The organism is Rhodopseudomonas telluris (assembly GCF_042432815.1).
In the GTDB taxonomy this organism is placed as follows: domain Bacteria; phylum Pseudomonadota; class Alphaproteobacteria; order Rhizobiales; family Xanthobacteraceae; genus Rhodopseudomonas; species Rhodopseudomonas telluris.
Genome location: NZ_JBHLWM010000003.1, coordinates 1 through 228,249, shown reverse-complemented (window position 1 = coordinate 228,249; position 228,249 = coordinate 1). Strand labels below are relative to the sequence as shown.

General features: G+C 66.8%; 199 protein-coding genes and 3 tRNA genes (1 of these 202 only partly in view). 120 read left to right on the top strand and 82 right to left on the bottom strand.

Annotated features, from left to right (window positions below):
* The 5 genes from ACFFJ6_RS07835 to ACFFJ6_RS07815 all read right to left on the bottom strand — a co-directional run.
* A protein-coding gene (locus ACFFJ6_RS07835) for a CarD family transcriptional regulator (protein ID WP_378386184.1) crosses the window boundary here: on the bottom strand, nt 1-312 show its beginning. The gene continues 498 nt to the left of window position 1, outside the view; 312 of the gene's 810 nt are visible here — the first part of the coding sequence; the start codon lies at nt 310-312; its stop codon lies off the left edge, out of view.
* Between the two features lie 516 nt (nt 313-828).
* A complete protein-coding gene (gene fdxA, locus ACFFJ6_RS07830) occupies nt 829-1,167 on the bottom strand; it encodes a ferredoxin FdxA (protein WP_054163243.1) in 339 nt (112 codons plus the stop codon).
* Between the two features lie 75 nt (nt 1,168-1,242).
* Nucleotides 1,243-1,512 (bottom strand): RNA-binding S4 domain-containing protein, encoded by a 270-nt coding sequence (locus ACFFJ6_RS07825; protein ID WP_378386181.1) that lies wholly within the window; start codon nt 1,510-1,512, stop codon nt 1,243-1,245.
* 39 nt (nt 1,513-1,551) lie between these two features.
* Nucleotides 1,552-4,893 (bottom strand): helicase-related protein, encoded by a 3,342-nt coding sequence (locus ACFFJ6_RS07820; RefSeq protein ID WP_378386179.1) that lies wholly within the window; start codon nt 4,891-4,893, stop codon nt 1,552-1,554.
* Nucleotides 4,894-5,206: 313 nt separating this feature from the next.
* A complete protein-coding gene (locus ACFFJ6_RS07815; protein ID WP_378386177.1) occupies nt 5,207-6,091 on the bottom strand; it encodes a DUF3108 domain-containing protein in 885 nt (294 codons plus the stop codon).
* Between the two features lie 306 nt (nt 6,092-6,397).
* On the opposite strand from ACFFJ6_RS07815, the gene rpmB reads away from it, so the two are divergent.
* Both rpmB and ACFFJ6_RS07805 read left to right on the top strand, forming a co-directional pair.
* Nucleotides 6,398-6,703 carry a 50S ribosomal protein L28 gene (gene rpmB, locus ACFFJ6_RS07810; protein ID WP_378386175.1) on the top strand — a complete coding sequence of 102 codons (306 nt, stop codon included), beginning with the start codon at nt 6,398-6,400 and terminating at the stop codon, nt 6,701-6,703.
* Nucleotides 6,704-7,032: 329 nt separating this feature from the next.
* A complete protein-coding gene (locus ACFFJ6_RS07805; protein WP_378386173.1) occupies nt 7,033-10,233 on the top strand; it encodes a PAS domain S-box protein in 3,201 nt (1,066 codons plus the stop codon).
* Between the two features lie 18 nt (nt 10,234-10,251).
* Here ACFFJ6_RS07805 and ACFFJ6_RS07800 read toward each other — a convergent pair whose 3' ends face one another.
* From ACFFJ6_RS07800 to cobS, 3 genes are all read right to left on the bottom strand, one after another.
* Complete coding sequence (locus ACFFJ6_RS07800) at nt 10,252-11,289, bottom strand: esterase-like activity of phytase family protein (protein WP_378387030.1); 1,038 nt, start codon at nt 11,287-11,289, stop codon at nt 10,252-10,254.
* Nucleotides 11,290-11,414: 125 nt separating this feature from the next.
* Nucleotides 11,415-13,313 (bottom strand): cobaltochelatase subunit CobT, encoded by a 1,899-nt coding sequence (cobT, locus tag ACFFJ6_RS07795; protein WP_378386171.1) that lies wholly within the window; start codon nt 13,311-13,313, stop codon nt 11,415-11,417.
* 158 nt (nt 13,314-13,471) lie between these two features.
* On the bottom strand, nt 13,472-14,467 hold the full coding sequence (gene cobS, locus ACFFJ6_RS07790; RefSeq protein WP_054160839.1) for a cobaltochelatase subunit CobS: 996 nt from the start codon (nt 14,465-14,467) through the stop codon (nt 13,472-13,474).
* Between the two features lie 295 nt (nt 14,468-14,762).
* Between cobS and ACFFJ6_RS07785 the strand changes: the two genes are divergently transcribed.
* Nucleotides 14,763-15,392, top strand: coding sequence for a DedA family protein (locus ACFFJ6_RS07785; RefSeq protein WP_378386168.1), 630 nt, complete (start codon nt 14,763-14,765; stop codon nt 15,390-15,392).
* Nucleotides 15,393-15,456: 64 nt separating this feature from the next.
* Here ACFFJ6_RS07785 and ACFFJ6_RS07780 read toward each other — a convergent pair whose 3' ends face one another.
* The gene (locus ACFFJ6_RS07780) at nt 15,457-16,101 is read right to left on the bottom strand and encodes a J domain-containing protein (protein ID WP_378386166.1); all 645 of its coding nucleotides are present in this window, start codon (nt 16,099-16,101) and stop codon (nt 15,457-15,459) included.
* A gap of 104 nt (nt 16,102-16,205) precedes the next feature.
* Between ACFFJ6_RS07780 and ACFFJ6_RS07775 the strand changes: the two genes are divergently transcribed.
* Nucleotides 16,206-16,475 carry a BolA family protein gene (locus ACFFJ6_RS07775; protein WP_254983466.1) on the top strand — a complete coding sequence of 90 codons (270 nt, stop codon included), beginning with the start codon at nt 16,206-16,208 and terminating at the stop codon, nt 16,473-16,475.
* 49 nt (nt 16,476-16,524) lie between these two features.
* Here the strand turns inward: ACFFJ6_RS07775 and ACFFJ6_RS07770 are convergent, their stop codons facing one another.
* From ACFFJ6_RS07770 to ACFFJ6_RS07760, 3 genes are read right to left on the bottom strand one after another with little or no spacing between them, the layout of a single operon-like run.
* A complete protein-coding gene (locus tag ACFFJ6_RS07770; RefSeq protein ID WP_378386164.1) occupies nt 16,525-17,892 on the bottom strand; it encodes an HlyC/CorC family transporter in 1,368 nt (455 codons plus the stop codon).
* A 45-nt stretch (nt 17,893-17,937) separates the two neighbouring features.
* Nucleotides 17,938-19,083: a 3-dehydroquinate synthase gene (gene aroB, locus ACFFJ6_RS07765; protein ID WP_378386162.1), complete on the bottom strand. Its 1,146-nt coding sequence runs from the start codon at nt 19,081-19,083 to the stop codon at nt 17,938-17,940.
* Complete coding sequence (locus tag ACFFJ6_RS07760; protein WP_378386160.1) at nt 19,080-19,697, bottom strand: shikimate kinase; 618 nt, start codon at nt 19,695-19,697, stop codon at nt 19,080-19,082. The genes aroB and ACFFJ6_RS07760 overlap by 4 nt, the downstream gene beginning before the upstream one ends.
* A 177-nt stretch (nt 19,698-19,874) precedes the next feature.
* On the opposite strand from ACFFJ6_RS07760, the gene ACFFJ6_RS07755 reads away from it, so the two are divergent.
* Entirely contained in the window at nt 19,875-20,021 is a 147-nt protein-coding gene (locus ACFFJ6_RS07755) for a hypothetical protein (RefSeq protein WP_054160844.1), read from the top strand.
* Nucleotides 20,022-20,064: 43 nt separating this feature from the next.
* Nucleotides 20,065-21,102 carry a site-specific tyrosine recombinase XerD gene (gene xerD / locus ACFFJ6_RS07750; RefSeq protein WP_378386157.1) on the top strand — a complete coding sequence of 346 codons (1,038 nt, stop codon included), beginning with the start codon at nt 20,065-20,067 and terminating at the stop codon, nt 21,100-21,102.
* Here the strand turns inward: xerD and ACFFJ6_RS07745 are convergent.
* Nucleotides 21,099-21,677 carry a cytochrome b gene (locus tag ACFFJ6_RS07745; protein ID WP_378386155.1) on the bottom strand — a complete coding sequence of 193 codons (579 nt, stop codon included), beginning with the start codon at nt 21,675-21,677 and terminating at the stop codon, nt 21,099-21,101. The genes xerD and ACFFJ6_RS07745 overlap by 4 nt on opposite strands.
* A gap of 328 nt (nt 21,678-22,005) precedes the next feature.
* On the opposite strand from ACFFJ6_RS07745, the gene ACFFJ6_RS07740 reads away from it, so the two are divergent.
* Together ACFFJ6_RS07740 and ACFFJ6_RS07735 are read left to right on the top strand one after the other, a co-directional pair.
* On the top strand, nt 22,006-22,968 hold the full coding sequence (locus tag ACFFJ6_RS07740) for an acetyl-CoA carboxylase carboxyltransferase subunit alpha (RefSeq protein WP_378386153.1): 963 nt from the start codon (nt 22,006-22,008) through the stop codon (nt 22,966-22,968).
* Nucleotides 22,969-23,328: 360 nt separating this feature from the next.
* On the top strand, nt 23,329-24,765 hold the full coding sequence (locus tag ACFFJ6_RS07735; RefSeq protein WP_378386151.1) for a L,D-transpeptidase family protein: 1,437 nt from the start codon (nt 23,329-23,331) through the stop codon (nt 24,763-24,765).
* A 248-nt stretch (nt 24,766-25,013) separates the two neighbouring features.
* Here ACFFJ6_RS07735 and ACFFJ6_RS07730 read toward each other — a convergent pair whose 3' ends face one another.
* The 3 genes from ACFFJ6_RS07730 to ACFFJ6_RS07720 are packed head-to-tail and all read right to left on the bottom strand — an operon-like array spanning nt 25,014 to nt 28,104.
* On the bottom strand, nt 25,014-25,820 hold the full coding sequence (locus ACFFJ6_RS07730) for an enoyl-CoA hydratase/isomerase family protein (RefSeq protein WP_378386149.1): 807 nt from the start codon (nt 25,818-25,820) through the stop codon (nt 25,014-25,016).
* A gap of 34 nt (nt 25,821-25,854) precedes the next feature.
* A complete protein-coding gene (locus ACFFJ6_RS07725) occupies nt 25,855-27,015 on the bottom strand; it encodes an acyl-CoA dehydrogenase family protein (RefSeq protein WP_378386147.1) in 1,161 nt (386 codons plus the stop codon).
* Between the two features lie 24 nt (nt 27,016-27,039).
* Nucleotides 27,040-28,104 (bottom strand): acyl-CoA dehydrogenase family protein, encoded by a 1,065-nt coding sequence (locus tag ACFFJ6_RS07720; protein ID WP_378386145.1) that lies wholly within the window; start codon nt 28,102-28,104, stop codon nt 27,040-27,042.
* Between the two features lie 257 nt (nt 28,105-28,361).
* Between ACFFJ6_RS07720 and ACFFJ6_RS07715 the strand changes: the two genes are divergently transcribed.
* Nucleotides 28,362-29,171: an SDR family NAD(P)-dependent oxidoreductase gene (locus ACFFJ6_RS07715; protein WP_378386143.1), complete on the top strand. Its 810-nt coding sequence runs from the start codon at nt 28,362-28,364 to the stop codon at nt 29,169-29,171.
* Between the two features lie 145 nt (nt 29,172-29,316).
* Here ACFFJ6_RS07715 and ACFFJ6_RS07710 read toward each other — a convergent pair whose 3' ends face one another.
* Entirely contained in the window at nt 29,317-29,577 is a 261-nt protein-coding gene (locus ACFFJ6_RS07710) for a GlsB/YeaQ/YmgE family stress response membrane protein (protein WP_378386141.1), read from the bottom strand.
* 112 nt (nt 29,578-29,689) lie between these two features.
* Nucleotides 29,690-30,274 carry a YidB family protein gene (locus ACFFJ6_RS07705; RefSeq protein WP_378386139.1) on the bottom strand — a complete coding sequence of 195 codons (585 nt, stop codon included), beginning with the start codon at nt 30,272-30,274 and terminating at the stop codon, nt 29,690-29,692.
* 447 nt (nt 30,275-30,721) lie between these two features.
* Between ACFFJ6_RS07705 and ACFFJ6_RS07700 the strand changes: the two genes are divergently transcribed.
* A tRNA-Arg gene (locus ACFFJ6_RS07700) sits at nt 30,722-30,798 on the top strand.
* 197 nt (nt 30,799-30,995) lie between these two features.
* Here the strand turns inward: ACFFJ6_RS07700 and ACFFJ6_RS07695 are convergent.
* The 3 genes from ACFFJ6_RS07695 to ACFFJ6_RS07685 all read right to left on the bottom strand — a co-directional run bounded on the left by ACFFJ6_RS07695 (nt 30,996) and on the right by ACFFJ6_RS07685 (nt 34,466).
* On the bottom strand, nt 30,996-31,994 hold the full coding sequence (locus tag ACFFJ6_RS07695) for an NADP-dependent oxidoreductase (protein ID WP_378386137.1): 999 nt from the start codon (nt 31,992-31,994) through the stop codon (nt 30,996-30,998).
* A 171-nt stretch (nt 31,995-32,165) separates the two neighbouring features.
* A complete protein-coding gene (locus ACFFJ6_RS07690) occupies nt 32,166-33,482 on the bottom strand; it encodes a bifunctional folylpolyglutamate synthase/dihydrofolate synthase (protein WP_378386135.1) in 1,317 nt (438 codons plus the stop codon).
* Complete coding sequence (locus tag ACFFJ6_RS07685; RefSeq protein ID WP_378386133.1) at nt 33,483-34,466, bottom strand: hypothetical protein; 984 nt, start codon at nt 34,464-34,466, stop codon at nt 33,483-33,485. It lies immediately after the preceding gene.
* Nucleotides 34,467-34,664: 198 nt separating this feature from the next.
* Between ACFFJ6_RS07685 and ACFFJ6_RS07680 the strand changes: the two genes are divergently transcribed.
* Complete coding sequence (locus ACFFJ6_RS07680; protein ID WP_378386131.1) at nt 34,665-36,296, top strand: FMN-binding glutamate synthase family protein; 1,632 nt, start codon at nt 34,665-34,667, stop codon at nt 36,294-36,296.
* A gap of 131 nt (nt 36,297-36,427) precedes the next feature.
* On the opposite strand, the gene ACFFJ6_RS07675 is transcribed toward ACFFJ6_RS07680, so the two are convergent.
* Entirely contained in the window at nt 36,428-38,386 is a 1,959-nt protein-coding gene (locus ACFFJ6_RS07675; RefSeq protein WP_378386129.1) for a carbohydrate porin, read from the bottom strand.
* A 428-nt stretch (nt 38,387-38,814) separates the two neighbouring features.
* Nucleotides 38,815-39,627, bottom strand: coding sequence for a creatininase family protein (locus tag ACFFJ6_RS07670; protein ID WP_378386127.1), 813 nt, complete (start codon nt 39,625-39,627; stop codon nt 38,815-38,817).
* 129 nt (nt 39,628-39,756) lie between these two features.
* Here ACFFJ6_RS07670 and ACFFJ6_RS07665 point away from each other — a divergent pair, with 129 nt between their 5' ends.
* From ACFFJ6_RS07665 to ACFFJ6_RS07640, 6 genes are all read left to right on the top strand, one after another.
* Nucleotides 39,757-40,884 carry an ABC transporter substrate-binding protein gene (locus tag ACFFJ6_RS07665; protein WP_378386125.1) on the top strand — a complete coding sequence of 376 codons (1,128 nt, stop codon included), beginning with the start codon at nt 39,757-39,759 and terminating at the stop codon, nt 40,882-40,884.
* 4 nt (nt 40,885-40,888) lie between these two features.
* Nucleotides 40,889-41,695, top strand: coding sequence for an ABC transporter ATP-binding protein (locus ACFFJ6_RS07660; RefSeq protein WP_378386123.1), 807 nt, complete (start codon nt 40,889-40,891; stop codon nt 41,693-41,695).
* Nucleotides 41,692-42,477: an ABC transporter permease gene (locus ACFFJ6_RS07655; protein ID WP_378386121.1), complete on the top strand. Its 786-nt coding sequence runs from the start codon at nt 41,692-41,694 to the stop codon at nt 42,475-42,477. Before ACFFJ6_RS07660 ends, ACFFJ6_RS07655 begins: the two co-directional genes overlap by 4 nt.
* A gap of 10 nt (nt 42,478-42,487) precedes the next feature.
* The gene (locus tag ACFFJ6_RS07650; RefSeq protein ID WP_378386119.1) at nt 42,488-43,474 is read left to right on the top strand and encodes a 2-hydroxyacid dehydrogenase; all 987 of its coding nucleotides are present in this window, start codon (nt 42,488-42,490) and stop codon (nt 43,472-43,474) included.
* A 1-nt stretch (nt 43,475) separates the two neighbouring features.
* Nucleotides 43,476-44,162: an AprI/Inh family metalloprotease inhibitor gene (locus ACFFJ6_RS07645; protein ID WP_378386117.1), complete on the top strand. Its 687-nt coding sequence runs from the start codon at nt 43,476-43,478 to the stop codon at nt 44,160-44,162.
* A gap of 136 nt (nt 44,163-44,298) precedes the next feature.
* On the top strand, nt 44,299-45,744 hold the full coding sequence (locus tag ACFFJ6_RS07640; RefSeq protein WP_378386115.1) for a DUF1254 domain-containing protein: 1,446 nt from the start codon (nt 44,299-44,301) through the stop codon (nt 45,742-45,744).
* Nucleotides 45,745-46,175: 431 nt separating this feature from the next.
* Here the strand turns inward: ACFFJ6_RS07640 and ACFFJ6_RS07635 are convergent, their stop codons facing one another.
* Nucleotides 46,176-47,666, bottom strand: a complete 1,491-nt coding sequence (locus ACFFJ6_RS07635; RefSeq protein ID WP_378386113.1) for an NAD-dependent succinate-semialdehyde dehydrogenase — start codon at nt 47,664-47,666, stop codon at nt 46,176-46,178.
* Between the two features lie 134 nt (nt 47,667-47,800).
* The gene (locus tag ACFFJ6_RS07630; RefSeq protein WP_378386111.1) at nt 47,801-48,124 is read right to left on the bottom strand and encodes a hypothetical protein; all 324 of its coding nucleotides are present in this window, start codon (nt 48,122-48,124) and stop codon (nt 47,801-47,803) included.
* Nucleotides 48,125-48,417: 293 nt separating this feature from the next.
* Between ACFFJ6_RS07630 and ACFFJ6_RS07625 the strand changes: the two genes are divergently transcribed.
* On the top strand, nt 48,418-49,602 hold the full coding sequence (locus tag ACFFJ6_RS07625; RefSeq protein ID WP_378386109.1) for a serine hydrolase domain-containing protein: 1,185 nt from the start codon (nt 48,418-48,420) through the stop codon (nt 49,600-49,602).
* Nucleotides 49,603-49,718: 116 nt separating this feature from the next.
* The gene (locus tag ACFFJ6_RS07620; RefSeq protein ID WP_378386107.1) at nt 49,719-51,443 is read left to right on the top strand and encodes an AMP-binding protein; all 1,725 of its coding nucleotides are present in this window, start codon (nt 49,719-49,721) and stop codon (nt 51,441-51,443) included.
* A 355-nt stretch (nt 51,444-51,798) separates the two neighbouring features.
* On the opposite strand, the gene ACFFJ6_RS07615 is transcribed toward ACFFJ6_RS07620, so the two are convergent.
* Complete coding sequence (locus ACFFJ6_RS07615; RefSeq protein ID WP_378386105.1) at nt 51,799-52,800, bottom strand: adenosine kinase; 1,002 nt, start codon at nt 52,798-52,800, stop codon at nt 51,799-51,801.
* Nucleotides 52,801-53,132: 332 nt separating this feature from the next.
* On the opposite strand from ACFFJ6_RS07615, the gene murJ reads away from it, so the two are divergent.
* The 15 genes from murJ (at nt 53,133) to ACFFJ6_RS07540 (ending at nt 67,313) form a co-directional block, all read left to right on the top strand.
* Nucleotides 53,133-54,689 (top strand): murein biosynthesis integral membrane protein MurJ, encoded by a 1,557-nt coding sequence (murJ, locus tag ACFFJ6_RS07610; RefSeq protein WP_378386103.1) that lies wholly within the window; start codon nt 53,133-53,135, stop codon nt 54,687-54,689.
* Nucleotides 54,690-54,766: 77 nt separating this feature from the next.
* Nucleotides 54,767-55,816: a tryptophan--tRNA ligase gene (gene trpS, locus ACFFJ6_RS07605; protein WP_378386101.1), complete on the top strand. Its 1,050-nt coding sequence runs from the start codon at nt 54,767-54,769 to the stop codon at nt 55,814-55,816.
* A gap of 197 nt (nt 55,817-56,013) precedes the next feature.
* Nucleotides 56,014-56,508, top strand: a complete 495-nt coding sequence (locus ACFFJ6_RS07600) for a universal stress protein (protein WP_378386099.1) — start codon at nt 56,014-56,016, stop codon at nt 56,506-56,508.
* 199 nt (nt 56,509-56,707) lie between these two features.
* Entirely contained in the window at nt 56,708-57,274 is a 567-nt protein-coding gene (locus tag ACFFJ6_RS07595; RefSeq protein ID WP_378386097.1) for a NifU family protein, read from the top strand.
* Between the two features lie 148 nt (nt 57,275-57,422).
* Complete coding sequence (gene tsaB / locus ACFFJ6_RS07590; protein WP_378386095.1) at nt 57,423-58,118, top strand: tRNA (adenosine(37)-N6)-threonylcarbamoyltransferase complex dimerization subunit type 1 TsaB; 696 nt, start codon at nt 57,423-57,425, stop codon at nt 58,116-58,118.
* A 39-nt stretch (nt 58,119-58,157) separates the two neighbouring features.
* The gene (gene rimI, locus ACFFJ6_RS07585; protein WP_378386093.1) at nt 58,158-58,643 is read left to right on the top strand and encodes a ribosomal protein S18-alanine N-acetyltransferase; all 486 of its coding nucleotides are present in this window, start codon (nt 58,158-58,160) and stop codon (nt 58,641-58,643) included.
* 59 nt (nt 58,644-58,702) lie between these two features.
* Nucleotides 58,703-59,134, top strand: a complete 432-nt coding sequence (locus tag ACFFJ6_RS07580; RefSeq protein WP_054163928.1) for a Fur family transcriptional regulator — start codon at nt 58,703-58,705, stop codon at nt 59,132-59,134.
* Between the two features lie 118 nt (nt 59,135-59,252).
* Nucleotides 59,253-59,903 carry an HAD family hydrolase gene (locus ACFFJ6_RS07575; RefSeq protein WP_378386090.1) on the top strand — a complete coding sequence of 217 codons (651 nt, stop codon included), beginning with the start codon at nt 59,253-59,255 and terminating at the stop codon, nt 59,901-59,903.
* Between the two features lie 99 nt (nt 59,904-60,002).
* Nucleotides 60,003-61,409: a tRNA (N6-isopentenyl adenosine(37)-C2)-methylthiotransferase MiaB gene (miaB, locus tag ACFFJ6_RS07570; protein WP_378386088.1), complete on the top strand. Its 1,407-nt coding sequence runs from the start codon at nt 60,003-60,005 to the stop codon at nt 61,407-61,409.
* Between the two features lie 5 nt (nt 61,410-61,414).
* Nucleotides 61,415-62,470, top strand: a complete 1,056-nt coding sequence (locus ACFFJ6_RS07565; protein ID WP_378386086.1) for a PhoH family protein — start codon at nt 61,415-61,417, stop codon at nt 62,468-62,470.
* A gap of 68 nt (nt 62,471-62,538) precedes the next feature.
* Nucleotides 62,539-63,045, top strand: coding sequence for an rRNA maturation RNase YbeY (gene ybeY / locus ACFFJ6_RS07560; RefSeq protein ID WP_378386083.1), 507 nt, complete (start codon nt 62,539-62,541; stop codon nt 63,043-63,045).
* A gap of 1 nt (nt 63,046) precedes the next feature.
* Entirely contained in the window at nt 63,047-64,177 is a 1,131-nt protein-coding gene (locus ACFFJ6_RS07555; RefSeq protein ID WP_378386081.1) for a hemolysin family protein, read from the top strand.
* A 16-nt stretch (nt 64,178-64,193) separates the two neighbouring features.
* Entirely contained in the window at nt 64,194-65,798 is a 1,605-nt protein-coding gene (lnt, locus tag ACFFJ6_RS07550) for an apolipoprotein N-acyltransferase (RefSeq protein WP_378386079.1), read from the top strand.
* Between the two features lie 189 nt (nt 65,799-65,987).
* Nucleotides 65,988-66,407, top strand: a complete 420-nt coding sequence (locus ACFFJ6_RS07545; RefSeq protein ID WP_054163935.1) for a helix-turn-helix domain-containing protein — start codon at nt 65,988-65,990, stop codon at nt 66,405-66,407.
* A gap of 207 nt (nt 66,408-66,614) precedes the next feature.
* A complete protein-coding gene (locus ACFFJ6_RS07540) occupies nt 66,615-67,313 on the top strand; it encodes a tRNA (guanine(46)-N(7))-methyltransferase TrmB (protein ID WP_378386076.1) in 699 nt (232 codons plus the stop codon).
* A gap of 65 nt (nt 67,314-67,378) precedes the next feature.
* On the opposite strand, the gene ACFFJ6_RS07535 is transcribed toward ACFFJ6_RS07540, so the two are convergent.
* Entirely contained in the window at nt 67,379-68,482 is a 1,104-nt protein-coding gene (locus ACFFJ6_RS07535; protein WP_378386074.1) for a DUF2336 domain-containing protein, read from the bottom strand.
* Nucleotides 68,483-68,879: 397 nt separating this feature from the next.
* Between ACFFJ6_RS07535 and rimP the strand changes: the two genes are divergently transcribed.
* The 12 genes from rimP (at nt 68,880) to ACFFJ6_RS07475 (ending at nt 85,469) form a co-directional block, all read left to right on the top strand.
* Nucleotides 68,880-69,656: a ribosome maturation factor RimP gene (rimP, locus tag ACFFJ6_RS07530; protein ID WP_378386072.1), complete on the top strand. Its 777-nt coding sequence runs from the start codon at nt 68,880-68,882 to the stop codon at nt 69,654-69,656.
* 3 nt (nt 69,657-69,659) lie between these two features.
* Entirely contained in the window at nt 69,660-71,276 is a 1,617-nt protein-coding gene (nusA, locus tag ACFFJ6_RS07525) for a transcription termination factor NusA (RefSeq protein WP_378386070.1), read from the top strand.
* A gap of 62 nt (nt 71,277-71,338) precedes the next feature.
* Nucleotides 71,339-72,142 (top strand): RNA-binding protein, encoded by an 804-nt coding sequence (locus tag ACFFJ6_RS07520; protein WP_378386068.1) that lies wholly within the window; start codon nt 71,339-71,341, stop codon nt 72,140-72,142.
* Nucleotides 72,135-74,789, top strand: coding sequence for a translation initiation factor IF-2 (gene infB / locus ACFFJ6_RS07515; RefSeq protein ID WP_378386066.1), 2,655 nt, complete (start codon nt 72,135-72,137; stop codon nt 74,787-74,789). The genes ACFFJ6_RS07520 and infB overlap by 8 nt, the downstream gene beginning before the upstream one ends.
* Nucleotides 74,790-74,990: 201 nt before the next feature.
* The gene (rbfA, locus tag ACFFJ6_RS07510; protein ID WP_378386064.1) at nt 74,991-75,404 is read left to right on the top strand and encodes a 30S ribosome-binding factor RbfA; all 414 of its coding nucleotides are present in this window, start codon (nt 74,991-74,993) and stop codon (nt 75,402-75,404) included.
* Nucleotides 75,404-76,510 carry a tRNA pseudouridine(55) synthase TruB gene (gene truB / locus ACFFJ6_RS07505; protein WP_378386062.1) on the top strand — a complete coding sequence of 369 codons (1,107 nt, stop codon included), beginning with the start codon at nt 75,404-75,406 and terminating at the stop codon, nt 76,508-76,510. Before rbfA ends, truB begins: the two co-directional genes overlap by 1 nt.
* 2 nt (nt 76,511-76,512) lie before the next feature.
* Nucleotides 76,513-76,782, top strand: a complete 270-nt coding sequence (rpsO, locus tag ACFFJ6_RS07500; protein ID WP_110787143.1) for a 30S ribosomal protein S15 — start codon at nt 76,513-76,515, stop codon at nt 76,780-76,782.
* A 339-nt stretch (nt 76,783-77,121) separates the two neighbouring features.
* Nucleotides 77,122-79,278: a polyribonucleotide nucleotidyltransferase gene (pnp, locus tag ACFFJ6_RS07495; protein WP_378386059.1), complete on the top strand. Its 2,157-nt coding sequence runs from the start codon at nt 77,122-77,124 to the stop codon at nt 79,276-79,278.
* Nucleotides 79,279-79,553: 275 nt separating this feature from the next.
* Nucleotides 79,554-80,534: a lipid A deacylase LpxR family protein gene (locus tag ACFFJ6_RS07490; protein ID WP_378386057.1), complete on the top strand. Its 981-nt coding sequence runs from the start codon at nt 79,554-79,556 to the stop codon at nt 80,532-80,534.
* 163 nt (nt 80,535-80,697) lie between these two features.
* Entirely contained in the window at nt 80,698-81,426 is a 729-nt protein-coding gene (locus ACFFJ6_RS07485) for a superoxide dismutase (protein WP_378386055.1), read from the top strand.
* Nucleotides 81,427-81,916: 490 nt separating this feature from the next.
* Nucleotides 81,917-83,599, top strand: coding sequence for a methyl-accepting chemotaxis protein (locus tag ACFFJ6_RS07480; RefSeq protein WP_378386053.1), 1,683 nt, complete (start codon nt 81,917-81,919; stop codon nt 83,597-83,599).
* Between the two features lie 202 nt (nt 83,600-83,801).
* A complete protein-coding gene (locus tag ACFFJ6_RS07475) occupies nt 83,802-85,469 on the top strand; it encodes a methyl-accepting chemotaxis protein (protein ID WP_378386051.1) in 1,668 nt (555 codons plus the stop codon).
* A gap of 12 nt (nt 85,470-85,481) precedes the next feature.
* Here the strand turns inward: ACFFJ6_RS07475 and ACFFJ6_RS07470 are convergent, their stop codons facing one another.
* The gene (locus tag ACFFJ6_RS07470; RefSeq protein ID WP_378386049.1) at nt 85,482-86,420 is read right to left on the bottom strand and encodes a LysR substrate-binding domain-containing protein; all 939 of its coding nucleotides are present in this window, start codon (nt 86,418-86,420) and stop codon (nt 85,482-85,484) included.
* Between the two features lie 242 nt (nt 86,421-86,662).
* Here ACFFJ6_RS07470 and katG point away from each other — a divergent pair, with 242 nt between their 5' ends.
* Both katG and ACFFJ6_RS07460 read left to right on the top strand, forming a co-directional pair.
* A complete protein-coding gene (katG, locus tag ACFFJ6_RS07465; RefSeq protein ID WP_378386046.1) occupies nt 86,663-88,879 on the top strand; it encodes a catalase/peroxidase HPI in 2,217 nt (738 codons plus the stop codon).
* Between the two features lie 202 nt (nt 88,880-89,081).
* The gene (locus ACFFJ6_RS07460) at nt 89,082-89,600 is read left to right on the top strand and encodes a DUF3060 domain-containing protein (protein ID WP_378386045.1); all 519 of its coding nucleotides are present in this window, start codon (nt 89,082-89,084) and stop codon (nt 89,598-89,600) included.
* 294 nt (nt 89,601-89,894) lie between these two features.
* Here the strand turns inward: ACFFJ6_RS07460 and fabI are convergent, their stop codons facing one another.
* The 3 genes from fabI to fabA all read right to left on the bottom strand — a co-directional run bounded on the left by fabI (nt 89,895) and on the right by fabA (nt 92,701).
* The gene (gene fabI, locus ACFFJ6_RS07455; protein WP_378386043.1) at nt 89,895-90,704 is read right to left on the bottom strand and encodes an enoyl-ACP reductase FabI; all 810 of its coding nucleotides are present in this window, start codon (nt 90,702-90,704) and stop codon (nt 89,895-89,897) included.
* 176 nt (nt 90,705-90,880) lie between these two features.
* Complete coding sequence (gene fabB / locus ACFFJ6_RS07450; protein WP_378386041.1) at nt 90,881-92,107, bottom strand: beta-ketoacyl-ACP synthase I; 1,227 nt, start codon at nt 92,105-92,107, stop codon at nt 90,881-90,883.
* A gap of 66 nt (nt 92,108-92,173) precedes the next feature.
* Nucleotides 92,174-92,701 (bottom strand): bifunctional 3-hydroxydecanoyl-ACP dehydratase/trans-2-decenoyl-ACP isomerase, encoded by a 528-nt coding sequence (fabA, locus tag ACFFJ6_RS07445; protein ID WP_378386039.1) that lies wholly within the window; start codon nt 92,699-92,701, stop codon nt 92,174-92,176.
* A 292-nt stretch (nt 92,702-92,993) separates the two neighbouring features.
* Here fabA and irrA point away from each other — a divergent pair, with 292 nt between their 5' ends.
* Complete coding sequence (irrA, locus tag ACFFJ6_RS07440; protein ID WP_378386037.1) at nt 92,994-93,440, top strand: iron response transcriptional regulator IrrA; 447 nt, start codon at nt 92,994-92,996, stop codon at nt 93,438-93,440.
* A 246-nt stretch (nt 93,441-93,686) separates the two neighbouring features.
* On the opposite strand, the gene ACFFJ6_RS07435 is transcribed toward irrA, so the two are convergent.
* A complete protein-coding gene (locus tag ACFFJ6_RS07435) occupies nt 93,687-94,211 on the bottom strand; it encodes an SH3 domain-containing protein (RefSeq protein ID WP_378386035.1) in 525 nt (174 codons plus the stop codon).
* Nucleotides 94,212-94,454: 243 nt separating this feature from the next.
* On the opposite strand from ACFFJ6_RS07435, the gene ACFFJ6_RS07430 reads away from it, so the two are divergent.
* Complete coding sequence (locus ACFFJ6_RS07430; protein WP_378386033.1) at nt 94,455-95,456, top strand: 2-hydroxyacid dehydrogenase; 1,002 nt, start codon at nt 94,455-94,457, stop codon at nt 95,454-95,456.
* A 187-nt stretch (nt 95,457-95,643) separates the two neighbouring features.
* Here the strand turns inward: ACFFJ6_RS07430 and ACFFJ6_RS07425 are convergent, their stop codons facing one another.
* Nucleotides 95,644-96,444: a HesA/MoeB/ThiF family protein gene (locus ACFFJ6_RS07425; protein ID WP_378386031.1), complete on the bottom strand. Its 801-nt coding sequence runs from the start codon at nt 96,442-96,444 to the stop codon at nt 95,644-95,646.
* Between the two features lie 265 nt (nt 96,445-96,709).
* Here ACFFJ6_RS07425 and ACFFJ6_RS07420 point away from each other — a divergent pair, with 265 nt between their 5' ends.
* Nucleotides 96,710-98,083 (top strand): peptidoglycan-binding protein, encoded by a 1,374-nt coding sequence (locus ACFFJ6_RS07420; protein ID WP_378386028.1) that lies wholly within the window; start codon nt 96,710-96,712, stop codon nt 98,081-98,083.
* Nucleotides 98,084-98,397: 314 nt separating this feature from the next.
* Here the strand turns inward: ACFFJ6_RS07420 and mutM are convergent, their stop codons facing one another.
* Nucleotides 98,398-99,279: a bifunctional DNA-formamidopyrimidine glycosylase/DNA-(apurinic or apyrimidinic site) lyase gene (mutM, locus tag ACFFJ6_RS07415; protein WP_378386026.1), complete on the bottom strand. Its 882-nt coding sequence runs from the start codon at nt 99,277-99,279 to the stop codon at nt 98,398-98,400.
* A gap of 276 nt (nt 99,280-99,555) precedes the next feature.
* Between mutM and ubiE the strand changes: the two genes are divergently transcribed.
* The 12 genes from ubiE to ACFFJ6_RS07355 all read left to right on the top strand — a co-directional run bounded on the left by ubiE (nt 99,556) and on the right by ACFFJ6_RS07355 (nt 117,941).
* Nucleotides 99,556-100,317: a bifunctional demethylmenaquinone methyltransferase/2-methoxy-6-polyprenyl-1,4-benzoquinol methylase UbiE gene (gene ubiE, locus ACFFJ6_RS07410; RefSeq protein WP_378386023.1), complete on the top strand. Its 762-nt coding sequence runs from the start codon at nt 99,556-99,558 to the stop codon at nt 100,315-100,317.
* Nucleotides 100,314-101,888 (top strand): 2-polyprenylphenol 6-hydroxylase, encoded by a 1,575-nt coding sequence (ubiB, locus tag ACFFJ6_RS07405; protein ID WP_378386020.1) that lies wholly within the window; start codon nt 100,314-100,316, stop codon nt 101,886-101,888. Before ubiE ends, ubiB begins: the two co-directional genes overlap by 4 nt.
* 80 nt (nt 101,889-101,968) lie before the next feature.
* Nucleotides 101,969-103,423: a bifunctional phosphopantothenoylcysteine decarboxylase/phosphopantothenate--cysteine ligase CoaBC gene (coaBC, locus tag ACFFJ6_RS07400; protein WP_378386017.1), complete on the top strand. Its 1,455-nt coding sequence runs from the start codon at nt 101,969-101,971 to the stop codon at nt 103,421-103,423.
* Nucleotides 103,423-103,881, top strand: a complete 459-nt coding sequence (gene dut / locus ACFFJ6_RS07395) for a dUTP diphosphatase (protein WP_378386015.1) — start codon at nt 103,423-103,425, stop codon at nt 103,879-103,881. The genes coaBC and dut overlap by 1 nt, the downstream gene beginning before the upstream one ends.
* Before the next feature lie 179 nt (nt 103,882-104,060).
* Nucleotides 104,061-106,580, top strand: coding sequence for a sensor histidine kinase (locus ACFFJ6_RS07390; protein ID WP_378386012.1), 2,520 nt, complete (start codon nt 104,061-104,063; stop codon nt 106,578-106,580).
* Complete coding sequence (gene tsaE / locus ACFFJ6_RS07385) at nt 106,577-108,094, top strand: tRNA (adenosine(37)-N6)-threonylcarbamoyltransferase complex ATPase subunit type 1 TsaE (RefSeq protein ID WP_378386009.1); 1,518 nt, start codon at nt 106,577-106,579, stop codon at nt 108,092-108,094. The genes ACFFJ6_RS07390 and tsaE overlap by 4 nt, the downstream gene beginning before the upstream one ends.
* A 112-nt stretch (nt 108,095-108,206) precedes the next feature.
* On the top strand, nt 108,207-108,521 hold the full coding sequence (locus ACFFJ6_RS07380) for a PilZ domain-containing protein (RefSeq protein ID WP_378386007.1): 315 nt from the start codon (nt 108,207-108,209) through the stop codon (nt 108,519-108,521).
* A gap of 164 nt (nt 108,522-108,685) precedes the next feature.
* Nucleotides 108,686-109,408: a nucleotidyltransferase family protein gene (locus ACFFJ6_RS07375; protein ID WP_378386004.1), complete on the top strand. Its 723-nt coding sequence runs from the start codon at nt 108,686-108,688 to the stop codon at nt 109,406-109,408.
* A 70-nt stretch (nt 109,409-109,478) separates the two neighbouring features.
* Nucleotides 109,479-112,625: a double-strand break repair protein AddB gene (gene addB / locus ACFFJ6_RS07370; protein ID WP_378386002.1), complete on the top strand. Its 3,147-nt coding sequence runs from the start codon at nt 109,479-109,481 to the stop codon at nt 112,623-112,625.
* Nucleotides 112,622-116,122, top strand: a complete 3,501-nt coding sequence (gene addA, locus ACFFJ6_RS07365) for a double-strand break repair helicase AddA (protein ID WP_378386000.1) — start codon at nt 112,622-112,624, stop codon at nt 116,120-116,122. The genes addB and addA overlap by 4 nt, the downstream gene beginning before the upstream one ends.
* A 96-nt stretch (nt 116,123-116,218) precedes the next feature.
* Nucleotides 116,219-116,539, top strand: a complete 321-nt coding sequence (trxA, locus tag ACFFJ6_RS07360; RefSeq protein ID WP_054163299.1) for a thioredoxin — start codon at nt 116,219-116,221, stop codon at nt 116,537-116,539.
* Between the two features lie 340 nt (nt 116,540-116,879).
* Entirely contained in the window at nt 116,880-117,941 is a 1,062-nt protein-coding gene (locus tag ACFFJ6_RS07355) for an ATP-dependent DNA ligase (RefSeq protein ID WP_446694749.1), read from the top strand.
* Here ACFFJ6_RS07355 and ACFFJ6_RS07350 read toward each other — a convergent pair.
* The 11 genes from ACFFJ6_RS07350 to cmk form a co-directional block, all read right to left on the bottom strand.
* Nucleotides 117,925-118,674, bottom strand: a complete 750-nt coding sequence (locus ACFFJ6_RS07350) for a metallophosphoesterase family protein (protein WP_378385997.1) — start codon at nt 118,672-118,674, stop codon at nt 117,925-117,927. The two genes, ACFFJ6_RS07355 and ACFFJ6_RS07350, sit on opposite strands and share 17 nt — an antisense overlap.
* Nucleotides 118,675-118,697: 23 nt before the next feature.
* Nucleotides 118,698-120,044 (bottom strand): bifunctional folylpolyglutamate synthase/dihydrofolate synthase, encoded by a 1,347-nt coding sequence (locus ACFFJ6_RS07345; protein WP_378385995.1) that lies wholly within the window; start codon nt 120,042-120,044, stop codon nt 118,698-118,700.
* A complete protein-coding gene (accD, locus tag ACFFJ6_RS07340) occupies nt 120,041-121,009 on the bottom strand; it encodes an acetyl-CoA carboxylase, carboxyltransferase subunit beta (protein WP_378385993.1) in 969 nt (322 codons plus the stop codon). The genes ACFFJ6_RS07345 and accD overlap by 4 nt, the downstream gene beginning before the upstream one ends.
* Before the next feature lie 108 nt (nt 121,010-121,117).
* On the bottom strand, nt 121,118-121,954 hold the full coding sequence (gene trpA, locus ACFFJ6_RS07335) for a tryptophan synthase subunit alpha (RefSeq protein WP_378385991.1): 837 nt from the start codon (nt 121,952-121,954) through the stop codon (nt 121,118-121,120).
* The gene (gene trpB / locus ACFFJ6_RS07330; protein ID WP_378385989.1) at nt 121,954-123,168 is read right to left on the bottom strand and encodes a tryptophan synthase subunit beta; all 1,215 of its coding nucleotides are present in this window, start codon (nt 123,166-123,168) and stop codon (nt 121,954-121,956) included. The genes trpA and trpB overlap by 1 nt, the downstream gene beginning before the upstream one ends.
* A 1-nt stretch (nt 123,169) precedes the next feature.
* Nucleotides 123,170-123,826, bottom strand: a complete 657-nt coding sequence (locus ACFFJ6_RS07325; RefSeq protein ID WP_378385987.1) for a phosphoribosylanthranilate isomerase — start codon at nt 123,824-123,826, stop codon at nt 123,170-123,172.
* Between the two features lie 57 nt (nt 123,827-123,883).
* Nucleotides 123,884-124,270, bottom strand: a complete 387-nt coding sequence (locus ACFFJ6_RS07320) for a LapA family protein (RefSeq protein WP_378385985.1) — start codon at nt 124,268-124,270, stop codon at nt 123,884-123,886.
* A gap of 54 nt (nt 124,271-124,324) precedes the next feature.
* Nucleotides 124,325-124,630 (bottom strand): integration host factor subunit beta, encoded by a 306-nt coding sequence (locus tag ACFFJ6_RS07315; protein WP_378385983.1) that lies wholly within the window; start codon nt 124,628-124,630, stop codon nt 124,325-124,327.
* 158 nt (nt 124,631-124,788) lie between these two features.
* A complete protein-coding gene (sppA, locus tag ACFFJ6_RS07310) occupies nt 124,789-125,757 on the bottom strand; it encodes a signal peptide peptidase SppA (protein WP_378385981.1) in 969 nt (322 codons plus the stop codon).
* A 429-nt stretch (nt 125,758-126,186) separates the two neighbouring features.
* Nucleotides 126,187-127,887, bottom strand: a complete 1,701-nt coding sequence (gene rpsA, locus ACFFJ6_RS07305; protein ID WP_378385979.1) for a 30S ribosomal protein S1 — start codon at nt 127,885-127,887, stop codon at nt 126,187-126,189.
* A gap of 302 nt (nt 127,888-128,189) precedes the next feature.
* Nucleotides 128,190-128,828, bottom strand: coding sequence for a (d)CMP kinase (gene cmk / locus ACFFJ6_RS07300; protein WP_378385977.1), 639 nt, complete (start codon nt 128,826-128,828; stop codon nt 128,190-128,192).
* 171 nt (nt 128,829-128,999) lie between these two features.
* Here cmk and ACFFJ6_RS07295 point away from each other — a divergent pair, with 171 nt between their 5' ends.
* Nucleotides 129,000-129,677: a lysophospholipid acyltransferase family protein gene (locus ACFFJ6_RS07295; protein WP_378385975.1), complete on the top strand. Its 678-nt coding sequence runs from the start codon at nt 129,000-129,002 to the stop codon at nt 129,675-129,677.
* 3 nt (nt 129,678-129,680) lie between these two features.
* Here the strand turns inward: ACFFJ6_RS07295 and aroA are convergent, their stop codons facing one another.
* Nucleotides 129,681-131,018: a 3-phosphoshikimate 1-carboxyvinyltransferase gene (gene aroA, locus ACFFJ6_RS07290; RefSeq protein WP_378385973.1), complete on the bottom strand. Its 1,338-nt coding sequence runs from the start codon at nt 131,016-131,018 to the stop codon at nt 129,681-129,683.
* A 146-nt stretch (nt 131,019-131,164) separates the two neighbouring features.
* Here aroA and ACFFJ6_RS07285 point away from each other — a divergent pair, with 146 nt between their 5' ends.
* The 10 genes from ACFFJ6_RS07285 to ACFFJ6_RS07240 all read left to right on the top strand — a co-directional run bounded on the left by ACFFJ6_RS07285 (nt 131,165) and on the right by ACFFJ6_RS07240 (nt 139,009).
* Nucleotides 131,165-131,569, top strand: a complete 405-nt coding sequence (locus ACFFJ6_RS07285; protein WP_378385971.1) for a TIGR02300 family protein — start codon at nt 131,165-131,167, stop codon at nt 131,567-131,569.
* A gap of 72 nt (nt 131,570-131,641) precedes the next feature.
* Nucleotides 131,642-131,717: transfer RNA gene (locus ACFFJ6_RS07280), tRNA-Ala, on the top strand.
* Between the two features lie 336 nt (nt 131,718-132,053).
* Nucleotides 132,054-133,259, top strand: a complete 1,206-nt coding sequence (locus ACFFJ6_RS07275) for a CaiB/BaiF CoA transferase family protein (RefSeq protein ID WP_378385969.1) — start codon at nt 132,054-132,056, stop codon at nt 133,257-133,259.
* Between the two features lie 221 nt (nt 133,260-133,480).
* Nucleotides 133,481-134,806: a sn-glycerol-3-phosphate ABC transporter substrate-binding protein UgpB gene (ugpB, locus tag ACFFJ6_RS07270; protein ID WP_378385967.1), complete on the top strand. Its 1,326-nt coding sequence runs from the start codon at nt 133,481-133,483 to the stop codon at nt 134,804-134,806.
* An 88-nt stretch (nt 134,807-134,894) separates the two neighbouring features.
* A complete protein-coding gene (locus ACFFJ6_RS07265; RefSeq protein WP_378385965.1) occupies nt 134,895-135,290 on the top strand; it encodes an endonuclease domain-containing protein in 396 nt (131 codons plus the stop codon).
* A gap of 2 nt (nt 135,291-135,292) precedes the next feature.
* Nucleotides 135,293-136,174, top strand: coding sequence for a sn-glycerol-3-phosphate ABC transporter permease UgpA (ugpA, locus tag ACFFJ6_RS07260; RefSeq protein WP_378385963.1), 882 nt, complete (start codon nt 135,293-135,295; stop codon nt 136,172-136,174).
* Complete coding sequence (gene ugpE / locus ACFFJ6_RS07255; RefSeq protein WP_378385961.1) at nt 136,174-137,022, top strand: sn-glycerol-3-phosphate ABC transporter permease UgpE; 849 nt, start codon at nt 136,174-136,176, stop codon at nt 137,020-137,022. Before ugpA ends, ugpE begins: the two co-directional genes overlap by 1 nt.
* Nucleotides 137,023-137,024: 2 nt before the next feature.
* Nucleotides 137,025-138,119, top strand: coding sequence for a sn-glycerol-3-phosphate import ATP-binding protein UgpC (locus ACFFJ6_RS07250; RefSeq protein ID WP_378385959.1), 1,095 nt, complete (start codon nt 137,025-137,027; stop codon nt 138,117-138,119).
* 144 nt (nt 138,120-138,263) lie between these two features.
* Nucleotides 138,264-138,689, top strand: a complete 426-nt coding sequence (locus ACFFJ6_RS07245; RefSeq protein ID WP_378385957.1) for an Hsp20 family protein — start codon at nt 138,264-138,266, stop codon at nt 138,687-138,689.
* A gap of 50 nt (nt 138,690-138,739) precedes the next feature.
* Nucleotides 138,740-139,009 carry a BQ00720 family protein gene (locus ACFFJ6_RS07240; RefSeq protein ID WP_378385955.1) on the top strand — a complete coding sequence of 90 codons (270 nt, stop codon included), beginning with the start codon at nt 138,740-138,742 and terminating at the stop codon, nt 139,007-139,009.
* Between the two features lie 142 nt (nt 139,010-139,151).
* Here the strand turns inward: ACFFJ6_RS07240 and ptsN are convergent, their stop codons facing one another.
* The 8 genes from ptsN to ACFFJ6_RS07200 all read right to left on the bottom strand — a co-directional run bounded on the left by ptsN (nt 139,152) and on the right by ACFFJ6_RS07200 (nt 145,905).
* The gene (gene ptsN / locus ACFFJ6_RS07235; protein ID WP_378385953.1) at nt 139,152-139,613 is read right to left on the bottom strand and encodes a PTS IIA-like nitrogen regulatory protein PtsN; all 462 of its coding nucleotides are present in this window, start codon (nt 139,611-139,613) and stop codon (nt 139,152-139,154) included.
* Between the two features lie 272 nt (nt 139,614-139,885).
* Entirely contained in the window at nt 139,886-140,494 is a 609-nt protein-coding gene (gene hpf, locus ACFFJ6_RS07230; protein WP_378385951.1) for a ribosome hibernation-promoting factor, HPF/YfiA family, read from the bottom strand.
* A 53-nt stretch (nt 140,495-140,547) separates the two neighbouring features.
* Nucleotides 140,548-142,176, bottom strand: a complete 1,629-nt coding sequence (rpoN, locus tag ACFFJ6_RS07225; RefSeq protein ID WP_378385949.1) for an RNA polymerase factor sigma-54 — start codon at nt 142,174-142,176, stop codon at nt 140,548-140,550.
* A gap of 165 nt (nt 142,177-142,341) precedes the next feature.
* On the bottom strand, nt 142,342-143,298 hold the full coding sequence (lptB, locus tag ACFFJ6_RS07220; RefSeq protein ID WP_378385947.1) for an LPS export ABC transporter ATP-binding protein: 957 nt from the start codon (nt 143,296-143,298) through the stop codon (nt 142,342-142,344).
* Nucleotides 143,299-143,355: 57 nt separating this feature from the next.
* Nucleotides 143,356-144,021 (bottom strand): LptA/OstA family protein, encoded by a 666-nt coding sequence (locus ACFFJ6_RS07215; protein ID WP_378385945.1) that lies wholly within the window; start codon nt 144,019-144,021, stop codon nt 143,356-143,358.
* Nucleotides 144,018-144,752: an LPS export ABC transporter periplasmic protein LptC gene (gene lptC / locus ACFFJ6_RS07210; RefSeq protein ID WP_378387025.1), complete on the bottom strand. Its 735-nt coding sequence runs from the start codon at nt 144,750-144,752 to the stop codon at nt 144,018-144,020. Before lptC ends, ACFFJ6_RS07215 begins: the two co-directional genes overlap by 4 nt.
* 274 nt (nt 144,753-145,026) lie before the next feature.
* Nucleotides 145,027-145,641, bottom strand: a complete 615-nt coding sequence (locus ACFFJ6_RS07205) for a ribonuclease D (RefSeq protein ID WP_378385943.1) — start codon at nt 145,639-145,641, stop codon at nt 145,027-145,029.
* 179 nt (nt 145,642-145,820) lie between these two features.
* Nucleotides 145,821-145,905: transfer RNA gene (locus tag ACFFJ6_RS07200), tRNA-Leu, on the bottom strand.
* A gap of 159 nt (nt 145,906-146,064) precedes the next feature.
* Between ACFFJ6_RS07200 and ACFFJ6_RS07195 the strand changes: the two genes are divergently transcribed.
* Nucleotides 146,065-147,030 carry a complex I NDUFA9 subunit family protein gene (locus tag ACFFJ6_RS07195; protein ID WP_378385941.1) on the top strand — a complete coding sequence of 322 codons (966 nt, stop codon included), beginning with the start codon at nt 146,065-146,067 and terminating at the stop codon, nt 147,028-147,030.
* A 63-nt stretch (nt 147,031-147,093) separates the two neighbouring features.
* Here the strand turns inward: ACFFJ6_RS07195 and ACFFJ6_RS07190 are convergent, their stop codons facing one another.
* Entirely contained in the window at nt 147,094-147,900 is an 807-nt protein-coding gene (locus tag ACFFJ6_RS07190; RefSeq protein ID WP_378385939.1) for an undecaprenyl-diphosphate phosphatase, read from the bottom strand.
* 226 nt (nt 147,901-148,126) lie between these two features.
* Between ACFFJ6_RS07190 and ACFFJ6_RS07185 the strand changes: the two genes are divergently transcribed.
* Together ACFFJ6_RS07185 and queG are read left to right on the top strand one after the other, a co-directional pair.
* Nucleotides 148,127-148,819 carry a glutathione S-transferase family protein gene (locus tag ACFFJ6_RS07185; protein ID WP_378385937.1) on the top strand — a complete coding sequence of 231 codons (693 nt, stop codon included), beginning with the start codon at nt 148,127-148,129 and terminating at the stop codon, nt 148,817-148,819.
* On the top strand, nt 148,768-150,048 hold the full coding sequence (gene queG / locus ACFFJ6_RS07180) for a tRNA epoxyqueuosine(34) reductase QueG (RefSeq protein WP_378385935.1): 1,281 nt from the start codon (nt 148,768-148,770) through the stop codon (nt 150,046-150,048). The genes ACFFJ6_RS07185 and queG overlap by 52 nt, the downstream gene beginning before the upstream one ends.
* Nucleotides 150,049-150,142: 94 nt before the next feature.
* On the opposite strand, the gene ACFFJ6_RS07175 is transcribed toward queG, so the two are convergent.
* Nucleotides 150,143-150,931 (bottom strand): alpha/beta hydrolase, encoded by a 789-nt coding sequence (locus tag ACFFJ6_RS07175; protein ID WP_378385933.1) that lies wholly within the window; start codon nt 150,929-150,931, stop codon nt 150,143-150,145.
* A 339-nt stretch (nt 150,932-151,270) separates the two neighbouring features.
* Between ACFFJ6_RS07175 and infC the strand changes: the two genes are divergently transcribed.
* The gene (gene infC / locus ACFFJ6_RS07170; RefSeq protein WP_156332516.1) at nt 151,271-151,810 is read left to right on the top strand and encodes a translation initiation factor IF-3; all 540 of its coding nucleotides are present in this window, start codon (nt 151,271-151,273) and stop codon (nt 151,808-151,810) included.
* 262 nt (nt 151,811-152,072) lie between these two features.
* Here infC and ACFFJ6_RS07165 read toward each other — a convergent pair whose 3' ends face one another.
* Nucleotides 152,073-152,489 (bottom strand): hypothetical protein, encoded by a 417-nt coding sequence (locus ACFFJ6_RS07165; protein ID WP_378385931.1) that lies wholly within the window; start codon nt 152,487-152,489, stop codon nt 152,073-152,075.
* Between the two features lie 369 nt (nt 152,490-152,858).
* On the opposite strand from ACFFJ6_RS07165, the gene rpmI reads away from it, so the two are divergent.
* The 5 genes from rpmI (at nt 152,859) to pheT (ending at nt 158,093) form a co-directional block, all read left to right on the top strand.
* Complete coding sequence (gene rpmI, locus ACFFJ6_RS07160) at nt 152,859-153,059, top strand: 50S ribosomal protein L35 (protein WP_011155610.1); 201 nt, start codon at nt 152,859-152,861, stop codon at nt 153,057-153,059.
* 89 nt (nt 153,060-153,148) lie between these two features.
* Nucleotides 153,149-153,508, top strand: coding sequence for a 50S ribosomal protein L20 (gene rplT / locus ACFFJ6_RS07155; protein WP_378385928.1), 360 nt, complete (start codon nt 153,149-153,151; stop codon nt 153,506-153,508).
* Between the two features lie 180 nt (nt 153,509-153,688).
* Nucleotides 153,689-154,771, top strand: coding sequence for a phenylalanine--tRNA ligase subunit alpha (pheS, locus tag ACFFJ6_RS07150; RefSeq protein ID WP_378385926.1), 1,083 nt, complete (start codon nt 153,689-153,691; stop codon nt 154,769-154,771).
* 277 nt (nt 154,772-155,048) lie between these two features.
* Nucleotides 155,049-155,540, top strand: a complete 492-nt coding sequence (locus tag ACFFJ6_RS07145) for an endonuclease domain-containing protein (protein WP_378385924.1) — start codon at nt 155,049-155,051, stop codon at nt 155,538-155,540.
* A 144-nt stretch (nt 155,541-155,684) separates the two neighbouring features.
* Complete coding sequence (pheT, locus tag ACFFJ6_RS07140; protein ID WP_378385921.1) at nt 155,685-158,093, top strand: phenylalanine--tRNA ligase subunit beta; 2,409 nt, start codon at nt 155,685-155,687, stop codon at nt 158,091-158,093.
* 318 nt (nt 158,094-158,411) lie between these two features.
* Here the strand turns inward: pheT and ACFFJ6_RS07135 are convergent, their stop codons facing one another.
* Nucleotides 158,412-159,854, bottom strand: coding sequence for a flavin monoamine oxidase family protein (locus ACFFJ6_RS07135; RefSeq protein ID WP_378385919.1), 1,443 nt, complete (start codon nt 159,852-159,854; stop codon nt 158,412-158,414).
* Nucleotides 159,855-160,104: 250 nt separating this feature from the next.
* Between ACFFJ6_RS07135 and ACFFJ6_RS07130 the strand changes: the two genes are divergently transcribed.
* Nucleotides 160,105-161,052, top strand: a complete 948-nt coding sequence (locus tag ACFFJ6_RS07130) for a YiiX/YebB-like N1pC/P60 family cysteine hydrolase (protein WP_378385917.1) — start codon at nt 160,105-160,107, stop codon at nt 161,050-161,052.
* A 63-nt stretch (nt 161,053-161,115) separates the two neighbouring features.
* Here the strand turns inward: ACFFJ6_RS07130 and ACFFJ6_RS07125 are convergent, their stop codons facing one another.
* On the bottom strand, nt 161,116-163,338 hold the full coding sequence (locus tag ACFFJ6_RS07125) for a putative bifunctional diguanylate cyclase/phosphodiesterase (RefSeq protein ID WP_378385915.1): 2,223 nt from the start codon (nt 163,336-163,338) through the stop codon (nt 161,116-161,118).
* Between the two features lie 371 nt (nt 163,339-163,709).
* Between ACFFJ6_RS07125 and mepA the strand changes: the two genes are divergently transcribed.
* The 5 genes from mepA to ACFFJ6_RS07100 all read left to right on the top strand — a co-directional run bounded on the left by mepA (nt 163,710) and on the right by ACFFJ6_RS07100 (nt 169,361).
* Nucleotides 163,710-164,666 (top strand): penicillin-insensitive murein endopeptidase, encoded by a 957-nt coding sequence (gene mepA / locus ACFFJ6_RS07120; protein ID WP_378385913.1) that lies wholly within the window; start codon nt 163,710-163,712, stop codon nt 164,664-164,666.
* A 140-nt stretch (nt 164,667-164,806) separates the two neighbouring features.
* Entirely contained in the window at nt 164,807-165,166 is a 360-nt protein-coding gene (locus ACFFJ6_RS07115; RefSeq protein WP_378385911.1) for a DUF2946 domain-containing protein, read from the top strand.
* A gap of 90 nt (nt 165,167-165,256) precedes the next feature.
* Nucleotides 165,257-167,635, top strand: coding sequence for a TonB-dependent receptor family protein (locus ACFFJ6_RS07110; protein WP_378385909.1), 2,379 nt, complete (start codon nt 165,257-165,259; stop codon nt 167,633-167,635).
* Between the two features lie 20 nt (nt 167,636-167,655).
* On the top strand, nt 167,656-168,870 hold the full coding sequence (locus ACFFJ6_RS07105) for a sialidase family protein (protein WP_378385907.1): 1,215 nt from the start codon (nt 167,656-167,658) through the stop codon (nt 168,868-168,870).
* Entirely contained in the window at nt 168,867-169,361 is a 495-nt protein-coding gene (locus tag ACFFJ6_RS07100) for a TlpA family protein disulfide reductase (RefSeq protein WP_378385905.1), read from the top strand. Before ACFFJ6_RS07105 ends, ACFFJ6_RS07100 begins: the two co-directional genes overlap by 4 nt.
* A gap of 18 nt (nt 169,362-169,379) precedes the next feature.
* Here the strand turns inward: ACFFJ6_RS07100 and ACFFJ6_RS07095 are convergent, their stop codons facing one another.
* Nucleotides 169,380-171,173: a potassium/proton antiporter gene (locus ACFFJ6_RS07095; protein WP_378385903.1), complete on the bottom strand. Its 1,794-nt coding sequence runs from the start codon at nt 171,171-171,173 to the stop codon at nt 169,380-169,382.
* Between the two features lie 297 nt (nt 171,174-171,470).
* Between ACFFJ6_RS07095 and ACFFJ6_RS07090 the strand changes: the two genes are divergently transcribed.
* Together ACFFJ6_RS07090 and map are read left to right on the top strand one after the other, a co-directional pair.
* Complete coding sequence (locus ACFFJ6_RS07090) at nt 171,471-172,784, top strand: mechanosensitive ion channel family protein (RefSeq protein WP_378385901.1); 1,314 nt, start codon at nt 171,471-171,473, stop codon at nt 172,782-172,784.
* Nucleotides 172,785-172,882: 98 nt separating this feature from the next.
* On the top strand, nt 172,883-173,707 hold the full coding sequence (gene map / locus ACFFJ6_RS07085; RefSeq protein WP_378385898.1) for a type I methionyl aminopeptidase: 825 nt from the start codon (nt 172,883-172,885) through the stop codon (nt 173,705-173,707).
* A 222-nt stretch (nt 173,708-173,929) separates the two neighbouring features.
* Here the strand turns inward: map and ku are convergent, their stop codons facing one another.
* The gene (ku, locus tag ACFFJ6_RS07080) at nt 173,930-174,934 is read right to left on the bottom strand and encodes a non-homologous end joining protein Ku (protein WP_378385896.1); all 1,005 of its coding nucleotides are present in this window, start codon (nt 174,932-174,934) and stop codon (nt 173,930-173,932) included.
* A 146-nt stretch (nt 174,935-175,080) separates the two neighbouring features.
* Between ku and ACFFJ6_RS07075 the strand changes: the two genes are divergently transcribed.
* A complete protein-coding gene (locus tag ACFFJ6_RS07075) occupies nt 175,081-175,332 on the top strand; it encodes a hypothetical protein (protein ID WP_378385894.1) in 252 nt (83 codons plus the stop codon).
* 105 nt (nt 175,333-175,437) lie between these two features.
* A complete protein-coding gene (gene radC / locus ACFFJ6_RS07070) occupies nt 175,438-176,157 on the top strand; it encodes a RadC family protein (protein ID WP_378385892.1) in 720 nt (239 codons plus the stop codon).
* A gap of 129 nt (nt 176,158-176,286) precedes the next feature.
* Here radC and ACFFJ6_RS07065 read toward each other — a convergent pair whose 3' ends face one another.
* From ACFFJ6_RS07065 to ACFFJ6_RS07040, 6 genes are all read right to left on the bottom strand, one after another.
* Nucleotides 176,287-177,069 (bottom strand): crotonase/enoyl-CoA hydratase family protein, encoded by a 783-nt coding sequence (locus tag ACFFJ6_RS07065; RefSeq protein WP_378385889.1) that lies wholly within the window; start codon nt 177,067-177,069, stop codon nt 176,287-176,289.
* 251 nt (nt 177,070-177,320) lie between these two features.
* Nucleotides 177,321-178,238, bottom strand: coding sequence for a phosphoribosylaminoimidazolesuccinocarboxamide synthase (locus ACFFJ6_RS07060; protein ID WP_378385887.1), 918 nt, complete (start codon nt 178,236-178,238; stop codon nt 177,321-177,323).
* Nucleotides 178,239-178,307: 69 nt separating this feature from the next.
* A complete protein-coding gene (locus ACFFJ6_RS07055; RefSeq protein WP_378385885.1) occupies nt 178,308-179,225 on the bottom strand; it encodes a pirin family protein in 918 nt (305 codons plus the stop codon).
* A 144-nt stretch (nt 179,226-179,369) separates the two neighbouring features.
* Complete coding sequence (locus tag ACFFJ6_RS07050) at nt 179,370-180,791, bottom strand: malonyl-CoA decarboxylase (protein WP_378385883.1); 1,422 nt, start codon at nt 180,789-180,791, stop codon at nt 179,370-179,372.
* A gap of 147 nt (nt 180,792-180,938) precedes the next feature.
* Nucleotides 180,939-181,544 (bottom strand): PAS domain-containing protein, encoded by a 606-nt coding sequence (locus ACFFJ6_RS07045; protein WP_378385881.1) that lies wholly within the window; start codon nt 181,542-181,544, stop codon nt 180,939-180,941.
* An 89-nt stretch (nt 181,545-181,633) separates the two neighbouring features.
* On the bottom strand, nt 181,634-182,998 hold the full coding sequence (locus tag ACFFJ6_RS07040) for an MmgE/PrpD family protein (protein WP_378385879.1): 1,365 nt from the start codon (nt 182,996-182,998) through the stop codon (nt 181,634-181,636).
* Nucleotides 182,999-183,160: 162 nt separating this feature from the next.
* Here ACFFJ6_RS07040 and ACFFJ6_RS07035 point away from each other — a divergent pair, with 162 nt between their 5' ends.
* Nucleotides 183,161-184,276 carry an FUSC family protein gene (locus tag ACFFJ6_RS07035; protein ID WP_378385877.1) on the top strand — a complete coding sequence of 372 codons (1,116 nt, stop codon included), beginning with the start codon at nt 183,161-183,163 and terminating at the stop codon, nt 184,274-184,276.
* A gap of 3 nt (nt 184,277-184,279) precedes the next feature.
* Here the strand turns inward: ACFFJ6_RS07035 and ACFFJ6_RS07030 are convergent, their stop codons facing one another.
* The 3 genes from ACFFJ6_RS07030 to ACFFJ6_RS07020 are packed head-to-tail and all read right to left on the bottom strand — an operon-like array spanning nt 184,280 to nt 185,808.
* Nucleotides 184,280-184,792 carry a hypothetical protein gene (locus ACFFJ6_RS07030; RefSeq protein WP_378387023.1) on the bottom strand — a complete coding sequence of 171 codons (513 nt, stop codon included), beginning with the start codon at nt 184,790-184,792 and terminating at the stop codon, nt 184,280-184,282.
* Nucleotides 184,793-184,830: 38 nt separating this feature from the next.
* Nucleotides 184,831-185,304 (bottom strand): DUF2867 domain-containing protein, encoded by a 474-nt coding sequence (locus ACFFJ6_RS07025; protein WP_378385875.1) that lies wholly within the window; start codon nt 185,302-185,304, stop codon nt 184,831-184,833.
* Nucleotides 185,305-185,346: 42 nt separating this feature from the next.
* On the bottom strand, nt 185,347-185,808 hold the full coding sequence (locus ACFFJ6_RS07020; protein WP_378387021.1) for a DUF2269 family protein: 462 nt from the start codon (nt 185,806-185,808) through the stop codon (nt 185,347-185,349).
* A 401-nt stretch (nt 185,809-186,209) separates the two neighbouring features.
* On the opposite strand from ACFFJ6_RS07020, the gene ACFFJ6_RS07015 reads away from it, so the two are divergent.
* The 5 genes from ACFFJ6_RS07015 (at nt 186,210) to ACFFJ6_RS06995 (ending at nt 192,537) form a co-directional block, all read left to right on the top strand.
* Complete coding sequence (locus ACFFJ6_RS07015) at nt 186,210-186,704, top strand: hypothetical protein (protein ID WP_378385873.1); 495 nt, start codon at nt 186,210-186,212, stop codon at nt 186,702-186,704.
* Entirely contained in the window at nt 186,701-188,059 is a 1,359-nt protein-coding gene (chrA, locus tag ACFFJ6_RS07010; RefSeq protein WP_378385871.1) for a chromate efflux transporter, read from the top strand. The genes ACFFJ6_RS07015 and chrA overlap by 4 nt, the downstream gene beginning before the upstream one ends.
* 157 nt (nt 188,060-188,216) lie before the next feature.
* Nucleotides 188,217-189,392, top strand: a complete 1,176-nt coding sequence (locus ACFFJ6_RS07005) for an extracellular catalytic domain type 1 short-chain-length polyhydroxyalkanoate depolymerase (RefSeq protein ID WP_378385869.1) — start codon at nt 188,217-188,219, stop codon at nt 189,390-189,392.
* A 104-nt stretch (nt 189,393-189,496) separates the two neighbouring features.
* The gene (locus ACFFJ6_RS07000; RefSeq protein ID WP_378385867.1) at nt 189,497-191,980 is read left to right on the top strand and encodes a PAS domain S-box protein; all 2,484 of its coding nucleotides are present in this window, start codon (nt 189,497-189,499) and stop codon (nt 191,978-191,980) included.
* Nucleotides 191,981-192,117: 137 nt separating this feature from the next.
* Nucleotides 192,118-192,537 carry a DUF1236 domain-containing protein gene (locus ACFFJ6_RS06995; RefSeq protein WP_378385865.1) on the top strand — a complete coding sequence of 140 codons (420 nt, stop codon included), beginning with the start codon at nt 192,118-192,120 and terminating at the stop codon, nt 192,535-192,537.
* Nucleotides 192,538-192,631: 94 nt separating this feature from the next.
* On the opposite strand, the gene ACFFJ6_RS06990 is transcribed toward ACFFJ6_RS06995, so the two are convergent.
* The gene (locus tag ACFFJ6_RS06990) at nt 192,632-193,288 is read right to left on the bottom strand and encodes an MBL fold metallo-hydrolase (protein ID WP_378385863.1); all 657 of its coding nucleotides are present in this window, start codon (nt 193,286-193,288) and stop codon (nt 192,632-192,634) included.
* A gap of 266 nt (nt 193,289-193,554) precedes the next feature.
* The gene (locus ACFFJ6_RS06985) at nt 193,555-194,676 is read right to left on the bottom strand and encodes a vWA domain-containing protein (RefSeq protein WP_378385861.1); all 1,122 of its coding nucleotides are present in this window, start codon (nt 194,674-194,676) and stop codon (nt 193,555-193,557) included.
* A 118-nt stretch (nt 194,677-194,794) separates the two neighbouring features.
* Here ACFFJ6_RS06985 and ACFFJ6_RS06980 point away from each other — a divergent pair, with 118 nt between their 5' ends.
* Nucleotides 194,795-195,274 (top strand): MmcB family DNA repair protein, encoded by a 480-nt coding sequence (locus ACFFJ6_RS06980; protein ID WP_378385859.1) that lies wholly within the window; start codon nt 194,795-194,797, stop codon nt 195,272-195,274.
* A gap of 182 nt (nt 195,275-195,456) precedes the next feature.
* Here ACFFJ6_RS06980 and ACFFJ6_RS06975 read toward each other — a convergent pair whose 3' ends face one another.
* Together ACFFJ6_RS06975 and ACFFJ6_RS06970 are read right to left on the bottom strand one after the other, a co-directional pair.
* Nucleotides 195,457-196,011 (bottom strand): ActR/PrrA/RegA family redox response regulator transcription factor, encoded by a 555-nt coding sequence (locus tag ACFFJ6_RS06975; RefSeq protein WP_378385857.1) that lies wholly within the window; start codon nt 196,009-196,011, stop codon nt 195,457-195,459.
* Nucleotides 196,012-196,117: 106 nt separating this feature from the next.
* Entirely contained in the window at nt 196,118-197,443 is a 1,326-nt protein-coding gene (locus tag ACFFJ6_RS06970; protein WP_378385855.1) for an ActS/PrrB/RegB family redox-sensitive histidine kinase, read from the bottom strand.
* 101 nt (nt 197,444-197,544) lie between these two features.
* Between ACFFJ6_RS06970 and ACFFJ6_RS06965 the strand changes: the two genes are divergently transcribed.
* The 4 genes from ACFFJ6_RS06965 (at nt 197,545) to ACFFJ6_RS06950 (ending at nt 201,937) form a co-directional block, all read left to right on the top strand.
* Complete coding sequence (locus ACFFJ6_RS06965) at nt 197,545-198,339, top strand: ABC transporter ATP-binding protein (RefSeq protein ID WP_378385853.1); 795 nt, start codon at nt 197,545-197,547, stop codon at nt 198,337-198,339.
* A 232-nt stretch (nt 198,340-198,571) separates the two neighbouring features.
* Nucleotides 198,572-199,402, top strand: coding sequence for an ABC transporter permease (locus tag ACFFJ6_RS06960; RefSeq protein ID WP_378385851.1), 831 nt, complete (start codon nt 198,572-198,574; stop codon nt 199,400-199,402).
* 118 nt (nt 199,403-199,520) lie between these two features.
* Nucleotides 199,521-200,846, top strand: a complete 1,326-nt coding sequence (locus ACFFJ6_RS06955) for a polyhydroxyalkanoate depolymerase (protein WP_378385849.1) — start codon at nt 199,521-199,523, stop codon at nt 200,844-200,846.
* 254 nt (nt 200,847-201,100) lie between these two features.
* Nucleotides 201,101-201,937, top strand: a complete 837-nt coding sequence (locus ACFFJ6_RS06950; RefSeq protein ID WP_378385847.1) for a M48 family metallopeptidase — start codon at nt 201,101-201,103, stop codon at nt 201,935-201,937.
* 268 nt (nt 201,938-202,205) lie between these two features.
* Here the strand turns inward: ACFFJ6_RS06950 and ACFFJ6_RS06945 are convergent, their stop codons facing one another.
* A complete protein-coding gene (locus ACFFJ6_RS06945; RefSeq protein WP_378385845.1) occupies nt 202,206-204,497 on the bottom strand; it encodes a transglycosylase domain-containing protein in 2,292 nt (763 codons plus the stop codon).
* Between the two features lie 184 nt (nt 204,498-204,681).
* Between ACFFJ6_RS06945 and ACFFJ6_RS06940 the strand changes: the two genes are divergently transcribed.
* Nucleotides 204,682-204,933 (top strand): hypothetical protein, encoded by a 252-nt coding sequence (locus ACFFJ6_RS06940; RefSeq protein WP_378385843.1) that lies wholly within the window; start codon nt 204,682-204,684, stop codon nt 204,931-204,933.
* 251 nt (nt 204,934-205,184) lie between these two features.
* Here ACFFJ6_RS06940 and ACFFJ6_RS06935 read toward each other — a convergent pair whose 3' ends face one another.
* The 3 genes from ACFFJ6_RS06935 to ACFFJ6_RS06925 form a co-directional block, all read right to left on the bottom strand.
* Nucleotides 205,185-205,391 carry a hypothetical protein gene (locus ACFFJ6_RS06935; protein WP_378385840.1) on the bottom strand — a complete coding sequence of 69 codons (207 nt, stop codon included), beginning with the start codon at nt 205,389-205,391 and terminating at the stop codon, nt 205,185-205,187.
* 286 nt (nt 205,392-205,677) lie between these two features.
* A complete protein-coding gene (locus tag ACFFJ6_RS06930; RefSeq protein WP_378385838.1) occupies nt 205,678-206,898 on the bottom strand; it encodes an ABC transporter substrate-binding protein in 1,221 nt (406 codons plus the stop codon).
* Between the two features lie 150 nt (nt 206,899-207,048).
* On the bottom strand, nt 207,049-207,405 hold the full coding sequence (locus tag ACFFJ6_RS06925) for a DUF1304 domain-containing protein (RefSeq protein WP_378387019.1): 357 nt from the start codon (nt 207,403-207,405) through the stop codon (nt 207,049-207,051).
* Between the two features lie 89 nt (nt 207,406-207,494).
* Here ACFFJ6_RS06925 and ACFFJ6_RS06920 point away from each other — a divergent pair, with 89 nt between their 5' ends.
* From ACFFJ6_RS06920 to ACFFJ6_RS06910, 3 genes are all read left to right on the top strand, one after another.
* A complete protein-coding gene (locus tag ACFFJ6_RS06920; protein WP_378385835.1) occupies nt 207,495-207,923 on the top strand; it encodes a DUF1330 domain-containing protein in 429 nt (142 codons plus the stop codon).
* Between the two features lie 187 nt (nt 207,924-208,110).
* Nucleotides 208,111-210,828, top strand: a complete 2,718-nt coding sequence (locus ACFFJ6_RS06915) for an ATP-binding protein (protein WP_378385833.1) — start codon at nt 208,111-208,113, stop codon at nt 210,826-210,828.
* 213 nt (nt 210,829-211,041) lie between these two features.
* A complete protein-coding gene (locus tag ACFFJ6_RS06910) occupies nt 211,042-212,658 on the top strand; it encodes a GAF domain-containing protein (RefSeq protein WP_378385830.1) in 1,617 nt (538 codons plus the stop codon).
* A 352-nt stretch (nt 212,659-213,010) separates the two neighbouring features.
* Here ACFFJ6_RS06910 and ACFFJ6_RS06905 read toward each other — a convergent pair whose 3' ends face one another.
* Nucleotides 213,011-215,806, bottom strand: coding sequence for a [protein-PII] uridylyltransferase (locus ACFFJ6_RS06905; RefSeq protein WP_378385828.1), 2,796 nt, complete (start codon nt 215,804-215,806; stop codon nt 213,011-213,013).
* Nucleotides 215,807-216,048: 242 nt separating this feature from the next.
* On the opposite strand from ACFFJ6_RS06905, the gene ACFFJ6_RS06900 reads away from it, so the two are divergent.
* From ACFFJ6_RS06900 to mutT, 6 genes are all read left to right on the top strand, one after another.
* Nucleotides 216,049-217,023: an aliphatic sulfonate ABC transporter substrate-binding protein gene (locus ACFFJ6_RS06900; protein ID WP_378385825.1), complete on the top strand. Its 975-nt coding sequence runs from the start codon at nt 216,049-216,051 to the stop codon at nt 217,021-217,023.
* A gap of 230 nt (nt 217,024-217,253) precedes the next feature.
* The gene (locus tag ACFFJ6_RS06895) at nt 217,254-218,111 is read left to right on the top strand and encodes an ABC transporter permease (protein WP_378385823.1); all 858 of its coding nucleotides are present in this window, start codon (nt 217,254-217,256) and stop codon (nt 218,109-218,111) included.
* Nucleotides 218,111-218,896, top strand: coding sequence for an ABC transporter ATP-binding protein (locus ACFFJ6_RS06890; RefSeq protein ID WP_378385821.1), 786 nt, complete (start codon nt 218,111-218,113; stop codon nt 218,894-218,896). The genes ACFFJ6_RS06895 and ACFFJ6_RS06890 overlap by 1 nt, the downstream gene beginning before the upstream one ends.
* Before the next feature lie 56 nt (nt 218,897-218,952).
* Nucleotides 218,953-219,462 (top strand): OsmC family protein, encoded by a 510-nt coding sequence (locus ACFFJ6_RS06885; RefSeq protein ID WP_238733132.1) that lies wholly within the window; start codon nt 218,953-218,955, stop codon nt 219,460-219,462.
* A 261-nt stretch (nt 219,463-219,723) separates the two neighbouring features.
* Nucleotides 219,724-220,965: a bifunctional glutamate N-acetyltransferase/amino-acid acetyltransferase ArgJ gene (argJ, locus tag ACFFJ6_RS06880; protein ID WP_378385817.1), complete on the top strand. Its 1,242-nt coding sequence runs from the start codon at nt 219,724-219,726 to the stop codon at nt 220,963-220,965.
* A 115-nt stretch (nt 220,966-221,080) separates the two neighbouring features.
* Nucleotides 221,081-221,494 (top strand): 8-oxo-dGTP diphosphatase MutT, encoded by a 414-nt coding sequence (gene mutT, locus ACFFJ6_RS06875; RefSeq protein ID WP_378385815.1) that lies wholly within the window; start codon nt 221,081-221,083, stop codon nt 221,492-221,494.
* Between the two features lie 182 nt (nt 221,495-221,676).
* On the opposite strand, the gene ACFFJ6_RS06870 is transcribed toward mutT, so the two are convergent.
* Nucleotides 221,677-222,510: a methyltransferase domain-containing protein gene (locus ACFFJ6_RS06870; protein ID WP_378385812.1), complete on the bottom strand. Its 834-nt coding sequence runs from the start codon at nt 222,508-222,510 to the stop codon at nt 221,677-221,679.
* Nucleotides 222,511-222,553: 43 nt separating this feature from the next.
* Complete coding sequence (locus tag ACFFJ6_RS06865; RefSeq protein ID WP_378385810.1) at nt 222,554-222,868, bottom strand: hypothetical protein; 315 nt, start codon at nt 222,866-222,868, stop codon at nt 222,554-222,556.
* A gap of 109 nt (nt 222,869-222,977) precedes the next feature.
* On the opposite strand from ACFFJ6_RS06865, the gene ACFFJ6_RS06860 reads away from it, so the two are divergent.
* The 5 genes from ACFFJ6_RS06860 (at nt 222,978) to ACFFJ6_RS06840 (ending at nt 226,167) form a co-directional block, all read left to right on the top strand.
* On the top strand, nt 222,978-223,796 hold the full coding sequence (locus ACFFJ6_RS06860; protein WP_378385807.1) for a ComF family protein: 819 nt from the start codon (nt 222,978-222,980) through the stop codon (nt 223,794-223,796).
* A gap of 63 nt (nt 223,797-223,859) precedes the next feature.
* Nucleotides 223,860-224,135 (top strand): glutaredoxin 3, encoded by a 276-nt coding sequence (gene grxC, locus ACFFJ6_RS06855; protein ID WP_378385805.1) that lies wholly within the window; start codon nt 223,860-223,862, stop codon nt 224,133-224,135.
* Nucleotides 224,132-225,010 carry a carbon-nitrogen hydrolase family protein gene (locus ACFFJ6_RS06850; protein WP_378385802.1) on the top strand — a complete coding sequence of 293 codons (879 nt, stop codon included), beginning with the start codon at nt 224,132-224,134 and terminating at the stop codon, nt 225,008-225,010. The genes grxC and ACFFJ6_RS06850 overlap by 4 nt, the downstream gene beginning before the upstream one ends.
* Nucleotides 225,007-225,501, top strand: a complete 495-nt coding sequence (locus ACFFJ6_RS06845) for a DUF1178 family protein (protein WP_378385800.1) — start codon at nt 225,007-225,009, stop codon at nt 225,499-225,501. Before ACFFJ6_RS06850 ends, ACFFJ6_RS06845 begins: the two co-directional genes overlap by 4 nt.
* Nucleotides 225,502-225,729: 228 nt before the next feature.
* On the top strand, nt 225,730-226,167 hold the full coding sequence (locus ACFFJ6_RS06840; RefSeq protein WP_378385797.1) for an EamA family transporter: 438 nt from the start codon (nt 225,730-225,732) through the stop codon (nt 226,165-226,167).
* Here ACFFJ6_RS06840 and ACFFJ6_RS06835 read toward each other — a convergent pair whose 3' ends face one another.
* Nucleotides 226,168-227,067: an EamA family transporter gene (locus tag ACFFJ6_RS06835; protein ID WP_378385795.1), complete on the bottom strand. Its 900-nt coding sequence runs from the start codon at nt 227,065-227,067 to the stop codon at nt 226,168-226,170.
* Nucleotides 227,068-227,222: 155 nt separating this feature from the next.
* On the opposite strand from ACFFJ6_RS06835, the gene ACFFJ6_RS06830 reads away from it, so the two are divergent.
* Complete coding sequence (locus ACFFJ6_RS06830; protein ID WP_378385793.1) at nt 227,223-228,035, top strand: MBL fold metallo-hydrolase; 813 nt, start codon at nt 227,223-227,225, stop codon at nt 228,033-228,035.
* The last annotated feature ends 214 nt before the right edge of the window (nt 228,036-228,249 follow it).

Genomic DNA, 228,249 nt, shown 5'->3' with positions numbered 1-228,249 from the left:
GGCGCCCGCGATTTCCTGCTCCTCGATCGCCAGGATCTGGCCGACGCCGTGCGCCGGATAGACCACGAACTCGTTGGCCTTGAAGCCCTGACGCTGGGTCACCGCCTTCTTCGGCTCCTCGGCCTTGGGGGCGGGCGCGGGCTTCGCAGCCACCGGCTTCACCTCCGGCTTAGCGGCAGCCTTCGGCGCGGCAGCGGCGGGCGCGACCGGAGCCGAGACGGGCGCCTTGGCGGCAGGCTTGACGGCAGGTTTCGCGGAAGCGGCCTTGGAGACGGTCGCCGCAGCGGCGGGTTTCGCGGTCTTGGATGGCATTTCACTTCTTTTGTTTTTCGAGGACTTGAGGGCCGTCGCCTTGGAGGCCGAAGCCTTCGCGGCGGAACCCTTAGCGGTTGTCGGCTTGGCGGTGCTCGCCTTGGGAGCGGTCACCTTGGCCTTGGGCGCCTTGGATGCAGAGGACCGTGTCGGGGTCGATTTGGCGGTCCGGGTGTCCTTGGCTGAAGTCCGGGATCGGTTGGTGGTTGCGCTGCGGCTGCCAGCGTGCTTGGCACCCTTCGAGGAAGCACTCATTTTACGCGTTTTCTGTGACACAGCCTGCGCGTGGAACCGCCACGCCCCTGTTCGTTGTTCTTGACGGGATCCCTTCCCGGCCGCAAAAATGGCATGCCGAGTTTCTAGAATGTGCCAAATATAGCACATTTCCCGCAAAAATCAATGATTTATGACGAATCGGCCCGGTTCCTCGCGGGGACCAGGTCGATTCATCATCAACAGGGTTAAGCCGGGTTGAGAAATCACGCCCCGGCGGGCGTGCCGGTCGCGTGCTCCGGCTTAGTCGCCGGTGCCCGGCTCCTTCGAGAAGAACTTGTCGAACTTGCCGTCCATGCCGTCGAACTGCTTGGCCTCGTCCGGCGCGTCCTTCTTCTGGGTCAGGTTCGGCCAGGTCTTGGCGTATTCGGAGTTCAGCTCGAGCCACTTCTCGAGCCCCGGCTCGGTGTCGGGCTTGATGGCGTCGGCCGGGCATTCCGGTTCGCACACGCCGCAGTCGATGCATTCGTCCGGATGGATGACCAGCATGTTCTCGCCCTCGTAGAAGCAATCGACGGGGCAGACTTCGACGCAATCGGTGTATTTGCACTTGATGCAGTTTTCAGTGACGACGTAAGTCATCCGAAGGCTCCGGAACGGTTCTAATTTTGAGTGTTTGCGTACCGCAGGTGTCCCACAGCCGCAAGATGAAGATGCCTATTCCCGTGGCACTTCGAGATCGGCATAAAGTCCAGTAACGGAGGCCGCGTCGCCGCGGCGCTCCGCAAATCCAATCACTTTCAGCACCCGGACGCCACGATCCAGCGCAATCGTCAGCACGTCGCCGGCTTTGACGCCGTGGCCCGGCGATGTCTCGCGCGCGCCGTTGATCCGGACATGGCCGCTTTCCACCAGCGCGGCCGCCGTGCTGCGGGCCCTGACGACCCGCGCATGCCACAGCCATTTGTCGAGACGCTGCCGCTCCACGCACCACCCTGGATCAGCCGCGCGGTTGCGCGGCGAGGCTCACTCCTTGCGGCCGGCGGACAGCTGCTCCTTGAGCGCCGCGAGCTTGGCGAACGGCGAATTCGGATCGATCGGCCGGTCGCGTTCGCGCGGCGGCGCGCTGGAATGCACCTGCCGGTGCGATCCGCCGCCCTGATTGTCGCGACCGCCCTTGCCGCCCTGGAATTTGTTCGGGAATTTGTCGCGGCCCTTGAAGCCCTCGCGCGGCGGACGGCCTTCGCCCTGGGCGTCGCGTCGCGTCGCGCCGCCGTCGCCTTCGCGACGATCGCGGCGGAAGTCTCCCTTGCCGCGGCGTCCGCCCTGATCCGGGCGGTCCTGCCGCGCGCCAGCTTCGCCTTCGGCGGCCGCCTGGCCGCCCTGGCCATGCTGCGGGCGATTGTTGGTGTGGCGCTTGTTACGGTCGTGGCGCGGCCGATGCTCGTCGGACCGTCCGCCGGGACGCCACACCTCGACCAGATCCGGCTGCGGCTTGGCGGCGGCATCCGCCGTGGCAGCTTCTGCCGCAGGGGCGGCCTCAGCAGTCCCGGCTTCGGCAGCACTAGCTTCGGCCGTCGGAGCGTCCGCATCGGTCGCTTCCGCCTTAGACTCTTGAGACGCAGCATCTTCAGGCGCAGCAGCAGCTTCGGCTGGCGCCGCTTCCGCCGCGGATTCGCTGGATTCGGCGGCCGGCGTGTCCTGCGCGGCGGCGGTCGTTTCGGCCGGCGCATCGGCCGGCTCGCTCGGAGCGGCGGCCTCCCGCGCGTCCACCGTCGTGGACGGCTCGAACGCAATCGCGCCGGCCAGGATGGCATGATCTTCGGCCGAGAATGTCGTCTCGGCGGCGGGCGCAACGGTCGCCTCGGCTTGCGCCGGCTGCGGCGCGGCAGCCTGCGGCAGCGGCGGCCGCTTCTCCATGCGATAGCCCAGCGCGCGGAGGATCGAGGCGAAGTCCTCGCCGGCCGATCCGGTCAGCGACGTCATCGCCTGGGTCACCACGAAGCTGCGGCCATCGAAGGCGCCAGCCGGCTTCTCGCCCGGCATGCCCTCGCGCCACGCCAGCGCGGGACGGATCAGATCGGCGAGCCGCTCGAGAATATCGACGCGGACCGCGCGTTCGCCGCACAGCCGGTAGCCCAGCGTGCGATAGGCGTCGCGGTCCAGCGCCTTGTCGACTGGAAACGAGGTCCGGCCGCTGCTCGCCAGATGTTGCGCGCCCGACAGCGCCGACATGTCGACATTGTCGAGCTTCTGCGCCCACAGCAGCGACGCCAGCGCGCGCGCCGCCGGCTTCAGCAGCGACGGAATGTAGATGTGATAAGCGCCGAACCGCACGCCGTATTTGCGCAGCGTCGCGCGCGACGGCTGGTCGAGATCCTTCATCTCCGTGGCGATCTTGCTGCGCTCGATCACGCCCAGCGACTCGATCAGCTGGAAGGCGATGCCGCGGCCGATGCCGGTGATGTCCTCGGCTTTGCCGAGTTCGAACAGCGGCCCGAGAATCTTTTCGATATGCGTCTTGAGCCAGAGGTCGAGCCGCGCCTGCACGGCTTCGCGCGGCGCACCCGCCAGACGATCATCCGCGATGATACGCAGCCGCGGCCGGAGCACGTCGTCGGAGCCGACCAGCCGCGCCACCGCGTCGCCGGTCCAGCGCACGATACCTTCCGACGTCAGGACGAATTGTTCGTCGGGAGCGGCCGCAAGCTTCTCGGCGCGGGCGTCGATTTCGCCGGCCAGGGCCTTCTGCGCGGTCGCCTGCAGCGCCTTCGCATCCGACCCGGCCTCGGCCGCGTCCGGCGCGAAGGTGAAGCCGTCGAGACGACCAATCACATGTCCCTCGACGATGACTTCGCCGGTCTTACCAATTTCCGTATTCAACATCGTGTTTTCCCGCAGGCGGCGCATCAATACACTGGTCCGACGATCTACGAAACGTTCCGTGAGGCGTTCGTGCAGCGCATCTGACAATTTATTTTCAATGTCGCGCGAAATGCCTTGCCAGTGGTCAGGATCAGCCAGCCAGTCGGCCCGGTTGGCGACGAAAGTCCATGTCCGGATCTGAGCGATCCGTGCCGAAAGCGTGTCGATGCCGCCGTCGATCCGGTCGGCCTGCTCGACCTGAGCGGCAAACCAGCTGTCCGGAATCCGGCCTTTCTGCATCAGAAACCGATACAGCGTCGTCACCAGTTCGGCGTGGGCCGCCGGCGCGATCTTGCGATAGTCCGGGACCTGGCAAACGTCCCATAGCCGCTCGACGGCTGCGGCGCCATGCGCCATGTCGCGCACATCGCCGTCCCGGGCGGCGTGGTCGAGCACCCGCAGGTCCTCGGCGACCGGCGCGCGGGTCAGCGCGTCGTGGCGTGGCGACTCCGCCAGCGAGACCTGCAGCGCGCCGACCGAGCCGAAATTAAGCTGCGAATTGCGCCATTGCAGCATCTTCACCGGCTCGAACGTGTGGTTCTGCAGGGCGTTGACGAGCTCGGGCTCGAATGGCGCGCAGCGCCCGGTGGTGCCGAAGGTGCCGTCTCGGGTGGCGCGGCCGGCGCGGCCGGCGATCTGACTGAATTCGGCCGGGGTCAGCCGGCGGAATTGGTAGCCGTCGAATTTGCGGTCGGACGCGAAGGCGACGTGATCGACGTCGAGGTTGAGACCCATCCCAATCGCGTCGGTGGCGACCAGATAATCGACGTCGCCGGACTGAAACATCGCGACCTGGGCGTTGCGGGTGCGCGGCGACAGCGAGCCGAGCACTACCGCGGCGCCGCCGTGCTGGCGCTTGATCAGCTCGGCGATGGCGTACACTTCGTCGGCCGAGAACGCCACGATCGCGGTCCGGCGCGGCTGCCGCGTCAGCTTGCGGTCGCCGGCGAATTCGAGCTGCGACAGCCGCGGTCTGGTGACGATGCTGACGCCCGGCAGCAGCCGCTCGATGATCGGCCGCATCGTCGCGGCGCCGAGCAGCAGCGTTTCGTCGCGGCCGCGCCGGCGCAGGATGCGATCGGTGAAGACGTGGCCGCGCTCGAGGTCGGCGGCGATCTGGATCTCGTCGACGGCCAGAAACGACACGTCGAGATCGCGCGGCATGGCCTCGACGGTCGACACCCAGTAGCGCGCCTTGGGCGGCTTGATCTTCTCTTCGCCGGTGACCAGCGCGACCGCATCCGGGCCAACCCGCTCGACGATCTTGTTGTAGACCTCGCGCGCCAGCAGACGGAGCGGCAAACCGATCAGCCCGGACGAATGCGCCACCATGCGCTCGATCGCCAGATGGGTCTTGCCGGTGTTGGTCGGGCCCAGCACCGCCGTGACGCCGGCGCCGGGCGCCCGGTCATTGGTAAACGGCGCGGAAAACGAAAGAGGCATTTTGGCTGTATTTCTGCGTGGCTGCGGTCAAAGATGTGTCACATTGCGACGCCGCAGCGCACGCGGGTTAAGCTGTGGAACGAGTCCCGAACGAAACGCGGCCGAATCGGTGACTCGATGGATTCGATGCGCCCCCAATCGCAACATCTTGCGTCGCCTAAGATCTTCCTCACCAGATCAGGGACGGGGGCGAAGATCAACGCTCGAAAATGCGCCTTATTCCGCTCGGCCATGCGTTCGACGATTCCCCGGCGAGTCAACTGGATTCGACTCGGACTGCGGGAGGCGTTCGGGCGCTCGTCGGGCAGGGGTGTTATTGAGCCCGCGAGGCCGATTTCGGCGGCGTGGCGGTGGTGATGAACTGGGTCGCCTGCAGCACGGCATTGCCGACCGGCGTCGGGATCTTCAGCCGGAACGGCGCCAGCACCCGCGTGCCTGCGATCGGCGCCAGCCAGACTTCCATGGTGCGCAGCCCGGTCAGATATTTGATCGCTGCGCGGTCCGGAATGTAGCCGGACACCGGTGTGAAATAGATGCCGCAGACCAGCGCCGGCCCCTGATAGCCCTTCTCGGCCCTCACCATCTCGGTGCGCTTGTACTCGAGGCGAAGATCGTAGCGCATCCGGCCGTCGAAGATCGGCGTCGACACCCGGCAGGCATCGGGCGACATCGGATCGCCGACGCCGGACACCCGCAGGAACGAGGCGGTCATCGGATCGAGCACGCCGCGGCGATGCGCGTCGGTTACCGGGATGCGGTCGGCATCCGCCGGCGGTTCGGGCTCGATCGAGGAGTCCTTGATGTTGCCGTTGGCCAGCGTGATCCGGATCGTCTCGGTCTTCTTGGCGCTGGTGGTGGACGCCATGTAGTTCATCGGCACGAACTGGCCGCCGACGATGCGCCCCTGTGCCTCGCCGCTGCCGTGGCCGCTGGAGAATGCCTGCATCACGCCCGACGTGGCGCCGCTGGCGGCGGCCGCATACTGGTCGTCGGCGATTTCGATCACCCAGGCGCCCTTGCCGACTTCGATGCCGGCCAGCGAGGCCTCATAGCGGGCGTCGAGCTTGCCCTGAGCGGCCGCCGGGGCAGACAATCCGACCGACGCTGAAGCCACCGCGATAAACCCGGCGAGGGCGACCTGCAGCCGCGGCGAAGCGCTGGTCTGTCGGCGGAAGCAATTGCGGGCGGAAATGTTCACTCAGGTCGTCCTGCCTGGCGGCCGTGGCACGCCGTTCAACCGACCCCAAAAACCACGATCGGTGCAATCCATCGTTTCGGAATCGAATGCGTCGTTTATATGATGGTAGATCGTTGATCCGGCGCGGCAAATCAATGCATGCCGATGGCGGCGGGGTCCCGCTGCCGGTCAAAATACCGCGGCGGCGGCGGCTGCAGCTTGACGCTGGACGCGAGCCCGCCTATAGGTCCCCGGCTCCTGAAATGGACGTCGATAGAACCCCCGCGCCTGCCAGTGGGCCGGCGGGGATGACAAAGGATTTTCGCCATGTCCCGGCGCTGCGAACTGACCGCCAAGGGTGCCCAGACCGGCCACAAGGTCAGCCACTCGAACATCAAGACCAAGCGGCGCTTTCTGCCCAATCTGGTCAACGTCACTTTCCTGTCCGACGCGCTCGGCCGCCCGGTGCGGCTGCGGGTGTCGACCAATGCGCTGAAGAGCGTCGACCACCGCGGTGGTCTGGACGCCTTCCTGCTCAAGGCCACCGACGCCGAGCTGTCGCCGAAGGCCGTGGAGCTGAAGCGCGCGATCGCCAAGAAGAAGGCCGCTGCGCCGGTCGCGGCTGCGAGCTGATCCGCTTTTAGCGGCGATCTGCTATCGGCGATCCTGAGTTTGGACGGCCGGGTTGAAAAACCCGGCCTTTTCGTTTGCGCGCTGATCAGCCTTTTGGAGCTGCGGCTGTGTCCGGATGCCGGACCGCAGGGCCGCGGCGCCGGCACGGTCCGTTAATGACATCCACCCGTCATTGGTCGAATCCCGTAGTATACCGAGGTGACGGGTTCGGGCGACACACGCACAAGCTGTCAAGATTGTCCGCTCGTCGGATTGGATAGAGCCCCACCGTCCTGGCTGAGCCTGGAGATGGGACGACGGCGGTGCAGCCGCGTCGCAGAGGCCGCGCGATGAAGCTTTCGACACGCCTGATCCTGGCGATGGTGGCGCTGGTCATCGTGACCACAGCGGTTCTCGGCTTCCTCAATTATCGTGGCATCGTCCAACTGCTCATTCCGCGCACGGTCGCGCGTCTGCAGACCCACGCCCAGCTCAATGCGCTGCTGATGGACGCGCAGCTGCGCGGCACGCTGGCGGACGCCAAGAGCGCGCAAGCCTCGTCGGCGTTGCAGGATCTGCTCGCGAGGCGTCCCGAAGCGGGCGGCCCGAACGCCCAGAGCTGGCGCCAGCGGATCGAGGATCGTTTCGCCTCGGAGCTGGCCGCCAAGCCGAATTGCGCAATCCTTCGGATTATCGGTGTACAGGATGGCGGGCTCGAGCTGGTCCGGGTCGATCGCCTGGGGCCCAACGGCGCGATCCGGGTGGTGCCGCCCGCGGAGCTGACGAGGCGGGGCGACAGGGCGTACTTCAAGGAAGGGATGGCTCTGCGGCGGGGAGAGGTGGCGATCTCCCAGGTCGAGCTGAACAGGAACCTGACGGGCATCGAGGTTCCCTACACGCCGACGGTGCGGACGATGGCGCCGATCGACGCCGCCGATGGCACGCGGCTCGGGCTGCTGGTCATCAATACCAACCTCAACGCGCTGTTCGACCGGGTGCGCAACAGCGTTGATTCCGGCGACACCGTCTATGTGATCAACGAGGCCGGCGACTATCTGGTGCATCCGGATCGATCGCAGGAATTCGGCTTTGATCTGGGCCAGCGCCACCGCATCCAGGACGATTTCCCGACGTTTGCCGAATTGCTCAACGACAAGGAGGCGACTCCGTCGGTGATCGAGAGTGCCGAGGGCCGCTCCTTCGGCCTCGGAATCGGATGGGTGCGACTGGCCGATGGTCCGTTGATCGGCGTCGTGGAGATGCGCGACTACGCGTCGTTGGGATCCGTGCAGGCGGCGGTCCGTAATTCGACCCTGGCGGGCGGCGCGGTCGCCATCCTGGTGGCGATGCTGATCGCGGTGCCGCTGGCGCGTTCGCTCACCCGGCCTCTGGTCCGGATCACGCACTCGGTGCAGGCCTTCGCCCGCGGCGAGAAGTTCGAGCTCGCGCCCGGCGGCGGATACGAGATCAAGCTGCTGGCCGATGCGTTCGAGCAAATGACCAGCGAGTCGAAACGACGCGCCATCGCCTTTACGGAGGAGGTGGAAGAACGCAGTCGTCTCGCAGGCGTGCTGCAGAACACCATCGACAACATGGTGGACCCGGTGCTGGTGGCCGACGCGCGCGGCATCGTGATCCTCACCAATCCGGCGGCGCGCGAGATGTTCGGCACGCTGTCGGGGGTCGGGCTGAATAACACCACCCGCTCGTTCGACCGCTTCTATCCGGACGGAAGGCCGCTGCTGCCGGCGCAATCGCCGCTGCTGCGCGCTTATCAAGGCGAGCAGATCGTCAATTTCGAATTCGTCGTGCAGCCGATCGGCTCCAGTCGCAGATACTATCTGATCGCGAATGGCCGACCGCTGATCAGCGAGAGCGGAGACATCCAGGGTGCCGTGATGGTGTATCACGACATCACCCAGAAGACGAAAGCCGAGGAGGCGTTGCGCCGCAGCGAGCAGATGGCGCGCGCGATCGTCGACACCGCTCTCGACGCCTTCGTTCAGGTCGACGCGCTCGCGACGATCACCGAATGGAGCCCGCATGCCGAGCTGATGTTCGGTTGGAAGCGCACCGAGGCGATCGGCCGCAACGTCTTCCAGCTGATCATCCCGCCCGATCAGCTCGAACAGCGGACCGAGGAATTCACGCAGTTCGCCACGACGCTCGGCCGCGAGAACGCCGGCTTCCGCGTCGAGATCGAAGCGATCCGGCACGACGGCACGCCGATCCCGATCGAAGTGGCGATGACGGCGCTGTATCGCGACGGCAGCTTCGTCATCAACGCGTTCCTGCGCGATCTCACCGAGAAGATCGCGTTCGAGGAGCAGCTGCGGCAGTCGCAGAAGATGGAGTCGATCGGCCAGCTCACCGGCGGCATCGCGCACGACTTCAACAACATGCTGACGGTGATCACCGGAACGATCGACATCATCAGCGACGGCGTCGCCGACCAGCCACATCTTGCTGCCATCGCCAGGCTGATCAGCGAGGCGGCCGATCGCGGCGCCGAGCTGACGCGTCTGTTGCTCGCCTTCGCCCGCAAGCAGCCGCTGCGACCGGACGAGACCGACGTCAACGGCCTGGTGGCGGGGCTGCAGAGCCTGCTGCGGCCGACCCTCGGCGAACAGATCGAAGTCGAGACCGTGCTGGCGAGCGACGTCTGGCCGATCTATGTCGATCGCGGCCAGCTCGAATCCGCACTGGTCAATCTGGCGGTCAATGCCCGCGACGCGATGCCGAACGGCGGCAAGCTGACGCTCGAAACCTGCAACATCATCGTCGACCAGGAGTTTGCCAAGCGGCTCGGCAATGTCGACGTCGGCGCCTATGTGATGATCGCCATCACCGATTCCGGCTGCGGCATCCCCGAGGCGATCCGCGGCAAGGTGTTCGATCCGTTCTTCACCACCAAGGAAGTCGGCAAGGGCACCGGGCTCGGACTCAGCATGGTGTACGGCTTCATCAAGCAGTCCGGCGGACATATCACGTTGTACAGCGAGGAAGGCCTGGGCACGACGTTCCGGCTGTATCTGCCGCGCGCCACCGCGGAGGCCGAACGCGAAACGCCGGCGGCATCCGAAGGCGGTGCGATCGGCGGCACCGAGACCATCCTGGTGGTCGAGGACGACGCCATGGTGCGCAGCTACGTCAACGCGCAGCTCAAGAGCCTCGGCTACACCGCACTGTCGGTCGGCAACGCCACCGCGGCGCTGTCGATCTGTGACAGCGATGCCAAGTTCGATCTGCTGTTTACCGACGTGGTGATGCCGGGGCCGTATAACGGCGTTCAGCTTGCCGCCGAGATGACCAAGCGCCGGCCGGGCCTGAGAGTGCTGTTCACCTCCGGCTATTCGGAGAACGCGCTGATTCACAACGACCGGATTGATACCGGCATCCTGCTGTTGTCGAAGCCGTACCGGCGGATCGATCTGGCGCGGATGATCCGGCTCGCGCTGACGTCGACACCAGAGACCGAGGCAGGCCAAAAGGCGGCGGGAGCGGACGAGCTGGACAGCGAGCGCGGCAGTCCGGCGCGGGCGATGTTCTGATCGCGGAGAGCCGCGGACTCAGTCCTCGATCAGCGTGAACTGCAGCAGCAGCGTTCGCTGCAGCATCGAGAAGTTATCGTCCGACACCAGCGTCAGCACCGTCTCGCCGGACGCGTCACGGTGCACATCGATGCCTTCCATGTTGTCGATCTCCTGGCCGAGATCGGCGTTGAACAGCGCCGGGCCGTCGACGACGGTTCCCGGCACGAGCGATGCGAGCGGAATCCGCCGGATGCGGATATGCACGCCGGCCAGCCAGGAGAATTTGCGCTCCAGGATCAACAGATCGCCGGGCGGCAGCAGCGCGGCGTCGCTGATATCGAAATCCTCGGTGCGGCGGATCGCAAAGGCGCCGGGCGTCTTGCCGCCGATCAGGAAGCCGACGATGTTGCGGTCGGCGTCGAGGCCGCGCTCCGATATCGCGATCAGCGTGCCGGCGAGCGGCAGGCCCTTCGGCACGGCGACCAGCGACTCGATTCCCTTGTTGTTCGGCAGCTTGCGCAGTCCCGGCGGCACGATGATCGGCTGGCCTCGTGCCCGGACGCCGTCGTGCCCGAAATCGAGCTTCACGATCTGGTTGATGCGCTCATACCCGACGTAAGCGGTGCTGCCGTCGAACGTGAGGGATTCGCTGTCGTACCATTTGCGCTTGGTCAGCGGCTGGCCGTCGGCGCCGAGGATCGGTGCCGCTTCGACATCGGCGAGGCCGCTCATTGCCGCGCCGTCGTACACGATCCGCCCGGTGAACCACGTGCCGCGGTCGCTGATGGCGACGAAGCGTTCGCCTTTCGGATCGAGCCTCAGCGCCGACAGCCCGCCGAAGCCACGAAACGACGAGGTGAGAACAAGCCCGCTGCGAAACTGCAGTGCGCCGAAGCGGCGGACGGCGCGGTCCCGCAGATCGAACGAGTCGATCGGCCGCGCCCGCACCTGAATGCGTTCGGCCGCAGGCACCGCATGGGCGTCGAGTTCATCCTTGAGGGACTGCGCCAGGGCGGGACGCTGGGAGAAAAACGGCGCCGCCGCCAAACCGCCGAGCGCGAAACTTCCAGCGATAAATCCCCGGCGTGTCGTCCCCCCTCCCCCTTGCTGGGGAGGGAGCGCGCCGAGCGCGGGGTCGGTGCATCGCTCCCCCACATCAGCCGGCGGAGCAATCGCGTCGCTCATCTGCTTTCAGCGGCTCACGAATGCAGCCGGCGGCGCGGCTTGCCGGGGCCGGGCGGAGGGACCGCGGTTTCGCTGAACAGCTCGGCGAGCTTCTCGGTAATCGCGCCGCCGAGTTCTTCGGCGTCGACGATGGTCACGGCGCGGCGATAGTAACGCGTCACGTCGTGGCCGATGCCGATGGCGATCAGCTCGACCGGCGACCGCGTTTCGATCTCCTCGATGATGTGGCGCAGATGCCGCTCGAGGTAGTTGCCGGGATTGACCGACAGCGTCGAGTCGTCGACCGGCGCACCGTCCGAGATCATCATCAGGATCTTGCGCTGCTCGGGACGACCGAGCAGGCGCTTGTGCGCCCAGTCCAGCGCCTCGCCGTCGATGTTCTCCTTGAGCAGCCCCTCGCGCATCATCAGTCCGAGATTCTTGCGTGCACGCCGCCACGGCGCGTCGGCGGACTTGTAGATGATGTGGCGCAGGTCGTTGAGCCGGCCCGGATTGTTTGGCTTGCCGGCCGCGAGCCACGCCTCGCGCGACTGCCCGCCCTTCCAGGCGCGCGTCGTGAAGCCGAGGATCTCGACCTTGACGCCGCATCGCTCCAGCGTCCGTGCCAGAATGTCCGCGCAGGTCGCCGCCACGGTGATCGGGCGGCCGCGCATCGAGCCGGAATTGTCGAGCAGCAGCGTCACCACGGTGTCGCGGAAGGTCGCTTCCTTCTCGTTCATGAACGACAGCGGATGGAACGGGTCGGTGACCACGCGCGACAGCCGCGCCGGATCGAGAATGCCTTCCTCGAGGTCGAAGTCCCAGGCGCGGTTCTGCTGCGCCATCAGGCGGCGCTGCAGCCGGTTGGCGAGGCGGGCGACGATGCCCTGCAGATGCGCGAGCTGCTTGTCCAAATAGCTGCGCAGCCGCTCCAGCTCGTCGTGGTCGCAGAGGTCCTCGGCGGCGACGACTTCGTCGAATTTCGGCGCGTAGGCGTGATACTCCGGCCCGCGCGGCTCGTTGGCGCCGCGGTTGTTGGGCCGCGTCGCCTCGCCGGGCGTGTCGTCCTCGCCCATCTCGGAATCGTCGAAGGTGTCCGACGCCGAGGCCTGCGCGCTTTCCATCGCGCTGTCGCTCATCTCGTCGGTCGAGGTCTCGGCCTGCTCGGCGGTCATTTCCTGCGCGGCTTCGCCCTGCGGCTCGCCCTCGGCGCCGGACTGATCGTTCTCGCCTTCCTGCTTGTCGTCCTGGTTCTCCTCCTCGTCCGACTCGGTGTCGCGCTCGTCGCCGAGCTCGAGCACGTCGAGCAGATCGTGGATGGCATCGCCGAACTTCGCCTGGTCCTCGGCGAAACGCTCGAGCTGATCGAGCCGCGGCCCGATCTTGTCTTCCAGCACCGGCCGCCACAGATCGACCAGCTTCTTCGCCGCGGCGGGCGGCGCGAGGCCGGTGAGCCGCTCGCGCACCAGCATCGCCAGCGCGTCCGACAGCGGCGCGTCGGCGCGGTCGGTGATCTCGTCGAATTTGCCGCGGTGGAAGTGATCGTCGAGCATCGCGGTGAGATTCTTGGCGACGCCGGCCATCCGCCGCGATCCCAGCGCCTCGACGCGGGCCTGCTCGACCGCCTCGAACACGCCGCGTGCCTGCGGATTGCCGGGCATCAGCTTGCGATGAACCTTGGGATCGTGACAGGCGAGCTTGAGCGCGATCGAGTCGGCATGGCCGCGCACGATCGCGGCGTCGCGCTTGCTCATCTTGCGCGCCGGCTCCGGCAGCCGCGCCTTGCCGGGCGCGAGGCCCGGGCGCTCGGCCGCGAAGGTGACTTCCAGCTCCGGGGCTTTGGCGATCGCCCGAAGGCACGACGTCACCGCTCGCTTGAACGGTTCGGTCGGCGCTTCCTTCGATCCGGTGCGGAGTTTGGTGTTGGTCGTCATCGCAAGCTTAAACCTCGTTTCCTTCTCCCCTTGTGGGAGAAGGTGGCGCGGACATAGTCCGTGCCGGATGAGGGGGCCTTTTTCAGTGAGGGGCATGCCCCTCACCCGCCTTCGCTGCGCGAAGGCACCCTCTCCCACGAGGGGAGAGGGTCACGAGCTCAGCTCATCGCCACGTTGACCGAGCTTTCCGGCAGCTCGGCATTGAAGCAGCGCTGATAGAATTCGGCCACCAGCGGGCGCTCCAGCTCGTCGCATTTGTTGAGGAAGGTGACGCGGAACGCGAAGCCGATATCGCCGAAGATCTCGGCGTTCTCCGACCAGGTGATCACCGTGCGCGGGCTCATCACGGTCGACAGATCGCCGTTGGCGAAGGCGTTGCGCGTCAGGTCGGCGAGGCGGACCATCTTGTTGACGATGTCGCGGCCCTCGGCATTGCGATAGTGCTTGGCCTTGGCCAGCACGATCTCGACTTCCTCGTCGTGCGGCAGGTAGTTCAGCGTCGTGACGATCGACCAGCGGTCCATCTGGCCCTGGTTGATCTGCTGCGTGCCGTGATACAGGCCCGAGGTGTCGCCGAGGCCGATGGTGTTGGCGGTCGCGAACAGCCGGAACGCCGGGTGCGGCTTGATCACCTTGTTCTGATCGAGCAGCGTCAGCCGGCCGGAGACTTCCAGCACGCGCTGGATCACGAACATCACGTCGGGGCGACCGGCGTCGTATTCGTCGAACACCAGCGCGACGTTGTGCTGCAGAGCCCAGGGCAGAATGCCGTCACGGAATTCGGTGACCTGCTTGCCGTCGCGGACCACGATCGAGTCCTTGCCGACGAGGTCGATACGGCTGATGTGGCTGTCGAGATTGACGCGGACGCAGGGCCAGTTCAGGCGGGCGGCGACCTGCTCGATATGGGTCGACTTTCCGGTGCCGTGGAAGCCGGTGACCATGACGCGGCGATTGCGGGCGAAGCCGGCCAGAATGGCGAGCGTGGTGGCGCGATCGAAGCGGTAATCCGGATCGGCGTCCGGCACATGCGGGTCGACTTCGGAGAAAGCCGGAACTTCAAGGTCGCTGTCGATGCCGAAGACCTGGCGAACCGACACCTTCATGTCTGGCAGGCCGGTGGTCTCCTGAGCTGTGGTCGTGGCGGCGGTCATCAATCCTCCGTGGTCCCGGACGCGCCCGAAACCCGATCTCTGGTGGTGGATGCGGTTGAGTGCGGATTCAAACCTAGCAGAGAGCCGCGAAAGGCAGAAGCCCGCTGCATGATCAAAGTTCCGTCGATCTATCATTGAGATAGGCGGTAGCGTGGGATTTTGAAAGGCTGCCTTGCGAAACCGGGTGAGCGGATCGCCGGTTTGGCTGCGGGTGTCGAACGCTTGCAAACTTTCCTAAGGTGCAGTCGCATAGACTGCCCGTCCCATTCGCCATCCCGCCCGCGGAGCGCTCTCGTTGGATGCCTTCCTCGATTCCCTGATCGCCTTCGCGTCGGCGCATCGCGGCGCCGCCTATCTGGTGCTGTTCATGGCGGCCCTGCTGGAAGCCGTGCCGGTGCTCGGCTCACTGGTGCCCGGCTCGACCATCATTCTGGCGCTCAGCGCCCTGATCCCGGGCGGCGAGCTCGATCTGGTCGGCGTGCTGGCTTCGGCCGCGGCCGGCGCCGCGCTCGGCGACGGGGCGGCCTATCTGATCGGCCATCGTGAGCAGCGGCAGATCCTCTCGGCCTGGCCGATGTCGCGCCATCCGGAGCTGGTCGCGCGCGCCGAAGCGTTCTTCCAAAGGTTCGGTGGCTGGGCGGTGTTCTTCGCGCGGTTCGTGCCGCCGATCCGCGCCTTTGTGCCGGTTACAGCCGGCGCCCTGCAGATGCCGCCGCCCCGGTTCTTCGCCATCAATATCCCGGCGATCCTGCTCTGGGCGCCGGCGCATGTGCTGCCCGGCGTGCTCGCCGCGACGGCGCTGGAGCAATCCCACGGCCGGCTGCACCACTGGCTGCCGGTGGTCGCCGGCGTCGCCGCCCTGCTGCTCGCGGCGGGCTGGCTGATCTGGCGACGCCGCGTCACTGCGAGCGGAAAATCGAGATGACGGGCCGTCGCGGCGGCTTGCCGGGCTCCTCAGGATGAGGGCGATGCGACGATGACAGCCCGGATCAGCTCCGGACGACCGTCTTCAGATAGTTATAGGCCTTGATGATCTCGATCAGGCGGTCTTCGGTCGAGCGGTCGCCGCCATTGGCGTCGGGGTGGTGCTGCTTGACCAGGGCCTTGTACTTCGCCTTGACGACGTCGAGCGTAGCGTCGGAGTCGAGGCCCATCACCTGCAGCGCCTTGCGCTCGGCGTTGAACACCTTGCGCGGCTCGGACTTGGTCTGCTCCGCCGGATCGGGCCCGCGGCGCCAGCGGCTGCGACCGTTGATCTCGCCGAACACGTTGAACGGGTCGGCGGCGCCTTCGATATCCTCGGGGCTGCGGACACGGCTCTTGGCGCCGTTCTGGCCCATCTTCCAGGTCGGGCGATGGCCGGTCAGCGCGTCCTTCTGATAGCGCGCCACGGCGTCGGCATTCATGCCCTCGAAGAAATTATAGCCCTGATTGTACTCGCGCACATGATTGAGGCAGAAGTGCCAGTAATCCTTCTCGAGCCCGCGTCCTTTCGGGGCACGATGCGCGCCGCGATTGGTGCAGCCCGGGGCGTCACACATCACCACCTGTTCGCGCGCGGCTTCACGTGCCGCCGCGGCCTTGGCCGGCTTGATGCGGATCTTGTCGAAGAACTTGGACGAGTCGATGGGCATGGGGGACTTTGACTACGCTCCGCGTTGCGCTTCAAGTCTTGACATTATCAGCGAGCCCCGGGTTGATGGCTGAAGCGCAGCGACAAACCAGCGACGGCCGAACCATGAGCGTCAAGGATACTCTCACACAGAAGTTGCGCGAAGCTTTCGCGCCGGAAAGCCTCGACGTCATCGACGAATCGAACCTGCATGAAGGTCATGCCGGCCATTCGGGCCGGAGTGAGTCTCATTTCCGTGTGAATATTGTGTCGGGCGCGTTCGCCGGCAAGAGCCGGATCGACCGTCACCGCATGGTCAACGAGCTGCTCGCCGCGGAACTCAAAGCCGGCGTGCACGCACTCGCCATCAAGGCCAAGGCGCCGGGCGAGGCTTAGTTTTCGGCGCGCCGAGGACGAGAGCTTTTCAGGCCGCCGTCAGCGCGCGTCAGCTCACCTGACCGACGCGCGGCCGCTTGTTCTTTTTCTTGTCCGCGGCGTCGGCCTTGGTTTCACGTTCGACCGGCACGATTCGCAATGCTGTGATGCGGTTACGCTCGCGGCGCAGGACGCGAAAGCGGAAGCCGTGGAAGGTGAAGCTCTGGCCACGCACCGGAATCGAGCGCGCCTCGTGAATCACCAGGCCGGCGATCGTGGTGGCTTCATCGTCCGGTAACTCCCAATCCATCGCACGATTGAGATCGCGGATCGGCACCGAGCCGTCGACCACCACCGAGCCGTCGGCCTGGGCGCGAACACCGGCGACCACGACGTCGTGCTCGTCCGAAATATCGCCGACGATCTCCTCGAGGATGTCCTCGAGCGTCACCATGCCTTCGACTTCGCCGTATTCATCGACCACCAGCGCGAAGTGAGTCTTGCGGGCGCGGAACGCCTTGAGCTGTTCGGACACCAGCCGCAATTCCGGCACGAACCACGGCGACAGCGCGATCTTGCCGATATCGATCTTGGAGGCGTCACCATCCGCCTCGCGCAGCGCGCGCAGCAGATCCTTGGCGTGCAGCACGCCGACGATATTTTCGGACTTGTCGCGCCACAGCGGCACGCGGGTGTATTCGGTCGCCAGCACTTCCTTGACCAGCTGCTCGGTCGGCAGATCGGCATTGATGGTCACCATCGAGGTGCGATGGACCATCACGTCCGATACGACCAGTTCGCCGAACTTGAACACGTTCTGGATGTACTCGGCCTCGCCGCTCTCGATCTTGCCGTGCTCGGCGGATTGGCCGACCAGCCCCTCGATCTCGACGTCGGTCAAAATCTCGTGCTCGGAATTCTCCTCGACGCCGAGCAGCCGCAGGATGCCGCGCGAGGCCTGGTTCAGCAGCCAGTTCAGCGGGTACAGCAGGATGTAGGAGACGTGCAGCGGGTAGGCGATCCACTGCGACACCGGCTCGGGCTGGCGGATCGCCAGCGTCTTCGGCACCTGCTCGCCGATCACGATGTGCAGCGACGAGAAGAACAGGAAGCCGCCGATAAACGCGATCAGGTGCTGGGCCGACTCCGAAATGCCGAGCGGCTCCAGCAGCGGCGCCAGCAGCGCCGCGACGGTCGGCTCGCCGACCCAGCCGAGGCCGAGCGACGCCATGGTGATGCCGAGCTGACAGCAGGCCAGATAGGCTTCGACGTTCTCCAGGATCTGCTGCAGCAGGCGCGCGCCGAACTGTCGTTTCTCCGCCATCGCCTTGATGCGGAAGCCGCGGCTGCGCACCAGCGCGAACTCGGCCGCGACATAGAACGCGTTGGCGATCAGCAGCAGAACTGCGATCAGGACGTTGGACAGGATCGGGCTCATCGTGCTCTTGGGTTCGGGCGCGCAACCGGTCCGCGCCGCCGACCTTTACGCCTCTGCGAGCTTGCCGTGCAGGAAGTCTCGCACCGGGGTCGGGTCGACGTCATTGGCGATCACCGCGCGGCCGATGCCTTCCATCAGGATGAAGGTGAGCTTGCCGCGCTTGACCTTCTTGTCCTGGGTCATCAGCGTCATCAGCGCGTCGGCGTCCGCAAGGCCTTCCTGCTTGAAGCCGGCGATGTCCTGCAGCCGGGTCGGCAGGCCGACCTCGGCGAGATGCGTCTGCAGGCGGATCGCGTCGGCTTCCGGCATCATGCCGCGCGCCGCCGAGAACTGCGCCGCCAGCACCATGCCGATCGCGACGCCCTCGCCGTGGAACAGCCGGTCGGAGAAGCCGGTCGCGGCTTCCAGCGCGTGGCCGAAGGTGTGGCCGAGATTGAGCAGCGCGCGCTCGCCGTTCTCGCGCTCGTCGCGCGACACGATTCCCGCCTTGGCGCGGCACGAGGTGGCGATGGCATGTTCGCGCGCCGCGCCGCCGCCGAAGATGTCGGCATGGTTGGCCTCGAGCCAGGCGAAGAACGCCTCGTCGCCGAGCGCGCCGTATTTGGCGACTTCGGCATAGCCGGCGCGGAACTGCCGCGGCGACAGCGTGTCGAGCACCGCAGTGTCGGCGATCACCAGGACGGGCTGATGAAACGCGCCGAGCAGGTTCTTGCCTTGCGGCGAGTTGATGCCGGTCTTGCCGCCGACCGACGAGTCGACCTGCGCCAGCAGCGAGGTCGGCACCTGCACGAAGTCGACGCCGCGGCGCAGGATCGACGCCGCGAAGCCGGCGAGATCGCCGACCACGCCGCCGCCGAGCGCGATCACCAGATCGTTGCGCTCGATCCTGGCGGCGATCAGCGCCTCGCTGACCTGCTGCAGCCCCGCATAGGTCTTGGAGCTTTCGCCCTCGCCGACCACGATGCTGGTGTGGGCGATGCCGGCGGCGTCGAGCACGGCCTCGGCCGGCTTCAGCCAGCTCCGCGCCACGGTGTGATCGGTGACGATCGCGGTGCGGGCGCCGGGGCGCAGCTTGGCGATCCGCTCGCCGAGCGAGCCCAGCACGTCGCGGCCGATCACGATGTCATAGGCGCGGTCGCCGAGTGCGACCTCGACGGTGATCGGGGCGGAATGGTTCAACGGCGCGGTCATGGAGTCTCGCTCAGGGTTGGGGCAGAGGCGCCGCACAGATAGTCGTGCAGCGCGGCGACGCATTCGTCGACGATCTTCTCGTGCGGCACGTCGCGCGACGCGATGGTGATGTCGGCGGCGCGATACACCGGATAACGCTCTTCGATCAGCCGGGCGATAGTGCCGGCCGGATCGGGCGTCTTCAGCAGGGGGCGGTCGGCGCGGCGCTTGACCCGGCGCAGGATCACGTCGGCATCGGCTTCGAGCCACATCGACACCGCTTTGTCGCGGATGCGACCGCGGGTCTCCTCGCGCATGAAGGCGCCGCCGCCGGTCGCCAGCACCTTGGCGCCGCCGTCGAGCAGCCGGGCGATCACCCGGGCCTCGCCGTCGCGGAAATGCGGCTCACCATGGGTCTCGAAGATTTCCGGGATGGTCATCGCCGCCGCATTCTCGATCTCGGTGTCGGCGTCGAGGAACGGCAGACCCAGCCGCAGCGCCAGGCGGCGGCCGACCGTCGACTTGCCGGCGCCCATCATGCCGACGAGCACCACCGGGCGCTCGCCCAGCGCCGCGACAATCTCGGCTTCCTGCTGGGACCTGGCGGCAACGGCCGTCGGTGCGGTCTCGGACATTGTGGCGGCGCTCATGGTTCTGCGGCGGGCTGCGGCTCGGTATGGGCTCGGGCCCGGAACGGCCAGCTATACTACTGCGATCGCTACGCCTGCCAGAGTCTCTTGCCTCCCACGGACGAACATGGTCATCGTCCGGGACCCGCGCATGCGCGTTCCAGGCCGCCGAGATTCGCCGAAATGCCTACCTTGTTCCGCTTCCTGTCGGTCGTCGCGGTGATCGGCGGTATCATCTACGGAACGATCTTCGCCCTCGCCAATTTCGTCAGCCCGAAAGAGCGGGAAATGACGGTGGTGGTGCAGCCGGATAAATTTCTCAAGAAATAGCGCGTAAGCGTGGTCGAGCGACGCCAGAACCGAGGCTCGAACGATGCGACGACCGCGAAGCAGACCCAGCACGCCCCTCCAGCCGCCGGCGGCCGAGCAGGGTGAAGCCGCGCCGCTGCGGCCCGCCTCCTATTCGGACGCCGGGCTCAGCGAGCTGTTTCTCGACATGATCGCGGCCGAGCAGGGCGCCTCGGACAATACGATCGACGCTTACCGGCGCGACCTCGCCGACCTGTCGGCTTATCTGGCCCGCCGCCGCCACAGCATCGCCTCGGCCGATACCGAGGCGCTGCGCGGCTATCTGGCCGATCTCGACAAGCGCGGCTTTGCGACCTCCAGCGTGGCGCGGCGGCTGTCGTCGCTGCGCCATCTGTTTCGATTCCTGCTGAGCGAGCGGATCCGGGCCGACGATCCCGCCGCGATCCTGTCCGGGCCCAAGCGCGGCCGCGGCCTGCCCAAGGTGCTGTCGATCGCCGACGTCGATCGTCTGCTGGATTGCGCCCGGCAGGAGGCCGAGGCGGCCGAAGGCCCGGGCCGGCTGCGCGCGATGCGTCTCTATTGCCTGCTGGAAGTGTTGTACGCCACCGGGCTGCGCGTCTCCGAGCTGGTGTCGCTGCCGCTATCGGCCGCGCGCGGCGATGCCCGGATGATCGTGGTGCGCGGCAAGGGCGACAAGGAGCGGCTGGTGCCGCTCAACGGCACGTCCAAACAGGCGATGGCGTCCTATCTGGCGGCGAGCGACGCGGCCGCCAAGGCCAGCGCGAAGGGCGGCAAACAGGCGCCCGCGTCGAAATGGCTGTTTCCCTCCTTCGGCGAGAGCGGGCATCTGACCCGGCAGCATTTCGCCCGCGATCTCAAGGATCTGGCCGCCCGGGCCGGGCTGTCGCCGCGGCTCGTCAGCCCGCACGTGCTGCGCCACGCCTTCGCCAGCCATCTGCTGCACAACGGCGCCGACCTGCGGATCGTGCAGACGCTGCTCGGCCACAGCGACATCTCGACCACGCAGATCTACACCCATGTGGTCGAGGACCGGCTGAAGAGCCTGGTGCGCGATCTGCACCCGCTCGCCGAAGGCCATTAATCGCCGGCGCGGCGTCCGGTCATCCGCGACAGCACCTCGTCGCGCTTGACGAAGTGATGCCAGCCGACGGCCGCGAGATGCAGCGCCAGCACCGCGCCCAGCACCCAGGCGGCGCGGTCGTGCAGCACTTCGCCCAGATGCGACAGCGCCGGATCGCGCGGCACCAGCCGCGGCCACTGGAACAGCCCGAACCAGGGCAGCGAATAGCCGCCGGCGCCCGAATACAGATAGCCGCTGATCGGCATGAACAGCATCAGGCCGTACAGCGCCAGATGACCGGCGCGGCTTGCCAGCCGGGTGGCCCGGTCCAGCGGCCGGCGAAACGACGGCTCGCCGACCACCAGCCGCCAGCCGATCCGCAGCACCAGCAGGATCAGGATGGTGAAGCCGAGCGACTTGTGCAGCTCCAGCAGGCTGCGGCGCGGCTCCTGGCCGACCGGCAGATAGGCCGAGACGACGCCGAGCCCGATCGCGGCGAAGATCAGGATCGCCATCGTCCAGTGCAGCCAGCGCAGGCCGTGGTGATAGACATAAATCCGGTCAGTAGGGGGCGAGGCGTCGGCGGGGCTGCTCATGGGCGCTTTTCACAAGGGAGGAACTCGGCTCTGCTCCGCATCATCCGGGACCGAAAGTCAAATGACTGATTTGTCAAACGAAACGGAGCTACGCGCGGTGCGGGCAGCGTCCCCCATGCAGATCCTCTGACGCGAGACCGCGACCCCGGATGCCGGGCCGGCGACGGAAGCTGGCAGGTGCGGCCGGACATGGCTTCGCCCGAGGCCCTTGGTTCTTTTGCTGAAGCGGCGGACTGTCTCAGCCGCTTGACTTGCCGGGCCTTAGGTTCGAAAAGCCGGGGCCCGGCCGATGTGTAAGGCCACCGCAAACCTCCCCGTGTCTCTGGTCATGTCCGAGCCCATGCGCAGCTATCTCGACTTCGAAAAGCCGGTCGCGGAACTCGATTCCAAGATCGACGAGCTGCGCACGCTGGCGGCCTCGGGCAGCGACATCCACGAGGAAGTCGCCAAGATCGAAGAGAAGGCCGTCCAGGCGCTCAACGAGCTCTATGCGTCGCTGACGCCGTGGCAGAAGACCCAGGTGGCGCGGCACCCGCAGCGGCCGCATTGCGTCGACTATATCGAAGGACTGATCACTGAGTTCACGCCTTTGGCGGGCGACCGCAAATTCGGTGAGGACGAGGCGCTGATCGGCGGCTTCGGCCGTTTCCGTGGCGAGAGCATCTGCGTCATCGGCCAGGAGAAGGGCTCCTCGACCGAGACCCGGCTCAAGCACAATTTCGGCATGGCGCGGCCCGAGGGCTATCGCAAGGCCGTCCGGCTGATGGAAATGGCCGACCGCTTCGGCATTCCGGTGCTGTCGCTGGTCGACACCGCCGGCGCCTATCCGGGCATCGGTGCCGAAGAGCGCGGCCAGGCCGAGGCGATCGCGCGCTCGACCGACGCCTGCCTGCAACTCGGCGTGCCCAACGTCGCCGTGGTGATCGGCGAGGGCGGCTCCGGCGGCGCGATCGCGATCGCCACCGCCAACAAGGTGCTTATGCTCGAACACGCGATCTACAGCGTGATCTCGCCCGAAGCCGCGTCCTCGATCCTGTGGCGCGACGGCACCAAGGCGCAGGAAGCCGCCAATTCGATGAAGATCACCGCCCAGGACCTGCTGAAGTTCGGCGTGATCGACCAGATCCTGGCCGAGCCGAAGGGCGGCGCCCACCGCGATCCGCAGGGCATGATCGCCACCACCGGCGACGCCATCGCGGCGGCCTTCTCCGAGCTGAACGGCCTCGATGCGGCGACGATCCGCAACCGGCGCCGGCAGAAATTCCTGGAGATCGGCCGCAAGCTGGCCTGAGGCGGCGGCCCCGCAGCGTGGGGATTCGTTAACCATCCGCTCCTGTGCGTCCGACGGTCGCCGATCCGGCCGCAGTTTCGCCGCGGCTGCCCGATTCAATGTTCCTTGACCATGTCCGAGCGGCAATCGGCCTGTCCGGCCGATCGGCTTGCGAGGGCGGGGGCTTAAGGATAATCTTTCGTGCGTGCGGGATTGGCCTCATCTGGGCGAAAACGTCCCGCGCATCTTGGTAAATTCACGCGATAAAATTCTAGCCAATCCGGCTGGAAGTCATCGCGTCAGAGCGATGGACTGAGCTGCGCGCCGGCTGACCCGATCAGCCGGTCTGCGGCTTTTCCGATCGTCCGGGGGAGCTTCGCTGTGACGAGAACTCCGCTGCTGCGCGCGCTGCTGGCTTCGGCCGCGATCGCGACGAGCGTGGTGCTGGCCGGCTGCAACAGCGATCAGATGTCGCTCGCCACCAACGCCAAGGCCAACCAGCCGGTGCCGCCGAAGCTGGTCGCGGCGATGCAGGAAAAGAACATGGACCTGCAGTCGCCCATCCTGGTGCGGCTGTTCAAGCAGGAAGCCGAGCTCGAGGTCTGGAAGCAGGACCGCACCGGCGTCTTCCAGCTGCTGAAGGCCTATCCGATCTGCCGCTGGTCGGGCGATCTCGGCCCCAAGATCCGCGAAGGCGATCGCCAGGCGCCGGAGGGCTTCTATTCGATCTCGCCGAGCCAGATGAACCCGCAGTCGTCCTATTACCTGTCGTTCAACACCGGCTATCCGAACGCGTTCGACAAGTCGCTCGGCCGCACCGGCTCGCAGCTGATGGTGCACGGCGACTGTTCGTCGCGCGGCTGCTACGCGATGACCGACGAGCAGATCGCCGAGATCTACGCGCTCGGCCGCGAGTCGTTCTTCGGCGGCCAGCGCGCGTTCCAGCTCCAGGCCTATCCGTTCAAGATGACGCCGGCGAACTTCGCCAAGCATCGCAACAATCCGAACATGCCGTTCTGGCGGATGCTGAAGGAAGGCAACGACCATTTCGAGGTGACGCGGCAGGAGCCGAAGGTCGATTTCTGCGAACATAAATACGTGTTCGACGCCGCGCCGCTGCCCGGCGCGAGCCGTCCGCTGCAATTCAACGCGTCGGCCAAGTGCCCGGCCTATTCGGTGCCGGCCGACATCGCCCAGGCGGTGCGCGAGAAAGAGCAGAAGGATCAGACCCAGCTCGCCGAGCTGATCTCCAAGGGCACCCCGGTGGCCCGGCTGCGCACCGGCATCGATGGCGGCATGAACCAGATCTTCGCCTCCAAGATTCCCGAAGGATCGACCGGTCTGTCCGACGCCGGCGACGCCTCGGTGTCGCTGGCGATGGAGCGCGCGCCGGGAACGATCCCGCCGACCGTCAACCCGCCGCGCCCGTCCGACAATCTGCTGCGCGCGCCGGAACCCACCGCGGTCGCCGCGACGCCGGCCCCGGCCAGCCCGCGGGTCGCCTCGGCGTCGAAGGATGATATCGGCGGTCTGCTGTCCGGGATGAACCATAAGTCCGCGAGCGGCGAAACCACCTCGTCGACCGCGACGCCGTCGTCGCCCTCGCAGGCGACCAGCACCCGCCGCAGCGAACCCGCTCCGCGGCCGCAGGCGGCGGTGCCGAAGCCGGCCGAGGCCAAGCAGGCCGCCAGGCCGCAGCTCAAGCCGAGCGTCGACACCAGCGCCTCGCTCAAGCCGTCGTCCCCCTCCACCATCTCCGGCGCTGCGCCGGTGGTGTCGTCGAACAATTTCGACAGCCGCTTCTCGGCGTTCCGGTAAGGGCTTGTGGTTGCGCGCGCGGCCCCTTCCGGGCCGCGGCACTGTTCGCGCTTGTCCAAGTGCCTCCATTCGCCGTCATTCCGGGGCGCTCGCGCAGCGAGCGAGCCCGGAATCCATAACCCCTGACGCCTGCTACTTAGCGCACAGTCGGCCGCCGCCGTGCTTCACCGCGAATCCAGGGGTATGGATTCCGGGTTCGCGCTGCGCGCGCCCCGGAATGACGGGGAGAGGCTGCGGCTCGTCGCCGCTCACCGTCCCTTGAAGTGCGCGGCGCGGCGTTCTTCGGTGGCTTTGACGCCTTCCTTGAAGTCGTCGGTGGCGCGCAGCCGGGTCTGTTCGGCGAGTTCGTGCTTGGTGGCTGCCATCACGCGGTCGGCGAGGCCGGCGCGCAGCGTGGCGCGGGTGGAGAGCAGGCCGAGCGGCGAGCATTCGGCGATCTCGCGCGCCAGCTTCAGCGCGGCGCTACGTACTTCGTTCAGCGGCACCAGCTCGTTGGCGAGGCCCATCTTCACCGCGTCTTCGCCGGTGACGCGGCGCGAGGTGTAGAACATCAGCTCGGCGTTGTTCTTGCCGATCAGCTCGGGCAGCGTCACCGTCAGGCCGAAGCCGGGGTGGAAACCGAGCTTGGTGAAGTTCGCCGAGAACCGGGCCTCCGGGCAGGTGATGCGGAAATCGGCCGAGACCGCGAGGCCGAGGCCGCCGCCGATCGCGGCACCGTGCACTGCGGCGACGATCGGCTTCTTTGCGCGGAAGATCCGCACCGCTTCCATATACAGATGGCCGATCTGGCCGAGGCTGTCGGCCGGGTCGCCCTGCGCGGCCTTTTCGTCGACTTCCTTGCGCGCCGGGTCGCCGAAATTGGCACCGGCGCAGAAAGCCTTGCCTTGCGCGGCCAGCACGGTGGCGCGGATCTCCGGATCGGCGTCGATGGCGTCGAGCGCGTTGGCGATCTGCTGGATCAGCGAGATGTCGAAGAAGTTCAGCGGCGGCCGCCGGATTTCGATCAAGGCGACGTGGCCGGTGGTCTCGACCGCGATATCGGTGAAGGTCGTCATCTGGTGATCCTATGGTTCGAGAGGCGCGCCACGCTCAGCGCAGGCCGAGGCCGCGCGCGATGATGCCGCGCAGCACCTCGGTGGTGCCGCCCTGGATGGTGAGTTTCGGCGCCAGCTTGGTGGCGAACGCGGTGAGTTCGTCGAGCGTGGCGTGGTTGGAGTTCTCGGCGTCGACGAAGGCGGATAGTTCGCGCACGCGGTGCGGCAGCTGCTGCTCCCAGATCGTGCCGATGTCCTTGACGATCGAGGCTTCGACCACGGGCTCCTTGCCGGCCTGCAGCATGCCGGCGACCGACACCGACATCCGCCGCATGGTGTGCAGCTGCGCCACCAGCCGGCCGATGCCCTCGGCGCCGCGCGTGTCCGGCTCCGGCCCAAGCGCGCGCACCAGCTCGGTGAGCACGTAGTAAGTCTCGAGGAAGCGCTCCGGCCCCGAGCGCTCGTAGGCGAGTTCGGAAGTCGCCTGCTTCCAGGCGCCGTCGATCTCGCCGAGCACGTGATCGTCCGGCACGAAAGCGTCGGTGAACACCACCTCGTTGAATTCGTGCTGGCCGGTGATCTGCGCGATCGGATTCACCTTGATGCCCGGCGACTTCATGTTCACCAGGAACTGCGTCAGGCCGTGGCGGCGGTTTTCCTTGGTGGACGGCGAGGTGCGGAAGATCGCGATCATGTAGTCGGCCATGTGGGCCGACGTGGTCCAGATCTTGGCGCCGTTGATCAGATAGCCGCCGTCGGTCTTGGTCGCCTTGGTCTTGGCGGCGAACAGATCGGAGCCGGAATTCGGCTCGCTCATGCCGATCGCGAAACACAATTCGCCGCGGCAGATGCGCGGCAGGATGTCCATCTTGATGTGCTCGGGCGCGTATTTCAGCAGCACCGGGCCGCTCTGCCGGTCGGCAACGAAGAACCGCCGCGTCGGCGCGTTGGCGACGCGCATCTCCTCGGTGACGACGTAGCGCTCCAGGAAGGTGCGTTCATGGCCGCCGTATTTCTTCGGCCAGGTCATGCCGAGCCAGCCGCGCTCGCCGACACGGCGGGAGAATTCCGGGGCATCGGAATCCTCGCGCTGCGGCTTGTGCGGATCGAAAGTGCCGGCGGCGATCTCTTCGGCCAGGAACGCGCGGACTTCCTTGCGCAGTTCCTCGCAGACGGGCGGCAGGCGGATCGGGTCGAAACGGAGGGCGGCGGTCATTGGGTGCTACTCGTGTTGATGCGGTCAGCGCGAAGCGACCAGCGGCCACAGATCGTCGGCGCCGCGCTTGGCCACCCTGCGGCCGAGCTCGACCGCCCAATGGCTCTCATTGCCGAAATCGTCGCGCCAGGCGAGCGCGCGCAGCGAGTAGCGATGCAGGATGTGCTCGGACGTGAAGCCGATCGCGCCATGCACCTGATGGGCGATCGCCGCGCCCTTCTCGGCGGCCTCGGCGCAGCGGATCTTGGCGGCGGCGGCCTCGAGAAACACCGCGTCGTCGAACGTCGCGGCGGTGCTGATCGCATCGGCCGCCGAGGTCGCGGCCGCGAGCGCCGCGGAGGTCTCGCCGGCGAGTCTGGCGAGGTTGTGCTGCACCGCCTGGAATTTGCTGATCTGCTTTTCGAACGCGACGCGCTGATTGGCGTAAGCCACGCTGATGTCTAGCAGCGTCTCCAGCGCGCCCGCGATCTGCAGGCTGCGCGCCACCGAGCCCATCAGCATCAGCGTGGTCGCGTCGACGCCCTGCGGCGCGGCGGCGAGCTGCAGCGGCTTGACCTTGTCGAAACTGACGACGTCGGACGCATCGTTGCCGACGCCGAGGCCCTTGTCGATCCGACAGGCCGAGGCCGCGACCAGCGCGATCGAAACGCCGCTTCCGCCCTGCGCCAGCACCGCGATGTACTGCGCATCCTGGGCGAACGGCACGCCGCGGGCGCGGCCGGTCAGCGTGCCGTCGGCCGCCAGCGTGATACGATCCTTCGGATGCGCCGGCGCGACCGTCATGGCGCCGTCGGGCGAGGCGATCCTCGCCTGCGCCAGCAGCCAGCCCGCGAGCATCGTTTCGGCCAGCGGCACCGCGAGCCCGGCGCGGCCGGCGGCATTGAGCACGCCGAAGCCTTCGGCGAGGCTGGCGCCGGAACCGCCGAACTCGTCCGAGACCCAGGATAGCGGCAGTCCTGATTCACTCAGCGCCTGCCATAGCGGCGCTTTCCAGTTTCCGGATTTGTCGGCGTTGATGGTCTGCGCGTCGGCGAGGTCGGCGAAGATCTTCTCCGCGGTCTCGACGACGATATTGTCGGTCTCCGTCACAGCGTTCCCCGTTTCGCGCAATCTCGTCTCGGCCCGCGCGACGCGGACAGGGGAGCTGCAGCCTTGTTGTTGCGCAGCATGATGCGGAAAACCGCCGGCGCTGACAAGCGGCGGTCCGCGCGCAGCCGTCTGCGGCGGCGGCATGGAGTTATTCCGCATCGTGGGACTTGGCGGAAAGCTCGACGCTTGCCGCGCGCCTTGCAGCCGATATGGTGCTGGCCGCAAGCGCAGCCGCGCGACCAACGAACGGAGCAGAGATGGCGAAGGGTGGACTGAATGTGATCGTGACGGGGTCGGCGTCCGGTCTCGGCGCGGCGACGGCCAGGATTCTGGCTCAGGACGGTGCCCGGCTGCTGATCAACTACGCGTCGAGCGAGAAGGACGCGCATGCCGTCGCCGAGGAATGCCGCAAGCTCGGCGCCGCCGAAGTGGTGGTGGCGCAGGGCGACGTTTCCAAGGACGAAGACTGCAAGAAGATCGTCGGCGCCGCTGCGCATTGGGGCACGCTCGATGCGCTGATCAACAACGCCGGCACCACCAAGCACGTCGCCCATCATCTGCTCGACGAATTGTCCGCCGAGGATTTTCAGCGGCTCTATGCGATCAACACGATTGGTCCGTATCAGATGGTGCGCGCGGCGCGTGCGTTGCTCGAAGCCGGCGCCAAGGCGTCCGGCCGCGCCAGCGCGGTGGTCAACGTCTCGTCGGTGGCGGGCATCAGCGGCGTCGGCTCGTCGATCGCCTATGCGGCCAGCAAGGGCGCGCTCAACGTGATGACGATGTCGCTGGCCCGCGCGCTGGCGCCGGCGATCCGAGTCAACGCGATCTGCCCGGGCTACATCGATACGCCGTGGTTCACCAAGGGCCGCGGCGCCGAGGCGGCCAAGCAGGTGCGCGACGCGGTGACGTCCGCGGTGCCACTGCAGATCGCCTCGTCGCCGGAAGATATCGCCGAACTGGTGTGCTTCCTGGCGACGCCGCGATCGAGCAGCATGACCGGCGAACTGGTCCGCATGGACGCCGGCATGCATCTCGGCGAGTTCAAGGCCGTGACGCGGAAGCAATAATAGCTAACGGCGTCATTGCGAGGAGCACCCGGATCGGCGCTTCGGGCCGTCCGGGCACAGGCTCCGCGACGAAGCAATCCAGCCACGTGCACCGGGCTGGATTGCTTCGCTTCGCTCGCAATGACGGACTACTGCTGCTGCTCGCCTACATGGTCCGGCGGGCGGCGAATCTGTGCCAGAGAAACAGCACCACCACCGCGCCGATCGTCGCGGTGATGAAGCCGGCGCCCTGATTGGGGCCATAGTGCCCGATCGCCTGCCCGACCGCGGTGGCGACGAAGGCGCCGATGATTCCCAGCACCGTCGTCAGCAGGAAGCCCTGCGGATTGTTCGGACCCGGCGCCAGCAGCCGGGCGATGATGCCGGCGACGAAGCCGACCACGATGATCCACAGTATCCCGCCCATCGTCCGTTCCTTCAGCTCTACGTTGCGTTAGCGTCCGTCGCCATCGGCGCGGCCGTCCCGCTCAATGAGGATGGCCGGCCAAAGGTTCCGTCTGCGCCGAGTGCGTTCGGGTTCAGATCCAGCGCGAGGCTTCGTCCTCGGTCGGCAGACGGCCATCGGGCGTCAGCTGATCGACGACGTGCGGTAGCTGCTGGCTGAGGCCGTCCAGCAATTCCTCACGCGACATGCCGGTCTGGTGCTGCAGCATTTCGAGCTGATCGGCGCCGAGCGCGTTGGCGAGATCATTCGGGCCGATAGGCTTGTTCTCGCCGGGCGCGACCCAGGAGTTGGCGGCGTCGCCGAGGCCGTTGGTCTGGAATTGCCGCAGCAGATCGCCGAGTCCGCCCGACAGGATGCTGCCGGCCGCGCCGCCGGCGAGCAGGCCGCCGAGGCCGCCCTTCAGCAGATCGCCGAGCCCGCCGCCGGGCATGCCGGCATTGATCGTGTTGGGCGGCGGCGCATTCGGCACCGAGGTCGGCCGCGCGTTGCCGGCGGGCGCCTGCTGGTGGTTGTCGGCGGTGACGTGCTTGTAGGCCTTGTAGGCAAGCAGCGCGAGGATCGCCATGGTGAACTTCGACATGCCGCCGCTCTTGTCGTTCGGATCGGCGGGGCCGCGCGGGCCGTTCTGCATGCCGTTGAGAATGTCGAGCAAACCCATCGTCGCCTCCCTGTGACCGTCTGCGATCAATCTAGCGGCCGCGACATGAACCGGCGGCAACAGCCGACAGCAACGCACTCCGCGCCGCTTCGTTCACGGCCGGCCTCAGATAGGAGCGCCCGATGGCCGCAACAAGGCACGGGCCATTCGCCGCGGACTAATCGGATGTGACGTGGCTGTGACGGGAGCTGTCCTGAGCTGCGGCGATGCTGCTGGAGGCGCGACGCCGGCCCCACCCTCGACCGTCACCCTCCGCGCAGGCGGAAGGCCCAGTATCCCGGAGCGCTGCTGATGATCACAGCCAACGCCCTGGGATACTGGGTCGCCCGGTCGAGCCGGGCGATGACCGGGGGTTGTTGGGGAGCGAACCGCCCATTCCGGGGGTGGCGATTCGCCGGTTGCTCTGCTATGTGGATTCCACACGCCCGCGGCACGCCGCGGCCGGCCGGTCCCGTAGCTCAGCCGGATAGAGCGGCGGTTTCCTAAACCGTAGGTCGGATGTTCGAGTCATCCCGGGATCGCCAACGCGCCCTGCGCGCCGGACTTCATTTCCGCACCAAGCCGAAGCCACACTGTCCTGACTCGTCATGCCCGGGCTCGTCCCGGGCATCCACGCCTTTCAGCGCGGGCTTTGGGTCGAAGGCGTGGATGGCCGGGACAAGCCCGGCCATGACACGTTGATAGTCTTGAGTGAAAAGTTAGATCCTCAAGAAGCCTCGCCTCACACCTTCACCATCCGCTTGCCGCGGTTCTCTCCGGCGAGCAGGCCGATCAGCGCGGCCGGCGTATTCTCCAGGCCGTCGATGACGTCTTCCTGCACCTTGAGCTTGCCGCTTTCGACCCAGCCCTGCAGCTTGGCGACGGCCTCGGCGCGCTGCTCCATGTAGTCCATCACGATGAAGCCCTTCATGATCAGGCGCTTCACCACGATCAGGCCTGGGATGCCGCGCGGGCCGGTGGCCGACGGGGTGCGGTCGTATTGCGAGACGGCGCCGCAGCAGGCGATGCGGCCCTTGAGATTCATCTGCGCCAGACAGGCTTCGAGAATGTCGCCGCCGACATTGTCGAAATACACGTCGATGCCGTTCGGCGCCGCGGCGCGCAGCGCCTTGAACAGCGCGCCGTCCTTGTAGTCGACCGCGGCGTCGAAACCGAGCTCATTGACCAGCCAGTCGCACTTCTCCTTGCCGCCGGCGATGCCGACGACGCGGCAGCCCTTGATCTTGGCGATCTGGCCGACGATCGAACCGACCGAGCCCGCGGCGGCCGACACCACGACGGTCTCGCCCGCGCGCGGCTTGCCGATGTCGAGCAGGCCGAAGTACGCGGTGAGGCCGGCGATGCCGTAGACGCTGAGCAGATGCGTCAGCGGCTCGACCTTCGGCAGCTTGGTGAGATGCTTGGCGGGGAGCGCCGCGTAGTCCTGCCAGCCGGTGTCGGCGAACACGATGTCGCCGGGCGACAGCCCCGGCGCCTTCGAACTCACCACTTCGGCGATGCCGCCGCCCGGCATCACGGCGTCGGTCTCGACCGCGGCCCGATAGGTCGCGCCCTGCATCCAGGCGCGATTGGCGGCGTCGAGCGAGATGTAGCGGACCTTGACCAGCGCCTCGCCATCCTTCGGCTCCGGCATCGCGCCCTCCGCCATGCGAAAATGCTCCGCGCCGAGCTTCTCTTTCGGCTTCTCGATCAGCAGCACCTGGCGGTTGACGGTGGTCATGCGTTCTCCCTGGGCGATTGTTCTGTAATGGCGGCGGACGCTAGTCGGCGAAGCCGCGACGCGCAACGACAAATAGCGCGTATCCGTCATTGCGAGCGAAGCGAAGCATGGACTCGGACGGCGCAAGCGCCGATCCGGGTGCTCCTCGCAATGACGGAAAGGATGGGAATCTCAGAAGAAGCGCAGATCCTCGGCGCGGCCGCCGCGCAGCACGGCGGCGAATTCGATCGCCAGGAACAGCCCGCCCGCCACATAGATCCGCGCGCCCAGCCGCTCGGCCAGCGCGCGCGCGTCGTGCACGGCGTCGGCGATGGTCGGCGCGGTGTACACCTCGGCGCGCGGGTTGGCGGCGCGGGCCGCTTCGGCGATCACGTCGGCCGGCGCGCCCTTGTGATGCGCGGAGCTGCACACGATCGTCTCGAACTGCGGCGCCAGCGCATGGACGATGTCGGCTGCGGCCTTGTCGCGCGACACGCCGAGCACCAGCAGCCAGCCGTGCGGACCATGCGCCGCTGTGAGCCCCGCGAGCGCCTGCCGGATGCCGTCCGGCGTGTGGCCGACATCGATGACCGTCAGCGGCTGCGTGCTGATCGTCTCCAGCCGCCCAGGCCAACGCGCGTCGCGCAGGCCGTCGCGGATCGCGGCGTCGAGCCTCTTCGGATCGGAATCGGGCCGCGCATGCCGCAGCCACAGCGACGCCATCGCGGCGGCAACCGCGGCGTTGTTGAGCTGAAACGCGCCGAGCAGCGAGGTTTCGAGCCCCCGATAGTCCGCATCGCCGATCCGCAGATCGAAGCGCTGCGTCGCATCGGCGATCGTGGCGTTGGCGATGCCGATCCGGTCGCCGACATACAGCGCCTCGACGTCGCGGCTGCGATTGTATTCGGCGAGGTGATCGCGCAGCGGCTGGCAGTTCTCGCCATACACGATGCTGCCGCCGGCCGCGCAGGCGTCGCTCTTGTCGGAGGCGATCAGTTCCAGCGAAGCGCCGAGCAGGGCGGTGTGTTCGAGATCGACCGAGGCGACGCAGCTCACCGGAGCGCCGAGCAGTCGCACCGGATCGTAGCGGCCGCCGATGCCGGCTTCGAACACGGCGAAGTCGCAGCCGCTATCCTGGAAGTAAACGCAGGCCAGCGCGAACTGCGCTTCGAACGCGCCGAACTGTTCGCCGCGCTCGCGCGCCACCTCGGCGAGCGCGGCCGTCACGCGAGTCAGCAACGGATTGAGAACGTCGTCCGCGATCGGCTCGCCATCGAGGCGGAAGCGTTCGTTGAAGCGATACAAATGTGGCGAGGTGAACAGCCCGGTGCGCAGCCCATAGGCGCGGCCGATGCTGGCGGTGAACGCGGCGGTCGAGCCCTTGCCGTTCGAGCCGCACACCGCGACCGAGATGCGCCGCAGCCGCTCGCGATCGACGCCGAGCTTGCCGAGGAGCGCGCCGAGTCGCGCCAGGCAAAGGCCTTTGCCGTATTTTGGCAGGTCGAACATTTACAGCAGTCCCATGGTGGTGAAGGTGTGACGCCAGATCGTCACGATCAGATCGTCGCGGCCGCAGCTTTCGAGAAAGCGGATCGCCGGATTGGCGTTGACTTCGATCACCCGCACGGCCGCCGCATCGCCCGGATCGACGAACAGATCGACCGCGCCGAGCCGCAGCCCCAACGCTTTCACGGCGGTCTTTGCAGCGGCGATCACGGCCGCGCCGGCATCGGTCATCATCATCACGCCGCCGGCGCTGAGGTTCATCCGCCCGGTAATCTCGCAGCGCTCGCCGGGCGCGGGCACGCGATCGAACGCGGCATCGCCGGTCGCGGTGTCCGACAGGCCCCGTGCCCGCAGCGCGCGATCGTGATCGGCAACGAGGTCGCGCAGCGTGTGCCCGCCGTCGCCGATCACATAAGGCGGCAGTTTGCGGGCGCCGTAGAGGATCGTGCCGTCGATCACGAACACGCGGTACTCGTCGCCGGCCGCGACCGGCTGGATCAGCACTGAATCGTAGTAGCGTCCGACCTCGTCGAGATACGAGCCCAGCCCAGCGCCGTCGATCACGCGCGCGAAGTCGCCGCGCGATCCGGTGAGCGGCTTGGCGAATGCGTGGCCGCCGAGGCTCGCCAGATATGCCGCCGCGTCGCTGCGCTCGTGTCCCGCGGGACGCAGTCCGCGGTGGCGGTCGTGCAGAAAAAAGTAGTTTCCGCCCAGCGTCGTCACACCGGCGCGTGCGAGCAGCGCATTGGCCAGCGCCTTGTCGGTCGCCAGTGTGGCCGCGGTGGCGTTGTTCTGCGGATAATACGAGCAGCGCCCGCCGCCGAAGCACACTTCTGCCGCCGGCGAGGCGACGCTGAACAGCAGGCCCGAGCTGCCATCGAGATCCCGAAAGGTCAGGCCGAACTGCGCGCACGCATAGGCCGCATAGATCGCCTGATCGGGATAATATCCCGGCTTGCCGGCGCGAATGTCCTGAAGGTTCGGCATCAACTTCGGCGTCAAGGTCGGGCGGGGGGCAGTCCGGGCGATTTGCTCAATCGTAACCTAGCGGATCAACGAGGCGTGATCCAGCGAGCCGCTGCCGTTATCGTGTCGCGATCTGCATGCTAAGACCACGGCCACGTTTGCGCTCGGCGCGGACGTCAACTCGGCCGGCGCTCCTGTCCGCCGGCCTGCGGAGACTTCATGGACACGATCCTGCTTCCGTTCTCGCGGCGTTTCATTGCTCTGACGATCTGCACCGTTCTCGCCGTGTTGTTCGCCTCGGTGGCCATCACCGACATGGACAGCGACCTGTTCGGCCTAGTGCTGACGCTGGCGCTGGTGTTCACGGCGCTGATGCTGCTCGGCCTGTGGGACCTTGTGCAGAAGAACCACGCGGTGCTGCGCAACTATCCGATCTCGGCGCATCTGCGATTCCTGCTCGAGGAGATCCGCCCCGAGATGCGGCAGTACTTCTTCGAGAGCGAGAAAGACGGCAAGCCGTTCAGCCGCGATACGCGCGCGCTGATCTATCAGCGCGCCAAGATGGTGCTCGACAAGCGGCCGTTCGGCACCCAGAAGGATGTCTACGATAACGGCTACGAGTGGATGCATCACTCGGTGGCGCCGCGACCGCATGCCGAGGAGCATTTCCGCATCAGCATCGGCGGGCCGGATTGCGCCAGGCCATATTCCGCCTCGGTGTTCAACATCTCGGCGATGAGTTTCGGCGCGCTCAGTCCGAACGCCATCCGGGCGCTCAATGCCGGCGCCAACAAGGGCGGCTTCGCGCACGACACCGGCGAGGGGGGCGTCAGCCCGTATCACCGCGAAAATGGCGGCGACCTGATCTGGGAGGTCGGTTCCGGTTACTTCGGCTGCCGCACCCGCGACGGCCGGTTCGATCCCGAGGCGTTCGCGCGCGTCGCGTCCGAAGATCAGATCAAGATGGTCGAGCTGAAGATCAGCCAGGGCGCCAAGCCCGGCCATGGCGGCGTGCTGCCGGCCGCCAAGGTGTCGGAGGAAATCTCGCAGATCCGCGGCGTGTCGATGGACGAGGATTGCGTATCGCCTCCCTATCACAAGGCGTTCTCGACCCCGATCGAGATGATGCGCTTCATCGCCGAGATGCGCCGGCTGTCGGGCGGCAAGCCGGCCGGCTTCAAGCTGTGCATCGGCCATCCGTGGGAGTTTCTGGCGATCTGCAAGGCGATGCTGGCGACCGGCATCACGCCGGACTTTATCGTGGTCGACGGCAAGGAAGGCGGCACCGGCGCGGCGCCGCTGGAGTTCATGGATCATCTCGGCATGCCGATGCGCGACGGCATCAATTTCGTCCACAACGCGCTGATCGGCGTCGGCCTGCGCGACAAGATCAAGCTCGGCGCCTCCGGCAAGATCGCCACCGCGTTCGACATGGCGCGCGCGATGGCGCTCGGCGCCGACTGGTGTAATTCGGCGCGCGGCTTCATGTTCGCGCTCGGCTGCATCCAGTCGCTGAGCTGCCATACCGACCGCTGCCCGACCGGCGTCACCACCCAGGAGCCGAATCGCTACCGGGCGCTGGTGGTACCGGACAAGGCCGAGCGGGTGTACAACTATCACCGCGCCACGCTGCACGCGCTGGCCGAACTGATCGCCGCCGCCGGGCTCGATCATCCGCAGGACATCCGGCCCTATCACTTCTCGCAACGCGTCTCGCCGTCCGACGTGGTGTCGTTCGCCCAGCTCTATCCGATGCTGCGCAGCGGCGAATTGCTGCAAGGCACCGACGACCCGCGCTTCAAGCAGGCCTGGGCGATGGCGAGGGCCGAGAGCTTTGCGCCGGTGGCTTAACCTCCGTCATTGCGAGCCAACGGGTCGGCGCTAAGCGCCGCCCGATGACAGGCTCCGCGAAGCAATCCAGCTCCGTGCTCGGCGCTGGATTGCTTCGTCGCTGCGCTCCTCGCAATGACGGGGGGGAGGACTCAAAATTCCCCGTGCAGCCGGCCCGAAAACACCGACACCGGGCCGCGGTCGGCGTTGAAGGCGGGGTTGGCGATGAACTGGTAGTCGGCGGTCGCGGTCCAGGCCGGGGTGACCGCGTAGGCGTAGTAGGCTTCCAGGATGTTCTCGCGGCGATAGTTCAGCCGTCCGTCGCCGATCAGCGGGCCGAGGCCGCCGGCGGCGAGGAAGTCGCGGTGGTCGCGCGACAGGCCGTTGGTGGCGCCCGCGATGCCGATGACGTCGTCGGGCCGGCCCCAGCGCAGGCCGCGGATCGAGACGCCGCCGGAGAAGCTGTCGTCGATGTCAGTGAACGACATGATCTCGTTGCGGCCGTCGTTCCAGCTCCAGCGGCCGAACACGCCGACATCCTCGGTCACCGCCTGTTCGAGATTGAAGGTGTAACCGTATTTGATGCGGCCCTTGCGGGTCTGGCTGATATCGAGATTGAGCAGCGGGTTGTCGAGCGTCTCGCGATAGCTGCCCGAATATACGCTGTTGATGAAGCCGAGCGTGCGCAGCTTGCCGGGCTGGCCGAACAGCGTGTAGCGCGTCTCCAGCTCGGCGACATATTCGCCGCGGCGCAGCAGCTTCGTGTCGAAATTGTTGGAGTTGGACTCGGCGTCCATCAGGAAGTAGCCGGCGCGGATCGCCCATTGTTTCTGGTTGAGCTCGGCGGTCGCGCCGTAGGTCAGCCCGAGCTTGTCGGCGGCGTAGTCGAACGCGCCGGACGCCCAGATCGACCAGTTCATGAAGTCGCGGCGCGGGTCGTGCGCGTAGCTGTTGCCGTCGAACACGTCGACCACCGAGAAGCGGCCGACCTGGAACGTCAGGCGCGAAATGTCGGCCTTGCCGGAGAGCTGCGAGGCGCTGGAGGCGAGCTGCTCCTGTTCGCCGCCGAGCCCGAAGGTCTGGCGCAGATAGAAACGCGACGGGCTGAAATGCGGATAGGCGAAGCCCGACTTCTGGCCTTCGCCGTTCGGGAAGCCTGCGACGCCGACGGTGTCGCTGAGCCCGTAGCCCTGCAGGAATTCGGGGTTGAGATACAGTTCGCCGCCGTCCCACAGCCGCACATTGGCGAACAGGCTGCTGCTCCAGGTCGTCTTGAACTGGCTGTTCGGCGCGAGGCTGTTGGCGCCGTCATACGGCGAGCGGAACGACGGATAGCCCTGACCCACCACGGTGGTCTGGCCGTGAATTTCCCAGCGGTCGGATTCCGGATCGGCGACGGCGGCGAACGGCGCCGCGTCGCCGGTGCCGAGCCAGTCGAGCCGGCGATTGAGACCGACCCGAATGGTCTGCAGGCTGAGGGCCGAGTCGAAGCGGCCGCCGCCGGGCAGCGCCACCGAGGCGCGCTGGTAGTCGCTGTAGAGATACTCGATCCGCGCGCTCCAATGCGGCGTGAAGCCGTATTCGAGGCCGGCGCCCGCGACCCAGCCGATCCGGCCACTGAGCGCCTTGTCGGATTCCGGATCGGTCAAATAGCGCTCGTGCGCGTAGGCCAAACCGCCGGTGACGTAGGGCAGCCAGCGGCCGGCGGCGATGCCGAGCCGGGCCCGCACGCTGCCGTAAAAATCGAGATGCTGCTGCTGAGACGGCGTGCCGCTGAATTCCGCCAGCACGGCGTTGGCCGGCAGGTAGCTCGGGAACGAGATGTCGGCCTCGAGGCCGAACAGCACGCCGGACCGAGTCAGCCAGTTGTATCCCGCCTGCGCGCCGGCGGTGATGCCGCCGGAGCCGTTGGAGACCTGCGCGGTGAACGCCGGATCAAGCAGGGTCGCGTTCGAATGCCCGCGCAAGTAACCGGCGTGCGCGCCGACATAGAACCCGCTCCAGTCATAGGCGGGCGCCGGCAGCGCCTTCAACATATCCGCCGCCTTGGCGATCTGCGGAAGCGCGAGCGTGCCGAGCGCAGCGCCGGCGAGCAGCGTCGTCAGCGACACGCGTCGCGGCTGCGCGGAAGTCGCGCCGCATGCGAGCGGTGCGGTGGGCCACAACCTCAGGGCTGCTGATACAAGGTGTCGGCGAATCTTCATCAAATGACCTGACTGGTAGAATACTACGTGCGGCGCGATGCCGCTGCATCAGTTGGTTGCATGTGCGAGCAGCTCGCAAGCTGACGATAGTCGAGGTCGTTGTCACTGATTTGACATGATGAGCGCAGCAGACGCGGAAATCAGCCGGGAAACTGATCGTTCGCGTGCGCGACCCTGTACTCTGGAATAGTTCAAAGACACAAGCGCGCGGTGCGATGATGTAGCACGCCATGCGCAACTCGCTGCCGTGCGTGGCGAATCGGCCACGACCTTCGGCGCATTGCGTAGCGTGTACGTGGTAAACGAGTGGGGCGGGGATGACGTGCCGGCGGTCGTTAGGCTTGCGGCGTAGCCCCGAAGGCGCCGAGGTCGAAGCGGTCGACGTCGGCGAGCAACTCGCAGAACGCCCGCGCGCCGTGATCGATCAGCAGCCGCCCCTTGTCGGCGGTCGCCCCGGTGGCGTCGCCGATCGCACCGCTTGGATGCAGATCCTGCGCCGACCAGGCGAACGGCGCCGGACGCTGCGCCGACAGCCGGCGGAAGTCCTGCTCCATCGCGCGCGTCGACGGCGTGAAGTCGGCGATGCGATCGGTGCGCACCAGATGCGGCGCGTGCGCCAGCATGATCGAGGTCTCGATCCCGCCGCCATGAATGCCATGGCGCAGCTCGTCGTCTTCGAACAGGCCCTCCGGCGTGCCGAACCGCGCCCAGCCGGTGGTCACCGCCAGCATGCCGTGCCGCACCCGCAATTCCTGCGCCACCAGGCCCATCGCGGCGCTGTTGCCGCCATGGCTGGTGACCATCACCAGCTTGCGCACGCCGGCGCGCGCCACGCTGTCGCCGATCTCGGTCCACAGTTTCAGCGCGGTCTCGGTTCCAAGCGTCAGCGTGCCGGGAAACGACAGATGCTCCAGCGACAGCCCGACCGGCTGCAGCGGCAGAAACGTCACCGGCAGCTCCGCCGGCACCAGCTCGCGCACGCGCGCCAGATAGGCCTCGGCGATGGTCACGTCGGTGCCGAGCGGTAGATGCGGGCCGTGCTGTTCGGTGGCGGCGAGCGGCAGCACGGCGATCCAGCGCGCCGGATCGGCGCTCTCGATCTCCGGCCAGCGGATCGCGGTCCAGTCGTGGGGCGGTCGTTGTGTCATCGGCGCGTGGCAGCCGTCCGCATCAGTGGTTCAAATGCCCGCATTGTTTCGCTATCAATCCTCGACCGGACCTAACCGCGCCGCCTCGCCGCTCCCATCATGGGCCAAAACGAACGACGGAGTCCAATCATGACCCCCGCCTTCCTGCTGCGAGCGTTAATCGGGTCTGTCGCGCTGCTGCTGGCGCAGCCCGCCTGGGCGTCCGGCCACGGCGCCGAACCGCCCGCCGCCAAGCCGGAGGTCAAGCCGCCGCCGCCTCCGCCGCCCAAAAAGCCGCCGCGCCCGGTGGCGCAGCCGGTCCGCAAGGTGCCGGAGGGCGGTTTCGACAAGGTTTCGTTCGGCACCAACTGGGTCGCCGAGGGCGAGCATGGCGGCTTCTTCCAGGCGGTCGCGGACGGCACCTACAAGGCCTACGGGCTCGACGTCACGATCGTGCCGGGCGGGCCGAACGTCAACAATCGCGCGCTGCTGATGGCCGGCAAGCTCGATTTCTTCATGACCGCCAACACGCTGCAGTCGTTCGACGCGGTCGCCAACAATGTCCCGGTGGTGGCGATCGCCGCGGTGTTCCAGAAGGACCCGCAGGTGTTCCTGTCGCATCCGGAAGCCAAGATCGAGAAGCTCGACGATCTGAAGCGGCTGACGCTGTTCGTCTCCAAGGAGGGCATCGCCAGCTACTTCCAGTGGCTGAAATCCGAATACGGCTTCAACGAAGCCAAGGTGAAGCCCTACACCTCGAACCCGCAGCCCTTCATCATCGACCGCAACAGCGCGATGCAGGGCTACGTCACCTCCGAGCCGTTCGTGATCGAGCAGAAGGCCAAGTTCAAGCCGAGCGTGCTGCTGCTCGCCGACTACGGCCTCGACGGCTATTCGACGCTGATCGAGACCCGGCGCGAGCTGATCGACAAGAACCCCGACATGATCCAGCGCTTCGTCGATGCCTCGATGATCGGCTGGTACAACTATCTGTATGGCGACAATGCCGCCGGCAATGCGATGATCAAGTCGCTCAATCCGGAAATGACCGACGAGATGCTGGCCTATTCGGTCGAGAAGATGAAGGAGTACGGCATCGTCGATTCCGGCGACGCGGTCACCAATGGCATCGGCGCGATGAGCGACGCGCGCTACGCCAGCTTCTTCGACAAGATGACCCGCGCCGGCGTGGTGCCGCGCGATCTCGATTTCCGCCGCGCCTACACGCTGCAATTCGCCAACAAGGCCGTCGGCGTCGATCTGCGGCCGAAGAAGTAGCAGCGTGTCCGTGCCGCATGCCCTCGCACCATCGGACGCGGATGCGGCGATCCGGCTGCGCGCGGTCACCAAGATCTACGACAGCGGCGTGCCGGCGCTGGGGCCGATCGATCTCGCCGTCGGCCGCGGCGAGTTCGTCTCGCTGCTCGGCCCGTCCGGCTGCGGCAAGTCGACGGCGCTGCGGCTGATCGCGGGGCTGGCCGCGGAGTCGTCCGGCAGCATCGAGGTGGCGGGGCAGGCGACGCCGCCGCGCGGCGGCCATGCGATCGGCTTCGTGTTTCAGGAGCCGACGCTGATGCCCTGGGCCAGCATCTCCGCCAATGTTGCCCTGCCGCTCGAGCTCGCGCGCACGCCGAAGGCCGAAACCGCGCAGCGCGTCGCGGCGGCGCTGGCGCGGGTCGAGCTGCAGGATTTCGCCGATGCCTATCCGCGGCAACTCTCCGGCGGCATGAAGATGCGGGTGTCGCTGGCGCGCGCGCTGGTCACCGATCCGGACATCCTGCTGATGGACGAGCCGTTCGCCGCGCTCGACGAGATCACCCGCTTTCGCCTCAACGACGATCTGCTGGCGCTGTGGCGCGACCTCGGCAAGACCGTGCTGTTCGTGACCCATTCGGTGTTCGAGTCGGTGTATCTGTCGCAGCGCGTGGTGGTGATGTCGCCGCGGCCGGGCCGGATCGCCGCGGAGTTTTCCATCGAGGCGCCGGAGCCGCGCGGCGAGGCGTTCCGCACCTCTGCGGACTACGCGGCGCAGTGCCGCGACGTTTCGCTGGCGCTGGCAGCGACCGGCGGCACACGGGGGCACGGATGAGCGCGGCGCGGCTGTTTCGTATGGTGTTGCCGCTGCTGGTGCTGGCCGTGGTGATCACCGGCTGGGACCTCATCGTCCGACTCAATCAGATCCCGCCCTACATCCTGCCGGGGCCGGGCCTGGTGCTGTCGACGCTGATTGCCGACTGGCCGGTGCTGTTCGGGTCGCTGCTGGCGACTTTGTGGACCACGCTGCAGGGCTTCGTCGCTGCCGCTGTCGGCGGCATCGCGCTGGCGCTGCTGTTCAACCTGTCGCGCTGGGTCGAGTACGCGCTGTTTCCCTATGCGGTGGTGCTGCAGGTGACGCCGGTGATCGCGATCGCGCCGCTGCTGCTGATCTATCTGCCGCAGGAAACCGCCGTCGTGGTCTGCGCCTGGATCGTCGCGTTCTTCCCGGTGCTGGCCAACACCACGCTCGGGCTGAATTCGGTCGATCGCAATCTCGCCGGGCTGTTCCGGCTGTACGGCGCCTCGCCGCTGCAGACGCTGCTCCGGCTGAAACTGCCGGCGGCGCTGCCCTACATGCTGGGCGGCCTGCGCATCGCCGGCGGGCTGTCTCTGATCGGCGCCGTGGTGGCGGAGATCGCCGCGGGCTCGGCCGGCGCCGGCTCCGGGCTCGCCTACCGGATTGCCGAATCCGGCTACCGGCTCAACATTCCCCGCATGTTCGCCGCCTTGCTGTTGCTGTCGGTGGCGGGCATTGTGATCTACGGATTGCTGGCGCTGATCTCGCATCTGTTGCTGCGGCGCTGGCACGAAAGCGCATTGGGACAAGAAAAGTAAGGGAGCCAAGATGGCCGGGGATGCTGGGTCGGCGGACGCGATCGATCTTCTGATTTACGGGCCGCGCAAGCCCGTCGTCGACGACGGCTTCGCCGCGCCCTATGTGCTGCATCGCTGCGAACAGCAGGCCGATCTCGACGGCCTCTCCGACGAGGTGCGCGGGCGGATTCGCGGTGTGGCCGTCACCGGCCTGGTGCCGACCAGCGGCGCGGTGCTGTCGCGCTTCCCCAGGCTCGAAATCGTGTCGTCGTTCGGCGTCGGCTACGATCACGTCGATGCCGCCTGGGCGGCGCAGAACGACGTCGTCGTCACCAACACCCCCGACGTGCTGACCGAGGAAGTCGCCGACACCGCGCTCGGCCTGCTGATTGCGACGCTGCGCGAATTCATCCGCGCCGACAAGTATGTCCGCGCCGGGCTGTGGGCGAGCCAGCCTTATCCGCTCAGCGTCGGCTCGCTGCGCGACCGCAAGGTCGGCATCGTCGGCATGGGCCGGATCGGTCAGGCGATCGCGCGGCGGCTCGACGCCTCGCTGGTGCCGGTGGTGTATCACTCGCGCAAGCCGGCCGAGGGCGTCGCCTACCAGCACTATCCGGACCTGATCGCGATGGCCAAGGAGGTCGATACGCTGGTGGTGATCATCCCCGGCGGCGCCGCGACCAACAAGCTGATCAATGCCGAGGTCCTGCAGGCGCTCGGCCCGCGCGGCGTGCTGATCAACGTCGCGCGCGGCTCGGTGGTGGATGAAACCGCACTGATCGCGGCGCTCAAGTCTGGTACCATCCTGGCGGCCGGTCTCGACGTGTTCGCCGACGAGCCGAACGTGCCCGAGGAGCTGCGCACGCTCGGCAACGTCGTGCTGCTGCCGCATATCGGCTCGGCCTCGGTGGTGACGCGCAACGCGATGGATCAGCTCGTGGTCGACAATCTCAAGGCGTGGTTCGACGGCAAGCCGCCGCTGACTCCGATCGCCGAAACGCCCGTCAGGGAGCGGTGACATGATCGCACGTCTCGGTGTGGCATTGGGGTTGCTGCTCGCGGCGGGATCGGCTCAGGCGCAGGATGCGTCGACGCTGAAGAAGGACATGATCGGGCAGTGGGAGCTGTCCACCACCGAGCGCAGCAAGACCTGCGTGGTGACGCTGAAGCCGGACCCCGCGCCACAGGGCATGAAGCTCGAGCTGGAGCCGAGCTGCGCCACCGCGCTGCCCTTCACCAAGGACATCGCCGCCTGGACCGTGAAGGGCCTCGACATCGTCCGGCTGGAAAACGCGGCCGGCGACGCGGTGATCGACTTCACCGAGGTCGAAAGCGGCATTTTTGAAGGCCTGCGCGCCAACGAGGGTGTCTATATCCTGCAGAATCTGGTGGCGGCGCGCTCGCTCGCCAAGTCGATGGACCAGATGATCGGCGACTGGTCGATGGTGCGCGGCAATGGCCGGCCGATCTGCGGCCTGACGCTCACCAACAACGAAGCATCGACGCCCGACAATTTCGAAGCCTATTTGAAGCCGCGCTGCGAACAGCCTGTCGCGGCCTTCGCGCCGACGATGTGGCGGCTGGAGCGCGGCGCGCTGCTGCTGATCGCGCCGTCCGGCGAAACCTGGCGGTTCGAAGCCGACGACAACGCGCAATGGCGCAAGAGCCCCGACAGCGCCGACCCGCTGATCATGCTGCGGCAGTAACACCTCCGCCTCGTAGTATCACGAGGGGCAGCGGCCCAGCGATCCCTGGGGTGCCTGCGCTTGACCTGCGTCAAGGAACACGCGGCGGCTCAGCCACCATCCTTTCCTCCTCGATTGAACGAGGGAGGACCGGACCATGGTACGACGTGCTCACGTAGCGCTCGCGGTGCTGACGGCGGCGCTCCTGATGACGACGGCGGGGCAATCCCAGCCGGCGCCCGTCAGCGAGCAGGAAGCGCACGCCATCGGCGTCGACGCCTATCTGTACTTCTATCCGCTGCTGACGATGGATATCACCCGCAAGCAGTCGACCAACATCGAGCCCGGCAAGGAATTCGGCAAAGGGCCGATGAACACCTTCGTCAACGTGCCGGAATATCCGCCGGCAAACTTCAAGACCGTGGTCCGGCCGAATTTCGACACGCTGTATTCGATCTCCTGGCTGGATCTGACGCGCGAGCCGATGGTGGTGGCGGCGCCTGACACCGGTGGCCGCTACTACCTGCTGCCGATGCTCGACATGTGGTCCGACGTGTTCGCGTCGCCCGGCTGGCGGACCACCGGCACCGCCGCGCAGACCTACCTGATCACGCCTCCCGGCTGGAGCGGCACCGTGCCGGCCGGGCTGCAACGAATCGAAGCGCCGACGCCGATCGTCTGGATCATCGGCCGCACCAAGACTGACGGACCACCGGACTACCCGGCGGTGCACCGCATCCAGGCCGGCTTCTCGGTCACGCCGCTGTCGAAATGGGGCAAGCCAGCCAATCAGCCGGCTACGCCGCAGGCCGCTCCGGCGATCGACCTGACCGTCGACATGAAGACGCCGCCGAAGCTGCAGGTCGACGGCCTGACGGCCGCGGCGTATTTCGGGGCCGCCGCCGAGCTGCTGAAGGTGCACCCGCCGCACATCACCGATCAGCCGATGATCGCGCAACTCCGCCGGATCGGGCTCGAGTCGGGCAAAAGCTTCGATCTCGACAAGGCCGACGCGGCGGTGCGCAAGGCGCTGGCCAACGTGCCGCAGGATGCCCAGCACCTGATGGCCTGGAAGCTGCCGACGCTGGCGCGGGTCGCCAATGGCTGGACCATGAACACCGACACCATGGGTGTCTATGGCTCGTACTACCTGAAACGCGCCATCGTGGCCCAGGTCGGCCTCGGCGCCAACCTGCCGGAAGATGCGATCTACCCGATGAACCTCGGCGACGACACCGGCAAGCCGCTCGACGGGACAGGCGCCTATGTGCTGCATTTCGACAAAGGCGCGACGCCGCCGGCCCGCGTGTTCTGGTCGGTGACGCTGTACGATGCCGACGGCTTCCAGGTCGCCAATCCGCTCGATCGCTTCGCACTGTCGAGTTGGATGCCGATGAAACCGAACCCCGACGGCTCGCTCGACCTGCTGATCCAGAACCAGGATCCCGGACCCGACAAACAGGCCAACTGGCTGCCGGCGCCGAAAGGCCCGTTCAATCTGGTGATGCGGCTCTACGCGCCGGCCGCCGATGCCCTGACCGGCAAATGGAATCCGCCGCCGGTGCGGCGCGTGCAAACCGTTACCGGATTGGGTGCGCAGTAACGACGGCGCGGCGAGGCCCGAAGGCGTGGATGGCCGGGACAGGCCCGGCCATGACGACGTGCTAAATCATGATCTGGTAATTAGCCTATCGAAGTCATCAATGCGCCGACCCAACTTCCTACGTCATCGCCCGCGAAAGCGGGCGACCCAGAGCGTTCGTTTGATAAGCCGGCGCACCGCCGTACTGGATCCTCCGCTTTCGCGGAGGATGACCGTGGTGATTGTGACAGCTCGCGAAGATCAACGGCTACTGTCCCACAAACCCTCATGGTGAGGAGGCGCGAAGCGCCGTCTCGAACCATGAGCGCGACAGGTTCCGCGCCTGCGGCCCATCCTTCGAGACGCCCGGCTGCGCCCTTCGGGCTTCGCCGGGCTCCTCAGGATGAGGCTAGATGAGCGGCTAAGCCGAGCGCGCAGTTGCGCTTGCCCCCTCAGATCCCCGCCATCATCACGTATTTGATCTCGACATACTCTTCGATGCCGTGATGCGAGCCTTCGCGGCCGAGGCCGCTTTCCTTGACGCCGCCGAACGGCGCGACCTCGGTGGTGATCAGGCCGGAATTGACGCCGACCATGCCGCTCTCCAGCGCCTCGGCGACGCGCCACACCCGGCCGAGATCGCGGGCGTAGAAGTAGCTGGCGAGGCCGAACGGCGAGGCGTTGGCGAGCTTGATGACTTCGTCCTCGGTCTTGAAGCGGAACACCGGCGCCAGCGGGCCGAACGTCTCCTCATGCGCCACCAGCGCATCGGTGCGCACGTCGGCCAGCACGGTCGGCTCGAAGAAGGTGCCGCCGAGCGCGGCGCGCTTGCCGCCGGTGATCACCTTGGCGCCGTGCTCGAGCGCGTCGGCGATGTGCCGCTCGGTCTTCTCGACCGCCGCTTCGTTGATCAGCGGGCCCTGCGTCACGCCCTGCTCAGTGCCGTCGCCGATCTTCATCGCCTTGACCTTGGCGGCGAGCTTCTCGACGAAGGCGTCGTAGACGCCGTCCTGCACATAGAGCCGGTTGGCGCACACGCAGGTCTGGCCCATGTTGCGATATTTCGACACCATGGCGCCTTCGACCGCGGCGTCGATGTCGGCATCGTCGAACACGATGAACGGCGCGTTACCGCCGAGCTCGAGACCGAGCTTCTTCACGGTACCGGCGGATTGCCGATACAGGATCTTGCCGACTTCGGTCGAGCCGGTGAAGCCGACGAAGCGCACCGCCGGATGTTCGCAGAACACCTTGCCGATCGGCGGCGCGTCGCCGGTGACGATGTTGAACACGCCCTTCGGCAGGCCGGCCTTCTCGGCCAGCGCCGCCAGCGCCAGCGCCGAGAACGGCGTCTCTTCGGCCGGCTTCAGCACCACGGTGCAGCCGGCGGCCAGCGCCGGCGAGACCTTGCGGGTGATCATCGAGTTCGGGAAGTTCCACGGCGTGATCGCGGCGCAGACGCCGATCGGCTGCTTGATGGCGATGAGCCGCGCATCGGCGCGCTGCGTCGGGATGGTCTCGCCATAGACCCGGCGGGCCTCCTCGGCGAAGAACTCGATATAGGCGGCGCCGATATCGACCTCGCCCAGCGCCTCGGCGAGCGGCTTGCCCTGTTCAGTGGTGAGGATCAGCGCCAGATCCTCGCGATTGGCGACGATCAGCTCGAACCATTTGCGCAGGATGTTGGAGCGCTGCTTGGCGGTGAGCTTGGCCCAGGCCGGAAACGCCCGCTCGGCAGCCTCGATCGCGGCGGTCGCCTCAGTGGCGCCCAGGCTCGGGATGCGGCCGATCTCGCTTCCGTTCGCCGGATTGGTGACGGCGATCGAACCGCTGCCGGTCCAGGCGCCGTCGACATAGCACTGCTCGCGCAGCAGCGACGGATCCTTCAGGCGATCGCGCAGCGAGGCGGAATCGGACTTGCGGGCAGTGGCGGTCGGAGACATCGGATGACTTCCTCGCGGTTGGCGTCGGCGCCATCGCGCCGACCATTTGCTGCGAGGAAGTATAGGCGCATCGGACGCGCTGTGCACCGATCCGGGGCCGTCAAACGGCCGTGACCGATGCTGCGCCGCGGCGGTCAGGCGGCGCGGCTGAACCAGGACTCGCGGCGGCTGAGAATGTGGTCGCCGGCAAGGCGCGCCTGTTCCCAGCTTCGCGTCGGATAATAGCGATATTCGAGCTCCGGCGTCACCGCCTCGCCGCGTCGGCCGAACCAGCCGAGACGCTTCGGGCGCGTCTGCAGCGCCGCCAGCGCCATCGCTAGATTTTCGACGACGTCGAACGAGAACAGCGCGCCGTCATTGGCGCGGCGCACTTCGTAAAGCCCGGGTCCGATCGGCGCGTCGATATTGCCGCGGCCGCCCTTCGGGTAATGCTTCCAGCCGCTCCAGGATGGGGTCATGGGTTGTGCTCCGCCACATACTTGCTGGCGCACCCGTTGAGCGGATCTCGTCACGACTGCGGCCGCATTGTGAACGGCGTGAGGCGGCCTTCGTTCCCGCAGCGCGTTGCCGCAAGCGATCGTGGTTGCGCGCGCCTTAAGCTGCCCGGCTGATTGGACTTTCCGGCCATTCGGGCTTCGCGATCGCGAAAGCGATCCGTTTGGAGCGGATCAATTGATCCGGCGTCTTGCGAATGTCGCGATCGCGCGGAACAATCCCGCCGCTACAAAAAACCAAATGGGAGGATGACCACATGCGCAGCGCAGAGATCGATCAATCGTTGCAACGCTTCTGCGACCGGGGCGACATTCCGGGCGTCGTCGCGATGGCGGGCAACGCGAACGAGACGGTGTATCAGGGCGCGTTCGGCAAGCGCGATCTGACCAAGCCGCAGCCGATGACGACCGACAGCGTGTTCTGGATCGCCTCGATGACCAAGGCGATCACCGCGGCGGCGGCGATGCAGCTGGTCGAACAGGGCAAGCTGTCGCTGGACGAGCCGATCGGCAAGGTGCTGCCCGATCTCGCCGCGCCGCTGGTGCTGGACGGCTTCGCGGCCGACGGCACGCCGAAGACCCGTCCGGCCAAGGCGCCGATCACGCTCCGCCAGTTGCTCACCCACACCGCCGGCTTCTGCTACGACATGTGGAACGCCGACATGGTGAAGTACATGGAGCACCATGGCGTGCCCGGCATCATCGGCTGCCAGAACGCCGCGCTGAAGACGCCGCTGGCGTCCGATCCCGGCACCCGCTGGGAATACGGCATCAACATCGATTTCGCCGGCAAGGCGGTCGAGGCCGTCACCGGCATCAAGCTCGACGCGTATTTGCGCGATCATCTGTTCGCGCCGCTCGGCATGACCGACACCGGCTTCAAGATCGCCGACGAACAGCGCAACCGGCTGGTCGCGGTCCACGCCCGCGGCGAGGACGGCTCGCTGACGCCGATCCCGTTCGAGGTCGAGCAGAATCCGGAATTCCACATGGGCGGCGGCGGCCTCTACGGCACCGCGGCGGACTATCTGAAGTTCGCCCGGATGATTCTCAACAAGGGCCGCGGCAATGGCAACCAGGTGCTGAAGCCCGAAACCGTCGCGCTGATGGGCCAGAACCACATCGGCGACCTCAACGTCACCAAGCTCAACTCGGCGGTCGCGTTCGCCACCAACGACGTCGATCTCTATCCGGGCATGGACAAGAAGTGGGGGCTGAGCTTCCTGATCAACACCGAGACCACGCCGGAAGGCCGCAGCCCCGGCAGCCTCGCCTGGGCCGGCCTCGCCAACACCTACTACTGGATCGACCCGACCCGCGACATTTGCGGCGTGATCCTGATGCAGGTGCTGCCGTTCGGCGACGCCAAGTGCCTCGACGCCTTCGCGGCGTTCGAGCGCGGCGTCTATGCGGCGCTCGGGGCCGCCCAGAAGGCTGCCTGAAGTTTGCCACAAGCCCGCGGCGGGGCTCGACAAGCTCCGCCGCAGGCGCGACCATCTCGCAATCAAGAACAATCCGTCGGCCGATCCGGACCGGCGCGTGAGGAGGAGACCAGGACGTGACCGATCAGGCTTCAGCCATCAAGTCTCCGGCCGACAAGGCTCCGAGCTACGTCTGCGGCATCTCCGACGCGCCGCTGCTCGGCATTACCATCGGACAGGCGCTTGATCTTGCTGCGCGGCAATGGCCAGACCGCGAGGCGCTGGTGTCGCCCAGCCACGACGTGCGCTGGAGCTGGCGCGAGTTTGCGCAGCGCGTCGATGCGCTCGCCGCCGGCTTCCTCGCGCTCGGCCTGCAGCGCGGCGAACGCATCGGCGTGTGGTCGATGAACCGGCCCGAATGGACGCTGACGCAATTCGCCGCCGCCAAAGCCGGACTGATTCTCGTCACTATCAACCCGGCCTACCGACTCAGCGAACTCGAATTCGCGCTCGCCAAGGTCGGCTGCGCCGCGCTGGTGACTGCGACCGCGTTCAAGACCTCGGCCTATATGGAGATGCTGAACACGCTGATCCCGGAGCTTTCGCGCGGGCAGCCCGGCGCGCTGAAATCGGCGAAGCTGCCGCAGTTGCGCGCGGTGATTCAGATCGGCGGGCCGAAAGCTCCCGGCACGGTCGCGTTCGACGAGGTCGCGGCGATGGGCGGCGATCGCCATCGCCAGATGATCGCGCAGCTCGCCGGCGAGCTGCAGTTCGACGACGCCGTCAACATCCAGTTCACCAGCGGCACCACCGGCTCGCCCAAAGGCGTGACGCTGACGCATCACAACATCCTCAACAACGGTTACTTCGTCGGCCGCGCCATGAAGCTGACCGAACAGGACCGCATCTGCATTCCGGTGCCGCTGTATCACTGCTTCGGCATGGTGATGGGCAATCTCGCCTCGGTTACTTCCGGCGCCACCATGGTGTATCCCGGCGAGGGGTTCGATCCGCTGGCGACGCTGCAGACGGCGTCGCAGGAGAAGTGCACGGCGCTGTATGGCGTGCCGACGATGTTCATCGCCGAGCTCGATCATCCGCAATTCGCCAGCTTCGACCTGTCGTCGCTGCGCACCGGCATCATGGCGGGCGCGCCGTGCCCGGTCGAAGTGATGCGCCGCGTCAACGATCAGATGAATATGCGCGAAGTGACGATCGCCTATGGCATGACCGAGACCAGCCCGGTCAGCTTCCAGAGCGCGGTCGACGATCCGGAGGAGCGCCGCGTTTCAACGGTCGGCCGAATCCATCCGCATGTCGAGGTCAAGGTGATCGATCTCGAAGGCCGCATCGTGCCGCGCGGCACCCGCGGTGAGCTCTGCACCCGCGGCTACAGCATCATGCTGGGCTATTGGGACGAGGCGGAGAAAACCGCCGACGTGCTCGACGCCGCCGGCTGGATGCATACCGGCGATCTCGCGGTGATCGACGACGAAGGCTTCTGCAATATCGTTGGGCGCATCAAGGACATGGTGATCCGCGGCGGCGAGAATCTCTATCCGCGCGAGATCGAGGAATTCCTGTATCGCCATCCGAAAATTCAGGACGTGCAGATCTTCGGCGTCGCCGATGACCGCTACGGCGAAGAACTCTGCGCCTGGGTCCGCCCGCGCGCCGGCGAGACGCTGACGGCCGACGAGGTGCGCGCCTTCTGCCAGGGCCAGATCGCCCACAACAAGATCCCGCGCTACATCGAATTCGTCGACGACTTCCCGATGACGGTCACCGGCAAGATCCAGAAATTCGTGATGCGCGAGAAGGTGGAAGAAAAGCTCGGCCTGAAGGCGGCGAAGACGGCGTGAGGCGTTCGTGATGAGCGAGCCCCTCATGGTGAGGAGCATCGCGTTAGCGATGCGTCTCGAACCATAAGGCGTCACGGGCTCGCGGAAGCCCGCTGTGCGCGGCCATCCTTCGAGACGCCCGGCCCCGCTCTGCGAGCGTCGCCGGGCTCCTCAGGATGAGGGCCTGGCGTGTTGTTACTTCAGTCCAACACGTTCGTCATTCCGGGGCGCGCGTAGCGCGAGCCCGGAATCCATAGCCCCTGGAGTCGCGGTGAGGCACGGCGGCGTCTTGCTCAAGTCATAACCACAGGGGTTATGGATTCCGGGTTCGCGAGCTGCGCTCGCGCCCCCGGAATGACCTGGAGATAAGCGTCGCTTAAACCGGCAGCCCGTGCTGCTGAGCCAGTTCCTTCAGCGACACCTGCGGCCTTGCGCCGATGTGCTGGATCACTTCGGCGGCGGCGAGGGCACCGAGGCGGCCGGCGGCTTCATAGCCGGCGTTGCGCACCAGGCCGAACAGGAAGCCGGCGGCGAACAAATCGCCGGCGCCGGTGGTGTCGACGAGCTGCTCGATCGACGCGGCCGGCACAAGCGTCACGCTGCCGCCTTCGACCACGGCGCAACCCTTCTCGCTGCGGGTGACGACGCCGAGCGCGACGTCCTGGCCGAGCTGCTTCAGCGCGGTGTCGAAATCGGAGGTCTGGTACAGCGAATGGAGCTCGGACTCGTTGGCGAAGATCAGATCGACGGTCTTGCTGCGCATCAGGTCGAGAAACTCGGCGCGGTAGCGGTCGACGCAGAACGCATCCGACAGCGTCAGCGCGACCTTGCGGCCGGCGCCGTGGGCGATCTTCGAGGCTTTCAGGAACGCTTCCTTGGCCTGCGGCGGATCCCACAGATAGCCTTCGAGATACACGATCGACGCGGCGGCGATTTGCGCTTCGTCGATATCGCTTGGAGCCAGATCCTGCGCGGCGCCCAGATAGGTGTTCATGGTGCGCTCGCCGTCCGGCGTCACCAAAATGTAGGAGCAGCCGGTCGCCGGGCCGTCCGCGGCCGGCTTGGTGTCGAACGCGACGCCGGCGGCGCGGATGTCGTGGGCGTAGAGCTTGCCGATCTGATCGTCCTTGATCTTGCCGACGTAAGCGGTGCGGGCACCGAACGAGGCCAGGCCGACGATGGTGTTGGCCGCCGAGCCGCCGGAGATTTCGGTCGCCATGCCCATGTCGGCATAGATCGCCGCCGCCTGCGCCTGATCGATCAGCGCCATGCCGCCCTTGGTCATGCCGTGGCGGACCAGAAAGTCGTCCTCGGTGCGCACCAGCACGTCGAACAGCGCGTTGCCGATGGCGAGGACGTCGTATTTGGCTGTGGTCATCGATGGGTCCGTGGCGGCGAGGGGGAAAATCCGCGGGTTTGCGGGACAAAACCGGTGCATCGCCGGCTGCGCGAAGGCGCGCCGACCTATCACGTTCCGCAGCAACGCGGCAAGCGCGGGACGTTCCCCGATCGTCATGCGCGGGCTTGATCCGCGCATCCATCTTATTCGCAAGACGCTCTTTTCGTGAGGGATGGATGGCCGGGTCAAGCCCGGCCATGACGGCGGTAGATGGAGGCTTCGCCGGCCACCAGGGCCGCCGCTTTTACCAATCAGCCACTAAACCAAGTCGGACCAGTCCGTTGCGGGTGCAATCCGGCTATAACCCGCGGATGATCCTTCCACTCCTCACCGTCTCAGCCGGCACCTTGTCCTCCCGCTTGCTGGGATTCGTTCGCGATGCGCTGGTCGCGGCGCTGCTCGGGGCCGGGGCGGTGGCGGATGCGTTTCTGCTGGCGTTTCAGCTCGTCAATGTGACGCGGCGGCTGCTCACCGAGGGCGCGCTGAATGCGGCGCTGGTGCCGGCCTGGCTGCGGGTGCGCGAGTACAACGGGCCGGCCGCGGCCGCAGCCTTCGCCGGGCGGCTGCTCGGCACCGTGGCGCTGGCGACGCTGGTGCTGGCGGTGCTGGTCGGCGTGTTCATGCCGCTCTTGATCGCGTTGCTCGCGCCCGGCTTCGTCGGCCATCCGGTGCTCGGTATGGCGGTCCGCGACGCGCGGCTGATGCTGCCCTATCTGGCGTTCGCCGGTCCGGTCGCGGTGATGATGGGGCTGTTCAACGCCGACGGGAAGGTCGGCCTGACGGCGTTCTCGCCGCTGCTGTTCAACGCGGCGCTGATCGTCGTCACCGCCGTGCTGCTGTTTGCCAGCGACGACGACGTCGTGGCGGCATGGGTGTTGTCCGGCACCGTCGGCATCGCCGGGCTGCTGCAGCTGTCGATTTTGGCGTTCAACAGCCGCGGCGAGAAGCTCGCGACGCCGCTGCGGGTGTCGTTCGACACCGCCATGCAGGCGTTCTTCGCCAAGGCGATCCCCGGCATGATCGCCAATTCCGGGCCGCAGCTCTTGATCGTGATCGGCGCCATCGTGGCGTCGGGGGTGCCGTCGGCGGTGTCGTGGCTGTATTTCGCCAATCGGCTGATCGAGCTGCCGCTCGGCATCGTCAGCGTGGCGATGGGCGCCGTACTGGTGCCGGAATTGTCGCGCGCGGTTCGCGGTGACGATCATGCGGCGCAGTCCGAGGCTGCCTCGCGCGGGCTCGAGCTTGCGGTCGGCGTCGCGCTGCCGGCAACGCTCGGGCTGATCGTGTTGCGCGAGCCCATCGTCCGGCTGCTGTTCGAACACGGCGCGTTCAGTGCCGAGGACACCGCCGCGACCGCGCTGGCGCTCGGCGTGCTGGCGCTCGGCCTGCCGGCGCAGGTGCTGGCCAAGACTTGGTCGGCGGCGTTCTACGCCCGCGAGGACACAAGGACGCCGCTGCTCGCCACGCTGGCGGCGCTGGCGGTGGCGATGGTCGCGGCGCTGCTGCTGGGGCGGCTGTTCGGTGCCGCCGGTGTGGCGCTGGCGGTCGCGCTCGGCGGCTGGAGCAATGCGGCCTTTCTGCTGTGGCGGGGCCTGCGCCGTTTCGGCGTCAGCATCGATGCCGCCGCGCGCCGGCGCATCGTGCTGATCGCGGTCGCGGCGAGCGCGATGGGCGCGCTGCTGACGCTCAAGGCGCAGTTTGTGCTGCCCTGGGTGACGGCAGCCGGAACGCTGGCCCAGGCGGCCGGGCTTGCCGTTCTGATCGCCGGCGGGTTGATCGTCTATGGCGGGCTGCTGGTGCTGTTCGGGGTGGTGCGGCCGGCCGCACTCGGAACGGCGCTGCGGCCGCCGCGCGGCTTGCGCGGCTAGCCGCCGCGTGCCAATGGACGGCGCGCCGCGCCGCAGCCACCGGGCGCGCGCCGACCGATCACGCGCAGGAACTGACCATGACCACACAACGGGTATTTTCCGGCATCCAGCCCACCGGAAATCTGCATCTCGGCAATTATCTCGGCGCGATCGTCAACTTCGTGAAGATGCAGGAGACGCATAATTGCGTGTACTGCGTGGTCGATCTGCACGCCATCACGGTGCCGGTGACGGTGTGGGGCGGTCCGGACGAACTGCGCAAGAACATTCGCGAAGTCACCGCGGCGTTCATCGCGGCCGGCATCGATCCGAAGAAGCAGATCATCTTCAACCAGAGCCAGGTCGCCGAGCATTCCGAGCTGGCCTGGGTGCTGAACTGCATCGCGCGGCTCGGCTGGCTCAACCGCATGACCCAGTTCAAGGAAAAGGCCGGCAAGGATCGCGAGAACGTCTCGGTCGGTCTGTACGACTACCCGGTGCTGATGGCCGCCGACATTCTGGTGTATCGCGCCACCCATGTGCCGGTCGGCGAGGACCAGAAACAGCATGTCGAGCTGACCCGCGACATCGCCCAGAAGTTCAACAACGACTTCTCGGCCTCGATCGCCGCGCAGGGCTTTGGCGACGCGTACTTCCCGCTGCCCGAGCCGGTGATCACCGGTCCGGCGACCCGGGTGATGAGCCTGCGCGACGGCACCAAGAAGATGTCGAAGTCCGATCCGTCGGACTACTCGCGCATCAACCTCACCGACGACGCCGACGCGATCGCGCAGAAGATCCGCAAGGCCAAGACCGATCCGGAGCCGCTGCCGAGCGAGGAGAAGGGGCTCGAGCCGCGTCCCGAAGCCGACAACCTGGTCGGCATCTACGCGGCGCTGTCCGGCAAGCCGAAGGCCGCCGTGCTCGGCGAATTCGGCGGCGCGCAGTTCTCGGCGTTCAAGTCGAGCCTGGTCGATCTCGCGGTCGAGAAGCTGTCGCCGATCGCCGGCGAGATGAAGCGGCTGTCGGCCGACCACGACTATGTCGACTCCGTCCTCGCCGACGGCAGCGACCGCGCCCGCGCGATCGCGGCCGAAACCATGCTGGCCGTGAAGGACATCATGGGCATGGTGCGCAAGAAGGGCTGATATTCGACCTCGGCCCTCGTCCTGGGGAGCCCGGCGTAGCCGGGCGTCTCGAAGGACGAGCCTGTCTCGTCATGGTTCGAGACGCGCAGCTTCGCTGCGCTCCTCACCATGAGGGCCGTGCCCTTGTCCTTTCTTACATGGCCATGGCAGCATCGCGTGGTTGCGCGGGCTCGCGCTTGGGAACTCCGGGGACGATCATGAGCAGCCAGCGACGCAGCTACGAATCCGGCCACAAGCCGAAATGTCTCGTCATCGTCGACGACACCGCCGAATGGGATCGCGCGGTGTATTACGCCAGCCGCTGGGCGGTGCGGGTCGGCGGCGCGGTGGTGATGCTGCGGGTGATCGAGATCCTCGACCAGAACCAGCAATGGCTCGGCGTCGCCGACGTGATGCGCGCCGAGGCGATCGAGACCGCCGAGCAGGCGCTCGACCGCGCCTCCGGCCGCGCCAATGGCGTCTCCGGCATCACCCCGGAGCGGGTGATCCGCGAGGGCGACACCATCGCCCAGGTGCGCGCGGTGATCGAGGACGATTCCGACATCGTCATGCTGATCCTGGCCGCGAGCGACGGGCCGGAAGGCCCGGGCCCGATCGTCACCGCGATGGTTCGTCATCTAGGCAGCTTTCCGGTTCCCGTGGTGATGGTCGCCTCCAGCCTGACCGACGACGACATCGACGCGCTGGCCTGAGGCTGCGCCTGAAAAGCGCAATTCTTTCAGGCGCTCGTTCATCCTCCGGAACAGCCCGCGGGTTGAACCGTGCGTTCGCGGTGGTTATCTGCTAGGAATTCGACCGTGTCCGAGCGAGGCCGTCACCGCCCCGCTGACGCGACGCCTGACACAGCCCTTCCCACGTGCCGGCCTTGAACCGGCGACGACGGAGACCTCCATGTTCATCCAGACCGAACCGACGCCCAACCCCGCGACCCTGAAGTTCATTCCCGGCCGCGTCGTGCTCGACAGCGGCACAATGGAATTCACCGATCGCAGCCAGGCGGCGCGCTCGCCGCTGGCCGAGCGGCTGTTCGGCGTCGAAGGCGTCAGCGGCGTGTTTTACGGCTCGGATTTCGTCACCGTCACCAAGGACGGCGGCGACTGGCAGCATCTCAAGCCCGCGATCCTCGGCGCCATCATGGAGCACTACATGTCGGGCGCCCCGATCCTGGCCGATGGCCAGTCGGATGGCGACGAGAGCGATGACGATGAGTTCTATGCCGAGGGCGATGCCGAGACGGTCGAGATCATCAAGGATCTGATCGAGACGCGCGTGCGTCCGGCAGTCGCCAATGACGGCGGCGACATCACTTTCCGCGGCTTCAAGGACGGCATCGTCTATCTGGCCATGAAGGGCGCCTGCTCGGGCTGCCCGTCCTCGACCGCGACGCTGCAGCACGGCATCCAGAACCTGCTCAAGCACTTCGTGCCCGAGGTGACCGAGGTCCGCCCCGTCACCTGAGGCGGAGCCTTTCGTAACCCGTCCACCGCCGAGCCTCTGCATGGTGCGTCGCGCCATGCAGAGGCTCGCGTTCGGCTGTCAGCGATTCTTGTCGATCGTGTCCGGCAGGCACATGACGTGCGTGCGTCATTGCTGATATGCTGGGCGAATGTTGATCCTTGCTATCGATACGGCGCTTGAAGCCTGCTCGGCCGCGGTTTTGGATACCGACGCCAACCGGCTGCTCGCTTCCGAGTCCGAGCCGATGCAGCGCGGCCATGCCGAGGCGCTGGTGCCGATGCTGGCGCGCGTGATGCAGGCCTCCGGCATCAGCTTCGCCGATCTCGACCGCGTGGCCGTCACCACCGGGCCTGGTAGTTTCACGGGGCTACGCGTCGGACTGTCCGCCGCGCGCGGCATCGGGCTTGCGGCCGACAAGCCGGTGGTCGGACTCACCACGCTATCGGCCTTTGCGGCGCCGCTGGTGAGCGAGCGCGACGACACGCCGATCCTGTCGGCGATCGATGCCCGGCACGATCACGTCTACTACCAACTCGTCAGCGGCAACGGCACGCGCCTGCTGCGGCCGCGTGTCGGCCCGATCGCCGAGGCGCTGGAAGCCGCGCGGCAGGGCGCGCCGCGGCTGGTCGGCAATGCGGCGGGGTTGCTGGCCGCGCGCTGGCCGGCGCTGACGCCGCCGGCGCCGCTGATCGATCAGCAGCCTGCGCCCGATATCTTCTGGGTCGCGTGGCTCGGTGCGGCAGCGAACCCGGAGGCCGCTCCGGCGCGGCCGTTCTATCTGCGGGCGCCCGACGCCAAGCCTCAGACCGACGCGCTGGCCCGCGCCGCGCAGCCCGCCGCCTGACGCGGCGTCGATGTTTATTCCGGTAATGATGACTTGCTGATGATGACCTGGCTCGCCGAATTCTGGGGCTACGCCGACGCGGTGGTCGAGCCTGCGACGTTGCGCGACGCCGGCAAGCTGGCGCAGCTCCACGGCGCGTCGTTTCACAGCGGCTGGAGCGAAGAGGAATTCGCCGACCTTTTGAGCCAGCGCAATACCTTGATCCACCGCTTGCGTATGGGTCGGAAGATCGTTGGTTTCATCGCCTCACGATTCGGGGCGGATGAAGCCGAGATCCTGTCGGTCGCGGTGGCTTCCGGCTACCGCGGACGAGGGCTGTCGCGAGAGTTGTTACTGACGCATCTCGGCCATCTCGCCGGCCGTGGTGTTGCCAAAGTCTTTCTGGAAGTCGAGGAGAACAATCAGCCGGCGCGCCGTCTGTATCAGCGTGCTGGTTTCGCCATCGTCGGTCGCCGCGAGCGTTACTATCGGCAGCCGGATGGGGAACAATTGAACGCATTGATAATGCGTCGCGACTTGTCCTAATTTCCGCGCGGTGGCACAAACCCCATCGCTGAGCCCATTCAAACAATGCGTTGACGCCGATGTCTGATGTGAAGGCCACTGAAATCGAAGCCCGCTGCGCTGCCACCGGTATGCGCATGACGGAACAGCGTCGCGTGATTGCGCGGGTTCTCGCCGAGTCGGTCGATCATCCCGACGTCGAAGAGCTCTACACCCGTTGCGTCGCGGTCGACGACAAGATCTCGATCTCCACCGTGTACCGCACGGTGAAGCTGTTCGAGGATGCGGGGATCATCGAGCGGCACGACTTCCGTGAAGGCCGTGCCCGCTACGAGCAGATGCGCGACAGCCATCATGATCACCTGATCAATCTGCGCGACGGCAAGGTGATCGAGTTCACCAACGAAGAGATCGAGAAGCTGCAGGCCGAGATCGCCCGCAAGCTCGGCTACAAGCTGGTCGATCATCGCCTCGAACTGTATTGCGTCCCGCTCGACGACGATAAAGCCTGAGCTGGTGCGGGACTGCCGTCGAGCATTGTCAGCCGCGCCTGAAGTCGACTAGGCTGCTCATCAATTCGGTCATGGCCGGGACCAGCCCGGCATGACGCGTGGTGATGAAAGTGCCTGATTGACTTGCGATCTCCTGATCTTCGACTGCGACGGCGTGCTGGTCGACAGCGAAGTAATTTCCTGCCGTGTTCATGCCGAGACGCTGACGCGGCACGGCTATCCGATCACCACCGAGCAGGTCGCCGAGCGCTTCCTCGGTCGCTCCGGCCGTGAGGCACGGCGCGAGATCGAGGCCGAACTCGGCCGCGCATTCGATGATGCGCTGGAGGAGCAGCTCGTCGCCGACGTGCTGCGTAGCTTCGCCGAAGAGCTCGAGCCCATTCCCCACATCGCCGAGGCGCTCGACGCGCTCGCGCAGCCGGTCTGCGTCGCCTCCAGCGGCACGCTGAAGCGCATTACCTTTTCGCTCACCCGCACCGGGCTGTACGCGCGCTTTGCGCCGCATCTGTTCTCGGCCGAGCAGGTCGCGAACGGCAAGCCGGCGCCGGATCTGTTCCTCTACGCGGCGGAACAGATGGGCGTGGCGCCGGAGCGCTGCGTGGTGGTCGAGGACAGCGTGCCGGGGATCACCGGCGCGCGGGCGGCCGGGATGCGGGTGCTGGGTTTCGTCGGCGGTAGCCATTGCCTGCCCGGCATGGCCGGGCGGCTGCGCGCTGCCGGCGCCGCGGTAACCTTCGCGGATATGCGGCAACTTCCTGATCTGATTTGAAAAATAGGTCGTTCGGGAGCCGGCCGGCCGGCCGCCGGCTGGATTTTGCCCGGTTTCGCCTGTAAGGCAGGGCAACTTCCCTCTCACACGACGAACGTCATGGCCCCGCCGCGTAAGCTGCACATCAAGTCATATGGCTGTCAGATGAATGTCTACGATGCGCAGCGCATGGTGGACGTGCTGACGCCGGAGGGCTTTGTCGAGACAGCGAGCGTGGACGACGCCGATCTGGTGATCCTCAACACCTGCCACATCCGCGAGAAGGCGTCCGAGAAGGTTTATTCCGAACTCGGCCGGCTGCGGCAGGCGCGCGACGAGGCGGCGCAGAACGGCCGCAAGATGCAGATCGCGGTGGCGGGCTGCGTGGCGCAGGCCGAGGGCGAGGAGATCGTCCGCCGCGCGCCGGTGGTCGATGTCGTGGTCGGGCCGCAGAGCTATCATCATCTGCCACAACTGCTGGCCCGCGCCGACGCGCAGGGCCGCGCGCTGGAAACCGAGTTTCCGGTCGAGGACAAGTTCGGCTTCCTGCCGCAGCCGGCGCCGGCGACCATCCGGGCCCGCGGCATCTCGGCTTTCGTCACTGTGCAGGAAGGCTGCGACAAGTTCTGCACCTTCTGCGTGGTGCCCTATACGCGCGGCGCCGAGGTGTCGCGGCCGGTCGGGGCGATCATCGCCGACGTCGAACGGCTTGCCGACAATGGCGTTCGCGAGATCACGCTGATCGGCCAGAACGTCAACGCCTATCACGGCGACGGCCCGGACGGCCACGCCTGGACGCTGGGCCGGCTGCTGCAGCGGCTCGCTGCCGTCCCCGGCATCGTCCGGCTACGCTACTCCACCAGCCATCCCAACGACGTCGACGACGATCTGATCGCCGCGCACCGCGACCTCGCCGCGTTGATGCCGTTCGTGCATCTGCCGGTGCAGTCCGGGTCCGACCGGATCCTGGCGGCGATGAACCGCAAGCACAGCGCGGCCGATTATCGCCGCGTGATCGACCGGTTTCGGGCCGTGCAGCCGCAGATCGCCTTTTCGTCGGATTTTATCGTGGGGTTCCCCGGCGAGACCGAGGTGGATTTCGCCGCGACTCTCGCACTGGTCACACAAATCGGTTACGCTGGCGCCTATTCGTTCAAGTATTCGCCGCGGCCCGGCACGCCCGCGGCGGACATGCAGGACATGGTGCCCGCAGCGGTGATGGACGAGCGTTTGGAGCGGCTCCAGCAATTGATCGATCGTCAGCAATCGGCCTTCAACAAGGCGGCGATCGGCCAGACCGTGGATGTGCTGTTCGAACGTGCCGGCCGCAAGCCCGGCCAGATCGTCGGCCGCACCGCTTATCTGCAGCCGGCTCATGTATTTCCCGGCCCCGGCATGGCGCCCGACGCACTCGTCGGGCAGGTCCTGCCGGTCCGGATCGACAGTCTCGAGCGCTACAGCCTGCTCGGCGAACTGGCGGCCACGCCGCCGCAGCATGCTCGTCCTCTGGCCGCCACTGGAGCCTGAGCCCCTTGGCAAAAAGCGTATCGGATTCGTCCTCGCTGATTTCCCGCCGCAAGCTCGATCGCGAACCTTTGTCCCCACCCGAGACCCAAGTCGTCGTCGCCTTCGACGACAATCGCGCCGCCTCCGCGCTGGTCGGCCCGTACGGGCAGAACCTCGCCCGGATCGAGCGCAGGCTCGCCGTCGAGGTGGATTCGCGGGGCAACCACATCACCATCTCGGGCTCGCGCGAGGGCTGCGACTCCGCCCGCCGCGTGCTCGAGGCGCTGTACGCGCAGGCGATGTCGGGCAGCGACCTGTCACAGGGCGACGTCGACGGCGCGATCCGCGCGGTGATCGCGCAGGGCTCGCTGTTCGAATTCGACAGCAAGCCGGCGGCGGGCGCGTTCGAGGCCGTCAATCTGCGCAAGCGCCTGGTGCGGGCGCGCACCGCCGCGCAGGACTCCTACATCCGCGCGCTGAAGCGCCACGAGCTGGTGTTCGGCATCGGCCCGGCCGGTACCGGCAAGACCTGGCTGGCGGTGGCGCATGCGGCGCAACTGTTCGAGCGCAAGGAGGTCGACAAGATCATCCTGACGCGCCCGGCCGTCGAAGCCGGCGAGCGGCTCGGCTTCCTGCCGGGCGATCTGCGCGAAAAGGTCGATCCCTATCTGCGGCCGATCTACGACGCGCTGTACGACCTGATGGATGCGCGCATCGTCGAGCGGGCGATGCAGTCGGGCGAGATCGAGATCGCGCCGCTCGCCTTCATGCGCGGCCGCACGCTGACCAATGCGGCAATCATTCTCGACGAGGCGCAGAACACGACCTCGATGCAAATGAAAATGTTTCTCACCCGTCTCGGCGAGAACTCGCGGATGATCGTCACCGGGGACCCGAGCCAGGTCGATCTGCCGAACGGGGCGACCTCCGGCCTGTCGGAGGCGGTGCGGCTGCTGTCCGGCGTCGAAGGCATTGCCCAGGTGAATTTCACCGCCGAAGACGTCATTCGTCACGAATTGGTGGCGCGGATCGTCGCCGCCTATGAGGGAGCCCCGCCGAAGCCGGCGCGCGGCGAAAACTGATGTCACAATTCGAGACCGGGAGCCGTGCCGATTGCGTCGGGACGGCCCCAAGCGATATTTTGAGCCCGATGAGTAGTTCCGCCATTCCAGCCACCGAAGTCGTGATCGCCGCCGAGTGCTGGCAATCCGAAGCCGCCGCCGAGTCCGTGGTGCTGCGCGCGATCGAAGCCGCCGCGCAGGACCTTGGCGAAGACACCGGCGGCGCCGAGCTCGCCGTGATGCTGACCGACGACGAGGGCATCCGGGCGCTGAACGCCTCCTATCGGGGCTTCGACAAGCCCACCAACGTGCTGTCATTTCCGGCGCCCGAGGCGGACTATCAGGACGAGGACGGCGCGCCGCGGCTGCTCGGTGATATCGCGATCGCGTACCAGACCGTGCGCCGCGAGGCCGACGACGAAGGCAAGCCGTTCGACCATCATCTCAGCCATCTGGCGATTCACGGCTTCCTGCATCTGGTCGGCTACGACCACGAGACGGATGCCGAGGCCGAGACGATGGAAAGCGCCGAGCGCCGCATCCTGGCGGGTCTTGGCATTCCGGATCCCTACGCCGATCAGGATCGGGTGAGCTGACATGCCGGACGGCGACAGTACGCGGAGCAACGCGCAGTCATCGGAGCAGGATTTAGGACGCGGGCAGCAATTGCCCGCGGTGGTGCATCAGGGCGAAGTGTTGCGGCCGGTCGGCGCCGCCTGGCTGATCCGGGCGATCCGTTCGCTGTTCGGATGGAAGCCCGGCTCGGTCCGCGACGATCTGCAGGTAGTGCTCGACACCAGCCCGCCGGACGACACCGGCTTCTCGACGCTCGAGCGCACCATGCTGCGCAACATCCTCGGGCTGCACGAGCGCCGCATCGCCGACGTCATGGTGCATCGCGCCGACATCGTCGCGATCAAGCAGGACATCGCGCTCGGCGAGCTGATGAGCCTGTTCCAGGGCGCGGCGCATTCGCGTCTCGTCGTTTACAACGAGACGCTCGACGACCCGGTCGGCCTCGTTCACATTCGCGACCTCGTCGCCTTCATGACCGCGAAGGCCAAGGTCAAGCCGGAGGTCGTCGCCAAGCGCAAGAAGGCGTTGCCGGCGGGGCTCGACCTGAAGGCGATCGATCTGAAGATGCCGCTGACCGAAACCGGCATCATCCGCAAGCTGCTCTACGTGCCGCCGTCGATGCGGGCGATCGATCTGCTGGCGCAGATGCAGGCGGCGCGCACGCACCTCGCGCTGGTGGTCGACGAATATGGCGGCACCGACGGTCTGGTTTCGATCGAGGACATCGTCGAACTGATCGTCGGCGAGATCGATGACGAGCACGACAGCGCGGTGCCGCCGTCGATCGTCAAGCAGGCCGACGGCTCGTTCATCGCCGACGCCCGCACCAGCCTGGAAGACGCCAGCGCCATGATCGGCGACGGCTTCGTCACCGGCGAGGCCGGCGAGGATGTCGAGACGCTCGGCGGCTATCTGGTCAATCACGTCGGCCGGCTGCCGGTGCGCGGCGAAGTGATCTCCGGCCCCGGCAATTACGAGATCGAAGTGCTCGACGCCGACCCGCGCCGCGTCAAGCGGCTGCGCATCGGCATCCGCAAGGAGCGCCCGGCGCCGCGGCCGCGCGAGACGCGGCGACGAGAGCCGGCGTCCGACGCGGCGGCCGCGCCATCCTCCGACACGACCAATCCGAAAGCTTCGCCGTCCGGCGAATAAGCGAGCACATCGTGACATGCCAAAGCTGCTGAGCCGGGCCGCCTCCAGCGTCATCCTCGCATGGGGGTGGAAGCGCGCAGCGATCGCCCTTGTGGCCGGCGCCCTGTCGTCGCTGGCGATGGCTCCGTTCAACGCCTGGCCGATCCTGTTCATCACCTTCCCGGTGGCGGTGTGGCTGATCGACGGTGCGGGGGCTGGCAAGCGCGGCGGCGTGCCGGCGGCCGCGATAGCCGGCTGGTGGTTCGGCTTCGGTTATTTCGTGCCGGGCCTGTACTGGATCGGCAACGCATTCCTGGTCGACGCCGACACCTTCGCGTGGCTGCTGCCGGCGGCGATCTGCGGACTGCCCGCCTACTTGGCGCTCTTCACGGCGCTCGGCTTCGGGCTGGCGCGGCTGTTGTGGGATCGTGGGGCGCTGCGGATTCTGGCGCTCGCGGTGGCGCTCACCATCGCGGAGTGGCTGCGCGGACACATTCTCACCGGCTTCCCCTGGAATGCGTTCGGCTACGCGCTGACCGAGCCGCTCGCATTGGCACAGAGCTTCTCGCTCATCGGCATCTGGGGAATGACGTTTATCGCGATCGCGGTGTTCGCCAGCCCAGCCGTGCTGTTCGACGACGTCGCCGACACGCGGCGGCGCTGGCTGGCGCCGGGCGCCGCGCTGGGCGTGCTGATCGTCATGGCGGTGTTCGGCGGCATTAGGCTGCAGCTCACCCCGACGCGGCTGGTCGACAATGTGCGGCTGCGGATCATGCAGCCCAACCTGCAACAGGATCAGCGCTTCAACTACGCCGCCAAAGCCGAGGTGATGCAGAAATACCTCACCTTGTCGGACCGCTCGACCGGCCCGAACGCCACCGGGGTGCGTGATGTCTCGCTGCTGATCTGGCCGGAGTCGGCGTTTCCGTTCTTCCTTGCGCGCGAGCCGGATGCGCTGGCGCAGATTGCCGGCCTGTTGCCCAAAGGCACCATCCTGCTGACCGGTGCGGTCCGGCCCCCGGAGATGCCGGCAGGCCGCCGGATCACGCGTGCGTACAATTCGATCTATTCTATCGACCATGACGGCACGTTGCTGTCGGTCTACGATAAGTTGCATCTGGTACCATTCGGAGAATTTCTGCCGTACCAGGACCTGATGGAGAAGCTCGGCTTCGTGCAGCTCACCAAGGTGCAGGGCGGCTTTCTCACCGGCACGGCGCGTCACAATATGGAGCTGCCGAACGCGCCGCCGCTGCTGCCGCTGATTTGTTACGAGGCGATCTTTCCTGACGAGATCAACATTCGCGGACAGCGTCCGGGCTGGATGCTCAATCTCACCAATGACGGCTGGTTCGGAAACTCCACCGGTCCCTATCAGCATCTGCAGCAGGCACGTATGCGCGCGGTGGAGCAGGGACTACCGCTGGTCCGCGCCGCAAATACGGGCGTTTCTGCGGTGATCGATCCGGTCGGCCGGATCGTGGCGCGGCTCGGACTCGGTGTTGAAGGTGTGCTCGACGCGACACTTCCGGCAAAGATTCCGCCGACGGTCTATGCGCGCGTCGGCGAGCTTCCGGCGGCTGTTCTGGTTGCAGTTTCGATCGTGCTTGTACTATTACGAAGACGAACACCAACCAGGTGATAGTACGCAACGCGACGGCGCAACCAGAGATTAAGTTAGAGAAAATCCGCACGTCCATTATTGCATTTCTCTATCGGTGTATATTAACGCCGGCGCCTCAAGACATTTGACGTCTCCAATACTTCAGGCGTATTCCAATCCGCATTCGCCTTCCATTTGCGTATGCACATGCCTTGAGGAGTAACTGAGATGTCGACCAAAGCGCCCAATCCTGTTGACAAGTATGTCGGCAGCCGTGTGCGCATGCGGCGCATCATGCTCGGAATGAGCCAAGAAAAGCTTGGCGAAGCATTGGGACTGACCTTCCAGCAAGTTCAGAAATACGAGAAGGGCACCAACCGCGTTGGTGCTAGCCGCATTCAGCAGATCTCCGAAGTTTTGCAGGTGCCGGTGTCGTTTCTGTTCGAAGGCGGCCCGAGCGGTGGTCTTGCCAATGGCAATGGCTTCAGCGAAGCGCCGTCACCGTCTTATGTGTCGGACTTTCTTGCAACATCCGAGGGTCTGGCGCTGACTCGTGCGTTCACCAAGATCACCGATGCCAAGCTTCGGCGCAGCATCGTCGATCTCGTCGAACAGATCGCTGCCCGCGAACCGAACGAAACTCGCTGAGTTCGTCGATTCGCCCACGCCGCGGCCCGCGCCCTGAGTACTCAGAGCGCGGGCCGCGGCGTTTTTATGTTCAACTTGAACTAATTCCGCGACGGCGCGTGGGCCGAGCTGTTATATGATCAGTATTGATCAGCTCGTTCAGAAATATGCGCGTCTGTGAAGCTGATCGCGCAGGTATCAAGCTAGTATAAACAAGTGTTCATCAACATGAATGAAGTCGTTCATCGTCAGGGCTCGTTCTTCGGGCGTCGCAAGGGGCACAAGCTACGAGCCCATCAGGCTGACCTGGTCGACAACCTGCTGCCGCATCTGTCGCTTGCGATCGACAGTGCGCCGCCGGCCTCGCTGGCGGAACTGTTCGAGCCGCCGGTGGATGCAGTGCGGCTCGAGATCGGTTTCGGCGGCGGTGAGCATCTGCTCGCCGAGGCGATGGCTCATCCCGGCACCGGGTTCATCGGCGCCGAGCCCTATGTGAACGGCATGGCCAAGATTCTGGCCCGGATCGAAGATCAGAATATTCGAAATATCAGATTGTTCGCCGGAGACGCCGCGGAGCTGATGGCATGGGTGCCGGCCGGTTCGCTGGCGCGGATCGATCTGATCCATCCCGATCCGTGGCCGAAGCGGCGGCATTGGAAACGGCGCTTCGTGCAGGACGCGATGGTCGAGGCCATGGCGCGGGCGCTGCAGCCGGACGGGGAATTCCGCTTCGTCAGCGACATCGACAGTTACAATGCGTGGACGCTGGCGCATCTGCTGCGCGCGCCGTCGTTCGACTGGACCGCCGAGCGCGCCGATGACTGGCGTCTGCCCTGGCCGAACTACACGATGACCCGCTATGGGCGCAAAGCCGAGCGCGAGGGACGCCGCGCGGCGTATCTGCGCTTCCGTCGGCTCGCGGCGTGACGATCAAGCTGGGCGCTGATCGCGGGCGCAAAGAGAAATAAATTCTCGGATCGGCCGTATCGATCTCAATCCGGGGTGCCGAACGTCTGCGGCATGGTCTGCCGCAGACGCCAGAAGCCGACCATGCGCTGCGCGGTCGAGGCCGCGAGCTGCTCGAAATTATGCCGGGCCTCTTCGACGTCCGGCGAGGCCGGCATCCGGTCCGGTCCAAGCCGCAGACCGATGAGCGCGCGGACCGTGGTCCAGCCGAAGCCGAGCGCCTTGCCGAGCATCAGCAGCGGGTCGTGCCGCTCGCCGGCGATCAGCGGATCGAGCGTCGCGATCCGCACGCCCGACATCGCCGACAGCGCCGCGACTGTCTCTTCGTATTGAAAGGCCCTGGCAAAAGCGAACACCATGTCTTCGCTCAGGCCGGCGCTGTGATGCAGCGCCACGATCGTGCGCTGCGCCGGGGTGAAGTCGCGGGTGGCGCCGCTCCGCTGCGGCGCGCCGGCCAGTTCGCGCAGCGCGCGGTTGATGGCGATCCGAGCGGCCGGCTGCGCGGTCTCGACCAGTCGCCGGCGCACCAGGTCGCTGGCGGACGCCAGTAATTCCTTCAGCCGCGGCGGAGACAGGTCGTCGCGCCCGCTCACCGCGGTGGCGAGCAGCACGTCTTCGGCCGCCCGTCGCACCAGTCCGCTGAAGCCGGCCGGCGAGAACTGCGCGCCCGCGTTCACCGCGATCGTCCGCAGCACGTCGTGATCGCCGCGGCGAACGATGACGTCGCTGATCGGCGGCGTCACCTGCGGCCGCTCCGAGATCGCGATCAGATGAGTCTGGCCGCGGGTGCCCGCGAGGTCGACCAGCGTGCTCTCGCCGATCTGGATCGAGCGCCGCAGCAGCGGCCCGGCGATCCCGATGTCCTCGTCGCGGGCGAGCTGCGCGATCAGCCGCGGCGGCGCATTGCCAAGCGAGCAGAACCGCCGCGCCAGCTCGCTGCGCATCTCCACGTCGATTTCCGGCACCAGCCGCAGCAGCACGCCGTCGAACACCGCGACGTGCTCGTCGCTGAACCCCGCTGCCCCCTGCACGAACAGGTCCGCGATCCGTCGCACCGCGTCGGCGCGCCGCTCCGGATGAACATTGCTGATGGCGTCGTCCAGTTCGGGTCTCAGCAGAGCCGGGGACATCCTGTTTCTCGGCGGGCCGCGGCGTCGGGCGGCGGGGGAGCCGGGAACCTAGGGCTCGCACATGAACGAAGCGTTGAGGGATCCTCCGCCGGCTCATTTGCGAGCCGTTCGCACCAAATTTGCGGTCAAATTCGCGAGATTCCGGGCTCCCGATCGGCCTCCGGGACGTCGCCGCCGTCGCCTGCCGCCCGCGGCCCTTGCCGCTTGGTCGAAAAACCGCTATATCCGGGTCACTCAGAAATTCTCATACGAGCGCGTATCGAGAGTGGGCCCCCCGGGACCCGCTCTTTTTTGTTACCCGATGCATGACCCCGGACTGCTCAGTAGTGCTGGCGTCCGCTGCCGATAACCGGCCATCGCCGCCACCGACCAGATCCGCCAAAGCCACCATCTGCCTATGACCGACCCGATCGCACAAACCGCCGCACCTGATCTGCTGGACGAGCCCCGTCTGGTGGTGGAGCCGGGCGTTGCTGCGCGGTTCACCGCGGTGGCGGAGCCGGTGCTGCAGGCGATGGGCTATCGGCTGGTCCGCATCAAGGTGTCGGGCGAATCCGGCTGCACCGTACAGATCATGGCCGAGCGGCCGGACGGCACGATGCTGATCGACGATTGCGAGGCGGTCTCCAAAGCGCTGTCGCCCGTGCTCGACGTCGCCGACCCGATCGACCGCGCCTATCGGCTCGAGATTTCGTCGCCGGGCATCGATCGTCCGCTGGTGCGGCGCTCGGATTTCGCCCGCTACAGCGGCCATCTGGTGAAGATCGAGATGGCGGTCGCGCATCAGAACCGCAAACGTTTCCGTGGCCTGCTCGACGGCGTCGAAGGCGACGCGGTGCGGGTGCTGCGCGAGGGCGTCAAGGACGAAGACCCGCTGGTGCTGCTGCCGATGCACGACATCAGCGACGCGCGGCTGGTGCTGACCGACGAGCTGGTTGCGGAGTCGATGCGCCGCGGCAAGCAGGCCGAGCGCGATCTGAAGCAGAGCCTCGGGCTCGCGCCGCCGCCGCCGCCGCACGCCAAGCGCAGCGACCCCAAGAAATCCAACGCACCGAAGCCGAAGCTCAACCCGGCAAAGCCGGTCGCCAAGCCGAAGCCGACCAACACCAAGGCTCACCGTCTCGCCGCCGACAGGTTGCGGCGTGGCGACACCGACCTGTCCGAGGGAGATTGATCCATGGCCGTCAGCGCCAACAAGCTGGAACTGCTGCAGATCGCCGACGCCGTGGCGCGTGAGAAATCGATCGATCGCGGCATCGTCATCGCCGCGATGGAAGACGCGATCGCCAAGGCGGCGCGCGCCCGCTACGGCTCGGAAACCGACGTCCACGCCGAGATCGACGCCAAGAAGGGCGAGCTGCGGCTGTCGCGCCACATGCTGGTGGTCGAGAACGTCGAAAACCCCGCCAACCAGATCTCGCTGAAGGCCGCGCAGCGCGCCAATCCGGGCGCGCAGATCGGCGACACCATCGCCGACACGCTGCCGCCGCTGGAATACGGCCGCATCGCCGCGCAGTCGGCCAAGCAGGTGATCGTGCAGAAGGTCCGCGAGGCCGAGCGCGACCGCCAATACACCGAGTTCAAGGACCGCATCGGCGAGATCGTCAACGGCGTCGTCAAGCGTGTCGAATACGGCAGCGTGATCGTCGATCTCGGCCGCGGCGAAGCGATCGTGCGGCGTGACGAGATGCTGCCGCGCGAATCCTTCCGCAACGGCGACCGCGTCCGCGCCTATATTTTCGACGTCCGCCGCGAGACCCGCGGCCCGCAGATCTTCCTGTCGCGCACCCATCCGCAGTTCATGGCGAAGCTGTTCGCCCAGGAAGTGCCGGAAATCTACGACGGCATCGTCGAGATCAAGGCGGTGGCCCGCGATCCGGGCTCGCGCGCCAAGATCGGCGTGGTGTCGCGTGATTCTTCGGTCGATCCGGTCGGCGCCTGCGTCGGTATGCGTGGTTCGCGCGTGCAGGCGGTGGTGAACGAGCTGCAGGGCGAGAAGATCGACATCATTCCGTGGTCGCCGGACATCGCCACCTTCGTGGTCAATGCGCTGGCGCCCGCCGAAGTCTCGAAGGTCGTGATCGATGAAGATCGCGAGCGCATCGAGGTTGTGGTTCCGGACACCAATAACCAACTATCCCTCGCGATCGGACGCCGCGGCCAGAACGTGCGTCTGGCCTCGCAGCTCACCGGCTGGGACATCGACATTCTCACCGAGGCCGAGGAATCCGAACGCCGCCAGGCCGATTTCGAGAATTCGACCCGCGTCTTCATGGAAGCGCTGAACGTCGACGAAGTGGTCGGCCAGCTGCTTGCCTCCGAAGGCTTCACCTCGGTCGAGGAACTGGCGATGGTCGACAGCCGCGAACTGGCGTCGATCGAAGGCTTCGACGAGGAAACCGCCGAGGAACTGCAGACCCGCGCGCGCGAATATCTCGATCGCGTCGAGTCCGAGATGGAAGCGCGGCGGCTGGAGCTCGGCGTGGAGGACGCCCTCAAGGACGTGCCGGGCGTCACCTCGAAGATCCTGGTCAAGCTCGGCGAAGGCGACGTCAAGACGGTCGAGGATCTCGCCGGCTGCGCCACCGACGACCTGGTCGGCTGGACCGAACGCAAGGAAGGCGCCGAGCCCGTGAAGTATGCGGGCATTCTCGACGGCGTCGAGATCTCGCGTGAGGACGCCGAGCATCTGATCATGCAGGCCCGCGTCAAGGCCGGCTGGATCACCGAAGAGGAACTCGCCCAGACCACCGGGCAGGGCGCCGACGAGGAAACCGAGGCAGAGGCGGAGTGATCCGCCTGATGCCAACCGATCCGAACCGATGCGTCTAGAGACATGAAGGGCTTGCCGACCGAATGCTTGCTGCTGCCGATGCTGCAGATCTCGACACGGGACCGCGGACTGGAAAGTCCGCGACCGAGCGGATGTGCGCGGTCACGCGGCAGGTTCGGCCGACCGCTGAGCTGATCCGCTTCGTGGTCGCCCCCACCGGCGAGGTGGTGGCTGACCTGAAGCGGAAATTACCCGGCCGTGGCCTCTGGGTCACGGCGTCGCGGGCGATGGTCGAGCAGGCGGTGCGCCGCCGGGTGTTCGCCAGGGGATTCAAGCGCGACGTCAAGGTTTCGCCGACGCTGGCGCAGGATATCGAACATCTGCTGGTGCAGTCGGTCTGCGACGCACTGGCGATCGCCGCCAAGGCCCGCCAGGTGGTGTCGGGGTTCGGCAAGGTCGACTCCGCGCTGAAGAGCCGCGAAGCGGTCGCGATGCTGCATGCCGCCGACGGCGCGGCCGATGGAATTCGCAAGCTCGACGCGGTTTCTCGTCAATTCGACGAGGGGACGCCGAGCTCGCGCAAATTTCCCGTCCTCAACGTGCTCACGTCCGAACAATTGGATTTGGCATTGGGGCGGTCAAATGTGATACATGCTGCCCTGCTTGCAGGCCCGGCCGGACAAACATTCCTGTCGCGCTGCCAGATTCTGGTCCGATACCGGCTGGCGGATGACGGCAATGCCAATGCGGCTATTGCGGGTGCGGCTCTGGCGGGAACGACGATCAACACGCCGAAAGACGCTGCTGACGCCGCTGACGGAAAAGCTGCTGACGAAGTTCGTGCGAATGCGCACGACGTTGAAGGATTGGGACGACTGAATGGTTGATACGAAAACTCCTGGCGACAAGACTCTGACGATGCCGACCAAGACCTTGACGCTGAAGCCGCGCGTCGAGCAGGGGGTCGTGCGCCAGAGCTTCAGCCACGGCCGTAGCAAGCAGGTGGTGGTCGAAAAGCGAGGCAAGCGACGCATCGGCGACGGCGCGCCCGAGCCGGCAGCGCCCGAAGTCGCCAAGAAGCCCGCGCCGGCGGCGCCTCCGCCGCCGCCCGCCCGTCAGCAGCCGCGTCCGTCGCCGCAGCAGCAGGCGCGCAGCGGCATGGTGCTCCGTACCCTGACCGAGGACGAGCGCAGCGCCCGCGCCACCGCGCTGGCCGACGCGCGCGTGCGCGAGATCGAGGAGCGCAAGCAGGCCGAGATCGAGGCCGTGCGCCGCGCCGAGCAGGAAAAGATCGAAAAGGCCGAGCGCGAAGCCGCCGAAGCCCGCCGCAAGGCCGAGGAAGAGCGTCACCGCCAGGAAGAAGAAACCAAGCGCAAGGCCGAGACCGAGGCCAAGAAGCGCTTCGGCGAGAGCGAGCCCGCCAAAAAGCCGGCCGACGCCCGTCCTGCGGCCACCACGACCAACGCCACCGCGCGCCCCGGCACCACCACCGCGCGGACGCCGGCCGCTCCGGGCCGTCCACCCGCCGTCGCCGCCGAAGCCGGTGACGACGACGAAGCGCCGCGCATGATCCGCCGTCCGGGCGGTCCCGCGCGTCCGGCTCCGCCGCCGAAGCAGCCCGCCGCCAAGCCCGGCGCGTCGAAGCAGCGCGGCCGTCTCACCGTGGTCACCGCGCTCAACGCCGACGACGTCCGCGAGCGCTCGATCGCTTCGTTCCGCCGCCGCACCCAGCGCCTGAAGGGCCACGCCTCGAACGAGCCGAAAGAAAAGCTGGTGCGCGAAGTCGTCGTTCCCGAAGCCATCTCCATCCAGGAGCTCGCCAACCGCATGTCGGAGCGAGCCGTGGACGTCATCCGCATGCTGATGAAGCAGGGCGCGATGCACAAGATCAACGACGTGATCGATGCCGACACCGCGCAGCTGATCGCCGAAGAACTCGGCCACACCGTCAAGCGCGTCGCCGCGTCCGACGTGGAAGAGGGTCTGTTCGACGTCGTCGACGATTCGACCGATACCGAGCCGCGTTCGCCGGTCGTGACCGTGATGGGCCACGTCGACCACGGCAAGACCTCGCTGCTCGACGCGCTGCGCCACGCCAACGTGGTGTCGGGCGAAGCCGGCGGCATCACCCAGCACATCGGTGCGTATCAGGTGACCTCGCCGGAGACCGGCACCAAGATCACCTTCATCGACACCCCCGGCCACGCCGCGTTCACCGCGATGCGCGCCCGCGGCGCCAAGGTCACCGACATCGTCATCCTGGTGGTGGCGGCCGACGACGGCGTGATGCCGCAGACCATCGAGGCGATCAATCACGCCAAGGCGGCCGGCGTTCCGATCATCGTGGCGATCAACAAGATCGACAAGCCGGACGCGCGTCCCGAGCGGGTTCGCACCGAGCTGCTGCAGCACAACGTCCAGGTCGAATCGCTCGGCGGCGACGTCGTCGACGTCGAGGTCTCGGCCAAAAACAAGACCAATCTCGACAAGCTGCTCGAGATGATCGCGCTGCAGGCCGAACTGCTCGACCTCAAGACCAACACCACGCGCCCGGCCGAGGGCACCGTGATCGAAGCCAAGCTCGATCGCGGCCGCGGTCCGGTCGCCACCGTGCTGGTCCAGCGCGGCACCCTCAAGGTCGGCGACATCATCGTCGCCGGCGCCGAGATGGGCCGCGTCCGCGCGCTGATCTCGGATCAGGGCGACACCGTGCAGGAAGCCGGCCCGTCGGTGCCGGTCGAGGTGCTCGGCTTCAACGGTCCGCCGGAAGCCGGCGATCGTCTCGCCGTGGTCGAGAGCGAAGCCCGCGCCCGTGAGGTCACGTCGTATCGTGCCCATCAGAAGCGCGAGAAGGCGGCGTCCGCCGTCGGCATGCGCGGCTCGCTCGAGCAGATGATGAGCCAGCTCAAGACCTCGGGCCGCAAGGACTTCCCGCTGATCGTCAAGGCGGACGTGCAGGGCTCGCTGGAAGCGATCCTCGGCTCGCTGGAGAAGCTCGGCACCGACGAAGTCGCCGCGCGTATCCTGCACGCCGGCGTCGGCGGCATCTCGGAGAGCGACGTCACGCTCGCCGAGGGCTTCAACGCCGTGATCCTCGGCTTCTCGGTCCGTGCCAACAAGGAGGCCGCTGCGGCCGCCAAGCGCAACGGCATCGAGATCCGCTACTACAACATCATCTACGATCTCGTGGATGACATTAAGAAGGCGATGAGCGGCCTGCTCGCGCCGACCCTGCGCGAAACCATGCTGGGCAACGCCCAGATCCTGGAGATCTTCAACATCTCCAAGGTCGGCAAGGTCGCCGGCTGCCGCGTCACCGACGGCACCGTCGAGCGCGGCGCCAATGTCCGCCTGATCCGCGACAACGTCGTGGTTCACGAGGGCAAGCTCTCGACCCTGAAGCGGTTCAAGGACGAAGTGAAGGAAGTCCAGGCCGGCCAGGAATGCGGCATGGCGTTCGAGAACTACACCGACATGCGTGCCGGTGACGTGATCGAGTGCTACCGCATCGAAACCATCCAGCGCTCGCTGTAAGTCCGATTCTTACAGTCGAGCTCTGACAGCTCATCCTTCGAGACGCCCGCCGCCGCTCCGCGAGCAGCGGCGGGCTCCTCAGGATGAGGATCAAGATCTGATCCCAGGTGATCAGAATCGAGCCAACCGCAGCCCTCATGGTGAGGAGCGCAGTCGATTCGACTGCGCGTCTCGAACCATGAGATTATTGGACGCCGAACAATGCCTCGCCATCACCAGAAGAGTTCCCCGTCCGGCGGGTCGACGCGGTCGTTGCGCGTCGGCGAACTGGTGCGCCACGCCGCGGCCGAGATTTTCAGCCAGGGTGGCGTGCACGATCCGGTGCTGGAAACGCACCTGATCACGGTGCCGGAAGTCCGGATGTCGCCGGATCTGAAGCTCGCGACGATCTACGTGATGCCGCTCGGCGGCCGCGACGAGAAGCTGGTGCTCGATGCGCTCGAGCACCACAAGAAGTTTCTGCGCGGCGAGATCGCCCGGCGCGTGAACCTCAAATACGCCCCCGATATCCGCTTCCGCATCGACGAACGTTTCGCCGAGGCCGAGCGGATCGACAAACTTCTGCGCACGCCCGCGGTGCAGAAAGACCTCGAACCCGATCCGGACCAGGACTGATGACCGTGACCACCTCCGCCGCGCCGCTCGCTCCGCACGACCTGCAGCACGCCGGCTCCGATAATGCGCCGAGTGCCGCCGAGGCCCGCAAGCCGCGCGACAACAACGATCCGCGCAACAACGCCCGCGGCAAGGACGGCAACAAGCAGCCGCGCCGTGACAAGCGCGACGTCCACGGCTGGGTGGTGCTGGACAAGCCAGTCGGCATGACGTCGACCCATGCGGTCGCGGTGGTGAAGCGGCTGTTCTCGGCCAAGCGCGCCGGCCATGCCGGTACGCTCGATCCGCTGGCCTCCGGGGGCCTGCCGATCGCGATGGGCGAGGCCACCAAGACGGTGCCGTTCGTGATGGACGGCCGCAAGCGCTACCGATTCACCGTCGCGTGGGGCGAGGAACGGGATACCGACGATACCGAAGGCCGGGCGGTGGCGACCAGCGCCGAGCGGCCGACCGCGCAGGCCATCATGGCGCTGCTGCCGCGCTTCACCGGCGTGATCGAGCAGATTCCGCCGCAATATTCGGCCGTGAAGATCCAAGGCGAGCGCGCCTACGATCTGGCGCGCGACGGCGAGGTCGTCGAACTGGCCCCGCGGCCCGTCGAGATTCATGAATTAACCCTGGTGGATCATCAGGATAGCGGCCATTCGGTGTTCGAGGCCGAGTGCGGCAAGGGAACCTATGTGCGGGCGCTGGCGCGCGACATGGGCCGGTTGCTCGGCTGCTACGGCCATATCTGCGCGCTACGCCGGACGCTGTGCGGCCCGTTCGACGAGGCCGACATGATTCCGCTGGAACAGTTGCAGGCTTTATGCGATAGAGCGGCGTCCGGCGAGGGTAGCCTCGCCGACGCGCTTTTGCCCGTTGAGACCGCGCTGGACGACATCCCGGCACTGGCCGTCACACGGGCTGATGCGGCAAGGCTCCATCGGGGTCAGGCCGTTTTGTTGCGCGGACGGGATGCGCCCAATTGCAGCGGCACAGTCTATGTCACGGTGGCAGGCCGGCTTTTGGCCCTCGCCGAGCTCGGCAACGGCGAACTCATCCCCAAGCGTGTGTTCAACCTCTCCGGACTGACTGCCAGTCCGATGCCCAAGGAAAGTAACTGACGATGTCGATTGCCGCAGAACGCAAAGCGGAAGTCATCAAGACCAATGCCGTCAAGGCCGGTGATACCGGTTCGCCCGAGGTCCAGATCGCGATCCTGTCGGAACGCATCGCCAACCTCACCGCGCACTTCAAGACGCACACCAAGGACAATCACTCGCGCCGCGGGCTGTTGAAGCTGGTGTCGACGCGCCGTTCGCTTCTCGACTACGTCAAGAAGAAGGACGAGGCGCGTTACAAGGCGCTGCTCGAGAAGCACGGCATCCGTCGCTGATCGATCGCGTCCGTCGGCCGCGGCCTGGAAGCGGTGCGCCGCTTCCATTCTGCCGCGCCGGCCGAGCTACCACACGGGAGCGCTGAGTACGCCCGTGTGTTTCGCTCAGCCGCATCCGGCGGCTGGGCCGTCAACGGGCCCAGGGCCCGCTCCGCGAGGCCCGCGACCAGGTGGTCGCGATCCCGCACCCGGGAGGACCGAGCGCCATTTCCCACCTCGAGACCATGGCAGGATCGCCGGACGCTGTGCACGCTTCGCTGCCAGCGTCCCGCCATCTTGGCATGGTCTTTTGGTATCTGGCGTCCGGTTGTCTCGGTATCCGCATGAAAGAAGGATCCGATGTTCAATCAGCATTCCGTCGAAATCGATTGGGGTGGCCGTCCCCTCAAGCTTGAAACCGGCAAGATCGCCCGCCAGGCCGACGGCGCCGTCCTCGCCACCTATGGCGAGACCGTCGTGCTCGCCACCGTGGTGGCCGCCAAGGCGCCGCGCGAAGGCGTCGACTTCCTGCCGCTGACCGTCGACTATCAGGAAAAGACCTACGCGGCCGGCCGCATCCCGGGTGGTTACTTCAAGCGTGAAGGCCGTCCGACCGAGAAGGAGACGCTGGTCTCCCGCCTGATCGACCGCCCGATCCGTCCGCTGTTCGCCGACGGCTGGCGCAACGAGACCCAGGTGATCGTCACCGTGCTGTCGCACGACATGGAGAACGATCCCGACATCGTCTCGATGGTCGCCGCCTCGGCCGCGCTGACGCTGTCCGGCGCGCCGTTCCGCGGCCCGATCGGCGCCGCCCGCGTCGGCTTCATCAACGATGAGTACGTGCTCAACCCGGTGCTCGACGAGATGCCCGAGACCCAGCTCGAGCTGGTCGTCGCCGGCACCGCCGATGCGGTGCTGATGGTCGAATCCGAAGCCAAGGAGCTGTCGGAAGAGATCATGCTCGGCGCCGTGATGTTCGGCCACCGCCACTTCCAGCCGGTGATCGACGCGATCATCGAGCTGGCCGAAAAGGCCGCCAAGGAGCCGCGCGAGCTCGTCGAGATCGACAATTCGGCGATCGAGAAGGAAATGCTCGGCCTCGTCGAGCAGGAGCTGCGCGCCGCCTACGCCATCCCGGTCAAGCAGGACCGCTACGCTGCGGTCGGCAAGGTCAAGGAGAAGGCGATCGCGCACTTCTTCCCGGAAGGCCAGGAGCCCAAATACGACAAGCTGCGCGTCGCCGGCGTGTTCAAGGAGCTCGAGGCCAAGATCGTTCGCTGGAACATCCTCGACACCGGCAAGCGCATCGACGGCCGTGACTCAAAGACCGTCCGCAACATTCTGGCCCAGGCCGGCGTGCTGCCGCGCACCCACGGTTCGGCGCTGTTCACCCGCGGCGAGACCCAGGCGCTGGTCGTCACCACGCTCGGCACCGGCGAAGACGAGCAGTATGTCGACTCGCTGGCAGGAACGTACAAAGAGACGTTCCTGCTGCACTACAACTTCCCTCCCTACTCGGTCGGCGAGACCGGTCGCCTCGGTGGTACCAAGCGCCGCGAGATCGGCCACGGCAAGCTGGCGTGGCGTGCGATCCATCCGGTGCTGCCGCCGCATCACGAGTTCCCCTACACCATCCGCGTCGTCTCCGAGATCACCGAGTCGAACGGCTCGTCCTCGATGGCTTCGGTGTGCGGCGCCTCGCTGGCGCTGATGGACGCGGGCGTGCCGCTGAAGCGGCCGACCGCGGGCATCGCGATGGGTCTGATCCTGGAAGGCGAGCGCTTTGCCGTGCTGTCCGACATCCTCGGCGACGAGGATCATCTCGGCGACATGGACTTCAAGGTGGCCGGTACCGACCAGGGCATCACCTCGCTGCAGATGGACATCAAGATCGCCGGCATCACCGAAGAGATCATGAAGGTGGCGCTGGCCCAGGCCAAGGACGGTCGCATCCACATCCTGGGTGAGATGTCCAAGGCGCTCGACCGCGCCCGCGCCGAGCTCGGCGAACACGCGCCGCGCATCGAGACCTTCAAGATCCCGACCGACAAGATCCGCGAAGTGATCGGCACCGGCGGCAAGGTGATCCGCGAGATCGTCGAGAAGACCGGCGCCAAGGTCAACATCGAGGACGACGGCACCGTGAAGGTGGCGTCGAGCGACGGCGAGTCGATCAAGGCCGCCATCAAGTGGATCAAGTCGATCGCTTCCGATCCGGAAGTCGGCGAGATCTACGAGGGCACCGTCGTCAAGGTGATGGAGTTCGGCGCCTTCGTGAACTTCTTCGGCGCCAAGGACGGCCTGGTGCACATCAGCCAGCTCGCCGCTGGCCGCGTGCAGAAGACCTCCGACGTCGTCAAGGAAGGCGACAAGGTCAAGGTCAAGCTGCTCGGCTTCGACGACCGCGGCAAGACCCGGCTGTCGATGAAGGTGGTCGATCAGACCACCGGCGAAGACCTCGAAGCCAAGCAGAAGGCCGAAGGCGAAGCCCCGGCCCAGGCGGCCGGCGAGTAGTTCGCCCGGGCTGCGGCCCGAACGGGCAACTGATCACCAAGTGTTCAAGAGGCGGCCTTCGGGCCGCCTCTTTTTGTTGCAGCCTGTAGTTCCATCCCTCCGGCGGGGAAGCCGGCTGTGTCCCCCTCGACACGCAAGGCGGGCGCTCAGCAATTGGCGCGCGTGTGCCGCGAAACCGAGCTTGCCAAGCCCGACCGGCGCCCCGATACTTTGTCCGTCATCTTGAGCTCACCGTCATGCGCCGTTGGATTGCAGGAATTGCCGCGGCTGCCATCATGGCGCTGCACCCCCACGGCGCGGTCGCGCAACGCGCCGTGCTGATCGGTGAGAACGATGCCGTCGCCAACACCGATCGGGACTACACGTCCGGTTTTCGTCTGTCCTTCGTGTTCGATAACTTCTCGCGCGACCTGCTCGCCGGTCAGGCGTTCGATCTGGTACGTCCGGCGCTGGTAACTTACGGCGCGCCGGGCGGCGCGGTGCGTCAGCAGTTCGAATGGATCGCGCTGGCGCAGAACATCTACACGCCGGATCGTGATACGCGCGGCATCTACACGCCGGGTGTCGACCGCCCGTTCGGCGGCTGGCTGTATACCGGCTTCAACGTCGCGCAGGAAACCGGCCGTCGTCAGCTCGATTCGTTCGAGCTGCAGGTCGGCGCCGTCGGCGGCAATGCGTCGCTGGCGCAGGCGGTGCAATCCGGCTTCCACAGCATGCTCGGTCAGTCGTCCCCGGTGATCAACGGCTACGAGCTCCGCAACGAGCCGGGCATTCTGCTGGCGTGGGAGCGGCGCTGGAAGTTCGCCACCGATTTCGGCAACGGCTTCGGTGCCGATATCATCCCGTCGATCGGCTTCACCGGCGGCAACGTCTTCACGTATGGCGAAGCCGGCGCGGTGGTGCGGTTCGGCCGTGCGCTATCGACCACCTGGGGACCGACGCTGATCCGTCCGGGACTCTCCGGCGCCAATTTCGTCAGCCGCGATCCGGCCGCGCCGTTCTGGGGCTTCTCGCTGTTCGGCGGCGTGCAGGCCCGCGGCGTCGCGCGCAACATCTTCCTCGACGGCAGCACCTTCGCCGACAGCCCGCACGTCACGCGCGACTCCTTCGTGTACGATCTGATCGCCGGCGCGGACGTGTTCAATCAGGACGGCTTCCTGGCCTCGCTGACCTGGATCCACCGCTCGCGCGAATATACCACGCAGGCGCGCGCGTTCTCCGACTACGGCTCATTGACGCTCGCCTATCACTTCTGACTCCGACGTCATCGCCCCGCTGCCCGCGTCGCGCGGCGACGCAGGGGTGCGTCATGTGATCCGCCGCGTTACTCGGTCGCAGCGCCGCCGCCGTTTTGATGAAACCGCGCGGTGCCGGCGGGCGTAGTCGCAGTCACGGCCACGCCGAAACGGAGGAAATCCCATGCCCATGCTATCCCGTCGCCATGTGATGATGGCTGCCACTGGTGCCGTCGCCGCGATGGCGGCGCCGCGTCTCGCCTTCGCGCAGGCCGCTGCCGCGTCCGGTCCATTCACGCTGCCGCCGCTGACCTATCCGGCCGCAGCGCTGGAGCCGCATATCGACGCCCGGACGATGGAGATTCACCACGGCAAGCACCATCAGGCGTTCATCACCAACCTGAACGCCTTCGCCAAGGACAATCCGAAGCTCGGGGAAATGCCGGTGCCGGAGGTTCTGGCCAACCTCGGCAATGTGCCGGAGGCGATCCGCACAGGCGTGCGCAATAATCTCGGCGGCCACGCCAACCACACGATGTTCTGGCAGATCATGGGGCCGAACGGCGGCAAGCCGTCCGGCGAGGTGCTGGCCGCGATCGATCGCGACCTCGGCGGCATCGAGAAATTCCAGGCCGATTTCAACGCCGCCGGCGGCAAGCAATTCGGTTCCGGCTGGGTGTTCGTGACCGTCACCAAGGACGGCAAGCTGGCGATCGAGACCCGGCCCAATCAGGACAACCCGATGATGGACGGCAAGCGCGTGCTGATGGGCAACGACGTCTGGGAGCACGCTTACTACCTCAACTACCAGAACCGCCGCGCCGATTATCTCAAGGCGTGGTGGAACACGGTGAACTGGAGCAAGGTCGCCGAGCGCTACGAAGCCGCCAAGGCCGGCACGCTCACCATCTGAGGCGTCTCGACTCCGCTTCTGCCGACGCGCCGCCCCCCCCCCCGCGACGCGTCGGATTTTGCAAAGCGTGTGGCCGCAGCCCCGCTTGAAATTCTGATGCCCACCGTTGCCCGGCATCCCCGTTTGCGGAAGGGCCGACACGTGACGGTGGTTGCAACGACTGCCGGCCTTGCAGGACTGCGATGAAGTTGTCGGCTCCGATGAGTTCCGATGACGGAACTCACATCTTGTCTTGAGCGTCCGTCTCATCGCATGGGCGGTGACCGTTCGCCGGCAGGGAACTCCGTCCCGTTGCTGCACGAAACCCATCGGATGTGAACCGAGCAGTTAGTAGATGAACGGATGAGTGCGGTATTCGAGTGATGTCAGAGAGCTGGGATTAGGAAAAGTTTTAGTCGAATGCACGACAGTGAACATAGCCCCGTAGAAATGCCCATGAGTTGCTGACTTCGGTGCGTCCCGGTGCTGATCTCGAACAAAGGCCGCTCGCATGTTCTCCTTCCGGCGCTCAACCGCCAGCCTGTCATCGTCCGCGATCCTCGACGCCATCAATCGCTCGCAGGCGATGATCGAATTCGATCTCGACGGCAGGGTTCTGAGCGCCAACGACAACTTCCTGAGCGTGCTCGGCTACACGCTGGATGAGATCAAGGGCAAGCATCACAGCATGTTCGTCGAGCCGTCGCAGACGAGCACTCCGGCTTACGCGGCGTTCTGGGCCGATCTGAAAGCGGGCAAGTTCCGCGCCGGCGAGTTCAAGCGCATCGCCAAGGGCGGCAACGAAGTCTGGATCCAGGCGTCGTACAATCCGGTGCTCGACAAGGACGGCAAGCCGCTCGGCATCGTCAAATTCGCCGCCAACATCACCGCGGCGAAGCGACAGAGCCTCGCCGATGCCGGCAAGATCCAGGCGATCAGCCGCGCCCAGGCGGTGATCGAGTTCACCGTCGATGGCACCATCGTCGACGCCAATCAGAACTTCCTCGACGCGATGGGTTACTCGCTGGCCGAGATCAAGGGCAAGCATCACAGCATGTTCGTCGAGCCGGCGTACCGCGACAGCGCCGCCTATCGCGAGTTCTGGGCGACACTCGGTCGCGGCAATTACCTTGCGGCCGAATACAAGCGGATCGGCAAAGGCGGGCGCGAGGTGTGGATTCTCGCCTCCTACAATCCGATCCTCGACGAGAGCGGCAAGACGATCAGCGTCGTCAAGTTCGCCACCGACGTCACCCAGCAGAAGCTCGCCAATGCCGACCTCGCCGGCCAGATCGCGGCGATCGGCAAGTCGCAGGCGGTGATCGAATTCGCGATGGACGGCAGCGTCCTGACCGCCAATGAAAATTTCCTGCAGACGCTGGGCTATTCGCTCGCCGAGATCAAAGGCCGGCACCACAGCATGTTCGTCGATCCGTCCGAGCGCGACGGCGCCGACTATCGGGCGTTCTGGGAGGCGCTGCGGCGCGGCGAGTATCAGGCGGCCGAGTACAAGCGGATCGGCAAGGGGGGCCGGGAGGTCTGGATTCAGGCGTCCTACAATCCGATCCTCGATCTCAACGGCCAGCCGTTCAAGGTGGTGAAGTACGCTACCGACGTCACCCGGCAGGTGCTGATCCGGATGGGCAACGAGCGGGTCCGCGCCATGATGGACTCGGTCGCGGCCGGTGCCGAGGAACTCAACGCGTCGGTGCGCGAGATCTCCGAGGCGATGACCAAGTCGCGGCAGACCGCGAGCAGCGCGGTCGGCGAGGTCGATGCCGCCGACGGCCAGGCCAACCGGCTGAACGACGCCGCGCAGGCGATGAGCGGCATCGTCGAACTGATCGGCCACATCACCGGGCAGATCAACCTGCTGGCGCTGAACGCCACCATCGAGTCGGCCCGCGCCGGCGAGGCCGGCCGCGGCTTTGCGGTGGTGGCCGCCGAGGTGAAGAACCTCGCCAACCAGGCCAAGCAGGCGACCGACAAGATCGGCACCGAGATCGAGAACCTCAACAACATCTCGGGCGACGTCGTCGCCGCGCTCGGCAAGATCAAGACGGCGATTCAGAACGTCAGCGAGTACGTGACGTCGACGGCTGCGGCGGTCGAGGAGCAGAGCACGGTGACGGGCGAAATGTCGAACAGCATGCAGCGCGCCGCCAACGAGGCCGCCGCGATCGTGGGGCGCTGAGGCGGGGCCCCGCAGGCGACGCGGAGACTCCGGCGGAGTCTCCTACCCCATCATCACGTAGTTCCACGCACTGTGGGTTGCGTAGTTGACCGAGGTGTCCAAATAGGAGATTTTTTAATCATCAGGCCTCAGGCTGTGGGAATTGCATGCCGCGAACCGGGGCGTTCGCGGGCACTCCCGCCGACCCGGAGGCCTTCAATTTATGTTTCCGTTTTCCCGAAGCGCCGATCGGGAGCGCGCGGCAGCGTTGCTCGCGGCGATTGACCGGTCGCAGGCGGTCATTGAGTTCGATCTGGATGGGACGATCCAGACTGCCAACGCCAATTTTCTCAAGCTGCTCGGCTACACGCTCGACGACATCAAGGGGCGGCACCATCGCATCTTCGTCGATCCGGCCGAGCACGACGGCTCGGCGTATCGCGATTTCTGGGCCAGCCTGCGCAGCGGCGCCTATCACAGCGGCGAGTTTCTGCGGATCGGCAAGGACGGCCGCGAGGTCTGGATCCAGGCGACCTACAACCCGATTCTCGATCGCCACGGCAAGCCGACCGGCGTCGTCAAATTCGCCGCCGATATCACCGCCGCCAAGACGCACAGCCTGGAGGACGCCGGCAAGATCGCGGCGATCGGCCAGGTTCAGGCGGTGATCGAGTTCGCGCTCGACGGCACTATTCTCACCGCCAACGACAAGTTTCTCGCCGCGCTCGGCTATTCGCTCGGCGAGATCGTCGGCAAGCACCACAGCATGTTCGTCGCGCCGGCGGACCGGGACAGCGACGCCTATCGGGATTTCTGGCGCCGGCTCAACAGCGGCGAGGCCTTCACCGGGTCGTTCAAGCGGTTCGGCAAAGGCGGCCGCGAGGTGTGGATTCTGGCGTCCTACAATCCGATCCTCGACCACAAGGGGCGGCCCTTCAAGGTGGTGAAGTTCGCCAACGACGTCACCGTGCAGAAGCTCGCCGCGGCCGACAGCGCCGGCCAGATCGCGGCGATCCGCAAGTCGCAGGCGGTGATCGAGTTCAGCACCGACGGCACGATTCTCGACGCCAACGAGAACTTCACGAAGGCGACCGGCTATTCGCTGGTGGAGATCAAAGGCCGGCATCACAGCATGTTCATGCCGCCGGAGCAGCGCAACACGCCGGAGTATCGCGAGTTCTGGGCGTCGCTGGCGCGCGGCGAGTATCAGGCCGGCGAATTCCGACGCATCGCCAAGGACGGTCGCGAGGTCTGGATCCAGGCGTCCTACAATCCGATCTTCGATCTCGACGGCAGACCCTACAAGGTGGTGAAGTACGCGGCCGACGTCACGCCGCAGGTGCAGCGCCGCCTCGCTAACGAGGAAGCGCGCGGCATGCTGATCCGTTCGGCGGAGAGCACCGAGGAGCTGAGTAGCACGGTACAGATGATCGCCGAAGCGACCAACCGCTCGCGCGAGACCACGCATCGCGCCGTGAGCGAAGTGGAAGTGGCGGACGGTCAGGCCAAGCGGCTCGACGAGGCCGCCAAGGCGATGAGCGGGATCGCCGAAATCATCGGCGCCATCACCGGCCAGATCAATCTGCTGGCGCTCAACGCGACGATCGAATCGGCGCGCGCCGGCGAGGCCGGGCGCGGTTTCGCCGTGGTGGCGCAGGAGGTGAAGACGCTGGCCGGGCAGGCGCGCAGCGCCACCGATCAGATCGTCGGCCAGATCGACAATCTCAACAACATCGCCGGCGACGTGGTCGGCGCACTCAGTGCGATCAAGCAGGCGATCGAGGCCGTCAACGAGTTCGTCGCCTCGACGGCGTCCACCGCCGAGGAGCAGAGCGCCGCCACCGCCGAAATCGCCGCCAGCATGCAGCGCGCCACGGCGCTGCTGCGCTGACCGCTGCGCCGTTCAGGCGGGCTCGGCCTGCGGCGCCGGCGCCCGGCTGACGCCTTGCTGCACCATCTCGCCCAGCACCTCGAAATCGTGCCGGCGCGGCGAGGTCTTGCGGAACACGAGACCGATGGTGCGGCCCGGCTGCGGCCGCCGCATCCGCAGGAATTTGACGCGGGTATCGCGGCGCTCGACGTCGGCGGCGATCTGCGGGATCAGCGTCACGCCATAGCCGCCGGCGACCATCTGGATCACCGTGGTCAGGCTCGACGCCCCGAACGTCGCGGTGCCGGCGCCGCCCATGTTGATGGCGCGGTTGCGCGCGGTGGCGCAGAACGCCAGCGCCTGGTCGCGCAGGCAATGGCCGTCCTCGAGCAGGATCAGCCGCGACTGGTCGATCTCGTCGACCGCGACCGTGGCGGTCTCCGGCCGCGGATCGTCGGCCGGCACGGCGAGCAGGAATTCGTCGTCGAACAGCGCGATGGTTTCGAGGTCGCGGATGCCGACCGGCAGCGCCAGCAGCGCGGCGTCGAGCGCGCCGCTGCCGACGTCGGCGACCAGCTGACGCGTCTGGCTCTCGCGCAGCTCCAGCCGCAGTTCGGGATAGCGCTGCTGCAGCAGCGGCAGCACCTTGGGCAGCAGATAGGGCGCCAGCGACGGGATCACGCCGAGCGTCAGCCGGCCGGTCAGCGCCTGGGCGCGGTGGCGGGCAAAATCCACCAGGTCGCGCGCGCCGCTGAGCAGCTCCTCGCCGCGCCGGGTGATTTCGCGGCCGATCTCGGTGAGAAACACCTCGCCGGGCCTGCGCTCGACCACCTTGACGCCCAGCGTCCGCTCCAGCTCGGCGATCTGCATCGACAGGGCCGGCTGAGTCACCGCGCAGGCATCCGCGGCGCGGCCGAAATGGCCGTGGCGGGCGAGGGCCGAGAGATAGCGGAGCTGCCGGAGCGTCACCATACCGATCAGATAATCTGATCGAGAGGCAAAATCAATTCGACTGGACCTGATCGTAGAACTGCTCCAGTCTGCGCGCGCCGGGTCCGCAGCGCGCGGGCATCACCGGCCAACCAGACCGAATCACCAAGACGAGATGCCGCGGACGAATCCCCGCGTCCGCGGCGTTCTCGACCAGGCAATCAGGCTGTCATCATAAGTTCGAACGATCCGAACACATTGGCAGCCGAGGACGGAGAGAGATCATGGACGCAAAGACCGACGACAAGGGCAAATGCCCATTTCCCCATGGTGGTGGCGGCGGCTCGCGCGGGCGCAAGAATTCCGAGTGGTGGCCGGAGATGCTCGATCTCAGCATCCTCCACCGCAACTCGGCGCTGTCGGACCCGATGAGCAAGGGCTTCGACTACAAGAAGGAATTCGAGAGCCTCGATCTCGACGCGGTGATCAGGGATCTGACCGCGCTGATGACCGATTCGCAGGAGTGGTGGCCGGCTGACTTCGGTCATTACGGCGGCCTGTTCATCCGCATGGCCTGGCACTCGGCCGGCACCTATCGCATCACCGACGGCCGCGGCGGCGCCGGCGCCGGCCAGCAGCGCTTCGCGCCGCTGAACTCGTGGCCGGACAACGCCAACCTCGACAAGGCCCGCCGCCTGCTGTGGCCGATCAAGCAGAAGTACGGCAACAAGCTGTCCTGGGCCGACCTCTTCATCCTCACCGGCAACGTCGCGCTCGAATCGATGGGCTTCAAGACCTTCGGTTTCGCCGGCGGTCGTGACGACGTCTGGGAGCCCGAGGAGCTGTTCTGGGGTCCGGAAGGCACCTGGCTGGGCGACGAGCGCTACTCCGGCGAGCGCCAGCTCTCCGATCCGCTCGGCGCCGTGCAGATGGGCCTGATCTACGTCAACCCGGAAGGCCCGAACGGCAATCCCGACCCGGTCGCCGCCGCCAAGGACATCCGCGAGACGTTCCGCCGCATGGCGATGAACGACGAGGAAACCGTCGCGCTGATCGCCGGCGGCCACACCTTCGGCAAGACCCACGGCGCCGGTGATCCGTCGTTCCTGGGCGCCGAGCCGGAAGGCGGCGCGATCGAGGATCAGGGCCTCGGCTGGAAGAGCAAGCACGGCACCGGCTTCGGCGCCGACACCATCACGGGCGGCCCGGAAGTGATCTGGACCACGACGCCGACCAAGTGGAGCAACAACTTCTTCTGGAACCTGTTCGGCTACGAATGGGAGCTCGAGACGAGCCCGGCCGGTGCCAAGCAGTGGCGCGCCAAGGGCGCCGGCGCGACCATTCCGGACGCGTTCGATCCCGAGAAGAAGCACGTGCCGAAGATGCTGACGACCGACCTGTCGCTGCGCTTCGACCCGGCCTACGAGAAGATCTCGCGCCGCTTCATGGAGCATCCGGATCAGTTCGCCGACGCCTTCGCCCGCGCCTGGTTCAAGCTGACCCACCGCGACATGGGCCCGAAGGTCCGCTACCGCGGCAAGCTGGTGCCGAAGGAAGACCTGATCTGGCAGGATCCGATTCCGGCCGTCGACCACGAACTGGTCAGCGACAAGGACATCGCCGATCTGAAGGCCAAGATCCTCGGCTCCGGCCTGTCGGTCTCGCAGCTGGTCTCGGCCGCGTGGGCCTCGGCCTCGACCTATCGGCACTCCGACAAGCGCGGCGGCGCCAATGGCGGGCGTATCCGCCTGGCTCCGCAGAAGGACTGGGAGGTCAACCAGCCGGCTGATCTGGCCCAGGTGCTGAGCAAGCTCGAAGCGATCCAGGCCGAATTCAACGGCGCGCAAAAGGACGGCAAGAAAGTCTCGCTCGCCGACCTCATCGTGCTGGCCGGTTCGGCGGCGGTCGAGAAGGCCGCCAAGGATGCCGGCGTCACCGTCGAGGTGCCGTTCACGCCGGGCCGCATGGACGCGTCGGCCGAGCAGACGGATGTCGAATCCTTCGCGGTGCTCGAGCCGCGCCAGGACGGCTTCCGCAACTACATCAACGCCAATCGGCATCAGTTCATGAAGCCGGAAGAAGCGCTGGTGGATCGTGCGGCGCTGCTCAACCTAACCGCGCCGGAAATGACCGTGCTGCTCGGCGGCCTCCGCGTGCTCGGCGGCAATGTCGGCCACACCACCCACGGCGTCTTCACCGACCGGCCGGAGAAATTGACAAACGACTTCTTCGTCAACCTGCTCGACATGAAGACCGTCTGGTCGCCCTCGACCACCACGGAAGGCGTGTACGAAGGCCGCGATCGCAAGACCGGCGAACTGCGCTGGACCGGCACCCGCGTCGACCTGATCTTCGGCTCGCACTCGCAGCTGCGCGCGCTCGCCGAAGTCTACGGCCAGTCCGACGTGCATGAGAAGTTCGCCAAGGACTTCGCCGCCGCCTGGACCAAGGTGATGAACGCCGACCGCTTCGAGGTCGTGCCGAAGAAAGCCGCGGCCTAAGTATCAACGCGTCGCGACGCAGCAACTAACAAAGGGCGGCCTTCGGGCCGCCCTTTTCGCGTCTGGTCGCAGGGCGCGACGGCGCGGCACGGCAATGTCCGCGCGACGAAATGCGCCCGGGTTCCACGTCGCCCCGCGGCGTTGACGACGATTATCGGCTTTGCTTTGCTTCGCGTCCCTTCAACGACGCAAGGATGACTCGATGCTGCTGCGCCTGCCTGTGATCTTCGCTGCGACCTTGGCCTCTCTCGGTCTCGCTCACGCCGACGACAACGAGCTCAAGATTCAGGGCGTCGGGATCAGTCGCGACATCGACTGCCAGGGCAAGGATGTCGGCGTGTACGGCGCCGAGAACGAGATCGCGCTGACCGGCGCATGCGGCACGATCACGGTGCATGGCAGCAAGCACAAGGTCAGCTTCGAGCAGGGCCAGAAGCTGTCGGTGTCGGGCTCGGACAACGTCGTCAGCGGCGGCCGCGCCAGGGATGTGGTGGTAAGCGTGGCCAAGAACACCGTGAGTACCACGCTGGAAGCCGGCGACGGGCCGGGCCAGCTCAAAGCCACCGGCGCCAACAACCGGATCTCGCTGGTGTTGGCCGGCCCGGCACAACTGAACGTCGGCGGCGTCGAGCAGAGCGTCGAATGGTCCAAGGCCGACGGCGCGCCGAATCCCGAAGTGAACTCGTCGGGTGCGCTGAATTCGATCAAGCGGAAGAAGTAAGCGCGGGGCTTGGGACTACGGGATCCCTGCTGTGGCGCGGATGACGGATGCTGCGACGCGCGTCGCCCTCACCCCAACCCTCTCCCGCAAGCGGGAGAGGGAGCCGGCTGCGGTCGGGGAGGGGTCTCGCGTAGTTCACCAGCGCATGAGATCGATGAGGCCCGTGAGAATGATGTCGCCCGTCGCCCCAAGCCCGGCGCGCCCCCTCTCCCGCTTGCGGGAGAGGGCTGGGGTGAGGGCTCGCGGGCACGACGCCGGCGTTCGGCGAACTGAACGCGCGGATGGCCTTGCTCACTACGCCTTGTCGGCGTCCGCCTTCAGCGCATCCGGCTTCGGCATCAGCACGATGTTGTAGCCGGAGTCGACGTAGTGGGTTTCGCCGGTGACGCCGCCGGACAGGTTGGACAAGAGGTACAGCGCCGAGCCGCCGAGTTCTTCCAGCGTCACGCCGCGGCCGAGCGGGGAGTGCTTTTCCATGAAGCCGAACATCGCGCGCGAATCGCCGATGCCGGCGCCGGCCAGCGTCCGCACCGGTCCGGCCGACACCGCGTTGACGCGGATGCCCTTGGGGCCGAGGTCGCAGGCGAGATAGCGCACGCTGGCTTCCAGCGCCGCCTTGGCGAGGCCCATCACGTTGTAGTTCGGCATCGCGCGTTCCGACGCGCCGAAGGTCAGCGTGATCATCGCGCCGCCATCCGTCATCAGCGCCGCGGCGCGCTTGGCGACCTCGGTGAAGGAGAAGCAGGAGATCACCATGGTGCGCGAGAAGTTCGCGCGGCTGGTGTCGATATATTCGCCGCGCAGCTCGTTCTTGTCGGAGAAGCCGATCGCGTGGATGACGAAGTCGAGCTTGCCCCACTTCTCCTTCAGCGTGTCGAATACCGCGTCGACGCTGGCGATGTCCTCGACGTCGCAGGGCAGCACCAGGTCGGAGTTCAGCGACTGCGCCAGCGGCTTGACGCGGCGGGCCAGCGCGTCGCCCTGATAGGTGAAGGCGATCTCGGCGCCATGCGCGTGCAGCGTCTTGGCCATGCCCCAGGCGATCGAATGGTCGTTGGCGACGCCCATGATCAGCCCGCGCTTGCCCTGCATCAGTCCTTGCATTGTCGTCGCTTCCTCGCTGCTCGGACCTCATCCTGAGGAGCGCGCATCGCGCGCGTCTCGAAGGATGAAGTGGTCAACAACTCATGGTTCAAGACGGCGCCAAGAGGCGCCTCCTCACCATGAGGATCGTAGCATGTGGATGTGTCGTCCCGCCGGGGCCGGCGAGAGCCTCGACATCACGCCTCCAGCCGCTTGAACACCAGCGTGGCGTTGGTGCCGCCGAAGCCGAACGAGTTCGACAGCACGGCGCCCAGCTTGGCGTTGTCGATGCGCTTGCGCACGATCGGCATGTCGGCGAAGGCCGGGTCGAGCTCGGTGATGTGGGCGCTCTCGCAGATGAAGCCGTTCTGCATCATCAGCAGCGAGTAGATCGCCTCCTGCACGCCGGTGGCGCCGAGCGAATGCCCGGTCAGCGCCTTGGTGGCGGAGATCGGCGGGCACTTGTCGCCGGCGCCGAACACGTTGCGGATGGCGTTGATTTCCGGCGCGTCGCCGGCCGGCGTCGAGGTGGCGTGCGGATTGATGTAGTCGATCTTGATGCCGCCGGTGGTCGCCAGCGCCATCTGCATGCAGCGCTCGGCGCCTTCGCCCGACGGCGCCACCATGTCGTAGCCGTCGCTGGTCGCGCCGTAGCCGACGATCTCGCCATAGATCTTGGCGCCGCGCGCCTTGGCGTGTTCGAGTTCTTCCAGCACCAGCACGCCGGCGCCGCCGGCGATGACGAAGCCGTCGCGGTTGACGTCGTAGGGCCGCGACGCGGTCGCCGGGGTGTCGTTGTACTTCGAGCTCATCGCGCCCATCGCGTCGAACAGCACCGACAGCGACCAGTCGAGCTCTTCGCAGCCGCCGGCGAACACGATGTCCTGCTTGCCCCACTGGATCAGCTCGTAGCCGTTGCCGATGCAGTGATTCGACGTCGCGCAGGCGGACGAGATCGAGTAGTTGACGCCCTTGATCTTGAACCAGGTGGCGAGCGTCGCCGAGGCGGTCGAGCTCATCGCCTTCGGCACCGCGAACGGGCCGACGCGCTTCGGACCCTTGGTCCGGGTAATGTCGGCCGCTTCGACGATGGTGCGGGCACTCGGTCCGCCCGAGCCCATCACGATGCCGGTGCGCGGGTTGGAGATGTCGCTCTCTTCCAGTCCGGAATCGGCCAGCGCCTGTTCCATCGCGACGTGGTTCCACGCCGCGCCTTCGCCGAGGAAGCGCATGGCGCGGCGGTCGACGACGTCGGCCGGATTGAGCGACGGGGCGCCCTGCACCTGGGAGCGGAACCCAAGCTCCGCATGCTTCTCGGCGCGCGAGATGCCGGATTTGGCATCGTGCAGGCTCGCCAGCACTTCCTGGGTGTTGTTTCCGATCGACGAGACGATGCCCATCCCGGTGACAACAACGCGTCTCATATGATCGCCTCGTTCATTCCATGGTCGTTCGCGATGATGGCACGGCTTTGTGGCCGGCTCGTGCGGTTAACCGCCGACGGGCTGAGCCGTTTGCTTGAACAGACCGACTTTGAGATCCTTCGCACGGTAGATGACCTCGTCATCGGCCGAGAGCCACCCGTCTGCGATACCAAGCCACAGCTTGGAGCGCATGACCCGCTTGATGTCGACATTGTAGACGACTTTGCTGATGTTCGGCAGCACCTGCCCGGTGAACTTTAGTTCCCCGAGGCCGAGCGCGCGGCCCGGTCCTTCGCCGCCGACCCAGCCGAGAAAGAACCCGACCATCTGCCACATCGCGTCCAGCCCGAGGCAGCCCGGCATCACCGGGTCGTTCTTGAAGTGGCAGGCGAAAAACCAGAGCTCCGGATTGACGTCGAGTTCGGCGCGGATATGGCCCTTGCCGAATTCGCCGCCGTCCTCGGTGATGGTGGTGATGCGGTCGAACATCAGCATCGGCGGCAGCGGGAGCTGCGCATTTCCGGCGCCGAACAATTCGCCACGGCCGCAGGCCAGCAGGTCTTCATACTCGTAGCTGGAACGACGGTCCTGCATGCGGGCTTTGCCTTTTTCTCAGTACTGCGAAGATCCGATCACCCGGCCGTGTCGCAGCACCTCCGGAGGCCGCCTGTTCGTTATGCAACAAGCGGGTGCGCGGGTCTCTAACATAGGCACAGCGGCCGGCAAAGCGGCACCTCCGTATTCCTCCTTAAGTCAAACCTCCGAATGGTTCTAGTTGCGAGGCGCTTGCACCCCCTTGGAATGCTTCCTATAATCAGTTGACTGTGTAAAAAGGGACGCCGCCGTGGACATCGGAGACCGTGCGACATATTCGCGTGAGGAAAGTGTGACGTCGGCGCATGCCGTCGAGCCGCACCTCAATGGCTGCCCGTGGCATGACGTCAACGAAATGCTGCAGTCGGTGGGCCTGCGCCCGACCCGCCAGCGCATGGCGCTGGGCTGGCTGCTGTTCGGCAAGGGCGACCGTCATCTGACGGCCGAAATGCTGTACGAAGAAGCCAGCCAGGCCAAGGTCCCGGTGTCGCTGGCGACCGTGTACAACACCCTGAACCAGCTCACCGAAGTCGGCCTGCTGCGCCAGGTCAGCGTCGACGGCACCAAGACCTATTTCGACACCAACGTCTCGGCGCACCAGCACTTCTATCTCGAGAACAACCACGAGCTGATCGACATTCCGGATCAGCACGTCGCGCTGCGCTCGACCCCGGAAGTGCCGGAAGGCTACGAAATCGCCCGCATCGACGTCGTCGTCCGCATCCGCAAGAAGGGCTGACCTTTTACAGAGCTGGCGCCTCCCCGCGCGTCGCCCTCACCCCGACCCTCTCCCGCAAGCGGGAGAGGGAGCTCGCCGTGCGTGCGGCGCAGGTGATGATTTATCTCTTCCGTCGCTAATTTCGATCGAGCCCGACCCGCGAGTCGCAGCGGGACTCCCTCTCCCGCCTGCGGGAGAGGGCTGGGGTGAGGGCGACGCGAGTCGCGGCGCCGCTTCATCACTTCGGACGACGCGCAAACCCCGCGCTCAGTTCACCTGCTCGTCGGCGTAGACGCCCCACAGCCGCTGCTTCTCGATCCAGCCGTCGAAGCCCTGGCCGATGATCCGGCACCAGTTGGTGTCGCAGCGCTTGATCTGCGCGACCACGCCGGCCTGCAGCCGCGCCGCCACCGCGGCGCTGGTCGAGGCGCTTTCGTACAGCGTCGCGAGTTCGTCCTTGTCCTTCATGGTAATCACCGCGGTGCGGCGGCCGGACAGCAGCGAGTGATAGACCCAGCCCTCGGCGCCTTCGGAATCGCGCACCCGCCGCCAGTTCTCGAACTCGGCGGTGATCTCCACCGGCAGTCCGGCGCGGGTGTAGACCCAGGCGACGTCGTTGTCCTTGGTCGGGCCGACCCGGACGTTGACGTGATCCGACTTGAGGCTGACATAGCGCGGCACCGGCAGCCCGCTGGCCGACAGCGGCGAGTCCTTCGCGGCGAGGACAGGCGCCGTGGCACCTACCATCGCACCTGCGAACAACAATGCTGCGATCGGACTCTTCAGCTTCATCAGACACGCCCCTCAGTTCGGTGATCGTGCGCGTCGCTGGGGGGAAACCACAGCCGGACGGTGGGGTCCTTGTCTTGGCGCGGTCTTCTGCTAGAGAAGGCCGGAAGGCATCCGGTGACCCCAAGCTGGTGAAGGGACCGAACGGAAGGGACCCACCCCTGCGGTCGCGCTGCAGCAGGAGTGTCGAACAGGTCGGTTAACGCGGACTAAACGGTCGCGCCAGACTCGTCAGAGAGCGTTTGAATGTCGGTTAAGAAGAAGCCTCTGGTCGTCGTCACCCGCAAGCTTCCGGACTCGATCGAAACCCGGATGCGTGAGCTGTTCGACGCGCGGCTCAATCTCGACGACGAGCCGATGTCGGCCGAGAAGCTCGCCGAAGCGGCGCGCACCGCCGACGTGCTGGTGCCGACCGTCACCGACACCATCACGGCCGAGATGCTGAACCAGCCCGATTGTCAGCTCAAGCTGATCGCGCATTTCGGCAACGGCATCGACAATCTCGACGTCGCCGCCGCGCATGCGCGCGGCATCACCGTCACCAACACCCCGAAGGTGCTGACCGAAGACACCGCCGACATGACGATGGCGCTGATTCTCGCGGTGCCGCGGCGGATGATCGAAGGCGCCGCATTGCTTACCGAGGGCGGCGAATGGCCCGGCTGGTCGCCGACCTGGATGCTCGGCCGCCGCCTCGGCGGTAAGCGCCTCGGCATCATCGGCATGGGCCGGATCGGCCAGGCGGTGGCGCGCCGCGCCCGCGCCTTCGGGCTGCAGATCCATTACCACAACCGCAAGCCGGTGGCGCCGCGGATCGCCGACGAACTCGGCGCGACCTATTGGGATTCGCTCGACCAGATGCTGGCCCGGATGGACATCATCTCGGTCAACTGCCCGCACACGCCGGCGACCTTCCATCTGCTGTCGGCCCGCCGTCTCAAGCTGATCCGCAAGGACGCCTTCATCGTCAACACCGCGCGCGGCGAGGTGATCGACGAGGAGACGCTGACCAAGCTGATCGAGAGCGGCGACATCGCCGGCGCCGGCCTCGACGTCTACGAGCACGAGCCGGCGGTCAATCCGAAGCTGGTCCGCCTCGCCAAGCACGGCAAGGTCGTGCTGCTGCCCCACATGGGCTCGGCCACCATCGAGGGCCGCGTCGAGATGGGCGAGAAGGTGATCATCAACATCCGCACCTTCCTCGACAACCACAAGCCGCCGGATCGCGTGCTGCCGGGGATGCTGTAGCGAAACGATTAGCTCGGTGCTCGCGTCGCCCTCACCCCAACCCTCTCCCGCAAGCGGGCGAGGGGGCTCGCCGTGCGCGTGGCTGAGTCAGAGGATGAGCGGAAGCGCCCGAAACGATTGCTGCAGGACTCCCTCTCCCGCTTGCGGGAGAGGGCTGGGGTGAGGGCGCCCCAGGCAGTGCGCTCGCTCAGCGATGCCCGCTCAAATCCCTGATCCTCGGCGCATCCCCATTCAGCGGATTCCCCGGATCCCGCCCGTAGCGCAGCGTTTCGAAGCGCATCGCGCGGGCGTCGATCATCAGCAGGCGGCCGACCAGGCCCTCGCCGAAGCCGACGATCTCGCGGATCGCTTCCAGCGCCATCATCGAGCCGAGCGTGCCGGCGAGCGCGCCCATCACGCCGGCCTCTTCGCAGGCCGGCACCGTGCCGGGCGGCGGTGCTTCGGGAAACAGGCAGCGATAGGTCGGGTTGGGTTCGCCGGCGGCGTTCGTCTCGTGCGCCCGGATCGTCGTCAGCGAGCCGTCGAACGGCCCGAGCGCCGCGGTGATCAGCGGCGTCTTGGCCAGGAAGCAGGCGTCCGACACCAGATAGCGGGTCGCGAAATTGTCCGAGCCGTCGAGCACCAGATCGCAGGCGCCGATCAGCTCCAGCGCGTTCGCCGCCTTGATCCGCGTCGCATGCGGCACGACCCGCACATGCGGATTGAGCGCCGCGATCCGCGCCGCCGCGCTGTCGACCTTGCGGGCGCCGACATCCGGCGTGGCGTGAATCACCTGCCGCTGCAGATTCGACAGCGACACGACATCGTCATCGACGATATCGAGCGTGCCGACGCCGGCCGCCGCCAGATACATCAGCACCGGCGCGCCGAGCCCGCCGGCGCCGACCACCAGCACCCGCGCCTTGCGCAGCGCCGCCTGCCCGGGCCCGCCGACCTCGCGCAGCACGATGTGTCGGGCGTAGCGCTCCAGCTCCTCGGCACTCAGCATGATGGGGATGTGTCCTTCACTGTCGGCTTTCCCGCGCAACCACCCTCATCCTGAGGAGCCCGGCGCAGCCGGGCGTCTCGAAGGATGGGCCACAGGCCCGTGTCGCCATCCTTCGAGACGCGGCCTGGCGGCCGCTCCTCAGGATGAGGATGTGCGCGTTGCGAGGCCACGAATCTCGTCGAACCCGGCCACCGTTGTTTCCGACCAAGCATTTATGATTATCTGCGCCGAGCTCAACCACGGCGCGACGCGGGCGGGAATTGTCATGAGATCGATGCTGGCTGCAACCCTGATGATGGCGAGCGCGACCGGGCTCGCGGCCGCACAGACCGCGCCCACTCCGTCCGGGGCCGTGCCGGGCGTCAAGCCGAAGCCGGTCGCCACCACGCCGGTGCGTCCGCCGCTGCAGACCCCGGCTGAAACTGCCACCGCGATGGCGCAGGGCGAGCGTCAGGCGATCCAGTCCGATCTCGCCTGGACCGGCGACTACAACGGCGTCATCGACGGCCAGGCCTCCGACCGCATGGTTGCGGCCATCAAGGCTTTCCAGAAGAATCACGGCGGCAAGCAGACCGGCGTGCTCAATCCGCAGGAGCGCGCCCAGCTCGCCGAAGCCGCGCGCAAATTGCAGGGCAATGTCGGCTGGAAGCTGGTCGGCGATCCGGTCACCGGCGCGCGGCTCGGGATTCCGCTGAAGCTGGTGCCGCAGCAGACCTCCGACGCCAACGGCAGCAAATGGACGTCCTCGACCGGCACCATCCAGGTGCTGCTGGCGCGGCGCAAGGAAGCCGGGGTCACCACGGCCAAGCTCGCCGATCAGGAGAAGAAGGAGCCCGGCCGCCAGGTCAGCTACAGCGCGGTGAAGCCGGACTTCTTCGTGCTGTCGGGCACCCAGGGGCTGAAGAAGTTCTACATCCGCGGCGCCTTCAAGGACGCCGAGGTGCGCATTCTCACCATCCTGTACGATCAGGCCACCGAGGGCACGATGGAGCCGGTGGTGATCGCGATGTCGAGCGCGTTCAATCCGTTCCCGACCGGCGCGCTCGCCGGGCCGCCGCCGCGCAAGAAGGTCGAGTATTCGACCGGCGCGATCGTCGGCGATGACGGCGCCATCCTGGCCGATCGCGAGGCGGTCGACGCCTGCGTGTCGATCGTGGTCGCCGGCCACGGCAACGCCGACCTCGCCGCGACCGACAAGGAGCACGACCTCGCGCTGCTGCGGATTTATGGCGCGCGCGGGTTGAGGCCGCTGGCGCTCGCCGCCGCGAAGGCGTCCGCCGCGGTCGATCTCACCGGCATTGCCGATCCGCAAAGCCAGGGCGGCGGCGCCGCCGTCAGCGTCAGCAAGGCCAGCGTCACACCGTCCGGCCCCAATGGCAGCCTCGCGCTGTCGCCGGCCCCGGGCCTCGGCTTCTCCGGCGCCCCCGCGCGCGATGCCGACGGCAAGTTCGCCGGCGTCACCTTGCTGCGTCCGCCGCAAGTCGCCGGCCCGGCCAACGGCATCGTCGCCACACAAGCCACGCTGGTGGACGCCGACACGGTGCGGAAATTCCTGGCGAGTAACGCCATCAAGCCCGCCACCGATCCGGCCGCGGATGCGAAAGCCAGCGTCGTGCGCGTGATCTGCGTGCGGAAGTAACAACGCTCGCCAGCTCAGTGCGCGCGTCGCCCTCACCCCACCCCTCTCCCGCAAGCGGGAGAGGGAGCCCGCCGCATTGCTGGGCGGCGCCGTGTATCACCTGGGAGCGGGAATATGGCCGGGTTGCGGGGCGCACGTGCAATATTTCGAATGATGCTCGAAGGGATTCAATAATTCACCCCGAGCACAGCGCGCCCCCTCTCCCGCTTGCGGGAGAGGGTTGGGGTGAGGGCGCCCCGAGCACGGCGCCTGCGCACTTGTGAATGCCGAGCCCGACGTCAGCGACGTCACCTAACGACTTCCACGTCACGCAATTACTTCTGACACACCGAACACCAGAACGTCGACCGCCCGTTCTGCACGAAGCGCTTCACCGTGCCGGTGCAGCCCTCCGTGCGGCAGCGCTCGTCTTCGCGGTCGTACACCGCGAAGGAATGCTGGAAGTAACCGAGCTCGCCAGAGATCTGGCGGTGGTCGCGCAGTGACGAGCCGCCGGCCTTGATGGCGTCGTGCAGCACGTCGCGGATCGATTCGGTCAGGCGCAGCGCGCGGTCGGTCGGCGCGCCCTTGCGGTCGGCGAGCGACGCGGCCTTGCGCTTCGGGGACAGATGCGCGCGCCACAGCGCCTCGCACACATAGATGTTGCCGAGCCCGGCGACGACGCGCTGGTCGAGCAGCGCGGCCTTCAGGCTGGTCTGCTTGCCGGCGCAGGCCTTCGCCAGCAGCGCGGCGTCGAACGCGTTGCCGAGCGGCTCGGGGCCGAGGCCCTTGAGATGCGGTTCGTCGTCGATGGCGGCGCGGGCGAAGATCTTCATGAAGCCGAAGCGCCGCGGGTCGTTGAAGATCACCCGGGCGCCGTTCGACATCTCGAACACCACGTGATCGTGGGTGCGGTCCTCGCTGCGCGGATGGTGAAACTCGCCCGGCGTCGCCGCGCCGCTCTCGGTAACGACGCGGAACGAGCCGGACATGCCGAGATGCATCAGCAGCACGTCGCCGGAGGCGAGGTCCGCGAGCAGATATTTGGCGCGCCGGCCCAGCCCCGTGACGATCTGTCCAGTGAGGCGGGCGACGAAGTCGGTCTGGAACGGAAACCGCAGATCGCCGCGGTTCGCCACCGCCCGCTCGATCCGGAATCCCTCCATGGCCGGCTGCAAGCCGAGGCGGACGGTTTCGACTTCGGGGAGTTCAGGCATGAATGGCTCTGTTTGGTTGGCGCATCCTCCCCCGTCATTGCGAGGAGCGAAGCGACGAAGCAATCCAGCGGCGGCGCAGCCTGCGGCTCTGGATTGCTTCGCTGCGCTCGCAATGACGGGGGAGGCCAGTCGGAGGCCCGCCATTTCGCCCAGCGGCTAAGGCATTCAGGTGATAGCGCCTCCCGCCCTGGCGCGCTATATGGTGCGCCGCGGAGCGGGTTTTCGCGTTTCGGGCGGGTTTGGCCCGGAAAGACCTCCGCGCGCAGGAGTGACGACATGAATCAGCCGAACGAGACCACGCATTTCGGCTACCGCGACGTCCCGCTGGACGACAAGCAGACGCTGGTCAACGACGTGTTCCACAGCGTCGCCAGCCGCTACGACCTGATGAACGACCTGATGTCGGGCGGCATGCATCGGTTGTGGAAGGACGTGATGATCACCACGCTCAATCCGCCGCGTGACGATTCGCCGTTCCGGCTGCTCGACGTCGCGGGCGGCACCGGCGACATCTCGTTCCGCGCCGCCAAGGCGTCCGGCGCCGGCTTCCATTCCACGGTCTGCGACATCAACACCGACATGCTCGAAGTCGGCCGCCAGCGCGCCGCCGAGCGCCACCTCGACCAGCAGGTGGATTTCGTCGAGGGCAATGCCGAGGCGCTGCAGTTCCCCGACAAGAGCTTCGACGCCTATACGATCGCGTTCGGCATCCGCAACGTGCCGCGGATCGATCTGGCGCTGAAAGAAGCCTATCGGGTGCTGAAGCCGGGCAGCCGCTTCCTGTGCCTGGAATTCTCGACCGTCGATGTGCCGGGCCTCGCCAAGGTGTACGACCTGTTCTCCTTCAAGGTGATCCCGCAGATCGGCCGCGCCGTCACCGGCGACGCGGACAGCTATCAGTATCTGGTCGAATCCATCCGCAAATTTCCGAAGCCCTACGACTTCGGCGAGATGATGCGCGACGCCGGCTTCGCGCGCGTCAACTGGCAGGTGCTGTCCGGCGGCATCGTGGCGCTGCATTCGGGCTGGCGTTTGTGATCGCAGCCCTGACGCATGCGGCGCGGCTCGCGCGCGCCGCCTTCGTGTTCGCGCGCGAGGGCGTGTTCGGTGTCGTCGATCCGGCGCTGATTCCGCCCGCCGGCCAGGTGCCGATCCGGCTGGCGCGGCTGATCGAGCGGCCCGGCGCCAAGTCCGGTCCGCGGCTGTCGCGCGCATTGACGCGGCTCGGCCCCGCTTACTTGAAGCTCGGGCAGTTTCTGGCGACGCGGCCCGACGTCGTCGGCGTCGCGATGGCGCGCGATCTCGAAGAGCTGCAGGACCGGCTGCCGCCGTTCTCGCAGGACGAAGCCAACGCGGTGATCGCCGCGTCGCTGGAAAGGCCCGTGGAGCAGGCGTTTGTCAGCCTGTCGCCGCCGGTCGCGGCGGCCTCGATCGCCCAGGTGCATCGCGGCGTCGTCGAGGTCGACGGCGTGCACAAGCAGGTCGCCGTCAAGGTGCTGCGCCCCAACGTGGCGGCGCGCTTCAAGCGCGACCTGTCGGACTTCTTCTTCGTCGCCGACAAGGCCGAGCAGTATTCGTCCGAAGCGCGGCGGCTGCGCCTCGTCGAAGTCATCAACACGATGTCGCGCTCGGTGGCGATGGAGATGGACCTGCGGCTCGAAGCCGCGGCCGCCTCCGAGATGGCCGAGAACACCAAGGACGATCCGGATTTCCGGGTGCCGACGGTGGACTGGGATCGCACCACGCACAACGTGCTGACGATGGAGTGGATCGACGGCATTCCGCTGAACGATCACAAGCGGCTCGCCGAGGCCAATGTCGATACCGTGGCGCTCGGCAGCAAGGTGATCCAGAGCTTCCTGCGCCACGCGCTGCGCGACGGCTTCTTCCACGCCGACATGCACCCGGGCAATCTGTTCGTCGATCCGCAGGGCAAGCTGGTCGCGGTCGACTTCGGCATCATGGGACGGCTGCTGCCGAAGGAGCGGCGCTTCCTCGCCGAGATCCTGCTCGGCTTCATCACCCGCAACTATCGCCGCGTCGCCGAAGTGCACTTCGAGGCCGGCTACGTGCCGCCGCATCATTCGGTCGAGAATTTCGCGCAGGCGATCCGCGCCATCGGCGAGCCGATCCACAATCGCACCGCCGAAGAAATCTCGATGGCCAAGCTGCTGACGCTGCTGCTCGAGGTCACCGGCCTGTTCGACATGCGCACAAGGCCCGAACTGATCCTGCTGCAGAAGACCATGGTGGTGGTCGAGGGCGTGGCGCGTAGTTTCGATCCGAAGCTCGACATCTGGAAGGTCGCCGATCCGGTGGTGCGCGAATGGATTCAGCGCAACCTCGGTCCGATCGGCAAGGTCGAAGGCGCGCTCACCGGCGCCGGCGAACTCGGGCACACGCTGAGTAGTTTGCCGACCATCGTGTCGCGCGCCGTGACGGTGCTGAACCAGCTCGAAGTGATGACCAAGGATGGTCTCGTGCTCGCGCCCGAAACTATCGCGGCGATCGGCCACTCCGAACGTCGCCGCACCCGCGGCCGCACAGTGGCGCTGTGGATCATCGCGGTGACATTCATTGGCGTTCTCATGGTGATGTCTCGGCTGTAACTGATTTGCATTCCGGAATGTCGTGAAGGCATTGCTTTCATCTATTGAAAGCAATGCTCTCATTTCGTAAGGTTTGGCGCATGGCGAACCTGACGATCCGCAAACTCGACGAGCTGCTCAAGGCCGAGCTGCGCCAGCGCGCCGCCGCCAACGGCCGGTCGATGGAAGACGAGGTGCGAGTCATTCTCCGTGACGCCATGCATCAGCGCCACGGGTTTGCCACCGGTTTGCCTCAAGCGGGCGGCGAAGTCGCTCCAGACGATGTAAGTGCCGGAGATCAAACGGCTTTTGTCGCTTCGCCGAGGTCCACCGCGCGGGTCACGCTGATCGTCGGCGGTGGCATCGCCGCCTACAAGGCGATGGACCTGATCCGCCGGCTGAAGGAGCGCGGTGCCGATGTGCGCGTGGTGCTCACCAAGGCGGCGCAGCAATTCGTCTCGCCGCTGACGGCGAGCGCGCTGTCGCACCAGCGCTGCTACACGGATCTGTTCGATCCGCAGAGTGAGTTCGATGCCGGCCACATCCGGCTCGCGCGCGACTGCGATCTGATCGTCATCGCGCCGGCGACGGCCGACCTGATGGCCAAGATGGCCGGCGGCCATGCCGACGATCTTGCCACTGCGATTCTGCTGGCGACGAATCGTCCGGTGTTACTCGCGCCGGCGATGAATCCGCTGATGTGGAATAATCCGGCGACGCGTCGCAACGTCGATCAGCTCAAGCGCGACGGGGTCACGATGGTCGGCCCGAACGCCGGCGAGATGGCCGAGCGCGGCGAGGCCGGCACCGGCCGGATGGCCGAGCCGATCGAAATTGCCGCTGCCGCACAGGCACTTTTCGCACCGCCGCCGCGTCCGCTGCGCGGCCGCCGCGTGCTGATCACGGCCGGCCCGACGCACGAGCCGATCGATCCGGTCCGCTACATTGCTAATCGCTCCTCCGGCAAGCAGGGCTATGCGATCGCCGCCGCGGCCGCGCGCGCCGGCGCCGAGGTCGCGCTGATATCAGGCCCGGTCGATCTCGCCGCCCCCGACGGCGTGACGCTGACGCGCGTCGAATCCGCGCGCGATATGCTCGCTGCCGTACACAGCGCGTTGCCGGCCGATGTGGCGATCTTCGCCGCCGCGGTGGCGGATTGGCGTGTCGCGAGCGAGGGCGAGCAGAAGATCAAGAAGGGCGCCGGCGGGCCGCCGCCGCTGCAGCTGACCGAAAACCCCGACATCCTGGCGACGATCTCCAAGCTCGCCGACGGCCGCCCGCCGCTGGTGATCGGCTTCGCCGCCGAGACCGAGAACCTGCTCGACAACGCCCGCGCCAAGCTCGCCCGCAAGGGCTGCGACTGGATCGTCGCCAACGATGTTTCGCCGGCCACCGGGGTCATGGGCGGCGACCGCAACACCGTGCATCTGCTGATGAAATCCGGCGAATCGGTCGAGATCGATTCGTGGCCGGTGATGACCAAGGACGACGTCGCGCGCGCGCTGGTGCAGCGCATCGCCCAAGCCACCGAACAAGCCGGGGAAGTACGCGCCTGATGACCGAGCCCGTTGCCGTCGAGATCAAGCAGTTGCCGCACGCCGACGGCCTGCCGCTGCCGTCCTATCAGACCGCTCATGCGGCCGGTCTCGATCTGTGCGCCGCGATCCCCGCCGAGGCCCCGCTGCTGCTGCCGCCCGGCCGCACTGTACTGGTGCCGACCGGCCTGTCGATCGCGCTGCCGCCGAACTACGAGGCGCAGGTCCGTCCGCGCTCCGGGCTCGCCGCCAAGTTCGGCGTCACCGTGCTCAACGCGCCCGGCACCATCGACGCCGATTATCGCGGCGAGATCGCCGTGCTGCTGATCAATCACGGCGCCGAGCCCTTCACCATCCGCCGCGGTGAACGCATCGCTCAGATGGTGATCGCCGCAACGGTACGTGCCGAACTGATCCGGGTCGAGACGCTGAGCGAGACTGATCGCGGTGTGGGAGGTTTCGGCTCGACCGGCCGCTAGATTTTGTGTCAAGCGAGCGACGATTCGTCAGTTAAAAATATACTTTCCCGTTTCGTCCCACGCCCCGGCGACGTTCACGGTCTGGACTCTTACCCCCCGAGTCACGAACAGGATATTGTCCAGCGATTCGGCAGCGACGTTGACGATCTGCGATCGCGTCGAGTGGTTTGGGGCAATCCATGTCAGACGTATTGGGGTCGATGCGTCGGGCCTGCTTGTCGTGCACGTCACTCGTGCGCGGTCTCGCAGGGGCTGGCTTACTCACGGCATCGACGCCGGTGTGGGCGGCCGATGATCCGATCGTCGCCCTGACCTCCCAAGTGATGACCGATCTCAATCGCCACGAGCTCGTGACGATGGCGATGGCCGTGTCGGTGCTCGGCTTCTCGGTCGTCTCGGCGATCCTGCTGATGCGGACGCGGCAGCGCGCCGTCGCGCAGGAGATGCGGCTGCGCGCCGAAGTGCAGAGCCTGCAGGCCGAATCCGATCGTCTTCGCGCCCTGCTGTTCGTTGAGCCGCAGGTGTTGATCTCGTGGCCGGCCGGCGACAATCGTCCGCAGATCAGCGGCGACACCGCGCTGCTGCTGCCGCATGACGGTCTCGGCGCGGGCGCGCAGCCGCAGCGCGTGCTGGCGTTCGGCACATGGCTGCCGCCGGAACCCGCGCTGCAGATGGATCACGCCGTCGACGCCTTGCTCGACAAGGGCGAGTCCTTCCTGCTGCATCTGACGACATCCACGGGGCGATCGATCGAGGCGATGGGCCGCGCCATCGGCGGTCAGGCCATCCTGCGGATCCGCGAACTCAGCGGCGTGCGCCGCGAACTCGCCGACATGGCGCGCCGCTTCAAGGCGCTGCACGACGAGACCGAGATGCTGCGCGGCTTCGCCGAGGCGGCGCCGTGGCCGATCTGGACCCGCCGCGCCTCGGGCGAACTGAATTTCGTCAACGCCGCTTATGCGCGCGCGACCGATGCCGGCAGCGCGGCCGACGCGGTCAGCCGCAATCTCGAACTGCTCGACAGCAACGACCGCGGCAACCTCGCCCGCGCGCTGAGCGACAAGGCCGAATTCGCCGCGCGCCTGCCCGTCGTGGTGCGCGGCGAGCGCCGTTACTTCGACGTCCGCGCGCTGCGGCTGGCCGGCGGCAGCGCCGGCATGGCGGTGGATTCCAGCGAAGCGGCGGCGCTCGGCGCCGCGCTGGTGCGGATGGCGGATGCGCATCGCCGCACGCTCGATCAATTGTCGTCGGGCGTCGCGGTGTTCGACGCGCAGCGCCGGCTGGCGTTCTACAACGACTCCTACCGCAAGCTGTGGGATCTCGACCGCGCCTTCCTCGACAGCCATCCGGACGATTCCAGCGTGCTCGACCGGCTGCGCGCGGCGCGCAAGCTGCCCGAAGAGCGCGACTTCAAGGAGTGGAAGAACAAGCTGCACGAGGCGTATCGCGCCGTCGAGGCCGAGAAGGCGATCTGGTATCTGCCCGACGGCCGCGCGATCAGCATCGTCACCACCCCCAATCAGGAAGGCGGCGTCACCTATCTGTTCGACGACGTCACCGAAAGCCTCGATCTGCAGCGCCGCTATGGCGGCCTGATCGACGTCCAGCGCGAGACGCTGGATAATCTCAGCGAAGCGGTGGCGGTGTTCGGCAGCAATGGCTGCGCGCAGCTGTTCAATCCGGCCTTCACGCGGATGTGGAATCTGTCGGCCGAAGCGCTCGCGACCCGGCCGCATATCGAGACCGTCGAGGAGTGGTGCCGTCCGCTGTTCGACGACGCGGTGAGCTGGCAGGCGCTGCGCAGCGCCATTACCGGCATCGACGATCGCCGCAACGTGCTGCTGAAGCTGGAACGCCGCGACGGCACCGTGCTGTCGTGCAAGACCATGCCGCTGCCCGACGGCGCGACCATGCTGACGTTCCAGGACATCACCGACACCGAGAACGTCGAGCGCGCGCTGCGCGAGCGCAACGAGGCGCTGGAGACGGCCGATCGCATCAAGATCGACTTCGTCCACCACGTCTCCTACGAGCTGCGCTCGCCGCTGACCACGATCATCGGCTTCGCGCATTTCCTCAGCGACCCGAGCACCGGACCGCTCACCGACAAGCAGTCCGAGTACCTCGCCTACATCACCACCTCGACCAACGCGCTGCTGGCGATCATCAACAACATCCTCGATCTCGCCAGCATCGATGCCGGCGCGATGACGCTCAATCTCGGTCCGATCGACGTCGGCCGCGCCATCGAGGCGGCGACCGAAGGCATTCAGGATCGGCTCGCCCGCGACCAGATCAGGCTCGATATCGACGTCGATCCGAGCATCGAGGGTTTCGTCGGCGACGAGCGCCGCGTCGTGCAGGTGCTGTACAATCTGCTCGCCAACGCGGTCGGCTTCTCGCCGCAGCAGGCGGTGGTCAAGCTCGCCGTGCGCAAGGCCGGCAACCGCGTGGTGTTCTCGGTCACCGACGCGGGTCCGGGCATCGATCCGGCGCTCAAGGACAAGGTGTTCGACTGGTTCGAGAGCCACTCCCAGGGCTCGCGGCATCGCGGCCCGGGGCTCGGCCTGGCGCTGGTGCGATCCTTCGTCGAACTGCACGGCGGCAAGGTCCAGGTCGACTCGGTGGTCGGGCGCGGCACCACGGTGACCTGCGAATTCCCGATCGACCAGACCGCGCAGCGTAACGCGGCCGAATGACGGCGCCGGCGACATTCTCGGTCGCGCTCGCCAACGAGACGTCGACCGCGCGGCTGATGGCGGAAATCGCGCTGCTGATCGGTCCCGGCGACGTCATCACGCTCTCCGGCGACCTCGGCGCCGGCAAGACCGCCGCGGCGCGGGCGATGATCCGCTATCTGGCCGGCGACGACGACTACGAAGTGCCGAGCCCGACCTTCACGCTGGTGCAGAGCTACGAGCTGCCGCCGTTTCCACTGCTGCATGCGGACCTCTATCGCATCGAGGATCCAGGCGAGCTGGAAGAGATCGGACTGTCGCCGCTGCCGGAGGGCGCGGTGGCGCTGATCGAATGGCCGGAGCGCGCGCCCGGCGCGATGCCGGCCGATCGCATCGACATCGCCTTCAGCCATCGCCCCGCGCTCGGCTCGCTGGCGCGCGCCGCCGAGATCACCGGTCACGGCAAGGCCGCCGCGCAGGTCGAGCGGCTCGCGGCGCTGCGCAGCTTCATCGAGACCTCGGGCTATGCCGACGCCGACCGCCGTCACATGCCGGGCGATGCCTCGACGCGGTCTTACGCGCGGCTGGTCAAGGATGGCGAATCGCTGATCCTGATGAATGCGCCGCGCCGGCCCGATGGCCCGGCGCTCTATGCCGGCAAGAGCTACAGCGCCGCGGTGCATCTGGCCGAAGACGTCCGGCCGTTCGTCGCGATCGCCGGCGGGCTGCGCCAGCATGGCGTTTCCGCCCCGGCGATCCATCAGTCCGATCTCGATGCCGGCTTCCTGATCACCGAGGATTTCGGCACCGAGAGCTTCGTCACCGGCACGCCGCCGGCGCCGATCGCCGAGCGATATCAGGCTGCGGCGGAGCTGCTGGCGGAGCTGCATGCGAAGGCGCTGCCCGAGACGTTGCCGCTGCCGCAGGAGAGCTACGCGATTCCGGTGTTCGACAGCGAGGCGATGCTGATCGAGATCGGACTGATGCCCGAATGGTACTTGCCCGATCGCGGTGCGGCGATTCCGGCGTCGCGCCGGGCCGAATTCTTCGCGCTGTGGCGAACGCTGCTGATCGGCATCGCGGGCGAACCGCGCACCTGGGTGCTGCGCGACTATCACTCGCCGAATCTGATCTGGCTCGACCAGCGCGAGGGCTCGGCGCGGGTCGGCGTGATCGATTTTCAGGACACCGTGCTCGGCCCCGCCGCCTATGATCTGGTGTCGCTGCTGCAGGACGCGCGGATCGACGTGCCGGAGGCGCTCGAACTCGCGCTGTTCGGCCGCTACATCAAGGCGCGGATCGCGGCCGATCCGCGCTTCGATCCGGCCGCCTTCGCGCGGCTCTATGCGCTGATGTCGGCACAGCGCAACACAAGGCTGCTCGGCACCTTCGCGCGGCTCAACCGGCGCGACGGCAAGCCGCATTATCTGCGGCATCAGCCGCGAATCTGGACCTATCTGACGCGCTCGTTGGCGCATCCGTCGCTGGCGGAGCTCGAGGCCTGGTACCAGGCCAACGTGCCGCCGCCGCTCTGATTCGAACGACTGTTTTTACTCCAAATTAGTCGGTCGCTCGCTAGCGTCGGGCTCTTCGTAATCTACCCAGGAATCGCGCGTTCAATCGCTGCGTCGGGGCGAGGGACACGTCATGGTTGGTGAACGGAACAAGGATGGCCGCGTGGTGTTCGAGCGCGGCGTTCGGGCTCAGATGATGGCCATCGATGGAACCTGGCGGCGGCCCTGCCTGCTCGAAGACGTCTCCGAAGCCGGCGGAAAACTGACCATCGAGGGCGCCGTCGATGGGCTGAATCTCAAGGAATTCTTCCTGCTGCTGTCGTCGACCGGGTTGGCCTATCGCCGCTGCGAGCTGAGCTGGGTCAACGGCGATCAGATCGGCGTCAGCTTCCTGCGTCAGGACAAGAAGAAGCGGGCGGGCGCGCGCGCGCAGGCCGCCACCGCCTGAGTGCCGTTCGGCGCTGGGGCGCCCGGTCCAGCCGGCTGGACATCGTCCACGATGTCGCATCGGCGTCATGGTTAGCGAATACCCAAGACCGTCGATAGACCGGTCGCCGCTGCGTGATACAATCGATTCGCACCGATCCGATCCGGTCCGAAACGCGAGCGACAATGTCCGTTCAACCCTCCCGCGCCATGGTGCTTGCTGCAGGATTCGGCCTGCGCATGCGACCACTCACCGACAACATGCCGAAGCCGCTGGTGCGCGTCGCCGGCAAGCCGCTGCTCGACCATGTGCTCGATCGGCTTGCGGACGCCGGCGTCACCGAAGCCGTGGTCAATGTGCACTACCTGCCCGACCAGATCATCGACCACGTCGCGGGACGAACCTCGCCGAAGGTGATCATCTCGGATGAACGCGACATGGTGCTCGGCACCGGCGGCGCGGTCGTCAAGGCGCTGCCGCTGCTCGGCGATGCGCCGTTCTATCATCTCAATGCCGACACGCTGTGGATCGACGGCGTGCGGCCGAATCTCGATCGCCTTGCCGACGCGTTCGATCCGGCCCGGATGGACATCCTGCTGCTGATGGCGCCGACCGCCGGCAGCATCGGCTACGCCGGCAAGGGTGACTTCGCGATGGCGCCGGACGGCAGTCTGCGCAAGCGCAAGGAGAACGAGGTGACGCCGTTCGTCTATGCGGGCGTCGCGATCATGAGCCCGGCGATCTTCGCCGATGCGCCGCAGGGCGAATTCTCGCTGACCCACAAGTTCGATCAGGCCGCCGAGCAGGGCCGGCTGTTCGGGCTGCGGCTCGACGGCACCTGGATGCATGTCGGCACGCCGGATGCGGTGGCCGCCGCCGAGCGGGCTTATCTCGTCAGCGTCGCCTGAGAGCAGCGCCGCACCTCCCGTGCGGCGCGCCGCCATGGCATGATCGCCTGACCGGCGAATCAGGGTGTCCATGCGCGTTTTCAGTGTTCCGCCTTCAGCGCCGTTTCTGCGCACGACGATCGCCGCGCTGGTCGATGGCGATCTGATCGAGGGCTTTGAGGCCCGGACGAAGCCCGAGCGACTGGCCGAGGCGACGCTGTATCTGCCGACCCGCCGCGCCGGCCGCTTGGCGCGCGACATTTTCCTCGACGTGCTCGGCACCGATGCGGTTCTGCTGCCGCGCATCGTCGCGCTCGGTGGCATCGACGAGGACGAGCTGGCCTTCGTCCAGGCGGCCGAAGGCGTTGCCGATCTCGAGATACCGCCCGCGCTCGACGGGCTGCCGCGCCGGCTGCTGCTGTCGCAACTGATCGCCGTCTGGGCGAAGAATCTTCGACCGCAGGATCCGCATCAGGCGCCGCTCGTCGTCGGCGGTCCTGCTTCTACATTGGCGCTGGCCGACGATCTGGCGCGGCTGATCGACGACATGGCGACGCGCGACGTCGACTGGGCCGCGCTCGACACCTTGGTGCCGGACGCATTCGATCGCTACTGGAAGCTGACGCTCGACTTCCTCAAGATCGCCGGGCAGTGGTGGCCGCAGCATCTGCGCGAGAGCGACCGGATCGAGCCGGCAGCACGGCGCGACCTGTTGATCGAGGCCGAGACCCGCCGCCTCGCGGCGCATCGCGACGGGCCGGTGATCGCCGCAGGCTCGACCGGCTCGATGCCGGCGACCGCGCGGCTGCTGCATGCGATCGCCGGGCTGCCGCACGGCGCCGTGGTGCTGCCGGGGCTCGACACTGAGCTCGACGACGCGGCCTGGGATCTGATCGGCGGCACGCGCGACAGGCAGGGCAAGCAGCTTTCGCCGCCGTCGCCCAACCATCCGCAATTCGCCATGCACGGCCTGCTGACGCGCATGGGTCTGCAGCGCCGCGACGTGCGGCGGCTCGGCGTGAGCGCGCGGCCGGGCCGCGAAGTGCTCGCCTCCGAGGCGATGCGGCCGTCGTCGGCGACCGCGGCGTGGCACGACCGGCTCGCCGATCCGCAGGTCGAGCAGCTGATCGAAGCCGGCACCGACAACCTCACGCTGATCGAGGCGCCGAATTCCGAGATCGAGGCGCTGGCGATCGCGGTCGCGCTGCGCGAGGCGACCGAACTCGGCCGCTCCGCCGCTTTGGTGACCCCGGATCGCGCGCTGGCGCGCCGTGTCGTCGCCGCGCTCGGGCGCTGGAATCTGCCGGTCGACGATTCCGGCGGCGACTCGCTGATGGACACCCAGGCCGGCATTTTCGCGCGGCTCGCTGCCGAGGCCGCGCTGCACGGCTGCGAGCCGCCGACGCTGCTGGCGCTGCTGAAGCACCCGCTGCTGCGGCTCGGCCGCGCCGCCCACGGCTGGCGGCATGCGATCGAGACGCTGGAGCTGGCGTTGCTGCGCGGCACCCGGCCGTCACCGGGTTGCGAGGGGTTGGCGCGCGACTATGCGACATTCCGCGCCGAACTCACCAAGCTGAAGCGCGGCGAACTGAGCGCGCTGCATCCGTCCGAGCCGCGCTGCCGGCTCGGCGAGGAATCGCTCGATGCCGCGCAGGCGCTGATCATCGAGCTACGAACTGCGTTGCTGCCGCTGGAGAGCGTCGGCGCCGATCCGATCGATCTGTGCGCGTTCGGCCAGCGTCATCGCGAGGTGCTCACCACGCTGTCGAGCGACGTGGACGGCATCGCCGTCGCATTCGAAGGTCAGCAGGGCCCGGCGCTGCTGCGCGCATTCGATGATCTTGCGGAAGTCGAACCGAGCGCCGGCGTGCCGGTGCCGCCGCACGACTATCCGGACGTGTTCGAGACCGCGTTCGGCGACATCACGGTGCGCCGACCCGAACTCGCCGAAGCGGCGCTGCGGATCTACGGCCCGCTCGAAGCGCGTCTGACGCAGCACGACCGCGTCATTCTCGGCGGCCTGGTCGAAGGCGTGTGGCCGCCGGCGCCGCGGATCGATCCGTGGCTGTCGCGGCCGATGCGCCACGAACTCGGCCTCGACCTGCCCGAGCGCCGCATCGGCCTGTCGGCGCACGACTTCGCGCAGCTACTCGGCGCCGACGAAGTGATCCTCACCCACGCCAACAAGGTCGGCGGTGCGCCGGCGGTGGTGTCGCGATTTCTGCACCGGCTCGAAGCGGTTGCCGGCAAGGCGCGCTGGAGCACACTGAAGCAGCGCGGCGAGAGTTATCTGAACTACGCGCAGGCGCTCGATCGCCCCGCCGAGGTCAAGCCGATCGCGCAGCCGGCGCCGAAGCCGCCGCGCGAGGCGCGGCCGCTGAAGCTGTCGGTCACCGCGATCGAGGACTGGCTGCGCGATCCGTATACGATCTACGCCAAATACATTCTCGGCCTGTCGCCGCTCGATCCGGTCGATATGCCGCTGTCGGCGGCCGATCGCGGCTCGGCGATCCACGAAGCGCTGGGCGAATTCACCGAGCGCTTCGCGGGCGAACTGCCGGACGATCCGGCGCAGGTGCTGCGCGCGATCGGCGCCAGGCACTTCGCGCCGCTGATGGATCATCCCGAGGCGCGCGCGCTGTGGTGGCCGCGCTTCCTGCGCATTGCCGGCTGGTTCACCAATTGGGAGCAGGACCGCCGGCCGCATCTGCGCCATGTCATCGCCGAGCGCAGCGGCGCGCTGTCGATCCCGCTCGACGGCGGTCGCAACTTCGTCCTCTCGGCGCGCGCCGACCGCATCGAGCACCGCGCCGACGGCAACTACGCGATCCTCGACTACAAGACCGGCAACCCGCCGACCGGCAAGCAGGTGCGCATGGGCCTGTCGCCGCAGCTGACGCTGGAAGCCGCAATCCTGCGCGCCGGCGGCTTCGACGGCATTGACGCCGGCGCGTCGGTCGCCGAACTCACTTACGTCAAGCTCAGTGGCAACTCGCCGCCGGGCGACGAGCGCGTGCTCGAGCTCAAGATCGAGCGCAAGGACGAGCCGCAGGAGCCGGACGACGCCGCGGCCGAGGCGCTCGCCAAGCTCACCGGGCTGATCCGCCGTTTCGACGACGAGGCGCAGCCGTATCACGCGCTGGTGCTGTCGATGTGGGCGCAGCGCTACGGTCGCTACGACGATCTGGCGCGGATCAAGGAATGGTCGGCGACCGGCGGCACGGGAGAGGGCGCATGAGCGGTCCGCGCACGATTCCCGATCAGGCGCGCGAGCGACAGATCCTCGCCTCCGATCCGAGCGCGTCGGTGTTCGTCTCGGCGAATGCCGGCTCCGGCAAGACGCATGTGCTGGTCCAGCGCGTGATCCGGCTGCTGCTCGACGGCGTGCCGCCGGAGCGCATCCTGTGCATCACCTTCACCAAGGCGGCGGCCGCCAACATGGCGGAGCGGGTGTTCACCACGCTGGGCCGCTGGGTGACGCTGGACGATACTCAACTCGCCGACGCCATTCGCCAGACCGGTATCAAGTCGGTCGGCCCCTCGCTGCTGGCGCAGGCGCGAAAACTATTCGCCTGCGCGCTGGAGACGCCGGGCGGCCTGAAGGTGCAGACCATCCACGCGCTGTGCACGCGGCTGCTGCAGCAGTTTCCGTTCGAGGCCAATGTGCCGGCGCGCTTCACCGTGCTGGACGATCGCGATCAGGCCGAGCTGATGCAGCGCGCCAGCCTCGCGGTGCTGCTGCAGGCCGCGGCGGCGCCCGACAGCGCGGCCGGCAAGGCGCTGTCGCTGGCGATGACGAGCGCGGCCGATATCACCTTCCGCGAAGTGGTGCAGGAAGCCTGCATGAGCCGCGACCGCTTCCTCGGCTGGATCGCGCAGGCCGGCGGCGTCGATGGCGCGATGGCGCAGCTGTCAGCGACGCTTGGCGTCGCACCGGAGGATAGTTGCGCCGATGTCGACTGCGACATCGTCGATGGCCCGTATCTGCCGCGCGCGCGCTGGGCAGACAGCGCCGCCGTGTTCGACGGCGGCAGCAAGACGGATCAGGATCAGGCGCAGCGGCTGCGCGACGCGCTGGCCGCGACCGATACGGCGCAGCTCGAAAAGTATCTCGAGCTGTTCTTCACCAAGGAAGCCAAGCTGCGCAAAAGCTTCGCGACCAAGAAGATCGCCGACCCGTTGCCCGGCTTCGCCGAGGATCTGAAGCGCGAGGGCGAGCGGCTCGAAGGCCTGCTGGAGCGCCGCCGTGCGCTGCTGATGCGCGAACGCACGCGGGCACTGCTGGTGATCGCCGCCGACGTCGCCGGCCGCATCGCGCGGGAGAAGCAGGAGCGCGGGCTGCTCGACTATGACGACCTGATCGACAAGACGCTGGCGATGCTCGACAGCGGCGCGTCGAGCTGGGTGCATTTCAAGCTCGACCGCGGTGTCGATCACGTGCTGATCGACGAGGCGCAGGACACCAGCCCGAAGCAATGGGACATCGTCGCGCATCTGATCGCGGAGTTCACGGCCGGCGAGGGCGCGCGCGACGGCATCAAGCGGACGGTGTTCGCGGTCGGCGACGAGAAGCAGTCGATCTTTTCATTCCAGGGCGCGGTGCCGAAGGAGTTCGCCGAGCGCCGCGACCTGTTGCAGCGGCGCTTCCACGGCGCCGGGCTGACGTTCGAGAAGGTCAGCTTCAACTACTCGTTCCGCTCCGGCGCCACGATCCTGCACTCGGTCGATCACGTGTTCCGCGATCCCGACATTTATCGCAGCATCCACGCCGATACGAGCTATCCGCTGCATCAGGCGCTCAACGATGCCGGTCCCAGCCTGATCGATCTGTGGCCGCTGGAAGTGCCCGACGAGAAGCAGTCGATGGAAGGTTGGCGCGCGCCGTTCGATGCGGTGTCGGAGACCAGCCCGGAAGTACGGCTCGCCGACAAGGTGCGGGCCGAGATTGCCGCGCTGATCGCCGACGGCACGATGACCGGTCCGGTCGGCGCGCGTCGCCGGCTCAGCTACGGCGACGTGCTGATCCTCGTGCGCCGGCGCGGCTCGGCGTTCGATGCGGTGATCCAGGCGTTGAAGCGCGGCGGCATTCCGGTCGCCGGCGCCGACCGGCTGAAGCTGACCGAGCACATCGCCATCATCGATCTGATGAACCTTGCCGACGCGCTGCTGCTGCCGCAGGACGATCTCGCGCTGGCGGTGGCGCTGAAGAGCCCGCTGTTCGGCCTCGACGACGACGATCTGTTCCGGCTGGCCTGGCGCCGCAAGGGCTCGCTGCGCGCCGCGCTGCGCGACAAGGCGGCGGGTGATGCCAAGCTCACGACGGCGCTGCAACGCCTCGATGCCTGCGCCGAGCGGGCGCTCGCCGACACGCCGTTCGGCTTCTACGCGTGGCTGCTTGGCGGCGACGGCGCGCGCGACAGCGGCCGCGCCCGCATCCTGCGTCGGCTCGGCCCGGAGGCCAACGACGCGCTCGACGAATTTCTCGAACTGGCGCTCGCCTACGAGCAGAAGCAGGCGCCGTCGCTGCAGGGCTTCATGGCCTGGCTGCGCGCGGCCGATACTGAGATCAAGCGCGACATGGAAATCTCGCGCGACGAAGTCCGGGTGATGACCGTGCACGGCGCCAAGGGGCTCGAAGCGCCGGTGGTGTTCCTGGTCGATACCACGTCGTCGCCGGCCGATACCCAGCGGCTCAATCTGATCCGGCTGCCGGGCGGCAATGCGCAGCCCGGCGCGCCGTCCGCGATGGTGTGGGCCGGCCGCAAGGCGAATGATCCGCGCGTCGTCGAACAGGCCCGCGCCGCGATGATCGCCGAGACCGAGGACGAGTATCGGCGGCTGCTCTATGTGGCGATGACCCGCGCGGCGGACCGGCTGATCGTCGGCGGCTGCATGCCGGGCAACCGCAACGATGTCCGCGCGCTGTCCTGGTACGATCTGATCAGCAAGGGGCTGGAGAATTCCGGCCTGATGATGCGCACCGTGCCGCCGCCGGACGGCGCAGTGAAGCGCTATTGCCGCCCCGAGGACGATGTCGTCGAAACGGCCGCGCCTGGAGAGGCGAAGGAAGAGGCGGAGCCGCTCTCCCTACCAGGCTGGCTGCGCACGGCCGTGCCGGCGCGGCGCGAGCCCGAGCCGCTGCTGCGGCCGTCCGATGCCGATGACGTTGATGCGCGCCGCCTGCGCCGCGGCGAATCTCCCGAGCAGCGCGCCCGCGCCCTGCAGCGCGGCACGCTTGTGCACCGGCTGTTGCAATCGCTGCCGGATCTTCCGACGGAGGCGCGCTCGGGCGCCGCCGCGCGTTTCCTCGCCCGCAACGCGACCGATTGGGACGCCGGCGCGCGCGACGCGCTGGCCGCGCGGGTGCTGGAGGTGATCGGCGATCCGCGCTTCGCCGCGGTGTTCGCCCCCGGCAGCCGCGCCGAGGTGCCGATCGTCGGCCGGCTGCTGCGGCACGGCGAGCCGGTGCTGGTCTCCGGCCAGATCGACCGGCTGGTGGTAACGCCGACCAACGTCCTGATCGTCGATTTCAAGACCAACCACGCGCCGCCGCGCAACCTGGCGGACGTCCCGCCCGCCTATCTGCGCCAGCTGGCGCTGTACCGGGCCGTGCTGGCCAAACTCTATCCCCAGCGAATCGTCCGGGCCGCCCTGCTATGGACGGAAGTCCCTGACATCATGGAGCTTTCGGCTCCTGCGCTGGACGCGGAGCTGACCCGGTTGACGGCCGCGTGAGCGTGCTTGACCCCGCCCCGGCGCATTCATACGTTCACCTCATCATCCGGGCGCGATTCCCTTACCGCCCTTATCCGCTCCCCCACGAGGTATCCCATGGCCGTAGGCAAGGTGTCTGACTCCGATTTCGAAGCTGAAGTTCTCAAGGCGCAGGGCCCTGTGGTGGTGGACTTCTGGGCCGAGTGGTGCGGGCCGTGCCGCATGATCGCGCCGGCGCTGGACGAGATTTCCGGCGCGATGGGCGACAAGGTGAAGATCGTGAAGCTCAACGTCGACGAGAGCCCGGTCACCGCCTCGAAGTACGGCGTGATGTCGATCCCGACGCTGATGATCTTCAAGGGCGGCGAAATGGCCTCCCGCCAGGTCGGCGCCGCGCCGAAAGCCAAGCTGCAGCAGTGGATCAGCTCGGCGGTCTGAACCAGCGCGCCTGACGAACGTTTGCAACGGCCGGCTCACGCCGGCCGTTTTTGCGTTTGGGACGGGTGGTGCGCGCTATGACGATGGCTTGGAGCCGAGTTACTTGCGCACGCACGCCGTGCCCGCGTCGCCCTCACCCTAACCCTCTCCCGCAAGCGGGAGAGGGGACCGGCCGTGCCCGGCGTGAGGCCTTGCCTCTCATTGCTCGGTCAACGGCCTCTCGACATTCTCATCACCTGTCCCCGCGCGCGGCGAGCTCCCTCTCCCGCTCTTGCGGGGGAGGGTTGGGGTGGGGGCGACACGCGCACAGCGCTGGCGGCCTCTTCCCTTGAGCGCCGCCATGCGCGGTCGGACGAAATCATCCAAGCCCAAATCCTCCGCGCCGCTTGCGCCGATGGAGGCGCGGTCGGTTGATGCGATTCCGCTTGGGCCGGACTGGCAGTACGAGCCGAAATGGGACGGCTTCCGTTGCCTGATGGTGCGCAGCGGCGACGGCGTGGTGCTGTGGTCGAAATCCGGCGAAGACCTCACCCGCTACTTCCCCGAGTTAGTTGCGGCGGCGCGCGAGCTGAAGGCCGAGCGTTTCGTACTCGATGGCGAGATCGTGGTGCCGCAGGGGCGGACGTTTTCGTTCGACGCTTTGCTGCAACGACTTCACCCGGCCGCGAGCCGCGTCAACAAACTCTCCGTCGAAACGCCGTCGCTGCTGCTGGTGTTCGATCTGTTGGCGAACCCGCGCGACGACGCGCTGGGCGGGCAGCCTTTGTCGGAGCGGCGCAAAGCGCTGGAAGCTTTCGCCAAGGCGCAGTTCAAGGGGCATCCGACGTTTCGTCTGTCGCCGGTCACCACCAGCGACAAGCAGGCGGCGAAGTGGCTGGCGCAGGCCGGCGGCGGCTCCGACGGCGTCATCGCCAAGCGCCGCGATCTTGCGTATCAGTCCGGCAATCGCGACGGCATGCAGAAAATCAAGAAATTCCGCAGCGCCGACTGCGTCGTCGGCGGCTTCCGCTATGCCAGCGCGACGCTGGACGGCCGCAAGGTGGTCGGCTCGCTGCTGCTCGGACTCTACGACGAGGCCGGCCTGCTGCATCACGTCGGCTTCACGTCGGCGCTGAAGCGTGCCGAAAAGCCGGGGCTCACCGATAAGTTGGAAAAGCTGCCGGGCGAAGGCTTCACCGGCAATGCGCCCGGCGGGCCGAGCCGCTGGTCGACCGAGCGCTCGTCGCAGTGGCAGAAGCTCGCGCCGAAGCTGGTGGTCGAAGTCTGCTACGATCACTTCAGCGGCGAACGTTTTCGCCACGGCACCAGCCTGCTTCGCTGGCGGCCCGACAAGGCGCCGAAGCAATGCACGATGGATCAGCTCGCGCAGACGCACATCGATCCGCTCAAGCTGCTGGCTTGACCCATCCGGTCGCCAGCGTGTCGGCATAGGCCGCCATGCCGTTCTGCCGCGCCAGTGCTGCCATCGCGGCGTGGTCGTAGGGGATCAGGCGAAACGTGACGCTCCAGCCGTCGACGCCGCGGTCGATGATCGCGTAGCTCGCGTCGGGCGTGCCGGTCTGCATGCGATGCGGGTAGGGCGTGCGGTCGCGATAGCCCGGGCAGCCGGCGCTGCCGGGGTTGACGATCAGCCGGCCGTCGCTCAGCCGCACCGCGCGCGGAATATGGGTGTGGGCGCACAGGATCAGCGATTGCGTCAGCCCTTCGGCGTGCGCCTCGATCGCCGCAAGATCCGACATCCGGATCGCGCCGTCCGGATTGACGGTTTCGAGCCAGTAGGTTTCGTCATTGCCCGGCGTCGCGTGGCAGAGAAAGACGTCGTCGTTCAGCACGCGTGTCGCCGGCAGGGTACGCAGCCAGTCGAGATGCGACGGATCCAGCTGATCGAACGCGATCTTGTCCCAGGCGCCCATCTGTTCGCGTGGGCGGTCCAACAGGTAGCGGTCGTGATTTCCGAGCATGAAGTCAGCGTCGAGCGCCATCAGCATGTCGAGCGTGCGCCGGGCGTCGAGCGGGCCGCTCGCCATGTCGCCAAGGCAGACGATGCGGTCGGCGCCTTGGGCCCGGATATCCGCCAGCACCGCGTCCAGCGCCGCGTAGTTGCTGTGCATGTCGGCGATGGCGGCGATCCGCATGGCGGTCCTTGTTGATTGTTTTGTTAGCTCGGCGGCGTGCCGTTGAGGCTCAGCACGTGGCCGGCGAGATACAGCGAGCCGGTGATCAGAATACGCGGCGGCAGTTCGTAGGCAAGCGACGCGATGCGCCGCAGCGCGGCCGGAACGTCGTCGGCGAGTTCGACGCGCAGGCCGAGCGTGCGGCCGGCGTCGGCGAGGCGCTCGGGCGGCATCGCGCCGTCGCGATCCGAGATCGGCACGACGATCAGGTGACGCGTCAGCCCGGTGAAGTTGGTGAGGAACGCGGCCGCGTCCTTGTTGGCCATCATGCCGGCGATCAGCACCAGCGGCCGCGACACCCGCTCTTCGAGATCGCCGAGCGCCGCGGCGGCGACGCGGCCGCCGTCGGCATTGTGTCCGCCGTCGAGCCACAGCTCGCAGCCCTGCGGCGCGTCGTCGAGGAGTTTGCCGGTCGTCAGCCGCTGCATCCGCGCCGGCCATTCGGCGCTGAGGAGTCCCGCCTGATAAGCGGCCTGGTCGATGCTGAAGCGCGACTGCGCCCGCAGCGTCGCGATGGCGAGGCCCGCATTGTCGATCTGGTGCCGCCCGAACAGCTTTGGTGCAGTGAGGTCCATGAGGCCGCGTTCGTCCTGATAGGCGAGCCGGCCGTGTTCGATCTGCACGTGCCATTGCTGGCCGCAGGCGAACAGCGGCGCGCGCTGGCGCTTCGCTTCGCGCTCGATCACCGCCATCGCCGCATCGTCCTGCTCGGCGACGATCGCCGGCGCGCCGCGGCGCAGGATGCCGGCTTTCTCTGCAGCGATGTCGGCGAGCGTGGGCCCGAGAAATTCGGTGTGGTCGATGCCGATCGGCGTCAGCACGGTCGCGAGCGGCTGTTCGATCACATTGGTGGCGTCGAGCCGGCCGCCGAGCCCGACTTCGAGCAGCAGCACATCCGCCGGATGCTGCGCGAATAGCCAGAATGCCGCGACGGTTTCGATCTCGAACAGCGTGATCGGCGCGCCGTCGTTGACGCGCTCGCAATGGGCCAGCGCTTCAGCCAGTGCCTCGTCGCTCACCAGCACGCCGCCGCCCGGCCGGCCGAGCCGGATGGTCTCGTTGACGCGCACCAGATGCGGCGAGGTGTAGGCGTGAACAGCGAGCCCGGCGGCTTCGAGGATGGCGCGCAGGAAGGCGAGGGTGGAGCCCTTGCCGTTGGTGCCGGCGATGTGGATCACCGGCGGCAGTTTGCGTTCCGGATGGTCCAGCGCGGCCAGCAGCCGCTCGACGCGGCCGAGCGTCAGGTCGATGCGCGCCGGATGCAGTTTCGCGAGGCGCGCGCGCAATTCGCCGACCGAACCAGACGGCTGCGGGTCGGTGGCTGCGCTCACGCCTGCGGCGCAGCCGGGGGCGTCGCCTCGGGCGCGGTCGCCACGATCTCGGCCGCAGCGACGGGTTCCGCCGGCGGAGCGGCTTCGGCGGCGATTGCCGGGGCTTCGGTCGCGGGCAGCGGCGTCTTGGTCAGGATGCGGCACAGCCGCGCCAGCGTCGGGCGCAGATCGTGGCGATGCACCACCATGTCGACCATGCCGTGGTCGCGCAGATATTCGGCGCGCTGGAAGCCGTCCGGCAGCTTCTCGCGGATGGTCTGCTCGATCACGCGGGCGCCGGCGAAGCCGATCAGCGCGCCCGGTTCGGCGAGCTGGATGTCGCCGAGCATCGCGTAGGAGGCGGTGACGCCGCCGGTGGTCGGGTTGGTCAGCACTACGATGTAGGGCAGCTTGGCCTCGCGCAGCATCTGCACCGCGACGGTGGTGCGCGGCATCTGCATCAGCGACAGGATGCCTTCCTGCATCCGGGCGCCGCCGGAAGCCGCGAACATGATGAAGGGGGAGTGCTTCTCGACCGCGAGTTCGAGCCCGCGGATGATCGCCTCGCCGGCCGCCATGCCGAGCGAGCCGCCCATGAAGTCGAAGTCCTGCACGGCGACCACGACGCCGTTGCCCTCGAGCTTGCCGAAGCCGACCTTCACGGCATCCTGCGCGCCGGTCTTTGTGCGGGCGTCCTTGATACGGTCGGCGTATTTGCGCTCGTCGCGGAATTTCAGCGGGTCGGCCACCACCTCGGGCAGCGCGACGTCGTACCAGGTCTCGTTGTCGAAGATCGAGCGCAGCCGGGCGAGCGCGCCCATCCGCATGTGATAGTTCGAGCCCGGAATCACGAACTGGTTCTGCTCGACGTCCTTGTAGAACACGAGCTGCCCGGTATCCGGACATTTGATCCACAAATTCTCCGGCGTTTCCCGCCGCAGCATGTTGCGGATCTTCGGACGGACGACGTTGGTCAACCAGTTCATCAGGGACTCCGCGCGTCGCCTCGTACGGCGCCGCTGGTTGATGGCCTTGTCAGGATATGGCGGCGCGGACCCTGTCCGTCCAGACCATATCGGGCGTTGGTTTGGCCGCTATTCGGCGGCTTGTTTGGCGCCGCGGACGCCGGCGGCGAGCGAGGCGACCAGATCCGCCACCGCACCCACACTGCCCTCGGTGGCGCGTTTGTCGGCGTCGAGGCTGGCCTTGAGCGCGTCGATCAGCGCCGTGCCGACCACCGCGCCGTCGGCCTGGGCGGCGATCGCGCCGGCGGCCTCCGGGGTGCGGATGCCGAAGCCGACGCAGACCGGCAGGTCGGTGTGACGCTTGATCCGGGCCACCGCGTCCGCGACCGCGGCCGTATCGGCCGAGGCCGAGCCGGTGATGCCGGTGATCGACACGTAATAGACGAAGCCCGAGGTGTTGGCGAGCACCGCCGGCAACCGCTTTTCGTCGGTGGTCGGGGTGGCGAGGCGGATGAAGTTGAGCCCGGCCTTCATGGCCGGCAGGCACAGCTCTTCGTCTTCCTCGGGCGGCAGATCAACCACAATGAGCCCGTCGACGCCGGCCGCCTTGGCGTCGACCAGAAACTTGTCGACGCCGTAGATGTAGATCGGGTTGTAGTAGCCCATCAGCACGATCGGCGTGGTGGCGTCGCCCTGGCGGAAGTCGCGGACCAGACCGAGCGTCTTTTTCAGCGTGGTGCCGCCGTGCAGCGCGCGCAGCCCCGCCGCCTGGATCGCCGGGCCGTCGGCCATCGGGTCGGTGAACGGCATGCCGATCTCGATGATGTCGGAGCCGGCCGCCGGCAGCGACTTCAGCACCTGCAGGCAGGTGTCTAGGTCGGGATCACCCGCCATCACGAAGGTGACGAGCGCCTTGCGGCCCTGCCGCTTCAGCTCGGCGAAACGGGTGTCGATACGCGTGGTCATCAGAACTTGCCCCCGAGATGTTCGGCGACCGAGGCGAGGTCCTTGTCACCGCGGCCCGACATGTTCAGCACCATGACGTGATCCTTCGGCAGGATCGGCGCGAGGTCGGCGACCTTGGCGAGCGCGTGGCTCGGCTCCAGCGCCGGTATGATGCCTTCGAGCCGGCAGCACAGCTTGAACGCCTCGAGCGCTTCGGTGTCGGTCGCCGACAGAAAGTTGACGCGGCCGACATCGTGCAGCCAGGCGTGCTCGGGGCCGATACCCGGATAGTCGAGGCCGGCCGAGATCGAATGCGCTTCCTGGATCTGGCCGTCATCGTCCATCAGCAGATAGGTGCGATTACCATGCAGCACGCCGGGCTTGCCGCCGGCGATCGACGCGGCGTGCAGCTTGTCGAGGCCATGGCCCGCGGCTTCGACGCCGTAGATCGTCACGCCGGCGTCGTCGAGGAAGGGATGAAACAGCCCCATCGCGTTGGAGCCGCCGCCGATGCAGGCGATCAACGAGTCGGGCAGCCGGCCTTCGAGCTCCAGGATCTGCTCGCGCACTTCCTGGCCGATCACCGCCTGGAAGTCGCGCACCATCATCGGATAGGGATGCGGGCCGGCGACGGTGCCGATGCAGTAGAAGGTGTCGTGCACATTGGTGACCCAGTCGCGCAGCGCCTCGTTCATCGCGTCCTTCAGCGTGTTGGCGCCGGAGGTGACGGGGCGCACTTCGGCGCCGAGCGCCTTCATGCGCAGCACGTTCGGTTCCTGCCGGCTGACGTCGACGGCGCCCATATAGACCACGCATTGCAGGCCGAACTTCGCGCACATCGTGGCGGTGGCGACGCCGTGCATGCCGGCGCCGGTCTCGGCGATGATGCGCGGCTTGCCCATGCGCTTGGCCAGCATGATCTGGCCGAGCACGTTGTTCACCTTGTGGGCGCCGGTGTGGTTGAGGTCTTCGCGCTTGAAGTAGATCTTGGCGCCGCCGAAATGCTCGGTCAGCCGCTCCGCGTAGTACAGCGGCGAGGGCCGGCCGACGTAGTGCTTGAGATGGCCGTCCATCTCGGCGCGGAATTGCGGATCGTCCTTGGCTTCGGCGTAGGCCTTCTCCAGATCGAGGATCAGCGGCATCAGCGTTTCGGCGACGAAACGCCCGCCGAACAGGCCGAAGTGACCGCGTTCGTCGGGTCCGGATCGAAACGAGTTGGGCAGGATCTGGTTCATGTCAGGTCATCAACTCTTCGCTGGCGCGCGCGGCGCGGATGAAGCTGCGGATCATGTCGGGGTCTTTGGTGCCGGGCGCATGCTCGACGCCCGAAGATACGTCGACGCCGCCGGCACGGGTGACGCGCAGCGCTTCGGCGACGTTGCCGGCATGGATGCCGCCCGACACCATGAAGGGCAGCGCGAGATCGAGATCGCGCAGCAGCTCCCAGTCGAACGGCGTGCCGAGGCCGCCGGGGCGGGTGGCGTCCTTCGGCGGGCGGGCGTCGAACAGGATGCGATCCGCCACGGCCGCATAGGCCGGCAGCACCGCGAGGTCGGCGGCGGTCGCGACCGGGATCGCCTTCATCACCGGCAGGCCGAAGGTCTGCTTCAACGCGCGCACGCGCTGCGGGCTCTCGTGGCCATGGAGCTGCAACAGGTCGGGCCGCAGGATCTCGACGACGTCGCGGATCAACGCGTCGCTGGCGTCGACCGTCAGCGCCACCTTGGCGGCGCGGTCCGCGACCTGCTTGCCGAGATCGGCCGCGACGTCCAGCCCGACATGCCGCGGCGATGCCGGAAAGAACACGAAGCCGACCATGTCGGCACCGGCCGCGACCGCCGCTTCGAGCGTGTCGCAGGTCGACAGGCCGCAGATTTTGACGACGACAGACATGGGTTTGCGATCAGGTTTCGGCCGGCGCGCAACGGGCGCCGGCAAGACGCCGGTGTTCTACACCGCCGCGCCGGCCTTGTCGCGCCTGCTGGTCGTGGAACTCTGGTCCAGCAGCAGGCGACGCGGTTCACTGGCGGCCGGCGTCATGACGCTGGCGCGCAGATTGGCGAGCTGGGCTTTCGCCTCGATCGCCTCGGCCTGATGCCGACGCGCGGCGCGTCGCCACTTCGATTGGCGGAACCAGGTCGCGATGCCGCCGGCGATCACGCCGAGGATGGCGACGCCGATGATCAGCACGAACAGCGGCAGCTGCACCGTGCCCATCGGATCGTTCGGCTCCAGGGGATCGAACGACACGGTGACGAGATGGCGGTTGGCGACCGCGAAAACGATGAAAATCAGTCCGAGCGGGATCAGCACCAGCGCCGTCAGAAACTTCTGCATGTCGTTCTCGCTCGTTTTGCCCAGCACGCGCCTGCCCAGCAAACGGGCGTCGCGTCACGCGCCGGTATCAGGATTCCCGGAGTCGCGATTCAAACGTTCGCGCATCTCCTTGCCCGTCTTGAAAAACGGCACGCTCTTCTGATCGACCGGAACGTGCGCGCCAGTGCGCGGGTTGCGACCGGCACGGGCAGGCCGGTGCTTGACCGAAAACGCGCCGAAGCCACGCAGCTCGACCCGATCACCACGCGCCAAAGCTTCGACGATCTCGTCGAGGATCGCATTGACGATGTTTTCCACGTCCCGCTGATAAAGGTGCGGGTTGTGCTCGGCGATGCGCTGAACGAGTTCGGATTTAATCATCGAGGATGTGGTCCGTGCGTGCGGACCGCCATTTCCTTGAAAATACTGTGAACTGTCAAGACGCTAAATCAAATGAGCCAGGCCCGGTAAGGTCCGTTGGCGAGGCCCGAACGAGGCCTTTGCCGGGGCTAAATACCGCGTGACGGAGCAGGATGTGCTCAGCGTGCGGTGCCGGGCGCCCACAGCGCCAGCATGCCGTCGAGTCCGAGACGTTCGACGCCGGACTGCTCGACCTGACGCGCGATCGCGCCGAGGCCGAGCGCATCGAGCGTGATGGTCGCGGCTGCGCGCAGGAAGGTGAGGTCGCCGAATTGCGGCGCCAGCTTGAAGTCGCGGATCGGCAGGCCGCTCTTGACCTTCTTTTCAGATTCCAGCCACGCCACAGCGGTTTTCTCGTCGCCGAGTTCGTCGATCAGTTTCAACCCGATGGCCTGACGGCCGGTGAAGACGCGGCCGTCGGCGACGATGCCGAGCTGCGCATCGTCCATCGCGCGGCGGTTCTTCACCAGGTCGCGAAACCACGCGTAGGAATCGCGCACCAGCGACTCCAGCGCGGCGCGCGCCTCGGGGCTGGTCGGCTCGAAGCCGTTCGGCGCGGCCTTCAGCGGCGACGACTTCACTTCCTCGACCTTGACGCCGACCGTCTTCATCAGTTCGGAAACGTTGGGAAACTGAAACAGCACGCCGATCGAGCCGACCAGCGAGCTCTGCTGCGCGATGATGTGGTCGGAAGCGAGCGCTGCGATGTAGCCGCCCGATGCGGCGAGGCCCTCGACCACCACCACCATCGGCTTCTTCGCCTTCAGCCGCATCAGCGCGGTGTAGAGCTCTTCCGAACCGGCGGTGGTGCCGCCCGGCGAATTGATGTGCACGATCACGGCGGCATGCGACGACTTCTCCAGCCGCTCCAGCGCTTCGATGCGCTCGGAATTGCTGCGGATCAGCCCGTCGATCTTGATCCGCGCGATCGAGCCCGTGCTGGTCAGCGCCCCCTTGCCGGCCGGCGACAGCGCCGCACCGACCGCCACTACGGCGACGATCGCGACCAGCACCGCGGCGACGCGCCAGAACGTCAGCTTGCGACGGATGCGGCGGCGATCGACGATCACATCGGACTCGAGCGACATGGAGGTTCTCCGGCCTGATAGCTGTTCACGGTTCTCAAAGCGGATCGTTGAGTTTCCGTGAGCGGATTACATCAATTGCAATCCAATATGAAGAAAACAAGATTTGGTGCACGCGCTCTCGCCGTCATTGCGAGCGAGGCGAAGCAATCCAGAGCCGCACACTGCGCTGGATTGCTTCGTCGCTGCGCTCCTCGCAATGACGGAGTTTGGCGTCGAGATCTATCGAGGACGACCTCTCCGTCATCATGACCGGGCTTGTCCCGGCTATCCACGCCCTTGGTGCGATGACGTCGGTAAGGCGTGGATGCCCGGCAAAGGCCGGTCATGACGGCGGTGGACTTGGCGGGGCGCGCGATCATCAACAAGACAAACAAAAAGGGCCCCGGCGATGCCGGAGCCCCGATGTTGATGAGCGGTAAGCCGTGAGGCTTACTTGTCGCGCTGCTTGAGCGCGGTGCCGAGGATGTCGCCCAGCGTCGCGCCCGAATCGGACGAGCCGTACTGCGCGATGGCTTCCTTCTCTTCGGCCACTTCGAGCGCCTTGATCGACACCTGGACCTTGCGGGCCTTCTTGTCGAACTGGATGACGCGGGCATCGACCTTCTCACCGACGGCGAAGCGGTCGCTGCGCTGATCGTTGCGGTCGCGCGCGAGTTCCGAGCGCTTGATGAAGGTGGTGAAGTCGGTGCCGGTGATCTGAACGTCGATCCCCGATTCCTTCACGTCGAGCACTTCGCAGGTCACGACCGCACCCTTCTTGACGTCGCCCGGCTCGGCGAAGGGGTCGCCTTCGAGCTGCTTGACGCCGAGCGAGATGCGCTCCTTCTCGACATCCACATCGAGGACGATGGCCTTGACCATGTCGCCCTTCTTGAAGTTGTCGATCACCTGCTCGCCCGGCTGCTTCCAGTCGAGGTCGGACAGATGCACCATGCCGTCGACGTCGCCGTCGAGACCCAGGAACAGACCGAATTCGGTCTTGTTCTTGACCTCGCCCTCGACGGTCGACCCGACCGGATACTTCTCGACGAACACTTCCCACGGGTTGCGCATCGTCTGCTTGAGGCCGAGCGAGATGCGGCGCTTGACCGAATCCACCTCGAGCACCTGCACCTCGACTTCCTGCGACGTCGAAACGATCTTGCCGGGGTGCATGTTCTTCTTGGTCCACGACATCTCGGAGACGTGGATCAGGCCTTCGATGCCCGGCTCGAGCTCGACGAACGCGCCGTAGTCGGTGATGTTGGTGACGCGTCCGGTGAAGCGCGCGTTGAGCGGGTACTTCGCCTCGATGCCCTGCCACGGATCGTCCAGCAGCTGCTTCATGCCGAGCGAGATGCGGTGGGTCTCGTGGTTGATCTTGATGATCTTGACCTTGACGGTCTGGCCGATCGTCAGCACCTCGGTCGGGTGGTTGACCCGGCGCCAGGCGATATCGGTCACGTGCAGCAGGCCGTCGATGCCGCCGAGGTCGACGAACGCACCGTAGTCGGTGATGTTCTTGACCACGCCGTCGATGACCTGACCCTCTTCGAGGTTCTGCACCAGCTCCTGGCGCTGCTCGGCGCGGGTCTCTTCGAGAACCGTGCGGCGCGACACCACGATGTTGCCGCGGCGGCGGTCCATCTTGAGGATCTGGAACGGCTGCGAGTTGTTCATCAGCGGCGCGACGTCGCGGATCGGACGGATGTCGACCTGCGAGCGCGGCAGGAACGCCACGGCGCCGTCGAGGTCGACCGTGAAGCCGCCCTTGACCTGATTGAAGATGACGCCGAACACCTTCTCGTTGTTGTTGAAGGCCTTCTCGAGCTTGCCCCAGCTCTCTTCGCGGCGCGCCTTGTCGCGCGACAGCACGGCTTCGCCGAGCGCATTCTCGATCCGGTCGAGGAACACCTCGACGGTATCACCAACCTTGAGTTCGCTGTCGCGGCCCGGGCCGGCGAATTCGCGCAGGGCGACGCGGCCTTCGGTCTTCAGGCCGACGTCGATGACGGCCATGTCCTTCTCGATCGCGACGACCTTGCCCTTGATGACGGAGCTTTCCTGAAGGTTTCCGCCGGCGAAGGACTCGTCGAGCATCGCGGCGAAATCGTCGCGGGTCGGGTTATACGAAGTAGCAGTCGAAGCCATTTGTTCTCCAGATGCGGATGTCGCCGGCAGTTCGGTTGAGGGACGTCTCGCGCGCGCAGTGTCAGGGGTCCGCGAACCTGACGACCACCCCGCATTGGAGTGCGGAGCGGGCCGGCAGCATGCCTGCACGGTCGAGCCGTTGATCCGAATGATCGGATCGCAGCAATCTGTCATTCCAAGAGACAAGTCCGGCAGCGAACGAAACGGCAGGCAAAAAGCCAATCTGCTTGAGCCTCGAAGCGTTCGACCATCGCTGAAAACCGTGGAGCGGGCGTTCCTCCAATGACGGCGTCGGTTGGTGCTTAAACCCGACGCCGGCCCGCTCGAACGGCCTCGACAATCTCGATGGCGGCCCGGACGCCGCCTTCTATATCCAAATAGGAATTGTCGAGCAAGACTGCATCCTCGGCCTGCTTCAGCGGGGCTGCGCTGCGGCTCTTGTCGCGCTCGTCGCGCCTCAGGATATCGGCGAGGATCGCTGCCTCGTCGGCCGGCTCGCCGCGGCCCTGCGCCTCCAGGGCGCGGCGCTGGGCGCGCACCTCGGGCTTGGCGACCACGAAGATCTTCACGTCGGCGTCCGGGCAGATCACGGTGCCGATGTCGCGGCCGTCGAGCACGGCGCCGGGCGGATCGGCGGCGAAGCGGCGCTGGAAGTCGAGCAGCGCGGCGCGCACGGTCGGATGCGCCGACACCACCGAGGCGGCTTCGCCGACCGCCTGGCTCTTCAGCGCCGGATCGCCGAAGGTGTCGACATCGAGCCGGCGGGCGATCTCGGCTGCGCGCGCTTCGTCGGCGAGGTCGGCGGCGGCGTCCAGCATCGCCTTGGCGACGGCGCGGTAGATCAGGCCGGTATCAAGGTGCCGGTAGCCGTAATGTGCGGCCAGCCGCTTGCCGAGCGTGCCTTTGCCGGAGGCGGCCGGTCCGTCGATGGCGATAATCATGCTGTCCCGTCTATGTGGTGGTCGGCGCCGCGGCGCGGCTGCGGTTCAACACTGCCGCTAGAGGGATTTCAAGCCGGGTTGTTTGCAGCCTGCCGGAGGCCGGTATAAACCCACGAGCCGCCAACACCAGCCGGCCCGCCGCGAAAGATCACTGCCCGGACACTCCTCGGTATGGCTACTCCTGCTTTCGTCAAACGCATCCTGAGGACCGACGCCTTTCAATGGGCCGCGACGGTTCCGGCCGCGGCCTATATGCAGATCGTGCTGTGGACCGGGCGGTTCGATCGCGCCGAGGTACCGATTCCGGAGCCCTACATCCTGGCGATGTGGCACGGCCGGCTGATCATGCTGCCGATGCTGCGTGGGCGCGGCAAGCCGCTGATCGCGCTGATCAGCGGCCATCGCGACGGCCAGATCATCAGCAAGGTCGGGTCGGTGTTCGGAATCCAGACCGCGGTCGGCTCCAGCTCGAAGGGCGGCATGCGGGCGGCGCGCGAGATGATGCGGCTGGCGCGCGACGGGCACAGCCTGTTCGTCACGCCGGACGGCCCGCGCGGTCCGCGGATGCACATCAACAACGACGGCATTCTCGATCTGGCGCGCCTGACCGGCCTGCCGATCCTGCCGGTCGGGGTCAGCATGCAGCGCGGCAAACTGCTCAGGAGCTGGGACCGGCTGTTGCTGCCGGGGCTGTTCTCCAAGATCGCGATCCGGTTCGGCGAGCCGCTGATCGTCGACGGCCAGGCCGACCGCGCCGAAATCGGCGCACGGCTGTCGGCGTCGCTGACGGCCGTGCAACAGCAAACCGACCGGCTGGTCGGCCGCGAGCCGGTCGAGCCGGCCTCATAGGCGTCAGCCCAGTTCGCCCCCCAGCCGGCGCATCATCGGGACGAAATCCGGGAAGCTGGTGGCGATGAAGGCGGTGTCGTCGACCGTCACCGGCTTGTCGGCCGCCAGCCCCATCACCAGCGCCGACATCGCGATGCGGTGATCCATGTGGGTGGCGACCAGGCCGCCGCCCGGCACGTGGCCCTTGCCGACGACGATCAGATCGTCGCCCGCGATCTCGACCTCGACGCCGTTGACCCGCAGCATCGCCGCGGTCGCCTCGAGCCGGTCGCTCTCCTTCACGCGCAGTTCGTGCAGGCCGCGCATGATGGTGGTGCCCTCGGCGAAGGCCGCCGCAACCGCCAGCACCAGATACTCGTCGATCATCGACGGCGCCCGCTCGGCCGGCACCTCGACGCCGCGCAGCTGCGAGCCGCGAATCCGGAACTGCGCCATCGGCTCGCCGGTGTCGCCGCGGGTCTCGCTCTGCTCGATCGCGCCGCCCATCTCGCGCAGCGTGGTGATCAGGCCCGTGCGCAGCGGGTTGGTCATGACGTCGGTCAGCACGATGTCCGAGCCCGGCACCACGAGCCCCGCCACCATCGGGAACGCCGCCGAGGAGGGGTCGGCCGGCACCACCACCGGCGCGCCGCGCAATTCGGGCTGGCCGGTTAACGAAATCTTACGCCCGAGCTTGCCCTCGGGCTCCGTCACCAGGGTGGCGCCGAAATGCTGCAGCATCAATTCGGTGTGGTCGCGGCTGGCCTCGGCCTCGATCACCGTGGTGACGCCGGGCGCCGATAGGCCGGCCAGCAGCACCGCCGATTTGATCTGCGCCGACGGCACCGGGGTACGGTAGGTGATCGGCAGCGGATCGCGCGCGCCGGCCAGCGCCAGCGGCAGCCGGCCGCCCTCGGCGCTCGACACCACCTTGGCGCCCATCTGCTCCAGCGGATCGACGATTCGCCGCATCGGCCTGGAGCGCAGCGAGGCGTCGCCGTCGAAAGTGGCGGTGATCGGCGAGCCCGCGACCGCGCCCATCGCCAGCCGGCAGCCGGTGCCCGAATTGCCGAAATCGAGCGGCGCGTCCGGCTGGGCGAAGCCGGCGACGCCGACGCCATGCACGCTCCAGGCGCAGTCGCCGGTGCGCTCGACCCGTGCGCCCAACGCGCGCATCGCCTTGCCGGTGTTGAGGACGTCCTCGCCTTCGAGCAGGCCGGTGATCCGCGTCTCGCCGACCGCCAGCGCGCCGAGAATCAGCGCGCGGTGCGAGATCGACTTGTCGCCGGGCACCCGGGCGGTGCCGCGCAGTGCTGCACTCTTGCGCGCCGCCAGCGGCGAGGTTTGGTCTGAATGGCTCAAGATGGAGGTCCCCTGCGCGCCGGGCGCCTGATCGAAGCGGGGCCGCGCGCCGCGCGGCCGCCGATACGGCATAAACCGCTATTGACAGCGGCGTGGCAACTAGCCAAGTGAAGCACCGTTTTTCAAGAAATCCCAAGGTTGCACAAGTGGCGAAATCCGATCTCGGAACCAAGCGTATTTGCCCGACGACGGGCAAAAAGTTCTACGATCTGAACAAGAACCCGGTGATCTCGCCCTACACCGGCGAGGTGGTGCCGATTGCGCCGGTTGCGGCGTCCCGCACCCGCGCCGATCAGCGCTCCTCCGTCGTTGCCGATACCGCAGATGCGCCCGAGGCCATGGAGGCCGAAGAGCTGGTGTCGCTCGAGGAGGCCGATGCCGAGGAGAAGACCGGGAAGGTCAAGGCGATCGTTCCGGAGTCGGAAGACGACATCGAAATCGACGAATCGATCGAGGACGACGACGATTCGACCTTCATCGCCGACGAAGAAGAAGGGGATGAAGACGTCACTGACATCATTGGTGACGTTTCTGGCGATGAGGAGACTTGAGCTCGTCGTCAAACTGTGATCAACGAATGCCGCGCGCGGTTGATTTGATTTGACCGCCCGCACCCAGGGTACGGGGCCATAGCTCAGCTGGGAGAGCGCTTGCATGGCATGCAAGAGGTCGGCGGTTCGATCCCGCCTGGCTCCACCACGCTTCGGCTACGCGTGGCGAACCCGAAAACCTTCTTTCTCCTTTTCCAGTTGCGTCGCTGCTTCGAGGTCCGGGTCGCTCGAGCTTTGAGCGCGTCGCCCTCACCCCAACCCTCTCTCGCAAGCGGGAGAGGGAGCGCGCTGTGCGCGGTGATGGGAAAGTGATTCGAAATGATGCTCCTCCCCGAGCACGGCAGGTCCCCTCTCCCGCTTGCGGGAGAGGGTTAGGGTGAGGGCGCCCCAGGCACAGGGCTGACGGCTCGCGCCCGCATTTGCCAAGTCCCGCCTCTGACCGCTAAATTCGTCTCCCCATCAAAGCTTCAATAAGAAAGCCCTCATGACTTCTCCCCTGATGGCCGGCGCGATTGCCGGTTTGCGCGTGATCGATCTGTCGCGCGTGCTCGGTGGCCCCTACTGCACCCAGATTCTCGCCGACCACGGCGCCGACGTCATCAAGGTCGAACCGCCGGCCGGCGACGAGACCCGCGACTGGGGCCCTCCCTTTCACGACGACGACGCGGCGTATTTCATCGGCACGAATCGCAACAAGCGCTCGATCGGCCTCGACCTCGCGTCCGAGGGTGGCCGCGCCGTGCTGATGAAGATGCTTGAAGACGCCGACGTCATGATCGAGAACTTCAAGCCCGGCACGCTCGACAAATGGGGCATCGGCAACGACGTGCTGCGCGCGAAATTTCCGCAGCTCGTGCATTGCCGGATCTCCGGCTTCGGCGGCGACGGCCCGCATGGCGGCCATCCCGGCTATGACGCCATCATCCAGTCGATGGTCGGCCTGATGGAATCGACCGGCACGCCCGACAGCGGCCCGACGCGAATCGGTGTTGCGCTGGTCGACATGTCGACCGGGCTCTATGCCTGCGTCGGCATCCTGATGGCGCTGCTGGAGCGGCAGAAGTCCGGGCTCGGCCAGTTCGTCGAAGCGACGCTGTTCGAAACCGGCCTCGCCATCATGCATCCGCACACGGCGAACTTCTTCATGCACGGCAAGCCGCCGGCGCGCACCGGCAACGAACATCCGAATCTCTATCCGTATTCGGTGTTCGCCGCGCGCGACGGCAACATCTTCATGGGCGTCGGCAACGACGGCACCTTCCGCAAGCTGTGCCGCGAGCTCGGCAAGCCGGAGCTCGGCACCGATCCGCGCTTCGCCCGCAACCGCGACCGCGTCGTCAACCGCGCGGAGCTGCGCGCCGAGCTGGAGGCGATCCTCGCCAACCACGACGCCGAGCCGCTGTGCCGCAAGCTGCTGGCCGCCGGCCTGCCGGCCGGTCCGGTGCAGGCGATCGACAAGGCGCTGGCCTCCGACCACGTCAAGGCCCGCGGCGATATCATCGAGAAGGACTGGTACAAGGGCATCGCCTCGCCGGTCCGGTTCGATCGCACCAAGGCGAGCCTGCGCCTCATCCCGCCGACCTTCAGCCAGCACGCCGACGAGGTGCTGGGCGAGTTCGGCTATTCGGCAGACGATATCGCCCGGCTGAAGGCCGACGGCATCGTCAGCGGTCCGGAACGCAAGCGCTGAGCATCCGGGTAGCGGCGCCCCGCCGGCACCGCTACCCACGTCTCCGATCACACACGACAAGTTCCTGCTGCGCCGCCGCAAGGCGGCGTTGGTCTTTTTCCGGGCTTTGCAGTCCAGCCGCTTCCTCCTAACGACGTCGTCGCCTATACGGTCATGTGACTGTCATCCGGCGCTGCTAACGCGCGCGCACACGAGATGACCGCTCGTTCGGGAGGTACTTGATGACGTTTCGCTCCTTCAGCCTGACGGCGCTCGCCGCGTCCGTCGCCACCACGCTGGCGTTTGTTGCGCCCGCGCAGGCCGTCACCGAAATCCAGTGGTGGCACGCGATGACCGGCGGCAACAATGACGTCGTCGTCAAGCTCGCGAACGAGTTCAACGCCTCCCAGACCGACTACAAGGTGGTGCCGACCTACAAGGGCGGTTATGCCGACACCATGAACGCCGGCATCGCGGCGTTCCGCGCCGGCAACGCGCCGCACATCATGCAGGTGTTCGAGGTCGGAACCGCCACCATGATGGCGGCGACCGGCGCCGTGAAGCCGGTCTACAAGCTGATGCAGGAAACCGGCGAGCCGTTCGATCCCAAGGCGTATCTGCCGGCGATCACCGGCTACTACTCGACCTCCAAGGGCGAGATGCTGTCGTTCCCGTTCAACTCGTCGTCGATGGTGATGTGGGTCAATCTCGACGCGTTGAAGAAGGCCAACATCGCCGAGATCCCGAAGACCTGGCCCGAGGTGTTCGAGGACGCCAAGAAGCTCAAGGCCGCCGGCTACGCGACCTGCGGGTTCTCGACCGCCTGGGTCACCTGGGCCAACATCGAGCAGCTCTCGGCCTGGCACAACGTGCCGCTGGCGTCCAAGGCCAACGGCCTCGACGGCTTCGACACCAAGCTTGAGTTCAACGGCCCGCTGCAGGTCAAGCATCTCGAAAAGCTGATCGAGCTGCAGAAGGACAAGACCTACGATTACTCCGGCCGCACCAACACCGGCGAGGGGCGGTTCACCTCGGGCGAGTGCCCGCTGTTCCTGACGTCGTCGGGCTTCTTCGGCAACGTCAAGTCGCAGGCCAAGTTCGCCTGGACCAACGCGCCGATGCCGTACTACCCGGAGGCCCCCGGCGCGCCGCAGAATTCGATCATCGGCGGCGCCTCGCTGTGGGTGATGGGCGGCAAGACCCCGGACGAATACAAAGGCGTCGCCAAGTTCCTGGCCTTCCTGTCCGACACCGACCGCCAGGTCGCGATCCACAAGGCGTCCGGCTATCTGCCGATCACCAAGGCGGCCTATGAGAAGGCCAAGGCCGAGGGCTTCTACAAGGACCAGCCCTACCTCGAAACGCCGATCAAGGAACTGACCAACAAGCCCCCGACCGAAAACTCCCGCGGCCTGCGCCTCGGCAACATGGTCCAGCTCCGCGACGTCTGGGCCGAGGAAATCGAGCAGGCGCTTGCCGGCAAAAAGACCGCCAAGGACGCCCTCGACGCAGCCGTGACGCGGGGCAACACGATGCTGCGGCAATTCGAAAAGACGGCGGTGAGGTAGCCGCTTCACAACGCGCGCTCTTCCCCCTCCCCCCGCCCTTGCGGCGGGGAGGGGTAGGGGGTGGGGGGCGCCCCAGGCACGAACGCTGATGGCACGCACGATCGACGAGCGGGTCCAACGAGCGCGGAGCTTTCGTCAAAACCCGACGGAAGCCGAGCGGAAGTTGTGGCAACGTCTGCGCCGGCCAGCGTTTGCCGAAGCGCATTTCCGCCGGCAAGCCACGATCGGCCCCTACTATGCGGACTTCGCATGCCATAGGCTGCGCCTCGTGATCGAACTCGACGGCGGGCAGCACTCCGGATCGGAGTCGGACCTTGTTCGAACCGGCTATCTCAATGCGGCGGGCTATCGCGTGCTCAGGTTCTGGAATAACGATGTTCTGAACAACATCGACGGTGTGATGCAGACCATCGTAAACGCCGTGCGCGCGGCTCCCCCCACCCCCGACCCCTCCCCGCCGCAAGAGCGGGGGGAGGGGAGTTAGTCATGCAGAAGAACGCCGTCTTCCAATCCAAATTCCTGCCTTATCTGCTGGTGCTGCCGCAGCTGGCGGTGGTGCTGGTGTTCTTTTATTGGCCGGCCGTGCAGGCGGTGATCCAGTCGTTCCTGATGCAGGACGCGTTCGGGCTGTCGACCGTGTTCGTGTGGTTCGATAATTATCGCGAACTGCTCGCCGATCCCGATTACTTCGCCGCGATCCTGCGCACCTTCGGGTTCTCCTTCGCGATCGCGTTGGCGTCGCTGTCGCTGGCGCTGCTGCTCGCCGTGATGGCGGACCGGCCGCTGCGTGGCTCGACCTTCTATCGCACGCTGCTGATCTGGCCCTACGCGGTGGCGCCGCCGGTGGTCGGCGTGCTGTGGGTGTTCATGCTCAACCCGTCGCTCGGGGTGATCGCGCATGGGCTGCGCAATCTCGGCGTCGATTGGAATCCGTTGCTCGACGGCAATCAGGCGGCGACGCTGATCATCCTCGCCGCGGCCTGGAAGCAGATCTCCTACAACTTCCTGTTCTTCCTCGCCGGCCTGCAGGCGATCCCGTCCAGCGTGATCGAGGCGGCGGCGATCGACGGGGCGCGGCCGATGCGGCGGTTCTGGACCATCATCTTCCCGCTGCTGTCGCCGACCATCTTCTTCCTGATCGTCGTCAACATCGTCTACGCGTTCTTCGACACCTTCGGCATCATCGACACCATCACCCGCGGCGGCCCCGCCAAGGCGACCGAGACGCTGGTCTACAAGGTCTATAGCGACGGCCTGCTCGGCGGCAATCTCGGCAGCTCGGCGGCGCAGTCGGTGATCCTGATGGGCATCGTGATCGCGCTGACGGCGTTCCAGTTCCGCTTCGTCGAGCGCAAGGTGAACTACTGATGGTCGAGCACCGCCGCTTCGGAAACCTGCTGCCGCACGCCATCCTGTGGGCCGGCGTGCTGATCGTGGCGTTCCCGGTGTATCTGGCGTTCGTCGCCTCGACCCAGGACAACGCCACCATCGCCAACGGCCAGATGTCGCTGCTGCCGGGCGGCCACTTCGTCGAAACCTATTACAAGACCCTGTTCGTCGGCACCTCGGGCACCACGCGCGAGCCGGTCGGCACCATGCTGTTCAACTCGTTCGTGATGGCGATGCTGATCGCGGTCGGCAAGATCGTGATCTCGCTGATCTCGGCCTATGCGATCGTGTATTTCCGCTTTCCGTTCCGGATGACGATCTTCTGGATCATCTTCGTCACCCTGATGCTGCCGGTCGAGGTCCGGATCTATCCGACCTACAAGATCGTCGCCGACCTCAATCTGCTCGACAGCTATGCGGGCCTGACGCTGCCGCTGATCGCCTCGGCGACCGCGACGCTGCTGTTCCGGCAGTTCTTCATGACGGTGCCGGACGAGCTCTTGGAAGCGTCGCGGATCGACGGCGCCGGGCCGTTCCGGTTCTTCTGGGATACGCTGCTGCCGCTGTCGCGGACCAACATGGCGGCGCTTTTCGTGATCCTGTTCATCCTCGGCTGGAATCAATATCTCTGGCCGCTGCTGATCACCACGCGCGACGACATGCAGACCATCCAGATCGGCATCCGCAAGATGATCGTGACGTCGGATGCGCTCACTGAGTGGCCGATCGTGATGGCGACCGCGGTGCTGGCGATGCTGCCGCCGGTCGCGGTCGTCGTGTTGATGCAGAAGCTGTTCGTACGCGGACTGGTCGAGACGGAGAAGTAATCGTGGCCGACGTCGTTCTCCGCAATGTCCGCAAGACCTATCCGGGCGGCTTCGAAGCCATCAAGGGCGTCGATTTCGCCGTTGGTGACGGCCAGTTCTGCGTGCTGGTCGGCCCTTCCGGCTGCGGCAAGTCCACGCTGCTGCGCATGGTCGCGGGGCTGGAGACGATCTCCTCCGGCGAGATCGAGATCGGCGGCCGCGTCGTCAACCAGGTCGAGCCGGCCGACCGCGACATCGCCATGGTGTTCCAGAACTACGCGCTCTATCCGCATATGAGCGTCTACAACAACATGGCCTACGGGCTGCGCAACCGCGGCATGGCCAAGCCCGAGATCGACGCGCGCGTGCAGGAGGCGGCGCGCATCCTCGAACTCGGCACGATGCTCGACCGCAAGCCGCGGCAATTGTCCGGCGGTCAGCGCCAGCGCGTCGCGATGGGCCGCGCCATCGTGCGCCAGCCCAAGGTGTTCCTGTTCGACGAGCCGCTGTCCAATCTCGACGCCAAGCTGCGGGTGGCGATGCGGGTCGAGATCCGGAAATTGCAGCGCCGGCTGGCGACCACCGCGATCTACGTCACCCACGACCAGCTCGAGGCGATGACGCTGGCCGACATCCTGGTGGTGATGAATGGCGGCCAGGTCGAGCAGATCGGCTCGCCGCTCGATGTCTATGCCAGGCCGGCCACCACCTTCGTCGCCTCCTTCATCGGCGCGCCGCCGATGAATCTGATCCCGCTCGACGCCGACCCCATGCGGGCGCAGTTCGGCGGCGCGGCCGAGGGCGGCATCCTCGGCGTCCGGCCCGAAGACCTGGTGATCACCGCGGAGCCCGCCGGCCCCGGTGCGCTGACGCTCGACCTCACCGTCGAGGCGATCGAACGGGTCGGGCCGGAGACTTTCGTGTATGGCGTCCGCGGCCGCTCCGGCGACCTCACGGCGATCAGCCGGAAGCCGGGCGAACTGCCACCCGACGAGGTCATCGTCCGAATTCCCGGCCAGGACGCGCCGCCGATCGGCTCCCGGATCGTTGCCACAGGTTTGCCTCAACACCTGCACCGGTTCGGTGCGGACGGCCGGCGGATTGCCGCAGGGCCTTGAAGGAGCTGCATAAATTCGTTGTTTCGGGGTGCTTGAACCCGTATCTTGCACTGCCCATATTGGTTTCGACCGGCCGGCGTGATGCCGGTCAGTCAGCGGGGTGCCGCAAGGACCCCCTCAAAGTCGCTTCGAGAGGACTTTGTGATGTCTCGTGTTCCTACGTTGTCCAGTCCCTTCCTGCTGGGATTCGACGAGATCGAGCGTGCGCTCGACCGCGTCGTCAAGGGTGCCGACGGCTACCCGCCCTACAACATCGAGCGCTGCGAACGCGGCAACGGCGATCCCGAAAAGCTCCGGATCACGCTCGCGGTTGCGGGTTTTACCCGCGATCAACTCGATGTGACGATTGAGGAAAATCAACTCGTCATCAGGGGTCGCCAGCAGGATGACAAAGCCCGGCAATACATCCACCGCGGCATCGCCGCGCGCCACTTCCAGCGCACCTTCGTGCTGGCGGACGGGATGCAAGTGCTGGGTGCGGATCTGAAGAACGGGTTGTTGTCGATCGATCTCGTCCGGCCTGAGCCGGAACGGGTGATTAAGACAATCGCCATCACCGAACACGAATAATGGAACGAGTAGCGGACTCGACCGCTTAGTCTGACACAGGAGTCGAGACCATGACTGACTTGGGTACAGCAACGCACGAGAATGTCAGCGTCACGCCGGAAGCGTTGGCGCATCTGGGCGAGGGCCACATCGCCTATGTGAAGCAGATCCGCTCTGAGGACGTGCCCGGCCTCTTTCCGCAGGCGCCGCAAATCGCGCCCGGCATCAAGCTGTTCGCGCTGCATTCCGCCGACGGCACGCCGATCATGCTGACGGACAGCCGCGAAGCCGCGGTCGCCAATGCGTGGAGCCAGGAGCTCCAGGCGGTCAGCGTTCACTGATCGGTCGTGCAAACCTGCAGGCGCGGTGTCCGGAGACGGGCTCCGCGTAGCTGCGTGACCGGCACACGTCTTCCTGCGCCGAGCCTGTCGTCGGCGCATTCCCCTACGATAACTGATTGTTGAGTCGAAATCGCCGCGCGAACTAGGCGGCGGTTGCGGGCGGCAGCGCCAGCACCGAGTAGATGGCCTGCGCGTCCCGCGAGGCGCGCAGCTTCTTGGCGACGTCCTGGTCGCGCAGCAGCCGGGCGATGCGCGCGAGCGCCTTGAGGTGATCGGCGCCAGCGCCTTCCGGAGCCAGCAGCAGGAAGATCAGATCGACCGGCTGGCCATCCATCGCCTCGAAATCGATCGGACGCTCGAGCCGCGCGAACAGGCCGAACAGCTTGTCCAGCTTCGGCAGCTTGCCGTGCGGAATAGCAACGCCATAACCGACCGCAGTAGTACCGAGCTTTTCGCGCTGCAGCAGAACTTCAAAAACCGCCCGTTCGTTCTGTCCGGTGAGTTCCGCCGCACGCGCGGCGAGTTCCTGCAGCGCCTGTTTCTTACTGATGACTTTCAACGCCGGGATAACCGCCTCGGGCGCGACCAGATCGGTAATCGTCATGCGGCGTTCCGAGGATGTGGTGTGCTGTCGTTGTGAAATAGGACAGGGGCAGGCTGCGTCAAGCTCGATTTCGGTGCATCAACCGGCCATTTGCGGCCGGAGGAAAACTCCCTGAATTCATCGGCCTAGCTAATCTATCATCCCTGCCGGCGGTGGCAAATGTCGGCCATTCCGGCTCCGGTCCGGAAGGCGGCGGACCATAGGCAGAGCCGTCGCCGGGCGTCAATGGCCGTCTCGCACGCAAGGCGGGACGGCCACGTCGCGCACCGCCGTCAGGCGGCGGCATTCACGGCGGGCGGATCGATCCAGCCGATGTTCCCGTCGGCGCGGCGATAGATGATGTTCACGCGGCCCGAGCCGCCATGCAGGAACACCAGCACCGGCGCGCCGGTGAGATCGAGCTCCACCACGGCCTCGCTGACCGACAGCCGCTTCATCGACGTGGTCGCCTCGGCGATGATCACCGGATTGTAGGCGTCCTCGTGATGCTCCTCGTCGCCGGGCGCTTCGATGACGTAGCTCGGCGCATCGACCGGCGCGGCGGTCAGTTCGGCGATGACGCTGGCCTCGGCGTGCGCCTTGCGGGCGGAGCGATCCTTCAGCCGGCTCTTGTAGCGGCGCAGACGCTTCTCGATCTGCAGCAGTGCCTGGTCGGCGCTCGCATAGGCGTCGGCCGCATTCGACTCCGCTTCCAGCGTGATGCCGGAATCGAGGTGCAGCGCACAGTCGGTACGGAATCCGAAGCCGTCTTTGCTCAGCGTGATGTGGCCCGAGTAGTTGCCGTCGAAATATTTGCGCAGCACCTCTTCGGTGCGTTCGCTGACACGGCCGCGCAGGGCTTCGCCGACGCTGATGCTTTTGCCGGAGACCCGGATGGTCATGGGATGCCTCGTTTGTCTTTGGGGTACTGACAGTAGTCCGAGCAGCGGCGTAATCAAGCCGGGGCGGTGTCGCGGGAGCGATCCGTCGCCGTCAGAGCCGCACCGAGCACGCTTTGCTTGTCGCGTCGTCGTTGCACGGAGGAGGGAATACGCATTGCCTCGCGATATTTGGCCACAGTGCGGCGCGCAATATCGATGCCGGCTTCGCGCAGCTTCTCGACGATGGTGTCGTCGGAGAGAATCGCCGACGGCGCTTCGCCGTCGATCAACTGCCGGATGTGGTGACGCACCGCCTCGGCCGAATGCGCCTCGCCGCCGTCCGCGGATGCGATCGATGCGGTAAAGAAATACTTTAGTTCAAAGGTGCCGCGATTGGTCGCCATGTACTTGTTGGCGGTGACACGCGACACGGTCGATTCGTGCATCTGGATCGCGTCGGCCACGGCCTTCAGGTTCAGCGGTCGCAAATGCGCAACGCCATGAGTGAAGAAACCGTCCTGCTGGCGCACGATCTCGGTCGCGACCTTGAGGATGGTGCGGGCGCGCTGATCGAGCGCGCGCACCAGCCAAGTCGCGGTCTGCAGGCAGTCGGAGAAGTACGACTTGTCGCCGTCCTTGCGGATCGTCTTCGACAGCTCCGAGTAGTACGACTGGTTCACCAGAACTTTCGGCAGCGTGTCGCTGTTGAGTTCGACCAGCCAGCCGCCATCGGGCCCCGGGCGGACGAACACGTCGGGCACTACGGTCTGTACGCGCGAGGTGCCGAACTTCAGGCCGGGCTTCGGGTCGAGATGGCGGATCTCGCCGATCATGTCGGCGAGGTCTTCGTCATCGACACCGCAGATCTTGCGCAGGCTGGCGATGTCGCGCTTGGCGAGCAGGTCGAGATGTTCGATCAGCGCCTGCATGGCCGGATCGAAGCGATCGAGTTCGCGGAGCTGGATGGCCAGGCACTCGGCCAGCGAGCGCGCGCAGATGCCGGGCGGATCGAACGTTTGCAGCACGCCGACCACGGCCTCGACCTCGGCCTGCGTGGTGCCGAGGCGTTCGGCCGCATCCCCGAGATCGGCCGGCAGATAGCCGGCATCGTCGACGAGGTCGATCAGGTATTGGCCGATCATGCGTTCGGACTGGCTAGTCAAAGCCACCGCGAGCTGCTCGGCCAGATGATCGGCGAGTGACGATTCGGCGGCGACGAAAGCTTCGAGATTGTAGCCCTCGTCGCTGGAAGCGCCGCCACCCCATTCGGTGTAGGAGGACGGCGCCGCATCCTGCGCGGCGCGCGCCGCGGCTTCGGCCGGCTCTTCGGGGAAGACGTTCTCCATACCGGTGTCGAGAGTCTGCTCGATGTCGCTGCGGCTGCCGAGGTCGCGATGCATCCACTCTTCGGCACCGGGTTCGAACGAGTCGCTGCCGGCGAACTCGCCGCCGTCTCCGCCGGTATCACCGCCGCTGAACTCGTCGCCGCCGGCTTCCCCGCGCTCCATCGCCGGCTCGCCCGCGACGGGTGCCTCGGGCGTGTCAGTGGCGCGATCGAGCAGCGGATTCTTTTCGAGCTCGTCTTCAACGAACGTCGCGAGATCAAGATTGGACAGCTGCAGCAGCTTGATCGCCTGCATCAGCTGCGGCGTCATGACCAGCGACTGTGACTGTCGGAACTCGAGGCGTTGAGTTAGTGCCATGGTGGCAAGAACGATCCAAGTTGGTCCGTTTCTTGCTTACGCCTTTCCGCGGCTGATGTACACGCCTTGACGAATTGGAAATTTGGAGTAGGCGGCCCAGCCGGCGTCGGGGCGGGAGGAGCAAGGCACCTGAGCATGCCGCTTCAGCGCGCGAACCGCAACCGGTTACAGTCGGAATTCCTCGCCAAGGTAAAGACGGCGGACGTCGGGATTATTGACGATCTCCTCGGGCGTGCCCTCGGTCAGGATCTCACCCGCATAAACGATGTAGGCGCGATCGGTGAGGCCCAGGGTTTCGCGCACATTGTGGTCGGTGATTAGCACCCCGATACCACGATTGGTGAGATGCCGGACCAGATCCTGAATGTCGCCGACCGCGATCGGGTCGATGCCGGCAAACGGCTCGTCGAGCAGCATGTAGTTGGGACGGCTCGCCAGCGCGCGGGCGATTTCCACGCGGCGGCGTTCGCCGCCCGACAGCGCGATCGACGGCGACTTGCGCAATCGTTCAATGTTGAACTCCTGCAGCAGATTGTTGAGCTCGGCTTCCCGCTTGCGCTTGTCGGGCTCTACCGCTTCGAGCACCGCCATGATGTTCTGCTCGACATTGAGGCCGCGGAAGATCGACGCTTCCTGCGGCAGATAGCCGATGCCGAGTCGGGCGCGCTGATACATCGGCAGCTTGGTGACGTCGTGGCCGTCGAGTTCGATCGCGCCGCGGTCCGCCTTGATCAGGCCGGTGATCATGTAGAACACCGTGGTCTTGCCGGCGCCGTTCGGGCCGAGCAGGCCGACCGCTTCGCCGCGGCGGACATAGATGCTGACGCCGCGCACGATCTTGCGGGTGCCGAAGCTCTTCTCGATGCGATGCACCGCGAGGTAGCCGGCATGCGGGGCGCGCTGCTCCATCGGGGTTGCGGCTTGACGCCGCGGTCGCTGCGGCGCGGGCGTCGGCGCCAGCGGCGCCTCGTGGACGGCGGCGCGGGCCATGGCTGCGTCACGCGCCGGCGTCGCCAACAGGTCGCCGATCTCTTCCTGCAGGGCGGTGATGTCCGGGCGCGGACGGGCTGCTCCCGACCGCTTCGGGGCCCGCCGCCGGAACATGCTCAGAAGGTCAACCATCCTGCTACCGATCAGCTCTGGTCGGGCGCCGTGTTGCGGCCCGAGGTCCCCGCGCGCTCACTTCTTCTGGCCCGCGGCGGGAGGGCCGAGGCCGAGCGGACCACCGGTGCCGCTGCCGGAGGACTGAAACAGCCCCTGGACCCGGCCGCTGTTGGATTCGACCCGCGACACGCCGGTGGTCATGTCGACCAGCAGCCGGTCGCCGCGAACCACGTTCTTGCCCTGCGTCAGCACGACGTTGCCCAGCATGGTCACCAGATTGGTCTTGGTATCGAACACCGCCGTATCGCCGGTGACGACCTGATCCTTCTGGGTGACCACGACACTGCCCTTGGCCTCGAGCCGGCGAATCGACGAGGTGCCGCCGGGGCCCGGCGTCGCCGCAGGCATTGCCTTGCGCTTGGCCTGCTTGGCCGAGGCGTTGTCCTGCTGGTCCTGATCGTAGAACACCACGAGACTCTTGGACGTCATGGTGGTGTCGCCCTGAACCACCTTGACGCTGCCGGCGAAGGTCGCCTCCTTCTTCTTGTCCCGGACCTCGAGCGTATCGGATTCGATCTGAATCGGCTGGTCGCGATTCTGCGAAAAGCCCTGCATCGCGTTCGGGACGCCCTGCATGGCGCTTTGCGCCCAGCCGGGAGCGCTCGCGGCGCCGGCCAAAAGCGCGGCGCCGGCGATCCCAAGCAGGACGCGACGGGCGGAGCGGAAACCGGCAGCGATCATGGATGATTCACTTCGCGTTGGCGTTGGCCGGACGGCTTCGCCTTCGGCGCCGTCTGGTCGATTCTCGGCGATGCGGCCGGCGCGGACGGCGGCTGGGCTTCGGCCTCCTCGGAGGCATCGGGCAGCCGGGCGTTGTCCAGGTTCATCACGACGCCGCCTTCGAATCGGATCACATCGCCCTTTTCGGTAATCCGCAGCCGCTGGCCGCGCAACTTGCCGCCGAGCCATTTGACGTCGACCGGCTCGTTCGACGAAACCGTGCCATTGCCCATGTCGACATCGGCTTGGGTCATCCAGGCTTCGCTGCCACTCGACGAACGCAGATAGACGTCCTTCTCGAGGTTCAGAAGCTGGGCCTTGGTGTTGAACTTGCCGTCCCGCGCTTCGATCACCACCGTGGATTGGTCGTCATTGACCATCTTGGCCCGCAAGGTGTGCAGATCGACATGGTCCTGACTGGTGAGGTCCTGGGTGGCCGAACGCGCCCACATCTCGTAGGGGCGGCCGTCATTGGTGAAGCCGGCCAGATGCGGCGACTCCATCGTGATCTTGGTGCCCGAAACCACCAGGTCGCCGATATCGAGCGGCAATTTGGCCAGCAGGCGAAACGGATTGAAGATCGAAATCGCGATGATCGCGGCCAGCGACAGCGCCACCACCAGCGGCACGGCGATGCGCAGCGTGCGCACCAGCCGGCTGTGGCGCGCCGCCGCGGCGAAGCGCGCCTCCATGCCAGCCTGATACGCCGCCGTCTGAACCGAAGCCACCGCTGCTCCCGCCTGCTTCCGGGCATGGCGTCGTCAGCCAGCCTCGAGCGCCACCGTCACATATCCTTGCTCCGCATCGGGAACCGACCGGACGCGTCCGGCGCGGGGAGCAACCTCAGATAGTCGCAATTGCCCCGACAGGCGAGGGCAGCCAAGGGGCAGGCCCATCACAAGCCCATCAGAACGACGAGTATGACCGAAACGGGGCGGTCCACCCTGTCGGATATGCCCGAAACCCTCAAGAATGAGCGAAGATGTCCTCTTCGCTCCAACCTTCGAGGTCGAGGCGGGCGCGGTGCGGCAGGAAATCGAAGCAGGCCTTGGCGAGTTCGGTCCGGTTCTCGCGCGCCAGCATCACGTCGAGCTTGTCGCGCAGCGCATGCAGATGCAGCACGTCGGAGGCCGCATAGGCCAGCTGGGCATCGCTGAGCGTCTCGGCGCCCCAGTCGCTGGATTGCTGCTGCTTCGACAGATCGACATTCAGCAGTTCGCGGACCAGGTCCTTGAGGCCATGGCGGTCCGTGTAGGTGCGGGACAGTCGGGAGGCGATCTTGGTGCAATAGACCGGCTGCGGCATCACGCCGAGCGCGTTGTAAAGCGCGGCGAGATCGAACCGCGCAAAGTGGAAGATCTTCACCACGCCCGGATCGCCGAGCAGTCGCTTCAAGTTGGGCGCGTCGGTGTGTCCGCGCGGAATCTGCACCACATCGGCGCTGCCGTCGCCACTGGACAACTGCACCACGCACAGCCGGTCGCGATGCGGATGCAGCCCCATCGTTTCGGTGTCGATCGCCACGGAGGTGGTGTAGCGCGAAAGATCCGGCAGATCGCCGCGGTGCAGGCGGATGGTCATGGTCGGCAAACCGTTGTTGGAAGGCGGGGCGATGCCCCCGAATCGCTGCTCAACCTAGCGCTCGAGCCAGCAAGTGGCGAGCCGCGCAGCGAAGATCGACAACGCCGAAGCTCGACAACGCCAATGAGTCAATGAAGGGAGATCGGAGCGCGAGCAGGGCTAAATTGCGGGCAGGGCAATGGTGCCCAGGAGAGGACTCGAACCTCCACGGTGTTACCCACTGGTACCTGAAACCAGCGCGTCTACCAATTCCGCCACCTGGGCCCGGGCGGGTTGATAGGGACCCGCTACGGAAATGTCAAATTGCTTTGCGCTGCCAATTCCGCTGTACAGCGAAAGGTTGATGGCGTAACGCGAAACCGCCAGAATAACGGCGATTGCCGGAGCTTTCCGGTCCGCCATTTCCGCACCAGGATCACCCGCATGCATTCGAATATCGACACCCTCGTCACGGTTTTCGGCGGTTCGGGCTTCATCGGCCGCCATGTGGTCAGCGCGCTGGCCCGCCGGGATTACCGAATCAGGGTGGCGGTGCGGCGTCCGGAGCTGGCCGGGCACCTGCAGCCGCTCGGCCGGGTCGGCCAGATTCACGCGGTGCAGGCTAATCTGCGCTATCCGGAGTCGGTCCAGGCGGCGATGCGCGACTCTCGTGTGGCGATCAACCTGGTCGGCATCCTGGCCGAGGGCGGTGCGCAGCGATTCGATGCGGTGCAGGCCGAAGGCGCGGTCGCGATCGCGAAGGCGGCTGCTGCGATCGGAGCCCGCTTGGTGCACGTCTCGGCGATCGGCGCCGATGCGTCGTCGGCGTCGCGCTATGCCCGCTCCAAGGCGGCCGGCGAGCAGGCGGTGCTGGCCGCCGTTCCGCACGCCACGATCCTGCGGCCGTCGGTTGTGTTCGGTCCGGAAGATTCGTTCACCAATCGCTTCGCCGCGCTGGCGCGAATTTCGCCGGTGCTGCCGCTGGTCGGCGCCGACACCAAGCTGCAGCCGGTCTATGTCGGCGACGTCGCGTCGGCGGTGGCCGAGGCGGTCGACGGGCACACCAAGCCGGGCGCGACCTACGAACTCGGCGGCCCCGAGCAGATGACGATGCGCGAGATCATCGAGCTGATCCTCGAAACCGTCGACCGCAAGCGGCTGCTGCTGCCGCTGCCGTTCGGGCTCGCCAGCCTGCAGGCCGCGCTGCTGCAATTCGCGCCGGGCGACTTCAAGCTGACGCCCGATCAGGTCGCGCTGCTGAAGGTCGACAATGTGGTGTCGGAAGCCGCGAAGAGCGCCGGCCTGACGCTGCAGGGCCTCGGCATCACGCCGGATTCGATGCAGGCGATCGTGCCGTCCTATCTGTGGCGCTTCCGCGCTACCGGACAGTTCGCCCGCAAGACCACCTGATCCGAACTTTCAGACAGAGGCTCGCCGTGCAGCGATGCGCGGCGAGCCTTGCCTTGTCGGTGATTACTTGCCGAGCGCGAGCGCGATCAGGCCGAGCGTGCCGACCACGACGCGCCACCAGGCGAACAGCTCGAAGCCGTGGCGGGTGACATAACCGAGGAACGTCTTCACCACGATGATCGCGGTGATGAACGACACCACGAAGCCTACCGCCACGATGGTGAGATGGTCGCTCGAGAGGTCGGCGCGGTTCTTGTAGAGGTCGTACACGAAGGCGCCCACCATGGTCGGGATCGCCAGGAAGAACGAGAACTCCGCGGCCGAGCGTTTGTCGGCGCCGAACAGCATGGCCGCGACGATGCTGGCGCCTGAGCGCGACACGCCGGGGATCATCGCCATGCACTGCGCGCAGCCGATGTAGAAATACATCTTCACCGGAAACGTCGTGGCGTCGTGATGCTGCGGCTTGAGATCGAGCTGATCGACCCAGAGCAGGATCGCGCCGCCGACGATCAGCGAGAAGCACACCACCCACGGGTTGAACAGATAGGCCTTGATGTAGGAGCCCGCCGCGGCGCCGATCACCGCCGCCGGCAGGAATGCCACCAGCACCCCGATGACGAAGCGCTGCGCTGCCGGATCGGAGAACATCCCGAGCGCAATCCGCCACAATTTCGAGAAATACAGCGCAAGGATCGCGAGAATCGCGCCGAGCTGGATCAGGACGTCGAACGTCTTCCAGAAGTCGCCCTCGCCGAGATTGAAGAACCGGCCGACAAGCAGCAGATGACCGGTCGATGACACCGGAAGAAACTCGGTCACACCCTCGACGATGCCGAGAATGACGGCCCTGATGATATCGGCAAGCATGGGGAGTCCGTTGGGAAGGGGGGCGATGTTGCGGGAGGCGGAACCTTGTCGCCTATCCACTAGTATGCCGCAACGTCAAAAATGCGCCAGAGCTGCCTTGCCAAAAGCCGCCTTGCCAGCGGGCCGCACTTGAGTAGTTTGGCGCCTCCCGCAGGACCGAGGCGCCGATCGCCTTTGCCGATGTTCGGCCACCGTTTGTTAAGCCTGCGAAACTATCAAGGTCGCCATGTACACCCTGTTCCACCACCCGTTTTGCCCGCAGTCCCGATTCGTGCGGCTTGCGCTCGGTGAACACGGTCTCGACCTGCGGCTGGTGGAAGAACGTCCGTGGGAACGTCGAACGGCATTTCTGGCGCTCAATCCGGCCGGAACGACGCCGGTGCTGATTGCCGAAGGGCAGCCGCCGGTTCCGGGCGCCGGCGTGATCGCCGAGTTTCTCGATGAGACGCACGGCGCGGGCTTCGGCGATCGCCGGCTGCTGCCGCAGTCGACCGCCGAGCGGATCGAGGTGCGCCGGCTGCTCGACTGGTTCAACGAGAAGTTCTTCGAGGAAGCCAGCGGTCCGCTGGTGACCGAGCGGATCTACAAGCGGTTCATGAGCGAAGAGGATGGCGGCGGCCCGCCGTCGATGGACGTGATCCGCGCCGCGACCGCCAATGTGCGCTATCATCTGGCTTATATCGGCTGGCTGGCGCGGACGCGGAACTTCCTGGCCGGCGATCGAATGACGTATGCCGACCTCGCCGCTGCAGCGCATCTGTCGGCGATCGACTATCTGGGCGACGTGCCATGGATCGAGGACGAAGCCGCGAAGGCCTGGTACGCCCGGATCAAGTCGCGGCCGTCGTTCCGTCCGCTGCTGAGCGAGTGGCTGGCGGGGGTGCCGGCGTCGCGGACCTACGTGGATCTGGACTTCTGAGCCGCGTCCAAACGGCTCTCAACCCGGCCGAAAATCCTTGTGGCAAACTGAAGGCAGAGCTGGCCGCGCAGGCCCATGCGCTCGGCTTCGCCCCTCTCGGTGTCTGCGCACCGGATGCCATCCCGGACGCCCTCGGCTACCTGCGCGAGTATCTCGCTTCTGACTATCACGGGCAGATGGCCTGGCTGGCCGACCGGCCGGAGCGCCGCGCCGACCCGCGGGTGATGTGGGGCGAGGTGCGCTCGGTGATCATGCTGGGCGTCAACTACGGACCGGACAAGGATCCGCGTTCGAGTCTCGCCGCGACCGATCGCGGCGCGATCTCGGTCTATGCGCAGGGCGACGATTATCACGACGTCATCAAGGCGCGGCTGAAGCAGCTCGCGCGCTGGCTGGTCGCGGCCTCGGGCTGCGAAGTCAAAGTCTTCGTCGACACCGCCGCCGTGATGGAGAAGCCGCTGGCGCAGGCGGCCGGGCTCGGCTGGCAGGGCAAGCACAGCAATCTGGTGTCGCGCGAGTTCGGCTCCTGGCTGTTTCTCGGCGCGATCTTCACCACGCTCGAGCTGCCGCGCGATGCCGCCGAGCGCGATCACTGCGGCTCGTGCCGCAATTGTCTCGATGCATGTCCGACCGCGGCGTTTCCGGCGCCGTACCGGCTCGATGCGCGACGCTGCATCTCGTATCTCACCATCGAGCACAAGGGGCCGATCCCGCGCGAATTCCGCGCGCCGCTGGGTAACCGCATCTATGGCTGCGACGATTGCCTCGCGGCGTGCCCGTGGAACAAGTTCGCGCAGGCCGGCCGCGAGGCCAAGCTGGCGTCGCGCGAGGCGCTGCGGGCTCCGGCGCTCGGCGAGCTGGTGCGGCTCGACGATCCGGCATTCCGGGCGCTGTTCACCAAGTCGCCGGTGAAGCGCATCGGCCGCGACCGCTTCATCCGCAACGTGCTGATCGCGATCGGCAATTCGGGGGATGCGGGGCTGGCCGCCGAGGCCGAGCGGCTGCTCGGCGATGCCGATCCGGCGGTGCGCGGCGCGGCGGTGTGGGCGCTCGGTCAGTTAGTTGCTGCCGATCAGTTCGCGGCACTGCGTGAGAGGCGTTTCGCCGAAGAAGAGGATAAGGGTGTGCGGGCGGAGTGGACGAGCGTCAATGTGGCCCGAGATGCCGCCCCGTCTTCAGACGTCATCCCCCGCGAAAGCGCGGGACCCAGTATCCCAGAGAGAGGATGAACTTAACCGCTCTGGAATACGGGGTCGCCCGCTTTCGCGGGCGATGACGGTGGTGAGTGGGGGGGGGGCGTCACCTCTCTTCACCTCCTTCACCTCACCCGAATTCCTCCACCGCCGCCAGCATCCGTGCGATGTCCTGCGGGCGGGAGAGGCGGTGGTCGCCGTCCTGGATCAGGGTCAGCACCACGTCCTCGCAGGGCAGCCGTTCGGTGAGGGCGAAGGCGTGGGTCCAGGGCACGTCCGGGTCCTGCTTGCCCTGCAGGATGCGGACCGGGCAGCCGGTGCTGATCGCGCCGCCGAGCAGCAGATGGTTGCGGCCGTCCTTGATCAGCGCCCGCGTGATCGGATAGGGCTCGCCGTATTCCGACGGCCGCATCCAGACCCCCTCGGTTTCGATCTGGCGCCGGATCTCGGGAGAAAAGCCGTTCCACATCAGCGCCTCGGTGAAATCCGGCGCCGGCGCGATCAGCACCAGGCCGGCCAGCGAGGCGGCGCTCGTGCCGCCGCGGCGGATCAGCTCGCGCGCTAGCAGCAGCGCCATCCAGCCGCCCATCGACGAGCCGATCACCACCTGCGGTCCCTCGGCGAAACGGTCGAACACCGCCAGCGAATCTTCCAGCCAGCGGCTGATCGTGCCGTCGGCGAAAGCGCCGGAGGATTCGCCATGGCCGGAATAATCGAACCGCACGCAGGCCCGGCCGCGCTCGGCCGCCCAGGCATGGAGCGCCACCGCCTTGGTGCCGGTCATGTCGGAGTTGAAGCCGCCGAGCCAGAACAGCCCCGGCGCACGGCCCGGCCTGGCCCGGACGGCGATCCGGCGCTGGTCCGCGCCGTCGCCGACGGTGATAAATGCCGGATCGGTGCCGGCTGGCTGATTTGTCATGGATCAAGTGCCTCGTTGCCGAATTGCTTTGCAGTACGCCCGGCCGCGTCGTCAATCGAGCACGAGGCGGGGTGCCGCGTGACGGAAAAGACGCGGATCGGCACGACTTTTCGCTGGTTATGCGGAAGTCGGCTTGCCGGTCGGGGCTTCTTCCGTCACACTGCGCCGCGATCAGAAAAGGGCATGGCCCCGGCTTTGAGCGGGGTTCTCGGTTTTGCGTCCGGTTGCGCTCTGACCTATATGGAAGGCGTGATCTGATCGGCGCAGTCGGTTGATGCCGCTGTGTGATGCCCTGATCGATCGTTCGCCACCAACGTTCACAATATTGGAGAAGCCACCATTCGCCGTCCCAACAGAGCCCCGCCCCCCGTTGCCAAGGATGGGCCGCGCACCAACGATGACATTCGCAACCACGAGATCCAGCTGATCGACCAGGACGGTGTGAACCGTGGCAAGGTCGAGACCATCGTCGCGATCAAGATGGCGATGGAAGCCGGCATGGATCTGGTCGAGATCTCGCCGAACGTCAGTCCGCCGGTCTGCAAGATCATGGACTACGGCAAGTTCAAGTACTCGGCGCAGAAGAAGGCCGCCGAGGCGCGCAAGAAGCAGAAGATCGTCGAGATCAAGGAGATCAAGCTCCGTCCGATGATCGACGACCACGACTACGACGTGAAGATGAAGGCGATGCAGCGCTTCTTCGAGGAAGGCGACAAGGTCAAGATCACCTTGCGCTATCGGGGACGCGAAATGGCCCACCAGGACATCGGCACCAAGCTGCTGGACAAGGTGAAGGCCGACGTCGCCGAGATCGCCAAGGTCGAGCAGGACGCCCGCTTCGAAGGCCGCCAGGTGGTCATGGTGCTGGCGCCGCGCTAAGGCGGAGCTGTTTCCGATTTCAGTATGTATATGGCCCGCCAGCGTGAGCTGACGGGCCATTTTCTTTGGTTTGAGTGTGTGGAGTCACTGCCTGGGGCACCCTCACCCCAACCCTCCCCCGCGAGCGGGGGAGGGAGCTCGCCATGCAGGATGGAGATGCAACTGCCTCTCCCCGACCGCTGCAGGCTCCCTCTCCCGCTTGCGGGAGAGGGCTGGGGTGAGGGCGACGCGGGCGATGTGCTGGCGCTGGAAAAGAAACGACCTACCCTCGCGTCGCCTGCCAGATGCCGTGGCAGCGGTCGCCCTGGATCAGGCCGCTCCAATAGCCGGAGCCGGTGCTGCCGGCGAGGCGGCCGCGGCCGGTGGCGACCGAGGCGCCGACCGAGATCCGCACCGAGACGTTGCCGCCGCCGGTGATGCCGCCCGTCACCTTGCCGCCGCCGGCCGAGGCGACGCGGCGGCCCTGCACCAGGAACGGCGCGTTGTAGGTCGGGCTGCAATTGCCCGCGCGGGTCGCGAAGGTCACGTTCCAGGTGCCGTCGAACGAGCCAGTGCGGCGCCGGGCGGCTTCGGCGTCGGTGGCGGCGAAGGTGGTCAGCAGCGCCGCGGCCGCGAGCAGCGCGGTCCGGGCGGCGCCGGGACGGAAGGTCGGGCCATGCGGCCGAGCGGGGACGATCATCGGAATCTCCACCATGTTTCCAATTGGGTCGCCTGCCGGAAGCGATCGATGCCCGCCAGCCTCGGCGCGAATCCTTTTGAAGTGTTGAACGCGGATACGACGGGGATAGGACAGGGCCCGTCGCGGCGCCGGCCGGGTCGGCAGGGTCCGGTTGCCGGGGCGCGTTCGGCCGGCGTTAAGCGTTGCCAATCCGGCTGCGCTCTGTCATAAGCCCAGCCTTCATCGCCCGGCTGATCAAGGGCTGCCGTGGCGGTGAGCCCTGCCGACCTGTCTGGTTTAGATAAGTCGTGCATTTTCAACGCTCTAACGAGCATATTCGCCGCCGCAGCGCCTTCGGGCGCTATTTGCGCGTGGCATGAGGAGAGCCAAATGCCCAAGTTGAAGACCAAATCGGGCGCCAAAAAGCGCTTCAAAGTCACTGCCACCGGCAAGGTGATGTCCGCCCAGCGCGGCAAGCGCCACGGCATGATCAAGCGCACCAAGAAGCAGATCCGTCAGCTTCGCGGCACGCGCGCGATCTTCAAGACCGACGGCGACAACATCAAGAAGTACTTCTTGCCGAACGCCTGACCGTTCTGGCCGCGCTCTGCGCGGCAACCTCATCATCGGGCCGCGCCCGCGCGGCCAACCAAACCCAATTCAGATGAAGGAGATCAGTCATGGCTCGCGTCAAACGCGGTGTGACGGCTCACGCCAAGCATAAGAAGGTCTACAAGCTCGCCAAGGGTTATCGCGGTCGTCGCAAGAACACGATCCGCACCGCCAAGGCCGCGGTCGACAAGGCCGGCCAGTACGCGTTCCGCGATCGCAAGCGCAAGAAGCGGACGTTCCGCGCGCTGTGGATCCAGCGCATCAACGCCGCGGTGCGTCCGTTCGGCATGACCTACAGCGTGTTCATCAACGGTCTGTCGAAGTCCGGCATCGTCGTCGACCGCAAGGTGCTGTCCGACCTCGCGATCACCGAACCGGCGGCGTTCCAGGCGATCGCCGAGAAGGCCAAGGCCGCGCTCGCGGCCTGAGGTCGTCTCACAACAGGCGTCCCGGTCGCGCCTGTCTGTGCAAGCAGTGAAGTCGTCATGGCCGGGCTCGTCCCGGCCATCCACGTCTTCTCTGTTGGCCATGCCGCAAGGCGTGGATGCCCGGGACAAGCCCGGGCATGACGGACGAGGGGCCGGATCAGCATCCTCTGAAGGATCGCCATGACCGACCTTTCAACTCTGCAAACGCAAATCCTCGCCGATATCGCCGCCGCCTCCGACGAGGCCGCGCTCGAAGCGGTGCGTGTCGGCGCGCTCGGCAAGAAGGGCTCGATCTCGGCCCTGCTGGCGACGCTCGGCAAGATGGACCCCGAGCAGCGCAAGACCGAAGGCGCGGCGATCAACCTCGCCAAGGACGCCGTCACCCAGGCGCTGACCGCGCGGCGCGACGTGCTCAAGGCCGCGGCGCTCGACGCCAAGCTCGCCGCCGAGACCATCGACGTCACGCTGCCGCTGCGCGAGCCGCTGGCGGAAGCCGGCCGGCTTCACCCGCTCAGCCAGGTGTGGGACGAGGTGACGACGATCTTCGCCGACATGGGGTTTGCGGTCGCCGAAGGTCCGGACATCGAGACCGACGACTACAACTTCACCAAGCTGAACTTCCCCGAGGGCCATCCGGCCCGCGAGATGCACGACACTTTCTACTTCAACCCGAAGCAAGACGGCTCGCGCCTGCTGCTGCGAACTCACACCTCGCCGGTGCAGGTCCGCACGATGTTGTCGCAGAAGCCGCCGATCCGCGTGATCTGTCCGGGCCGCACCTATCGCAGCGACTCCGACCAGACCCATACGCCGATGTTTCATCAGGTCGAAGGCCTCGTCATCGACAAGGGCAGCCATCTCGGCCACCTGAAGTGGATCCTGCACGAGTTCTGCAAGGCGTTCTTCGAGGTCGACAACGTCAACATGCGGTTCCGGCCGTCGTTCTTCCCGTTCACCGAGCCGTCGCTGGAAGTCGATATCCAGTGCCGCCGCGGCAAGGACGAGATCCGCTTCGGCGAAGGCGAAGACTGGTTGGAGATCCTCGGCTGCGGCATGGTGCACCCCAACGTGCTGACCGCCTGCGGCCTCGATCCCGACGTGTACCAGGGCTTCGCCTGGGGCATGGGCATCGACCGCATCGCGATGCTGAAATACGGCATGAGCGATCTGCGGCAATTGTTTGAAGCTGATGCGCGCTGGCTGTCGCATTATGGCTTCAAGCCGCTGGACGTTCCGACGCTGGCGGGGGGATTGAGTTCGTGAGCTTGGTCCGCGCTGGCGCTGGCGCGTTTGTCGGGCTGAACGCTGAGGCAGCGACAAGCGTCGCCCTCACCCCAGCCCTCTCCCGCAAGCGGGAGAGGGGGCAGGCCGCGGCTTGCGGGAGCTCATCGCGTGAACGCCGGCGTCGTTCATTGAAGAAGATTCGTCGTTGAGATTTGCAGTTGAGATGATTGAAGCCCTCGCAACGCCGCACGGCGAACTCCCTCTCCCGCTTGCGGGAGAGGGTTGGGGTGAGGGCGACACGGGCACGGAGCTTGCGATGGACGATTCGAAGCAGCCGACCTGGAAGGTCTCACCCAGCCAGCGCCGCCACGCGCGCGAGCTGCGGAAGAAGTCGACCGACGCCGAGCGGCTGATGTGGGGGGCGCTGCGCGACAAGCAACTCGATGGCTTTTCATTCAAGCGTCAGGTCCCGATCGGGCCGTTCATCGCGGACTTCGCCTGCCACGCGAAGAAGCTGGTGGTCGAGCTCGACGGCGGTCAGCATTATTCCGACGATGCCGAGCGCGCCGATGCGGGCCGCACGGCCGCGATCGAGGCGCGCGGGTTTCGGGTGATCCGCTTCAGCAACGCCGACGTGATGAGCAATCGCGACGGGGTGTTGCAGAGCATTGCGACCGAGCTTGCCGCAAGGGCCCTCACCCCAACCCTCTCCCGCAAGCGGGAGAGGGAGCGCGCCGAGCGCGCGGACAAGCCACGGCTTACACAAACCGGTTCAACACAGCGCTCGTCGTCAGACGATTCGGACTAACCATATGACCCGCAGCCTCTCCCTTCGGCACGGCCGGCTCCCTCTCCCGCTTGCGGGAGAGGGGTGGGGTGAGGGCGACGCGGGAACGGTTTCGACTAATCAGCACGGCGCGCCGACCGCGCTGCCAGACGGAAGTCACAACTCATGAAACTCACCCTCTCCTGGCTGAAAGATCATCTCGACACCGACGAGTCGCTCGATGCGCTCGCCGACAAACTCACCATGATCGGGCTCGAGGTCGAGGGCATCGAGGACAAGGCGAAGGCGCTGGCGCCGTTCACGATCGCCAAGGTGCTCACCGCCGAGAAGCATCCGAACGCCGACAAGCTGCAGGTGTGCAGCGTCGATACCGGCGAGGGCGCGCCGGTGCAGGTGGTGTGCGGCGCGCCGAATGCACGCGCGGGACTCGTCACCGTGTTCGCGCCGCCCGGCACCTACATCCCGGCGAAGGATTTCACGCTCGGCATCGGCAATATTCGCGGCGTCGAAAGCCGCGGCATGCTGTGCTCGGCGGCCGAACTGCAGCTCTCCGAGGATCATGACGGCATCATCGAGCTGCCGGCCGATGCGCCGGTCGGCCAGTCCTATGCGGCCTGGGCCGGGCTCGGCGATCCGGTGCTCGATATCAACCTCACGCCGAACCGGCAGGACTGCGCCGGCGTCTCCGGCATCGCGCGCGATCTCGCCGCGGCCGGCATGGGCAAGTTCAGGGATCCGTCGGTCAAGCCGATCAAGGGCGACTTCCCGTGCCCGGTGAACGTCACGGTCGAAGACAGCAAGCTGTGCCCCGGCTTCGCGCTACGGCTGGTGAAGGGCGTCAAGAACGGGCCGTCGCCGGAATGGCTGCAGAAGCGGCTCGCGGCCATTGGCCTGCGCCCGATCAACGCGCTGGTCGATATCACCAACTACCTGACGTTTGACCGGAGTCGTCCGCTGCACGTGTTCGACGCCGCTAAGGTGAAGGGCAATCTCGTGGTGCGCCGCGCCCAGGACGGCGAGACGCTGCTGGCGCTCGACGGCCGCACCTACACGCTCGACAGCAATGTCTGCGTGATCGCCGACCAGCACGGCGTCGAATCGCTCGCCGGCATCATGGGTGGCGAGGCTTCCGGCTGCTCGGCCGAGACCACCGACGTGCTGATCGAATCGGCGCTGTGGAACGAGATCAACATCGCCCAGACCGGCCGCCGGCTCGGGATCAACACCGACGCGCGCTATCGCTTCGAGCGCGGCGTCGATCCGGCCTTCATGGTGCCGGGGCTCGATCTCGCCACCAAGCTGGTGATGGAGTTCTGCGGCGGCACGCCGTCAGAGGCGATCGTCGTCGGCAATGCGTTCGGCGACGACCGCATCATCGATTTCCCGCTCAGCGAAGTGAAGCGGCTGGCCGGCATCGAGGTGTCGTTCACCGAAGCGCGCCGCATCCTGACGCAGCTCGGCTTCATGGTGGCCGGCACCGGCGCGGTGGTGAAGGTGGCGGTGCCGTCGTGGCGCAGCGACGTGCACGGCAAGGCCGACATCGTCGAAGAGATCGTCCGCATCCATGGCGTCGACAAGGTGCCGATGACGCCGTTCGAACGCGGCGAGAACCCGCGCAAGCCGGTGCTGACCCAGATCCAGACCCGCACCCGCCGCGCCAAGCGGGCGCTGGCGGCGCGTGGGCTGACCGAAGCGGTGACCTGGTCGTTCATCGCCAAGCCCGCGGCCGAGCTGTTCGGCGGCGGCCAGCCCGAACTGGCGCTCGCCAATCCGATCGCGTCGGATCTGTCCGACATGCGGCCGAGCCTGCTGCCGGGGCTGATCGCCTCGGCCCAGGCCAATGCCGATCGCGGCTATCCGGATCTGGCGCTGTTCGAGGTCGGGCAGATCTTCAAGGGCGACCGCCCGCAGGATCAGTTTGTCGCGGCGAGCGGCGTGCGTCGCGGCGTCGCGGCGTCGGCCGGGCTCGGCCGGCACTGGTCGGGCTCGGCGCAGGCGACCGCGCTCGACGCCAAGGCCGATGCGTTCGCGGTGCTGGCCGCGGCCGGTGCGCCGATGGCGGGGCTGCAGATCGCCACAAACAAGCTGCCGGCCTGGCTGCATCCGGGCCGCTCCGGCGCGATCCAGATCGGGCCGCAGAACGTGCTCGGTTACTTCGGCGAGCTGCATCCGCGCGTGCTCGAGCAGCTCGGCGCCGACGGCCCGGTGGTGGCGTTCGAAGTGATCCTCGATCGTGTCCCCGACGCCAAGCAGCGCCCGACCCGCGCCAAGCCGGCGCTGGAGCTGTCGGCGTTCCATCCGGTGTCGCGCGACTTCGCCTTCATCGTCGATCGCAAGGTCGCGGCCGCCGACCTGGTGCGCGCCGCGCAGGGCGTCGACAAGAAGCTGATCACTTCGGTGGGCGTGTTCGACGTCTATGAGGGCAAGGGCATCGATCCCGACAAGAAGTCGGTGGCGATCGCCGTGACGCTGCAGCCGCGCGACAAGACCATGACGGATCAGGAGATCGACGCCGTCGGCGCCAAGATCGTGGCGGAAGTGACGAAGAAAACCGGCGGCACGCTGCGCGGCTGAGGCGTTTAAGTAACGACCTCACTGCCCGCGTCGCCCTCACCCCGACCCTCTCCCGCAAGCGGGAGAGGGGGCTCGCCGTGCGCGGGGACAGGGCGGTAGTTCGCCACGCGACAGTGTTGATCTGACGGTCTCGCAGAGTCGGTCGATTGGTCAGTTGACCATCTTGAAGTACGCGGCGCCCGCTCGCCGATGCATCCCATCGCCCCGCAGGGTGCGCGCTCCCTCTCCCGCTTGCGGGAGAGGGCTGGGGTGAGGGTGCCCCGGGCAGTGAGCTGATGGCATCCGCCCTATCGCAGTAAGAGTCGTGCGGGACGAGTCTCAGCGCCACCAGGATGGTGTGCCGTTGGCGGTCTCGGGGGGGCGTTGACGTTGCGGCTGGCGTTCGCGGCGCTGCTTCTGTTTGCGGGCCGGCTTGTCCGCCTCGGGCTCCTTGGCCGGGCCGAGGCGCTTCAGCGCGGCGTCGGCGGCGCGTTCGCCGGAGTCCCACGCGCCCTGCACCGTGCCCCAGAGATTTTCGCTGGTCGCCTCGCCGGCGATGAACAACGTGCCGAGCGGCTCGCCGAGCACGCGGCGCATCGGCTGCGCGCCGGGCGCGGCGGCCGACATCGCGCCGAGCACGTAGGGATTGGCGTTCCAGCGCGTCACCGCCTTGCGATCGACCGCCTTGGCGATCTCGCTGCCGAACAGCTTGCCGAGCCATTCCAGCGCGAACGCCTCCATGGCGGCATCGCCCTGCGCGGCCAGTTCGCGGCCGAAACTGCCGGCGACATCGACGGTGCATAGCGACGAGCCGCTGATATTGGCGTAGAGCGCGGCGGTGCGCGGGCCGCTGCTCTGCTCGATCAGCAGTTCGTCGCGCGACAGGCCGAGCGGGTTGCCCTTGAACAGCAGCGCGATGCGGTCGGTGCTGCCGAGCCCGAGCTTGCCGGCGGCGTCGAGCTGACGCTTCGGCAACTCGGGCGTGAACTTGATGGCGCCCGAACTCAGCACATTGGTCGAGACGGTGAGGATCACCGCCTTGGCGGCGATGCGACCCGACGCGGTCTCGACGCCGGTGTCGCGGCCGTTCCAGACGATGCGGCTGACCGGCGTCGAGGTCACCAGCGGCAGCGGCGCGGCGAGGCGTGACAGCAACGTCCCAAGGCCCTGCCGGGCGCCGGCCTGTACGTTGCGATCCGGCGCGCGGGTCTCGTCCATCGCCGACAGGTCGGCGAGATCGGTGCCGCTGGCATAGGGGCCGAGCACGAAGTCGATGGTCGGACCCCAGTCGCCGAGATCCTTCGGCAGCGCCGCCGCGCAGGCCACATCGACCTTGCCGCGTGCCGCCTCGTCGATCGCGCGGCTGGCGCGGACCAGCGTCGCCAGATAGTCCTCGGTCTCGCGCGCCCGCGCGTTGCGGCGGCCGATCCGGATCTTCTGTCCCGGCGGCGCCGGCACGATGTCGATGCCGACGCTGCGCGCCTGCTTGGCGATCGGGTTGCTGTCCGGATTGTGTAGGAAGCGCGCGCCGCGGTCGAACGGCACGCCGAAGCTGTCGGTATCGGTGATGCAGCGGCCGCCGGGCTGTGCCGCGGCCTCGACCACCAGCACCTTGCGGCCCGCCGCCACGATCCGCCGCGCCGCCGCGATCCCCGCGGCGCCGGCGCCGACCACCACCACATCGACCTCGCGCGGCAACGCCGCGCGCGCCCGCGTCGCGAAGGCGGGGACCAGCGCGAGTCCGGCGGAAGCGGCGAGGAAGCTGCGGCGGGAGATTGTCATGTCATGGTTTCCAAAGCCTTTGCGGCCGGGGCATCGCGCCCGGCGCCGGACCGGCCGCGGCGCGTATTTGGCTGCCGGCCGCGGGCCGTCTGCGCACGGTCGCTCCAACTTGCCGGAATCGCTGCAGCGCGGCAACGGGGCATGGTGAATCAGTTGCCAGCGCGATGCGGAACCGATGAACTAAATTGCAACGGCTCTGGCCAATCATCGCACGGCGAATTCCAGATCGGATTGCGGCCGGAGCGGACAGATGGGTTTGGTGCTCGATGCCATCGGCAAGATGATTGCCGGCTATCTGCAGAAGGAAGAGCCGGGCTACGAGCCGTTCACGCCGAGCGATCCCGACCACCTCCGCGGCCTCATGCAGCCGGGCGACGTGCTGCTGGTCGAAGGCAATGCGCGCATCTCCGGCATCATCAAATATCTGACGCAGTCGACCTGGTCGCACGCCGCGCTGTATGTCGGGCCGATCGACGGCGCGGCGGAGCCGGACGGCGAGCCGCACGTGCTGATCGAGGCCAATATCGGCGAGGGCGTCACCTCGTCGCCGCTGTCGCGGCATCTGCCGTATCACACCCGGATCTGCCGGCCGGTCGGGCTGTCCTACGAGGACCGTCACACCGTGTGCCGCTACGCGATCAACCGGATCGGCTTCGGCTACGACACCAAGAACATCATCGATCTGATGCGCTATCTGGTGCCGTTGCCGGTGCCGCAGCGCTGGCGGCGGCGGATGATCGCGCTCGGCTCCGGCGATCCGACCAAGATCATCTGCTCGGCGCTGATCGCGCAGGCGTTCGACGCGGTGCGCTATCCGATCCTGCCGAAGATCACCAAGGCCGGCAGCCGTGCGGCGCGGCGCGAGATCCTGCACATCCGCGATTCCTCGCTGTACATGCCGCGCGACTTCGACATCTCGCCGTATTTCGAAGTGGTGAAGCCGACCATCGTCAATGGCTTCGACTACACGGCGCTGCACTGGGCCGACAAGCAGAAGCCGCTGGCCGAAGTGGTGGGGCCTTTCCGGCCGGCTCACCATGTCTGCGAGGACGCGCCGCCGCTCGTTCCGGAGGTCGTCGCCGCGCAGGCGACCCATCCTGCGAAAGAGTTGACGCTGGCCGAGCAATTGCAGGCCTCCGAGCGCTGCATCGCCGGCGATCACGTCGCCGCATGGCCGCGCGCGCGCCAGGCGGATTGAGGCCGCGCGCATGGCGCATCGACCGCCGCCGGCTGATGCGGCGGACGTTGCAAATCTCTGGTGTCAGGCGACGCGCACGGAATCGCGCGGTGTGACGGGGGAGCTGCCCTGCAGATCGAGCAGGCCCTTGACGTCGTCGTTGGGCCGCGCCGGGCTGAACAGGAAGCCCTGCGCCTCGTGGCAGCCCTCGGCGCGCAGCCAGCTCAGTTCGGCTTCGGTCTCGACGCCTTCGGCCGTGATGGTGACGCCGAGGCCCATGCCGAGGCTGATGATGGCGCGGACGATCGCCTGGGAGTCGCGGTTGTCGCACAGGCCGCGCACGAACGACTGATCGATCTTGATCTTGTCGAACGGGAAGCTGCGCAGATAGCTCAGCGACGAATAGCCGGTGCCGAAATCGTCCATCGAGATGCGGACGCCGAGCGCGCGCAGCGCGTGCAGCGTGGCGATCACCTGACTGCTCTTTTCCAGCAGCAGCGTCTCGGTGATCTCCAGCTCGAGCCGGCGCGGCGGCAGGCCGGACTGTTTGAGCGCGTCCATCACGGTGGCCATCAGATTGCCGACGCGGAATTGCAGCGGCGACAGGTTGACGGCGACGCGGACGTCGCCCGGCCAGCGCGCGGCGTCGAGGCAGGCCTGGCGCAGCACCTGGGCGCCGATCGCATTGATCAGGCCGGTGTCCTCGGCCACCGGGATGAACTCGGCCGGCGAGATCATGCCGCGTTCCGGATGCGGCCAGCGCACCAGCGCTTCGCAGCCGGTGATCAGGCCGGTCTCCAGCCCGATCAGCGGCTGGTAGTAAGGCCGCAGTACGTCGTGGCGCAGCGCCGCGCGCAGGTCGGTCTCGATCTTGCGGCGTGCCTGGGCGCGCGCGTCCATGCCGGGCTCGAAGAAGCTGAAGCTGCCGCGCGAATCCTTCTTGGCGCGCGACAGCGCCATGTCGGCATTCATCAGCAGCTTCTCGGAATCGTCGCCGTCGAGCGGCGCCACCGCGATGCCGATGCTGGCGCTGGCGACGACCGAATGGCCCTCCAGCAGATACGGCTCGGCGATCGCGTTGAGCAGCCGCTTGGCGAGCAGCGTGATGTCTTCTGGGCGCTTGATGCCGGTCTGGATCACGGCGAATTCGTCGGAGTTGAGCCGCGCCAGCGGATCCTCCTCGCGCAGCGTCGAGCGCAGCCGTCGGGCGATGCCCCGCAGCAGCTTGTCGCCGACGGCGTGGCCGAGCGTGTCGTTGACCGCCTTGAAGTGATCGACGCCGATGAACAGCACGGCGATCTTCTCGCCGGTGCGCCGGGTCTGCGCCAGGAATTCGTCGAGCCGCTTGCGCAAGAGGTTGCGGTTCGGCAGTCCGGTGAGGCCGTCGTGATGCGCCATGAAGGCGAGCCGCATCTCGGCGCGCTTGCGCTCGGTGATATCCATCAGCGCCAGCAGCACCGCGGGCTCGCCGTTATAGGTGAGCTGGCGCGCATAGATGGCGAGATCGATCAGCGAGCCGTCGGCCTTGACGTGCTTCCAGGTGCGCGCCGCGCGCTCCTCGTTGCTGGCGTCGCCATCCCATGGCAGTTCGGTCTCGAACGCCTGCAGCCGGCGGATGGTGAGTTCGGCGAATTCGCTCGGCGAGTAGCCGTAGTGCTCGACGGCGGCGTCGTTGACCGCGACGATGCGCTCGTTCTGCAGCGAGCAGACGATCATCGGCACCGGGTTGCTTTCGAACATCAGCCGGAACGAGGCTTCGCGCTGCTTCAGCTCGGTGATGTCGACGCGCAGGCCGATCACGCCGCCGTCCGAGGTGGTGCGCTCCTCGATTTGGATACAGCGGCCGTCTGCGAGCACCTGTTCGTGGCTGTGGCCGGGGTGAAACAGCCGGCGCATCCGCTCGGCGATCCATTCGTCCTCGCGGCCGATCGCCTCCGGATAGTCGCCGCGCTCGACGCCCACCCGGATGGTGTCCTGCATCCGCGCGCCGGGTTTGAACAGATCGGCGCTGGCCTTGTAGATCTCGGCGTAGCGCTTGTTCCAGAGGATGTAGCGGCCCTCGGAATCGAGAAAGACGATGCCCTGCGGCAGGATGTCGATGGCCTCGCGCAGCCGCTCGTGCGACTTGCGCGCTTCGGCCAATGCGGCTTCGACCGCGTGCTCGCGCTCGGCGCCGCTCGTGCAGCGCGGTCCACGTGTCGGCAACGCCGGCGGCTTGGCGCCGCTCGTCAGGGAGCGGCGTTTCGGCTTACGGGTGTCCGCACATCGCTTGGATGTTTTGTTGGTCCTCAGCCGGATCTGCGGCATTCCCACGCCCCACACGCAATCTGCGACCTCATTGTGCAATATGTGTCTGAAAAAAAAGTGTAATGTTTTGCGTGGCATTTTCAGTGCCTTGCCGGGCGGGGTGCACAAACACCCTCCTTCGGCACCCAAGGCTTGCAAATAGCCGCCGACTCGCGCGCCTCACGGTTGCTAACTGGTGTTCGAGTGAGGAATTGCAGGCTTTTTAGGCAGCGCGGCCGATCGATTTTAAATCCGCGCCAAGTGGGCGGCTGGTTAGTTCCACGTTAAAATGGCTCATCCGCGGGCCCATTTAATTGCCCTGGCCGGGCGGAGCGGCGGTCGGCCGCGGCCGGTCGGCTGATTTTACCGGACCGGTCGGCTATAAGATTCGCATGCGTCGCCGATCGATTCCCGTCAGATTGCTGCTCGCCACCGCGCTGCTCGTCGGCTCGGCCGCCGCCGCGCAGGCCCAGGACAAAGGCACGGTCAATCCGAAGCCGCTGCCGCCGCTCGCCAATCCCAACGATCCGGACCTCGCCGCGCGCGAACTGTTCGCGCGAAGATATCTGCCGGCCGCGCTGCCGCCGCGGCCGATCGGGTTCTACGCGCATGGCTGCCTGGCGGGCGGCGAGGCGCTGCCGATCACCGGCCAGACCTGGCAGGTGATGCGGCTGTCGCGCAATCGCTTCTACGCGTATCCGGCGATGGTGGACCTGATCCAGCGGCTGTCCGCGAAGGCGCATCGCGACGCCGGCTGGCCGGGCATCCTGGTCGGCGACATGTCGCAGCCGCGCGGCGGGCCGATGCTGACCGGCCATGCCAGCCATCAGGTCGGACTCGATGCCGACATCTGGCTGACGCCGATGCCGAACCGGCAGCTGTCGCGCAACGAGCGCGAGGAGATGTCCGCCACCATGATGGTGCGACCGGACCGGCTCGACATCGATCCCAAGGTCTGGACGCCGTCGCACTGGAAGGTGATCCGCGCCGCCGCGCAGGAGCCGGCGGTCGAGCGCATCTTCGTCAATGCGGCGATCAAGAAGGCGCTGTGCCGCGAGGCCAGGGGCGATCGCACCTGGCTCGGCAAGGTGCGGCCGATGTACGGCCACGACTATCACTTCCACATCCGCATCGGCTGTCCGCCCGGCAGCCCTGGCTGTGAATCGCAGCCCGAGCCGCCGGCCGGCGAGGGCTGCGCGCCGGCCGATCTGGCCTACTGGTTCTCCGACGCGGTCCTGCATCCGAAGCCGCCAAAAGAGCCGCCGAAGCCGAAGAAACCGCTGACGCTTGCGGACCTGCCGACCGAATGCCGCGCCGTGCTGGCGGCGCCGGATCAGCGCCCCGATTAGCAGGCGCTCCTGTCGTCGTTGTCGCGGGGGATTGCCCATCCGGCGGGCTGTCTCGCACCCGGTGCCTCAGTAGGGTCACGGACCTCGACACGACGGTATCCGCATGATTAATTGCCGCCGCTAAGGGGCATGTGATGCGGTTGCAGCTACGCAGAGTGCTGCCAGTCTTCTTCGTCGCGCTGTGGGTGCAGATCTTCGCACCGATCGGCGTGTACTTCGCGGAGGCGGGCGAGCGAACCAGCGGTCTGTTCACGACCGCGATCTGCCATGCCGACGACGCCTCCACCGACCAGGGCAGCCAACCCGGCCGCGCCGCTGCGCCCTGTGTGCTGTGCTGCCTCGCCGCCGTCACCGGCCCGATCGATACGCCGCTGTTCAGCGTCCAGGCGATGCCGCCGCGGAGCTTCGCGCGTGTCGTGTGGCGGGAGCAGACGCCGGCGCGGACGCAGGGCCGCGGCAGCTCCGGCACCCAGGCGCGCGCGCCACCGACCTTTTCCTGAGCCACTCCATCTGCACGGGCGCGCCGAGCCGCGCCGCTCAATGGCTTTTGCGGTCAGCGCCGGGCGTTGCCGCCAGGAAGGTTATGAAACATGTTGCGCATCCACGCCCTTTCGGGGGCGAGCGCGGCTGCGATCGGACTGATGCTGACCGCATCGGCCGGGACCGCCCGCGCTCAGACCACGCCCCAAAATCTGCCGTCGGTGACCGTCGAGGCACCGGCTCCGGTCCGCGCCAGGCCAGCGCCCCGCGCCCGCAGTCGGGCCGCGGCGGGGCCACGCCGCGCCACTCCGGTACGCGCCGCCGCGGCGCCGCCGGTCGCCGCGCCCGTGGTCGAGACCGCGACCGCGGCGCGCGATCGGCTGGTGCAGGCGCCGAACGGCCAGACCGCCACCACGATCGATCGCAGCCAGTTCGACAACCGGCCGTCGTTCTCGGTCACCGACGTGCTGCGCGACAGCCCCGGCATCTCGGTCAAGCAGGGTAACGGCCCGCGCGATGTCGGCATCTCGATCCGCGGCTCGAACGCCCGCAACGGCTTCGCCATCCGCAACATCGTGATCTTCGACGACGGCTTCCCGGTCACCCAGCCGGACGGGCTGTCGCGCAGCGACCTGATCGATCCGCACGCCTATAGCGCGATCGATGTGATCCGCGGCCCGTCCTCGGCGCTGTACGGCAACTACGCCACCGGCGGCGCGCTTAACTTCCGCACCCGGCCGGGCGGCAGCATCGACGGCGCCGAATACGGCGTCGAAGGCGGCAGCTTCGGCTATCTCAGCAACTATCTGACGGTCGGCAAGAAGGTCGGCGGCTTCGAGGCTTCCCTGTTCGCCAGCGATGCGCGCGGCGACGGCTTCATCACCAACAGCTGGTTCAACACCCAGACGGTGAACTTCCTGGCGACCTGGCAGGCGACGCCGGACGACCGCTTCACCGTCAAGCTGATCGACAACGAGCTGTCGACCCGGCTGCCGCTGCGGCTGTCGCTCAATCAGTACAACATCAACCCGTTCCAGGCCGGCTGCACCACGGCGGCGGTCGCCGGCTGCGGAACGGTGTCGCTGTTCAACAACGGCTTCAACGGCAGCAAATCGACGCTGACGGCGCTGCAGGCCGGGCTCAACCGCGACGACCGCCGCACCATCGTGGGCGGTCGCTGGGAGCACGATTTCGACAACACCACGACCTGGCGCAACCAGTTCGTGTTCGACGACCGCAACATCAGCCAGCCGACCGGCTCGACCAGCGCGGTCGGCGACTATCCGTCGTACAATTTCTCCAGCGACATCACCAAGCGCGGCGAGCTGTTCGGCATGGCGTCGACGTCCCTGCTGGGCGCCTGGTACAACACGCTGAGCGCCTCGGGCGATACGTTCAACGTGCTGCCGAGCGGCGACGCCGCGGTCGGCCGGCTGCAGAGCAATCTCGCCAGCACCACGACCAATTACGGCGTGCGCGCCCGGCAGGAACTGCAACTGGTGCCGACCGTCACGGCGATCGCCGGGATCGGCTGGGAGACCACGCAGCTCAAGGGCGTCAGCACCGCTTACGCCTATCCGACGCTGAACAATCCCAACGTGGTGGTGCCGACCGTGCTCGGCGCCTCGCCGCAATTCCAGAACACCGCGCCGGAATTCGCGCTGATCTATCGGCCGAGCGCCGAATGGACCTGGCACGCCCGCGTCGCGACCGGCTACGGCACGCCGCAGGTCAACAATCTGTTCGTGCTGCCGAGCGGCGCCCCCGGCAACAACACCGCGCTGCAGTCGCAGACCAATGTCGGCTACGACATCGGCGCCGACTGGACGCCGAACCGGTCGCTGACGCTGAGCGCCACCGCGTTCTACGAGTTCTTCACCAACGAGATCGTGTCGCAGGCGACGCCGGTCGCCGGCGTCAGCTACAGCTTCAACGCGCCGCATTCGGAGCATCGCGGCGTCGAATTCGCCGGCCGCTGGGCGTTTGCCGAGGGCTGGGAGGCGAAGCTGGCCTATACGCGGCTAGACGAGATCTACACCGACTACACCGAGAGCATCGGCGCCTACCGGTTCAATCGCGTCGGCAACCAGATCCCCGGCATCTCGCCGAACGAACTGACGGCGCGGCTCGGCTACGATCAGTTGCACGGCGCGCTGACGGGGCTCGGCGGCTTCGTCGAGCTGGTGTGGAAGGACTCGTTCTATCTGGACAACGCCAATCTGCTGAAGGCGCCCGGCTACGAGCTGGTCAATCTCAACCTGCACTACAAGACCGAGCTGCAGTCGGACTATCTGCGCCAGCTCAGCGTGTTCTTCGAGATCCGCAACCTGTTCGACAAGACCTACATCGCCTCTGCCAACAATATCGCCAACACGGTGAACTCGGCGGGGGTGCAGAATCCCGCCAGCGTGCTGGCTGCGACGTCGGGGTCGATCTATGCGGGTTCGCCGCGCGCGTTCGTCGGCGGCATGAAGATCGCCTTCCGGTGATCTTCGACAAGGAGGCGGTCATGGCCCGTCAAACCATCATCGCGGCGCTCGGTCTGGCGCTCCTTCCGGCCGCGTCCGCCGCGGCGCAGTCCGGTCATCGCCACGCCGCCGAGACGGCCTGCGCGACGACCGAGCTGCGCTGCGCCTCCAAGGTCACGCCGGCGTTCGGGCGCGACGGCACGCTGTGGCTGATCTGGATGGCGGGCGGCCAGGTCTCGGTCGCCCATTCGGCCGATCGCGGCCGCACGCTGTCGTCGCCGGTGACGGTGACGCAGGGGACGCCGAAGCTCGACTGGGGACCGGACGCCCGCCCCAAGATCGCGCTCGATCGCGACGGGCACGTCGCGGTGACGTTCTCGATTTTCCGCGACGACGCCTTCAACGGCGAAGTCTTCACCAGCCGCTCGGCCGATGGCGGCGCCCACTTCGCGCCGCCGCAGCCGATCACGGCCGATCCCGAGAGCCAGCGCTTCGAGGCAATCGGCTTCCGCCCCGACGGACAGTTGTTCGCGGCCTGGCTCGACAAGCGCGACCGCGCGGCGGCGCGCAGCGCAGGCAAAAAGTATGACGGCGCGGCGCTGCTGTTCGCGACGTCGCCCGATGGCGGCGCGAGCTACGCGCCGGCCGCGGTGGCGGCGCCGCACACCTGCGAGTGCTGCCGGCTGGCGCTCGCCTTCGATCCGGCCGGCCACGCCGTGGTGGTGTTTCGCAATATGTTCGACGGCGGCGTCCGCGATCATGCGGTAATCACCTTCGCGGACGACGGCACGCCCGGCCCGCTGCATCGGGTCAGCGCCGACGACTGGCAGATCGCTGCCTGTCCGCATCACGGACCGAGCCTCTCGGTGTCGCCGGGCGGCACGTATCACGTCGTCTGGTACACCGCCGGCAAGGCCCGCAAGGGCTTGTTCTACGCGCAGTCGCGCGACGGCGGGCAGACGTTCTCCGAGCCGATGCGGCTCGGCGACCCGGACCGTGCGCCGGCGCGGCCCTACGTGCTGGCCGGCGCGAACGAGACCGCGATCGTCTGGAAGCAATTCGACGGCGACGCCACCGCGGTGCTGCTCATCACCTCGGCGGACGACGGCCGGACCTGGTCGGCGCCGCGCGTGATCGCCACCACGTCGGACGCCTCGGATCATCCCTTGCTGGTGACGGACGGCCGCGCGATCTATTTGTCCTGGATGACCAAGGCCGACGGCTATCGGCTGCAACCGATCGGGCATGAGCCATGAAACGCGTTCTTCTCGTGGTGCTGCTGCTGGCGGCGAACCTGACGGCGACCCCGGCGTCCGAGAGCGCCGGTCTGAAGCCGTTCGGCCGCGGCAGCTGGAAGACGCTGCTGCAGGCGCATGCCGGACGGCCGACGCTGGTGTATTTCTGGGGCGTGACCTGCGGGCCGTGCAAGGTCGAGCTGCCGCAGCTTGGCGCCTTCATGACGCAGAATCCCGCCGTCGACGTGGTGACCATCGATGCCGATCTGGTGCCGAATGCGGATCAGCCGGCGCTGGCGATGCTGCGCGGCGCCGGGCTGTCGGCCGCCGACAATTGGGTGTTCACCGACGGCTTCGCGGAGCGGCTGCGCTACGAGATCGATCCCGCCTGGCAGGGCGACATCCCTCGTACCCTGCTGATCGCGCCGGACGGCGGCATCGTCACCATCGAGGGCGTCGCCGAACTGGCGACGCTGCAGGAATGGTCCGCCAAGCACGTGCCGGCGAAGTAGCATCCGCAGGCCGGCGGCTTACGTTCCGGACAGCGCCGACCAGACGTTGGAGAGCTTGCGCTGCAGGCGCTGCTTGCGGGTCGGGGGTGGCGCGTCGTCCTCGTCTTCGGGCAGCCGCAGGCCGACCACGTTGACCCGGCCGCCGCCGAGGCTGCGGGCCACCAGCACGATCGAATCCAGCGGCAGCTCGGCGCCGACCGTCGGGGCTCGGTCGAGGTTGATGTCGAAGTAGTCCGCCAGCGTCAGCGCCTCCTCGCCGGCACGGACGCTGACGCCGTAGGCGCCGGCGAGGTCGCCGAGCGAGGTTTCGCCCGGCACCACGAAGTCGCCGAGCAGATGCGGGTCGGGCGCGCTGGACGGCGGCATGTCGACGAAGAAGCGGTCGAGCGCCTCGGCCTTCTCGGGCGGCGCCAGCAGATAGACGTAGTCGCCCGCCGAGACCGGCTCGGCCTCCGCGGGCGTCAGGATGCGCTCGTCGCGGATCACCAGCGTCGGCTTGGACCAGGACGGGATCAGGCCGCGCTTGAGATAGAGGCTCTTGGCGCGGACCGGGTAGCCGACGAGCTGCTGCTCGAGCTGGCCCGGCAGGTCGAGCTCGATGCGGCGCGGGCCGCGATCGGTGCGCGGCAGCGCGACGTGCAGCTTGCGGGCCGCGGGCCCCAGCGTCCAGCCCTGCAGCAGCAGCGAGATGATCACCACCACGAAGGCGACGTCGAAATACAGATAGGCCTTCGGCAGGTTCACCAGCATCGGGATCGAGGCGAGAAAGATCGCCACCGCGCCGCGCAGCCCGACCCAGGCGATGAACAGCCGCTCCCGCCAGTTGAAGCGGAATGGAGCCAGGCACAGGAACACCGCGGCCGGCCGCGCCACCAGCATCAGCGCCAGCGCCACCAGCACGGCGGGACCGACGCTGGCCATCAGCCGCTGCGGCGACACCAGCAGGCCGAGCAGCACGAACATCACGATCTGCGCCAGCCAGGTCGCGGCATCAAGGAAGGCCACCACCGAATTATGCGCTCGGGTCGGCTGATTGCCGATGATCATGCCGGCCAGATACACGGCGAGAAAGCCGGAGGCGTGCAGCATCTGCGAGGTGCCGAACACCACCAGCGCCGCGGTGGCGACGAACGGGGCGTGCAGGCCCTGCGGCAGCGCCACCCGGTTCAGCGCCATCACCACGGCGCGGCCACCGACCACGCCGATCAACGCGCCGAGCGCGGATTCGCGGACGAACTCGACGATCACGTGCAGGGTCGAGCTTTCGCCGCGGCTGATCAGCTCGACCAGCATCAGCGTCAGGAACACCGCGAACGGATCGTTGGTGCCGGATTCGACTTCCAGCGTGGCGCCGACGCGCGGCCGCAGCCGCAGGCCCTGCGAATGCACCAGCAGGAAGACCGCGGCGGCGTCGGTCGAGGCCACCACGGCGCCGGCGAGCAGCGCCTCGGTCCAGTTCAGGTCGAGCGCGTAGAGCGCGACCGGCGCGGTGATCAGCGCCGTCACCAGCACGCCGACCGTGGCGAGACCCATCGACGGCGCCAGCACCGTCTTGATGCTGGAGAACCGCGTCCGCAGTCCGCCGTCGAACAGGATCAGCGCCAGCGCCACCGAGCCGACCAAATAGGTGGTGCTGAGATCATCGAATTTCAGCCCGCCCGGCCCGGACTCGCCGGCCAGCATGCCGAGCAGCAGGAAGACCAGCAGCAGCGGCGCGCCGAACCGCAGCGCCAGCAGGCTCGACAGGATCCCCGCCATCACCAGGATGGCGCCGAGCAGGATGGCGATGCTGACGGTGTCGAGTGAGTCCATGGTCCCTGTGTAGCGGAGCGACTCGCGGCTGTCGTCCCTATCGTCGCAGCAGCGCCGTGCCTCGCGTGGCCCTCACCCCCACCCCTCCCCCGCGAGCGGGGGAGGGGGCTCGCCGTGCGGGGGGAGAGGCTTTTGTTTAAACTTTGCAGAGGCCCCGAGTCGCAGCGGGCTCCCTCTCCCGCTTGCGGGAGAGGGGTGGGGTGAGGGCGCCCCGGGCAGTGAGTTAGCTCCATCTGGCCCAAATCACAGCCGCCCGCTAAGAACACACCCGCCAACAGCGGGAGCACGGCACCGGCGATGATCGATCTGACACAGGCTTACGAGGCGCTGCTGGCGGCGGCGAGCTCGATCGGCGCGGAAGTCACCTCGCCCTGGTTCTACACCCAGCTCGGCATGATCCTGGTGGCGCTCGGCATCGGGCTCGGCGGCGGCGCCCTGATCAAGGCGCGGGTCGACATGACCAAGCTGACGATGGGGTGGCCGGCGCCGCTGCGGATGTTTCTGCGCGTGGTGATCGACAGCGCCTGGACGGCGATCTTCGCCGCGGTGGTGATCGCGATCCGGCTGGTGATGCTGCAGGCGACCTGGCCGAGCCGCAGCTACCTGATCGGCATCTCGGCCAAGCTGGCGCTAGCCTGGCTGGTGATCCGGCTTGTCACCAGCATCCTGCGCAACGCCTTCCTGATCCGGGTGGTGTCGGTGTCGGCCTGGTGCGTCGCGGCGCTCAGCATCATCGGCCAGCTGTTTCCGGTGCTCGACGCGCTGGACTCGGTCTCGATCGAGATCGGCGGTCTGCGGCTGTCGCCGCTGCTGGTGCTGAAGCTGGTCGTGCTGCTGGCGGTGGCGCTGTGGCTCGCCAATATCGGCAGCAACTTCTTCGAGGGCCGGATCAAGCAGACCCGCGACCTGACGCCGTCGATCCAGGTGTTGCTGATCAAGCTGATGCGGATCGGCCTGATGGTGGCGGCGATCGCGCTGGTGATGAGCGCGGTCGGCATCAACCTGCAGGCGCTGGCGGTGTTCTCCGGCGCGGTCGGCGTCGGTATCGGCTTCGGCCTGCAGAAGATCTTCGGCAATTTCATCTCGGGCGTGATCCTGCTGGCCGACAAATCGGTCAAGCCCGGCGACCTCGTCACCATCGGCGAGAATTCCGGCAAGATCAGCGCGATGAACACCCGCTACATCTCGGTCGCCGCCGGCGACGGCCGCGAATTCCTGATCCCCAACGAGGATTTGATCACCCAGAAGGTCGTGAACTGGACCTATACGGACAAGAACACGCTGGTGAAGGTCGCCTTCGCCACCAATTACGAGGCCGATCCGCGGGTCGTCTGCAAGCTGGCGGTGGACGTGGCGGCCGCGGTACCGCGGGCGTCGAAGACCAAGCCGCCCGGCTGCATCCTGACCGAATTCACCGAGACGGGGATGAAATTCGCCCTGACGTTCTGGATCGCCGAGCCCGACGGCATGGATGCGGTCAAGAGCGAGGCGATGCTGGGCCTGTGGGACGCCTTCAAGCGGGAGGGCATTCGAGTTCCCTACCCGGTGCGCGAATTGCGGGTGCGAAACGGCGCGCTGCCGGTGGAAACCATCGTCGAAGTGCCGCAATAAGCGTCTCCGGGCTCACCCGGAGCCGCTTCGGCTTGCGCGGCGCGCGCTGATGACTAGATTGCGACGAACCCTTTGTTTCCCAAAACCAGACCGGCCCTATGAGCTACGTGGACGCCTCCGACGCCGCCCTGCGCAAGACAGGGCAGATCAAACTGCATGGCCCGGCCGGTTTCGCCGGTATGCGCAAGGCCGGGCAAATCGTTGCGCAATGCCTCGACGAACTGGTCGACATCGTCAAACCCGGGGTGCCGACCTCGGTGATCGACGATTTCGTGCGCGATTTCGCCTTCAGCCACGGCGCCTTCCCGGCGACGCTGATGTATCGCGGCTATCGCTATTCGACCTGCACCTCGATCAACCACGTGGTCTGCCACGGCATGCCGGGCGACCGGCCGCTGAAGGAAGGCGACATCGTCAACGTCGACGTCACCATGATCGTCGATGGCTGGTACGGCGATTCCAGCCGGATGTATCCGATCGGCCCAATCGCCCGAAAGGCCGAGCGGCTGATCGACGTCACCTACGAGTCGCTGCTGCGCGGTATCGCGGCGGTCAAGCCCGGCGCCACCACCGGCGACATCGGCCACGCCATCCAGAGCTTCGTCGAGCCGCAGCAGATGAGCGTGGTGCGCGATTTCTGCGGCCACGGCCTCGGCCGGCTGTTCCACGACGAGCCGAACATCATCCACGTCGGCAGCCCCGGCCAGGGCGCGGTGCTGAAGCCCGGCATGTTCTTCACGATCGAGCCGATGATCAATCTCGGCAAACCCTATGTGAAGATCCTGTCCGACGGCTGGACCGCGGTGACGCGAGATCGCTCGCTATCGGCGCAGTTCGAGCATTCGATCGGCGTAACCGAAACCGGCTGCGAGATCTTCACGCTCTCGCCAAAGGGCCTCGACAAGCCGCCGTTCGTGAGCTGACGACCGCTAAAACATCAACTCACTGTCTGGGGCGCCCTCACCCCAGCCCTCTCCCGCAAGCGGGAGAGGGAGCTCGCTGCCGATGGGGAGAGATTGTGCGTTACCTTGAGGCGCACGATCAGCTCAGAGTCCGAGACCATCAATCGCCGTCTCCCCGCGCACGGCGCGCCCCCTCTCCCGCTTGCGGGAGAGGGTTGGGGTGAGGGCGACGCGGGCACTGAACTAACTGGCCTTCCGTGCCTTGCTCCCCGCCGTACTCCGCACCGGCTTCCTGCCCTTCGCCGGCTCTTCCTTGGCCTTCCCGGCGCCGCTGCCGCTGATCGGCAGCAGCATCTCCTTCTGGCCGGGGGCGGTCTTGCGTTTCTTGGTGCGGGCGGGCTTCGGCGTGGAGACAGCTTTCTCGGAAGCATCGGAGGTCGAGGATTTCTTCGCCGACGCAGGTGACGCCTTGTCGCCCTGGCCGAGGCTCTTGCGCAGCGCCTCCATCAGGTCGACGACGTTGTCGCCGCTTGGGCGCGCCTTGGCGGCGATCGGCTGGCCGGCGATCTTCTTGTTGATCAGTTCGGTGAGCGCAGCCTCGTAGTGATCCTCGAACTTGTCCGGCTCGAAGTGGCCGGACTTCTGCTCGACGATATGCTTGGCGAGGTCCAGCATGTCCTTGGTGATCTTCACGTCCTGGATGTCGTCGAAGTAATCGGCGGCGTCGCGCACCTCGTACGGGTAGCGCAGCAGCATGCCCATCAGCCCGTTGTCGCGCGCCTCCAGCGCGATGACGTGCTCGCGGTTGGTCAGCACCACGCGGGCCAGCGCGACGCGATCCATCGACCGGATGGTCTCGCGGATCACCGCATAGGCGTCGTGGCCGACCTTGCCGTCCGGCACGATGTAATAGGGGCGCACCAGATACAGATCGTCGATCTCGGCCTTCGGCACGAACTGATCGATCTCGATGGTGCGGGTGGATTCCAGCGCGAGCGCGTCCAGTTCGTCGCGGGTGATTTCCACGTAGCTGTCCGTGTCGACCTTGTAGCCCTTCATGATGTCGTCGGACGACACCTCCTCGCCGGTCTCGGCATCCACCTTGAGGTATTTGATGCGGTGGCCGGTGCTGCGATTGATCTGGTTGAAGCTGATCTTCTCGGAGTCGGAGGTCGCGGGGAACAGCGCCACCGGGCAGGTCACCAGCGAAAGCCGCAAAAAGCCTTTCCAATTGGCGCGAGGGGCCATTGACGCATACTCCACTGACGCAACACACTGAGCCCGGACCGGCCCGTTTGGAACCGGGACTCAAGCGCAGGGGCTCGGATTCGTTCCCGGCGCTCCCATATTACCGTTCGTCTTGATAGCCATTCGTTAGTGTTCGGAGTACCAGGATGGTCGATCGCAGCCGGAATGCGCCCAAGGACCAGCCGCGCGACCTCGCGGACCGGATGGCGCAGCGCAGCAGGGCCGACGGTTTCGTGCGCGAAACCTTCGTGCTGCCGCGGCCCGATGCCCGGGCCAAAGCGCGGGCGTTTTTCGAGGCCTGGCCCAAGGCGGCCTACATGTCGGGCGTCGAGAGCTGGCGCGAACTGCCGGGTGATACCATCGAGTTCACCATGCGACGATTGCCGACCGCGGACTAAGCGCAACGAGCGTTGGGGCAAACGATCACTTGGCGGTTGCAAAAGCGGCGGCGCACGGCATGGTGAGACGGTGAGGACACGCGCCGGCCATGCCTTCGGACCGCCATGCCAGCAAATCGCGGTGAGCCGCTTCAGCAGCCCGGCTTCGCCGAGGCGCCGCATTATCACGGCCACCGCGAGCGGCTGCGCGAACGGTTTCGCGAGGTCGGCGCCGATGCGCTGTCGGACTACGAACTGCTCGAACTGGTGCTGTTTCGCGCACTGCCGCGCCGCGACGTCAAGCCGCTCGCCAAGGCGCTGATCGCGCGGTTCGGCTCATTCGCCGAGGCGATCCACGCGCCGGATGCGCGGCTGCGTGAAGTCAACGGCCTCGGCGAGGCGGCGATTACCGAGATCAGGTTGATCGCCGCGGCGGCGGCGCGGGTGACCAAAGGGCAGGTCAAGCAGCGCACCGTGCTGTCGTCGTGGTCGACGGTGATCGATTACTGCCGCACCACCATGGCGTTCGCCGACAAGGAGCAATTCCGCGTTCTGTTTCTCGACAAGCGCAATCAGCTGATCGCCGACGAGCTGCAGCAGGTCGGCACTGTCGATCACACGCCGGTGTATCCACGCGAGGTCGTCAAGCGCGCGCTGGAGCTCTCCGCGACGGCGGTGATCCTGGTGCACAACCATCCCTCCGGCGATCCGACGCCGTCGCAGGCCGACATCCAGATGACCAAGCAGATCGCCGCCATCGCCGACCCGCTCGGCGTCGCCGTCCACGACCACATCATCGTCGGCAAGAACGGCCACGCGAGCCTGAAGGGGATGAAGTTGTTTTAACAAGCGCCAGCCCCGTCATTGCGAGCGAAGCGAAGCAATCCAGCGCGGTGCACTGAGCTGGATTGCTTCGTCGCTTCGCTCCTCGCAATGACGGGGAGAGGGCGGATGTCTTAATAACTGAGCAGCCCCTCAGAATGCCCCGTGCCGCCCTTCGCCTTGCGTGAACCGCTCGGCGCCCTGGAGGGTCTCGCCGCTGTCGATGACCTGCAGGCCGCCGCGCATTTCGTTCATGATGGCGTCGTCTTCCGGCATGTCCCATTGCTGCAGCGCCGACAGCCGGTCGGCCCGCATGCAGATCTGCGGAAACGCGGCGATCTCCTTGGCGAGCGTGATGGCATGAAACGCTGCTTCGCCGCGGTGGACCAGGCGGTTGGCGAGCCCGATGCGGTGGGCCTCGATGCCGGAGACGGCCCGGCCGGTCAGGATCAGGTCCATCGCGTGCGAATGGCCGATCAGCCGCGGCAGCCGGATGGTGCCGAGGTCGATCAGCGGCACGCCGAAGCGGCGGCAGAACACGCCGAAGGTGGCGTCGTCGGCGGCGACCCGCATGTCGGCCCACAGCGCCAGTTCGAGCCCGCCGGCGACCGCAAAGCCTTCGATCGCGGCGATCACCGGCTTCGACAGCCGCAGCCGGCTCGGGCCCATCGGGGCGATGCTGCCATGGCCGGCGATGTCCCGCCGGCGCTCGGCGTCGCCCGTTGCGACCGCCTTGAGGTCGGCGCCGGCGCAGAACGTGCCGCCGGTGCCGGTCAGCACCGCGACCGACGAGGTTTCGTCGGCATCGAACGCCAGGAAGGCGTCGTACAGCTTCTTGGCGGTGGCGCCGTCGACCGCGTTGCGGCGCTCCGGCCGGTTGATCGACACGATCGTTACCGGTCCGTCGCGATTGATCAGCACCGTGTCCTTGGTCATGCGGAAACTCCGTCGTCTTGCGAGGTCAGAGGCGGGTGTTGCGGAAGCGGATATCAGCTGCGGCTTGGTCGCCGACGTTGATCATTATCAAAGGTCGTCCCCCCGACGTCATTCCGGGGCGCTCGCGAACCCGGAATCCATACTCCCAGTGCTGATTGTGATGAACTTGCGTTGAACCGCTACACCTTGGCCTCGACGCCAGGGGTATGGATCCCGGGTTCGCGCTCCGCGCGCCCCGGGATGACGGGTGATTACTTCACCACCAGATCGGCGCCGGTCAGCCGGCGATAGGCTTCGAGGTAGCGCTTCGACGTCGCGTCGACCACCTCGGCGGGCAGCTTCGGCGGCGGGGCTTCGCCGTTCCAGCGGCCGGCGCGGCGTTCGGCGTCGAGGTGGTCGCGCAGTGGCTGCTTGTCGAAGGAGGGCTGCGGCCGACCGGGCTGATACGCGTCGGCGGCCCAGAACCGCGACGAATCCGGCGTCATCACCTCGTCGATCAGGATGATGCGGCCATCGGTGTCGCGGCCGAATTCGAACTTGGTGTCGGCGATGATGATGCCGCGCTGGCGGGCGATCTCTTCGCCCAGCGTGTAGATCGCCCGCGTCATGCTTTCGAGCGTGTAGGCGTCTTCCTCGCCGACGATCTCGCGCATCCGCGCGATGGTGATGTTCTCGTCGTGGCCGGTCTCGGCCTTGGTGGCGGGCGAGAAGATCGGCGGCGTCAGCTTGTCGCTTTCCAGAAGGCTTTCGGGCAGCTTTTCGCCGGCCAGCGTGCCGGAGGCGGCGTATTCCTTCCAGGCCGAGCCGGTGATGTAGCCGCGGATCACGCACTCGATCGGAAACACCGTGGTCCGTTTGCAAAGCATGGCGCGACCGGCGATCTCGGCGCGGTGCGGCGCCAGCACCGGTACGGCGTCGACGATCTCGTCGGTCTCGGCGCTGATCATGTGGTGCGGCACCACGCCGCCGAGCTGGCTGAACCAGAAGGCGCTGACCTGGGTGAGCACCGCGCCCTTCATCGGGATGGTCTCGCCCATCACCACGTCGAACGCGCTGATCCGGTCGGTGGTGACGAGCAGCAGCCGCTCGTCGTCGACGGCGTAGATGTCGCGCACCTTGCCGCGGCCGATCTTGGTCAGCGGCAGGTCGCTCGAAAGCATGGTGGTCATGGGCGGTCTTTCACGCAGCAGGCGACCGCCGGCGGCCGGCGGTGCGCAACAATCGGAGGCCGCAGTTTATCACTCCGGCAGCGGAATGAACTCGCTCTCGTTCGGAACGGCGGCGAAACGGCCGGTTTTCCAGTCCTGTTTGGCCTGTTCGATGCGCTCTTTGCTGGACGAGACGAAATTCCACCAGATGTGGCGCGGCCCCTCCAGCGCGTCGCCACCCAGAAACATCATCCGCGTATCGGTCTGCACCCGGACGGTGATGCGGTCGCCGGGACGGAAGATCAGCAGCTGCGGCCCGACATGGCGGTCGCCGGCGATCTCGATCTCACCGTCGACCAGATAAATCGCGCGTTCCTCGTGGTCGGGATCGAGCGGCACCGAGGTCCCGGCGCGGGCATTGACCTCGACATAGAACCACGGCGACACCATCGTCACCGGCGAGCTCTTGCCGAACGCCGAACCGGCGATCACCCGGGCGGTGAAGCCCGAGGTCTCGATGGTCGGCAACGTCGCGGCGGCGAAATGCTGGAACGACGGGGCGATTTCCTCGGAGCCCTTCGGCAGCGCGATCCAGCTCTGCAGGCCGAGCATCGCCTGGCCGTCGCGGCGCTCGACGTCGGGCGTGCGCTCGGAATGCGCGATGCCGCGGCCGGCGGTCATCAGGTTCATCGCGCCGGGTGCGATCTCCTGGATGTTGCCCTCGCTGTCGCGGTGCATGATCTTGCCGTCGAACAGATAGGTGACGGTGGCGAGCCCGATATGCGGATGCGGCCGCACGTCCATGCCCTTGCCGGCGATGAACTGCACCGGCCCGAAATGATCGAAGAAGATGAACGGCCCGACCATCTGCCGCTTGCCGTGCGGCAACGCGCGGCGCACCGCGAAGCCGTCGCCGAGATCGCGGGTGCGCGGCACGATGACGAGATCGAGCGCGTCGCAGGTTTGCGGATCGCCGAGCTCGGGATCGATCGATGGCATCCAGCTCATGATGGTCTCCTCAAACTATCGATCCGTCATTGCGAGGAGCGCAGCGACGAAGCAATCCAGACACCGTGCACTGCGCTTCTGGATTGCTTCGCTTCGCTCGCAATGACGGGGTTAGGTCATTGCTAGGATCATTCGGCCGCGATGCTACGCCGGCGGGGCGATCGCCAGCGGGGCGGAGGCTTTGCCGTTGGTCTTGCGCGGTTCGCTGGTCAGCGGCTTCGACGGCAGTTGTTTGCGCACCGCGGAGGCGGCGGCGATCTGGGCGCGTTCGGCGAAGGCTTCGTGGTTGGCCTCGATCTCGCCGAGCGCATACAGGTAGTTGACCATCAGCCCGTGCGACTGCCGCATGCCGTTGGGCGAGCGGTCGCCGAGGAAGTTGAGAGCTTCGAGTCGCGCGCCGTTGCCGAGATGGAAACGCGCCACCGGATCGAGCGGCAGGCCACGCGGGTTCTTGGCCTGCAGGAAGTACGCGGCCGCGAGCGGCAGCAGCAGCGGCCGGATGTGATCGGCCGCCTCCTGATCGTCGAACCAGTTCGGCGTATCGAGCACGTCGAGCGCCGCGCGCGCGGAGGCGTCAAGCAGCACCGAGTCGGCATCGGCGCGCTCGCGCGCCAGCCATTTGGCGAAGCCCGGCACCGGCGACAGCGTGACGAAGCTCTGTACGTTGGGCAGCTCGCGCTTGATCTCCTCGACCACCTGCTTGATCAGGAAATTGCCGAAAGAGATGCCGGCGAGGCCCTTCTGGGTATTGGAGATCGAGTAGAACACCGCGGTGGTGGCGTCCTTCGGTGCAATCGGCGCGCGATCGAGATCGAGCAGCGGCGCGATCGCGCCGGGACGCTCCAGCGTCAGCGCGACCTCGACGAAGATCAGCGGCTCGTCGACCAGTTGCGGATGGAAGAAGCCATAGCAGCGCCGATCCGGTGGCGCGAGCCGTGCGCGCAGATCGTCCCAGTTGTGAATGGCGTGGACCTGCTCGTAGCGGATGATCTTTTCGAGAATGTTCGCCGGCGTATTCCAGTCGATTCGCTGCAGCACCAGAAAGCCCCGATTGAACCACGAGGTGAACAGATGCACGAAGTCGGCGTCGACATGCTTGAGCTGCGGATGATCGCCGAGATGGCGCAGCACGGCCTCGCGCATCCGCACCAGCGACGTCGTGCCGCCCGGCGCGAGGTTGAGACGGCGGATCAGTTCCTGCCGGCGCGGCTCGGCGGCTTCGAGCAGGCGACCGGCTGCGTCCGGTGACGCACCGCTGACGTGAAATGCTTCGACCGCTTCGGTGAGTTCAGCCAGATCGGGGCCGAACTGTTCGGCGAGCGCGTCGAGAAAGCCGATCTGGTCCTGCTCGTCGGCGTCGTCGTAGCCGGATAGCAGCGTGCTCGCGAGCGCGACGCCGGTGGCTTCGCCGCGGCGGGACAGCAGCGTTTCGCCGAGCGCGATCAGCTCTTCTTTCGTTTTGGGCTGATTGCTATTCGACTTGAACAGGCTGCGGCCGCGCTCGGTGAGGCTGGTGAACAGCCCGCCAAGGAATTCCGACGCGCGATCGACGGTCGCTTGCGGCATTCACTTCTCCCTCTGACTTCGTGATGTGGCGGTGTCGCGACGCCGCCGGCTTCGATCGAAATCATAGAGGCGCCACGCGACCTGTTCCAGACGCGCGACGCCGCAGATGGTTGCGCCACGGCATCGTGATCGCAGCGGCTGCGATCATCAGTTCGCCAGCACTTCCGCGGTCACGTCCTCGACATGATGGAGCAGGCAGATCAGGCGGCCGTCGGCGTCGTGGATCGGCGTGTTGATCGGCTGCCAGTAGCGCTCGACGAACGTTCCGGATGCGTCGCGGACATCGTAGCGTTGAACCTGCATGGCGTGCGGCTGACCCGTCTCCACAACCGAGCTGAGCGACCTGTAGAGATTGCTGACGCCGTCGGCGGTTTCGATCGCCGGGTTGTCCGGGAAGACCTCGAACAGCGGCTTGCCCGAAACCTCGCGGCGATCGGTGAAGGTGGCGCGCGCATAGGCGTCGTTGATATCGATGATCTTCAGCCCGGGGCCCGGATTGATCAGCATGTAGGGATGCGTCGAGGTTTCGAAGCTCGGGCGCAGTTGATGGATCACCGATTCCAGATCGCCGCTGGGCCGCTTCGGCGGCACCGGCGACAGATTGGCGCCGGACATCTGCGAGTTCAGCAAAGCGAGTTCGCGCTTGGCCGACGACAACAGCGTCAGCAACGTACGCCGCAGGGTCGGTTCGCTCGCTTCGTCGAGCAGCCGGCCGAAATGCGCGATGTTCTGTTCGCAAACGAACCGCTGCATGGGCTCACCTCGCCGCACAAGTGTGCCGAGACGAATAGCTACTCTGGATTGAAAGTAAGTCAATACCTCGCAAGGCGTGGGTTGGCGCGTCAGCGCGCCAACCCGGTCACCTCGGAGACCTTGCCGTGACGCTCCAGCGTCAGGATGGCGTCGGCGAATTGCTGCGCGCGGCCGTCCAGCACCGGGCGGGCAAGCTGCAGGAATTTCTGCGCCATCGCCTGGTCGGTCGGGAAGGAATTCGGCTCGCCGGACGGATCGGCGTAAATCCGCTCGTGCACGCCGTCCTCGGTGGTGATCGAGACCCGGGCGCCGAACGGGTGGGTCTTGCCCTCGAGCCGGGAGTCCTGGACCACGTCGAAGCGATCGGCGAGCGCGTCGATCGCCGGGTCGCCGAGCCGGGCGTAGTCGTCCCAGCCGAAGCTGCCCTGGTCGAGCGCCAGCGCGCCGGTGAAGAACATCGAGAACTGGCCGCCGACGATCGACGACGGATGCCGCTTGGTCGCGGCGTCGCCGGTCAGCGTGATGCCGTTGCGATGCAGGCCGACTTCGACGCGCTTGACCTGATCGGGCGTGAGATTGTGCTCGCGGCGCATCGCGATCAGCGCATCGATCGCCGCATGGGTGTAGCGGCAGCTCGGATACGGCTTCACGCCGATCTTCATCGTCTCGTAGACTTGGCCGAGATCCGCCACCGCCTTGTCGTGATGCGGCGTGTCGGTGTAGCCGACCAACAGGCCGTGAATGCCTTCGACCGACTCGCTTGAGCCGAGGAAGTCGTTCTTGGCCAGCGTCGCGGCGATCACGCCGTTCATCGCGGCGGCGCCGACCTGGTAGCGCTTGTTCCAGGCGCCGTTGACCAGGAATTGCAGCGAGCCGGCCGCCTGGCTGCCGGAGACGCCGAACGCCGAGACGATCTGTTCGGCGCTGAGGCCGTACAGCTTGGCGGCTGCCGCGGCGGCGCCGTAGGTGCCGGCGGTCGCGGTGGGGTGGAAGCCGCGGGCGTAATGCGAGGTCGGGTCGAGCGCGTTGCCGAGCCGGCAGCAGACCTCATAGCCGGCGACGATCGCGGTCAGCACGTCGCGGCCCGAGGCGCCGACCAGTTCGCCGACCGCGAAGGCGGCCGGCACCACCGGCGCCGACGGATGCAGCGAGGAGTCGGCGTGGGTGTCGTCGAAATCCAGCGAATGGCCGAACGCGCCGTTGAGCAGCGCCGCCACCGCCGGGGTGCGGCGCTTGGCATCGCCGAACACGGTGGCCTCGCCGTCGGCGTCGAGCGACAGCGCCTGCAGCATCGCCAGCAAAGAGGGGGTGGATTCGGCGTCGCGCCGGGCGCGGATCGCACTGCCGAGGAAATCGAGGGTGAGCACCTTGGCCCGGGCCAGCACGTCCTGCGGAATGTCGTCGAAGCGCAGCGCGGCCACATAGCCGGCGAGCGTGGCGGTTTCGTTGGCCATGGAGGCTCCCTGTTGTTTTGCGCGGCACGTTAGGCGGGCAGGCGATGCGGTTCAAGCCGTGCGGCCGCATCGCGGGGCTGCGCGGCGGCTGCGGCCGCGATTGCGCCGCAGCGGTCGCTATGCTCTGTCAGCCGTCACCATAGAGGCTGCGATTCCCCCTGCATGAAGCCGTTCTGGTCCCGATATCCCGCACATTGGCGCCCGCGCCGGCCGCAATGGGGCCTGGCGCTGCGCGTCACGCTGGCGTCGCTGCTGGCGCTGGCGATCGCCCAGGCGCTGCATCTGCACCTGCCGCTGTGGGCGGTGCTGACCGCCATCATCGTCACCCAGCTCAGCGTCGGCCGCTCGGTGCAGATCGCGTTCGACTATCTGGTCGGCACCATCGGCGGCGCTATCTATGGCGGCGCCATCACTATCCTGCTGCCGCATCACAACGAGTTGGAGCTGCTCGGCGTGCTGGCGCTGGTGGTCGCGCCGCTGGCGCTGCTCTCCGCCGTCAAGCCGAACCTCAACGTCGCCACCGTGACGGCGATCATCGTGCTGCTGGTGCCGACCATGACCAAGGTGGCGCCGCTGGATTCGGCGATCGACCGGGTGCTGGAAGTCGCGGTCGGCGCGCTGACCGGGCTGCTGGTGTCGTTCCTGGTGCTGCCATCGCGGGCGCAGGCGCTGGCGCTCGGCGCGGCCGCGCGGGCGCTCGACCTGATGGCGGTCGCGCTCGGCGAACTGCTCAACGGTCTGACCAAGGGCCTCGACACCGACGCGCTGCACCGGCTGCAGGACGGCATCGGCGAATCGCTGGTGAAGCTGAACCAGATCGGCGGCGAGGCCGAGCACGAGCGTGCCACCGGCCTGTCCGGAGGGCCGGATCTGGCGCCGCTCAACCGCACGCTGCTGCGGCTGCGGCACGATCTGGTGATGGTCGGCCGCGCCGTGACGGGGCCGCTACCGGAGCCGCTGCGGGACCGTCTCGGCCCGTCGCTGGAATCGTTTCGCGCGGCCGCGACGCTGCACCTCGCCGCCAGCGCCGCGGCGCTGCGCGACCGGGAGCCGCCGCCGCCGCTGCGGGCCGTGACGGCCGCGCTCGACGGCTACGCGGCCGAGGTCCAGGCGGTCCGGCAGGACGGGCTGACGCGCGGTCTGTCGGGCGAGCAGATGGAGCGGTTCTTCGCGCTCGGCTTCGCCATGGAGCAGCTCCGCCAGAATTTCGTCGATCTGGAAATGCGGGTGGCGGAGTGGGTCAAGGCGAGCGCGGCCGGGAAAGCCTCGGCGGCCTGATCGTCAGCGCGTGCGCAGCGCTTCGAGGGCGGCTTCGCTGAGCCGCTGCGGATCGTGTTCGCCGCGCGAGGCATCTTCGAGAATGTGGTCGGAGAGAAACTGCAGGACGCTCGACGGCGTCTGCAGCGGCAGCGCCTCCATGCAGCGCTCCAGCGCGTCCGACATCGCCGCCACCACCGCCGGGCTGAAGGCGTGCGAGGCGGTTTCGCCCGATGCTGCGGGCGCGGGCGTCGTCGTCGCCGTCGTCGTCTTCAGCTTGCTGCCGAGCCGGGCTGCTTCCTCCAGCACGCACAGATGGATCAGCGCCGATTGCGCCAGCGTGTCCTCGTCGGTCTCACCGCCGCGCGACAGCGCAACGATGCGCGCCGCCAACCGCTTCCGGTTGTCGTCCGTCTCGACCCGGGAGCCTTCGATGGCGATGAAGCGCTCCCACGCGCTGTCGAAGGCGCGCGCCAAGGCCGCCGTCGTCGCGTCGACCTCAGTCGTGCTGCTGGTCTGTTTGGTTTCGCCGTCCACCTTCGCCAACCGCCGCCGTCCCCTGAAGTTCCGAGCCGTCAGGCCGCGAGCTGCCGCAACATCGCCCGCACCACCATCCGGTGAAACGGCATGATGGTCGCCAGATAGATCCGGCCGAGCCGGTTGTTGGTCCGCACCAGCGTCGAAGCGACGACCCGCCGGCCGGCCGCCTGGTCCTCGACGTCGATCACCACCCGGAAATCGAGATGGCTGTCGTCGAACCCGGCGACGACGCGCTGCGGCGTCTCGCTGCGCACCGGGAAGATGCCGATGCTGTCGCCGCGATCGGGCCGGCCTGGCGCCGGCGTCCTCAGCCCGAACGGCGTGACGATGAGATTGCGCAGCCGCATCAGGACGCCGATCCAGCCGGGGCCATGTTCGATCATCTGGATCGCGGCGCTGCGGGCGTCGAGCGTCCGGCTGCCGATCCCGATCGCATAGGCGTCGACGAAGTCCGCGCCAGGCAGCAGCGCGTCGCGGTCGACGGTCGGCGGGATTTCATGGACGGACATTGGCGTTTCCTCGTCCCGATCGCGAACCGGCGCGGCGGCCGGTCAGATTTTGACCACCATGAAGAAGATCGCCGCCACCAGCGGCACGGTGGCGACGATGCCCCAGACCAGCCAGCGCCGCGCGTCGCGCCAATAGCTGTCGGGGATCGGGCTGCCGTCGGCGAAGCCGCGCGCCGCTCTCGCCTGGCGGATCTGCAGCGGGATCAGCACGCCGAGCCACATCAGGCCCGAGATCGCGAACAGAATCTGCCCGATGACCAGCCAGAACGAGGTGAACAGCGGGATGCCCTTGTAGATCGCGGCGCCGTAGCCGCCGACCATCACCAGCACGATGCCGATGACGGTGAAGATGAAATCCGACACGGTGACGCCGCGCTGGGCGTGAGCGACGATCTTGGGATCGCGCGTCATGTCGGAGAAAGCCTTCCAGAACGCCGTGATGGTGACGTTGCCGACCAGCACCACCACGCCGACGACGTGGAGAAATTTGAAGACGTCGTAGATCTGGTCCGACAACATGCACTCCGGTCCGGGCCTGCCGGTCAGCGCCGCGCAACCGGGAGGAGAGCGTGGCGGCCTTGCTCTGCTCGGGGTTTTCCGGGCGCTTGTCAAATCGACCTTCGTTGCGCGGCAGGATGGCGCGTGTCCGCGCATCCGGCGCGAAGTCGTGGAACCTTCGCGCTGCGACCAGTTGAGGCGGCCCGGCAGAGTTGTTAGCGTCGCTAAGCGCCTGAGTCGCGACGCCCCACCGCGTTTCCTTTCCGCTCTGTCCGGCGAGCCGCATGAGCAGACCCCAGCTTCTGCCCGAGTCTCCAAGCGAATTGGAGATCGTGAGATTTCTGCGCCGTTTCTCCGAACTGATCGCCACCGGCCAAAGCGCCGGCTATCTGCGTCATGCGGCCGGTTTGATCGAACAACAGGCCGAACGCATCCGGGAGACCGAGGCCCAGCTGCAGCAGCAGACGCGCGATGCGGAAAGCAGTCGCGCGGCGACGCGTGACGCCGAGGCCGCGGCGCGCAGCCTGCGCGAGGAGGTCGCCCCGCAGCAGCGGGCGCTGGCCGCGCTGCAGGACAGGCTCGCGTCGGCCGAGACCGAATTCGCCGCCGAACGCGCGCGCCTGCTGGAGCGGATCATGCGCGCCGAGGGACGCGTTGCCGAGGCCGATGGCGAGCTCCGCCGCTTGCGCGGCCAACTCGCGCCGCTCGGCCGCAGCCACGCGGTCGTCGCGGTGGAGACGCTGCGGCTGTTGCGCGGCCAGTTCGATGCGCTGGCGCAGGAGCTTCAGCGCGGGGGCGATCTGGTTTCCGGCGCGATGTGCCAGGTCGGCATCTGCGCGATCGACCAGACTCTCGCCGCGAGATCCGCGCCGAGCGCGGCCGCTGTTCGGCAGAGTGCTTGAGCACAGCCGCGCCGGAGCCGGCCGCCGCGCGGCGCCATGGCGTCTCGCTGGGGGAGGCCACGTCGGCGTGGCTGCGGATCGCCTTGCTGTCGTTCGGCGGCCCGGCCGGACAGATCTCGGTGATGCATCGCATCGTCGTCGACGAGAAGCGCTGGGTCTCGGAAGAGCGATTCCTGCATGCGCTGAACTACTGCATGCTGTTGCCCGGGCCTGAAGCCCAGCAGCTCGCCACCTATCTGGGCTGGCTGATGCACGGCACGCGCGGCGGACTGATCGCCGGCGGGTTGTTCATCCTGCCCGGCGCGCTGGCCATCATGGCGCTCAGCATCGTCTATGTGTCGTTCGGACAGCTCGGCTTCGTGGCCGCGCTGTTCTTCGGCCTCAAGGCCGCGGTGCTGGCGATTGTGCTGCAGGCGGTGGCCCGCGTCGGCGGGCGGGCGTTGAAGACCAGCGCGATGCGCGTGCTGGCCGCGCTGGCGCTGCTCGCCATCATGGTGTTCGACGTGCCGTTTCCGTTGATCGTGCTCGGCGCCGGACTGATCGGCTGGATCGGCAGCCGCACCGGCTGGATGCCGGCGCGGGGCGCGCCGGGAGTTGGCGGCGACGGCGACGGTCTTGTGACCGCGGCGAGCAGTTCGGCCGGGCAGGCACTGCGCGTGGCCGCGGTGTGGCTGGTGCTGTGGCTTGCGCCGGTCGCGGCGCTGCTGATCGTTCTCGGCCCAGACAACGTGTTCAGCCAGCTCGCCGTGTTCTTCTCCAAGATGGCGCTGGTGACGTTCGGCGGCGCCTACGCGGTGCTGGCCTATGTGGCGCAGCTCGCGGTCGATCACTACGGCTGGCTGCGTCCGGGCGAAATGCTCGACGGTCTCGGCATGGCGGAGACGACGCCCGGACCGTTGATCATGGTGCTGCAATTCGTCGGCTACGTCGCGGCCTATCGGGCGCCCGGCGCGCTGCCGCCGGTGGCCGCCGGTGTGCTCGGCGGCCTGCTGACGACATGGGTCACCTTCGCGCCGTGCTTTCTCTGGATCTTTCTCGGCGCGCCCTATGTCGAACGGCTGCGCGGCAACACGGCGCTGTCGGCCGCGCTCGCAGCCGTCACCGCCGCGGTGGTCGGGGTGATGCTCAACCTCGCGCTGTGGTTCGCCGTCCATACGCTCTTCCGCGAGGTGCGGACGCTGCCGGTTGCGGGGCTGACATTGGACGTGCCGGTGCTGTCCAGCCTCAATGTCTGGGCGGCGCTGCTGACGGCGGCCGCGATCGTGGCGGTGTTTCGCTTCAAGGCCGGCACCGCCGTGGTGCTGCTCGGTTGCGCCGGCGCCGGGCTCGGGCTGCACGCTCTGGGGCTGGTTTGATCGCCGCGACCGGGGCCGAGGAACATTCCCGGTCGCCGCGGGTCATCTCCGGCGTGCGCCGCCGCAGTCCGCCGCAAAACCGCTCGCCATCCATTCCATGCTGCAATGCAACAACTATATGAGCCAGCGCCTGCGGGCTGCCGGAGTAGGAGCTGTCGTGTCCCTGAAAAACACCATCGATTTCCTCGCCCATCTTCGAAAGATGAACGGATTCAGCGGGTTGAGTGGAAGTGGCGGGGCGTCGGAAGCGGCCAGCCGGCTGACCGAGACCAGCGATTTCGGCACCAATCCGGGCAATCTGAGGATGCTGTCGTTCGTGCCCGAAGGGGCCTCGGAGCGCATTCCTCTGGTCGTCGTGCTGCATGGCTGTACCCAGACGGCCGCCGGCTATGAGGTCGGCACCGGCTGGTCGGCGCTGGCGGAGCGCTACGGCTTCGCGCTGCTGATGCCGGAGCAGAAGCGCGCCAACAATCCCAACGGATGCTTCAACTGGTTCGTGGCGGAGGACATCCGGCGCGATCACGGCGAGGCCGGGTCGATCCGGCAGATGGTGGAGCATATGGCCCAGCATCACAGCATCGACCGGGCGCGGATCTACTTCACCGGCCTGTCGGCCGGCGGCGGCATGACCGCGGTGATGCTCGCGACCTATCCGGACGTCTTCGCCGGTGGCGCGGTGATCGCCGGCCTGCCTTATGGTGTGGCGACCAATGTGCGCCAGGCGCTGAAGGAGATGCGTCAGGCCTCGCCGCAATCCGCCCGCGCACTGGGCGATCTGGTGCGCCATGCGTCGTCGCATCGCGGGCCATGGCCGAAACTGTCCGTGTGGCACGGCACCGCCGACAGCACCGTGAATGCCGCCAACGCCGACGCGCTGGTGCGGCAGTGGCTCGATCTGCATGGCCTGCCGGAGCAGCCGATGGTCGAACGCAAGATCGACGGCTTTCCGTATCGGGCATGGCGAAGCGCCAGCGGCGAAACCGCGGTGGAGTCCTACACCATCACCGATATGGCGCACGGCACGCCGCTCGGCCGCGCCGACGACGAACAATTCGGAGTCGCGGGGCCCTATCTGCTCGCGGCCGGCATTTCCTCGTCGTACTACATCGCCGAGTTCTTCGGTCTCACCGGGCCGATCCAGCGAAAGAAGACGGCGGTGACCAAGTCCGCGCCGCGGCCCGAGCGCGACGTTACCGAGGTTCCGGCGGGACGGGCCAAAGCCCGCGGTTCGGCCGGCGCTCGGGCGAACCAGGCGCCGCCGCGCGATCGCCGCGGCTTCGACGTCAACGCGGTCATCACCCGCGCGCTCACCGCAGCGGGGCTAATGAAGTAATCGCCGCGCCGCTTCGGCGGTTCCATCTGGGTCCCGAGGGTTGCGGCGGCATCTAACGGTGTTAGGTTGCCGCTGTCGCCCGCGGCGAGACCCCTCCTCACATCATGTTGGACCCGACATCATCGCTGACACCTGATTTTCTCGCCCGCGGCGGTGAAATGGGCGCGCTGATGCGTGCGCAGGATTGGGCGAATTTCCCGCTCGGACCGCCGCAAGGGTGGCCGCAGGGGCTGCGCACCGCCGTGCGGATCGTGCTCAACACGCATCATCCGATGCTGGTGTGGTGGGGACCGGAGCGGCTGCAGTTCTACAACGACGCGTATCGCGAAGTGATCGGACCCGAGCGGCATCCGCGCGCGCTGGGCCAGCCCGCGCGCGAGTGCTGGCCCGAGTTCTGGGATCAGCTCGCACCCAAGATCGATCAGATCATGGCCGGCGGCGAGCCGATCTGGCGCGAGAACGAACTGGTGCCGGTGATCCGCCACGGGCGGCTCGAAGACATCTACTGGACCTACGGCTTCAGCCCGATCGATCAGGACGACCGCGTCGGCGGCGTGCTGGTGGTGTGCCGCGACGTCACCGGCGACGTGATGGCCTCGATGGCGCTGCGCGAACGCGAGGCCGAGCTGGCGCGCGTCCAGCAGATCGGCCGGATCGGCGGGCTCGAAGTCGATCTGCGCTCCGGCTTCCGCAACCGGCGCTCGCCCGAATATCTGCTGGTCCACGGCCTGCCACCCGACGCCACGCACGAGACCCACGAGGATTGGGTCCGCCGGATTCATCCCGAGGATCGCGAGATCACCGAGCAGCAATTCGTCGAGGCGGTGAAGGGCACGACGCGGGACTACACGGCGCGCTATCGCATCATTCGTCCGAGCGACGGCGAGACGCGCTGGATCTCGGTGCGCTCGGTGATCGAGCGCGACGATAACGGCACGCCGCTGCGTTTGGTCGGGGCGCATATCGACGTCACCGAGCAGGTGCAGGCCGAGCAGCGGCTGCAGGCCAGCCAAGAGGCGGCGCATCGGCTGGCCGATCAGCTCGCGCAGCTCAACACCACGCTCGAACAGCGCGTGCAGGAAAAGACCCGCGAGCGCGACCGCATCTGGAACGTCTCGCAGGACCTGCTGCTGGTCACCGACCAGGACGGCGTGTGGCGCACCGTCAATCCGGCCTGGACTAACACCCTCGGCTGGAGCGCCGCCGAGCTGCTCGACCGTACGTCCGAATGGCTCGAGCATCCCGCCGATGGCGGCGTGACGCGGCGGCATTTCGCGCGGCTCGCTTCCGGCCCCGGCACCGTGCGGTTCGAAAGCCGCATCCGCCATCGGGACGGCAGCTATCGCTGGCTGTCCTGGACCGGCGTGTCGGACGCCGACGCGATCTATGCGGTGGCGCGCGACGTCACCGCCGACAAGGCGGCGGCCGAGCGGCTCAAGCTGGCCGAGGAGGCGCTGCGGCAATCGCAGAAGATGGAAGCGGTCGGCCAGCTCACCGGCGGCATCGCGCACGACTTCAACAATCTGCTGACCGGCATCGTCGGCTCGCTCGACCTGATGCAGACCCGGCTCGCGCAGGGCCGGCTCGACAATCTCAACCGCTACATCGGCGTGGCGATGACGTCGGCCAATCGTGCCGCTGCGCTGACGCACCGGCTGCTCGCCTTCGCGCGGCGCCAGCCGCTGGTCCCCAAGCCGGTCGACGTCAATCAGCTCGTGGAGTCGCTGGAGGATCTGCTGCGGCGAACCATCGGCGAAGCGATCGACCTTGCGATCGCTCCGGCGCCGGATCTGTGGCTCACGCTGTGCGATCCCAATCAGCTCGAAAGCGCGCTGCTCAACCTGGCGATCAACGCGCGCGACGCGATGCCGGAAGGCGGTCGGCTGACGGTCGCGACCCGCAACGCCAGTGTCGATGCCGCCGAGATGCCGGCGCTGGTGCCGGGCGACTATGTGTGTCTCACCGTCTCCGACACCGGCACCGGGATGAGCGAGGAGGTTGTGGCGCGCGCGTTCGATCCGTTCTTCACCACCAAGCCGCTCGGGCAGGGCACCGGGCTCGGCCTGTCGATGATCTACGGCTTCGCGCAGCAGTCACACGGCCACGCCGGCATTACCAGCCGACTCGGCGAGGGCACCTCGGTGACGCTGTATCTGCCGCGCGAATACAGCGAGGTCGCGGCGCGGCCCGCCCCCGCGGCGCCGGCGCATGAATTCGCGGCGCGCGGCGAGACCGTGCTGGTGATCGAGGACGAGGCGGTGGTGCGCGGCGTGATCGTCGAAATGCTCCGCGACCACGGCTACACCGTGCGCGAAGCGATCGATGGCCCCTCGGGGTTGGCAAAGCTGCAGCAGGGCGGGACGATCGATCTGCTGTTGTCGGATATCGGACTGCCCGGACTCAATGGCCGCCAGCTCGCCGATCAGGCCCGGATGGTTCGGCCCGATCTCAAGGTGCTGCTGATGACCGGCTATGCGGAGAGCGCAGCGATGACCGAGGGCATCGTCGAGGCCGGCATGGAGCTGATTACCAAGCCATTCGACCTCGGCGACCTCGTGGCCCGCGTCCGCGCGCTGATCGCCAAGTAGTTTCAAATTCGTTCCACCGTGAATATCCGTTCATCCCGGTGAACGCCGCTTTTTCGCGCAAAACTACGTGTGCGAAGCCGGAACTGTTCATGATGCGGCGACTTGTCCTGCACCTTTCCCATTCACGGAGCTTCATCATGTTCAATCGTTTTGTCGGAACTGCCGCGGTTATTCTCGCGCTTGCCGCTCCCGCCGTCGCCAACGCCCAGGGCGTTCCGGGCGGCGTCGAGCGCGGCGCGCGTGAAGGCGAGCGCGCGGCCGGCCCGATCGGGGCTGTGGTCGGCGGGACCATCGGTGGCGTGGTCGGTGGTGTCAGCGGTATCCTCGGCGTCGACGATCGTCCGCGCTTCCGCTCTTACGTCGTCGAGCAGCGTCGTCCGTCCTACACCTATCGTGACGAAGTCCGCGTCGGCGCCGTGCTGCCGGCCGACGGCGTGACCTACTACGAAGTTCCGGACAATTTCGCCGCCGCGCGTGAATATCGCTATACGGTGGTGAACGGTCGCACCGTGCTGGTGGAGCCGCGCACCCATCGCATCGTCGAAATCATCGACTGATCGCACTGGTTCTGAATGAGTAGCTTGGACGGGTCGCTTCGCGCGGCCCGTCCTTTGCGCGTCGGGGAGGCGCGCGGACAGCGCTCCAGGCGCGTCAGGTCAGGAACGGATTGGTCTGGCGCTCCTGGCCGATGCTCGATCCCGGGCCATGGCCGCAGATGAAGCCGACGTCGTCGCCGAGTGGCAGCAGCTTGTCGGTGATCGAGGTGATCAACGTGGCGTGGTTGCCGCCGGGCAGATCGGTGCGGCCGACCGAGCCGGCGAACAGTACGTCGCCGACCAGCGCGAAGCGCATCGCATCGTTGAAGAACACCACGCTGCCCGGCGAATGGCCCGGGCAATGCAGCACCTGGAATTTCAGCTCGCCGACCTCGACGCTGTCGCCCTGATCGAGCCAGCGATCGGTGGTGACGTCGCGCACGCCGTCGATGCCGAAGCTGCGGCCACTGTTGACGACATTCTCGAGCAGAAACTGATCGTCGCGATGCGGGCCGATGATCTGCACCTTCAGTGCGTCGCGCAGATCAGCCGCGCCGCCGACGTGATCGATATGGCCGTGCGTCAGCCAGATCGCCTCAACGCTGACGCCGACCTTCTCGATCGCGGCGAGAATCTCCGGCACGTCGCCGCCCGGATCGATCACCACCGCCTTGCGGGTGGCCTCGCACCACAACAGCGTGCAGTTCTGCTGGAACGGCGTGACCGGAATGATCGTCGCGCCGGCTTTTGCTTTGGTCTGGGTCTCGGTCATGGCCGCAGAATGCCTTGTCGGAGTGGGCAAGTCAAAACGGGCCGGATCTAAAGCGCCGCGCGGCCACGAAAACATCCGTCATCGCCCGCGAAAGCGGGCGACCCAGTATTCCAGTGTGCCTGTTGCAGCGGCAGTGCGCAGCTTCGAACGCTCTGGAATACTGGGCCCTCCGCTTGCGCGGAGGGTGACGGTTTTGGGTGAAGCGGCCGTCGTGCTCCACCACTTCAGGTGGGATGACGCTTCACGCGGCTATCGCTTCCACTCGCTTACCGCTTCAGCTGCGCCTTCAACGTCGCTTCGACCTCGCGGTCGAACGACGACGCCTGTTTCGGCTGCTTGTCGCGATGGGTGCGCAGGTACTCGTCGCGCTGTTTCACCAGCGTGGCGAGTTTGGCGTTCAGCGCCTGGCGCTTGGCGATTTGTTCGTCGAGCCTGGCGGCGCGCTGCTCGGCGGGGAGGGCGCGAAAGGCGTCCGGCAGATCGGCGTCCTTGACCTGATCGAGCTTCTGCCGCCCGGTCGCGACGTCGCCGACGAGATCGCCGCCGCCGGTCACGGCTTCGGCCGAGGCCGGCGCCCGCTTGTTGAGGTAGCTCGCCATGTCGGAGGCCGCGGCCGGCGCGGCGGCGGCGACTTCCGACAATTGCCGCATCTTGCTCTCGGTACGTTTCTGCAGCGGTGCGGGGCCGTAGGGGATCACTGTGCCGTTGATCTCCTTCTGCAGGATGATGATGTCGTCGTCATACGGCGTCTGGATGATCACCACCTGACCGCCGTCCTGCGGGATCGGGATGTAGCGGCCGCGGCCGCCGTCGGCGATCTCGTGCCAGACGCGCTCGGTGTCCGGCGCGCTGCCCGCCTGCACGGCGTTGACGATGATGTCTTTCTGCCGTGCCACCGCGAGCGTGGTCGGATACTTGGTGTCCTGCGCGTAGTCCATGTGCGGCGGCGCGTCGCCGACCAGGAACACGATGCGGCGGGTGTCGCTGCCGCTGGTCCAGCGCAGCTTGTTCACCGCGACATCGAGCGCTTCGTTGACGCTCTCCGGCCAGTCGCCGCCGCCGCGCGCCTGCAGCTCGAGCAGCCGCGCGTAGAGATCCTGAATGTCGGCCGTCATTTCGACGCTGCGGGTGACGTAGTCGTCGCCGATGTCGCGATAGGCGACCAAGCCCATGCGGATGTCGGCGTCCGGATTGCTGTCGACGATCGCGGTGGCGATCGACCAGATCTTGCGCTTGGCGCCCTCGATCAGTCCGGCCATCGAGCCGGTCGTATCCAGCACGAAGGCGACTTCCACCGCGGGCTTGGCGTGCGCGGTCGAAGAAAGTGCCGGGAGTGGCGCGGCAAGGACTGCCAGGGTCAGCGCCCGGAACAGGGTGATGCGGTTCATCTCGATCGTCTCCAACTGCCCCCGCAGCCATGCTTCGACGCATCGGCGCGCGGCGACGGCGCGGTTCCGTGCCGCCCCGCTTGGGAGCCGGCGTCGGAATCGGCTAGACTTCGTCGCGATGGAAACGAATGCCGTTCACATGGTTCTGCCGCCCGATCTGCGGCAATCGGAAACAGCGCTGAAAATCGCGCGCGGCACGACGCGGCTGCTGCGCTCGCTCGGCTTCGCCTGCGTCAGCGAACTGCCGCTGCCGTCCGGCCGGCGCGCCGATCTGGTGGCGCTGAACGAGCGCTGTGAAATCTGGATCGTGGAAATCAAGTCGTCGCTGGCCGATCTGCGCGCCGATCAGAAATGGCCCGAGTATCGCGCGCATTGCGATCGGCTGTTTTTCGCCTTCACCCAGGACCTGCCGTGCGAGATCTTTCCCGGCGACACCGGCCTGATCGTCGCCGACGGCTACGGCGCGCACCTGCAGTGCGAAGCCCCGGAGCACAAACTCCAGGCCCCGACCCGCAAGCTGATGATGCTGCGGTTTGCCTTGGCGGCAGCAGGGCGGCTCAACCGCCTGAGTGACCCGCAAGGTTTTGGGGAAGGCTAGACGTCACCCCCGTCATTCCGGGGCGCCGCGTGGCGGCGAACCCGGAATCCATAACCCCTAGCATAGCCAATCCACCACAGCGCCAGCGACGCTGGGCTTCACCGCGAGTCGAGGAGATAGATATGGGTTCCGGGTTCGCTTGCTACGCAAGCGCCCCGGAATGACGAGAAGGTGTGAAGTGCTTACCGCGGCGCACGCTTGGCGAGAATCCGCTGCAGGGTGCGGCGGTGCATGTTGAGGCGGCGGGCGGTTTCGGAGACGTTGCGGTTGCACATCTCGTAGATGCGCTGGATGTGCTCCCAGCGCACGCGGTCGGCCGACATCGGATTGTTGGGCAACTCGGACTTCTCGTTGCCGCTCGCCAGCAGCGCGGCGACGACGTCGTCGGCATCGGCGGGCTTCGACAGATAGTCGACGGCGCCCATCTTCACCGCGGTGACCGCGGTGGCGATGTTGCCGTAGCCGGTCAGCACGATGGCGCGCGCGTCCGGACGCTCCTTCTTGAGCGCCGAGACGACGTCGAGGCCGTTGCCGTCGCCGAGCCGCAGATCGACCACGGCGAATGCCGGCGCCTGCTTGCCGATCTGCGCCAGGCCGCTCGAGACGCTGTCGCAGGATGTGACGGCGAAGCCGCGAGTCTCCATCGCGCGCGACAGGCGCTCGAGGAACGGCTTGTCGTCCTCCACGATCAGCAGCGAGCGATCGGTGTGGTCGTTCAGTTCGGGGATGGCGTTCACGGCACGGGATCTCCTGAGCGTCAATTCAAAAGATATGGCGACGGGGTGCGACAATGCCAAGGCCCCGGGCGTTCCCGGGCCCTGCGACCGGACCGCGCGCCCCCGCTCAAGTCTCTTCGGTTGCAGGGCTTTCCGCGTTCTCGAATCGGCTGCGCGGCCAGGTCAGCTGGACCACGGCGCCATGGTCGGGAAACAGCTTGTTGCGGAACGAAACCTTGGCGCCGGTTCGCTCCAGCAGGGTGCGGGCGATGAACACGCCGAGCCCGAGGCCGGCGCGATCGGTCTGGCCGTCGTCGTCGGGATGGCGGCGGCGCGACAGATACGGCTCGCCGATCCGCTTCAGCAGGTCCGGCTTGATGCCCGGACCGTCGTCCGAGATCATGATCTGCACCGTCTCGGCGTTCCACCAGGCGTTCACCTCGACCGTCTCGCGGGCGAAATCGACGGCGTTCTCCAGGATGTTCCCGATGCCGTAGAGAATCGCCGGATTGCGCATCACCACCGGCTCGGTGACGCCCGACACCGCAACGCGGACCTTGATGGTAACGCCGAAATCGCGGTGCGGCTCTACCGCCTCCTCGATCAGCGTCGACAGCGGCATCTTGTCGAACGGCGCGCCGGCGGCGTTGAGGTGCGAGATCTTGGCGAGGATCTCGCGGCAACGCTGCGCCTGCTCGCGCAACGTCCGCAGATCGCTGACCATCTCGGGCGGCGCGGATTTCTCCAGCTCGCGCGAGATCAGGAATATGGTCGACAGCGGGGTGCCGAGCTCGTGCGCTGCGGCGGCCGCCAGCCCGTCGATCTGGGTCAGATGCTGTTCGCGCTCCAGCACCAGCTCGGTCGCCGACAGCGCGTCGGCCAGCTTGCGGGCCTCCTCGGTGACCTGGAAGGTGTAGACGCTGGTGACGCCGATCGCGAGCAGGATCGAGAGCCAGACGCCGATCAGGTAAATCTCCGGAAGCTGCACCGCCTCGTCGCCGGCCCAGGGCAGCGGCTGATGCGTATAGCCGAGCAGCGCCGCGCAGCCGGCGGCGAAGATGCCGAGCGCGATGGTCATCCGCGTCGGCAGGGCGGTCGCGGCGATCAGCACCGGGCCGAGGAACAGGAACGAGAACGGGTTCTGCAATCCGCCGGTGAAATACAGCAGGCCGGCGAGTTCGGCGATGTTCAGCGCCAGCAGCAGCGCCGCATAGATCGGCTCCATGCGCTGCATCGGGTTGAAGGCAATTTGCAGCCCGAGGCTGACGACCGCCGAGGCGCCGATGATGGCGAGGCAGGGCAGCACCGCGAAATCGAATTCGAGGCCCTGGGCGACGATGAAGATCGCCGACAGCTGGCCGAGGGCGGCCAGCCAGCGCAGCCGCAGGATGGTGTCGAGCCGGACATGGCGGCGGGGATGGCGGAAATCGGCGGAAATCAGATCATCAGTCATGCGCCGGACACTACAAGCCGCGCCGGGCGTTCACAATTCGCGCCGTCGTCGCGGCGCGCCTGTGGCTTGCACTGGGCCGCCGCACTCGTCAAAAGGCCTGCATGACCCCCCTCGCGCTCCCCTCAAGCCCGCCCCCGCCGCCCGACGCTGCCGCCGCCATCGAGGTTGCGGACCTGGTCAAGGTTTACAAGACCACCCGCGCGGTCGACGGCGTGTCTTTCCGCGTGCCGCGCGGCAGCATTACTGGCCTGCTCGGCGGCAATGGCGCCGGCAAGACCACGACCATCTCGATGATCATGGGGCTGGTGTTGCCGACTTCCGGTCGCGTCCGGGTGCTCGGCTGCGACATGCCAGAGCAGCGCGCCGAGGTGCTGGGCCGGATCAATTTCGAAAGCCCCTATGTGGACATGCCGTCGCGGCTGACGGTGCGGCAGAATTTGAGTGTATTCGGCCGGCTGTACGACGTGCCGGACCTGCGCGACCGGATCGCCGAGCTGGCGTCCGATCTCGACCTCACCGAGTTCCTCGATCGCGCCAGCGGCAAGCTGTCGGCCGGGCAGAAGACCCGCGTCGCGCTCGCCAAGGCGCTGATCAACCGGCCCGAGTTGCTGTTGCTCGACGAGCCGACCGCCTCGCTCGATCCCGACACCGCGGACTGGATCCGAGGCCATCTCGAAACCTATCGCAAGCGCTACGACGCTTCGATCCTGCTCGCCTCGCACAACATGCTCGAGGTCGAGCGGCTGTGCGACCGCGTGGTGATCATGAAGCGCGGCCGGATCGAGGACGACGACAGCCCGGCCGCCATCATGGCGCGCTACAACCGCGCGACGCTCGAAGAGGTGTTCCTCGACGTCGCCCGCGGCCGCGATCGTGAGCAAGGCGAGACGCTATGAGGCAGATGCTCTCGACGCGTCGTCGCCGCGCCGGCGGGTTCAGCCGCGGCATTCCCAACGAGTCGTCCCCGCGCAGGCGGGGACCCATAACCCCTGGCTTTTCAAGTGATGCAAGGCGTCTGCCCCAGTGCCTCAACCGCGATGCTGCGGCGTATGGGTCCCCGCCTTGGCGGGGACGACAAGCTGATAGGCCGTGCGAGAAGCCGGAGACGAAGCGCACAGGTGCCGTGCTATGAAATCATTGATCAGCAGCCTCGAACTCGGCCACGGCATCGCCTGGCATCGCATCGCCGCGATGGTGATGCGCTATTGGTACTTGCTGCTGTCGTCGTGGCCGCGGCTGCTCGAGCTGGTGTACTGGCCGGCGCTGCAGATCATCACCTGGGGCTTCCTGCAGAGCTACATCGCCGAGAATGCCGGGTTCTTCGCCCGCGCCGGCGGCACGCTGATCGGCGCGGTGATCCTGTGGGACATCCTGTTCCGCGGCCAGCTCGGCTTCTCGATCTCGTTCCTCGAGGAGATGTGGGCGCGCAATCTCGGCAACCTGATGATGAGCCCGCTGAAGCCGATCGAGTTTCTGATCTCGCTGATGATCATGAGCCTGATCCGGCTGGCGATCGGCATCGTGCCGATGACTCTGCTGGCGATGATCTTCTTCGACTTCAATCTGCTCGGCTTCGGTCTGCCGCTGATCGCGTTCTTCTGCAATCTGATCTTCACCAGCTGGGCGCTCGGCATCTTCGTGTCGGGCCTGGTGCTGCGCAACGGGCTGGGCGCCGAGAGCATCGTCTGGTCGCTGATGTTCGGCATCATGCCGCTGGCCTGCGTGTACTACCCGGTGTCGGTGCTGCCGCATTGGTTGCAACTGATCGCCTGGGCGCTGCCGCCGACCTACGTGTTCGAAGGCATGCGGGCGTTGCTGATGCAGCATCACTTCCGGGCGGATCTGATGTTGTGGTCGCTGGGGCTCAACGCGGTGCTGTTCGCCGCCTCCTTCGTGAGCTTTCTGGTGATGCTGAACAGTGCACGTCGCCACGGATCATTAATTCAAAGCGGCGAATAGGCCCTTTCCGGACAGCATTGCGGCCCGACTTGTGCTCATATTTCGATCTTGTGATTGACGCCCCCCGGCCCAGCGGCCACTATGCTGCGGCGCGAGAAGAGCCCGAGGGACATATACTATGCCAGTGATTGGTGAATTTGGCCGCCCGCCCGAGATGCCGGCCGAGGTCAGCCCGGCGATGACCACGCCGATGTACTGGTTCTACGAACTCGCCCATGCGTCGCTCAATCCGGCGCGGGCGATGTCGGACGCGACCCGGCTGGCGCTCAAGAATCCGCTGAATCCCTGGGGCCACACCGATTTCGGCAAGCAGATCGCGGCGGCCTGCGAAGTGTTCGAACGGACCACGCGGCGCTACGGCAAGCCCGAATGGGGCCTCGACGACACCGAAGTCAACGGCATGCGCGTGCCCATCGAGATTCACAGCGTGTGGGAAAAGCCGTTCTGCCGGCTGCTGTATTTCGAACGCAAGCTGCAGCACCCGCTGCGCCATCCGCATCCGCGGGTGCTGATCGTGGCGCCGATGTCCGGCCACTACGCGACGCTGCTGCGCGGCACCGTCGAAGCCTTCCTGCCGACCCACGAGGTCTATATCACCGACTGGTCCGACGCCCGGATGGTGCCGGTCGCGGCCGGCCGCTTCGATCTCGACGACTACGTCGATTACGTCATCGAAATGCTGCAGATGCTGGGCGGCAATGTCCACGTCGTGGCGGTGTGCCAGCCGTCGGTGCCGGTGCTGAGCGCGGTGTCGGTGATGGAGGCCAATCAGGATCCGTTCGTGCCGCTGTCGATGACGCTGATGGGCGGGCCGATCGACACCCGGCGCAATCCCACCGCGGTCAACAATCTGGCGGCCGAGAAGGGCATCGACTGGTTCCGCAGCCACGTCATCACCAAGGTGCCGTTCCCGCATCCGGGCTTCATGCGCGATGTCTATCCGGGCTTCCTGCAGCTCAACGGCTTCATCAGCATGAACCTCGACCGCCATGTCGATGCCCATCGCAACCTGTTCAATCATCTGGTGCAGGGCGACGGCGACCTCGCCGACAAGCATCGCGAATTCTATGACGAATATCTGGCGGTGATGGACCTCACCGCGGAGTTCTACCTGCAGACGGTGGACGAGGTGTTCGTGAAGCACTCGCTGCCGAAGGGCGAGATGATGCATCGTGGCAAGCTGGTCGAGCCGTCGAAGATCACGCGCGTCGCGCTGATGACGGTCGAGGGCGAGAAGGACGACATCTCCGGTCTCGGGCAGACCGAAGCGACGCATACGCTGTGTACTTCGATCCCGGACGATCGCCGCGTGCACTACGTGCAGAAGGGCGTCGGTCATTACGGCGTGTTCAACGGCTCGCGGTTCCGTTCGGAAATCGTGCCGCGCATCTCCGACTTCATGGTGTCGGCTGCTAACGGCGCGCGCGCGAACGCTGCGGAGTAATCATCTCACGCTCATCGCGTAGGAGCGTGTGGATAGTTGGTGCAGACGTCGGATTTTATGGAGCCGAATCAAAACGAAGCGTGATTAGTTGACTGGTAGCGCGCTTGGGGGAATCTGGATTCATCGGGTTCCCAATGAGTGAGCCGTGAGTCACGATTCAGGACGTGTATTTGAATCGAAATTCGCCGAAATTGCGAGTTCCGAGGCCCATCTTGTAGGGGGCTGGCTCCGCCAAATCCCTGTATATTGGGCAAATGATTTGTTTTTGCGCCGAGCGCTTCCATTGGTGGCGGATATGGCAGAGTCCAGGCGACCCTTCGTTGTCCGGATCTGCAGACATGGCCTTCCGCGCACTTCTCTATCGACGGCCCACCGAGCCGTCGACCATCGCCGTCCGTCACGGCTCGCAGTTTTTCGCCGTTCGCATCAGGCGCCATCGCCGCGCCCGACGCTATACGCTGCGTATTCATCCGAGTGACCGCGAAGCCATCCTGACGATGCCGCCGCGCGGCACACTTGCCGACGCCAAGGAATTCGCACAACGTCACGGCGCCTGGATCGCGGCGCGTCTCGGCCGTCTGCCGAAGGCGGCGCCGTTCCAGCCCGGCACGCTGGTGCCGCTGCGCGGCCACGACCACAAGATCGTGCATCGCGCCGGTCGCGGCACAGTGTGGACCGAGGTCCGCGAGTCCGGCGAGCGGATCATCTGCGTCGCCGGCGAGGCCGAGCATATCGATCGCCGCGTCCACGACTTCCTCAAACGCGAAGCGCGCAAGGACCTGCAAAAGGCCTGCGACCGCTATGCGCCCGAACTCGGCGTCAAGGTCGCGCGGCTGTCGATCCGCGATCAATCGAGCCGCTGGGGCTCGTGCACCTCGGCCGGATCGCTGTCGTTTTCGTGGCGGCTGATCCTGGCGCCGTCCTACGTGCTGGATTATCTCGCCGCGCACGAGGTCGCGCATCTGGTCGAGATGAACCATTCGGCACGGTTCTGGCGCGTGGTCGGCAAGGTCTGTCCGCATATGGAGCGTGCCAAGACCTGGCTCGACACCCACGGCAACGACCTGCACCGCTACGGCATCAGCGACTGAGGCAGGTGGATCGCGGGCGCCGTGCTCGCGTCGCCCTCACCCCGACCCTCTCCCGCAAGCGGGAGAGGGGCTTGCCTCGCGCGGGGTGAGGTCATGTCTTACCGAGATATCTTTCAAGGCTATCAAGCGTTTTGTGTCCGGATGCAGGCGCTGCTCCGCATGCGGCGCGCTCCCTCTCCCGCTTGCGGGAGAGGGTTGGGGTGAGGGCTGCCGCGGATGCTGAGGCATGCTGCAAACAGCACTAACCCGCTCAGACCTGCGGGACGCCTCACCGCCCGAACAACCGGTCCATCAGCCAGCCATCCAGTCCGGCATCCGCTTCGGGCCGCACATTGGCGCGCGTGGGCGGCGGGGGGCGGTTGGCGCCCGGGGGCGGGGGCATGTTGGTGACCTGGGCCTCGCCGCGCGGGCCCGCTTGCGCGATCGTGCCGCCACCCGTGACGGGCCCGCCGCTCAGCACGTTGCCGATCGCGCGGCCGAGCCCGCTTCCAAGTCCGCTTCCAAGCCCGCCGCCAGGGTCGCTTGCGGGGCCGCCTGCAGCGCTGCTCGCCACCAGAGGGCCGCCGCTCCAGCCTCCGGGCAGCGGCTGCGGCGCGGTGCCCTTCAGCGCCTCGCGCATGAAGCGTGTCCAGACGTCGACCGGCAGGCCGCCGCCGGTCGCCTTCTTGGTCGGCGAGTTGTCGTCGTTGCCGAGCCAGACGCCGGTGACCAGCGTGCCGGTGTAGCCGATGAACCAGGCGTCGCGGAAATCCTGGCTGGTGCCAGTCTTGCCGGCGGCGCTCCAACCCGGCAGGTCGGCCTTCTTGGCCGTGCCCGACTGCAGCGTTTCCTGCATCATCGTGTTCATCATCCCGACCGCGCGGGCGTCGACGACGCGCGGTGGCGTGTCGGTCGAGCGGGCGTACACCACCTTGTTGCCCTGCGCGGTGCGGATCCGCGTCACGACATGCGGCGAGGCCATCAGCCCGCCATTGGCGAAGGTCGCATAGGCGCCAACCAGCTCCAGCACCGAGACTTCCGAGGTGCCGAGCGCGATCGACGGATTGGCGTCGAGCTTGGAGGCGATGCCGAGCCGGTGCGCGGTCCGCACCACGTTCTTCGGCCCGACCTCGAGCCCGAGCCGCACCGCCACGGTGTTCAGCGACATCGACAGCGCCTGGGTCAACGTCACGGCGCCGAAATATTCGTGGGTGTAGTTCTCCGGCTTCCAGCCCTTCAGATCGAGCGGCGCGTCCTGCCGGATCGTGTCCGGCGTGAGGCCGGCCTCGACCGCGGTGAGATACACGAACGGCTTGAACGCCGAGCCGGGCTGGCGTTTGGCGGTGACGGCGCGGTTGAACTGGCTGTCGGCGTAGTTGCGGCCGCCGATCATGGCGCGGACCGCGCCGTCCGGCGTCATCGCCACCAGCGCGCCTTGCGACACCTTGAACTTCACGCTCTTGGCGGCGAGTTCGTCGATGATCGCAGCTTCGGCTTCGGACTGCAGCTTCGGATCGATCGAGGTTTCGACGATCACCGACTGATCGATCTGGCCGATCAGATCGTCGAGCACTTCGGTGATCCAGTCGGCCACGTAGTTGATGGTGCCGGCGCCGGTCGGCTTCACCGTGTAGACCGGATTGGCGATCGCGGTCTTCGCCTGCTTGTCGTTGATGAAGCCGGCGTCGGCCATCGCCGCCAGCACGATCTGGGCGCGCTTCTCGGCGCCTTCCGGATTGCGGTTCGGCGCCAGCCGCGACGGCGACTTGACCAGGCCGGCCAGCATCGCTGCCTCGACCAGCGAAACGTCCTTGGCGGATTTGCCGAAATATTTCTGCGCCGCCGCCTCGATGCCGTAGGCGCCGGAACCGAAATAGACACGGTTGAGATAGAGCTCGAGGATCTCGGTCTTGGAATGCTTGCGCTCCAGCCACAGCGCGAGTTCGACTTCCTGCAGCTTGCGCGTCAGCGTCCGGTCCTGGGTCAGGAACAGGTTCTTGGCGAGCTGCTGGGTCAGCGTCGAGCCGCCCTGCGACACGCCCCGGTGCAGCACGTTGGCGACCGCGGCGCGGGCGATACCGACCGGGTCGACGCCGAAATGCTGATAGAAACGCCGGTCCTCGATGGCGATGAACGCCTTCGGCAGATACGGCGGCAGATCCTTCAGCGAAACGTTGGTTCCCGCCATCTCGCCGCGGACCGCGAGCTGGCTGCCGTCGGCGCCGACGATGGTGATGGTCGGCGGCCGCTTGGGAATCTCCAGCGACTGAATCGGCGGCAGATGCGCGCCGACCCAGACCAGCACGCCGACCACCGCCAGCACGCCCCAGATGCCCGCGACGGCGGTCCAGTAGACGGTGCCGGTGATGAAGCGGCGGATGCCGCCCTTGCGGCGCGATCTGGATTTCGCCTTGCCGCGGCCGCTCGCCTTTGCAGGAGCTGCCTTCGGCTTTTTCGGCTTGTCGTCGTCGGCCACGCTCACTCGATCCTGGGGGCTGAGGCGCAGGCCCCCGAGCGATTCAGCGAAGCCGCCGAATGTCGGCTCCCGCCGTTCGCCGGCTTTCTTTTTGCCCAACGCCATACGCTACGCCCACGCCGACCTGCCGGCGGACTTTACCGGGCCGGGTTTAAGGCCCGGTAAAGCCATGGTTAAGGTCGGGTTCCATCGGGCGGGCGGATGGCGCTCCGGCTTTGAGCCATCTCAAGCGGCGACGGACCACGCTTGCGATAGATCGCGGACAGCGTAGTCACGACGAAAGCGAGCAATGACCCGGGTGCTGAAGTCTGCCGAGGAGATCGAACATCTGTTGCTGGCCGACGTCCGTCAGCAGCGGCATTGCGACAAGGTCGAGGCCATCCGGATCGGGCGTTGCCAGCCCGACGAGGACAACAACCGCGCCAACTGGAAGGTTGTCTCGGTCGATCCAGGCGCGGCCAGCCGGGAATTCGCCGGCGCCGCCGTGATGATCGCGATGGACAGGCTGCAGCGCGAAGTCAGCCTGATTCCGTGGGAGTGAAGGGCGCTTGCGCTGCGTTAAGAAGGTCTGGCCGTCGGGATCGGAACTCTTTGTCCGATCCGCAGTGATGTCTGAGGTTCTCGCGCCGGCCTGAACAGTTCCGTCAGTGCAGGACTCGTCCGGCTATCATCGACGAGCGCCGCGAGACGTGAATGCCCGGCACGAGGTCGGGCACGGTGGCGGAGAGGCAGCCTCTCGGGTCGTCGATCGCAACCCCGCCGGACCTCGCGACGGTGCGCGAACCTCCGCGCTCAGTGGTAATCGCGGCGCGGTGGGGCGATGCCCATTTCGCCCATCAGCCAGCTCTTCATTTTGGCGCGGCTGGCGAAGCGCTTGGCTTCGAGAAGCAGTTCCTCGCGCTCGTTGCCTTCGGGCGTCAGCGCGGCCTCGATGTATTTGGCGACGGCGAGCTCTTCGAGCTGTTCGACCGTGAAATAGCGGCTGGCTTCTGCTCTCATCGTACTTTCGCCGCGATGCGCGGCGCTCCCGGACTCGCTCGCGTGCTGTGGCTTTTGCCACGGCGCGCATTCGACGACGATTCGGGAGATGTGTCTGTCGTGTTTTGAACGACCGGGGTTTGCCGCAGCCCGGGGCGCGGTAAAGCCGATGACGGAGTTACCGATTAGTTGCCCGTGGCCGCTGCGGGCCTGTGCAAACTACCTGGATCGCGCGACATCGCAGACGGTGTCGGGCGATTGGATGCGTCCCGGCGCATTGCCCGTGGCATCGCGCCGGGACGTCATCTCACATCGCGGCGTCGTCCTCGAGGATCGGGCCGAACAGTTCCCAGCGCTCGCCGTTGAACTTCATCATCCGCAGCTGCTTGTTGACGCGGAAATCGGTCGGCGAGGTGTTGACCGACATGCCCGGCAGCGACAAGTCGCCGACGACGTTCTTCAGATTGGCGGCCTGCCGCATGACGTTCTCGCGGGTGAGGTCGTCACCGCACTGCTTAAGGATGGTGATCAGAAGTTCGGCGGTGCTGTAGCCGTAGCTGTTGACGGTGTTGAGCTTGTCGCCCTCCGGATAGTATTTGTCCATGAACGCGAAGTACTTCTTCACGCCCGGATCGTCGGCCCATTGCGGATCGGCGGGATCCTTGCCGTAATTGACGCTGATGATGCCCTTGGAAATGTCGAGACCGGCGGGCTTGAGCGTCGCCGACACCGGGCTGGCGTTGATGTCGAGGATGTGCACCGGGTTCCAGCCGAGGTCGGCGACCTTCTTGATCGCCTGCGCGGCGAAGCGCGGCGTCGAGGCGTCGTACAGCAGCGTCGCGCCGGCGGACTTCAGCTTGACGATCTGCGAGTCGACGGTCGGGTCGGTGAGCTCGTAGGACGCTTCGGCGACGATCATCTTGTCGGCCTTGTCGCCCAGCGCGGCGCGCAGGCCGGTGACGTAGTCGCGGCCGAGATCGTCGTTCTGGAACAGGATGCCGATCTTGGCATCGGGATGGTTCTGCAGGATGTAGCGCCCGTAGATCCGGCCTTCGGTCTGGTAGTTGGGGTTGAAGCCCATCGTCCAGGGGAAATTCTTCGGATCGGTGAAACGCGTCGCACCGGTGGCGGCGAGCAGCTGCGGCACCTTCTTGGCGTTGAGATACTTCTGCACGGCGGCGTTGGACGGCGTGCCGATGATCTGGAAGGTCAGCAGCACTTCGTCGCTTTCGACCAGCTTGCGGACCTGCTCGACGGCCTTGGGTGGCGAGTAGGCGTCGTCGTACTGGATCAGGTTGATCTTGCGACCGTTGACGCCGCCCTGCTCATTGATCATCCGCATATAGGCGGCCTGGGTCTTGCCGATGCCCGCATAGGCGGAGGCAGGGCCTGAGAACGGCACGGTCTGGCCAATCTTGATTTCGGTGTCGGTGGCTCCGGTATCGTATTTCTTCTGCGCTGCGGCGGGCGCGGCGCTGAGCACAACGGTCGCAAGAGCCGCTACGGCGGCCTGATACAGGCTCTTCATCGCTGGTCTACTCCCTATGGCCTTATGACCGGCGGCGTTTTGCCTGCCGCCGTTATCAGGGAGTGTGGATCAGCACCTGGAGTCTGGCAATGCCGCTGTGAGCGCGCGGTTCACTTTGCCGCGCTGTGCGATGCAGCATGCTGCCGCGAACTACGCAATCCAGACGAGGACGAGCGCCAGCGCGGCTGGCGCCGCCTGCACATAGAGGATGCGCCGGCTGACGGTCCAGGCGCCGTAGAGTCCGGCGACGATAACGCAGCCGAGGAAGAACGTGGCGAGCTGCAGCGCGATGCCAGGATTCGGATGCAGCAGCGACCAGATCAGGCCGGCCGCGAGGAAGCCGTTGTAGAGCCCCTGATTGGCCGCCAGCACCGCGGAGGCCGCGGCCTTGTCGGGGGTGTTGCGGAAGACCTTCATGCCGAGCGGCTTGGTCCAGAGAAACATCTCCAGCACGAGAAAGAAGACGTGCAGCGCCGCGACCAGCGCGACGAGACAGGCGGCGAGGATGTTCAAGACGATTCTCCGGGAGCAGACATCGGCGGGCGCGGCGTGATAGTAGCACAGCCAAGATGAATCAGAACAACAGGGAGAGACTTATGACCGGGCATATCGATCCGACCAAGGAGGTGTTCGCGCAATTTCGTGACAAGGATCGCCCCGGCCCGATCCATATGCTCAACCTGGTGCGGCTCAAGCCGCGCGCAGCCTATCCGGATGGCCGCGAGGCGACCGGCGCCGAGGCCTATGCGGCTTACGGACGCGAGTCGCTGCCGGTGTTTTCGCGGCTCGGCGGCAAGGTGGTCTGGCAGGGCGCGTTCGAGCTGATGCTGATCGGGCCGCAGAGCGAGCACTGGGACCACGTGTTCATCGCCGAATATCCGAGCGTGGGCGCCTTCGTCGAGATGATCCGCGACCCGGTGTATCGCGAGGCGGTGAAGCATCGCCAGGCCGCGGTCGAGGATTCGCGCCTGATCCGCCTGAAGCCGCTGCCGGCCGGGGAGGGCTTCGGCCAGATTCCCGAATAAGCTCGTGTTCGAAGGTGTGCGCTGACACCAAGCGCAGAGCCGGCCACGCCGCGCGAGGCCGGCTCCTCTTCGACCGGCCGGGGTTGGGCCGCTAGACGATCTGCTACGCAGCGCATGGTGGCGGGGCGGGGCGGTATCAGGTAGTTTTCATCGCAACACATGTCTGTCTGGGGCGGAGTTCTCACGAATGCGCTTGTCGGTGCGCCTCATGCTGGCGATGACGGCGCTGGTGTTGAGTACGGTCGCCGCGCTTGGTCTGCTGGCCTATTACAATATCGGGCGCATCATCGTGCCGGCCGGCATCCAGCGCCTGGCCGACCAGACCAGAGTGCGGATCGGCGGCATCGATGCGCTGCTCGGGACGATGCGCAACGAGACCCTGGCGGCGCAGGCGTTCCCGACCAACCAGAGGATCGCGCGAGCCCGGGCCAATGGCGGCGTCGATCCGGATGGCGGCGTCGAAGAGGCCTGGCTGCGGCAGCATCTTGCCAGGATCTATGCGGCCCAGATGAGCGCCAAGCCGGGCATTTTTCGCTACCGCTATGTCGGTGTCGCCGATGGCGGTCGCGAACTGATCCGCGTCGATCGCGTGGGCCCGGAGCGCACGCCGCGCATCGCGCCGGTCGAGGAATTGGCGCAGGTCGGCGGCGAGAATTTCTTCCGCCGCGGAATCGCGCTCGGCGAGCGCGAGGTCGACATGACCTGGTCGCGCATCGACGCCGTGAACCTTCCGGCGCCGCTGGCGACGTTCACGACACCAGTCCGCACGGAGGCGGGCGAATTGTTCGGCCTGATCGTGATCGACATCGACATGCGGCCGACCTTCGAAAGAATTCGCGCCGCCTTGAGCGCGGACACCATGTCCTACATCGTCGAGGCCGAGGGGGCCTATCTGATCAACCTGCGCGAGGGACACATCGTACCGACCAGCGCGACCGGCCGCTGGCAGGACGACTTTCCGGCGCTGGCGGAGGCGCTCGGCGACAAAAACGGCGCGGCCGCGGTGCTCACCGCGCCGGACGGGCAACGCGTCGCCGCCGTCGTCGGATTCGTTCGCCTGCCCGGCGGGATGCGGGCCGGCGTGATCGAAACGGTGGCGCTCGACACCATCATGGCGCCCGCCAAGGCGCTGCAGAGCGCGAGCCTGATCGTCGCGCTGGTCGCCGCAACCGTCGCCGTCCTGGTGTCGGTGCTGCTGTCGCGCTCGCTGGCGCGGCCGGTGGTGCAGATCGCTGCCGCCATCTCGGGCTACACCCGGACCGGGCGGCTCGCGCTCCCGACCGGGCTCAGCGGCGAGTCCCAGGTGCTGGCGACGGCGTTCGCCCAGATGGTCGACAAGGTCGAAGAGACCAGCGCCGCGCTGCGCGCCAAGTCGGAGGTGCTCGACAAAACCGTCGCCAGCATGGCCGACGCGGTGCTGGTGATCGACGCCGACGGACAGAGGGTGTTCGGCAATCCGCCCGCCAATGCGATCTTCGGCCACTTCACGGACATCGGATCGGAGAAATGGAAGCGGGAGTATCGCCGCTTCCAGTCGGACGGGGTGACGCCGATGCCGGAGACCGAATGTCCGGCGCGGCGTGCCGCCCAAGGCGAGAGCTTCGACAACGTCGAAATCGGCATCCGTCGCGACGGCGGCAAGTTGCTGCAGCTCGCCGCCAGCGCCCGCACCATGCAGAAGGCGGACGGCAGCTTCGGCGGGGCCGTGGTGGTGTATCGCAACGTCACTGCGCTGAAGGAGGCCGAGCGTCAGCTGCGCCAGGCGCAGAAGATGCAGGCAATCGGCCAGCTCACCGGCGGTGTCGCCCACGACCTCAACAACATCCTCACCGTCCTGACCGGCGGCGTCGAGATTCTCGCCGATGGCGTCAGCGATCGGCCTGCGCTGAAGGATGTCGCCGTGATGGTCGATCAGGCCGTGGCGCGCGCCAGCGATCTGACGAACGGGTTGCTGTCGTTCGCGCGCAAGCAGCCGCTGCAGCCGCGCAGCATCGACGTCAATACGCTGATGGAAGAAACCGCGCGATTGCTGCGCTCGACCTTCGGGGGCCATATCGAGGTCGACTTCCGCCCCGCGCCGGAGCTGCGGCCGGCGCTGGCCGATCCGTCGCAGCTCTCCAGCGCCCTGCTCAACCTCGCGATCAACGCCCGCGATGCAATGCCCGGCGGCGGCCGCCTGCTGCTGGAGACCGCCAATGTCGATCTCGATCAGGTCTATGCCGAGCAGCACGACGAGGTCACGCCCGGCCGCTACGTGGTGCTGGTGGTGACGGACACCGGCGCCGGAATTCCGGCTGCGATCCGCGATCGGGTGTTCGAGCCGTTCTTCACCACCAAGGCGGTCGGCGAGGGCACCGGGCTCGGCCTCAGCATGGTGTACGGCTTCGTCAAGCAGTCCGGCGGACACATCGAGATCCACAGCCGTGAGGGCGTCGGCACGGCGATCCGGCTGTACCTGCCGTGCGCCCCGCAGAGCGGTGGCGAACGCGTCCCGGCGACAGTGCAGGCGGAACGCGGGCACGAGACCATTCTGGTCGTCGAGGACGACGTGTTGGTGCGCAGCTACGTCATGACCGATCTCGCTGCGCTCGGCTACACGGCGCATGCCGCGGCCGGGGCCGTGCAGGCGATGGCGATGGTCTATGACGAGGTCGAGTTCGACCTGTTGTTCACCGATGTCATGCTGGGCGGTTGCATCAACGGCGCACAGCTCGCCGAAGAGCTGCGCAAATATCGGCCCAACCTGAAAGTGCTGTTCACGTCCGGCTACAGCGACAACGTGCTGATGCAGCAGAGCGCCGAGATGCGGGGAGCGCTGCTGTTGGAGAAGCCGTATCGCCGCGCCGATCTCGCCCGCATGTTGCGGCTGGCGCTCGATGGTCCTGCCGCCGGACCATCTGCTTAGCAGCCTCAGCCGGTCTGCCCGCACTCCTGAAGAAGGTGTTCACTGTGGAACAAGTTCCGCGCCGCGGCGTCAACTGACGCCAACGACGTCGGCATCGAGTTGTGCCGGGACGGCTTGGCCTCAGCGGGCTGCTCGTGGTAACGGCCTTGATGGTGGTTGCGGATCGGGTCGAGCAGCCGCAAGGACCGAACCGCAGCGCGCCTTGGAGTTCCGTTGAATCCTCCTGACTATACGCACGATCGCGACAGGCTGGCGGCGCTCGAGAGTTTCGCCATTCTCGACACGCCCCCCGAACAGGGGTTCGACGATATCGTCGAGTTGACCACCCTCATCTGCGAGACGCCGGTCGCGCTGGTGAGCCTGGTGTCGCACGATCGGCAGTGGTTCAAGGCGCGGATCGGGTTCGCCGAATGCCAGACCGACCTGAACAGTTCGGTGTGCGCGCATGCGCTGATCGAGCCGGACCTGCTGGTGGTGCCCGACCTTACGGCCGATGAACGCAGCAAGCGCAATCCGCTCGTCACCGGCGAGCCGCATATCCGGTTCTACGCTGGCGTGCCGCTGCGGACCGCGGACGGACACGTGCTGGGCAGCCTGTGTGCGATCGACATCAGGCCGCGGCCCGAGGGGCTTTCGCCGGCGCAGGCGAGTGCGCTGCGCATTCTCGGCCGGCAGGTCGTGGCGCAGCTCGAATTGCGCCGGGCCGTTGCGCAGCGCGACGGCCTGCTGATCGAACAGAAGGGAGCCGAGATCCGCCGCAACGGTCTGCTCGAGATCGGCGACCGGCTGCGCGACGCGACGAGCATTGCCGACATCACCCGCGCGGCAACCGCGGTGATCGGCCAGACCCTTCGGGTCGGTCGTGCGGCGTTCGGGCGGTTCGACGAAACCGCCGAATTCGTCGACATCGAGCCGGACTGGACGGCCGAGGGCGTGCAGTCGGCGGCTGGGCGTCACCGCATCGCCGAATATGGCGACAAGCTGCTGGACGGCGTGATGCGCGGCGAGATGCTGGTGATCCCCGACGTGATGACCGATCCGGCGACCGCGGGCTACATCGAGCCGCTGCTGAGGCTCGATATCCGTTCATTGGTCAATGTGCCGGTGATCGATCACGGCCGCACCGTGGCGATGCTGATCGTCCACGCCGCCGAGCCGCGCGACTGGCCGCCCGAGACGCTGACCTATCTGCGCAACATCGCCGACCGCATCGAGATGGGCGTCGCGCGGCTGCGTGCCGAGGCGCAGCAGCGCCTGCTCAATCACGAACTCAGCCACCGCATGAAGAACACCATGGCGCTGGTGCAGGCGGTGGCATCGCAGACGCTGAAGAACGTGCCGGACAAGACGCCCGTCCAGGCTTTCTCGGACCGGCTGCTCGCCTTAAGCATGGCGCACGACGTGCTGCTGCGTCAGGACTGGCAGTCGGCGCAGGTGCGTAGCATCGTGGAAACCGCGATCTGCATCTTCGACGATGTCGGCCGGTTCGACGTGTCGGGCGAGAAGGTCACGCTGGGATCGCGCGCGGCCCTGTCATTGGCGCTGCTGCTGCACGAGCTGACCACCAACGCGGTGAAGTACGGCGCGTTGTCGAACGATGGCGGCCGGGTCGAGATCGTCTGGGCGGTCGAGGGGATCGGCGCCGAGGCTCTATTCCGGTTGCGCTGGCGCGAATCCGGCGGCCCGGCCGTCCCCACCCCGACACGGCAGGGATTCGGATCGCGGCTGCTGAAGATGGGCCTGACGGGCACCGGCGACGCGCGCCTGTCCTATCATTCGTCCGGCGTCGAGGCCGACTTCGCCGCGAGCCTCGTCGAGCTGCAGACCTGAGGCGACGCGCCGGCCGTGCAGAAGCCGCGCGAAACCGCGACGCGCCTGGACGGCAAGAAGTCGCTCAACATCGGCGACGGATTGAGACTGACGCAGGTGTTGGGAAGCCGCTGCGTAGCTCGATCCCCCCTACGATTGCTCCGCCAGTCAGGCCCGTCAAACGAACGCGAAAGTGGGATCGTAGCCCTCGCTCATCGGCAGGCCGTGCAATGGGCGGCGGCGGACGTCACGATTGGCCCATGTCGAACAGCGCCAGAGGCCTGCTGCCGGCCGACAAGCGGCAGATCAGGGCTGCCGCTGTCGATGCCGACGACCCGTCCCAGTTCGCCCATGACGCGGACGCGGCGTCGCGTTACGCCGCCGGCTTCTGCTCCGCGTCGCTGTTGGCGAGCAGGTGGACCAGCGCACGCTTGATCGCGGCCTGACGGGTCGGCGCGGTGATCTGCGCGCCGAGCAGGTCTGTGACGTAAAACACGTCGCGGGCGCGCTCGCCGAAGGTGGCGACATGGGCCGAGGCGATGTTGAGGTTGAGCTTCGAGATCGCCGTGGTGAGCTGATAGAGCAGGCCGGGCCGGTCGAGGCCCGACACTTCGATCACCGTGTAGCGGTCCGACCAGTTGTTGTTGATCGACACTTCGGGCTCGACTACGAAGGCGCGCAGTTTCGTCTTGCCGCCGGCGCGGCGGGCGACCGCTTCGGGCAGCCGCAGCTTGCCTTCCAGCACTTCCTCGATCATCTCGCCGATCCGCGTGGCGCGGCGGCCCTCGTCCTCGTCACGGTCGTATTCGCGGCTGATGGAAATGGTGTCGAGCGCGCGGCCGTCGGTCGTCGTGTAGATCTGCGCATCGACGATGTTGGCGCCGGCCGACGCGCAGGCGCCGGCGATGATCGACAGCAGCCAGGGATGGTCGACCGCGAAGATCGTCAACTCGGTGACGCCGCGGGCCTCGTCGAAGCCGACATTGATCGCAAGCTTGTGACCGGCCTGCTCCGACGCGCGCAGGAAGCGGGCGTGACGGAGCTTGCGCGCCAGCTCGACCTTCAGCCAGTAGGCTGGATAGTGCCGGGCCACGTAGCTGTTGAGGTCGTCCTCCGGCCATTCGGTGAAGGCGGCGCGGAACTCGGCCTGCGCGGCGCGGATGCGCTCGGCTCGATTGACCTCGGAGAAGCCGCCGGTCAGCACCGGCTCGGTTTCGTAGTACAGCGTGCGGATCAGCTGCGCCTTCCAGCCGTTCCAGACGCCGGGGCCGACGCCGCGGATGTCGGCGGTGGTGAGGATCGTCAGCAGCTTCATCTGCTCGACCGATTCTACCACGGCGGCGAAGTTCTCGATGGTCTTGCGATCGGACAGGTCGCGCGATTGCGCCACCGTGGACATCACCAGATGCTTGTCGATCAGCCAGGCGATCAGTTCGGTGTCGGCGGCGTTGAAGCCGAGCCGCGGACACAGCCGCCGCGCCACCTTGGCGCCGGCAACCGAGTGGTCTTCCGGCTGGCCCTTGGCGATGTCGTGCAGCAGCACCGCGACGTACAGCGCCGCGCGGTGGTCCGGACGGATCTTGCGGATCAGTTCGGACGACAGCGCGAACTCGTCGTTGCCGCCGCGCTCGATCTCCTGAAGGTTGCCGACACAGCGCAGCAGATGCTCGTCCACCGTGTAGCTGTGATACATGTTGAACTGCATCATCGAGACGATGCGTCCGAAGGCGCGGATGAAACGGCCGAGCACGCCGGTCTCGTTCATCCGCCGCAGCACCTGCTCGGAATTGTCCGAGGTCAGGATCTCGACGAACAGGGCATTGGCTTCTGGATTGTCGCGCAGCTGGGCGTTGATCAGCGCCAGCGACCGCGTCACCGTGCGCATCGCGTCCGGGTGAAAGGCGAGGCTGTTCTTCTGCGCCAGACGGAAGATCCGGATCAGATTGACCGGGTCGTGTTTGAACACGTCCGGCGTGGCGCAATTGATGCGGTTGTTGTCGATGACGAAGTCGTCTGACTCCGGCACGCGGCGGCGGGTGGTGCCGGGCCGCAGCCGCGCCATCATCCGGGTCAGCGCCGGCGCCGGCTTGGCCTGCTGGTCTTCGAGCTTGGCGCACAGGATCGCCGTGAGGTTGCCGACCTCCTTGGCGATCAGGAAGTAGTGCTTCATGAAGCGCTCGACGTCCTGCATGCCGGGATGCGACGTGTAGCCGAGCCGCACGCCCATCTCGCGCTGCAGATCGAACGACAGCCGTTCTTCGGCGCGCCGGGTCAGGAAGTGCAGATTGCAGCGCACCGACCAGAGGAAATCCTCGCAGCGGCGGAAGGTGCGGAATTCGACCGGGTCGAATACGCCGCGCGCCAAGAGTTCGCTGGTCTCCCGCACGCGATAGACGTACTTGGCGATCCAGAACAGCGTGTGCAGGTCGCGCAGGCCGCCCTTGCCGTCCTTGACGTTGGGTTCGACCAGATAGCGTGACTGGCCCGAGCGGCGATGACGCTCCTCGCGCTCGGCGAGCTTGGCGGTGACGAACTCAGCGGCGGTGCCGTCGACCACTTCCTTGTCGAAGCGTTCGACCAGCTCGTTGTACAGCGCCTGGTCGCCGGCCAGAAACCGCGTCTCCAGGATCGCGGTGCGGATCGTCATGTCGGCCCGGGCCTGGCGGATGCACTCGTCGACCGAGCGCGTTGCGTGGCCGACCTTCAGGCCGATGTCCCACAGCGAATACAGCACCACCTCGGCGACCTGCTCGCCCCAGGCGGTCTGCTTGTAGGGCAGGATGAACAACAGATCGATGTCGGACTCCGGCGCCATCAGGCCACGGCCATAGCCGCCGGTCGCCACCACCGACATCCGCTCCGAGCTCGACGGCGTCGGGGAATTATACAGATACTTTGTGGCCGCCATGAACAGCAGGCGGATGATCTCGTCCTGGACGTAGCACAGCCGCTCGGCGCAGCGCCGGCCATGGCGGTCGCGCAGCAACTGCGCCTCGGCCTCGACCCGGGCCTGCGCCAGCTCGGCCTTCATCAGTTGCGCGAGGGCGTTGCGGAAAGCCTGGTCGTTACCGGCGTGCTGCTCGGCGAGCGCTGCGATCGCGGCGGAGACGCGCTGGGTATCGAACCGCTCGTCAGTGGCCGGCTTAGGAGGTGTCGCGACTTTGTCCATGAGGACTCCGGATATCGGACGGCGCTGACGCTGTCACGGAGCAAGTTGGGGCGACAGCAGGACCATGCTGTATTTTACCGTTTTTGGGTAAAGCCGTTCCTGCCGCAGCGCCGAATCGAGAACTTCATTCTGGTTGACGATACGATCTAACTAACTGAAAAGATATACAAATTCAGAAGATCAACAACGCGGCGCCAGATACGGCCGGATGCACGCGAAGTTTACCAGGGAGAAGGGGCTCGATGTCGAAGATCACACGGCGTGCCATGTCGGCGCTGATTGCAGCCGCGGCGCTGCTGCCGGGCGCGGTTCTCGCGGCCGACAAGCCGAAGGAAATCCGGATCGACTGGGCGACCTACAATCCGGTCTCGATCGTGCTCAAGCAGCAGGGGCTGCTCGAGAAGGAGTTCGCCAAGGACGGTATCAACATCGTCTGGGTGCAGTCCGCGGGCTCGAACAAGGCGCTCGAATTCCTCAATGCCGGCTCGATCGATTTCGGCTCGACGGCCGGCTCCGCCGCACTGGTGGCGAAGATCAACGGCAATCCGATCAAGTCGATCTACGTCTATTCGCGGCCGGAATGGACCGCGCTGGTGACCGGCAAGGATTCCAAGATCAATTCGGTCGCCGACCTCAAGGGCAAGCGCGTCGCGGTGACGCGCGGCACCGATCCGCACATCTTCCTGGTCCGGGCGCTGCTCGATGCCGGCCTGAAGCAGGACGATATCACGCCGGTGCTGCTGCAGCACGCCGACGGCAAGACCGCGCTGATCCGCGGCGACGTCGACGCCTGGGCTGGGCTCGATCCGATGATGGCGCAGGCCGAAGTCGAAGAAGGCGCGCGGCTGTTCTATCGCAAGCCCGAGGCCAACACCTGGGGCATTCTGAATGTCCGCGAGCAGTTCCTGAAGGATCACCCGGATCTCGTCCGCCGCGTGCTGGCGATCTACGAGGATGCGCGCAAGTACTCGGTCGCCAACTACGACGAGGTCAAGAAGGCCTTCATCGGTGTCACCAAGCTGCCGGACGCGGTGGTGGACAAGCAGCTCAAGGAACGTACCGAGCTGACCCACAGCCGCATCGGCGCACCGCAGCGCGACTCGATCCTCGCCGCGGGCCTCGCTCTGCAACAGGCCGGCGTCATCGCCGCCTCGGTCGACGTCAAGGCGACGCTGGATCAACTGATCGACGATCAGGTGCCGCTGCCGACGAATTGAGATCGCCTACGGACGACGCGCTTTCACCCTCCCTGGAGGGGGAGGGTCGCTCGCGCCAGCGAGCGGGGTGGGGTGAGCCCGAGGCATTGCGGACGAAATCTTCGCCACTCCACCCCGCCGCGCATCCCGCTCCGCGGGCTGCCCGCCGCCACTCCCCTGGAGGGGGAGGGTGAGGGCGCTCGGGGAGGGTGGTCACGACTTGCAATTGCTTCCGAGAAACGCTTCTCACTATGGCCATGACGCTCGAAACCCCGGTGCTGCAGCGCCCTGAAGCGATCGGACCGGCCGCCGTGGCGCCGCCGCGCCGCACCGCGCGTTGGCGTGGGCCGGTGCTCGGGTTGCTGCTGCCGCTGACGGTCGCGCTCGGCTGGGAGCTGGCGGTATATCTTGGCTGGTCGAACGGCCGGCTGGTGCCGCCGCCGTCCAAAGTCATCGCGACCATTGGCGAGCTGGCGAAAAGCGGCGAACTCACCCGGCACATCGTCGCCACCGTCAGCCGGGTCGCCGCCGGCTTCGGGCTCGGTGTGCTGGCCGGCACGCTGCTCGGCGCGGTCTCCGGCTATTGGGGGCTGGCGCGGCAGCTGCTCGATCCCACCGTGCAGGCGCTGCGCGCGATTCCGTCGATCGCCTGGGTGCCGCTGTTCATCCTGTGGCTCGGCATTTTCGAGACTTCGAAAGTCGCGCTGATCGCAGTCGGCGTGTTCTTTCCGGTGTATCTCGGCGTGATGGGCGCGATACGCTCCGTGGACCGCAAGATCGTCGAGGTCGGACGGACGTTCCGGCTGTCCGGGCCGGCGATGATCCGGCGCATCCTGCTGCCGGCGGTGCTGCCCGCCTACGTGGTGGCGCTGCGGGTCGGGCTCGGGCTCGGCTGGATGTTCGTCGTCGCGGCCGAATTCATGGGCGCGTCCGAGGGGCTCGGCTTCCTGCTGATCGACGGCCAGCAGCTCGGCAAGCCGGCCCAGATCGTCGCCGCGATCGTGATCTTCGCGCTGCTCGGCAAGACTACCGACTGGCTGATCGAGATCGCCACCGCGCCGCTGCTGCGCTGGCAGGATTCGTTCGGGCCGCGCGAGGGAGACGCCTGATGCTGATCCTCGACGGCGTCGACAAGACCTATCCCAACGGCGTCCACGCGCTGCAGCGGTTCTCGGCGCAGATCCAGCTCGGCGAGATCATCGCGATCATCGGCGGCTCGGGCTGCGGCAAATCCACGCTGCTGCGCGCGATCGCCGGGCTCGACCGCGCCAGCGCCGGCAACATCACGCTCGACGGCGAGGCGATTACCGCGCCGCATCCCAAGATCGGCATCATCTTCCAGGAGCCGCGACTACTGCCCTGGCTCAGCGTCGCCGACAATATCGGCTTCGGGCTCGACGGCGTGCCGCGCCGGCAGCGGGCCGTGCGTGTCGCAGCGGCGCTGGCGCGGGTCGGGCTCTCCGACAAGGCAAAGGCCTGGCCGCGCGAACTGTCCGGCGGGCAGGCGCAGCGGGTTGCGATCGCGCGGGCGCTGGTGCCGCAGCCCGAGGTGCTGCTGCTCGACGAGCCGTTCTCGGCGCTCGATGCCTTCACCCGCCGCGACCTGCAGGACCATCTGCTCGACCTGTGGGCCGATACGCGGCCGACACTGATCCTGGTGACGCACGACGTCGAGGAGGCGGTAGTGCTGGCCGACCGGGTGCTGGTGATGCAGCCCCGGCCGGGGCGGCTGTTCGAGGAAATCGCCGTCGATCTGCCGCGGCCGCGCGACCGCAATGCGGTACAGTTCGAGACCTTGCGGCACCGCATCTACACCGCGCTCGATCGTTCGCTGGATCGCGGGCCGCCGAGCCCGGAGGCGAAAGTGCATGTCGGGGACGCGATGTGGTGGTGACAGCGCCACCACTCTGTCCCTAAATACCAGCCAGACAAAATCAGGGAGAAAACACCATGGATGCCGCCACGCTGCGCGCGACCCAGGCGCCGTACAAAGAGCGCTACAAGACCGATCCGGCCGCCGCTCTGATCACGCTGAAGGCCAAGGGCTCGGTCGACCAGGACGGTATCTCTTGCAAGGTCGAGACCGGCCGGGCGCTGGCGAGCGCCGGTCTGCATCCGGCGACGGGCGGGTCGGGTCTCGAATTGTGTTCGGGCGACATGCTGCTCGAGGCGCTGGTCGCCTGCGCGGGCGTGACGCTGAAATCGGTCGCGACCGCGATCGAGGTGCCGCTGACCCGCGGCGACGTGGTCGCCGAGGGCGATCTCGACTTCCGCGGCACGCTCGGCATCGACAAAGAAACGCCGGTCGGCTTCCGCGAAATCCGGCTGCGCTTTGAAGTCGGCACCGACGCGCCGCAGGACAAGCTCGATTTGCTGCTGAAGCTGACCGAGCGCTATTGCGTGGTGTACCAGACCATCAAGAACGGCCCGAAGGTCTCGGTCGCACTCGAGCGGGTGTGAGAAACTCGCCTTCAGGCACGCAACCATCCCCGAGTCGTCCCCGCGCAGGCGGGGACCCATACGCCGCAGCCTCCCGATGAGAGCAGTGCGGTAGAGACCTTCATTCGAGAAGCCAGGGGTTATGGGTCCCCGCCTGCGCGGGGACGACTCGGGTGATGCAGAGACCTCGATCCGAATTTTTCTTCTCAATGCCATGCGCTTGTGAGACAGGGGTGGGGCTCCGCGCCGCGGGGCTCCACTGAACCTGCCGAAAGCGCTCCGATGTCCAGCTCCGTTTCGCCGCTCGCGCCCACCAACGTTCCCACGCTGCCGGAGCTCGCCGGCGTTCGCCTCGGCACCGCCGCCGCGGGCATCCGCTACAAGGGCCGCACCGATGTGCTGCTGGTCTCGCTCGACCCGGGCACGACGGTGGCGGGCGTGTTCACCAAGTCGAAGTGCCCGTCGGCGCCGGTCGAGTGGTGCCGCGACAAGCTGAAGGGCGGCACCGCGCGCGTGCTGGTGGTCAATTCCGGCAACGCCAATGCCTTCACCGGCAAGAACGGCCGGCAATCGACCGCGCTGACCGCCTCGATCGCCGCCAAGGCGATCGGCTGCAAGACCGACGAAGTCTTCCTCGCCTCGACCGGCGTGATCGGCGAACCGCTCGACGCCACCAAGTTCGACGGCGTGCTCGGCAAGCTGGCCGAGAGCGCCGAGCCCGGACACTGGATGGACGCCGCCAAGGCGATCATGACCACCGACACCTTCCCCAAGGTCGCGACCAAAACGGTGAAGATCGGCACCACCAAGGTCACCATCAACGGCATGGCCAAGGGCGCCGGCATGATCGCGCCCGACATGGCGACGATGCTGTCCTTCATCTTCACCGACGCGCCGCTGTCGGCGTCCTGCCTGCAGGCGCTGCTGAAAGCCGGCGTCGCCGACACCTTCAACGCGGTGACGATCGACGGCGACACCTCGACCTCCGACACGCTGCTGGCGTTCGCCACCGGTGCCGCCGCCAAGGCCGGCGCGCCGAAGATTTCGCGCGCCTCCGATCCGCGGCTCAAGGCCTTCGTCAAGGCGTTCAACGCTGTGCTGGCCGACCTCGCCGAGCAGGTCGCGCGCGACGGCGAGGGTGCCCGCAAGCTGGTCGAGATCGTGGTCGAGGGCGCCACCACGCCCGCCTCGGCGCGCAAGATCGCGATGTCGATCGCCAACTCGCCGCTGGTGAAGACCGCGATCGCCGGCGAGGACGCCAATTGGGGCCGCGTGGTGATGGCGGTCGGCAAGGCCGGCGAGCCGGCCGATCGCGACAAGCTGTCGATCTCGTTCAACGGCATCCGCGTGGCGAAAGCCGGCGCGCGCGATCCGTCCTACGACGAGAAGGAAGTCTCGGCCGCGATGAAGAAGCCGGAGATCCAGATCAAGGTCGCCCTCGGTCTCGGCAAAGGCCGCGACCGCGTCCTGACGTGCGATCTGACCAAGGAATACGTGGCAATCAACGGCGATTATCGGTCGTGAGTTTTTCGCACAAACTCTCACCGTCATTCCGGGGCGCGCGTAGCGCGAACCCGGAATCCATAACCACAGCCGGGGGGTATGGATTCCGGGCCCGCGCCAAGAGGCGCGTCCCGGAATGACGAAATCTGTGAACCTCCTCCTCGTCGTCGCCGTCGCGCTGATCGATGCTGATAATCGCGTGCTGATCGCGCAGCGGCCGAAGCACAAGCAGCTCGGCGGGCTGTGGGAATTTCCCGGCGGCAAGCTCGATCCCGGGGAGCGGCCGGAGGCGGCGCTGATCCGCGAACTCGACGAAGAACTCGGCATCACCGTCAAGGAGGCCTGCCTGGCGCCGCTGACCTTCGCCAGCCACGCCTATGAGGACTTCCATCTGCTGATGCCGCTGTATGTATGCCGGCGCTGGGAAGGCCAGGTGATGCCGCGCGAAGGCCAGGAACTCGCCTGGGTCCGCGCCACCAAGCTTCGTGACTACCCGATGCCGCCCGCGGATCTGCCGCTGATCCCGCCGCTGATCGAGCTGTTGATGTAGGACGAACCGTAGCCCGCATGAGCGAAGCGACATGCGGGACTGCAACACCCCGCATATCGCTTCGCTCATGCGGGCTACACACCCTACTGATGTAGCACCTCGGCCCCGGTTCGCGGCCGTGAACCGGGGTCCGGATCTGCGAAGTGGCATGAAGAATGCCACTCCTTGTCTGGGCACGCTAATTACTTCGGCAGCAGTCCCTTCACCGCCTCTTCCAAGCTCGCCTTGGCGGACCCCGGCTTCAGCGGCTGCTGTTGGCTCTCGTGCGGCGACCAGCCGGACAGCCAGATGATCTCGAAGGTTGCGCGGATGCGGCCGTCGGGGTCGGCGAAGCGCTCGGCGTAGATCTGCGCCATGCGGGTCAGCGTGGCGCGGCGCAGCGGCGTCTTGCGGCGTTCGATCAGCACGTTGGTGGCGCCCATCCGGCGTAGGTCCTGCATCAGCGCGAACGCATGATCGTAGCGCACCACGACGCGGTCGACGTCGGTGACTGGCAGCGCGAAGCCGGCGCGCTGCAGCAGCGCGCCGAGGTCGCGCAGGTCCGCGGTCGGCGCGACGCGCGGCGAGACGCCGCCTTCGACCTCGGCCTCGGCGGTCGCGAAGGCCTCGCGCAACTCCATCAGCGTATCGCCGCCGGTGAGCGCCGCCAGCAGCAGTCCGTCGGGCTTCAGGGCGCGGCGGATCTGGGCGAGCACGCCGGGCAGATCGTTGGCGAATTGCAGCGCCAGCGCCGACACCACGAGATCTAGCGAGCCGGGCGCGAGCCCGAGCGCCTCGTTGCCCGCCGCATCGAGGTCGACATGCTGGATCGACGCGAAGCGCCCCGGCGGCAGCGCAGCGCCGGGTGTCCAGACGTCGGCGGCGGATTGGAAGTCGCGCAGCACGGCGTGCAGCCGGTCGTCCATCTCCTCGGCCACGCGATCGAGCAGGAAGCTCTCGGGGCCGGCGGTGTGGGCGCGCGCCTGACGCTGCGCTAGCAGGCGGCGGTCGAACAGGATCGGGGCGGTGTCGGTCATGGCCGGCAGGTGGGGATCGGCGGCGCCATCGGCAACGGCGTCCTCAGTTGAGCTTGGCGGCGGCGGCCGGGCTCTGCTGCGAAGCCTCGAACATCTTCAGCACGGCGTCGAGCGCGTTGCGCAGATGCAGCGCGCCGGCCTGGCTGCAACGCAGCCGCGCGGTGGTGACGAATTTCACCTCGACGCTGCCGTCGGCCAGCGGATTGAGCGTGCGTGCGGCCAGTTCGACTTCGACATTGTTGGCCATCACGCCATGCGCCGGCGCGATGTCGAAATAGACATGCGGTGCGGCCGGCATGTCGACGTAAGTGATGGCGTCGCTGGTCTTGTCGTTGGGGTTCGAGTCTCGGTCGGACATGGCGCTCTCCGGCTGGCGCGGCGGGGCTCTCCTTGTGCGCCATTCGGGGCCCGGACACTACCCGGTTCTTATCCTTGACGGCGTTTCCCGCAGCGCTAGCCTTCGCCCTATGCAGGCGGAAGCGATCCCGAAACCGGATGGCAAAGTGGCCGGCGCCCGTCTGATCCAGGCGCTCGGCACGGTGCGCCATGTCTGGTCGCGGGCCACGAGGCTGGTGCTCGACGTCGCACTGCCGACGCTCTGTGTCGCCTGCCGCGAGCCGGTGGCGGGCGAGGGACTTTGCCCGCAATGCTGGTCGCAACTCTCCTTCATCGCGCCGCCTTATTGCGACAAGCTCGGCATTCCCTTTGTCTATGATCCCGGCCCCGGCATCCTGTCGATGCAGGCGATCGCCGATCCGCCGGCCTACAGCCGCGCCCGCGCCGCGGTACGCTACGACGAGGTCGCCAAGACGCTGGTGCACGCGCTGAAATTCCACGACCGCACCGATCTGGCGCCGACCATGGGGCGCTGGATGGCGCATGCCGGGCAGCCGCTGCTGCGGGATGCCGATCTCCTGGTCCCGGTGCCGTTGCATTGGCGGCGCAGCTTTTCGCGGCGCTATAACCAGTCCGGCGCGCTGGCGCGGGTGATCGGCCGCCAGACGGGCGTGCCGGTGGCGATCGAGGCGCTGCGGCGGGTGCGGCCGACCGCGCATCAGATCGGGCTGTCGCGCTCCGAGCGCGCCGCCAATGTGCAGGGAGCCTTCAAGGTTCCGCCGGATCGCAAGGCCGAGGTGCAGGGCCGGCGGGTGGTGCTGGTCGACGACGTGCTGACCTCGGGCGCCACTGTCGACGCCTGCGCCCGGGCTCTGCTGCGCGCCAAGGCCCGTTCGGTCGACGTCTTGGTCTTTGCCCGGGTTGTGGAGATGCTGAAATCTCCCATATAATCCGTACCTTGCTTTAAACGCCCGCGACCCGACCCCGACCCTATGACGATTCATGGAGCTGCGATGTCCGCTGCGATCGAGATTTTCACGCGTCCCGGCTGCGGCTATTGCAGCGCCGCCAAGTCGCTGCTGAACCGCAAGAAGGCCGCGTTCACGGAGTACGACGTCGCGGTCGATCCGGCGTATCGCAAGACGATGGACGAGCGCACCCATCCGGGCTCGACCTATCCGCAGATCTTCATCGGCGGCACCCATGTCGGCGGCTGCGACGACCTCTACGCGCTCGACCGCGAAGGCAAGCTCGACGCGATGCTGGCCGGCGAGACGGCGGCGTCATGACCGGGCCGGCGCCGTTCAATGCCGCGCTGGTGCAGATGCGCACCGGGTTGTTGCCGGGGCCGAGCCTGGAGCAGGGCACGAAGCTGATCCGCGAAGCGGCCGCCGCGGGTGCCGACTACGTCCTCACCCCCGAGGTGAGCAACATGATGCAGCTCAATCGCGAGAAGCTGTTCGAGAGCCTTGCGGACGAAGACAGCGACGCCTCGCTGAAGGCGTATCGCGAATTGGCGCGCGAACTGAACATCCATCTGCATATCGGCTCGCTGGCGTTGCGCGCCTCGCCGGACCGCGCCGTCAACCGCTCGTTCCTGATCGCGCCCGACGGGACGATCCTGGCGAGCTACGACAAGATCCACATGTTCGACATCGATCTCGGCAATGGCGAAAGCTATCGCGAGTCGGCGAACTATCAGCCGGGCGAGACCGCGGTGATCTCCGACCTGCCATGGGGCCGGATCGGGCTGACGATCTGCTACGACGTGCGTTTCCCGGCGCTGTATCGCGCGCTCGCCGAGGCCGGCGCCTCGTTCATCTCGGCGCCGGCGGCGTTCACCAGGCCGACCGGCGAGGCGCATTGGCACGTGCTGCTGCGCGCCCGCGCCATCGAGAATGGCTGCTTCGTGTTCGCCGCCGCGCAAGGCGGGCTGCACGAGAACAAGCGCGAGACCTACGGCCACTCGCTGATCATCGATCCGTGGGGCAAGGTGCTGGCCGAGGGCGGCATCGACCCCGGCTTCATCATGGCGCGGATCGATCCGTCGGAGGTCACCAAGGCGCGCGGCAAGATCCCGTCGTTGCAGCACGGCCGCCGCTTCACGATGGCCGATCCGAAAGCCGGCCCGGACTATCTGCATCTCGTCCGGAGCCAGACATGATCCGCTACAGTCTGCGCTGCGACAGCGGTCATGAGTTCGAAAGCTGGTTTCAGAGCTCCTCGGCTTATGACTCGCAGGTCCGGCGCAAGCTGGTGAATTGCCCGGCCTGCGATTCGACCAAGGTCGAGAAGGCCATCATGGCGCCGCGCATCGTCGGCAAGAAAGGTCGCGGCCGCGCGCCGGAGCCGGTCGAGGCTGCGGCGCCTGTCGCACCGGCGGAGACCGCCCCGAGTGGCGAGGCCGCGTCGACCCCGCTGCTGCTGGCGCAGGAGCGCGAGCTGCGCGCCAAGCTCAAGGAACTGCGCGACCACATCGTCAAGACCGCCGACAATGTCGGCGACAGCTTCCCCGAGGAAGCCCGCAAGATGCATTACGGCGACATCGAGCATCGCCCGATCTACGGCGAAGCCTCGCCCACCGAAGCCAAGGCGCTGATCGACGAAGGCATCGAAGTCGCGCCCCTCCCGGTGTTGCCGGACGACCGGAATTGACGCTCGAGCCGCCAAGTATCAAATCTCACGTTCGTCATTCCGGGGCGCGCGAAGCGCGAGCCCGGAATCCATAGCCCTTGCGCCATCGATTCTGACGAAAGAATTCCGTCATCGTGCCTCACAGCTGATGCTGCGGTGTATGGATTCCGGGCTCGCGAGCTGCCGCTCGCGCTCCGGAATGACAAAAGAGAGATTTGGGCGCCTCGAGTGCTCAATGGAGATGCTGCTGTGCCCCCCGACACCCTGCTTTCCTGGCAATTCTGGGCGCTGCTCTCGGCCGTATTCGCTGCGCTCACCGCGATCTTCGCCAAGGTCGGGGTTGCCGATATCAATTCCGATCTCGCCACCTTCATCCGCACCGTCGTGGTGCTGATGTCGCTGGCGGTCATTCTGTTTGCGACCGGGCAGTTCGCGACCGCCGGGCCGATCAGCCCGAAGACCTGGCTGTTCCTGGTGCTGTCCGGGCTGTGCACCGGGGCATCGTGGCTGTGCTACTTCCGGGCGCTGAAGCTCGGACCCGCCACGCTGGTGGCGCCGATCGACAAGCTGAGCGTGGTGCTGGTCGCGCTGTTCGCCGTCGCGTTTTTGGGCGAGCGGCCGAGCGCGATGCACTGGCTCGGCATCGCGCTGATCGCGGCCGGCGCGGTGATCATCGCGGTGAAGTGATCAGCCGGCGACCAGCAGCGCGACGCCGAGCACGATCAGGGCGGTGCCGCCGAGTTCGCGCGCCGACAGCGGCTGCTTGAACGAGTAGTAAGCCACCGCCTGGGCGAACAGCACTTCGACCAGCGCCAGCGTCCGCACGTTGGCGGCGGCGGTGAGCGCGAAGGCCAGGAACCAGAACTGCGACGAGAACGCGCCGACGAAGCCGGCCAGCATCGACGGCTTCCACAGCCGCAGGATGTCGCGCAGAACGTTCGGCGCCCGCGCCAGCAGGTAGAGCGACAGCACCAGCGTCTGGACGCCGAGCCCGAACACCAGCGTAAAACTCGCCGCGGTTACGAACGTCACGCCCGGCACCACGATGATGGCGCCGCGAAATCCGACCGCCGACAGCGCGAAGGCGGCGGCGGCAGCGAGTCCCAGCAGCGTCGGCCGCAGGCTGGCGAGGTTGCGGCCGCTGCCCGGCCGCAGTGCGGTGATGACCACGCCGACGGTGGCGATCAGGATCGCCAGCACCTTCCAAAGATCCAGATGATCGCCGAGAAACACGAAGCCGAAGATCGCGGTCTGGATCGCCTCGGTCTTCAGATACGCGGTGGTGACCACGAAGGAGCGCTCGTTCATCGCCGCCAGCATCAAGCCGGTGGCGAGAATCTGCGACAGCGCGCCGAGCAGCAGCCACGGCCAGAACGCCAGGCCCGGCCAAGGCACCGCGTCTCCGGTGGCGGCGATCACCAGCACGAAGAACAGGATCGAGAACGGAAACCCGAACAGGAAGCGGATATTGGTGGCGCCCCAGGCGCCGAGCGGCCCGGTCAGCGAGCGCTGCATCGCGTTGCGCGCGACCTGGCCGAGCGCGGCGACGAGCGTGAACGGGATCCAGAGCGAGGCGAGGGTGAGCATGTGGTGATCGGGGCTGGAGGGCGCGGCACCGTGGCGGCGCGGCCCGCCGCGGTCAACCGGAGCGAGGATCATGCCAGCGTTGCGCACCCCGGCCGCACTGGTGCTCGCGAATTTTACCGTTACACTTCGCCCGCCTCGAACGGAGCGACACCGCCATGCTGCGCTGCCTTGCCGTCTTCGTTGCCCTGCTCACGCTGGTCGTTTCGCCGGCGCGGGCCGCGGACGGGTTTCGCGGCAGCGAGTGTCTGGCGATGGCGCAGGGGCCGCGCGCGATCCCGGTCAGCCTGCGGCGCACGGCGGCCGCCGAGCAGGTGCTGATCACCTATCGGGGCCATGCGACCTACACGATCGAAAGCCCCGGCGGCGTGATGGTGGCGACCGATTACAGCGGCACCTACGACACCGGCCGCACGCCGGATGTCGTCACCATGAACCGCGCGCACTCCACCCACTACACGCTGGCACCGGATCCCAAGATCGCCCATGTGTTGCACGGCTGGGGCACGGACGGCCAGCCGGCCAGGATCTTCGAGCGTGTCGGCGACGTGCTGATCCGCAACGTCACCACCGACATCCGCCGCTACATGTTCGACGACGGCGGTGGCGGCATGATCAAGGACGGCAATTCGATCTTCATCTTCGAGGTCGCCGGGCTTTGCATCGCGCATCTGGGCCATCTGCACACCACGCTCGACGACAGCCATGTCGCGGCGATCGGCCGGATCGACATTCTGATGGTGCCGATCGACGGCAGCTACACGATGTCGCTCGGCGGCATTTCCGACATCACGAAGCGCCTGCGTGCCTCGGTGGTGTTGCCGATGCACCGCTTCATGACCCCGCTCGACGACTTCATGCGGCGGATCGGGCAGGACTTCGCCATCGATCAGCGCAGCGACAGCAGCCTGCGCATCTCGCGCGACACGCTGCCGGGCACGCCGACGGTGATTATTTTGAGGGGCGTATAGTTTCGCGCGTCATTGCGAGGAACGAAGCGACGAAGCAATCCACCCCAGTGCACAAAGCTGGATTGCTTCGCTTCGCTCGCAATGACGGGGGAGAGGGGCCTTGCCGTGTCCCGACGGTCGGCTTTTTTGAAGAGCGATGGATTGCCGGGTCAAGTGTTCAGCCCGGAGACATAGTCGACGCCTGTTCGGAGACATCACCGACACTTTTCCCGCC

Coding starts and splice junctions, on each gene's coding strand:
- infB (WP_378386066.1), top strand. CDS start 72,135: ATGGTTGATACGAAAACTCCTGGCGACAAGACTCTGACGATGCCGACC.
- ACFFJ6_RS07520 (WP_378386068.1), top strand. CDS start 71,339: ATGCTTGCTGCTGCCGATGCTGCAGATCTCGACACGGGACCGCGGACT.
- ACFFJ6_RS07130 (WP_378385917.1), top strand. CDS start 160,105: ATGGGTTTGGTGCTCGATGCCATCGGCAAGATGATTGCCGGCTATCTG.
- ACFFJ6_RS07315 (WP_378385983.1), bottom strand. CDS start 124,630: ATGATTAAATCCGAACTCGTTCAGCGCATCGCCGAGCACAACCCGCAC.
- pheS (WP_378385926.1), top strand. CDS start 153,689: ATGACCGACCTTTCAACTCTGCAAACGCAAATCCTCGCCGATATCGCC.
- ACFFJ6_RS06915 (WP_378385833.1), top strand. CDS start 208,111: ATGCGCTTGTCGGTGCGCCTCATGCTGGCGATGACGGCGCTGGTGTTG.
- ACFFJ6_RS06900 (WP_378385825.1), top strand. CDS start 216,049: ATGTCGAAGATCACACGGCGTGCCATGTCGGCGCTGATTGCAGCCGCG.
- accD (WP_378385993.1), bottom strand. CDS start 121,009: ATGAACTGGTTGACCAACGTCGTCCGTCCGAAGATCCGCAACATGCTG.
- ACFFJ6_RS07320 (WP_378385985.1), bottom strand. CDS start 124,270: ATGCAGAAGTTTCTGACGGCGCTGGTGCTGATCCCGCTCGGACTGATT.
- ACFFJ6_RS06905 (WP_378385828.1), bottom strand. CDS start 215,806: ATGGACAAAGTCGCGACACCTCCTAAGCCGGCCACTGACGAGCGGTTC.
- ACFFJ6_RS07435 (WP_378386035.1), bottom strand. CDS start 94,211: ATGAAGCTGAAGAGTCCGATCGCAGCATTGTTGTTCGCAGGTGCGATG.
- ACFFJ6_RS06980 (WP_378385859.1), top strand. CDS start 194,795: ATGGAAACGAATGCCGTTCACATGGTTCTGCCGCCCGATCTGCGGCAA.
- fabB (WP_378386041.1), bottom strand. CDS start 92,107: ATGAGACGCGTTGTTGTCACCGGGATGGGCATCGTCTCGTCGATCGGA.
- ACFFJ6_RS07145 (WP_378385924.1), top strand. CDS start 155,049: ATGGACGATTCGAAGCAGCCGACCTGGAAGGTCTCACCCAGCCAGCGC.
- ACFFJ6_RS07685 (WP_378386133.1), bottom strand. CDS start 34,466: ATGCCGAACCTTCAGGACATTCGCGCCGGCAAGCCGGGATATTATCCC.
- ACFFJ6_RS07425 (WP_378386031.1), bottom strand. CDS start 96,444: ATGCTGAGTGCCGAGGAGCTGGAGCGCTACGCCCGACACATCGTGCTG.
- ACFFJ6_RS07075 (WP_378385894.1), top strand. CDS start 175,081: ATGGTCGATCGCAGCCGGAATGCGCCCAAGGACCAGCCGCGCGACCTC.
- fdxA (WP_054163243.1), bottom strand. CDS start 1,167: ATGACTTACGTCGTCACTGAAAACTGCATCAAGTGCAAATACACCGAT.
- ACFFJ6_RS07755 (WP_054160844.1), top strand. CDS start 19,875: ATGCCTACCTTGTTCCGCTTCCTGTCGGTCGTCGCGGTGATCGGCGGT.
- ACFFJ6_RS07555 (WP_378386081.1), top strand. CDS start 63,047: ATGCCGGACGGCGACAGTACGCGGAGCAACGCGCAGTCATCGGAGCAG.
- ACFFJ6_RS07375 (WP_378386004.1), top strand. CDS start 108,686: ATGTCCGTTCAACCCTCCCGCGCCATGGTGCTTGCTGCAGGATTCGGC.
- ACFFJ6_RS07045 (WP_378385881.1), bottom strand. CDS start 181,544: ATGCAGCGGTTCGTTTGCGAACAGAACATCGCGCATTTCGGCCGGCTG.
- argJ (WP_378385817.1), top strand. CDS start 219,724: ATGTCCAGCTCCGTTTCGCCGCTCGCGCCCACCAACGTTCCCACGCTG.
- ACFFJ6_RS07820 (WP_378386179.1), bottom strand. CDS start 4,893: ATGCCTCTTTCGTTTTCCGCGCCGTTTACCAATGACCGGGCGCCCGGC.
- ACFFJ6_RS07725 (WP_378386147.1), bottom strand. CDS start 27,015: ATGACCGCCGCCCTCCGTTTCGACCCGATCCGCCTGCCGCCCGTCTGC.
- ACFFJ6_RS07745 (WP_378386155.1), bottom strand. CDS start 21,677: ATGAGCAGCCCCGCCGACGCCTCGCCCCCTACTGACCGGATTTATGTC.
- addA (WP_378386000.1), top strand. CDS start 112,622: ATGAGCGGTCCGCGCACGATTCCCGATCAGGCGCGCGAGCGACAGATC.
- ACFFJ6_RS07100 (WP_378385905.1), top strand. CDS start 168,867: ATGAAACGCGTTCTTCTCGTGGTGCTGCTGCTGGCGGCGAACCTGACG.
- dut (WP_378386015.1), top strand. CDS start 103,423: ATGACCGAGCCCGTTGCCGTCGAGATCAAGCAGTTGCCGCACGCCGAC.
- xerD (WP_378386157.1), top strand. CDS start 20,065: ATGCGACGACCGCGAAGCAGACCCAGCACGCCCCTCCAGCCGCCGGCG.
- ACFFJ6_RS06945 (WP_378385845.1), bottom strand. CDS start 204,497: ATGGCGTTGGGCAAAAAGAAAGCCGGCGAACGGCGGGAGCCGACATTC.
- mepA (WP_378385913.1), top strand. CDS start 163,710: ATGCGTCGCCGATCGATTCCCGTCAGATTGCTGCTCGCCACCGCGCTG.
- ACFFJ6_RS07275 (WP_378385969.1), top strand. CDS start 132,054: ATGACTTCTCCCCTGATGGCCGGCGCGATTGCCGGTTTGCGCGTGATC.
- ybeY (WP_378386083.1), top strand. CDS start 62,539: ATGAGTAGTTCCGCCATTCCAGCCACCGAAGTCGTGATCGCCGCCGAG.
- ACFFJ6_RS07125 (WP_378385915.1), bottom strand. CDS start 163,338: ATGCCGCAGATCCGGCTGAGGACCAACAAAACATCCAAGCGATGTGCG.
- nusA (WP_378386070.1), top strand. CDS start 69,660: ATGGCCGTCAGCGCCAACAAGCTGGAACTGCTGCAGATCGCCGACGCC.
- ACFFJ6_RS07485 (WP_378386055.1), top strand. CDS start 80,698: ATGCCCATGCTATCCCGTCGCCATGTGATGATGGCTGCCACTGGTGCC.
- ACFFJ6_RS06985 (WP_378385861.1), bottom strand. CDS start 194,676: ATGAACCGCATCACCCTGTTCCGGGCGCTGACCCTGGCAGTCCTTGCC.
- rpsA (WP_378385979.1), bottom strand. CDS start 127,887: ATGGCTTCGACTGCTACTTCGTATAACCCGACCCGCGACGATTTCGCC.
- ACFFJ6_RS07690 (WP_378386135.1), bottom strand. CDS start 33,482: ATGTTCGACCTGCCAAAATACGGCAAAGGCCTTTGCCTGGCGCGACTC.
- ACFFJ6_RS06870 (WP_378385812.1), bottom strand. CDS start 222,510: ATGACCGACACCGCCCCGATCCTGTTCGACCGCCGCCTGCTAGCGCAG.
- ubiE (WP_378386023.1), top strand. CDS start 99,556: ATGAATCAGCCGAACGAGACCACGCATTTCGGCTACCGCGACGTCCCG.
- ACFFJ6_RS07730 (WP_378386149.1), bottom strand. CDS start 25,820: ATGACGACCTTCACCGATATCGCGGTCGAGACCACCGGCCACGTCGCC.
- ACFFJ6_RS06835 (WP_378385795.1), bottom strand. CDS start 227,067: ATGCTCACCCTCGCCTCGCTCTGGATCCCGTTCACGCTCGTCGCCGCG.
- map (WP_378385898.1), top strand. CDS start 172,883: ATGAGCTACGTGGACGCCTCCGACGCCGCCCTGCGCAAGACAGGGCAG.
- ACFFJ6_RS07185 (WP_378385937.1), top strand. CDS start 148,127: ATGTACACCCTGTTCCACCACCCGTTTTGCCCGCAGTCCCGATTCGTG.
- ACFFJ6_RS07430 (WP_378386033.1), top strand. CDS start 94,455: ATGTCGGTTAAGAAGAAGCCTCTGGTCGTCGTCACCCGCAAGCTTCCG.
- ACFFJ6_RS07715 (WP_378386143.1), top strand. CDS start 28,362: ATGGCGAAGGGTGGACTGAATGTGATCGTGACGGGGTCGGCGTCCGGT.
- ACFFJ6_RS07135 (WP_378385919.1), bottom strand. CDS start 159,854: ATGACAATCTCCCGCCGCAGCTTCCTCGCCGCTTCCGCCGGACTCGCG.
- ACFFJ6_RS07740 (WP_378386153.1), top strand. CDS start 22,006: ATGTCCGAGCCCATGCGCAGCTATCTCGACTTCGAAAAGCCGGTCGCG.
- ACFFJ6_RS06960 (WP_378385851.1), top strand. CDS start 198,572: ATGAAATCATTGATCAGCAGCCTCGAACTCGGCCACGGCATCGCCTGG.
- ACFFJ6_RS07655 (WP_378386121.1), top strand. CDS start 41,692: ATGAGCGCGGCGCGGCTGTTTCGTATGGTGTTGCCGCTGCTGGTGCTG.
- trpB (WP_378385989.1), bottom strand. CDS start 123,168: ATGAACCAGATCCTGCCCAACTCGTTTCGATCCGGACCCGACGAACGC.
- ACFFJ6_RS07245 (WP_378385957.1), top strand. CDS start 138,264: ATGTCTCGTGTTCCTACGTTGTCCAGTCCCTTCCTGCTGGGATTCGAC.
- ACFFJ6_RS07760 (WP_378386160.1), bottom strand. CDS start 19,697: ATGTCCGAGACCGCACCGACGGCCGTTGCCGCCAGGTCCCAGCAGGAA.
- ACFFJ6_RS07705 (WP_378386139.1), bottom strand. CDS start 30,274: ATGGGTTTGCTCGACATTCTCAACGGCATGCAGAACGGCCCGCGCGGC.
- rpoN (WP_378385949.1), bottom strand. CDS start 142,176: ATGGCACTAACTCAACGCCTCGAGTTCCGACAGTCACAGTCGCTGGTC.
- fabI (WP_378386043.1), bottom strand. CDS start 90,704: ATGCAAGGACTGATGCAGGGCAAGCGCGGGCTGATCATGGGCGTCGCC.
- ugpB (WP_378385967.1), top strand. CDS start 133,481: ATGACGTTTCGCTCCTTCAGCCTGACGGCGCTCGCCGCGTCCGTCGCC.
- murJ (WP_378386103.1), top strand. CDS start 53,133: ATGATCCTTCCACTCCTCACCGTCTCAGCCGGCACCTTGTCCTCCCGC.
- katG (WP_378386046.1), top strand. CDS start 86,663: ATGGACGCAAAGACCGACGACAAGGGCAAATGCCCATTTCCCCATGGT.
- ACFFJ6_RS07775 (WP_254983466.1), top strand. CDS start 16,206: ATGAGCGTCAAGGATACTCTCACACAGAAGTTGCGCGAAGCTTTCGCG.
- ACFFJ6_RS06850 (WP_378385802.1), top strand. CDS start 224,132: ATGACCGGGCCGGCGCCGTTCAATGCCGCGCTGGTGCAGATGCGCACC.
- trpA (WP_378385991.1), bottom strand. CDS start 121,954: ATGACCACGCGTATCGACACCCGTTTCGCCGAGCTGAAGCGGCAGGGC.
- ACFFJ6_RS07600 (WP_378386099.1), top strand. CDS start 56,014: ATGAGCAGCCAGCGACGCAGCTACGAATCCGGCCACAAGCCGAAATGT.
- coaBC (WP_378386017.1), top strand. CDS start 101,969: ATGGCGAACCTGACGATCCGCAAACTCGACGAGCTGCTCAAGGCCGAG.
- ACFFJ6_RS06890 (WP_378385821.1), top strand. CDS start 218,111: ATGCTGATCCTCGACGGCGTCGACAAGACCTATCCCAACGGCGTCCAC.
- ACFFJ6_RS07490 (WP_378386057.1), top strand. CDS start 79,554: ATGGCGCTGCACCCCCACGGCGCGGTCGCGCAACGCGCCGTGCTGATC.
- lptC (WP_378387025.1), bottom strand. CDS start 144,752: ATGGAGGCGCGCTTCGCCGCGGCGGCGCGCCACAGCCGGCTGGTGCGC.
- ACFFJ6_RS07470 (WP_378386049.1), bottom strand. CDS start 86,420: ATGGTGACGCTCCGGCAGCTCCGCTATCTCTCGGCCCTCGCCCGCCAC.
- cobS (WP_054160839.1), bottom strand. CDS start 14,467: ATGACCGCCGCCACGACCACAGCTCAGGAGACCACCGGCCTGCCAGAC.
- ACFFJ6_RS07040 (WP_378385879.1), bottom strand. CDS start 182,998: ATGGCCAACGAAACCGCCACGCTCGCCGGCTATGTGGCCGCGCTGCGC.
- rbfA (WP_378386064.1), top strand. CDS start 74,991: ATGCCTCGCCATCACCAGAAGAGTTCCCCGTCCGGCGGGTCGACGCGG.
- ACFFJ6_RS07065 (WP_378385889.1), bottom strand. CDS start 177,069: ATGACCAAGGACACGGTGCTGATCAATCGCGACGGACCGGTAACGATC.
- radC (WP_378385892.1), top strand. CDS start 175,438: ATGCCAGCAAATCGCGGTGAGCCGCTTCAGCAGCCCGGCTTCGCCGAG.
- mutM (WP_378386026.1), bottom strand. CDS start 99,279: ATGCCTGAACTCCCCGAAGTCGAAACCGTCCGCCTCGGCTTGCAGCCG.
- ACFFJ6_RS07535 (WP_378386074.1), bottom strand. CDS start 68,482: ATGTCCCCGGCTCTGCTGAGACCCGAACTGGACGACGCCATCAGCAAT.
- ACFFJ6_RS07055 (WP_378385885.1), bottom strand. CDS start 179,225: ATGAGCTGGATGCCATCGATCGATCCCGAGCTCGGCGATCCGCAAACC.
- ACFFJ6_RS07680 (WP_378386131.1), top strand. CDS start 34,665: ATGGACACGATCCTGCTTCCGTTCTCGCGGCGTTTCATTGCTCTGACG.
- addB (WP_378386002.1), top strand. CDS start 109,479: ATGCGCGTTTTCAGTGTTCCGCCTTCAGCGCCGTTTCTGCGCACGACG.
- ACFFJ6_RS07615 (WP_378386105.1), bottom strand. CDS start 52,800: ATGACCACAGCCAAATACGACGTCCTCGCCATCGGCAACGCGCTGTTC.
- ACFFJ6_RS07670 (WP_378386127.1), bottom strand. CDS start 39,627: ATGACACAACGACCGCCCCACGACTGGACCGCGATCCGCTGGCCGGAG.
- ACFFJ6_RS07105 (WP_378385907.1), top strand. CDS start 167,656: ATGGCCCGTCAAACCATCATCGCGGCGCTCGGTCTGGCGCTCCTTCCG.
- ACFFJ6_RS06950 (WP_378385847.1), top strand. CDS start 201,101: ATGATTTGTTTTTGCGCCGAGCGCTTCCATTGGTGGCGGATATGGCAG.
- ACFFJ6_RS07540 (WP_378386076.1), top strand. CDS start 66,615: ATGAATGAAGTCGTTCATCGTCAGGGCTCGTTCTTCGGGCGTCGCAAG.
- ACFFJ6_RS07420 (WP_378386028.1), top strand. CDS start 96,710: ATGAGATCGATGCTGGCTGCAACCCTGATGATGGCGAGCGCGACCGGG.
- ACFFJ6_RS06995 (WP_378385865.1), top strand. CDS start 192,118: ATGTTCAATCGTTTTGTCGGAACTGCCGCGGTTATTCTCGCGCTTGCC.
- ugpE (WP_378385961.1), top strand. CDS start 136,174: ATGGTCGAGCACCGCCGCTTCGGAAACCTGCTGCCGCACGCCATCCTG.
- ACFFJ6_RS07595 (WP_378386097.1), top strand. CDS start 56,708: ATGTTCATCCAGACCGAACCGACGCCCAACCCCGCGACCCTGAAGTTC.
- ACFFJ6_RS07695 (WP_378386137.1), bottom strand. CDS start 31,994: ATGACCACCGTCAACCGCCAGGTGCTGCTGATCGAGAAGCCGAAAGAG.
- trxA (WP_054163299.1), top strand. CDS start 116,219: ATGGCCGTAGGCAAGGTGTCTGACTCCGATTTCGAAGCTGAAGTTCTC.
- ACFFJ6_RS07480 (WP_378386053.1), top strand. CDS start 81,917: ATGTTCTCCTTCCGGCGCTCAACCGCCAGCCTGTCATCGTCCGCGATC.
- ACFFJ6_RS06965 (WP_378385853.1), top strand. CDS start 197,545: ATGACCCCCCTCGCGCTCCCCTCAAGCCCGCCCCCGCCGCCCGACGCT.
- ACFFJ6_RS07050 (WP_378385883.1), bottom strand. CDS start 180,791: ATGCCGCAAGCGACCGTCGATCGCGCGTCGGAATTCCTTGGCGGGCTG.
- ACFFJ6_RS07780 (WP_378386166.1), bottom strand. CDS start 16,101: ATGCCCATCGACTCGTCCAAGTTCTTCGACAAGATCCGCATCAAGCCG.
- ACFFJ6_RS06990 (WP_378385863.1), bottom strand. CDS start 193,288: ATGACCGAGACCCAGACCAAAGCAAAAGCCGGCGCGACGATCATTCCG.
- pnp (WP_378386059.1), top strand. CDS start 77,122: ATGTTCAATCAGCATTCCGTCGAAATCGATTGGGGTGGCCGTCCCCTC.
- ACFFJ6_RS07380 (WP_378386007.1), top strand. CDS start 108,207: ATGGTTGGTGAACGGAACAAGGATGGCCGCGTGGTGTTCGAGCGCGGC.
- ACFFJ6_RS07035 (WP_378385877.1), top strand. CDS start 183,161: ATGAAGCCGTTCTGGTCCCGATATCCCGCACATTGGCGCCCGCGCCGG.
- ACFFJ6_RS07645 (WP_378386117.1), top strand. CDS start 43,476: ATGATCGCACGTCTCGGTGTGGCATTGGGGTTGCTGCTCGCGGCGGGA.
- rimP (WP_378386072.1), top strand. CDS start 68,880: ATGACCGACCCGATCGCACAAACCGCCGCACCTGATCTGCTGGACGAG.
- rimI (WP_378386093.1), top strand. CDS start 58,158: ATGATGACCTGGCTCGCCGAATTCTGGGGCTACGCCGACGCGGTGGTC.
- lnt (WP_378386079.1), top strand. CDS start 64,194: ATGCCAAAGCTGCTGAGCCGGGCCGCCTCCAGCGTCATCCTCGCATGG.
- ACFFJ6_RS07650 (WP_378386119.1), top strand. CDS start 42,488: ATGGCCGGGGATGCTGGGTCGGCGGACGCGATCGATCTTCTGATTTAC.
- ACFFJ6_RS07175 (WP_378385933.1), bottom strand. CDS start 150,931: ATGACAAATCAGCCAGCCGGCACCGATCCGGCATTTATCACCGTCGGC.
- mutT (WP_378385815.1), top strand. CDS start 221,081: ATGACGAAATCTGTGAACCTCCTCCTCGTCGTCGCCGTCGCGCTGATC.
- ACFFJ6_RS07215 (WP_378385945.1), bottom strand. CDS start 144,021: ATGATCGCTGCCGGTTTCCGCTCCGCCCGTCGCGTCCTGCTTGGGATC.
- ku (WP_378385896.1), bottom strand. CDS start 174,934: ATGGCCCCTCGCGCCAATTGGAAAGGCTTTTTGCGGCTTTCGCTGGTG.
- ACFFJ6_RS07000 (WP_378385867.1), top strand. CDS start 189,497: ATGTTGGACCCGACATCATCGCTGACACCTGATTTTCTCGCCCGCGGC.
- ACFFJ6_RS06970 (WP_378385855.1), bottom strand. CDS start 197,443: ATGACTGATGATCTGATTTCCGCCGATTTCCGCCATCCCCGCCGCCAT.
- ptsN (WP_378385953.1), bottom strand. CDS start 139,613: ATGACGATTACCGATCTGGTCGCGCCCGAGGCGGTTATCCCGGCGTTG.
- ACFFJ6_RS07110 (WP_378385909.1), top strand. CDS start 165,257: ATGTTGCGCATCCACGCCCTTTCGGGGGCGAGCGCGGCTGCGATCGGA.
- ACFFJ6_RS06895 (WP_378385823.1), top strand. CDS start 217,254: ATGGCCATGACGCTCGAAACCCCGGTGCTGCAGCGCCCTGAAGCGATC.
- tsaB (WP_378386095.1), top strand. CDS start 57,423: ATGTTGATCCTTGCTATCGATACGGCGCTTGAAGCCTGCTCGGCCGCG.
- ACFFJ6_RS07240 (WP_378385955.1), top strand. CDS start 138,740: ATGACTGACTTGGGTACAGCAACGCACGAGAATGTCAGCGTCACGCCG.
- ACFFJ6_RS07625 (WP_378386109.1), top strand. CDS start 48,418: ATGCGCAGCGCAGAGATCGATCAATCGTTGCAACGCTTCTGCGACCGG.
- grxC (WP_378385805.1), top strand. CDS start 223,860: ATGTCCGCTGCGATCGAGATTTTCACGCGTCCCGGCTGCGGCTATTGC.
- ACFFJ6_RS07350 (WP_378385997.1), bottom strand. CDS start 118,674: ATGCGGATCGCCGCCATCGCCGACATGCACAGCAACTACGCGGCGCTG.
- ACFFJ6_RS07545 (WP_054163935.1), top strand. CDS start 65,988: ATGTCGACCAAAGCGCCCAATCCTGTTGACAAGTATGTCGGCAGCCGT.
- ACFFJ6_RS06830 (WP_378385793.1), top strand. CDS start 227,223: ATGCTGCGCTGCCTTGCCGTCTTCGTTGCCCTGCTCACGCTGGTCGTT.
- ACFFJ6_RS06935 (WP_378385840.1), bottom strand. CDS start 205,391: ATGAGAGCAGAAGCCAGCCGCTATTTCACGGTCGAACAGCTCGAAGAG.
- truB (WP_378386062.1), top strand. CDS start 75,404: ATGACCGTGACCACCTCCGCCGCGCCGCTCGCTCCGCACGACCTGCAG.
- pheT (WP_378385921.1), top strand. CDS start 155,685: ATGAAACTCACCCTCTCCTGGCTGAAAGATCATCTCGACACCGACGAG.
- rpmI (WP_011155610.1), top strand. CDS start 152,859: ATGCCCAAGTTGAAGACCAAATCGGGCGCCAAAAAGCGCTTCAAAGTC.
- ACFFJ6_RS06930 (WP_378385838.1), bottom strand. CDS start 206,898: ATGAAGAGCCTGTATCAGGCCGCCGTAGCGGCTCTTGCGACCGTTGTG.
- ACFFJ6_RS07090 (WP_378385901.1), top strand. CDS start 171,471: ATGATCGATCTGACACAGGCTTACGAGGCGCTGCTGGCGGCGGCGAGC.
- ACFFJ6_RS07635 (WP_378386113.1), bottom strand. CDS start 47,666: ATGTCTCCGACCGCCACTGCCCGCAAGTCCGATTCCGCCTCGCTGCGC.
- ACFFJ6_RS06955 (WP_378385849.1), top strand. CDS start 199,521: ATGCCAGTGATTGGTGAATTTGGCCGCCCGCCCGAGATGCCGGCCGAG.
- ACFFJ6_RS07665 (WP_378386125.1), top strand. CDS start 39,757: ATGACCCCCGCCTTCCTGCTGCGAGCGTTAATCGGGTCTGTCGCGCTG.
- tsaE (WP_378386009.1), top strand. CDS start 106,577: ATGACGGCGCCGGCGACATTCTCGGTCGCGCTCGCCAACGAGACGTCG.
- fabA (WP_378386039.1), bottom strand. CDS start 92,701: ATGCAGGACCGTCGTTCCAGCTACGAGTATGAAGACCTGCTGGCCTGC.
- ACFFJ6_RS07460 (WP_378386045.1), top strand. CDS start 89,082: ATGCTGCTGCGCCTGCCTGTGATCTTCGCTGCGACCTTGGCCTCTCTC.
- ugpA (WP_378385963.1), top strand. CDS start 135,293: ATGCAGAAGAACGCCGTCTTCCAATCCAAATTCCTGCCTTATCTGCTG.
- miaB (WP_378386088.1), top strand. CDS start 60,003: ATGGCCCCGCCGCGTAAGCTGCACATCAAGTCATATGGCTGTCAGATG.
- ACFFJ6_RS06885 (WP_238733132.1), top strand. CDS start 218,953: ATGGATGCCGCCACGCTGCGCGCGACCCAGGCGCCGTACAAAGAGCGC.
- ACFFJ6_RS06860 (WP_378385807.1), top strand. CDS start 222,978: ATGCAGGCGGAAGCGATCCCGAAACCGGATGGCAAAGTGGCCGGCGCC.
- ACFFJ6_RS07165 (WP_378385931.1), bottom strand. CDS start 152,489: ATGATCGTCCCCGCTCGGCCGCATGGCCCGACCTTCCGTCCCGGCGCC.
- ACFFJ6_RS07095 (WP_378385903.1), bottom strand. CDS start 171,173: ATGGACTCACTCGACACCGTCAGCATCGCCATCCTGCTCGGCGCCATC.
- ACFFJ6_RS07805 (WP_378386173.1), top strand. CDS start 7,033: ATGAAGCTTTCGACACGCCTGATCCTGGCGATGGTGGCGCTGGTCATC.
- ACFFJ6_RS07295 (WP_378385975.1), top strand. CDS start 129,000: ATGGCTACTCCTGCTTTCGTCAAACGCATCCTGAGGACCGACGCCTTT.
- ACFFJ6_RS07355 (WP_446694749.1), top strand. CDS start 116,880: ATGCGCGGTCGGACGAAATCATCCAAGCCCAAATCCTCCGCGCCGCTT.
- ACFFJ6_RS06865 (WP_378385810.1), bottom strand. CDS start 222,868: ATGTCCGACCGAGACTCGAACCCCAACGACAAGACCAGCGACGCCATC.
- ACFFJ6_RS06940 (WP_378385843.1), top strand. CDS start 204,682: ATGACCCGGGTGCTGAAGTCTGCCGAGGAGATCGAACATCTGTTGCTG.
- ACFFJ6_RS07265 (WP_378385965.1), top strand. CDS start 134,895: ATGGCACGCACGATCGACGAGCGGGTCCAACGAGCGCGGAGCTTTCGT.
- ACFFJ6_RS07195 (WP_378385941.1), top strand. CDS start 146,065: ATGCATTCGAATATCGACACCCTCGTCACGGTTTTCGGCGGTTCGGGC.
- ACFFJ6_RS07060 (WP_378385887.1), bottom strand. CDS start 178,238: ATGACCACCATGCTTTCGAGCGACCTGCCGCTGACCAAGATCGGCCGC.
- trpS (WP_378386101.1), top strand. CDS start 54,767: ATGACCACACAACGGGTATTTTCCGGCATCCAGCCCACCGGAAATCTG.
- cmk (WP_378385977.1), bottom strand. CDS start 128,828: ATGATTATCGCCATCGACGGACCGGCCGCCTCCGGCAAAGGCACGCTC.
- ACFFJ6_RS07025 (WP_378385875.1), bottom strand. CDS start 185,304: ATGTCCGTCCATGAAATCCCGCCGACCGTCGACCGCGACGCGCTGCTG.
- ACFFJ6_RS07710 (WP_378386141.1), bottom strand. CDS start 29,577: ATGGGCGGGATACTGTGGATCATCGTGGTCGGCTTCGTCGCCGGCATC.
- cobT (WP_378386171.1), bottom strand. CDS start 13,313: ATGACGACCAACACCAAACTCCGCACCGGATCGAAGGAAGCGCCGACC.
- ACFFJ6_RS07770 (WP_378386164.1), bottom strand. CDS start 17,892: ATGAGCCCGATCCTGTCCAACGTCCTGATCGCAGTTCTGCTGCTGATC.
- ACFFJ6_RS06920 (WP_378385835.1), top strand. CDS start 207,495: ATGACCGGGCATATCGATCCGACCAAGGAGGTGTTCGCGCAATTTCGT.
- aroB (WP_378386162.1), bottom strand. CDS start 19,083: ATGACCGCGCCGTTGAACCATTCCGCCCCGATCACCGTCGAGGTCGCA.
- ACFFJ6_RS07325 (WP_378385987.1), bottom strand. CDS start 123,826: ATGTCTGTCGTCGTCAAAATCTGCGGCCTGTCGACCTGCGACACGCTC.
- rplT (WP_378385928.1), top strand. CDS start 153,149: ATGGCTCGCGTCAAACGCGGTGTGACGGCTCACGCCAAGCATAAGAAG.
- ACFFJ6_RS07630 (WP_378386111.1), bottom strand. CDS start 48,124: ATGACCCCATCCTGGAGCGGCTGGAAGCATTACCCGAAGGGCGGCCGC.
- rpmB (WP_378386175.1), top strand. CDS start 6,398: ATGTCCCGGCGCTGCGAACTGACCGCCAAGGGTGCCCAGACCGGCCAC.
- ACFFJ6_RS07580 (WP_054163928.1), top strand. CDS start 58,703: ATGTCTGATGTGAAGGCCACTGAAATCGAAGCCCGCTGCGCTGCCACC.
- ACFFJ6_RS06845 (WP_378385800.1), top strand. CDS start 225,007: ATGATCCGCTACAGTCTGCGCTGCGACAGCGGTCATGAGTTCGAAAGC.
- ACFFJ6_RS07390 (WP_378386012.1), top strand. CDS start 104,061: ATGTCAGACGTATTGGGGTCGATGCGTCGGGCCTGCTTGTCGTGCACG.
- lptB (WP_378385947.1), bottom strand. CDS start 143,298: ATGGTTGACCTTCTGAGCATGTTCCGGCGGCGGGCCCCGAAGCGGTCG.
- ACFFJ6_RS07475 (WP_378386051.1), top strand. CDS start 83,802: ATGTTTCCGTTTTCCCGAAGCGCCGATCGGGAGCGCGCGGCAGCGTTG.
- ACFFJ6_RS07640 (WP_378386115.1), top strand. CDS start 44,299: ATGGTACGACGTGCTCACGTAGCGCTCGCGGTGCTGACGGCGGCGCTC.
- ACFFJ6_RS07190 (WP_378385939.1), bottom strand. CDS start 147,900: ATGCTTGCCGATATCATCAGGGCCGTCATTCTCGGCATCGTCGAGGGT.
- rpsO (WP_110787143.1), top strand. CDS start 76,513: ATGTCGATTGCCGCAGAACGCAAAGCGGAAGTCATCAAGACCAATGCC.
- sppA (WP_378385981.1), bottom strand. CDS start 125,757: ATGTCGCTCGAGTCCGATGTGATCGTCGATCGCCGCCGCATCCGTCGC.
- ACFFJ6_RS07205 (WP_378385943.1), bottom strand. CDS start 145,641: ATGACCATCCGCCTGCACCGCGGCGATCTGCCGGATCTTTCGCGCTAC.
- hpf (WP_378385951.1), bottom strand. CDS start 140,494: ATGACCATCCGGGTCTCCGGCAAAAGCATCAGCGTCGGCGAAGCCCTG.